The sequence below is a fragment of the Candidatus Tisiphia endosymbiont of Stenodema calcarata genome (assembly GCF_964030695.1).
Taxonomy (GTDB): domain Bacteria; phylum Pseudomonadota; class Alphaproteobacteria; order Rickettsiales; family Rickettsiaceae; genus Tisiphia.
In genome coordinates this window covers 1,267,586-1,498,271 of record NZ_OZ034911.1, presented here as the reverse complement: position 1 = coordinate 1,498,271, position 230,686 = coordinate 1,267,586, and the positions used below count along the sequence as shown (strand labels likewise).

General features: G+C 32.6%; 207 protein-coding genes, 8 tRNA genes and 11 pseudogenes (2 of these 226 cut by a window edge). 93 read left to right on the top strand and 133 right to left on the bottom strand.

The window, feature by feature from the left end; translation table 11 throughout:
* From ACQH1W_RS07175 to ACQH1W_RS07165, 3 genes and pseudogenes are all read right to left on the bottom strand, one after another.
* Positions 1 to 1,339, bottom strand: partial view of a DnaA N-terminal domain-containing protein gene (locus ACQH1W_RS07175; protein ID WP_375332648.1) — the 5' portion only. 470 nt of this gene lie to the left of the window's left edge; the window shows 1,339 of its 1,809 coding nt (coding positions 1–1,339); it begins with the start codon at positions 1,337 to 1,339; its stop codon lies beyond the left edge, outside the window.
* A 137-nt stretch (positions 1,340 to 1,476) separates the two neighbouring features.
* Positions 1,477 to 1,553, bottom strand: a tRNA-Asp gene (locus ACQH1W_RS07170).
* A gap of 577 nt (positions 1,554 to 2,130) precedes the next feature.
* Positions 2,131 to 2,931 (bottom strand): annotated as a pseudogene (locus ACQH1W_RS07165) (IS1634 family transposase); the annotation flags it as partial.
* Positions 2,932 to 3,028: 97 nt separating this feature from the next.
* On the opposite strand from ACQH1W_RS07165, the gene ACQH1W_RS07160 reads away from it, so the two are divergent.
* Positions 3,029 to 4,032 (top strand): IS630 family transposase gene (locus tag ACQH1W_RS07160; RefSeq protein ID WP_375332614.1). Its coding sequence is split into 2 segments (ribosomal slippage): positions 3,029 to 3,508 and positions 3,511 to 4,032, totalling 1,002 coding nucleotides; the frame shifts between segments, so codons are not numbered across the junction.
* A 26-nt stretch (positions 4,033 to 4,058) separates the two neighbouring features.
* Here ACQH1W_RS07160 and ACQH1W_RS07155 read toward each other — a convergent pair.
* Positions 4,059 to 4,661, bottom strand: a pseudogene (locus tag ACQH1W_RS07155) (IS1634 family transposase); the annotation flags it as partial.
* A 203-nt stretch (positions 4,662 to 4,864) separates the two neighbouring features.
* Between ACQH1W_RS07155 and ACQH1W_RS07150 the strand changes: the two are divergent.
* Both ACQH1W_RS07150 and ACQH1W_RS07145 read left to right on the top strand, forming a co-directional pair.
* Entirely contained in the window at positions 4,865 to 5,416 is a 552-nt protein-coding gene (locus ACQH1W_RS07150) for a winged helix-turn-helix domain-containing protein (RefSeq protein ID WP_341762802.1), read from the top strand.
* Complete coding sequence (locus ACQH1W_RS07145) at positions 5,416 to 5,829, top strand: IS630 family transposase (protein ID WP_341762801.1); 414 nt, start codon at positions 5,416 to 5,418, stop codon at positions 5,827 to 5,829. Before ACQH1W_RS07150 ends, ACQH1W_RS07145 begins: the two co-directional genes overlap by 1 nt.
* A 233-nt stretch (positions 5,830 to 6,062) precedes the next feature.
* On the opposite strand, the gene hemA is transcribed toward ACQH1W_RS07145, so the two are convergent.
* The 4 genes from hemA to ACQH1W_RS07125 form a co-directional block, all read right to left on the bottom strand.
* The gene (hemA, locus tag ACQH1W_RS07140) at positions 6,063 to 7,307 is read right to left on the bottom strand and encodes a 5-aminolevulinate synthase (RefSeq protein ID WP_375332653.1); all 1,245 of its coding nucleotides are present in this window, start codon (positions 7,305 to 7,307) and stop codon (positions 6,063 to 6,065) included.
* Positions 7,308 to 7,661: 354 nt separating this feature from the next.
* Positions 7,662 to 9,815, bottom strand: a complete 2,154-nt coding sequence (gene mutL / locus ACQH1W_RS07135) for a DNA mismatch repair endonuclease MutL (protein WP_425361035.1) — start codon at positions 9,813 to 9,815, stop codon at positions 7,662 to 7,664.
* Entirely contained in the window at positions 9,790 to 9,963 is a 174-nt protein-coding gene (locus ACQH1W_RS07130) for a zinc-finger domain-containing protein (RefSeq protein WP_341748418.1), read from the bottom strand. Before ACQH1W_RS07130 ends, mutL begins: the two co-directional genes overlap by 26 nt.
* A 98-nt stretch (positions 9,964 to 10,061) precedes the next feature.
* A complete protein-coding gene (locus ACQH1W_RS07125; RefSeq protein WP_375332655.1) occupies positions 10,062 to 10,733 on the bottom strand; it encodes a phosphatase PAP2 family protein in 672 nt (223 codons plus the stop codon).
* A gap of 31 nt (positions 10,734 to 10,764) precedes the next feature.
* Between ACQH1W_RS07125 and ACQH1W_RS07120 the strand changes: the two genes are divergently transcribed.
* The 3 genes from ACQH1W_RS07120 (at position 10,765) to ACQH1W_RS07110 (ending at position 13,017) form a co-directional block, all read left to right on the top strand.
* Positions 10,765 to 11,511 (top strand): MBL fold metallo-hydrolase, encoded by a 747-nt coding sequence (locus ACQH1W_RS07120; RefSeq protein ID WP_425361034.1) that lies wholly within the window; start codon positions 10,765 to 10,767, stop codon positions 11,509 to 11,511.
* Positions 11,512 to 11,593: 82 nt separating this feature from the next.
* Positions 11,594 to 12,316 carry an amino acid ABC transporter ATP-binding protein gene (locus ACQH1W_RS07115; RefSeq protein WP_341761745.1) on the top strand — a complete coding sequence of 241 codons (723 nt, stop codon included), beginning with the start codon at positions 11,594 to 11,596 and terminating at the stop codon, positions 12,314 to 12,316.
* Positions 12,313 to 13,017, top strand: a complete 705-nt coding sequence (locus ACQH1W_RS07110) for a TIGR02281 family clan AA aspartic protease (protein ID WP_341762796.1) — start codon at positions 12,313 to 12,315, stop codon at positions 13,015 to 13,017. Before ACQH1W_RS07115 ends, ACQH1W_RS07110 begins: the two co-directional genes overlap by 4 nt.
* A gap of 101 nt (positions 13,018 to 13,118) precedes the next feature.
* Here ACQH1W_RS07110 and ACQH1W_RS07105 read toward each other — a convergent pair whose 3' ends face one another.
* The 10 genes from ACQH1W_RS07105 to uvrB all read right to left on the bottom strand — a co-directional run bounded on the left by ACQH1W_RS07105 (position 13,119) and on the right by uvrB (position 24,885).
* Positions 13,119 to 13,256, bottom strand: coding sequence for a type II toxin-antitoxin system RelE/ParE family toxin (locus tag ACQH1W_RS07105; RefSeq protein WP_410521132.1), 138 nt, complete (start codon positions 13,254 to 13,256; stop codon positions 13,119 to 13,121).
* Between the two features lie 152 nt (positions 13,257 to 13,408).
* Positions 13,409 to 13,723 (bottom strand): hypothetical protein, encoded by a 315-nt coding sequence (locus ACQH1W_RS07100; RefSeq protein WP_341761742.1) that lies wholly within the window; start codon positions 13,721 to 13,723, stop codon positions 13,409 to 13,411.
* A gap of 350 nt (positions 13,724 to 14,073) precedes the next feature.
* Entirely contained in the window at positions 14,074 to 14,877 is an 804-nt protein-coding gene (locus ACQH1W_RS07095; RefSeq protein WP_375332657.1) for a DsbA family protein, read from the bottom strand.
* A 241-nt stretch (positions 14,878 to 15,118) separates the two neighbouring features.
* Entirely contained in the window at positions 15,119 to 18,721 is a 3,603-nt protein-coding gene (locus tag ACQH1W_RS07090) for an acyl-[ACP]--phospholipid O-acyltransferase (protein WP_425361033.1), read from the bottom strand.
* A gap of 258 nt (positions 18,722 to 18,979) precedes the next feature.
* Positions 18,980 to 19,123 carry a hypothetical protein gene (locus tag ACQH1W_RS07085; protein ID WP_341761740.1) on the bottom strand — a complete coding sequence of 48 codons (144 nt, stop codon included), beginning with the start codon at positions 19,121 to 19,123 and terminating at the stop codon, positions 18,980 to 18,982.
* Positions 19,124 to 19,170: 47 nt separating this feature from the next.
* Complete coding sequence (locus ACQH1W_RS07080) at positions 19,171 to 19,551, bottom strand: hypothetical protein (protein WP_375332658.1); 381 nt, start codon at positions 19,549 to 19,551, stop codon at positions 19,171 to 19,173.
* A gap of 135 nt (positions 19,552 to 19,686) precedes the next feature.
* Entirely contained in the window at positions 19,687 to 19,947 is a 261-nt protein-coding gene (locus tag ACQH1W_RS07075) for a HigA family addiction module antitoxin (RefSeq protein WP_375332659.1), read from the bottom strand.
* An 85-nt stretch (positions 19,948 to 20,032) separates the two neighbouring features.
* Positions 20,033 to 20,233: a type II toxin-antitoxin system RelE/ParE family toxin gene (locus tag ACQH1W_RS07070; protein ID WP_341762793.1), complete on the bottom strand. Its 201-nt coding sequence runs from the start codon at positions 20,231 to 20,233 to the stop codon at positions 20,033 to 20,035.
* 32 nt (positions 20,234 to 20,265) lie between these two features.
* A complete protein-coding gene (locus ACQH1W_RS07065; RefSeq protein ID WP_425361032.1) occupies positions 20,266 to 22,551 on the bottom strand; it encodes an N-6 DNA methylase in 2,286 nt (761 codons plus the stop codon).
* Positions 22,552 to 22,896: 345 nt separating this feature from the next.
* The gene (gene uvrB / locus ACQH1W_RS07060) at positions 22,897 to 24,885 is read right to left on the bottom strand and encodes an excinuclease ABC subunit UvrB (RefSeq protein WP_425361213.1); all 1,989 of its coding nucleotides are present in this window, start codon (positions 24,883 to 24,885) and stop codon (positions 22,897 to 22,899) included.
* Positions 24,886 to 24,960: 75 nt separating this feature from the next.
* On the opposite strand from uvrB, the gene grxC reads away from it, so the two are divergent.
* From grxC to ACQH1W_RS07045, 3 genes are all read left to right on the top strand, one after another.
* The gene (grxC, locus tag ACQH1W_RS07055; RefSeq protein ID WP_341762791.1) at positions 24,961 to 25,233 is read left to right on the top strand and encodes a glutaredoxin 3; all 273 of its coding nucleotides are present in this window, start codon (positions 24,961 to 24,963) and stop codon (positions 25,231 to 25,233) included.
* Between the two features lie 116 nt (positions 25,234 to 25,349).
* Positions 25,350 to 25,426: transfer RNA gene (locus ACQH1W_RS07050), tRNA-His, on the top strand.
* A gap of 17 nt (positions 25,427 to 25,443) precedes the next feature.
* Positions 25,444 to 25,520 (top strand) — tRNA-Arg (locus ACQH1W_RS07045).
* Positions 25,521 to 25,562: 42 nt separating this feature from the next.
* On the opposite strand, the gene hemF is transcribed toward ACQH1W_RS07045, so the two are convergent.
* On the bottom strand, positions 25,563 to 26,396 hold the full coding sequence (gene hemF, locus ACQH1W_RS07040) for an oxygen-dependent coproporphyrinogen oxidase (RefSeq protein WP_375332660.1): 834 nt from the start codon (positions 26,394 to 26,396) through the stop codon (positions 25,563 to 25,565).
* 44 nt (positions 26,397 to 26,440) lie between these two features.
* On the bottom strand, positions 26,441 to 27,721 hold the full coding sequence (locus ACQH1W_RS07035; RefSeq protein ID WP_425361031.1) for an MFS transporter: 1,281 nt from the start codon (positions 27,719 to 27,721) through the stop codon (positions 26,441 to 26,443).
* A gap of 261 nt (positions 27,722 to 27,982) precedes the next feature.
* Between ACQH1W_RS07035 and ACQH1W_RS07030 the strand changes: the two genes are divergently transcribed.
* The gene (locus ACQH1W_RS07030; RefSeq protein WP_375332662.1) at positions 27,983 to 29,536 is read left to right on the top strand and encodes a patatin-like phospholipase family protein; all 1,554 of its coding nucleotides are present in this window, start codon (positions 27,983 to 27,985) and stop codon (positions 29,534 to 29,536) included.
* Positions 29,537 to 29,660: 124 nt separating this feature from the next.
* Entirely contained in the window at positions 29,661 to 30,515 is an 855-nt protein-coding gene (locus ACQH1W_RS07025; protein WP_341762787.1) for a cytochrome c oxidase subunit 3, read from the top strand.
* Positions 30,516 to 30,537: 22 nt separating this feature from the next.
* Here ACQH1W_RS07025 and bcp read toward each other — a convergent pair whose 3' ends face one another.
* From bcp to ACQH1W_RS07010, 3 genes are read right to left on the bottom strand one after another with little or no spacing between them, the layout of a single operon-like run.
* Positions 30,538 to 31,005 (bottom strand): thioredoxin-dependent thiol peroxidase, encoded by a 468-nt coding sequence (bcp, locus tag ACQH1W_RS07020; protein ID WP_341761733.1) that lies wholly within the window; start codon positions 31,003 to 31,005, stop codon positions 30,538 to 30,540.
* 28 nt (positions 31,006 to 31,033) lie between these two features.
* A complete protein-coding gene (locus tag ACQH1W_RS07015) occupies positions 31,034 to 31,759 on the bottom strand; it encodes an SURF1 family protein (RefSeq protein WP_375332663.1) in 726 nt (241 codons plus the stop codon).
* Entirely contained in the window at positions 31,759 to 32,637 is an 879-nt protein-coding gene (locus ACQH1W_RS07010) for a glutamine synthetase (protein WP_375332664.1), read from the bottom strand. The genes ACQH1W_RS07015 and ACQH1W_RS07010 overlap by 1 nt, the downstream gene beginning before the upstream one ends.
* Here ACQH1W_RS07010 and pgeF point away from each other — a divergent pair, their 5' ends adjacent.
* The 5 genes from pgeF to ACQH1W_RS06985 all read left to right on the top strand — a co-directional run bounded on the left by pgeF (position 32,638) and on the right by ACQH1W_RS06985 (position 36,310).
* Positions 32,638 to 33,372, top strand: a complete 735-nt coding sequence (gene pgeF / locus ACQH1W_RS07005; RefSeq protein WP_375332665.1) for a peptidoglycan editing factor PgeF — start codon at positions 32,638 to 32,640, stop codon at positions 33,370 to 33,372.
* Between the two features lie 12 nt (positions 33,373 to 33,384).
* Positions 33,385 to 34,548: a DNA polymerase III subunit beta gene (gene dnaN / locus ACQH1W_RS07000; RefSeq protein ID WP_425361030.1), complete on the top strand. Its 1,164-nt coding sequence runs from the start codon at positions 33,385 to 33,387 to the stop codon at positions 34,546 to 34,548.
* Between the two features lie 338 nt (positions 34,549 to 34,886).
* Positions 34,887 to 34,972, top strand: a tRNA-Leu gene (locus ACQH1W_RS06995).
* A gap of 43 nt (positions 34,973 to 35,015) precedes the next feature.
* Positions 35,016 to 35,579: a NifU family protein gene (locus ACQH1W_RS06990; RefSeq protein WP_375332667.1), complete on the top strand. Its 564-nt coding sequence runs from the start codon at positions 35,016 to 35,018 to the stop codon at positions 35,577 to 35,579.
* A gap of 5 nt (positions 35,580 to 35,584) precedes the next feature.
* Positions 35,585 to 36,310 (top strand): SDR family oxidoreductase, encoded by a 726-nt coding sequence (locus ACQH1W_RS06985; RefSeq protein WP_341762780.1) that lies wholly within the window; start codon positions 35,585 to 35,587, stop codon positions 36,308 to 36,310.
* Here the strand turns inward: ACQH1W_RS06985 and ACQH1W_RS06980 are convergent.
* From ACQH1W_RS06980 to ACQH1W_RS06930, 11 genes and pseudogenes are all read right to left on the bottom strand, one after another.
* The gene (locus ACQH1W_RS06980; RefSeq protein WP_375332668.1) at positions 36,285 to 36,500 is read right to left on the bottom strand and encodes a palindromic element RPE1 domain-containing protein; all 216 of its coding nucleotides are present in this window, start codon (positions 36,498 to 36,500) and stop codon (positions 36,285 to 36,287) included. The genes ACQH1W_RS06985 and ACQH1W_RS06980 overlap by 26 nt on opposite strands.
* Positions 36,484 to 37,191, bottom strand: a complete 708-nt coding sequence (locus tag ACQH1W_RS06975; RefSeq protein ID WP_425361212.1) for a metal ABC transporter ATP-binding protein — start codon at positions 37,189 to 37,191, stop codon at positions 36,484 to 36,486. Before ACQH1W_RS06975 ends, ACQH1W_RS06980 begins: the two co-directional genes overlap by 17 nt.
* Before the next feature lie 232 nt (positions 37,192 to 37,423).
* Positions 37,424 to 37,760: pseudogene (locus tag ACQH1W_RS06970) on the bottom strand (DUF2610 domain-containing protein).
* A gap of 125 nt (positions 37,761 to 37,885) precedes the next feature.
* Complete coding sequence (locus ACQH1W_RS06965; protein WP_341761726.1) at positions 37,886 to 38,644, bottom strand: inositol monophosphatase family protein; 759 nt, start codon at positions 38,642 to 38,644, stop codon at positions 37,886 to 37,888.
* A gap of 6 nt (positions 38,645 to 38,650) precedes the next feature.
* Positions 38,651 to 39,217, bottom strand: coding sequence for an elongation factor P (gene efp, locus ACQH1W_RS06960; RefSeq protein ID WP_341761725.1), 567 nt, complete (start codon positions 39,215 to 39,217; stop codon positions 38,651 to 38,653).
* A gap of 97 nt (positions 39,218 to 39,314) precedes the next feature.
* On the bottom strand, positions 39,315 to 39,839 hold the full coding sequence (locus ACQH1W_RS06955) for a methylated-DNA--[protein]-cysteine S-methyltransferase (RefSeq protein ID WP_342279090.1): 525 nt from the start codon (positions 39,837 to 39,839) through the stop codon (positions 39,315 to 39,317).
* Between the two features lies 1 nt (position 39,840).
* Positions 39,841 to 43,134 (bottom strand): FAD-dependent oxidoreductase, encoded by a 3,294-nt coding sequence (locus ACQH1W_RS06950; RefSeq protein WP_425361029.1) that lies wholly within the window; start codon positions 43,132 to 43,134, stop codon positions 39,841 to 39,843.
* Positions 43,135 to 43,159: 25 nt separating this feature from the next.
* Positions 43,160 to 43,936, bottom strand: a complete 777-nt coding sequence (locus ACQH1W_RS06945; protein ID WP_375332670.1) for an ABC transporter permease — start codon at positions 43,934 to 43,936, stop codon at positions 43,160 to 43,162.
* The gene (locus tag ACQH1W_RS06940) at positions 43,936 to 44,673 is read right to left on the bottom strand and encodes an ABC transporter ATP-binding protein (protein WP_341762772.1); all 738 of its coding nucleotides are present in this window, start codon (positions 44,671 to 44,673) and stop codon (positions 43,936 to 43,938) included. Before ACQH1W_RS06940 ends, ACQH1W_RS06945 begins: the two co-directional genes overlap by 1 nt.
* 283 nt (positions 44,674 to 44,956) lie before the next feature.
* Entirely contained in the window at positions 44,957 to 45,277 is a 321-nt protein-coding gene (gene trxA, locus ACQH1W_RS06935) for a thioredoxin (protein WP_341762771.1), read from the bottom strand.
* Positions 45,278 to 45,550: 273 nt separating this feature from the next.
* Positions 45,551 to 46,384, bottom strand: a complete 834-nt coding sequence (locus ACQH1W_RS06930; protein WP_375332671.1) for a pyruvate, water dikinase regulatory protein — start codon at positions 46,382 to 46,384, stop codon at positions 45,551 to 45,553.
* Positions 46,385 to 46,778: 394 nt separating this feature from the next.
* Here ACQH1W_RS06930 and hemE point away from each other — a divergent pair, with 394 nt between their 5' ends.
* The 4 genes from hemE to ACQH1W_RS06910 all read left to right on the top strand — a co-directional run bounded on the left by hemE (position 46,779) and on the right by ACQH1W_RS06910 (position 50,994).
* A complete protein-coding gene (gene hemE / locus ACQH1W_RS06925) occupies positions 46,779 to 47,798 on the top strand; it encodes a uroporphyrinogen decarboxylase (protein WP_375332672.1) in 1,020 nt (339 codons plus the stop codon).
* Positions 47,776 to 48,864 carry a ferrochelatase gene (hemH, locus tag ACQH1W_RS06920; RefSeq protein ID WP_425361028.1) on the top strand — a complete coding sequence of 363 codons (1,089 nt, stop codon included), beginning with the start codon at positions 47,776 to 47,778 and terminating at the stop codon, positions 48,862 to 48,864. Before hemE ends, hemH begins: the two co-directional genes overlap by 23 nt.
* A gap of 17 nt (positions 48,865 to 48,881) precedes the next feature.
* Positions 48,882 to 49,319, top strand: coding sequence for a protoporphyrinogen oxidase HemJ (hemJ, locus tag ACQH1W_RS06915; RefSeq protein WP_341761717.1), 438 nt, complete (start codon positions 48,882 to 48,884; stop codon positions 49,317 to 49,319).
* A gap of 286 nt (positions 49,320 to 49,605) precedes the next feature.
* Positions 49,606 to 50,994, top strand: a complete 1,389-nt coding sequence (locus tag ACQH1W_RS06910) for an MFS transporter (RefSeq protein ID WP_425361027.1) — start codon at positions 49,606 to 49,608, stop codon at positions 50,992 to 50,994.
* On the opposite strand, the gene ACQH1W_RS06905 is transcribed toward ACQH1W_RS06910, so the two are convergent.
* Positions 50,921 to 51,418 carry an HD domain-containing protein gene (locus ACQH1W_RS06905; protein ID WP_375332675.1) on the bottom strand — a complete coding sequence of 166 codons (498 nt, stop codon included), beginning with the start codon at positions 51,416 to 51,418 and terminating at the stop codon, positions 50,921 to 50,923. The genes ACQH1W_RS06910 and ACQH1W_RS06905 overlap by 74 nt on opposite strands.
* A gap of 403 nt (positions 51,419 to 51,821) precedes the next feature.
* On the opposite strand from ACQH1W_RS06905, the gene ACQH1W_RS06900 reads away from it, so the two are divergent.
* Complete coding sequence (locus ACQH1W_RS06900) at positions 51,822 to 53,774, top strand: primosomal protein N' (protein WP_375332676.1); 1,953 nt, start codon at positions 51,822 to 51,824, stop codon at positions 53,772 to 53,774.
* A gap of 274 nt (positions 53,775 to 54,048) precedes the next feature.
* Here the strand turns inward: ACQH1W_RS06900 and ACQH1W_RS06895 are convergent, their stop codons facing one another.
* The 3 genes from ACQH1W_RS06895 to ACQH1W_RS06885 form a co-directional block, all read right to left on the bottom strand.
* Positions 54,049 to 55,536 carry a carboxypeptidase M32 gene (locus tag ACQH1W_RS06895; protein WP_425361026.1) on the bottom strand — a complete coding sequence of 496 codons (1,488 nt, stop codon included), beginning with the start codon at positions 55,534 to 55,536 and terminating at the stop codon, positions 54,049 to 54,051.
* A 111-nt stretch (positions 55,537 to 55,647) separates the two neighbouring features.
* Entirely contained in the window at positions 55,648 to 56,025 is a 378-nt protein-coding gene (locus ACQH1W_RS06890; protein WP_341761712.1) for a hypothetical protein, read from the bottom strand.
* 69 nt (positions 56,026 to 56,094) lie between these two features.
* A complete protein-coding gene (locus tag ACQH1W_RS06885; protein WP_375332678.1) occupies positions 56,095 to 56,244 on the bottom strand; it encodes a hypothetical protein in 150 nt (49 codons plus the stop codon).
* Positions 56,245 to 56,515: 271 nt separating this feature from the next.
* Here ACQH1W_RS06885 and ACQH1W_RS06880 point away from each other — a divergent pair, with 271 nt between their 5' ends.
* From ACQH1W_RS06880 to metG, 6 genes are all read left to right on the top strand, one after another.
* Complete coding sequence (locus tag ACQH1W_RS06880) at positions 56,516 to 56,782, top strand: type II toxin-antitoxin system Phd/YefM family antitoxin (protein WP_341761711.1); 267 nt, start codon at positions 56,516 to 56,518, stop codon at positions 56,780 to 56,782.
* A complete protein-coding gene (locus tag ACQH1W_RS06875) occupies positions 56,763 to 57,017 on the top strand; it encodes a Txe/YoeB family addiction module toxin (RefSeq protein ID WP_341761710.1) in 255 nt (84 codons plus the stop codon). Before ACQH1W_RS06880 ends, ACQH1W_RS06875 begins: the two co-directional genes overlap by 20 nt.
* A 143-nt stretch (positions 57,018 to 57,160) precedes the next feature.
* Positions 57,161 to 57,928, top strand: coding sequence for an SIMPL domain-containing protein (locus ACQH1W_RS06870; protein ID WP_375332679.1), 768 nt, complete (start codon positions 57,161 to 57,163; stop codon positions 57,926 to 57,928).
* Between the two features lie 47 nt (positions 57,929 to 57,975).
* Entirely contained in the window at positions 57,976 to 58,200 is a 225-nt protein-coding gene (locus ACQH1W_RS06865; RefSeq protein WP_341762760.1) for an AbrB/MazE/SpoVT family DNA-binding domain-containing protein, read from the top strand.
* The gene (locus tag ACQH1W_RS06860) at positions 58,197 to 58,595 is read left to right on the top strand and encodes a type II toxin-antitoxin system VapC family toxin (RefSeq protein ID WP_375332680.1); all 399 of its coding nucleotides are present in this window, start codon (positions 58,197 to 58,199) and stop codon (positions 58,593 to 58,595) included. Before ACQH1W_RS06865 ends, ACQH1W_RS06860 begins: the two co-directional genes overlap by 4 nt.
* Positions 58,596 to 58,764: 169 nt before the next feature.
* Positions 58,765 to 60,303, top strand: a complete 1,539-nt coding sequence (gene metG, locus ACQH1W_RS06855) for a methionine--tRNA ligase (RefSeq protein ID WP_375332681.1) — start codon at positions 58,765 to 58,767, stop codon at positions 60,301 to 60,303.
* A 15-nt stretch (positions 60,304 to 60,318) separates the two neighbouring features.
* On the opposite strand, the gene ACQH1W_RS06850 is transcribed toward metG, so the two are convergent.
* The 6 genes from ACQH1W_RS06850 to ACQH1W_RS06825 form a co-directional block, all read right to left on the bottom strand.
* Positions 60,319 to 60,639 (bottom strand): DciA family protein, encoded by a 321-nt coding sequence (locus ACQH1W_RS06850; protein ID WP_375332682.1) that lies wholly within the window; start codon positions 60,637 to 60,639, stop codon positions 60,319 to 60,321.
* Positions 60,626 to 61,639 carry a UDP-phosphate alpha-N-acetylglucosaminyltransferase gene (locus tag ACQH1W_RS06845; protein WP_375332683.1) on the bottom strand — a complete coding sequence of 338 codons (1,014 nt, stop codon included), beginning with the start codon at positions 61,637 to 61,639 and terminating at the stop codon, positions 60,626 to 60,628. The genes ACQH1W_RS06850 and ACQH1W_RS06845 overlap by 14 nt, the downstream gene beginning before the upstream one ends.
* Complete coding sequence (radC, locus tag ACQH1W_RS06840) at positions 61,636 to 62,316, bottom strand: RadC family protein (protein WP_425361025.1); 681 nt, start codon at positions 62,314 to 62,316, stop codon at positions 61,636 to 61,638. The genes ACQH1W_RS06845 and radC overlap by 4 nt, the downstream gene beginning before the upstream one ends.
* An 8-nt stretch (positions 62,317 to 62,324) precedes the next feature.
* Entirely contained in the window at positions 62,325 to 63,119 is a 795-nt protein-coding gene (gene map / locus ACQH1W_RS06835) for a type I methionyl aminopeptidase (protein ID WP_341762755.1), read from the bottom strand.
* A gap of 55 nt (positions 63,120 to 63,174) precedes the next feature.
* Positions 63,175 to 63,453, bottom strand: a complete 279-nt coding sequence (locus tag ACQH1W_RS06830; RefSeq protein ID WP_425361024.1) for a hypothetical protein — start codon at positions 63,451 to 63,453, stop codon at positions 63,175 to 63,177.
* A 105-nt stretch (positions 63,454 to 63,558) separates the two neighbouring features.
* A complete protein-coding gene (locus tag ACQH1W_RS06825; protein ID WP_375332685.1) occupies positions 63,559 to 64,107 on the bottom strand; it encodes a cytochrome c oxidase assembly protein in 549 nt (182 codons plus the stop codon).
* A 136-nt stretch (positions 64,108 to 64,243) separates the two neighbouring features.
* Between ACQH1W_RS06825 and rpoH the strand changes: the two genes are divergently transcribed.
* From rpoH to ACQH1W_RS06780, 9 genes are all read left to right on the top strand, one after another.
* A complete protein-coding gene (gene rpoH / locus ACQH1W_RS06820; RefSeq protein ID WP_375332686.1) occupies positions 64,244 to 65,128 on the top strand; it encodes an RNA polymerase sigma factor RpoH in 885 nt (294 codons plus the stop codon).
* Positions 65,129 to 65,195: 67 nt separating this feature from the next.
* Positions 65,196 to 65,948, top strand: a complete 753-nt coding sequence (ybgF, locus tag ACQH1W_RS06815) for a tol-pal system protein YbgF (protein ID WP_341762753.1) — start codon at positions 65,196 to 65,198, stop codon at positions 65,946 to 65,948.
* A gap of 28 nt (positions 65,949 to 65,976) precedes the next feature.
* Positions 65,977 to 66,630: a DUF2659 family protein gene (locus ACQH1W_RS06810; protein WP_375332687.1), complete on the top strand. Its 654-nt coding sequence runs from the start codon at positions 65,977 to 65,979 to the stop codon at positions 66,628 to 66,630.
* A gap of 70 nt (positions 66,631 to 66,700) precedes the next feature.
* Complete coding sequence (locus ACQH1W_RS06805; RefSeq protein WP_375333242.1) at positions 66,701 to 67,942, top strand: PQQ-binding-like beta-propeller repeat protein; 1,242 nt, start codon at positions 66,701 to 66,703, stop codon at positions 67,940 to 67,942.
* 122 nt (positions 67,943 to 68,064) lie between these two features.
* Complete coding sequence (rplM, locus tag ACQH1W_RS06800) at positions 68,065 to 68,532, top strand: 50S ribosomal protein L13 (protein ID WP_375332688.1); 468 nt, start codon at positions 68,065 to 68,067, stop codon at positions 68,530 to 68,532.
* Positions 68,533 to 68,538: 6 nt separating this feature from the next.
* The gene (gene rpsI / locus ACQH1W_RS06795; RefSeq protein ID WP_341748113.1) at positions 68,539 to 69,015 is read left to right on the top strand and encodes a 30S ribosomal protein S9; all 477 of its coding nucleotides are present in this window, start codon (positions 68,539 to 68,541) and stop codon (positions 69,013 to 69,015) included.
* A gap of 61 nt (positions 69,016 to 69,076) precedes the next feature.
* Positions 69,077 to 69,153 (top strand) — tRNA-Met (locus ACQH1W_RS06790).
* Between the two features lie 206 nt (positions 69,154 to 69,359).
* Positions 69,360 to 69,695 carry a YraN family protein gene (locus ACQH1W_RS06785; protein WP_375332689.1) on the top strand — a complete coding sequence of 112 codons (336 nt, stop codon included), beginning with the start codon at positions 69,360 to 69,362 and terminating at the stop codon, positions 69,693 to 69,695.
* A gap of 158 nt (positions 69,696 to 69,853) precedes the next feature.
* Positions 69,854 to 69,928: transfer RNA gene (locus tag ACQH1W_RS06780), tRNA-Thr, on the top strand.
* Between the two features lie 426 nt (positions 69,929 to 70,354).
* Here the strand turns inward: ACQH1W_RS06780 and ACQH1W_RS06775 are convergent.
* The 7 genes and pseudogenes from ACQH1W_RS06775 to ACQH1W_RS06745 all read right to left on the bottom strand — a co-directional run bounded on the left by ACQH1W_RS06775 (position 70,355) and on the right by ACQH1W_RS06745 (position 77,136).
* Positions 70,355 to 70,672: a transposase gene (locus ACQH1W_RS06775; RefSeq protein WP_341762749.1), complete on the bottom strand. Its 318-nt coding sequence runs from the start codon at positions 70,670 to 70,672 to the stop codon at positions 70,355 to 70,357.
* A gap of 200 nt (positions 70,673 to 70,872) precedes the next feature.
* Positions 70,873 to 71,181, bottom strand: a complete 309-nt coding sequence (locus ACQH1W_RS06770; protein ID WP_341761783.1) for a nucleoside triphosphate pyrophosphohydrolase — start codon at positions 71,179 to 71,181, stop codon at positions 70,873 to 70,875.
* A gap of 26 nt (positions 71,182 to 71,207) precedes the next feature.
* A complete protein-coding gene (locus ACQH1W_RS06765) occupies positions 71,208 to 72,080 on the bottom strand; it encodes a palindromic element RPE1 domain-containing protein (RefSeq protein ID WP_425361211.1) in 873 nt (290 codons plus the stop codon).
* Positions 72,081 to 72,086: 6 nt separating this feature from the next.
* A pseudogene (locus ACQH1W_RS06760) lies at positions 72,087 to 74,564 on the bottom strand (UvrD-helicase domain-containing protein); the annotation flags it as partial.
* A gap of 220 nt (positions 74,565 to 74,784) precedes the next feature.
* On the bottom strand, positions 74,785 to 75,324 hold the full coding sequence (locus ACQH1W_RS06755) for a demethoxyubiquinone hydroxylase family protein (RefSeq protein ID WP_341762748.1): 540 nt from the start codon (positions 75,322 to 75,324) through the stop codon (positions 74,785 to 74,787).
* Between the two features lie 41 nt (positions 75,325 to 75,365).
* Positions 75,366 to 76,235, bottom strand: coding sequence for a phosphatase PAP2 family protein (locus ACQH1W_RS06750; RefSeq protein WP_341761140.1), 870 nt, complete (start codon positions 76,233 to 76,235; stop codon positions 75,366 to 75,368).
* Complete coding sequence (locus ACQH1W_RS06745) at positions 76,222 to 77,136, bottom strand: phosphatase PAP2 family protein (protein WP_375332690.1); 915 nt, start codon at positions 77,134 to 77,136, stop codon at positions 76,222 to 76,224. Before ACQH1W_RS06745 ends, ACQH1W_RS06750 begins: the two co-directional genes overlap by 14 nt.
* Before the next feature lie 426 nt (positions 77,137 to 77,562).
* On the opposite strand from ACQH1W_RS06745, the gene ACQH1W_RS06740 reads away from it, so the two are divergent.
* The 4 genes from ACQH1W_RS06740 to lpxC all read left to right on the top strand — a co-directional run bounded on the left by ACQH1W_RS06740 (position 77,563) and on the right by lpxC (position 80,714).
* A complete protein-coding gene (locus ACQH1W_RS06740) occupies positions 77,563 to 77,937 on the top strand; it encodes a cupredoxin domain-containing protein (protein ID WP_375332691.1) in 375 nt (124 codons plus the stop codon).
* Positions 77,938 to 77,953: 16 nt separating this feature from the next.
* Positions 77,954 to 78,781, top strand: coding sequence for an FTR1 family iron permease (locus ACQH1W_RS06735; protein WP_375330746.1), 828 nt, complete (start codon positions 77,954 to 77,956; stop codon positions 78,779 to 78,781).
* A gap of 8 nt (positions 78,782 to 78,789) precedes the next feature.
* On the top strand, positions 78,790 to 79,332 hold the full coding sequence (locus tag ACQH1W_RS06730) for a septation protein A (protein ID WP_341761144.1): 543 nt from the start codon (positions 78,790 to 78,792) through the stop codon (positions 79,330 to 79,332).
* 521 nt (positions 79,333 to 79,853) lie between these two features.
* Positions 79,854 to 80,714, top strand: coding sequence for a UDP-3-O-acyl-N-acetylglucosamine deacetylase (gene lpxC / locus ACQH1W_RS06725; RefSeq protein WP_341761145.1), 861 nt, complete (start codon positions 79,854 to 79,856; stop codon positions 80,712 to 80,714).
* Positions 80,715 to 80,802: 88 nt separating this feature from the next.
* Here lpxC and ACQH1W_RS06720 read toward each other — a convergent pair whose 3' ends face one another.
* Positions 80,803 to 80,994 carry a hypothetical protein gene (locus ACQH1W_RS06720; RefSeq protein ID WP_341761146.1) on the bottom strand — a complete coding sequence of 64 codons (192 nt, stop codon included), beginning with the start codon at positions 80,992 to 80,994 and terminating at the stop codon, positions 80,803 to 80,805.
* Positions 80,995 to 81,154: 160 nt separating this feature from the next.
* Between ACQH1W_RS06720 and ACQH1W_RS06715 the strand changes: the two genes are divergently transcribed.
* The gene (locus ACQH1W_RS06715; RefSeq protein WP_341762742.1) at positions 81,155 to 81,415 is read left to right on the top strand and encodes an Rpn family recombination-promoting nuclease/putative transposase; all 261 of its coding nucleotides are present in this window, start codon (positions 81,155 to 81,157) and stop codon (positions 81,413 to 81,415) included.
* Between the two features lie 693 nt (positions 81,416 to 82,108).
* Positions 82,109 to 83,059, top strand: coding sequence for an IS110 family transposase (locus ACQH1W_RS06710; protein WP_425360965.1), 951 nt, complete (start codon positions 82,109 to 82,111; stop codon positions 83,057 to 83,059).
* 60 nt (positions 83,060 to 83,119) lie between these two features.
* On the opposite strand, the gene ACQH1W_RS06705 is transcribed toward ACQH1W_RS06710, so the two are convergent.
* Together ACQH1W_RS06705 and ACQH1W_RS06700 are read right to left on the bottom strand one after the other, a co-directional pair.
* A complete protein-coding gene (locus ACQH1W_RS06705; RefSeq protein ID WP_341762741.1) occupies positions 83,120 to 83,782 on the bottom strand; it encodes an IS5 family transposase in 663 nt (220 codons plus the stop codon).
* A 131-nt stretch (positions 83,783 to 83,913) separates the two neighbouring features.
* Complete coding sequence (locus ACQH1W_RS06700) at positions 83,914 to 84,864, bottom strand: IS110 family transposase (protein ID WP_375332568.1); 951 nt, start codon at positions 84,862 to 84,864, stop codon at positions 83,914 to 83,916.
* Between the two features lie 231 nt (positions 84,865 to 85,095).
* Here ACQH1W_RS06700 and ACQH1W_RS06695 point away from each other — a divergent pair, with 231 nt between their 5' ends.
* On the top strand, positions 85,096 to 85,677 hold the full coding sequence (locus ACQH1W_RS06695) for a reverse transcriptase N-terminal domain-containing protein (protein WP_341762739.1): 582 nt from the start codon (positions 85,096 to 85,098) through the stop codon (positions 85,675 to 85,677).
* On the opposite strand, the gene ACQH1W_RS06690 is transcribed toward ACQH1W_RS06695, so the two are convergent.
* Complete coding sequence (locus ACQH1W_RS06690; protein ID WP_341762738.1) at positions 85,674 to 85,985, bottom strand: hypothetical protein; 312 nt, start codon at positions 85,983 to 85,985, stop codon at positions 85,674 to 85,676. The two genes, ACQH1W_RS06695 and ACQH1W_RS06690, sit on opposite strands and share 4 nt — an antisense overlap.
* A gap of 1,062 nt (positions 85,986 to 87,047) precedes the next feature.
* Between ACQH1W_RS06690 and ACQH1W_RS06685 the strand changes: the two genes are divergently transcribed.
* Positions 87,048 to 87,506, top strand: coding sequence for a nucleotidyltransferase substrate binding protein (locus ACQH1W_RS06685; protein ID WP_341761750.1), 459 nt, complete (start codon positions 87,048 to 87,050; stop codon positions 87,504 to 87,506).
* A complete protein-coding gene (locus ACQH1W_RS06680) occupies positions 87,487 to 87,822 on the top strand; it encodes a nucleotidyltransferase family protein (RefSeq protein WP_341762737.1) in 336 nt (111 codons plus the stop codon). The genes ACQH1W_RS06685 and ACQH1W_RS06680 overlap by 20 nt, the downstream gene beginning before the upstream one ends.
* Here the strand turns inward: ACQH1W_RS06680 and ACQH1W_RS06675 are convergent.
* Complete coding sequence (locus ACQH1W_RS06675; RefSeq protein ID WP_375332696.1) at positions 87,794 to 87,958, bottom strand: palindromic element RPE1 domain-containing protein; 165 nt, start codon at positions 87,956 to 87,958, stop codon at positions 87,794 to 87,796. The two genes, ACQH1W_RS06680 and ACQH1W_RS06675, sit on opposite strands and share 29 nt — an antisense overlap.
* Before the next feature lie 179 nt (positions 87,959 to 88,137).
* Here ACQH1W_RS06675 and hemW point away from each other — a divergent pair, with 179 nt between their 5' ends.
* Both hemW and ACQH1W_RS06665 read left to right on the top strand, forming a co-directional pair.
* A complete protein-coding gene (gene hemW, locus ACQH1W_RS06670) occupies positions 88,138 to 89,334 on the top strand; it encodes a radical SAM family heme chaperone HemW (RefSeq protein WP_425361023.1) in 1,197 nt (398 codons plus the stop codon).
* Positions 89,335 to 90,284: 950 nt separating this feature from the next.
* Positions 90,285 to 91,685 carry a tyrosine-type recombinase/integrase gene (locus ACQH1W_RS06665; RefSeq protein ID WP_375332698.1) on the top strand — a complete coding sequence of 467 codons (1,401 nt, stop codon included), beginning with the start codon at positions 90,285 to 90,287 and terminating at the stop codon, positions 91,683 to 91,685.
* Between the two features lie 52 nt (positions 91,686 to 91,737).
* Here ACQH1W_RS06665 and ACQH1W_RS06660 read toward each other — a convergent pair.
* Positions 91,738 to 92,570, bottom strand: a pseudogene (locus tag ACQH1W_RS06660) (DNA adenine methylase).
* 498 nt (positions 92,571 to 93,068) lie between these two features.
* On the opposite strand from ACQH1W_RS06660, the gene ACQH1W_RS06655 reads away from it, so the two are divergent.
* A complete protein-coding gene (locus ACQH1W_RS06655; protein WP_375332699.1) occupies positions 93,069 to 93,374 on the top strand; it encodes a hypothetical protein in 306 nt (101 codons plus the stop codon).
* Here the strand turns inward: ACQH1W_RS06655 and ACQH1W_RS06650 are convergent.
* A complete protein-coding gene (locus tag ACQH1W_RS06650; RefSeq protein WP_375332700.1) occupies positions 93,339 to 94,280 on the bottom strand; it encodes an IS110 family transposase in 942 nt (313 codons plus the stop codon). The genes ACQH1W_RS06655 and ACQH1W_RS06650 overlap by 36 nt on opposite strands.
* Before the next feature lie 296 nt (positions 94,281 to 94,576).
* Here ACQH1W_RS06650 and ACQH1W_RS06645 point away from each other — a divergent pair, with 296 nt between their 5' ends.
* From ACQH1W_RS06645 to ACQH1W_RS06625, 5 genes are all read left to right on the top strand, one after another.
* A complete protein-coding gene (locus ACQH1W_RS06645; RefSeq protein WP_375332701.1) occupies positions 94,577 to 95,275 on the top strand; it encodes a sensor histidine kinase in 699 nt (232 codons plus the stop codon).
* A gap of 31 nt (positions 95,276 to 95,306) precedes the next feature.
* Positions 95,307 to 96,485: a hypothetical protein gene (locus ACQH1W_RS06640; RefSeq protein ID WP_375332702.1), complete on the top strand. Its 1,179-nt coding sequence runs from the start codon at positions 95,307 to 95,309 to the stop codon at positions 96,483 to 96,485.
* 39 nt (positions 96,486 to 96,524) lie between these two features.
* Positions 96,525 to 96,731: a hypothetical protein gene (locus tag ACQH1W_RS06635; RefSeq protein WP_375332703.1), complete on the top strand. Its 207-nt coding sequence runs from the start codon at positions 96,525 to 96,527 to the stop codon at positions 96,729 to 96,731.
* A gap of 188 nt (positions 96,732 to 96,919) precedes the next feature.
* Positions 96,920 to 97,519, top strand: a complete 600-nt coding sequence (locus ACQH1W_RS06630) for a bifunctional (p)ppGpp synthetase/guanosine-3',5'-bis(diphosphate) 3'-pyrophosphohydrolase (RefSeq protein WP_375332704.1) — start codon at positions 96,920 to 96,922, stop codon at positions 97,517 to 97,519.
* Positions 97,520 to 97,590: 71 nt separating this feature from the next.
* A complete protein-coding gene (locus ACQH1W_RS06625; protein ID WP_375332705.1) occupies positions 97,591 to 97,941 on the top strand; it encodes an HD domain-containing protein in 351 nt (116 codons plus the stop codon).
* 65 nt (positions 97,942 to 98,006) lie between these two features.
* On the opposite strand, the gene ACQH1W_RS06620 is transcribed toward ACQH1W_RS06625, so the two are convergent.
* The 8 genes from ACQH1W_RS06620 to ACQH1W_RS06585 all read right to left on the bottom strand — a co-directional run bounded on the left by ACQH1W_RS06620 (position 98,007) and on the right by ACQH1W_RS06585 (position 108,750).
* Positions 98,007 to 99,677 carry an IS1634 family transposase gene (locus tag ACQH1W_RS06620; RefSeq protein ID WP_375332706.1) on the bottom strand — a complete coding sequence of 557 codons (1,671 nt, stop codon included), beginning with the start codon at positions 99,675 to 99,677 and terminating at the stop codon, positions 98,007 to 98,009.
* Positions 99,678 to 99,895: 218 nt separating this feature from the next.
* Positions 99,896 to 103,609 (bottom strand): hypothetical protein, encoded by a 3,714-nt coding sequence (locus tag ACQH1W_RS06615; protein ID WP_375332707.1) that lies wholly within the window; start codon positions 103,607 to 103,609, stop codon positions 99,896 to 99,898.
* Between the two features lie 271 nt (positions 103,610 to 103,880).
* Positions 103,881 to 104,441: a hypothetical protein gene (locus ACQH1W_RS06610; RefSeq protein WP_375330755.1), complete on the bottom strand. Its 561-nt coding sequence runs from the start codon at positions 104,439 to 104,441 to the stop codon at positions 103,881 to 103,883.
* A 54-nt stretch (positions 104,442 to 104,495) separates the two neighbouring features.
* Positions 104,496 to 105,890 carry a phage capsid protein gene (locus tag ACQH1W_RS06605; RefSeq protein WP_375332708.1) on the bottom strand — a complete coding sequence of 465 codons (1,395 nt, stop codon included), beginning with the start codon at positions 105,888 to 105,890 and terminating at the stop codon, positions 104,496 to 104,498.
* Between the two features lie 203 nt (positions 105,891 to 106,093).
* Complete coding sequence (locus ACQH1W_RS06600) at positions 106,094 to 106,885, bottom strand: hypothetical protein (protein ID WP_341762731.1); 792 nt, start codon at positions 106,883 to 106,885, stop codon at positions 106,094 to 106,096.
* A gap of 3 nt (positions 106,886 to 106,888) precedes the next feature.
* Positions 106,889 to 107,812 carry an Rpn family recombination-promoting nuclease/putative transposase gene (locus ACQH1W_RS06595; protein WP_425361022.1) on the bottom strand — a complete coding sequence of 308 codons (924 nt, stop codon included), beginning with the start codon at positions 107,810 to 107,812 and terminating at the stop codon, positions 106,889 to 106,891.
* Between the two features lie 67 nt (positions 107,813 to 107,879).
* Positions 107,880 to 108,161 carry a hypothetical protein gene (locus tag ACQH1W_RS06590; protein WP_341762733.1) on the bottom strand — a complete coding sequence of 94 codons (282 nt, stop codon included), beginning with the start codon at positions 108,159 to 108,161 and terminating at the stop codon, positions 107,880 to 107,882.
* 1 nt (position 108,162) lies between these two features.
* Entirely contained in the window at positions 108,163 to 108,750 is a 588-nt protein-coding gene (locus ACQH1W_RS06585) for a portal protein (protein ID WP_375332709.1), read from the bottom strand.
* 321 nt (positions 108,751 to 109,071) lie between these two features.
* On the opposite strand from ACQH1W_RS06585, the gene ACQH1W_RS06580 reads away from it, so the two are divergent.
* The gene (locus tag ACQH1W_RS06580) at positions 109,072 to 110,514 is read left to right on the top strand and encodes an IS4 family transposase (RefSeq protein WP_375332710.1); all 1,443 of its coding nucleotides are present in this window, start codon (positions 109,072 to 109,074) and stop codon (positions 110,512 to 110,514) included.
* Here ACQH1W_RS06580 and ACQH1W_RS06575 read toward each other — a convergent pair.
* From ACQH1W_RS06575 to ACQH1W_RS06565, 3 genes are all read right to left on the bottom strand, one after another.
* Positions 110,451 to 110,861, bottom strand: coding sequence for an IS630 family transposase (locus ACQH1W_RS06575; RefSeq protein ID WP_341762724.1), 411 nt, complete (start codon positions 110,859 to 110,861; stop codon positions 110,451 to 110,453). The genes ACQH1W_RS06580 and ACQH1W_RS06575 overlap by 64 nt on opposite strands.
* A gap of 20 nt (positions 110,862 to 110,881) precedes the next feature.
* Entirely contained in the window at positions 110,882 to 111,367 is a 486-nt protein-coding gene (locus tag ACQH1W_RS06570; protein ID WP_375332711.1) for a helix-turn-helix domain-containing protein, read from the bottom strand.
* Positions 111,368 to 111,446: 79 nt separating this feature from the next.
* The gene (locus ACQH1W_RS06565; protein WP_425361210.1) at positions 111,447 to 112,262 is read right to left on the bottom strand and encodes a portal protein; all 816 of its coding nucleotides are present in this window, start codon (positions 112,260 to 112,262) and stop codon (positions 111,447 to 111,449) included.
* A 169-nt stretch (positions 112,263 to 112,431) separates the two neighbouring features.
* On the opposite strand from ACQH1W_RS06565, the gene ACQH1W_RS06560 reads away from it, so the two are divergent.
* From ACQH1W_RS06560 to nuoH, 9 genes are all read left to right on the top strand, one after another.
* A complete protein-coding gene (locus ACQH1W_RS06560; RefSeq protein ID WP_341761575.1) occupies positions 112,432 to 112,713 on the top strand; it encodes an AtpZ/AtpI family protein in 282 nt (93 codons plus the stop codon).
* Positions 112,713 to 113,441 (top strand): F0F1 ATP synthase subunit A, encoded by a 729-nt coding sequence (locus ACQH1W_RS06555; RefSeq protein WP_375332712.1) that lies wholly within the window; start codon positions 112,713 to 112,715, stop codon positions 113,439 to 113,441. Before ACQH1W_RS06560 ends, ACQH1W_RS06555 begins: the two co-directional genes overlap by 1 nt.
* Before the next feature lie 90 nt (positions 113,442 to 113,531).
* Positions 113,532 to 113,756: a F0F1 ATP synthase subunit C gene (locus ACQH1W_RS06550; RefSeq protein WP_341748043.1), complete on the top strand. Its 225-nt coding sequence runs from the start codon at positions 113,532 to 113,534 to the stop codon at positions 113,754 to 113,756.
* 6 nt (positions 113,757 to 113,762) lie between these two features.
* On the top strand, positions 113,763 to 114,242 hold the full coding sequence (locus ACQH1W_RS06545; RefSeq protein ID WP_341762721.1) for an ATP F0F1 synthase subunit B': 480 nt from the start codon (positions 113,763 to 113,765) through the stop codon (positions 114,240 to 114,242).
* Positions 114,242 to 114,733 (top strand): ATP F0F1 synthase subunit B, encoded by a 492-nt coding sequence (locus ACQH1W_RS06540; protein WP_341762720.1) that lies wholly within the window; start codon positions 114,242 to 114,244, stop codon positions 114,731 to 114,733. The genes ACQH1W_RS06545 and ACQH1W_RS06540 overlap by 1 nt, the downstream gene beginning before the upstream one ends.
* A 306-nt stretch (positions 114,734 to 115,039) precedes the next feature.
* Positions 115,040 to 116,365 (top strand): MFS transporter, encoded by a 1,326-nt coding sequence (locus ACQH1W_RS06535; RefSeq protein WP_375332713.1) that lies wholly within the window; start codon positions 115,040 to 115,042, stop codon positions 116,363 to 116,365.
* Between the two features lie 244 nt (positions 116,366 to 116,609).
* Complete coding sequence (locus ACQH1W_RS06530) at positions 116,610 to 116,963, top strand: TrbC/VirB2 family protein (protein WP_375332714.1); 354 nt, start codon at positions 116,610 to 116,612, stop codon at positions 116,961 to 116,963.
* Positions 116,964 to 117,135: 172 nt separating this feature from the next.
* On the top strand, positions 117,136 to 119,196 hold the full coding sequence (gene nuoG / locus ACQH1W_RS06525; protein WP_425361021.1) for an NADH-quinone oxidoreductase subunit NuoG: 2,061 nt from the start codon (positions 117,136 to 117,138) through the stop codon (positions 119,194 to 119,196).
* Positions 119,193 to 120,224: an NADH-quinone oxidoreductase subunit NuoH gene (gene nuoH, locus ACQH1W_RS06520; protein WP_341762716.1), complete on the top strand. Its 1,032-nt coding sequence runs from the start codon at positions 119,193 to 119,195 to the stop codon at positions 120,222 to 120,224. Before nuoG ends, nuoH begins: the two co-directional genes overlap by 4 nt.
* A gap of 167 nt (positions 120,225 to 120,391) precedes the next feature.
* Here nuoH and ACQH1W_RS06515 read toward each other — a convergent pair whose 3' ends face one another.
* The 12 genes and pseudogenes from ACQH1W_RS06515 to yidC form a co-directional block, all read right to left on the bottom strand.
* Positions 120,392 to 122,191, bottom strand: a complete 1,800-nt coding sequence (locus ACQH1W_RS06515; RefSeq protein ID WP_341762715.1) for a glycosyltransferase family 2 protein — start codon at positions 122,189 to 122,191, stop codon at positions 120,392 to 120,394.
* Positions 122,176 to 123,093, bottom strand: a complete 918-nt coding sequence (locus ACQH1W_RS06510) for a hypothetical protein (protein WP_342279123.1) — start codon at positions 123,091 to 123,093, stop codon at positions 122,176 to 122,178. The genes ACQH1W_RS06515 and ACQH1W_RS06510 overlap by 16 nt, the downstream gene beginning before the upstream one ends.
* Positions 123,094 to 123,435: 342 nt before the next feature.
* Positions 123,436 to 126,558 (bottom strand): annotated as a pseudogene (locus ACQH1W_RS06505) (type IV secretion system protein); the annotation flags it as partial.
* 337 nt (positions 126,559 to 126,895) lie between these two features.
* Positions 126,896 to 129,610 carry a type IV secretion system protein gene (locus ACQH1W_RS06500; RefSeq protein WP_375332717.1) on the bottom strand — a complete coding sequence of 905 codons (2,715 nt, stop codon included), beginning with the start codon at positions 129,608 to 129,610 and terminating at the stop codon, positions 126,896 to 126,898.
* Between the two features lie 23 nt (positions 129,611 to 129,633).
* A complete protein-coding gene (locus ACQH1W_RS06495) occupies positions 129,634 to 132,552 on the bottom strand; it encodes a type IV secretion system protein (RefSeq protein WP_425361020.1) in 2,919 nt (972 codons plus the stop codon).
* Between the two features lie 15 nt (positions 132,553 to 132,567).
* A pseudogene (locus tag ACQH1W_RS06490) lies at positions 132,568 to 134,597 on the bottom strand (type IV secretion system protein).
* Between the two features lie 268 nt (positions 134,598 to 134,865).
* Positions 134,866 to 137,841, bottom strand: coding sequence for a type IV secretion system protein (locus ACQH1W_RS06485; RefSeq protein ID WP_425361019.1), 2,976 nt, complete (start codon positions 137,839 to 137,841; stop codon positions 134,866 to 134,868).
* A 7-nt stretch (positions 137,842 to 137,848) separates the two neighbouring features.
* Entirely contained in the window at positions 137,849 to 140,263 is a 2,415-nt protein-coding gene (locus ACQH1W_RS06480) for a VirB4 family type IV secretion/conjugal transfer ATPase (RefSeq protein WP_425361209.1), read from the bottom strand.
* A 32-nt stretch (positions 140,264 to 140,295) separates the two neighbouring features.
* A complete protein-coding gene (locus ACQH1W_RS06475) occupies positions 140,296 to 140,583 on the bottom strand; it encodes a VirB3 family type IV secretion system protein (RefSeq protein ID WP_341753466.1) in 288 nt (95 codons plus the stop codon).
* Between the two features lie 249 nt (positions 140,584 to 140,832).
* Positions 140,833 to 141,759: an acetylglutamate kinase gene (locus tag ACQH1W_RS06470; RefSeq protein WP_341762708.1), complete on the bottom strand. Its 927-nt coding sequence runs from the start codon at positions 141,757 to 141,759 to the stop codon at positions 140,833 to 140,835.
* On the bottom strand, positions 141,713 to 142,321 hold the full coding sequence (gene yihA, locus ACQH1W_RS06465) for a ribosome biogenesis GTP-binding protein YihA/YsxC (RefSeq protein WP_341761591.1): 609 nt from the start codon (positions 142,319 to 142,321) through the stop codon (positions 141,713 to 141,715). Before yihA ends, ACQH1W_RS06470 begins: the two co-directional genes overlap by 47 nt.
* Positions 142,311 to 143,999 carry a membrane protein insertase YidC gene (gene yidC / locus ACQH1W_RS06460; RefSeq protein ID WP_341762707.1) on the bottom strand — a complete coding sequence of 563 codons (1,689 nt, stop codon included), beginning with the start codon at positions 143,997 to 143,999 and terminating at the stop codon, positions 142,311 to 142,313. The genes yihA and yidC overlap by 11 nt, the downstream gene beginning before the upstream one ends.
* Positions 144,000 to 144,719: 720 nt before the next feature.
* On the opposite strand from yidC, the gene ACQH1W_RS06455 reads away from it, so the two are divergent.
* The 6 genes from ACQH1W_RS06455 to ACQH1W_RS06430 all read left to right on the top strand — a co-directional run bounded on the left by ACQH1W_RS06455 (position 144,720) and on the right by ACQH1W_RS06430 (position 154,141).
* A complete protein-coding gene (locus ACQH1W_RS06455) occupies positions 144,720 to 145,649 on the top strand; it encodes an AEC family transporter (RefSeq protein WP_341747908.1) in 930 nt (309 codons plus the stop codon).
* Between the two features lie 294 nt (positions 145,650 to 145,943).
* Positions 145,944 to 148,223: an NADP-dependent malic enzyme gene (locus ACQH1W_RS06450; protein ID WP_425361018.1), complete on the top strand. Its 2,280-nt coding sequence runs from the start codon at positions 145,944 to 145,946 to the stop codon at positions 148,221 to 148,223.
* Between the two features lie 61 nt (positions 148,224 to 148,284).
* Complete coding sequence (locus ACQH1W_RS06445) at positions 148,285 to 148,461, top strand: HIG1 domain-containing protein (protein ID WP_341762705.1); 177 nt, start codon at positions 148,285 to 148,287, stop codon at positions 148,459 to 148,461.
* A 316-nt stretch (positions 148,462 to 148,777) separates the two neighbouring features.
* Positions 148,778 to 150,760, top strand: a complete 1,983-nt coding sequence (gene parE / locus ACQH1W_RS06440; protein WP_425361017.1) for a DNA topoisomerase IV subunit B — start codon at positions 148,778 to 148,780, stop codon at positions 150,758 to 150,760.
* A gap of 42 nt (positions 150,761 to 150,802) precedes the next feature.
* Complete coding sequence (locus ACQH1W_RS06435) at positions 150,803 to 152,182, top strand: S41 family peptidase (RefSeq protein WP_425361016.1); 1,380 nt, start codon at positions 150,803 to 150,805, stop codon at positions 152,180 to 152,182.
* A 468-nt stretch (positions 152,183 to 152,650) separates the two neighbouring features.
* Positions 152,651 to 154,141 carry a sensor histidine kinase gene (locus ACQH1W_RS06430; protein ID WP_341762702.1) on the top strand — a complete coding sequence of 497 codons (1,491 nt, stop codon included), beginning with the start codon at positions 152,651 to 152,653 and terminating at the stop codon, positions 154,139 to 154,141.
* Positions 154,142 to 154,172: 31 nt separating this feature from the next.
* On the opposite strand, the gene ACQH1W_RS06425 is transcribed toward ACQH1W_RS06430, so the two are convergent.
* The 4 genes from ACQH1W_RS06425 to ACQH1W_RS06410 all read right to left on the bottom strand — a co-directional run bounded on the left by ACQH1W_RS06425 (position 154,173) and on the right by ACQH1W_RS06410 (position 159,527).
* Entirely contained in the window at positions 154,173 to 154,424 is a 252-nt protein-coding gene (locus ACQH1W_RS06425; RefSeq protein ID WP_341751523.1) for a BolA/IbaG family iron-sulfur metabolism protein, read from the bottom strand.
* A 103-nt stretch (positions 154,425 to 154,527) separates the two neighbouring features.
* A complete protein-coding gene (locus ACQH1W_RS06420) occupies positions 154,528 to 156,174 on the bottom strand; it encodes a patatin-like phospholipase family protein (protein ID WP_425361015.1) in 1,647 nt (548 codons plus the stop codon).
* A gap of 228 nt (positions 156,175 to 156,402) precedes the next feature.
* Complete coding sequence (locus ACQH1W_RS06415) at positions 156,403 to 156,954, bottom strand: hypothetical protein (RefSeq protein ID WP_341761599.1); 552 nt, start codon at positions 156,952 to 156,954, stop codon at positions 156,403 to 156,405.
* Positions 156,955 to 157,037: 83 nt separating this feature from the next.
* Positions 157,038 to 159,527 (bottom strand): valine--tRNA ligase, encoded by a 2,490-nt coding sequence (locus ACQH1W_RS06410; RefSeq protein ID WP_425361014.1) that lies wholly within the window; start codon positions 159,525 to 159,527, stop codon positions 157,038 to 157,040.
* A 70-nt stretch (positions 159,528 to 159,597) separates the two neighbouring features.
* Between ACQH1W_RS06410 and ACQH1W_RS06405 the strand changes: the two genes are divergently transcribed.
* A complete protein-coding gene (locus ACQH1W_RS06405) occupies positions 159,598 to 159,822 on the top strand; it encodes a palindromic element RPE1 domain-containing protein (RefSeq protein ID WP_341762698.1) in 225 nt (74 codons plus the stop codon).
* A 194-nt stretch (positions 159,823 to 160,016) separates the two neighbouring features.
* Positions 160,017 to 160,874 (top strand): 4-hydroxybenzoate octaprenyltransferase, encoded by an 858-nt coding sequence (gene ubiA / locus ACQH1W_RS06400; protein WP_341763445.1) that lies wholly within the window; start codon positions 160,017 to 160,019, stop codon positions 160,872 to 160,874.
* 229 nt (positions 160,875 to 161,103) lie between these two features.
* On the opposite strand, the gene ACQH1W_RS06395 is transcribed toward ubiA, so the two are convergent.
* Both ACQH1W_RS06395 and ACQH1W_RS06390 read right to left on the bottom strand, forming a co-directional pair.
* Complete coding sequence (locus ACQH1W_RS06395) at positions 161,104 to 163,914, bottom strand: 2-oxoglutarate dehydrogenase E1 component (protein ID WP_425361013.1); 2,811 nt, start codon at positions 163,912 to 163,914, stop codon at positions 161,104 to 161,106.
* A gap of 123 nt (positions 163,915 to 164,037) precedes the next feature.
* Entirely contained in the window at positions 164,038 to 165,789 is a 1,752-nt protein-coding gene (locus tag ACQH1W_RS06390; protein ID WP_425361012.1) for an ABC transporter ATP-binding protein, read from the bottom strand.
* A gap of 49 nt (positions 165,790 to 165,838) precedes the next feature.
* On the opposite strand from ACQH1W_RS06390, the gene ACQH1W_RS06385 reads away from it, so the two are divergent.
* A complete protein-coding gene (locus ACQH1W_RS06385; RefSeq protein WP_425361011.1) occupies positions 165,839 to 166,012 on the top strand; it encodes a hypothetical protein in 174 nt (57 codons plus the stop codon).
* A gap of 142 nt (positions 166,013 to 166,154) precedes the next feature.
* Here the strand turns inward: ACQH1W_RS06385 and ACQH1W_RS06380 are convergent, their stop codons facing one another.
* From ACQH1W_RS06380 to ybeY, 6 genes are all read right to left on the bottom strand, one after another.
* The gene (locus ACQH1W_RS06380; RefSeq protein WP_375332725.1) at positions 166,155 to 166,646 is read right to left on the bottom strand and encodes an SH3 domain-containing protein; all 492 of its coding nucleotides are present in this window, start codon (positions 166,644 to 166,646) and stop codon (positions 166,155 to 166,157) included.
* Between the two features lie 8 nt (positions 166,647 to 166,654).
* Positions 166,655 to 168,382 carry a cation:proton antiporter gene (locus ACQH1W_RS06375; RefSeq protein ID WP_425361010.1) on the bottom strand — a complete coding sequence of 576 codons (1,728 nt, stop codon included), beginning with the start codon at positions 168,380 to 168,382 and terminating at the stop codon, positions 166,655 to 166,657.
* 83 nt (positions 168,383 to 168,465) lie between these two features.
* Positions 168,466 to 168,795 (bottom strand): ribosome silencing factor, encoded by a 330-nt coding sequence (gene rsfS / locus ACQH1W_RS06370; RefSeq protein WP_375332726.1) that lies wholly within the window; start codon positions 168,793 to 168,795, stop codon positions 168,466 to 168,468.
* Positions 168,796 to 169,056: 261 nt separating this feature from the next.
* Positions 169,057 to 170,691: an ABC-F family ATP-binding cassette domain-containing protein gene (locus ACQH1W_RS06365; protein WP_375332727.1), complete on the bottom strand. Its 1,635-nt coding sequence runs from the start codon at positions 170,689 to 170,691 to the stop codon at positions 169,057 to 169,059.
* Positions 170,688 to 171,623 (bottom strand): hemolysin family protein, encoded by a 936-nt coding sequence (locus ACQH1W_RS06360; protein ID WP_375333246.1) that lies wholly within the window; start codon positions 171,621 to 171,623, stop codon positions 170,688 to 170,690. The genes ACQH1W_RS06365 and ACQH1W_RS06360 overlap by 4 nt, the downstream gene beginning before the upstream one ends.
* A 3-nt stretch (positions 171,624 to 171,626) precedes the next feature.
* Positions 171,627 to 172,124, bottom strand: a complete 498-nt coding sequence (gene ybeY, locus ACQH1W_RS06355) for an rRNA maturation RNase YbeY (RefSeq protein ID WP_341762192.1) — start codon at positions 172,122 to 172,124, stop codon at positions 171,627 to 171,629.
* A gap of 177 nt (positions 172,125 to 172,301) precedes the next feature.
* On the opposite strand from ybeY, the gene dusB reads away from it, so the two are divergent.
* A complete protein-coding gene (gene dusB, locus ACQH1W_RS06350) occupies positions 172,302 to 173,273 on the top strand; it encodes a tRNA dihydrouridine synthase DusB (protein ID WP_341761871.1) in 972 nt (323 codons plus the stop codon).
* A gap of 94 nt (positions 173,274 to 173,367) precedes the next feature.
* On the opposite strand, the gene ACQH1W_RS06345 is transcribed toward dusB, so the two are convergent.
* The gene (locus ACQH1W_RS06345) at positions 173,368 to 173,631 is read right to left on the bottom strand and encodes a palindromic element RPE1 domain-containing protein (protein WP_341762691.1); all 264 of its coding nucleotides are present in this window, start codon (positions 173,629 to 173,631) and stop codon (positions 173,368 to 173,370) included.
* A gap of 35 nt (positions 173,632 to 173,666) precedes the next feature.
* Between ACQH1W_RS06345 and ACQH1W_RS06340 the strand changes: the two are divergent.
* Positions 173,667 to 173,742, top strand: a pseudogene (locus tag ACQH1W_RS06340) (transposase); the annotation flags it as partial.
* Between the two features lie 177 nt (positions 173,743 to 173,919).
* On the opposite strand, the gene ACQH1W_RS06335 reads toward ACQH1W_RS06340, so the two are convergent.
* On the bottom strand, positions 173,920 to 174,252 hold the full coding sequence (locus tag ACQH1W_RS06335; protein WP_341761872.1) for a HesB/IscA family protein: 333 nt from the start codon (positions 174,250 to 174,252) through the stop codon (positions 173,920 to 173,922).
* 215 nt (positions 174,253 to 174,467) lie between these two features.
* On the opposite strand from ACQH1W_RS06335, the gene ACQH1W_RS06330 reads away from it, so the two are divergent.
* From ACQH1W_RS06330 to dut, 5 genes are all read left to right on the top strand, one after another.
* On the top strand, positions 174,468 to 175,619 hold the full coding sequence (locus ACQH1W_RS06330) for a deoxyguanosinetriphosphate triphosphohydrolase (RefSeq protein WP_375332728.1): 1,152 nt from the start codon (positions 174,468 to 174,470) through the stop codon (positions 175,617 to 175,619).
* Between the two features lie 3 nt (positions 175,620 to 175,622).
* The gene (argS, locus tag ACQH1W_RS06325) at positions 175,623 to 177,356 is read left to right on the top strand and encodes an arginine--tRNA ligase (RefSeq protein ID WP_375332729.1); all 1,734 of its coding nucleotides are present in this window, start codon (positions 175,623 to 175,625) and stop codon (positions 177,354 to 177,356) included.
* A 24-nt stretch (positions 177,357 to 177,380) separates the two neighbouring features.
* Complete coding sequence (locus ACQH1W_RS06320) at positions 177,381 to 178,190, top strand: SPOR domain-containing protein (RefSeq protein WP_341762689.1); 810 nt, start codon at positions 177,381 to 177,383, stop codon at positions 178,188 to 178,190.
* Between the two features lie 165 nt (positions 178,191 to 178,355).
* Complete coding sequence (locus ACQH1W_RS06315) at positions 178,356 to 178,784, top strand: hypothetical protein (RefSeq protein WP_341762688.1); 429 nt, start codon at positions 178,356 to 178,358, stop codon at positions 178,782 to 178,784.
* A 55-nt stretch (positions 178,785 to 178,839) separates the two neighbouring features.
* The gene (gene dut, locus ACQH1W_RS06310; protein ID WP_375332730.1) at positions 178,840 to 179,304 is read left to right on the top strand and encodes a dUTP diphosphatase; all 465 of its coding nucleotides are present in this window, start codon (positions 178,840 to 178,842) and stop codon (positions 179,302 to 179,304) included.
* Between the two features lie 13 nt (positions 179,305 to 179,317).
* On the opposite strand, the pseudogene ACQH1W_RS06305 reads toward dut, so the two are convergent.
* A pseudogene (locus tag ACQH1W_RS06305) lies at positions 179,318 to 179,512 on the bottom strand (IS481 family transposase); the annotation flags it as partial.
* 50 nt (positions 179,513 to 179,562) lie between these two features.
* Between ACQH1W_RS06305 and ACQH1W_RS06300 the strand changes: the two are divergent.
* Positions 179,563 to 179,835, top strand: a complete 273-nt coding sequence (locus ACQH1W_RS06300) for a hypothetical protein (protein WP_425361009.1) — start codon at positions 179,563 to 179,565, stop codon at positions 179,833 to 179,835.
* A 74-nt stretch (positions 179,836 to 179,909) separates the two neighbouring features.
* On the opposite strand, the gene ACQH1W_RS06295 is transcribed toward ACQH1W_RS06300, so the two are convergent.
* Entirely contained in the window at positions 179,910 to 180,452 is a 543-nt protein-coding gene (locus ACQH1W_RS06295; protein ID WP_341762686.1) for an IS110 family transposase, read from the bottom strand.
* 459 nt (positions 180,453 to 180,911) lie between these two features.
* Here ACQH1W_RS06295 and ACQH1W_RS06290 point away from each other — a divergent pair, with 459 nt between their 5' ends.
* The gene (locus ACQH1W_RS06290; protein WP_341762685.1) at positions 180,912 to 181,163 is read left to right on the top strand and encodes a type II toxin-antitoxin system Phd/YefM family antitoxin; all 252 of its coding nucleotides are present in this window, start codon (positions 180,912 to 180,914) and stop codon (positions 181,161 to 181,163) included.
* Between the two features lie 71 nt (positions 181,164 to 181,234).
* On the opposite strand, the gene ACQH1W_RS06285 is transcribed toward ACQH1W_RS06290, so the two are convergent.
* A complete protein-coding gene (locus ACQH1W_RS06285) occupies positions 181,235 to 181,711 on the bottom strand; it encodes a hypothetical protein (protein ID WP_341762684.1) in 477 nt (158 codons plus the stop codon).
* A 444-nt stretch (positions 181,712 to 182,155) separates the two neighbouring features.
* Between ACQH1W_RS06285 and ACQH1W_RS06280 the strand changes: the two genes are divergently transcribed.
* Positions 182,156 to 182,422: a transposase gene (locus tag ACQH1W_RS06280; RefSeq protein WP_341762683.1), complete on the top strand. Its 267-nt coding sequence runs from the start codon at positions 182,156 to 182,158 to the stop codon at positions 182,420 to 182,422.
* A gap of 158 nt (positions 182,423 to 182,580) precedes the next feature.
* Here the strand turns inward: ACQH1W_RS06280 and ACQH1W_RS06275 are convergent, their stop codons facing one another.
* The 6 genes from ACQH1W_RS06275 to cysS form a co-directional block, all read right to left on the bottom strand.
* Positions 182,581 to 182,997, bottom strand: coding sequence for a palindromic element RPE1 domain-containing protein (locus tag ACQH1W_RS06275; protein ID WP_375332732.1), 417 nt, complete (start codon positions 182,995 to 182,997; stop codon positions 182,581 to 182,583).
* 193 nt (positions 182,998 to 183,190) lie between these two features.
* Positions 183,191 to 184,276 (bottom strand): phospho-N-acetylmuramoyl-pentapeptide-transferase, encoded by a 1,086-nt coding sequence (mraY, locus tag ACQH1W_RS06270; RefSeq protein ID WP_341761607.1) that lies wholly within the window; start codon positions 184,274 to 184,276, stop codon positions 183,191 to 183,193.
* Entirely contained in the window at positions 184,273 to 185,643 is a 1,371-nt protein-coding gene (locus tag ACQH1W_RS06265) for a UDP-N-acetylmuramoyl-tripeptide--D-alanyl-D-alanine ligase (RefSeq protein ID WP_375332733.1), read from the bottom strand. Before ACQH1W_RS06265 ends, mraY begins: the two co-directional genes overlap by 4 nt.
* Positions 185,644 to 185,670: 27 nt before the next feature.
* Entirely contained in the window at positions 185,671 to 186,588 is a 918-nt protein-coding gene (gene tsf, locus ACQH1W_RS06260) for a translation elongation factor Ts (RefSeq protein WP_341762679.1), read from the bottom strand.
* 390 nt (positions 186,589 to 186,978) lie between these two features.
* A complete protein-coding gene (gene rpsB / locus ACQH1W_RS06255) occupies positions 186,979 to 187,866 on the bottom strand; it encodes a 30S ribosomal protein S2 (RefSeq protein WP_375332735.1) in 888 nt (295 codons plus the stop codon).
* A 530-nt stretch (positions 187,867 to 188,396) separates the two neighbouring features.
* Positions 188,397 to 189,779, bottom strand: coding sequence for a cysteine--tRNA ligase (gene cysS / locus ACQH1W_RS06250; RefSeq protein WP_375332736.1), 1,383 nt, complete (start codon positions 189,777 to 189,779; stop codon positions 188,397 to 188,399).
* Between the two features lie 67 nt (positions 189,780 to 189,846).
* Here cysS and rodA point away from each other — a divergent pair, with 67 nt between their 5' ends.
* Positions 189,847 to 190,950: a rod shape-determining protein RodA gene (rodA, locus tag ACQH1W_RS06245; RefSeq protein ID WP_341763444.1), complete on the top strand. Its 1,104-nt coding sequence runs from the start codon at positions 189,847 to 189,849 to the stop codon at positions 190,948 to 190,950.
* Here the strand turns inward: rodA and ACQH1W_RS06240 are convergent.
* Entirely contained in the window at positions 190,943 to 191,047 is a 105-nt protein-coding gene (locus ACQH1W_RS06240) for a palindromic element RPE1 domain-containing protein (protein ID WP_341762676.1), read from the bottom strand. The genes rodA and ACQH1W_RS06240 overlap by 8 nt on opposite strands.
* Positions 191,048 to 191,180: 133 nt before the next feature.
* On the opposite strand from ACQH1W_RS06240, the gene ACQH1W_RS06235 reads away from it, so the two are divergent.
* Positions 191,181 to 191,255: transfer RNA gene (locus ACQH1W_RS06235), tRNA-Asn, on the top strand.
* A 46-nt stretch (positions 191,256 to 191,301) separates the two neighbouring features.
* Here the strand turns inward: ACQH1W_RS06235 and ACQH1W_RS06230 are convergent.
* Positions 191,302 to 192,246 (bottom strand): hypothetical protein, encoded by a 945-nt coding sequence (locus ACQH1W_RS06230; protein ID WP_425361008.1) that lies wholly within the window; start codon positions 192,244 to 192,246, stop codon positions 191,302 to 191,304.
* A gap of 427 nt (positions 192,247 to 192,673) precedes the next feature.
* On the opposite strand from ACQH1W_RS06230, the gene ACQH1W_RS06225 reads away from it, so the two are divergent.
* The 3 genes from ACQH1W_RS06225 to ACQH1W_RS06215 all read left to right on the top strand — a co-directional run bounded on the left by ACQH1W_RS06225 (position 192,674) and on the right by ACQH1W_RS06215 (position 195,307).
* The gene (locus tag ACQH1W_RS06225) at positions 192,674 to 192,961 is read left to right on the top strand and encodes a hypothetical protein (protein WP_341761864.1); all 288 of its coding nucleotides are present in this window, start codon (positions 192,674 to 192,676) and stop codon (positions 192,959 to 192,961) included.
* Between the two features lie 132 nt (positions 192,962 to 193,093).
* Positions 193,094 to 194,437, top strand: a complete 1,344-nt coding sequence (locus tag ACQH1W_RS06220; RefSeq protein WP_375332738.1) for a hypothetical protein — start codon at positions 193,094 to 193,096, stop codon at positions 194,435 to 194,437.
* 30 nt (positions 194,438 to 194,467) lie between these two features.
* Positions 194,468 to 195,307 carry a hypothetical protein gene (locus ACQH1W_RS06215; protein ID WP_375332739.1) on the top strand — a complete coding sequence of 280 codons (840 nt, stop codon included), beginning with the start codon at positions 194,468 to 194,470 and terminating at the stop codon, positions 195,305 to 195,307.
* A gap of 647 nt (positions 195,308 to 195,954) precedes the next feature.
* Here ACQH1W_RS06215 and ACQH1W_RS06210 read toward each other — a convergent pair.
* The 9 genes and pseudogenes from ACQH1W_RS06210 to ACQH1W_RS06170 form a co-directional block, all read right to left on the bottom strand.
* A complete protein-coding gene (locus ACQH1W_RS06210) occupies positions 195,955 to 196,245 on the bottom strand; it encodes an RC1041 family protein (protein ID WP_342279002.1) in 291 nt (96 codons plus the stop codon).
* A 154-nt stretch (positions 196,246 to 196,399) separates the two neighbouring features.
* Positions 196,400 to 197,911, bottom strand: coding sequence for an NADH-quinone oxidoreductase subunit M (locus ACQH1W_RS06205; RefSeq protein ID WP_425361007.1), 1,512 nt, complete (start codon positions 197,909 to 197,911; stop codon positions 196,400 to 196,402).
* Between the two features lie 300 nt (positions 197,912 to 198,211).
* Positions 198,212 to 199,699 (bottom strand): Asp-tRNA(Asn)/Glu-tRNA(Gln) amidotransferase subunit GatA, encoded by a 1,488-nt coding sequence (gatA, locus tag ACQH1W_RS06200; RefSeq protein WP_375332741.1) that lies wholly within the window; start codon positions 199,697 to 199,699, stop codon positions 198,212 to 198,214.
* A gap of 3 nt (positions 199,700 to 199,702) precedes the next feature.
* Positions 199,703 to 200,005 carry an Asp-tRNA(Asn)/Glu-tRNA(Gln) amidotransferase subunit GatC gene (gene gatC / locus ACQH1W_RS06195; RefSeq protein WP_341751542.1) on the bottom strand — a complete coding sequence of 101 codons (303 nt, stop codon included), beginning with the start codon at positions 200,003 to 200,005 and terminating at the stop codon, positions 199,703 to 199,705.
* A gap of 132 nt (positions 200,006 to 200,137) precedes the next feature.
* Entirely contained in the window at positions 200,138 to 200,698 is a 561-nt protein-coding gene (gene frr, locus ACQH1W_RS06190) for a ribosome recycling factor (protein WP_341762670.1), read from the bottom strand.
* Between the two features lie 3 nt (positions 200,699 to 200,701).
* Complete coding sequence (gene pyrH / locus ACQH1W_RS06185) at positions 200,702 to 201,421, bottom strand: UMP kinase (RefSeq protein WP_341751544.1); 720 nt, start codon at positions 201,419 to 201,421, stop codon at positions 200,702 to 200,704.
* A 174-nt stretch (positions 201,422 to 201,595) separates the two neighbouring features.
* Positions 201,596 to 202,063, bottom strand: coding sequence for a type II toxin-antitoxin system RatA family toxin (locus tag ACQH1W_RS06180; protein ID WP_425361006.1), 468 nt, complete (start codon positions 202,061 to 202,063; stop codon positions 201,596 to 201,598).
* 7 nt (positions 202,064 to 202,070) lie between these two features.
* Positions 202,071 to 202,157: pseudogene (locus tag ACQH1W_RS06175) on the bottom strand (DUF1674 domain-containing protein); the annotation flags it as partial.
* Between the two features lie 64 nt (positions 202,158 to 202,221).
* Positions 202,222 to 203,019, bottom strand: coding sequence for an isocitrate lyase/PEP mutase family protein (locus tag ACQH1W_RS06170; protein WP_341762668.1), 798 nt, complete (start codon positions 203,017 to 203,019; stop codon positions 202,222 to 202,224).
* A 159-nt stretch (positions 203,020 to 203,178) separates the two neighbouring features.
* Here ACQH1W_RS06170 and ACQH1W_RS06165 point away from each other — a divergent pair, with 159 nt between their 5' ends.
* Positions 203,179 to 203,946, top strand: a complete 768-nt coding sequence (locus tag ACQH1W_RS06165) for a 16S rRNA (uracil(1498)-N(3))-methyltransferase (RefSeq protein ID WP_425361005.1) — start codon at positions 203,179 to 203,181, stop codon at positions 203,944 to 203,946.
* Positions 203,947 to 203,989: 43 nt separating this feature from the next.
* On the opposite strand, the gene ACQH1W_RS06160 is transcribed toward ACQH1W_RS06165, so the two are convergent.
* The 5 genes and pseudogenes from ACQH1W_RS06160 to ACQH1W_RS06140 form a co-directional block, all read right to left on the bottom strand.
* Positions 203,990 to 207,520, bottom strand: coding sequence for a hypothetical protein (locus ACQH1W_RS06160; RefSeq protein WP_425361004.1), 3,531 nt, complete (start codon positions 207,518 to 207,520; stop codon positions 203,990 to 203,992).
* 16 nt (positions 207,521 to 207,536) lie between these two features.
* Positions 207,537 to 209,975, bottom strand: a complete 2,439-nt coding sequence (locus ACQH1W_RS06155; protein ID WP_375333247.1) for a VirB4 family type IV secretion/conjugal transfer ATPase — start codon at positions 209,973 to 209,975, stop codon at positions 207,537 to 207,539.
* Positions 209,976 to 210,007: 32 nt separating this feature from the next.
* Complete coding sequence (gene serS / locus ACQH1W_RS06150; protein ID WP_425361003.1) at positions 210,008 to 211,300, bottom strand: serine--tRNA ligase; 1,293 nt, start codon at positions 211,298 to 211,300, stop codon at positions 210,008 to 210,010.
* A pseudogene (gene tatC / locus ACQH1W_RS06145) lies at positions 211,278 to 212,032 on the bottom strand (twin-arginine translocase subunit TatC). The gene serS and the pseudogene tatC overlap by 23 nt, the downstream one beginning before the upstream one ends.
* Before the next feature lie 429 nt (positions 212,033 to 212,461).
* Entirely contained in the window at positions 212,462 to 213,211 is a 750-nt protein-coding gene (locus ACQH1W_RS06140) for a hypothetical protein (RefSeq protein ID WP_425361002.1), read from the bottom strand.
* 217 nt (positions 213,212 to 213,428) lie between these two features.
* Here ACQH1W_RS06140 and ACQH1W_RS06135 point away from each other — a divergent pair, with 217 nt between their 5' ends.
* The 4 genes from ACQH1W_RS06135 to typA all read left to right on the top strand — a co-directional run bounded on the left by ACQH1W_RS06135 (position 213,429) and on the right by typA (position 218,041).
* Positions 213,429 to 213,656 carry a type II toxin-antitoxin system Phd/YefM family antitoxin gene (locus ACQH1W_RS06135; protein WP_341762664.1) on the top strand — a complete coding sequence of 76 codons (228 nt, stop codon included), beginning with the start codon at positions 213,429 to 213,431 and terminating at the stop codon, positions 213,654 to 213,656.
* Entirely contained in the window at positions 213,653 to 214,072 is a 420-nt protein-coding gene (locus ACQH1W_RS06130) for a type II toxin-antitoxin system VapC family toxin (RefSeq protein ID WP_375332745.1), read from the top strand. The genes ACQH1W_RS06135 and ACQH1W_RS06130 overlap by 4 nt, the downstream gene beginning before the upstream one ends.
* A gap of 208 nt (positions 214,073 to 214,280) precedes the next feature.
* Entirely contained in the window at positions 214,281 to 215,627 is a 1,347-nt protein-coding gene (locus ACQH1W_RS06125) for an MFS transporter (RefSeq protein WP_425361001.1), read from the top strand.
* Positions 215,628 to 216,220: 593 nt separating this feature from the next.
* Complete coding sequence (typA, locus tag ACQH1W_RS06120) at positions 216,221 to 218,041, top strand: translational GTPase TypA (protein ID WP_375332747.1); 1,821 nt, start codon at positions 216,221 to 216,223, stop codon at positions 218,039 to 218,041.
* Between the two features lie 9 nt (positions 218,042 to 218,050).
* Here the strand turns inward: typA and rimM are convergent, their stop codons facing one another.
* The 8 genes from rimM to iscX all read right to left on the bottom strand — a co-directional run bounded on the left by rimM (position 218,051) and on the right by iscX (position 226,222).
* Positions 218,051 to 218,542, bottom strand: a complete 492-nt coding sequence (rimM, locus tag ACQH1W_RS06115; protein WP_341761628.1) for a ribosome maturation factor RimM — start codon at positions 218,540 to 218,542, stop codon at positions 218,051 to 218,053.
* Positions 218,543 to 218,545: 3 nt separating this feature from the next.
* On the bottom strand, positions 218,546 to 219,898 hold the full coding sequence (locus ACQH1W_RS06110) for an MFS transporter (RefSeq protein ID WP_375332748.1): 1,353 nt from the start codon (positions 219,896 to 219,898) through the stop codon (positions 218,546 to 218,548).
* A 57-nt stretch (positions 219,899 to 219,955) separates the two neighbouring features.
* A complete protein-coding gene (gene elbB, locus ACQH1W_RS06105) occupies positions 219,956 to 220,612 on the bottom strand; it encodes an isoprenoid biosynthesis glyoxalase ElbB (protein WP_341762659.1) in 657 nt (218 codons plus the stop codon).
* 7 nt (positions 220,613 to 220,619) lie between these two features.
* On the bottom strand, positions 220,620 to 221,564 hold the full coding sequence (locus tag ACQH1W_RS06100) for a D-alanyl-D-alanine carboxypeptidase family protein (protein ID WP_341762658.1): 945 nt from the start codon (positions 221,562 to 221,564) through the stop codon (positions 220,620 to 220,622).
* Positions 221,565 to 221,568: 4 nt separating this feature from the next.
* A complete protein-coding gene (locus ACQH1W_RS06095; RefSeq protein WP_341762657.1) occupies positions 221,569 to 222,813 on the bottom strand; it encodes an AmpG family muropeptide MFS transporter in 1,245 nt (414 codons plus the stop codon).
* Between the two features lie 10 nt (positions 222,814 to 222,823).
* Complete coding sequence (locus ACQH1W_RS06090; RefSeq protein WP_375332749.1) at positions 222,824 to 225,427, bottom strand: AsmA family protein; 2,604 nt, start codon at positions 225,425 to 225,427, stop codon at positions 222,824 to 222,826.
* 285 nt (positions 225,428 to 225,712) lie between these two features.
* A tRNA-Val gene (locus ACQH1W_RS06085) sits at positions 225,713 to 225,788 on the bottom strand.
* A 224-nt stretch (positions 225,789 to 226,012) separates the two neighbouring features.
* Positions 226,013 to 226,222, bottom strand: coding sequence for a Fe-S cluster assembly protein IscX (gene iscX, locus ACQH1W_RS06080; RefSeq protein ID WP_341747867.1), 210 nt, complete (start codon positions 226,220 to 226,222; stop codon positions 226,013 to 226,015).
* Positions 226,223 to 226,442: 220 nt separating this feature from the next.
* On the opposite strand from iscX, the gene ACQH1W_RS06075 reads away from it, so the two are divergent.
* Positions 226,443 to 228,242 (top strand): Ulp1 family isopeptidase, encoded by a 1,800-nt coding sequence (locus tag ACQH1W_RS06075; RefSeq protein ID WP_375332750.1) that lies wholly within the window; start codon positions 226,443 to 226,445, stop codon positions 228,240 to 228,242.
* Positions 228,243 to 228,284: 42 nt separating this feature from the next.
* Here the strand turns inward: ACQH1W_RS06075 and ACQH1W_RS06070 are convergent, their stop codons facing one another.
* From ACQH1W_RS06070 to ACQH1W_RS06050, 5 genes are all read right to left on the bottom strand, one after another.
* Positions 228,285 to 228,452 (bottom strand): hypothetical protein, encoded by a 168-nt coding sequence (locus tag ACQH1W_RS06070; protein ID WP_341762653.1) that lies wholly within the window; start codon positions 228,450 to 228,452, stop codon positions 228,285 to 228,287.
* A 26-nt stretch (positions 228,453 to 228,478) separates the two neighbouring features.
* Positions 228,479 to 228,667, bottom strand: coding sequence for a helix-turn-helix domain-containing protein (locus ACQH1W_RS06065; RefSeq protein ID WP_341762652.1), 189 nt, complete (start codon positions 228,665 to 228,667; stop codon positions 228,479 to 228,481).
* A 158-nt stretch (positions 228,668 to 228,825) separates the two neighbouring features.
* Positions 228,826 to 229,590, bottom strand: coding sequence for a CDP-alcohol phosphatidyltransferase family protein (locus ACQH1W_RS06060; RefSeq protein WP_341761617.1), 765 nt, complete (start codon positions 229,588 to 229,590; stop codon positions 228,826 to 228,828).
* A 37-nt stretch (positions 229,591 to 229,627) separates the two neighbouring features.
* Positions 229,628 to 230,323, bottom strand: a complete 696-nt coding sequence (locus ACQH1W_RS06055) for a phosphatidylserine decarboxylase (RefSeq protein WP_341751576.1) — start codon at positions 230,321 to 230,323, stop codon at positions 229,628 to 229,630.
* Positions 230,324 to 230,475: 152 nt separating this feature from the next.
* Positions 230,476 to 230,686, bottom strand: partial view of an RT0821/Lpp0805 family surface protein gene (locus ACQH1W_RS06050; RefSeq protein WP_341762651.1) — the 3' end only. It continues 260 nt past the right edge of the window; only the last 211 of its 471 coding nucleotides appear in the window; its start codon lies beyond the right edge, outside the window; it ends in the stop codon at positions 230,476 to 230,478.

Sequence of the window (230,686 nt, the reverse complement as noted above, 5' to 3'; positions counted from 1 at the left end):
GATGCTCCTCAAAAGCTTCAACAATCTTACGTTTCAATTGATTCAGTGGTTTAACGCCCTTACTATCTTTTACCTTTTGCAAATAAGCCTTTCTTGCACTAGTAGCATTGTTCAGATCGAAGTTAAAATTTGGGTTATTTGCCTTAGCTGGTGGACGCATTTCATGAATCAAAGTTTTTTTCATGTAATTCAGTACTGCTTGCTTGCAGGGAAAGAGACGATTAGGAGAGTCCACGCTATGTTTAATCAACAGCTTGTTGACAAAACTCAATTCGTAATTACGACCTGTTTTCCTTTTTAGCCAATCAGCATCTTCTCCGCTCAATGGGTAAAACATCTCTAGCTTCCTAGGTGAATACCAGCCTTTAGCCTGTTTGGTAATATCACTGAGCCACCTAGGCAATTTCCCACTAGCTTCTTGCTCAGACCCGCTACCTCCTGAATACCCGTCTGTTGAATCAGAATCTGAATCGTAATCTGACTCGTCATCAGTTGGAGTTGCCTCAGAGGAATTGCAGGGTAACGTTTCATTTACTGAGCTTACCGTTACCTCCGTAGGTAAATTAACGCTTTGCTCCTCAGTTGACTCAACTTCTGACAGATTTTGTTCACCTGAACTTACCGTTATCTCCGGCGATGAATTAAAGCTTTGCTCCGTAGTTGACTCAACTTCTGACAAACTTTGTTCACCTCTTTTCGTCGTTACCTCAAGTGGTAAATTAACGTTTTGTTCCTCAGTTGATTCAGGCTCTAACACATTTTGTCCACAGACTTGCCCACAATTTTCTTGATTTTTTCCATATCTAGATATTATAGATATATTATATATAGATGTGTTTTTTTGAAAATTTTTTACAGTTGGGTGGTAATTTTTTTCCGGTTGACCGGAAATTTTTTGCTGGTTAGGTAGAATATTTGTACGATTAACGTGATAAGAAGTATCATTAGCTTTACGAAAATTTATAAATTTCTTAAGAAGTTTGATAGATAAAATATTACGGCATTTTAGGTTATGTTTGACCGTAGTAATCAAAGTGTGATAAATGAACCCACTTGTTTGTAATTCTATTAGACATTGTTTAACCCGTCTTTGGCAAACTCCTAGCTCTTTCTCGAAAAAATGATAGCCTTCTTGTAATTCTTGTATATTGTTGTAGCTATCAGTTTTCGTGCAAGAAACTATCAACGATAAAAGTTGACGAGATGTTTTACTTAATTGTTTGCCACAATTATTGGTAAGATTTCGCCACTCAGGTGGGACAAAATTACCGACTATATTATAGAAAATAGTATCAGGATTTTCAATTAAGTTGTCAGAAAAAATTAACGATTCTGTCATATTTCCTCCCTGTGAAAAACGGTTAAAAATAGACTATTTTGTAGGTCAAATTTCAGGAAATTTGTCTGAGAAGTTACATATGAATTACATATGAAATTTTTAGTAAAGTAAGAAAATCCTGAAACCCTGATAGGGATTGGCGGGAGTGACGGGACTCGAACCCGCGACCTTCTGCGTGACAGGCAGACGCTCTAACCAACTGAGCTACACCCCCTTTATCAGGCTTACTATGATATACTACTCGTAAATGAAGAGTTGATAGACGAAGATCAAAATTATAAAGTGCTGAAGGATCGAGGTGCTAGGCGTACATTTAGTACGTGAACACCGAAGATACCTGAAGACGACAACGCAATTCTTGATTTTCATCGAGTATATATAGGTAAGCCGTAATATATATAAAGTCAACTCCCCTGTCAAGAACTCATCAGTAACTAATTTAACTTGATTTCTTATATTAGATATCTTTGGCAAACTCGCAACTTATCTTCGAGAGGGAGAAGTGTTTGAAGAGGTAGGAAAGTAAGGTTTACAAGAATCCTGCGATAAATTTGTAGTCATGTAAATGATATTTTTTATTTGACAATGCTAGAATTTAGAGATATAATCTCTTTCATGTATATTACAACTGTCCCAAATAGAAATTCTCGTCCTGCAATATTGCTTCGTACCTCTTATCGCGACTCATCCTCATCTTCGAGATAAATATGAGCAAAAATTATGCTATAGAAGTAAGTTGTCATGCGGTGTGTGGGACAGAAAATTAAATTTTTGTTACTGACTACATCTTATCATTTTGCAGATTTTGTCATTTGGGGCATCGTTAAATCAAATAAATTGAATAAATTTTGTTGAAACTCGCTTAATTTTGGTAATCTTGCAACTCTGCAACCCTTGATTGTGTAATATAAAAAACATACTTTATCCAGCTCTCTTAATGCTTCCTCAATGGTCACATTATATTTACCATCATTGGTTACGCCACAACCTTGTTTCAACTTATTTTTCATATAGTGCCATATTTTTAATGCCAACATACAAACAAATACATGTCCCTTCGTTCTGTTGCTTTTCCTTAAAAAGATCGGTCTTACTTCGAGTAATCTTGTCTTCATACTGCTAAAATTCGATTCTACTTCATGTAAATTATGGTAAGCTTTATCAACCAATTCTTTACTCATCAGTTTAATTTCAATCTGTGTTTCAATCGCATAACAACCATCAAGAGCAAACAACTCTTTTTTCTTATCTTGATCAATTTCAACCACTATTTGGTTGCCATCTAATTTTAGGTTAATAAATTTATCTATCCGCCATTCTTTGGCAATTTTTTGAATATTATTTAAACCAAGTTCTAGCTTTGCTTTCTTATGGGTTGATACATATATATTACGCTCTTCAATCTTTGCAACCAATTTTTCAACTCGGTTATTCCTATCAAACTCAACTTTTCGGGCTATAGAACCATTCTTCCTTAAAATATATCTTTTGCCATTATTGGTTACTTCGCATAGCTGTTCTTCAAAAAAACTATATTGTAAAACTCCGCTTTTCTTTAAGCTTTCAATCTCAACTTTACTTAAGGTTGTAATACTAATTCCCTAATTTAAATTAGTATAAATAGTAGAAAAAAGATGAGATTATGTTATAATATTCCAAGTTTATGAATAAATTAAGGAAAGGAATATAATGGGATGTCATCAAAGATTAATAACAGAAGAGTTATACCAACGTGCTATTGAGCAACTTGCAAGCATGAACCGAGATAATAGAGTTGCTATTAGACTTATGGCTATAATTGCTGCTAAAGAAAATGGTGTTGGTGTAGTATGTAAGGTATTTAATATAACAACCAATACGCTTAGGAACTGGGTAAAAAGCTTTGCTCAAGGTAATGATAAAAGCCTTGAATATAAACAAGGTAGAGGACGAAAAAGTAAATTAACAAAAAATTGTTGTGAAGCAATAAATAAATGGTTACAAGACGATTGTAACATGACAATAAAAAATATCATCATAAAACTTAAAGAAAATTTGGAGATTGATGCTAGTAAATCGGTTGTACATAGAGTATTACAGAAACTTAAATTTGCATACATTACCCCAAGACCAGTGCATTACAAACAGAATAAAGAAACTCATGAAGGGTTTAAAAAAAACTTCAAGAAACAATAACAAATAACCCTAGCAGTTACTTGTATTTCTTTGATGAATCACGTTTTGGGACTCATTCTAAATTAGGTTATGGTTGGTTTCGTAAAGGTAGCAGAACTCAAGTTAAAGCCAAAATGGGCTTTCAAAATTTCTATGTTTATAGTGCGGTTAACCCAATCACAGGTGATGATTTTACTTTAATGATGCCAAATGTCAATACCGTTTGTTTAAATATATTTTTGGCAGAGATGTCTAAACAGATAGGAGAACAAAAAGCGATTATTGTTATGGATTGTGCTGGATGGCACAAAGCTAAAGAGCTAATTATTGCAACAAATATAGAAATTCTTTATTTACCCCCATATTCTCCTGAATTGAATCCGACAGAAAAATTGTGGCAATATTTAAAGTCTAATACTATAAAGAATAGAGTATATGACACAATCGAACAACTAGAAATAGTAGTATGTTCCTGCCTTAAAAATTTAAGTGCCTCACTAATTAAATCGATTTGTTGTATGAATTATTTGCTAAATTAAATTAGGGAATTAGTATAATATAGTCCCACCCTTCTTTGGTCAGGGCTTCTATCCCGATTGTACCCATATTCCGCAAGTTCATTCTCTGTTCCTTCGAAATAGCTGGAAGTGACGTCATATAAAAGCATAACAGGCGGCTTGTTATTTTTCTTTTGATAAGTTTTAAATAATTTTAATTCGATCTTTTCTTGGTTCTCTTCTAACCATTCTAGAGCCTGATATAAATGGTTTTCATCAAATGAATCGACAGATAATACATCAGATATCGCATGCGATTTCGCCCATTTCACGCTGGAAAGTCTAGACCCTTGGTGAGCAAAGCGTGCTAAAACCAAAAATAGACTCAATAAAGCTTCTTTGCTTCTAGTACCAAGAGCCTTAGTAATACCAATTTCATCAGCAATTCTTTTTAGTAGAAAAATAGTCCCAAAACTTTCACCAACCTCAGGAACACCATCTAAACCATCAAATTCACCTTTAAGCATCTTCTTAAAAGCCTCAATGCGTAAATCATCCCAGTTAGTTAAGTTAGCTAGGGTTTTATTTAATACTTTCCTGTCTTCGCGATAAGAGGTACGAAGCAATATTGCAGGACGAGAATTTCTATTTGGAACAGTTGTAATATACATGAAAGAGATTATATCTCTAAATTCCAGCATTGTCAAATAAAAAACATCATTTACATGACTACAAATCTTATAGCATAATCCTTATAAACCTCATTCTTTAGGTGTTTTAAGCACTTTTTCGTCTAGAAGATGAGTAGTAATACTAATTATCTTTCAATAAAGAATGAAGATGGTATAATTTAAGTTATAGAATAAAAAAGCTAATGTCAGGTTATCAATATGTTTATCCATCAGAAACAGTTTGTCGGATGGAATTTTTATTAAAATCAGCCTCAGATATGATAGCATTTCGTAAGATTCAATGTATTTATTTACGTGCCAAGTTTTTATATTTACCTAAACAGATTTCTGAAATTACCGGTTTAAGTATTAGTCGAGTTAGGCAAATTCATACAGCTTATTACAAACTAGGAGAATCAGTATTAAAAAAAACTAAAAGAGGTGGTAGGAATCATTGCTATATGGACGAGGCTAATGAAAGTAAAATACTGGAATCTTTTAATGATAGAGCATCACAAGGGGAAATTGTAGTAGTCAGAGAAATACAGAAAAAATATGAAGAAGTTTTGCAAAAGAAAGTAACTAAATCAGCAATCTACAAAATGTTACATCGTCATTGTTGGCGTAAAGTTTTCCCTCGTCCCCATCATCCAAAGCAAAATAAAGATGAGATGGAAACTTTTAAAAAAACTTCAGCTCAGTGGTTACCGCCGCAAATACACAATCTAAATCACAGGGACTTGAATTACAAGTGATGTTTCAAGATGAGTCTCGTTTTGGAAGGATAAATGATATAAAAAGATGTTGGAGTTACAAAGGCAACAGACCTGGTGTCGCCAAACAAGTTATCCGGGAGTATAGTTATATTTATGGAGCATTTTGTCCAATTACTGGAGTATCGGATATGCTAATCTTACCTTCTATGACATTAGAATGTATGAATATTTTTTTACAAGAATTATCCATAAGACATCCTGATAAATTTATTTTGTTGATATGTGATGGGGCATCAAATCATCGTCAAACTTCTATAACAATACCACAAAACATAATGATTCATCATCTTCCACCTTTGTCTCCTCAACTAAATCCTGCTGAGAATATATGGAAAGAAATAAAAGAAAAGTTCTTTTACAACAAACTATTCCATTCAGGATGTATTAAATAGAATGTCAGATGCTATATTAAAATATGAAGCAACTCCTCAAATTATTAAGTCTATCACTAGTTGGAACTGGATTATTAATCCTATTAATTCTTTATTGAAAGATAATTAGTATAAGAAGAATTATTATTGCTACACCTGCTATTAAAATCATAGTTGATGACATAGTGGCAAGTAGGAATGGCATCTTTGGTAGTTAATGCTACTATGTACATTAACTACTGATTACAATTATGCTACGCTGCAGGGTGTAAAGGTAATTTTATTATAGAGTAAGAATTGATTGATGGTGATATATCGAGGGTACTAAGAATTTCAACAAGGGCTGTGGTGAGGTCATGAATCATTTGGTCGGTATGGTTAGGTGTTGGGATGATTCTTAAACGTTCTGTGCCACGTGGTACTGTCGGGAAGTTAATATGCTGAACATAAATATTATATTTATCCAACAACATTTCAGAAGATTGTTTGGCTTTAATTGGATCACCAATAATTATTGGTATAATATGACTATCATTTTTTAAATAATTTACTTTAGCTTTATCAAAAGATTTTTTTACCTTGGCTATTACCTTTTGGTAAGTTTCCCTCTCTATATTAGAATTTTTTAAATGACGAATACTGGCAGTTGCTGCTGAAGCAATAACTGGGGGTAGAGAGGTGGTAAATATAAAACCTGGTGCAGTAAGCCTTATAGAATCGATAATTTGACGATTGGCTGCAACATAACCACCAATAGTGCCATAAGCCTTACCGAGCGTTCCTTGGATCATATCAATTTTATCAGCACAACCCTGAAGATCGGCAACGCCAGCACCATGCTTGCCGTACAGACCAACTGTATGTACTTCATCAATAAAGGTTAAAGCATTATATTTTTTAGCTAAATTCACTATTTTTTCTATTGGTGAAAATAATCCATCCATGGAATAAGCTGATTCAAAAACAATAATCTTTGGTCTATTAATATCCACCTTTTTGAGTAATTCTTCAAGATGGCAAGTATCAATGTGCCGATAAATATGTTTTTCAGCTTTTGAATTACAGATACCGGAAATAATAGAAGCGTGATTTAACTCATCTGAGAAAAAAACTATATTAGGCATTATTTTTGCCAGTGTTGCAAGGCTAGTATCATTGGCAACATAACCGGAAGTGAAAACTAGAGCTAATTCTTTATTATGTAGGATTGCTAGTTCCTTCTCTAATTCTATTATGCTGCTATTATTGCCACCTATATTTCTTGTACCACCAGAACCAATTCCATATTTGGATATAGCATCTAACGCAGCTTTGGTAACATCTGGATGCTTACTCATACCAAGATAATCATTAATACACCACATTACAATTTCTTTATTACCATACCAAGCAGATGGAAAGTTATTTGCCTGTCTTTGAACAGGAACAAATTCACGATATCTTCCTTCTTGTTTAATTCTAGTTATATGGTGATCGAATATATTATTATAGTTAGACATTACATTATTTTTTTATACAGTTTAAAACCTACCTAACCTCAGTTCGATATAAGAATTATTAATTCTTATATCGATACTTGCTTTGCTATAAGGAAAAATGCACTCTTGAAGCGGCTGACGCGGGTGCATTTTAACTTTTTTCATCATTCAATATGTGATTTTAATAATTAAAATCACATATTGAATGGAGTATTATATTTTAACAATCAGGTGGGCAGCCGCTTCAAAACTGATTGTTTCTATATATAATACTGAATTCGATGTAACTTGTTACATCGAATTCAAGTTACCTAACCTACACGAATTTGGGATAAGAATTGACAAATTCTTATCATGAATTCGCGTAACCTCAGGTTACCTACGTCCAAATAATCGCTCAATATCTTTGAGTTTGAGTTCGATGTAAGTTGGTCTACCATGATTACACTGACCAGAAAATGGGGTTTTTTCCATTTGTCTTAATAATTCATTCATTTCTTCAGAAGATAATTTACGACCTGCTCTGATAGCATAATGACATGCATAGGTTTCTGTAACATGTTCAATCAATTGAATCAAGGAAATATTTTCACCAAGATCAGATAAATTATCTGCCAAGTCTTGGGTAAGCTGGTTTATATCGGTATTTCCAAGTAAGCTTGGAGTCTCTGATACAATGATGGATCGCTCGCCAAATTTTTCTAGGCTTAAACCTAATTTAGAAAGATCATCCTTTTTATTATACAATAAATCAGCTCTTTTGACATCCGGTAATTCTACTATCTCAGGCATGAGTAATCGTTGCTTAATTAAGCCATTGTTACTTATCATTTGCTTAATTTTCTCGTATCCCAAACGCTCATGTGCTGCATGTTGATCTACGATAATAATACTATCTGCTGTTTGTGATATTATATAAGTGCCGTGCAGTTGGGCTCTTGCTGCTCCGAGTGCAACATTAGACTTTTTGTATAACTCTACTTCTGCTGGTAATTTAGGCAATGGTGCTAGACTCGAATCCGTAACGGAATTTGCCATACTGCTTGAAGGGTGAGGTTTCAATCCTCCTGCAGATTCCTTAGTAGAAGTGAATTTTGCAAGAGGTTTATTATTACAATCTAGGTCTAGGATATCATCCTCTAACACTTCTACTTTAGCATGTGGGTCTGTCTTTATTAATTGTTGCTGAACATTAGAACTATCATTGTGCCTAGGAATGGTTAAATTTTGAGACTTATAAGTACTGATATTATCAGATATACTCAAACTATTTGGATATATACTCTTCTGCTTTGAAGAATTGGTTTCGCAAAACTGCGGGGTATTCGCGTACTCACGTACTTCATGTACGCCTAGTTCGCTCACCCCTTGTTTATTGTCCCCATTCTCCAAATCATTTGAGTATACTTTGTTAGAAGAAGAGGTAGGGTTCTTTTGAAATGCCTTATTTGTTTTAACAAAATTATTATTAGTAGTAGTATTTCGAAAAAGACCTAAGGCAGTTGTGGCAATATTTGTTGACACCATATGACTTCTAGTAGCAAGGGCATCTTTGATAGAGCTTATCAGTAATCCCCGTATGGTACTTGGATCATGAAACCTTACTTCTGTTTTGGCAGGATGTACATTAACGTCAACCATGTGGGGATCTATCTGTAAAAACAAAACTGAAACTGGATGTCTATCCCGAGCTAAATAATCCTGATAAGCTAGTCTTAGAGCGATTTGTAGTAATTTATCCTTAACGGGTCTATTATTAACAAATAAAAACTGATCCTCAGCAGAAGCTCTATTAAAGGTAGGAAGGCTGGTAAAGCCATATACTGATATTTCCGGTCTTTGTAGATTAATATGGACAGAATTTTCAATAAAATCATAACCCAATATATCAATTATTCTTTGCTTTAACAGATCATCAAAATTTCCATCTTGACCTTTTACTTTTATGATATTTTTGCCATCATGAGATAAATTAATACTGATTTTAGGATGAGCTAATGCAATTTTCTTGATTACATCAACCGAAGCTGCCAATTCAGTTTTATCAGATCTTAAGAACTTTAGTCTTGCAGGGGTGGCAAAGAATAAATCACGTATTTCAATCTTAGTACCCTCGTTATGAATGGTAGGTTTAATCTCTTTATTATGCCCACCACTAGATTGTATATGATAAGCCCTATCAGCTCCACGTGCCTTTGAAGTAATCAACATCTTACTTACAGAACATATTGAAGGTAATGCCTCTCCGCGAAAGCCAAAAGTGTGAATATTTTGTAAATCTGACTCATCAAGTTTAGAAGTAGTATGACGTTCTACGGCAATTTTTAGATCTTCCTCAGACATGCCTATTCCGTCATCAGAAATAATAATAAGATTTTTCCCTGCCTGCTCAAGTATGATATCTATCTTAGTGCTAGCTGCATCAATAGCATTCTCAACTAGTTCTTTTACCACCGAAGCTGGTCGTTCAATTACTTCCCCAGCAGCGATGCGGTTTATAGTACTATCTGACAGGAGTTTTATCTTCATTACTTACTAACACAAATGTTTTACTACAATAAGGACACACAATAGAGCCTTTGGTTGAATCAATCTCCAAATAAATTCTTGGATGATCAAAAGGTGGTTCTTTGCCAAAACATGATACGGATGTAGAGATAGTCTCAATAATTTCCATATTTTGCATAAATTTGAAGCTATAATAAGAGTTTTTTTAGTATCTTACTACTATAAAACATAAGTGAAATTTATTCAAAATAAAAATCATTAATTATATTAGTGGTCTAGAAAATAATGATATAATAGAGAAAGAATCCTTTCACCAAACCATTTTATTAAATTGTTGGTAAAAATTTTAAAAATCATTTTACTAACTATTATAATCACTATGGTGATAAAGAAACTATAAATAATATCAGCTGGGTAATGCATAGCAAGAGTAATACGTGAGACTGCCACTAATAAAACAATCAAAAAGGCTATAATTTTTTGCCCCATTGTTATATATGGCCAAATACAGTAGGATACCATTAATGCTAATCCGAAGTGACTGCTTGGAAAGCTGGATAAACATCTTTCAACTTCAACATTAGCAATTGTTACAAAACTATTAAGAGGCAATGAGCAAAATGGTCTAGGTATATTAACTGAAAACTTAAATAGAGCATAAGTACAACCAAATATAGCATAAATTATACCAATCATTACCATTTCATTATATATAGACCAAAATTTGATCTGACGCTGATTAAAATCTTGAATCTTTTTTAACTGGATATAGAAATATCCACAATATATAAAATAAACGATAGCAAAGTTGGTAATATTAAAACAATAAGAGATCATTTGTAGAATATAAGCTATTATGCTAAAATGGTTAGTAATTCTATTGATCCACAAGAATATCTCTTGATTAAGACCATGGAAATTATATAAAAGTTCAAACATTTTCAATTTCAATTTTGTTTGGTTTAAGTATATGCTACAAATAACAGTGCTAGGATGTGGCTCATCACTTGGTATGCCGATAATTAATTGTGATTGCAATATATGCACTTCTACTTCAAGTTACAATAAAAGAACTAGATCATCAATATACATCGATGATGGTAATAGTCAAATTCTTGTTGATTTTGGTTTTGACATCAAAAATCAACTAATGCGAGAAAAGATTAAAAAATTGGACGGTGCTATATTAACCCATTATCATGCAGATCATGTTAACGGTATTGATGATTTACGTATATTTCCATTTTTCCAAAAGACACCACTAGAAATTTTTTCTGACAGTAGCACAGCATTGAAAACTGAGAATCGTCACCAACATTTATTTGCTCCGGACAAACTGATTGCAATACCGGTAGATTTTTTTGCAAAATTTAAAATTAATACCATAGATGTACAATTTTTCAGACAACATCATGGTTCCATAGATAGTTTAGGTATTAGAATGGATGATTTTGTATATTCTAGTGATGTGCTAGCTTTTCCGGCAGAATCTAAACCATTCTTGAAAAATATCAATGTTTGGATATTAGACTGTATGGCGTATGAATCTAATGATTGCCATGCAGGATTAGATAAAATTTTACAGTGGAACGATGAATATAAACCCCAACAAATATTATTAACGAATATGAATCATTTTATTGATTACCATGAGATATCAAAAATATTGCCAAGTAATATAAAACCTCTATATGATGGTTACAAATTTATAGTTTAACAAACCTGAGTTACCCCAATTCGGGATAATTCTTATCCCGAATTCACGTAGGTCTATCAACTTTTCAAATTATTAGGAGTATATGATAATACTCGATAAGGTTTCAAGAAACTATGGCAAAACCTATGCTATTAAAGATATTAGTCTTGAGTTCAAGAAAAAAGAAACTATAGCGATTATAGGATCTTCTGGTAGTGGTAAATCTACTTTATTGCGAATTATTAATGCTTTAGAAGTTCCTACCAGTGGGCATGTGTTAATCGATGACAAAAAATTGACGCAAAAAAATAAAAGGAAGCTTTGTCTTAAAATTGGCATGGTTTTTCAAGCGTTTAATCTTTTTCCGCACTTAAATGTCCAAGATAATTTAATATATGCTCCTGTTAATATTTTAGGAATGAAGCAAATGGCTGCCATTGCTAAGGCAGAGAAATTATTAGAACAATTTGGTTTAAGACAAAGAATTACCGCCTTTCCTGTCAATTTATCTGGGGGACAGAAACAAAGAGTGGCGATTTGCCGAGCCTTGATGATGAATCCAGAAATAATGTTATTTGACGAGCCTACTTCAGCTTTAGATCCTGAAAATATTAAAGATATTATTGAAATTATATCTTTATTTAAAAGTCAAATAACCATGATTGTAGTTACTCATCATATTAAATTTGCCAAAGCCATAGCCGATAGGATAATTTTTATGGATCACGGACAAGTTTTAGCTGATCAGCCGGCAGTAGAGTTTTTTAAAAAACCCAAATCTCATAGAGCAAGATTATTTTTAGAGAATATAGGTGATTTAATGTGAGTAATAAAAGTCTTATAAAGTTAATAATTATTCTCTGCATTAGTATTGTCATTACTTTCTGTGTACGTAAACTAGTAGCTGCACAATTTGCTGCTTTTTCTTGGGATAACCAAAAAAGTATAACTTGTTTTATAATGATTTTGGTGATTATCAGTATAGTTTATAATTCCTTTAGTCAAAAAGGTATAAGGATACTCTCTATTCAATTATTAACTTGGGGCGGAATTTTCTTAATTATAATTACTGGTTATGCTTTCAAGTTTGAGTTAAATTACGCCGCTCAAAGAGTCATATCCGTACTAATACCATCATATAATTGGGTCAATAAACAAGGAGAATTAGTAATTAGTCGTAGTAACGATGGGCATTTCTACGTTAACGCCGTGGCAAACGGAATAAAAATTAAATTTATGATTGATACCGGAGCAAGTGATGTTGCTCTTACTATTAGTGATGCTAAAATGCTAGGATTTGACTTATCAAAACTAAATTACACTAGAACTTACTCTACAGCTAATGGTACGAGTAGGGCTGCTCCCGTGAGATTAAATAGTGTTGAGATTGGTAGAGGAGCTTTTTTTAGAAATGTTGAAGCTCACATAGGGACTGGCGGTCTTGACGTATCGTTACTAGGCATGTCGTTATTAGAGCGTTTTAAAGGTTTCAGAATAGATCGAGATATGTTGATTTTGAGTTATTAGGTATATACTCTTCTAGGAAACAACTAGCTAACATATTGATTTTCAAGCATTTTTACTTTTTTGTTTCTTCCATTATGAACTTGATCGTTTGGTATTAAGTGTTAGCTCTTAAATAAATCGCTATGACTACCTGTATTTTCTAATATTAAGGTTTTATTATTTAACTCAAAAACTAATAGCCAATCAGGCTCTAAATGACATTCCCAAAGGGCTGAATAATTGTTAGATAACTTATGCAAACGGTATTTATTTGGCAACAATAGATGATATTCAACATCTTGATTAAGCCCTTTCTCTATATAAATCAATAAACTTATCTAATTTTTTTCTATCTTTACCCCGTTTAAGCATTAACTTAAATTCTTTGTCAAACTTATTGGTAGAAAGTATTCTAAAGGTCACTATTTGCCTTCTTATTCTCTTTGGCTACCTCTTGTTCTACTTCCTCTTGTAATCTATCAAGATGTCCAAAAAATTCTTCCTTCGAATCATAAGAGTTTAAATTAATACCTTGATGTGATTCTTCTATAGTTTTTATTGTTTCATCATTCAATACATTTTTGGATACATAAGGCTTATACTCTAATTCAATTTGTTTGTTTAATGTTTGTATTACAAAATCCTTTATACTAATGCCCTTCCAAGTGGTAAGCATCTTTAGCTTAAGGTGGAATTCATCCGAAACATCTAAGCTTAATCTAGACATAAATTTTCTTTAATTTGTGTGAATGTTGTAATGAACATTATAACTTTATATTATGCGGTTATCAACCTAAATATGAACTGCCAAACGGTTTCTAAGAAATAACTATCTAACATATTGATTTTCGAGCATTTTTGCTTCTTCCATTATGAACTTGATAGCACTATATCAAGTGTCAGCTTCTTCTAACAAACTGCTTCTAATAGTTTGTTTTTACATAATGTGTAGCATTTTGTTTGGTGCTACTTTGAAGAATTGCGTTGTCAACATCGTTTTTGGTCTTGTAGTACCATTACTTACATTGGCATTTTTAGGCAAAGTCTCCATGCACCGTAGCTCGGATAACAGCGAAACTACTTATTTTGACTTCGTATATCAGCAACTATCGTCTGCAATTGGTCTAGATCTACCATTCCTGCTATTAATTTACCATTAATAATATAAGCAGGTACTCCCTGTATTTTTAAACCCTTTGCTAACTTAATATTTTTGTTGATGAGATTTTTTATTTCATCTTTATTGATTTCTTCCGCAATTACTTCAGGATTTAGATCATTTACTAGTAACAATTTTTCTACAGATTCTTTGGTAATAGATTTTAAGTCCATTAAACCATCATGAATATCTTGAAACTTACTCGGAGTGGTTTTATAAACAGCTAAAGCAATAGTTGCAGCATAATTAGATGCATCACCAAGAATCGGGAATGGTTTTAAAACGACTTTAACCCCCGTATCTAATTTGATTAACTGGTTAATAAAGTTATGACCTTTTCTACAATAACTACAGTTATAATCATAAAAAGTAGCGATGACTACATCTCCATTCGGGTTACCAAGTACAGGAGATGTAAGAGAATCTTCTATTTCAGATTTATTATCTTTTATATATTCGCCAGTTTTTATTTCCATTTCTTGCATTTTACGCTGCTGAAGACCTTCTATTGCCTGAATGATTATTTCGGGATTATTTAACAAATATTCTTTTATAATTTGTTCAGTTTTTTCCACTTCTTCTTTTTTGTCTAACACTTGCTGATCAAGAGTGTTAATCGAAACCGTAGTAGAAGCACTAGGAGTCTTCATAGTTTTATAAGCAAATAATGCTAGAAGAACAACAACAATAATTAATAATACTTTACCAACAACATTATGCATAATATTTTTCTATTAAATAGATTAGTTTGTTATAAATGGTTTATTAGTCCAAGTTATATAGTAGACTTCCTGCAGAATTCGCTTTTGCTGAGGAATTTGTAGGAGACACGGAACCTCGACCCGCAGCGTACTCAAATGTACGTGAGGAGCAGAGTACCGGTATCACGCACAAATTACCAGCAAAAGTAGAATTATGCAGGAAGTCTACTATATTGGCGTCCATATATGACACTCATGTACCTTATTTCAGCATTTTAGTTATTTGCCGATAATTTACTTTACCTATTGGTAGAATTGGTATTTCTTTAACAGGGATAATAACTGGTATATTCTTTTGGTTTGAGTCTATTGAATTTTTATGCATTATTTCTATGAATTTTTCACTATTTATGGTCTGACTTGTGGTTAATAGAAAAATCTGTTTGTCTTTATTATCATCATCAGGGCAAATAGCAACATGCTTACTATCAACATCGATCATATTAGCTAAATCCTCTATTAATATCAGTGACATTACTTCTTCTATTGTAACAAATTGCTGAATATGACCTAATAAGGTAAGATATCCATCTTCATCAATTTTTACTATATCTCCAGTATCATACCATCCCAAACCCAATTCTTCTGATGATGTAGGGTGGATAATTCCAGGATTATTAGAGTGCATATAGCCAAGCATAATATTTGGTCCTTTGATGAATAGTTGTCCTATCCCCTCTATTCCAATAGACCTATTAGATCTCTTTTGAAACTCTACTTCTGCTGGTAATTTATTCGTACTATCGGTACTCTGCTCTTCAAATACATTTGAGTACGCTACGGTTCGAAGCTCCGTGGTTTCTTTAAATTCCTCAGCAGAAGCAAATTCTGCAAGAGGTCTATTGTGAATTGGTCTAATATAATATTCTATTTTAGGCATCAAACGCCCTACACTTCCAGCACGATAATGCATTGGGGTATTACAAGATATTATTGGAGATGTTTCTGACGTACCATATCCTTCAAAAATTCTTATACCAAACTTATCAAGCCATAATTCCCTTGTGTCTTTTCTCAGTTTCTCACTACTGGCAAATACGTATCTTATAGAATAAAAATCGTAAGGATGAGCATAGACAGCATAACCATACAAAAATATATCCGTACCAAACATAATTGTCGCTCCGATATCGTATATTACCTCAGGAATACTCCTATAATGCAGAGAAGACGAGTAAAGAAACACTGGTATAGCATTGAGTGTCATCATTATTGTTCCAGATAAACCAAAACAGTGAAAAAGCGGTAAAGCCATAAAGGCAAAATCATCAGGACTAAAATGTACCTTAGCTAGAAGTTGGCATCTATTAGCCTGCAAGTTCCTATGTGATAATACTACAGCTTTAGCTGTTGCTGAAATACCCGAAGTAAATACTACAACTGATGGATCATTATCATCATAACTGCTACATATGTTGTTGTAATAACTTTGTGGGAAGAAGCTGGCAATAATAGCCTTAATTTTTAAATATAAACCAATTCTTTGTGTTAAATCTTCAAGGTAAATAATTTTTATATTGTCTGCTAAGATTTTTGCCACCACTTCCTGTAATCCAGCTTTTTCAACAAACTGTTTTGAAGTATATACCATTTTAACTGACGTTGTTTTACATGAAGCCACTATATTGCTCACCTCACTCATATAGTCAATCATAACTGGTCGACGGCAGCAGGCTTGCATAGCATAAAAAGTAACCATAGTTTCAACCATATTAGGTAGCATAAGACCTACATAGTCAGCCACTTCTGTATCCTGTTTTATTAAATTTGCTAAAGTAAAAGATCCCAATATTAATTGGCGATAGGTAACAGATTTATCATCAATATCTTGTATTATTTTTTTGTTAAAACCGTAAGCTTTTGCTGTCTCAATTAGAGACTGAAATATAGTATTTTGATAATCAGAGCTTTCAAACATCATATCAGCCATGATATCATAAAGAGCCTGACCTATATATTTACGCTTTTCCCTATTATCTATATTCGGCTTAGAAGGAAATTTTACTGGTGGTAGAATAGTGATAGTAATCTTAGGAAATATCCGTGTTTTTAGTATATTTTTAAGTTTGGAAAAATGAGTAAATTGTGTACCATCTATTCTTACAGGTAGAATTGTCGCATCAGATTTCTCAGCAATCATGCCAGGTCCTTCATATATCTTCATTAAGGAACCAGTAATACTTATTCTTCCTTCGGGAAATATAGCAATTTTTTTATCTTTTTGTACCTCTCTAATCAAAGTTTTTATAGCCATTGCATTAGTGGGATCAACCGGCAGTGTTTTTGCCATTTTTAGAAATGGTCTTACCCACAATGCTTTAGCTATAGTTGTATTAATGGCAAAAGTCATTTCTTCAGGTAGATAAGTTGCAAGTAAGGCAGGATCAATATATGAAATATGATTAGCTATAATTACTGATCTTTTGCCAGCTTTATAAAAATTTTCAATGCCTTTAACTTCCACTCTGTACATACAATCAAAAAGAAATTTTAAAATAGCTCGGTTAACAGCAAAAGGTACTATTTTTACTTCAGGAATTAATTGATAAATATAATAAGCTACCACTATGTTAAGCAGGCTAATAAATAGTATAACGGATGGTATCGAATATTCCCAATAGAATAATAAAGAAAGTATTACAGTAGACCCAGCCATAAATAGAGCATTAATAAAATTATTTATAGCAATTATTCTACTGCGATGAGCTGAGGAGCTAAAATATTGTAATACTGCAAAAAGTGGAACAATATATAACCCCGCAATGGCAGATATAAAAAATAAGTCTATAATAATCCGCCAATTATGCTTTTTAGATAAAAAGACAAATATACTCTTTAATTGTTCCGGTTCATAATGCACTGCACTAATTCGACTGGCAAAAAATAAATCAATACCAAATATACTGATACCAATCGCTGAGACAAAAACATATTTCGTGGTAATCTCATTGCCAAAAATCTTACTACACCAAAAAGAGCCAACCCCTACTCCAATTGAAAATGTTGCAAGGAATAAATTAGCAACATTTTCATCTGCTCCAAAAGTATTTTTAGCAAGAGATGGAATTTGAGCAAGTATTGCTGCACTGATAAACCAAAACCAAGATATACCAAGAATTGCCAAATATACTTGCTTTTTAGCTTGGGCATATTTAATCATTTCTATACTTTCACGAAATAAATTTAAATTTATTTTAATTTCACAGTTAGAGTTATTCGATTTTGGCATAAAATAACTAGCAATAACGCCAACTATAGCAATTATTATCAGAATAGTGATTATTAAATTGCCACTTATGGTGTAGTATCCTCCAATAATAGTACCAACTAAAATAGAAATAAATGTTCCTGCCTCAACGAATCCATTAGCTCCCAATAACTCATTTCGGTATAAATGGTCTGGCAGAACACTATACTTGATTGGTCCAAAAAATGTCGAATGTATACCCATAAGAAATATAGATAAAAAAAGTATTACTAAACTATTATCAAAAAATCCATAAGTAGCAAAAAGCACTATGGATAGTTCAAATAATTTAATGATTTTAACTATAGTTGATCGCTCGTACCTATCAGCCACTTGCCCTGCAATACTTGCAAATATTACAAAAGGTAATACAAAAACGGTATTAGCCGCTAGCACAAGCAATTGGGTTGATTCTACCAATTGACTAGATAGTTTATAGGTAATTAATATAATTAACGCATTTTTTAGTAGACTGTCATTTAGACAACCACAACATTGTACTATGAAGATAGGCAAAAAACGCGTATCTCTAAATAAATATAACCGATTTGATTGCATGTTTTCTCCAAAGACATATTTAGTTGCGGTATAGTATGTAATTTGTTACTCGATAATCAAGTTTTTTCTAAGTCATAACAATTGGCTTATTGCAAGGCAAATTTTTGTGTTAGTTTTTATAATACTGAAACTCTTAGGTTAATAAGGTTATAAAATTTATTTTATAAGTAGTATTAACAGCACTAAAGTATAGGTTTTTTCCTCTGCAAAATATAATTTTTTTAACAATTTTAAAAAACTTGATTATCGAGTGTTACTTTATGTCAAATAATCTGAATCTTTATTATTATTAACATTATGTCTTTTCCCTATGGCAGCTAAAGGATGAATAGAAGCAAGGTGGTCAAATATTCTCTCCTTATACCATTTCTGAAAACTAATCATCACGTCGTCGTACTTCATAATCTCCGCTCCTCACGTATTAGTTGTCACACTACTGGACAAAAAGGTTAGGTTGGTTGCACAAAGTGTAACTTAAACAATTTTATGATTAAGGAATCAAAAAATTGCTTAGAACGACTATAAGCTTGTTTAATTGATCTTATACCTAACTGTAGTACAGAATAACTCCTACATCCTAGCGTTTTCTTCATTTTTATCGGTTGCTCTTGCTCTCCAATTGCTCCTATTTTTATTGCCATTGCATATGCTATAAATAAACATTTTATAAAATTCTCTAATCGCACTTTACTCTTTATATGCGTATCTTCCATTCTAAAACCATTACTTTTGCACCCTTTAAAGCCTGCCTCGATATCCCATCTCTTGAACGTATTTAGTCTTGAATCTTTCATCTCAAAATGATTATATAGTAATTCGGCTAGTAACATAGAGTACCACAGATTTTTTTGTGTTCAATCTAAAATACTCTATTTACTAGCTCTTGCAACCACCCCATCTCTTTTGTCCAGTAGTGTGATTAGTTGTACGCTCCGATACTCGACACTCGTACTCCGAGTAGCAATTTAGTTTTGAGAAATGGTATTAGTTATTGCCTCATCATATCTTGCTTGCACTCTAATCCAAAAACTATCTGATAAACCAAAATATTTTGCTAGTAATAGAGCGGTTTCAGTGCTAATATTTCTTTGTTTATTGAGGATATCTGTTATTCTATTAATGGGTACTTCAATATCTTTAGCTAATCTATAAGCTGCAATACCGAAAGGTTCTAAGAATTCAGTCTTAAGTATTTCCCCAAAATGTATAGGATTAATCTTATGCATGTAAGTTACATTTTATTTATGATAATCAATTATTTCTACTTCGTAAGCATCACCATTGTTCCAAGCAAAGCATATTCTCCATTTATCATTTATATTTATTAGCCTTGTCACCTTGCAATTTCTCTAATCTATTTGCAGTGGGTATAATCAAATCGTCTAAGATATTTGCTGCATCAATCATTGCAAGCTTAATAAGAGCTTTTTGGGATATTTCAAAGAATTTCTTATCATACTTATATTCTTCAAATAGTATATTTGTCTTTTTACACTTAAAACTTTTCGCCATCATTCCCTGACTAACATAAAATTATATTTAATTCATAAATGAGGTAAAATTTTATGTATAGATTCTTTAAGATTATTTTTAATTTTCTGAAATTCTTCCGTGATATTATTTAGTTTACTTATTTTTTCTAAAAATTCTTTCATTTCATTTTTTTTAAGTAATGGTATGTGTATATTACAAAGCTGTTCATAAGTTAAGTTTGCTCTAACAGCTCCATATTTTGTATCGTATTTGCCAATAATGGCTAAATAATATTTTGACTTTAAAATATGTAATAAATATTCGGATGGTAGAGTATCTTGGAATTTTTTTAAAACTCTAAAGACGATATAAATACCACTTACATAACCACCGCTTAAATCCTCAAAGACTAAACCTAAAGAACCAACATTAACCCTATGCGGATTATATACCAAATCTCCAGCTTGAACCTGCTTGTATTTTTGGTTTATGTCCTCACCTTTTAAAATTTCATTGTCAAAAACACCAATACTATTACTTACACCTAAAATTCTAAAATCTGTAATTGGCTGTAAAGACGGCTCTGTTTTTTCTGTTATCTCCTCAATATAATTACCAAGTTTTATAATCTCGCCTTTTAAATTAGCAAAAATATCAAAATAATCATAAATCCATAAACTATAACCATTTTTGGCGATTTCAGTTGATGCTATTATAGCAGACTCAATTTCCAAAACAGTCTTTTTATTATTGAAAGCATCAAGTGCAGCTGGCAAATCATTGTCCTTAATTGGCTTCTTTCTTGAACCAAGTTCATGACCGACCGCATTAACTGCAAAAAAGAACGTGTTTGATATCTTTCTGTTTTTCTCGAAATACACAATGCTTGTTTTTGTTGGTGTGTAAGGTTCAAAAAGCTTTCTTGGCAATGAAATAATAGAAACATTTGATGAGTTATTAAAAATATACTCTCTTACCTTTCCAACATCGCCCCCATCTGAAAGAAAATTTTCTTTTACAAGTAAACAACCTCTACCACCTAGTTTTAAAGCTTCAAAGCAATGCAAAGCACAAATAGCGTCACCATTATTTGATTGAATGGTATACAAATACCCAAACCTTGTTTGTTGCGAATATGGTGGATTTGTAATTACAATATCATATTTTTGATTTACATAATCAGAAATGGTGTCTTGTTTTTTGATATTACTATGTCCATCTCCGAACAAAATCATATTCATTTTTGCAATTCTTGCATTTACAGTAATCTCAGAACCGTAAATTGTTTTTTTTCTTAGAATATTTTGCATCTCATCGTTAAACGAAGTTCTGATTTTTAAATATCTAAACGCTTCAATTAAAAACCCTCCTGTACCACAAAAAGGGTCATAAATGGTTTCACCAATTTTAGGATTAACCATACTTATCATTGTTCTTACAATGTTTCTAGGTGTAAAATATTCGCCTAAATCTTTAATTTTGATGCCTTGGTAAGCATTTTTTAAAAAATACTCAAAAGCATCACCATTCACATCACTATCTGAAGCTGTAAGGTTAAGTTTTGAAAGCTCACAAATAATTTCTTCAAAAATATCAGGTGAACTAATAGGGAATGCTTCGTTAAAAATATCGCCATATTTCTCGTTAATCTTAATCCAAACAACATCTTTTACATATTGATACAATTCTTTTCCTTTTCTCTTAGTAAATGAACTCCATCTAAGATACTCATCTAATGTATTCTCTTCACTTCCACACATCTTTAGAACAGAAATTTCATCAAGAATTTTTAAAAACAAAATATCAGAAAATGCCCCAAATCTATCAAGACCAGCTTGTAATCCATCCTCTCTTAGTAAATTAGCTGCACTTTTAAATACCTTAATAAGTTCGTCTCTTGAATGCTGAATAAAATTTACCGCAGATAGTATTTCAGAACCCTCATTAACAAATCTGAGTGCCGTATGGTGATTTATAAATTGCCTTACATCTTCCCCATCAATTTTAAGATTACGTCCATTATACAAATATTGTGTTTCAATATAACTACCATTATAAGCAAATATAAGTGGCGTATTTAGTGGTTTAGCATACAAATTCAATGCTTGGTTCATTGCTAATTGTATACTTTCATTCGGTTTTTTTGCCTCAATTATTATTATTGGTTCGTTACTTCCTTCCTTGTATAGTACAAAGTCAGGTATTTTACCGTTAAGTAATTCTTTTTGCTTTGTAAGTTTCACTCTTTGCTGAAAGACGTTACATTTTGGGTCTTTCTCATCGACAATCCAACCAAGATTATCAAGTTGGACTAAGATATCATGCATTACAGATGCTTCTAATCTTTTAGTATACATATAGAATATTCCAATTTTACAAAACAGCTTGTTTTACCAACAAATTAAACATATCGTAATTATCTCTGTTATTATATCTAAAACAGAACTCATCAACGTATTTTTGCGAGTGTTGTGATGATACACGGTAATAAATAACCTGAATGCGGTATAACAAGTTATTCCAAATTCGGTTATATCTATAAATATAACAGATTTTTATGATCCACTAATAGCTGTTTTCATTATTTTTGCGGTATTGCTTATTTTTTTCATCCCCTAACCAGTACATTACTATTACTCATTCTTTAAAAGGCTTATTCTTATCCCGAACTAATGGTTAATTGGAACAGAAAGTACTTTAAATTAAGTTAGCTCTAAGGCTGCTTCTTCTAGTACATTAATTTGATCTCGTATTTTTGCCGCCTGTTCAAATTCTAAATTACTAGCCTTTTCATACATTTCCTTCTTTAATCTATCGATATGAGCTTTCAATTTCACTGGATTGTCCAATAATATATGAGTTTGTTTTTTATTGTCTAACTTACTATCCAATTTGTCTAATTCAATTAGTGCATGGATATGGTGATTAATTGTTTGCGGTACTATACCATGTTGCTCATTATATTCCTCCTGAATTTTCCTTCTCCTATATGTCTCACTTACTGCCTTATCAATAGACTTGGTGTTGCGATCTGCATAGAGTATTACCCTTCCTTGACTATTCCTTGCAGCCCTGCCGATAGTTTGAATTAATGAGACTTCAGAACGCAAAAAACCTTCTTTATCAGCATCGAGTATTGCAACAAGTCCACATTCTGGAATATCTAAACCTTCCCGCAATAAATTAATACCAACAATAATATCTATAGTACCTTGGCGTAAATCTCTTATGATTTCCATACGTTCAAGAGTATGAACATTAGAGTGCAAATATGATACTTTATACCCTAATTCTTGTAGATAATTTGTTAAATCTTCTGACATTTTTTTAGTTAATGTTGTCACTAAAACGCGGAATCCTTTATTTATCGTATATTGAATCTCGCTTATCAAATCTTCAACTTGGTTAGTCGCTGGTTTTATAATACATTCTGGGTCTAGTAGTCCCGTTGGTCTGATAATTTGTTCGACCATAATCCCTGCTGTTTCTTCCAATTCAAAAGACCCAGGTGTTGCCGAGACAAAAACCGTCTGAGGTCTAAAATCTTGCCATTCTTCAAATTTTAATGGTCTGTTATCTAAGGCTGATGGAAGGCGAAACCCGTGTTCTACTAATACTTCTTTCCTTGCCCTATCGCCATTATACATTGCTCTAATTTGCGGGACAGATACGTGACTTTCATCGACAAATAGTAAAGCATCTTTGGGCAAATATTCAAATAAGGTTGGCGGAGGCTGCCCATTTGCTTTACCAGTTAGGAATCGAGAGTAATTCTCAATGCCTTTACAGCTGCCAGTTTCCATCATCATTTCCATATCATATTGGGTACGCTGATTTAATCTTTGAGCCTCTACTAATTTATCATGTGCTTTAAGAAATTCTAAGCGTCGTTGTAATTCTTCCTCAATTTGCGATATAGCATTTTGTACTACTTCTTTAGGTGTTACAAAGTGGGACTTAGCATAAATCACAGCTTGATCCAATTTAGCTAATTTTTCACCTGTAAGCGGATCAAATTCGCTTATATATTCAAGTTCATTGCCAAAAAATGACAATCGCCAAGCTTTATCGTTATAATGTACTGGAAATATGTCAATATTATCACCTTTTACCCTAAACGTACCGCGTTCAAACCCCACATCATTACGCTCATATTGTAAATTTACTAAGTCATTAAGCAATTTATCTCTAGCATAAATTTCCCCAGACTTAAGGCTTATTGTCATCTGATAATAAAGATTTGGTGAACCAAGACCATAAATACAAGAAACTGAGGACACAACAATTACATCCCGACGTTCCAGCAGTGACCTAGTGGCAGAGTGTCTTAATAAATCTATTTGTTCATTTATCGAAGAATCTTTTTCTATATAAGTATCGGTTCTTGCAATATATGCTTCAGGTTGGAAATAATCATAATATGATACAAAATATTCAACGGCATTATTGGGAAAAATTGCCTTCATTTCTGAATAAATTTGGGCAGCTAATGTCTTATTATGTACCATAATAAGCGATGGTCTACCGGTTCTCTCAATAATATTTGCCATAGTGAAGGTTTTACCAGAACCAGTAATACCAAAGAGTATTTGTGAACGCATTCTAGATTCAAGACCTTTAACGATTTCATTAATTGCTCTTGGCTGATCGCCAGCTGGACTATATTTAGATACTATTGAAAACTTATTTATCATTAACTTGTAACTTGCTAAAAGTTTATTATATGTGGATAATAGTCTTATAACTATAAAAATAGGATAACAATTATGCACAAAATGATTCTATACACTGTCATAATTTATACATTAACATATTGTCCTTATTGCACTAAGGCAAAAAAACTACTTAATCGAAAAAATATATCTTACAAAGAAATAATCGTAGACAATTATAATGACAAGCAAAGATTAGAGTTGCAAGCTAAAGCTAATGGACAACGTACATTACCACAAATATTTATTAATGATAAGCATATTGGTGGCTGTGACGCTCTTCATAAACTTGAAGAAGAAGGTAAGTTAGATGAATTAGTAAAATAATATCATATAATTATGACAGCAAAAATTCTAAAAATAAATGTATTAAGTCATGGTAATTTGGCTCGAATATACTTGACTTACGGGTAATAATAATTTACTTTAACGCAGGTTACATGGCGGATGTAGCTCAGTTGGTTAGAGCATCAGATTGTGGATCTGAGGGTCGCGGGTTCAAGTCCCGTCATTCGCCCCATATTTGCTTAAGATTAAGCATTCGTAGCTCAGCTGGATAGAGCGTTGCCCTCCGAAGGCAGAGGTCGTTGGTTCGAATCCAATCGAATGCACCAATTACTTTAGAGTCTAAGGATTATTTTTTGCAGTATATAAGGCTACCAGCGTACCTCTGGGGGCAGAGACATTAATATTGCTTCAACGTTGCCATCTGTCATTAAGCCAAACATTGTCCCACGATCATATAATAAGTTAAATTCAACATATCTACCACGACGCACTAATTGATAATCCTTTTGTTCATTAGTCCAAGGCAGTAGCATCTTTGTTCTAACAATTTCAGGATATACTGTTAAAAATGCTTGTCCTACGTCCTTAGTAAAAGAAAAATCATTATTAAAATTTCCAGTATTTAAATAATCATAAAATATACCGCCTACTCCCCTTGGCTCATTTCTATGTTTTAAGTAAAAATACTCATCACATTGTTTTGTAAATTTAGGATAATAATTTGGATCATGTTTATCACAAGCATATTTAAAAGCATTATGAAATTTTGTTGTCTCATTTTCATTAGGGTAAAATGGCGTTAGGTCTCCACCACCGCCAAACCAATGATTAGCAGTTTCAATATAGCGGGTGTTGAAATGTACCGCTGGTATCAATGGAGAAGTAAGGTGAGCCACGATAGAAATACCAGTAGCAAAGAATTGCCTACTATTTTCCGTACCCGGTATATTTTTACTAAATTCTAGAGATAATTCCCCAAAAACTGTAGAAATATTAACACCAACTTTTTCAAATAAGTTACCACGCATTACAGACATTACGCCACCACCACCATTTTTTCTGTCCCATGGTGATCGTATGAATCTCGTAGGAGCTAAACCTTTCGCCTTACTATATTCAAGTTCAATTTTCTCGAATTCAGTACATACTTGATCACGTAAATTTGTAAACCATGTTATTGCTTTTTCTTTGTTGCTGGTCATAGTAATTTATACCATCACTATAGTGGGAGTGTTAAAACAACTTATTATCTCTTTCTAGTTTTGAAAGAATTCCTGCTAAGTAAACATCTTATTTCATTTCTCATAAAATAAATGATAACTAAAAATATACTAGAAGTAGTCATAATATAAAAGGCAGGGGCATAAAACAAGCCTGTTTTTTCAACAATCCAACGAGAAATAAGAGGAGAAGTACCACCAAATATAGCAATACCCAAATTATAACTAAAAGATACCCCTGAAAATTTTTGTTCAGGAGTAAATAAAGATATAATAAAGCTATAGGCTGCCCCAGCTATTGCCCCACTAAGAATACCTAAGATAGTTAGTGCTAGAATTTGTTGCCACATGAACAGTAATGACATAGATAACAAAATAGGTAAAGCCAATATCAAGATCGCTAAGCTTACTAAAGCTAAAGTCTTAAATTTTCCAATAATATCAGTTAATCCACCAAATAATGGCATAGATACCATCGATATAAAATTTGCATATAACATATAAGTAAGAGCAATTGTATTATCAAGGTGCATAACATCATGGTAATACACAATGATATAGGTTTTTACTAAATAGACGACGCTACTAGCAACTGCACCTGTACAAAAGGTTAAAAACATCGCTTTCCAAGCTGTCTTAACTACGTTGATAAAAGGTGCTTTTAAAGTTTTCTTTTGTTCAGCTAACATTTTGAAAATTGGAGTCTCTGATACACGAAGACGCAAATAGAAACCGACAAGCCCCATAGCTCCACCTAGTAAAAATGCAAAACGCCAAGCAAAATCAAAATGATAAAAATATTGTTCAATAATAATTCCTACAAGGGTGGCTATTAACGTACCAGCCATATTTGAGCCATGTACTAAACCAGCAGTAAAACCTAGTCGTAAATTTTGATGATGTTCTAGAATAAAAATAGCAGCTCCAGCCCCTTCACCACTAATACATAAGCCTTGAAAAAGACGCATTATGATTAATATTATCGGTGCATAAACTCCTATGTCATGATAAGAAGGAATTAGTCCCATAGTAAATGTTGGTATAGTCATACCAAGCATGGAAATAATTAAGGCTATACGCCTTCCATATTTATCACCAACATAGCCAAAAAATATACCACCAATTGGTCTAGTAATGAATCCTACTGCAAATACCCCGAGAGCCAACAATATTTGTAAAAATTTTGAGCTTGAAGGAAAAAATGTATGACCAATTACTAATGAAAATACTGAATATACTGTGAAATCGTAATATTCCAGTATATTGCCTGAAATTGCTGATAAAAAAACGGATTTAGGTTTGCTCATCTATATCTTATCAATCAAATTTAATTAAATCGGATTATAGACTACTTAACCAACTTATAAAGTGTAAAATAATTTTATTTTTTGCAACAAGCTATATATATTACAGGAAAGCTAATTATTATTTAGTATATAGTGATTATTATACAATACAGGTAGATAATAATTAGTAGTTTATATCATCTATAGCTTGATCTTTTTGACAAGCTCTTCCACTATGTATGTTGTATAAATATTTTTTATTAACTTTAATGAGTTATAATTATGGGCGACATAGGTGGAACAAAATTAGGTAAAATAGATAAAATACAAGAAAATAGGATTCTCTCTATCTCAGGTGGTGGAATTAAGGGGGTTGCTGAGTTGGTTGTACTTGCAGCGATTGAGGAATATACAGGCAAACCTATATCTAAATTATTCAATATTATTGCTGGCACTAGCGTTGGGGGATTAATTGCAACTTTATTGACCATCCCTAAAGAAGAGGGATCAACAGAACCGCTTTTTTCAGCAAAACAAGCTTTAGAGCTATGTGAAAATACTGCTGCTGATATTTTTCCACAAAAATGGTATTTTAATGGACCAATCGGTAGGATATTCAGCCATAAATATAGTCAAAAACCTCTTAAAGCAATGTTAGAAGAATATTTGGATAATAGTACATTGGATGAGGCTACAAGTCGTGTTATTATACCTGTTTTTGACGTAGGTGGCAAAAATGATCCTAATAAAGTTTTTGATAGTCATGCCCCTAACAGCCAACTAAAAAAAGAGGTAGTTCTTGCTACTACGGCAGCTCCTACTTATTTTAAAGCTGTTGTTAGTAAAGAGGGTGTAGGTGGTTTTGGCTATGATGCTGGAGTACCTTATGCTTTTGTCGATGGAGGCTTAAGTGCTAATCGTCCAGCAGCATCAGCTCTAGGAGTGCTGAAAGAAGGGCTAACTATTGAAAAACAAGTAGAAATGTTAAAACATACGACGATTTGTGCTATCAATTTTGAACAAACTAATAAAGAAATGGAGATACCATCAAAAAAATTGGATGGTTGCATAGGTTGGGGAACTAAAGGAAATATAGTAAGCAAAATTACTAAAGCTACCGAAAGTAGTGCTACAAATGAAGTTAGAAAAGATTTACCAGAAGCTGGTCAATTTACAGAGATATTAATTCCTATACCAAAAGAATGTAAGAAATTGGATAATGTTGAGCCAAATAATATAGCTAAATTAAAAGAAATTGGTAGGCAATATGTAGAAAATAACAAAGAATTACTTGAGAATCTCTGTAAAACATTGGTTGAGAGTGTCAATAGAGAAGAGAGCTTAAAAGCAGCAAACATTGACGAATCTAATGTTTCTAGTGCGTTAGTAGCGAGTGATAATACTGATGATGAAGGACAAGATAATAATGCTTCCAGTACTGTTAGTAATCGTGTAATATCGAATGAATGTGATAAACAACAATTATTGATTAAAGATTTAAATGATAGTCAATATGAAACTCTACAAAAAGGCTTGAGTACTTTAACTCCTAGGGAATCTCAGCTTTTGGAAATGTTCTTACAAGTATTAGATAATACACAAATTGAAGCTCTATCCGGTCGGATTAGCTCAATCATCAACGGTAATCATACGGATGAGATACCTGAGTTAACTAATTCTCAAAATATGCTTCTTAGCTCTTTTAGTAAGATGTTTATACCTGATAATGATTATGCTTCGCTTTCGAATACTTGTGGTCAAGAAGCTTTAGCTCAAGAAGTACCGTGTGATGGAAGAGGCTCAGATTTTTCACACGCTCCTCCTGAAGTGTATTAATTGTATGAATTCGGGATAAGAATTAGTTAATTTTTATCCCGAATTCGCGTCTGTTGAGTATATTCTTGATATTTACAGAAGATAGCATAAAATAACCAAGCAGTGAATTGCTTATGAGTTTGTTATGTTACATATATCTATTAAAAACAATGATGTTGTTTCTTTAGAAGAAAAACAACATCTATTTCATCTTGTTGATCCCAGTCCTTGGCCAATCCTGACTTCATTTGCCTTATTGCTTTTAGCTAGCGGTAGCATAATGTTTATGCATGCATATAGATTTGGTGAATATGTTTTTGGAGCTGGTATTCTTTCAGTGATTTTTTGTTTATATTCATGGTGGAGTGATGTAATTAAAGAGGGATTAATTGGAAAACATCATACGCAGCCAGTAAGAATCGGCTTAAGGATAGGTATGGCACTATTTATTTTGTCAGAAATAATGTTTTTTGCTGTATTTTTTGGATCATTTTTTAAAGCAAACCTTTTCCCTGTAGGACTGCTAGATGGTGTATGGGTGGTAAAGCCTGGTGTATGGCCTCCTGCTGGTATTCAAACATTTGATCCTTTTGACATTCCTTTTATTAACACATTGATTCTTTTGTTGTCCGGTACAACAGTAACTTGGGCACATTATGCTCTTGAGGAAAATAATCAAAAGGATTGTATGACCGCTCTTAGCTTTACCATAATACTTGGTGTATTTTTTAGTTTAATGCAAGCTTATGAATATCATCATGCAGCTTTTGGTTTTAAAGATGGAATCTATCCTTCTAATTTTTACTTAGCAACAGGTTTTCACGGAGTTCACGTAATAATTGGCACTATATTTTTAAGCGTTTGTTATTATAGAGTGCGGCGAGGTGACTTTGTGAAAGGTAATGGTCATTTGGGTTTTGAATTTGCAGCTTGGTACTGGCATTTTGTCGATGTAGTATGGTTGTTTTTGTTCACTTTTGTATATGTTCTTGGAAGATAGACTGTTAAAAATATAGATATGTTTATATTATTTTCCGTACCTGATTTAATACGTCTTCAGCATGTCCAGCCACTTGTACTTTTGACCAAATGTAAGCTATCTTGCCTTTTTTATCTATTAAGAAAGTAGCTCTATCAACTCCCATATATTTTTTACCAAACATTGATTTTTCTACCCAAACTCCATATTTTTCACAAGTATCAGAATTAGAATCTGATGCAAGATCAAAATCCAAACAATATTTTTTCTTGAATTTATCGTGAGAATTTAAGTCATCCTTTGATACACCAATAATGACAGCATTCATTTTTTCAAATTCTAGTTTTAATTTATTAAAGTCACCGGCCTCGATAGTACAACCTGGTGTATCATCTTTAGGATAAAAATATAATACAACAACCTTTCCTGTTAAATCTGACAAATTGATTTTACTATTATCACCTATTGGCATAGTAAAATTTGGTGCAATATCGCCTATTTTTAATGTCATAACTACTCCTGTATATTTATTTTATTAACTAATTTCTTTTAGACAAATTACAAATCATAAAAATTACTGCTAACGAAATCGCTAATGCAAACCAAGTTATAGCATATTCTAAATGATTATTTCTGACATTCAACAAATTTTCAATCGACAAACTTTTAAGAATATCAGATCGATTGTTATTACCCTCCATAACTAAATAAAAATCTTCTAATTTTAAGCCAAGAACATCAGAGGCTTGAGTTAAATCCAAGGTAAACCAAACATTGTTTTTAACATCATTATCCAGTACAAACAGCTTTGTTTTTTCACCGGGAAGAATTACACCTGTAATTTCCATAGAGTTATCTATTATATTATCAATATTTTTTTTATGCCTCCCAGCAAACCACCCTAGTACAACCAAGATTATCTTGTTATCATCAGTTTGAAATGGGGTAACTAAATAATAACCATCTTTTTCAGTGGACATTGATCTGCGTCCATAAAGATGTAAATTCTTACCCACTAGAAAATAGCCGTTCGCCCTTATTTTAGCATATAATTTATTTCCACTAAGTGTTTTTATATCAATTGGCGGATTATTAAGATTATTTTTCATTGAACTTAAAAACAGTTCTTTTTCCTGTAATCTAGCAATTTGCCAAAACCCAAGTGATAAGAGAATTACAAATGCTAATATAGTAAGTAATAAAGGTAATAATTGAACTTGGTGCTTACCGATTTTTAAAGTACTTTTTTTTAAAGTTTGTAACACTATAATTTCTTCATTATTTCTAGTAGTGATTCTAGAGTAGCTAGTTCTCTTTGTCTATTATCATTTAGGTATATAAAAAACTCCAAATTAAATAGCTTTAATGCTTCTGTTAATGATTTGGGGAATGACACTAAATTATATTGTTGATCAAAAGCATTGCCATATATTTTGTTGATATTATTTATTTTATCAGGAAATTTTAAACCTAGAAATATAGAGTTTAAAATAGTAAAAATTGCTAAATAAGGATCAGTTAGTGGATTTGCTATTCTATGTTCTAGTCTTTTAGGAGAGAGGTCAGGGATACGCAGTGCAACAGTTCTATTATTATTACCAAAAGATACATTAGTTGGTGCCATAAAATTCTTATCCAAACGAAGGTAATCATCTTCATTTGGCATGAATATCAAGAAAGTGTCAAGCATATAATGACAGATACTTTGACCTATTAGATCAATATTAAGTATACAATTCTCCAAATTATTTGGGGATATAAAATTTACATGAAAATGCATACTACTACCATAATCGCTTGCAAATGGTTTGGCAGAAAAATTTACATTACCCCGTAATTTTTCTGCAATAATTTGTATTTTAGACTTAGTGCTACTAATTTTTTCTATATACTCAATTATGTTAGTGGAAGGCGGCAAATCTACCTCAAATTGATTAGCTCCTTTTTCCTTCTTAACTGCTATTCCAAGTAGAGTCTGAAATTCGAGTGGATCAATATTTTTGCTTAAATAAAATTCTATTTCTACTCCGATGCAAGCTATTAGCGAGTAGTCTGTTTGAAATTTCTTAATGATTTTTTGTAAAGCATTGTTCTTTTGCAAATGATCTGATAGTGTATGGATAAATTGCTGTAGGGTGGTCATGTGGATGAGTTTATAAAGAATAAAGTTTATTATAAAATTTTTGATGGAAGCTTCAAGCAATCTAGTCATATTTATAGTAAAAAAAATAAGTTGGGTGATTCTAGTATCTTAGAAAGTGTCGAGAATAATCGGCTAACAGTAGTTAAATATTATGATGCCGAGAATATTGTTATCCTACAGCAAGTGCATGGTAACAAAGTTATTGATGCTGATAGTGATGTTAAGACTGATCCCGAAGGTGATGGAGCAGTTACTACCAAAAAAAATCTAGTACTAACAGTACAAACTGCTGATTGCGTTCCTATTCTACTTAGTAGCGAAGATGGTAAGGTTATAGGGGCAGCTCATTGTGGTTGGCGTGGAGCTAAAGCTGGTATCACTAATAATTTGGTAAAACTAATGCATGAGAAAGGAGCAAAAAATATTAAAGCTATTATTTGCCCTAGTATTCAACAATATTCTTATGAGGTAGACCAAGAATTTTACGATAATTTTATAAAGCAGCGGGCTGAGAACTCAAAGTTTTTTAGTGCCTCCTTGAGAACAAAGCATTATATGTTCAACTTACCAGCTTATGTAGAACTTCAACTGCAAGAAGCTGGTATTAAAGATATAACAAGGATGCTAGAAGATACATATACTAACCCTGAGAAATATCCAAGTTATCGACGTTCCTGCCATACTGGAGAATTATATAACCGTACCATATTATCCACCATTGTAATTAAAGGATAAATACTAAATAATATGAATAATAATAACTTAAAAATAATAGTTGAGACAAAAACATTAACTCATGTTTTGGCTTTTGCCAATTCTGTGGTAGAAAAACGTAACGTAATTGCTGAGCTTAGTCATGTTAAATTATCATCTAAGGATGGTAAGCTAGAGCTAATAACTACTAACATGGAAATATATTTAAGCCAAAAAGTAGCAGCTCAAGTAATAAGTGAAGGCGAAATAATGGTATCTACTAAAACATTAAATGACATAATAAGAAAGATATCTGATAATGATGTAACGCTCAGTGTCTCAAATGAAACAGATCAACTTGAAATTCTAGGAAAGAATTGTGCTTTTAACCTACTAACCCTACATGCTAACCAGTTCCCTGCATTAGATGATATTAATGTTGAAGCTACTTTAAAAATACCTTGTAGTGATTTTGTTAAAATGATCGACGGTACTTTGTTTTCGGTATCCGTTGATGAAACTCGTTATAATCTTAATGGTGTTTATTTCTGTGTAAAAGATGAAGAATGTTATATGGCTAGCACCGATGGGCATAGATTATCAGTGTCAGTAGTAAAAATAGCCAATAATGCTAGCGAGTTTGGAGTTATTTTACCTAAAAAGACTCTTGAGGAAATTGTTAAGATATTGAAAGACCCTAAGAATATTCAACTGGAAACTGAAATTTTTCTAAGTGTTAATAGGATTAAATTTGTTTGTAATGATATTATAATGGTATCAAAACTAATTGATGGAACTTTTCCGGATTATCAAGATTTTATCCCAGCAGAGAACAACTATAAACTTACTATTAATACCAAGTTGCTAGCTGATGCTATAGATAGAGTAGCGACAATAACTATAGACAAATTTCAAGCAATAAAATTGATTTTATCAAAAGACTTGCTTGAAATTACCGCTTCTGGAGAAGCAAGAGGCGTGGCTAAAGAATGCATACCATGTTCTCTAGATGAAAGTAATTTATGCATTTTTGATCATGAAGATACTCTGTCTATAGGTTTTAATCCTAAATATCTTACTGATGCACTAAGTGCTGTGTTAAGTGCTACTAAAGCAAACCAAGTTGAGCTACACTTTTTAAATGCATCATCACCAATGTTATTGAAAACCCTTCAGAATCCTAAAGATATTTTTGTGATTATGCCAGTTAAGGTTTAATATTCACCTTAATTCAATGTATAACTAACACGAAAAGGTTTTAGCAAAAACCGTCATTGCGAGGAGGCACAAAGTGCCGACGTGGCAATCTTATGAAGAAGAGCTTAAATTACCTCGAGGTCGCCTAATAAAGGTAGATATTATTTCATGAGATTGCCACGTCGGCGATTTCATCGCCTCCTCGCAATGACGGTTTTTTGGCTGAAACCTTTCCGGTTTAGCTATATACTCGATAAAAATCAAGAAGAAATGAAGTTTTTATAGTAAAAATACTTGCTTTTTAACGTTTTTTTTATTAGTCTGTGCAATCTTCATAGAGTCTAAAATGACCTGACCTTGCCCGCGTGATGGAATGGTAGACATAACGGACTTAAAATCCGTGGGGTGCAAACCCTTGCCAGTTCAAGTCTGGCCGCGGGTACCATTCATTTTTATCAAGACCATTCTTTTTATCGAGGAAAAAGTATATGTTTATTCAAACTGAAATTACTCCTAATCCTAATGCGATAAAATTTTTCCCTAACATACCTGTTAACCCTAACGGGCCGGTTCATTTTAGTAATCTTGATGAGGCAAAAGGTAAAAGCAGGCTAGTAGTTCAATTATTTAGTATAAATAACGTAAAATCTGTATTTTTTGGTAGTGATTTTATTACTATTACTAAAGAAGAAGAAAGTGATTGGCTAGTTTTAAAACCTGAAATTTTGATGGTTATTATGGATCATTTTACTGCTGGTTTTACTGTCTTTGATGGGGAAAATGGTCAATCTGCCATAAATAATTCTGACGAGATGTCTGAAATCGAACAACAGATTGTAGAAATTATTGAAACACGTGTACGTCCTTCGGTTGCCATGGATGGAGGTGATATAATATATCGAGGATTTGAAAATGGAGTGGTAAAATTAGAACTTCGTGGAGCTTGCCAAGGTTGTCCTAGTTCGGCTATTACTTTAAAAAATGGTATTGAATCAATGCTTAAACATTTTATCCCCGAGGTAGAATCTGTTGAAGCTGTAGATGAGTTATAGATATTATGTCAAGGTTAGCAGTAGTTACAGGGGGAACAAGGGGGATAGGCAAGGCTATTGCTATAGCATTAAGGGATAGAGGCTTTACCGTTGTAGCAAATTTCTATAGTGATTACCAAGCTGCTAAAGATTTTAATGAAAATTATTCTATTAAAACTAAGCAATGGAATACAGCAAATTATGCTGAATGTTTTAGGTCAATAGAGGAGCTTGAAAATGAATTTGGTTGTTCGGTAAGTGTTTTGGTAAATAATGCTGGTATTACTAGGGATGCGATGATGCATAAAATGATCGAGGAAGAGTGGCAAGAAGTGATTAACGTTAATCTTAGCTCATGCTTTAATATGTGCCGTGCAGTAATTAACCAAATGCGAAATCAAAATTACGGACGAATTATTAATATTAGTTCGATTAATGCTCAGGCAGGACAAATAGGGCAAACTAATTATTCTGCTGCTAAAGCTGGAATTATAGGATTTACTAAGGCGTTAGCTAGGGAATCAGCTTCTAAAAATATAACGGTAAATTGTATAGCTCCTGGGTATATTAAAACAGCAATGGTTGAAAAGATACCAGCTAATGTACTAGAGCAAATAATAGCAGCTGTGCCAATGAAAAGGTTGGGTAGACCGGAAGAAATTGCTAGAGCCGTAGAGTATCTAGCAGATGAGCAAGCTGGTTTTATTACTGGGGAAACGTTGTCAATTAATGGTGGGTATAATATGTCATGAGGTAATACTCCACAACTGTCGAAAGTTCAATAGACTTCTTTCGAAACTCTACTTCTGCTGGTGATTTGTACGTGATACCGGTACTCTGCTCCTCACGTACATTAGAGTACGCTGCGGGTCGAGATTCCGCGTCTCCTTCAAATCCCTCAGCATAAGCGAGTTTCGAAAGAAGTCTAATGTTTATGGTCATGATGATGGACATAAAAGCCAATTGATGACAAGGTGTTTAGAAAGTCTTGGTTCTGTGCTAAATCGTTAGGCTTACCGCTACAACATATATGTCCATTCAAACATATAACTTGGTCAGAATTTTTCATCACAGTAAATAAGTCATGTGATATCATAAAAATTGTAATATTTAGACGTTTTTTTATTTGATTAATAATCCGATAAAATTCTTGCTGACTAGTAACATCTAATGATTGAGTTGGTTCATCTAAAATAATTAGATCAGGATTGTTGAGTAAGGTAGCAGTTAGAATTAGCTTCTGAAATTGACCACCAGAAAGTTCTGAAATATCATGATGTTTATAATTATCAAAATCAATAAAATTACTCCATTCTTGCCAATCATTGCGAGTAGCATTTGAGGCTAATAAATACAAAAAATTTTCAGCTGTAATTGGTAAGTCTGAAGCAAAATCTAGTCTCTGCGGTACATAGCCAATTTTTAGATGGGGGTGAATTGTTATATTACCAGATGAGGCACTGTCTAATCCCAAGATTAATCTAGCTATTGTTGTTTTTCCAGCACCATTTGGACCGATTAAAGTCGTAACCTCACCTTTTTTAACGGTAAAATTAATATTATTAAGAGGTAACTTTTTGCCAAATTGTTTAGATACATTACTGAATTTTATTAATGTAATATCTTCTGATATAGACACAACCACCTGATCAAAATTATTATTGTGTGCCAATTATGAAGTTCGATATAACAAGTTATATACTGCTCGTAAATGGAGAGTTGGTAGACGATAGTATAACTTCAAGAAGAGCTAGGCAGTAGCAAAGTCGAGCAGCGTAGCGTACATGAGTAACGGAGCAGCGGAGATCATGAAGTACGACGACGTGATGATTAGTTTTCGGAAATGGTATTACATCGAACTCAGGTTAACTAGCAGTCTCACCGTTAACATCATTATTACTATCTTGGTCGTCATTATCACTTTCCGATTCTTCACTTTTTTCAGATTTATCATCCTCTTCTTGTGCAGAACCAAGAGCATACACACACAATTCTTCCAGCAGAACATTATTCTTATTAGCCAGTTCTTGCAGTTTAGTTATCGCATCCATGACCTCAGCTGGTATTTTCCCACCACGTTGCTTTGATAACCAGTCATCCTGAAAATGCAGGGGATGATGCCCCGGCTCAGGGTTGCCCTACATATATGGTAAACGGTGCCATTTGTCCACCAAAATCACAATTAACACTAAACTTTTTCATAACATAACATTAAATTATTAGAATAATATTAGGGATTTCAAGATTTAATCCTAAAAAACTTATCCCTAACAAAATTGTATATGATACAACAAAAAAATAAAAGTAAAAAATTTTGGCAACAAAAATTAACTACTCAATGACGTTTTTTCAAGTAATAGATGTTTAAATTTCTCGGAAAGTTCATAATTAGTAGCAACAAACATTTTGTCATTATTTATTATTGCTCCACCTGATTCTCGGACAATTAAATCAAAGCTAGCTTTTAAAGTGTAATTTAATGATGAAAAATAAACAGCATCAATCTTACCAGCTGCAAGTAATAGCATTCCATAACAATGAGAACCAAAAACCCTAGCATTTTTCAAAAAAACTGGGTTTATGTTAAGATCGTCAGTAGAAATTAGAAAATTATCAAAACTAGAACAAGCAGAAACCCTTAATCTACCACTATTATTAGTGGTATTATTTCCTACCCATACTCCTTTTCCCTTCTCAACATAATAAATCTCATCAAGAGCTGGAAAGTTTATCACAGTACAAACCGTGGTTAAAATTTTATTAATCTTTTTTAAACACGTTATAGATACAGCAAAAAATGGTATACTTTTTTCTAAATTACTCAAACTATCAAGCGGATTTATTAAGAAAACCATCTCAGAAGCGTTATCTAATTCAAACTTATCCTCTGGAAAAAATAAAGAACTTGTATATTTTTGCAACTCATTACGTAATAAATCTTGTGTTTTAATATAAGATTTATTGCAGAAATCATAGTTTCCCTTATTAGATCTTTGAAGCATTTCCAGCTCTAAAAAATCTCTCTTCAAAAACTTAACAGCTTTACATGATGCAGTAATAAGTAAGTTAGTTATAGGTTGTTGCATAAGATATTACTTTGCTCTCTCAACAAAGCTTATATCTTCAATTTTTACAACTATTTTCTCCCCGGTAACTAAATAAGGCGGTACCATTACCTTTACTCCATTGGTTAAAATCGCTGGTTTATAAGAAGACGTTACCGTAGAGCCTTTAATTACAGGATCAGTTTGCATAATTTCAGCAATAACGGTTTGCGGTAATTCAGCATTTAAAGCTTTTTCTTCATAAAACTGTACCTTGAGTACCATATTATCCTCAAGAAATGGCAAACATTCGCCAAGAATTGCCTTATTAATTAAAATCTGCTCAAATGTCTCATTATCCATTAACACGAGATTATCATCTTCAAAATATAGGAATTGTAAATCCTTATTCTCAAGCTGTGCTTTTTCAACGTAATCGGATGAATTAAAACGCTCATTAAGTTTTGTACCAGTTTTTAAATTTTTCATCTCTACTTGCACATAAGCCCCACCTTTACCAGGTTTGGTATGTTCAGGTGTTTTGCTCACAACCCATAAATCATTATTATACACTATAATGTTACCAGCCCTAATAGCATTTGCTGAAATTTTCATATTATTATCACTTATCTAAAATAATTCTTTTGTATATTTGTTCAAGCTGGTTATTCATACCTTTCTAGGTCTATTTTATCATTTTTATCGATAAAGGTCAAAGTATAATGTACATATCCTTATAGCCTTCTTCTAATTCTAAAAGTTTTTTCTTGAGTTCAAGCCCTCCAGCGTAACCAGTTAGTCTACCATCAGTACCTATAACCCTATGACATGGCACTATAATTGACAAAGTGTTGCGTGCCACAGTGTTTGCTACTACACGTACAGATTTAGGAGCAAATATTAAATTTGCAATATCTTTGTAACTCATCACTCTAGCATATGGGATGGCAGAGATGGTAGACCATACTTTCTCCTGAAAATTAGTCCCCGTGAAACGGTAAGGTACGGTAAATTCTTTTCTAGTACCATTTATGTATTCTGTTAGCTCTTGGTAAGTTTGATCGAATATACTGCAATTTTGCTGTTCATGATAGCTACTATCTAAAATTGGCATATGTTTTTGCCCTACAAAATATAAACCTGTTAAAAAATCCCCGTCTGATACCAATAATATATTCAAATCATTTGAGTATATTAGAGCAATTGGTAAGTCTATATATCTATATATTTTTGTCATTTTAATTTTTTTCTTGGAGAGAGTTTTGTTCTAAACGACTTTTACACCCTGTGAAGTCAACTATTTTTGCATCTTGATCTTGGCAGGAACAAGTAAAAATATATTTCCTTTCATCTGTAACTTCCTGAATGCATTGTCCGCAAATACCTTTCATCATACACTGCATAGGAGAATTAAGACTTACTATTAGTTGAGTTTTGTTACCAAAAGAATTATCTTTTATATCGCTTATAGCTTCCATCATTTCTGTACTACCCGCAGCTATTATCCTATCTATGCTAAAATTTTTCCAAAGGTAACAATGCCCCATTATAGCATACACCAAATCGCCCTTAACACTAATATCTTCCGCCCTATTTTTTGATAAAATACCTTCTTCACAACACCAAACTACTATATCTGCTGCTTCTTCTATTCTTTCTTGATAGAACCTATCTTGTAAATTTTTATAACCAGCAAAATATATAATTTTACAATTATTATTTTTAAGAGCCTTAGCTATTGAGCATAAAACTGCATTTCCAACTCCTCCACCAACAAGCACTACATTGCTATCCTTTAATATCTCAGTTGGCTTACCACTAGGTCCCATTAGTACTACTAGTTCATTTTGCGATAAATATCTACATAATTTACTTGATTTACCATTTTGCCAAATTATCAAATGAATTAACCCTTTTTCTGAATCAACATAAGCTCCAGTGACAGCCAATGGTTCAATAATTTTTGAAATATCACTAGAATAATTTTGTAAACGGAAAAATTGTCCCGGTTGAAAATTTTGAGCAGCGAGAGGAGAATGTATTACCAGCTCTACTATCTTATAAGATAAAATATCAATCCGTTTGATACGGCTAGTTAGCAAATAATCTAGTTTAGCGAAGAAATCTAGATTATTACCAAAAAAACTTGGTTTATTTTTGATAAGTTTTTTTCCAATAAACTTGTACCCCTCTTTACTACTTGCTAAGGCTTTAACCACACTTCCAGAGTACTGAGGATTACAATCACCAAAATATGTTAGACTTCCTGCATAAGTCAATCTAGTTGGTAATTTTGTCGTCGAAACTCGCCTGTGCTCCTCACGTACGCCTGTGTACGCTGCGGTGCTCGGCTTCGTTTCTCCTGAAAATTCCTCAACTATTTTTGACTTATCTAGGAAGTCTGTTATACTCGAATGATTTTCCAAATAACTATTATATTTATGCGTACCTATTGCCATAAGTACAGTCCTTACCTTAAATTTTTTCCTTATACCTAAATTATCAAATTCTATTGATTCAGCGTAAGTATACTGATCAACATCAATGCCTAAAGGTATCATATTTTCAGCAAAATTTACACCTGCAGCCATAGCATACATAACTTCCTCAGGATTTAACTTGTAGGCAGGAGAATCCTTTAATTTTCCTCTATAACAAATTGTTACTCCACCTAGTTCATCTAAGATTTTCTTTATAGATTCTTTATTTTGTGCTTGCCTAAATAATTTTGCATGCAAGATAAATTCTTCGGCTATTAATCTGTCCTCATCTGTCCAATTTTGTTCTGTATGATTTTTCCCATTCTCTTCAACTGATAATTCATACTTTTTTAGAAATTTTTCTACTTGTAACTTATAATAATTCAAACTCTCAGTTGCTGCATCAATAGAGGTCAGTCCCCCACCAATGATAATAATAGGCATCCTAATAAGCAAATTAGTATTAGATTGTTCTAAAAAAGCTCCTCCTGATTGTAAGGTCATTAGAAAGTCGGAGGCTGTTTTTACACCTTTTGCAAGAAAATTTTTCATTTGGGCGATTTTAGGCTTACCAGCTCCAACACACAAGGCAACATGGTCAAATCCTAAATGAAATACCTGCTCCATAGTTATATTACTATCTAAACTTACACCACCAAAAAGCTTAAAATGACTGTTTCTCTCCAGTATCAGACGTAATATAGTTAAATTATTTTTATTCCACCTTGCAGTAATACCATACTCGGCTACTCCTCCAAAACCTTCAGGTATTTTTTCTGATAAGTTTTTTTTATAATCAGACCAATATTTAATAGGCTTGTTAATATCAAAAGGTAATGGGATGATTTTTAAGCCATCTATAGCTACTACAGTATGTCCGTCTCGTAATAAATAATGGCTTAAACTAAACCCAGCTGGTCCTTGACCCACTACTAAAACTTTGTAATTAGTTGGAGGCTTCGGCATCAGAGCAAAAATGTTAAGTGGATTCCAATTGGTAAGTAATAAATATATTTCCACCCCGTAAGGTAGAAGCAAAGTAGTTTCCAAAATATTAGATTCAACAAGAGGAATATCTACAGGTTCTTGCTTTTGATAAATGCAAGCATTGGAACAATCATTACAAATCCTATGACCGGTAGCAGCTACCATTGGATTATCAATGACAATAATAGCAAGAGCAGCTAAATTAAATCCCTTGGACTTTACATAATTCATCTCAGAGATTTTCTGCTTCAGCGGACAGCCCGACTTTGATGGCGTAATCGGTAGTATATTTGCAGAATCATTCGAGTATAACCCTTTAGAACACGAGTCTTTTCCCTGTTTATGACAGTAGATACAATAGTGAGTAGCATTTAAGACTGTATCTAGATTAGATATAGGATTTAAACAATCAAACCCTACTCTTACATGTTTTTTATATTTAGCTACCTTATTAAAATCTATTAAATTATTTTTATCTATTTTATTTGGTAAAGAAAATAATATATTTTCAGATTCATTAAATCTCCTTTGAAAATCTACTCCTGCAAGAGGTCTATTATAAACCATAAAGGCAGCATATTTTGCTGCTATATCTAACTCAAAAGCATATTTTTCATCATCTAATTGCCATTTTATTACTTGACGAGCAAACTTGTTTTGGGTAAACTCCTCTCCTAAAAGTTTTTCTAAAAAAATTGATACACTATCAAAATCAATCTCTTTTAGTTTTTCAGGAGGATATTTTTTTACTGCAATACGCTGGATGAATTTTCTCTTACACTCATAAATTACATCAAACTCTTTATGACTAAATCTTAGATTGGCTATTTCTTGTTCAATACAAAATAACTTAGCTAGAAAATCATCAAAAACAGGCGAAATTTCTAATAAAAAATCTGAGTAATATTTTTGATCAACTTGATCGGGATTAGCCCTTAACAATAAAATAATTTCATAAAGAGAATAACTATGGCTACGCAGAAAATTTAGAAAAATTTCATCTAATTTTTTTAAGCCTTCTAATCTATTCAGATCTATAAAATCTAAACCAAAAGCAAGTGTCATATAGCTAAAACCTTCTTTAGATTAGCTATATATAATATATGACATTTTTAGAAAAAAATCTGTAGCCAAGATAACTGAAAAATGAAACAATAACGGCTACAATAAAAGATTTTATAATCATAAATACATCTGGCAACACTCCTTCTATTACTAAAAATTGAACTGGTCTTATGACAAGAAAAATGGGGTTAATTTCAAAAAATATTTTCTTTGATTCTGGTACCATAGAATATGGGTACACTATTGGTATAGTCCAATATGCAACATTCAAAATCAAATTTAATAGCTGTGGAACATCACGTATATAAGGAGTTAAAAATGCAAATGCGATAGAACTACTAATCACAGAAATAATCAGCGGCAACACAAGCATTGGTACAAAAAGTATATATACACTAAATCTTTCAGGATATAAAATGATAAAAGCTATATACATAGCTGTAAACGAATAAATTAGGGTATAAACTTGTGTTAAACTATCCGATATAGGAAAGATAGTTCTAGAAATTACTACCTTTTTTATAATACCACTACGATTAATTAATGAATTTGATGACATATTTAAGCTGCTAACAATAAATGTCCATAACGGTAAACCACCGACTAGGTTCATAATCATTGCTTCTCTTGGTAGCTTAAGTAAAAATCCAAAAAAATATGAAATGATCATTATATGCACAAAAGGCTGAACTAAGCCCCATAACGAACCTAAAAAAGAATCTTTATTTTGACGAGATATAGAAGCTTGGGTTAATAATACCACTGACAACCAGTATTTCTTGGAAAAAAAATACTTTATCATTAATAATTCCCACTATTATAAATTTTTAGTATTTCATTTGGATTGCCGTCTGCGATAATACTACCTTCTTTTAATAATACACATCTATTACAATTCTCCTTAATAATATTTTCTTGATGACTTACTAATATTAAAATAGGTATATTTTGTAACTTATTTTTCATAAAATTGGTCGACTTCTCAATAAAATGACTATCACCAGCAGCAAAAACCTCATCTAACAAAAGAATATCTGAATCTTGAAAAGCCGATACAGAAAAAGCCAATCTTGATAACATACCAGAGCTATAATTTTTTACCGGTAAATCTATTTTATTCCCTAGCTCAGAAAAATCTATAATTTCTTGTTCCAGTTCTTTACTGTACTTACCTAACATATTATTATAAATCATAAGCATTTTGATATTTTCTCTGCCAGTTTGCTCTAATTCAAAACCTACTCCCATCTCAATAATGGCGGCAAAGTTACCATGAACTTTAATTTTTCCAAACTTTAATGGGTAAATTCCAGCAATTACTTTAAGCAAAGAACTCTTACCTGAACCATTGCTACCAATAAAGGCAATTTTTTCGCCTCTTTGACAGGAAAGATTTATATTATTTAAGATAGGAATTGACGAAGGAAAAAGTTTACCTCCTTTAATAAAAAAGTGTCTTAAACTTTCTACCCTTTGTTGGTTATTGATTCCTTCTACACAACCATCAGATATCTCTATAAATACTAGTTTAGACGTCATATATTAAAAATATGAGTTATATTTTTACTGAAGAGTTAATCACCTCAATTCGGGATAAGAATTAGTTAATTCTTATCCCGAATTGGCTTTAATATAAGGAAAAATGCATTCTTAAAGCGGTTTTGCGAATGCATTTTAAACCTTTCTAAAGCTAAAAACATGATTTTAAAAGATTGAAATCATGTTTTTAGCAAAATATCAATTTAACAATCAGATGCAGAGCCGTCTCAAATCTGATTGTTTCTATAACTTCACCGAATTTGGGATAAGAATTGGCAAATTCTTATCCCAAATTCGTGTTAATCCATTCTTCAATAATATTTTTGGGGAATACTCCAGTCTTAGTAGCTAGTTGTTTCCCATCTTTAAACAAAATCATTGTAGGTATACTACGAATACCTAAACTTGAAGGTATATTGGGATTTTGATCTATGTCCATTTTAACGATTTTTATTTTTCCCACTAATTCCTTACTTAATTCTTCAATAATAGGTGTTAACATTTTACATGGTCCGCACCATTCAGCCCAAAAATCAACTAATACAGGTGTGGTGGACTCTAAAACTTCTTTATTAAAAGAATCATCTGTTATATTGCTTGCCATAATCTCTTATTTTTAATCTTGTTTTAACAATTAACCTGAGTTTGTCTAGGAAACAATCCATAGATAAATGATGTTACTGGATTGCTTCGTCGGCTTTACATCATCCTCGCAATGACGGTTTAACCCTTACAACAGCACTTCGCTAATAGATGGTTTTTTTACTTTCAGCAGTTATGGACATCGTTTTTAGCCAAAACCTTCTCGGGTTAACTATATAATCATACTAAGTAAAATTCTTATTGTAAATGACTGCTTTAAGTTTACTTAAAAATGTTAGTATCTAAAATTGTTAAGAACATATTTCTTACGATCATAATAAAGTTTCATAGCTACAGCAGCGGTTTCTTCTACAGATCTTCTTGAAACATCAATTATTGGCCATCCTTGTTGCTCGCAAATTTGTTTTACTTGCATACATTCTTCTTGGACTATTTTAAAATCTGTATAATTAGTATTATCGCTCATCTGTAGTGAATGCATTCTAGTTTCTCTTATTTCAATTAGCCGAGTTGGGTTAATAATCAAACCAATTACAAGCTGTTTTGTAATGCTACCTAACAAGTCTAAAAACGGATAACCATGAATATAAGGCACATTTGCTGTTTTAAATCCATTATATGCTAGATATACGGAAGTTGGAGTTTTTGATGTCCTAGAAGGACCAATCAGAATAATATCAGCTTCGTCTAATTCACTAGTCATCTGACCATCATCATGTCTAAGAGTATAATCAATAGCATGAATCTTATCAAAATAACCTTCATCAAATTTATAATCATAAACTAAACTTTCTTCTGTTTCCACACCTAAAAAAACTGAAATTTCTTTTACAATTCTACCTACAACAGAGATACAAGGAATTTTTAAATCATAACAAAATTTAGTTAAATTTCTTCTTAGTTCATGATCTAAGATAGTGTATAATACAATGCTTGGTTTCATCTTGATCTTTTTCAAAACCTCATTTAATGATTCTGCATTTCTTAACATTGGCCAATGATACAATTTTGACTCAATTTTGCTAAATTGTGACAAAGCACTATTAGCTGCATGTTTAACTGTTTGCACTGAAGAATCTGAAACTAAGTGAATAATCAGCTTACTCATAGTTTATTAATCTTTGTGGATAACTTTTTATTCATATTTTAATCTCTATATTAAAAGTAATCAATAACTACTCATATATATCCTGTATATAGAGGTTAATAACCTCTATAATTTAAAGAATAATTTTGTGGATAATTTTGTGTGTAAAATGCTAGATATCTAATGTCCTTCACGTTTTCTCATTCTACACACATAAACCACTATAAATTATCCACTAAAAAAATAATCCTATGAATAATGTGAGTAATAATTATAATCAATAAACCTTACTAGTAATTTAGCAATAAAAAAATGTGTATAACTATGTGTATATATAATTAATCTACATATTAACAATGTCTACATCAACTAAAAAAATATTATATATAATATATAGATTATTATGGATTATTTCATGAATCAGCTTTTACAAACTTTTAAGAAAAAAAATAATCTTGTACCTATTTGGTTAATGCGTCAAGCTGGTAGATATTTACCTGAATATCAAAAAATAAGAAAAACTGTTAGTGATTTCTTAGATATATGCTATAATGTTGATAAGGCTGTAGAGGTGACTTTACAACCAATAAGGAGGTATGGCTTTGATGCTGCTATAATTTTTTCTGACATTTTGGTTTTACCTGATGCACTTGGCTGGGATGTAAAATTTGAAGAAAATATAGGACCAATATTACGTAAATTTCAATCAAAAGAAGATTTTAAATATCTTGAAGAAAATTCTAATGGAAAACTAAATGTAATTTATGAAATAATCAATAAAACTAAAGAAAATTTGCCAGTTGATACTGCATTGATAGGTTTTGTCGGTAGTCCATGGACGGTAATGACTTATATGCTTGAAGGAAGAGGCAAACAAAGTTTTGAAACAAGTAAAAAATTTATTTATGAAAATAATAACCTAGCACAAGAACTTCTAGACTTTATTACTGAAAAAACTATTATTCATTTAATAGGACAAATAAAAGCTGGGGCAGATTTAGTACAATTATTCGATTCATGGGCAGGGATATTAGAAGAAGCAGAATATGATCAGTTTGTAGTGCAACCAACAAAAAAAATAGTAGTAGCTTTAAAAAAACAGTTTCCATATTTACCGATTATAGGTTTTCCAAGAGGTTCTGGGATTTTATATGAAAAATATATTAGTAATACTGGAGTGGATGCTATTGGAGTAGATCAGTTTGTACCAGCTAGTGCCATGAAATTATGGAGTGAGAAAATTATTGTGCAAGGTAATTTAGACCCATTTATATTGCTTACTAATAAAGAAATTATCGCAGAAAAAGTAAGTAAAATAATTGCAAACTTTAAAGAAAAAAATTTTGTATTTAATCTTGGACATGGTGTTTTACCAAATACACCAGTTGAAAATGTTGAGTTTTTAGTTAATTATGTTAGAGAATTTAAATACTAAAATATCTCAAAAAAAAATAGCCATCGTACTTTTTAATCTTGGTGGACCAGATAGCTTAAGCTCAGTTAAACGATTTCTATTTAACTTATTTTATGATAAAGCAATTATTAACCTACCAAATCCCCTAAGGTTTATTCTTGCTAAGATAATATCAATTACTAGAAATAGAAAATCTCAGGAAATATATTCTCTAGTAGGTAATAATTCACCTATTTTACAAGAAACAGAATCTCAAAAAGATGCTATTACAGAGAAGTTAAAACAAACTCTGAAAGAGGATTTTAGGATTTTTATAGCAATGCGTTATTCTTATCCTGATTCCGAAGAAGCAGTAAGAAAAATAAATGAGTATAACCCTTCAGAAATAATATTGTTACCATTATACCCACATTTTTCTAGCACCACTACTGGATCTTCGATTAAAGATTTTATATCTTCTCTTTATAAAAATAAAAGTGAATATTCCCAAAATATTAAAACTATTTGTTGTTATCCTATCGATGACGAATTTATTAAAGCTCATTTATCATTAATAAAGCAATCATTTAAAAAATTGAAAAACAAAAAAAATTTTCGTATATTATTTTCAGCTCATGGTCTGCCTGTAAAAATAATAAAAGCAGGAGATCCATATCAGTGGCAGATTGAAAAGACTGTAGAAAGTTTGGTGTCTAAGCTTAGTATAGATAATTTAGATTATAAAATAACTTATCAAAGTCGTGTTGGTCCAGTGGAATGGCTTAAACCTAATACAGAGGATGAAATTGAGATAGCAGGCAAAGAAGATAAATCTCTTATAATAGTCCCAATAGCATTTGTATCAGAACATGTTGAAACGCTGGTAGAATTGGACATTGAATATAGAAAGATTGCTGGTAGGTACAAAATAGAATATATTAGGACTCCTGCTCTTGGAATAAATAAATTGTTCATCAATAGCATAACTAAAATGGTATCAAATTTAGTTAATTATGGTTTCGATACAAAAAATTTGATATGTAGTTCAATTAATAAAAGAGTATGTCCTTATAATTTTACTATGTGTCCTTGTAATTTAAAAAACTAAGTAATGGGATAAAATTAATGGCTAGTTATTATTTATGGTTTAAAGCATTCCATCTTGTATCAGCAATTTCTTGGATGATAGGTTTACTATACCTACCAAGATTATATGTCTACCACACTAAAGTTGTAGTAGGTAGTGAAACTGACAAGATGTTTCAATTAATGGAAAAAAGGTTACTTAGAATAATTATGAATCCGGCTATGATCAGCACTTATACTTTAGGTATAATAAATAGTTACATATATGGGCTAGTAGCTTTAGGAACATGGTTTTACGTAAAAATGACAGCAGTTCTAGGTATCACTATTTTTCATGGTTTATTAGCTAGATGGAGGAAGAATTTTGTTGAAGGCAAAAATAATCATTCTGAAAGATTTTATCGTATCATTAATGAAGTACCAGCACTGTTGATGATAGTGGCTGTTGTTATGGTTATTGTTAAACCATTTGATTAATATATTTTTCTACTTTATTATTTATATTACTGATTTCTAATCGTGACGCATATAACAATTATTGAAGTAAGTAATTAACCTATGGGTGATGTCACCCTAGGCTATTAAACCAATGTCTTCTAACAAACTGGTTTGAAAGAAGGTTTTATTTTTACCATAGCTCACCACCAACAGTTTGTTTATGTTATTACATAATGCTTAGCATTTTGTTTGGTGCTTACATCTAAATGAGGTTAATTATTATAGTTAACTATAGATAACATAACAGTGAAGTTTAAACAACTATATGAGCAAAATTGTCCAAGCAGATAATAAGATTATGCAAAAACAGACTAGTTTAACTAAAGAACAAAAAGAGGTTGTTGGATTACTTTCAATAGGGACATTTCTCGAGTATTTTGACTTAATGCTTTATGTGCATATGGCGGTATTGCTTAATGAGTTGTTTTTTCCAAAAACTGACCCGCATACGGCTACTCTCCTTTCAGCCGCTGCTTTTTGTTCTACTTACTTGCTTAGACCATTTGGTGCATTAATATTTGGTTGGATAGGTGACAATGTAGGAAGAAAAGCATCTGTAGTCATTACAACTTTTTTAATGGCAATATCTTGTTTTGTCATGGCTAATTTGCCAACTTTTGCTCAAATAGGGATTGCTGCAGCTTGGCTGGTGACAATATGTCGTATTGTGCAAGGTATGACTTCTATGGGGGAAATCACAGGAGCCCAATTATACCTAACAGAGTATCTACAACCACCAGGACGATATGTTTCTGTAGCTACAATAGTTTTTTGTGCTGCCTTTGGAGGTTTTGCTGCTTTAGGTGTAGCCTCTCTTGTTATTTCTTATGCTCTTAATTGGCGACTGGCTTTTTGGTTTGGTGCAGGCGTGGCATTAGTTGGTATGATTGCTAGGACAACGCTGCGAGAAACGCCTGAATTTGCTGACGCTAAACGTCGATTAAACAGAACTTTTTATCAGTTGAAATATGTCGGATCTAACATCAATGTTGAACGAGCAATGCAAGATACTCTCAATATTCAAGAAAAAATTAATTGGAAAACAGCAATAAGTTTACTGTTAGTAGATTGTATATGGTCAGTAATTTTTTATTTTACTTATATACATTGTGCTAATATTTTAAAATATTCGTTTCACTATACAGCTGAGCAAATTATTCACAATAACTTTATTGTATCTGCTATGTTACTAGGAAATATGGTTTTTGTGCTGTATTTCACCAGTAAACATCATCCACTAGTGATATTAAAGACAAGATTAATTTTAGTTTCCATATATTTCCTAGTGATTCCATATTTATTGAATAATGCAACAACTGGCTTTGATATATTGATAATTCAGTCTTTACTATTATTTGTTGCATGCGAAGTATCACCAGCTAATGCAATATTCTTCAAGCATTTTCCAGTCTTTAAACGTTTTACTTATACTAGTGCGATATACGCTGCATCCCGAGCTTTAGTATATGTTATTACTTCTGTTAGCCTTGTGTATTTAACAGATTATTTTAGTCATTGGGGATTGTATTTTATTACAATCCCAACAGTTGTGGGTTGTGCATATGGATTATCACATTTTATTAAACTCGAGAAAGATGCTGGAAATCTTTCTGAAAAGAAAACTTATCTAGACTCTGTAACAAATATTGCTTAGATGATATAGTAGGTAAATATTGGTAACATAGCTCTATTAGTTTTTTTTCTAAACCAATTGCTTCTAAGTGTATAGCTAGACGTATAAATTCTTCTATAGTTTCCTCAATAATCTTCCTAGCTTTTTCAGGTGACTTAACTCCTATAGTTTGTAAGTTGTGAATTCGGTCGAAAATTTTAATAAATGCTACATCATATTTTTTTTGTTGATATAATAAATCTAAAATCTCTTTGGAGCTAATCTTGCCGTGAGGCTTAACCCTAGTTAAAGCTTCCACTTGACTAGCTACTATACTTCCAAAAATATATTCAATCATCTTTTCTGTCAGTTTTGTATCCTCGATAGTATCATGCAGTATACTGGTAACAATCATGTCAGTTCTGAAATAGCTTGGAATTTCTGATGCTGCATATTCCGCTACCATATACGCTACTTCAATCGGATGTGAGTAATAGGGTTCGCCAGACTGCCTCTCATTTGGCTGCCGTGATATTTTTTGGCGTAATAAATAGCCTTTCTAACCTCATCAATATCTATTGGTCGGTTTACTTCCTCATTTATCTTACGTAATTTGTTCAGTAACCTAGTAGCATATTGACAAGGTGCATACTTTGAGTTGTCCCAATAGTTAATATCTGCCATAAAAAACTATAATATTTTAAATCACTATACAAGTTAAACTAAAAATTAGAATATTACTAGGAATTTATTATATTTTTTTTGAAAAAGATCAATATTTTTGCATTTTGTTGTTGTTTATCTATTAGTGCTTCTGATAATTAGTATATAGTATATGGTATACTCAAATGACCTGAAAATGAATTTCAATGCAAGTTGCCAAAATATTATTACCATTAGCTAAGCTTTTCCCGTTGGATTATTTAATTCCAAATGAATTAAAATTAGCTATAGGAGATTTAGTAGTTGTCCCATTTAGAAATAAAGAATTAACGGGTATAGTTTGGCAATTAGATACTGAAGTTTCAGAGGGAACTATTAAAATCAAATCTATTAAACAGAAAGTGCCACTTGAATTTAGGTTTAATCAGGAAATATTAGATTTAATTAAATGGGCTGCTAATTATTATATGACTTCACTTGGTTCGGTTGCTAAGTTGGCTTTGCCGATCGATATTGCCCAGCAACCTATAAAAATAAAGCATCAAGAATTAAACAAAGATTTTATTTTGCCAACTCTTTCAATAGAGCAACAAGAAGCACTTTCTCTATTAAGTCAATCGGATAAACCATCAATTATTAAGGGAGTAACCGGATCAGGTAAAACAGAAATTTACTTTCATCTATTGGCTGATTATTTGAAGCAAGGTAACCAAATATTGATAATGTTACCAGAAATTGCTTTAAGTCAGCAAATTATAAATCGTTTTATAGCACGCTTTGGCTTTCAGCCAGTAATATGGAATTCTGTAGTTACTAAAGCTCAGAAAAAGATGATTTTAAGGGGTTTGCTCAACAATGAAATTAAAGTTATAATTGGTGCTAGAAGTAGTCTATTTCTACCGTATAGTAATCTTGGATTAATTATTATTGATGAAGAGCATGATAGTTCTTATAAGCAAGATGATGGTATATTATATAATGCTCGCGATGTGGCGGTATTGCGGGGAAGCTTATCCAAAATAAAAGTAGTATTATGCTCGGCTACTCCGTCTATTGAAACACTTTATAACGTAAGTACCAATAAGTATCAATTAATTGAATTGTCAAATCGTTATCAGGAGGCAACTTTGCCAGAAATTCAAATAATTGATATGAAAAAGGAGAAATTATCAAAAAATTCTTACTTATCTAAGGAGTTAATAGCATTAATTGGTAAAAAGCTAGCAAGTAAAGAGCAGGTGTTATTATTTTTGAATCGTAGGGGTTATGCCCCTGTGATGCTATGTAAACTTTGTGGTTATCGTTTTACTTGTAATTCTTGCTCTGCTTGGTTAGTGGTACATAAATCTAGCAAAAAACTTGAATGTCACCATTGTGGTTATCAAAGTAGGATTCATATTTTTTGTCCTGATTGTCGGGAAGAAGAGTCTTTAACTGTTTGTGGTCCTGGGATTGAAAGAATTGAAGAAGAAACTAGGCATCTTTTTCCTGATAGTAAAATTGCGGTAATTAGCAAAGATTATGCCCAAAAACCTGAAAAGATCCGCGAATTACTATATAAAATGGAGCATTCTGAGATTGATATTCTAATTGGTACTCAGATGATTACTAAAGGTTATCACTTTCCCAACCTTACTTTAGTAGGTGTTGTTGATGCTGATCTTGGGGCTATTAGTAGTGGAGACTTGCGGTCAAGTGAACGCAATTATCAACTACTTCACCAAGTAGGAGGTAGGGCAGGAAGAGAAGATAAAAAAGGTCTAGTATTAATGCAAACTTATTACCCAGATAATGCTATATTTAGTTATATAAAAAATGGAGGAGATCAGTTTTTACAATATGAACTTGAAACAAGGCAAGCAGAGAATATGCCTCCTTTCACCAAAATGGCATCAATAATTTTGTCTGGGAAAAATGAGCATAAAGTGCTTGAAATATCCAAAACTCTAGTTGCAATTGCACCAAAAAGTTCAGCTAGAATACTCGGGCCATCTAGTGCATTAATGTTTAAATTAGCAGGAAAGTTTCGCTACCGTATTCTAATCATAGTGGATAGGAAATTTAATTTACAAAAATTTTTACAAACATGGTTAAGTTTAATCAAAATCCCTGCTTTTTGTCATTTGAAAGTGGATATAGATCCTAAGAGTTTTTATTGATATTACTTTCACGGTTATCCAAGTAAAAGCTTTAGCTAGTACTACATTTGTAGTTATTTACAATGTCGTCATCCCCGTGAAGGCGTTTTGGTGTCCGGTTTAAGTCGGTGATGTCATCCTAGACCAGTGAGAGCCTTCGGTGCGAATGACGGATTCGGGGTCTAAAAATGTTGAATAGTCTTCTTGGCTATTTTTTTAGACCCCTGCTTCCGCAGGGGTGGCGATAATACTGAGCCTAATATTAACTTGTTACAGATATTTGAGGTTAAATAAGTTATAAATATTTTTGTTGGAGATATTTTAAAAATATTTCCGATTGAATGCGATCTTCACCCGTAGCGTCTTTAATTAATTCACTGGTATTTTTTAATGAGCCATAGCTTCTAATATTATTATCTAAGAATTGGTTTACACCATTGAATTCTCCTCTTGTTATTTCCTTTTTTATATTGTGATTAACTTCCTGTGCTTTTTTCATGACCATTGAAGCAATAATTGCTCCATTAGTATAGGATGGAAAATAACCAAAACTGCCCATTGGCCAATGTATATCTTGTAAGCATCCGTCTCTATCGTTCTGTGGAGTAATGCCTAAATATTCCTGCATCTTATTATTCCAATAATGTGGTAGATCATCCAAAGATAAATCTCCGCTAATTAGCAATCTTTCTAGTTCAAACCTAACTATTACATGCATTGGATAAGTCACTTCATCTGCTTCTACTCTAATAAAACCAAGTTTGACTTTTGTCATTAATTTGTAAAGATTTTCTGCAGAATATTCTAGTCCTTTGAATCCAAATTCATCCTTAAGTAGCTTTGATAGATATTGACAAAATTCCCCTGACCTACCTACTTGCATTTCCATAAATAAAGATTGACTTTCATGGACAGCCATACCTTTAGCCTTACCTACTGGTTGGTTTTTATATTTGCTGGGCAAGCCCTGTTCATATAAACCATGACCAGTTTCATGCATAATCCCCATAATCCCTGAAATAAAATTATGCTCATTATATCTATTAGTTAACCTAACATCATCAGGAGTACCCCTACAAAATGGATGGGTTGATTCATCTAACCTACCTTTAGTGAGGTTAAAACCCATTATTTCCATAAGCCTTTTAGCAATTAATTTTTGTTGTGCTTCACTAATACTATTAGTGATAGGTAGAACATTTTCTTTACTTTGTTTTTCTACTATTTGACTAATTAATTCTGGTATAGTTTTTTTTAGATTATTAAACACTACTTTAACTTCATCAAGTGTGCGTTCAGGATCATATGTGTCAAGTAAAGCATCGTATACAGAACAGTTTAGTGCATTGGCTTTAGATTTAGCCATTTTTTGTACGCAATCTAATACTGTTTGTAGGTAAGGTTTAAGTGATAGATAATCATTATTTTTTCTAGCATCTCGCCAAATTAACTCACATTTTGCACTAGCAGTAACATACATTTTCCATAAATCATCATCTATACATGTAGATTCTGTAATTCGTCTTTTTGTTTCTCTTAAATTAGCTAACTGCCAAACATCAAGAGTGTTCACGTTTTCAGAGACAGATTCTATTAGTTCAGCTAATTTTTTCGATTGTAACCTAGAGTGGGCTATGGAAGATAGTAGTGCTATTTCGTTTGTTCTACTATCAATTGATCCATGCGGAATATTTACTGCGATATCCCAATAAAGTATGTTAATCACGTTATTAATTTGAAAAATTTGCTCTAACTCTTGCTCTAATAATGTATAATGTTTCATATAATTCCCCCTACTTCAAAAGTTGCTTTAAACCTCAGTTTTGGATTAAAAAATACTGCTTTACAGCCTTATGCTACATTTTTACGTAAATGTTGCTAATATCCTTTAACTCTAATGACACGGTTTTGTTGAGAAGCCCTTATGACCTCTACCTCGTTGGCATCTTTGTTTAGTTGTCTTACTACTTAATGTCCATATATCATTATTTAAAGAAAAAACAAATACAGTTTGTATTGCCGCAATAGAGTCATCCAGCAAACCTGACTGTTCAATAGTAATAATAACAGATGTAGGCGATTCAACACTTGATAGTTTTTGACTAATCAGAGTGTTTGTCAATTCTAAACTCCTATTTAGACCCATTTCATTTATAGCTAACTGTAAAGGGGAAATGTACTCCTTAGTATTATTTTCTTCGCCATTAGCATTAGAAATAAATAGAATTAAAAATAAGATTATTTGTATATAGTGTTTAAGATGCAGTACCATAAGTATTTTTTGATGAGTTATAAATTAATATAATAATAAAGAAAAAACTAATTCTTTATATCTGCTAATTTAGCAAACATTTTTTCCTCTTGAAGTTCTAAACATAGCAATAATAAGGTTTTTTGCTATATTAGATGATGATTTATTATTGACTTTAGCAAGTTGTAATTTCATTAAAAATTCTTCATCTAAAGATACCAATAATCGTTTAGCAGGCATACAAAACCTAGAATTTCTGTAAATTTACAATATCATATCTGATACAGAACATCAATATTATTTGATTTGAATTTATGTTATTAAAAAAACGAGCATTATATCAATTAACTTTGTTATACTTATAAAGTATGTTATATAATAAACATATTCGATGGTTAAACTATAGTAAAATAGGTTAAGACAAAATCTATTGAAAATTTTTCTTTTTAATATTGATCTAACGTAGAGTATGTAATAATATTATGTACATGTACTTAAATATGTCAATATAATGGAAGCAATATCTTATACACAAGCACGTAATAAGCTGTCTAGCATTATGGATAAAGTTTGTACAAATCATCACTCTTTAATCATTACTAGACAAAAACAAAAATCTGTAGTGATAATGTCCCTTGATGACTATAATGCTTTAGAAGAAACTTGCTACTTATTAAAGAGTCCTAAAAATTCAGAAAGACTCAACCGTGCAATTAATGACCTTAACGAAAATATTAATTTTAAAAATATCACTATAAATGAAAGTATTATTTCATAATGATGCTTGGGAGGATTATCTTTATTTTCAGAAAAATGATATAAAAATTTTAGAAAAAATTAACCAGTTAATCAAGGATATATCTCGTTCACCTTTCTCGGGTATTGGCAAACCTGAACCTTTAAAATTTAGTTTATTTGGATATTGGTCAAGAAGAATAAATCAGGAGCATAGGTTAGTATATACCACTAAAGATAACACTATTTATATAGTGCAATGTAAATATCACTATTAAGAGAGGATTCAAAATCAGGGGCAAAAGTTAAATTTTGCTAAAAATATGCCTAGCTTTGGTTATATTATTAGTACAATTTTTTGAAATAAGATGGAGTGTTTTGGATAATCTCAAAAAACAAAACTATTCTAGGGGTAGGTATTATGTATAAAAGTCTTCTTACTATTGCTATAGCGTTAATATCATTTACTTTACCAGCAATTGCTATGCAGTCTAAAGATTTACCAACAAATCAGGATGGTTCGTATCTTAATATATCTGTTACTGAACAAATGGATGTAAAAGAAGATTTACTTATATCTAGTATGCGAATAGAAAAAGAAGGAGTTGATCTAAAATATATACAGGATGAGATTAACCTAATGATGTCTAAAGCAGTAAAAATGGCTAAAGAAGTTGAAGATATTACTGTATCAACAGAACAATATTATGTTTACCAATATAACCAAGACCAAAATATTGATAATAAAAAAGATAAAGTAAAGAAAAAAATGTGGCGTGGTACTCAGGTATTATCACTGAAAAGCAAATCATCTGAGGCTTTATTGACATTAATTGGAAAATTACAGAATGAAGGGCTATTAATACAAAGTTTAAATTATACTCTTTCTAATGAAAAAAGAGAAGTCATCCGAGATTCTATGATAGAAGCTGCTATTGCAAAACTAAAGCAACGAGCTATACGTGTAGCTAAAGCTCTTGGTAAAGAATACGATGGATTCACTATGATAAATGTTGATCCTGAAGCAAGGAGAATGCCAGTGCCTAGATTGATGATGGGATTACCTGTAAATGCTAATGATAGTGCGGTTAATATGCCAGTTGCAGAACCAAGCACAAGTGAGGTAACTATAACTGTTTCAGCTACTGCTTTGCTTAAATACGGCTCAGTGTTAGGGAACAAGCGATAAAGTGCCGCTTATATTTTATAGCACAACGAAAGCACGAGGTAATAATTATGAAAATATCTAGTAAAGGGCAAATAACTATACCTATAGATATTAGAAGTAAATTTGGCTTTTTGCCAGATACAGAAATCACTTTTATAGAAAAAGAAGACGGCGTTCTATTAAAAAAATATCAAAATCAAAATGATAGAGGTAATAAATTAATATTGCATATGTCTGGAAAAAGCACAGTAAAAATGTCTACTGATACCATAATGAAATTAACTAGATCATGATCTTAGTTGACAGTAATATATTATTAGATATTATCACCTGTGATGCTAGTTGGTATAATTGGTCTTCTAACCAATTGTTAAAATTATCGCAATTTCATGAATTAGCAATTAATGATTATATATATACAGAAGTTTCAATAGGGTTTAAAAGAATTGAAGAACTTGAAGAAGTAATCGGCAATAATTTTAAAGTTCTTTCTATCCCTAAAGAAGCCTTATTTTTAGCAGGAAAAGTTTTTATACAATATAAAAAAGCAAATAGTGGCAAGAAAAATTCCGTATTACCAGATTTCTTTATCGGAGCACATGCGTCTGTATTAAATATTCCTCTTCTTACAAGAGATGTAGCACGTTACAAAACATATTTTTCTAAACTCCATCTTATTCACCCTTAGGTCAAAAGATTTACATTCTTATTCTAATGTATACTTGTGACTGCGTGATTTCGAAATGACACTGGCTTGCTTTCATCGGCAACAAGCGACTCAAATTAACTATTTTATAGTATACATATTTAGCAAGAATAACTATAACAAATATAGGTTTATCCATTATAAATTCATTATGAAAAATACATATTATATTACCACCCCTATTTATTATGTTAATGATATACCTCACATAGGGCATGCTTATACAAGCGTTGCGTCTGACGTAATAGCAAGATTTATGCGTTTATCAGGTAAAGAGGTAATGTTTCTGACCGGTACTGATGAACATGGTCAAAAGGTAGAAAAATCTGCTATTGCCAAAAATGTTGAACCACAAATATTTACCGATACAGTATCTGAAACTTTTCGTACATTAATGCACTCAATGAACATTTCTAATGATGATTTTATTAGAACTACAGAAGCTAGGCATAAACAAGCAGTAAGTAGTCTATGGCAAAAATTGCTGGATAGTGGCAATATTTACCTTGATAGCTATAAAGGCTGGTACTCGACGCGTGATGAGGCTTTTTATGATGAATCAGAATTAACAGAAGATGGACTAGCTCCGACTAAAGCTCCTGTTGAATGGCTTGAAGAACCAAGTTACTTTTTTGCCCTATCAAAATGGCAAGATAAATTATTAGATTTTTACAATGCCAACCCTGATTTTATCAGACCAAATACTAGACGTAATGAAGTTATTAGTTTTGTCAAATCCGGATTGCATGATCTATCCATATCACGTTCTAGTTTTAAGTGGGGAATTAAAGTACCAAATGATGAAAAGCACGTAATATATGTATGGCTTGATGCACTGACCAACTATATTTCGGCTTTAGGATATCCAAATGATATAAACCAGTATAACAAATTTTGGCCGGCTGATGTTCATATAGTCGGTAAAGATATATTACGCTTTCATGCCGTATACTGGCCAGCATTTTTGATGGCAGCTGGCTTGCCGCCACCAAAATGTGTTATGGCACATGGGTGGTGGACTAATGAAGGGCAAAAAATCTCTAAATCTATAGGGAATGTAATTGATCCATTGCAATTAATAAAAGAGTTTGGTTTAGATCCAGTTAGGTATTATTTGATGAGAGAGGTAATATTTGGCTCAGATGGTAATTATTCTCGTAGTAGCTTAATCAATAGAGTGAATAGTGAGCTATCTAATAAAATTGGTAATTTATTGCAAAGAACTCTAGCCTTTGTTTATAATAACAATGAGGCAAAAATTCCGTCAATTAGCAAGGAATCTATCGATAGCATTTATGAGTCATTTTTAATGAAGCTATCCCACCAAATTATATCAGAAAATTCACTGTTCACTAAGACTTTTGCTATTAATTCTGTGTTAGAAAATATTATTACTTTAACCGAAGAAGCCAATATTTATATAGATCGAGAAGCCCCTTGGCAGTTAAAAAAAACTGATCCTATAAGGATGAATGAGGTGTTATATACGCTACTTGAGACACTAAGATATATTGCTGTAATGTTACAGCCATTTATTCCTGATTCGGCTAATAAAATGCTTGATCAGCTTGGTGTACCAAAAAGTCAGAGAATGTTTAAACATTTAACAAAGGAGTTTATTTTAATTCTAGGTAGTAACATTAGCCAGCCAGAAGCTATATTTCCAAGATTTCAGGATAATACTCGATGAAAATAGAAGTCTATTCTAATTATTTCTTGTAGCATATATTGTAGTTCTTAAACTATGTATGGCCTTAAAACCTAGATAAACGGAAATACGCTCAATAATTATCTGTTGGTGAAATGATATTTCTAAGGCGATGCTCGAATTTTCCACTTGTACATGTAAAATATTTATTCTCTGTCCTTTCTCCTCAGGGCTAGATATTTTTAATGGGCTAGTTTTGCTACTAAATTTTGGTCCAACAATCTTGCTCCAATTAATCATAATTTCTGCAAGCAATGGGTGTTGTTTACCAAAGATTCGTCTAATAATTATGTTGATGTCATGGCTAAGCGGTTTCATGGGCAAAATTAATTATTGTAACCATTACTACTAATATAGCAAAGATAATTGATAATAAAGGAAAGTACAGAGAAATGATTGATAATACCATAAGTAATATATTGCATATTATAATTCTACTCACTACTTCCTTATGACTTTTTCCATTTCTGACTGCTTTTTGAAAAAAATGCTTTAAATGAGGTTGCCAAATTTTCTCCTTATTAACTAGTCTAATTAGTATGGTTAATCCTCCATCTGCTAGGTAATATAAGCTAGCAATAGATGAAGCAACAAACAAATGAACACTAGATGCTGAAATAAGTAGCAAACATAAACCTAATAAAAATCCTAAGCTTATACTACCTACGTCCCCTAGAAAGATTTTAGCAGGATGCCAGTTAAATATCAAAAAACCTATGGAACATGCTAATATAATGATGTTAAGCACAATTATAAAATTTATATTTATTATTATATCAGATTTTAGATAACAAAGTATCAATATAGTGATCGATAAATGAATAGATTCAGCACCACTAATACCATCTATTCCATCAAGAAAATTATAAATATTTAAAAAGACAATCAATCCTATTATAGATAGTACAAAATCAATATATAAAGGCAATTCGTGATGAAACAATACTACTGGAGATAAAAATAAAAAAATGGCTATTGTAGAACAAATTATGTGAAAAATTAGTCTTACAAATATCGGAATAGAAATAAGATCATCTAAAAATGAAATTGTAGAAATGATCAGCAGTAAAGGTACAATTTTAATTGAGTTTATCAGAGTTTTTGTTGAAAAATATTCATAGGCGATAAGAGCAATTATTACCACTATAACTATCGCAAGTCCACCTCCTCTTGGTGTGATTCTACTATGTACTCTACGTGGATCTGGTATATCCACCACTCCAAAAGATGGAAGACTAGAAATCAGTAACCAAGTAAGAAAGCTTGTTGCTATAAAAGATAATAAAAACAAAAAACTATAATTAATAAAGTTACTCATAACAGCATATTAGATTTAAAACTGAAATATTCATTGGCTGTAATAATTACGTGGTCATGAACCGATATGTTCATATTAGCACAAGTTTCTACTATTTTGTGTGTTAGTTCAATATCAGTATTTGAAGGCTTACTAACACCACTTGGATGATTATGTACCAATATAATTGCACCAGCTTCATTAAATAAAGCTCTTTTAATTATTTCTCTTGGATATATTGTTGCCTGATCTATAGTACCTTGGCTTAAAACTTCATCAGCAATTAGGACATTCTTTTTATTTAAAAATAAGATACGAAATTGTTCTGTCTTCATGCTACCCATCGTTGCTTTTAGATAGTCTATTAGAACGTTCCAAGAACTAATTACATTTTGATTTATTACTTTTTGTTTTAGCATTCTGTTAGTTAGTTCACGCATAATGACAAAATTTACATATAAATTATCATTAGTTCCTTTAATATTAAGCAATTTTTCTTTATCTGTATTTATTAAATTAGCGAGACTACCAAATTGTGTTAATAATTCCTTTGCTAATGGTTTTACATCTTTTCTAGGTATTACAAAAAATAATATCATTTCAAGTAATTCATAATCTGCAAGATTTTCTGCAGAAACAATAATACGTTGTCTTAGGCGTTGTATATGCCCAATATAATGGGGTATATTATCTTTCATATTTAGTTTTACAATAAGTCTGTTTTATAAGGTGGATGTATCAAATGTTTTGGTGATAAAGTAAAAATGTCAAAACCATCTTTGGTTACGCCTAAACTATGCTCAAATTGTGCTGATAATGATTTATCACTTGTTGTAACTGTCCAACCGTCTAATTTACTTAGATGAGTGGAGTGATGTCCAGCATTTACCATTGGTTCAATAGTAAAAAACATACCTTCCTCCAAGACCAAGCCAGTGCCAGCTTTGCCATAATGTAGAATAGTTGGTTCTGTATGAAATATACGCCCTATCCCGTGACCAGTATAATTTCTAACAACTGAATAATTATGTTTTTCAACATAAGTTTGTATAGCATTTCCGATATCTCCTAAATGTACTCCTGGTTTTACTAGTTCAATTCCTATCATCATAGCATCATAAGTAACCTGCACTAAGCGTTTTGCTTTAATTCCTACATCACCAACATAATACATTCTACTAGTATCACCATACCATCCATCGACAATTACAGTAACGTCGATATTTATTATATCGCCATTTTTAAGGAGTTTATCATTTGGAATACCATGGCATACTACATGATTAACAGAAGTACAAATTGATTTTGGAAACCCATTATAGTTCAAAGGTGCAGGGATTGCATTATTAGACACAATAAACTCATGGCAAAGATCATTTAAATAGATCGTACTCACTCCTGGTTTTACGTAATCAGTAATAAAATCTAGGGTTTCTGCAGCAAGTTTGCCTGCAATATGCATTTTCTTAAAGTTTTCTTGGGAATGAATTGTTATGGTCATAAAATAATTAACTTTTTTTATTAAAATCATCTATTAGACTTCTTTCGAAACTCGCTTATGCTGAGGGATTTGAAGGAGACGCGGAACGCAGAACCGCAGCGTACTCTAATGTACGTGAGGATTCGAGTACCGCATCGACGTACAAATCACCAGCAGAAGTAGAGTTTCGAAAGAAGTCTATTAAAAGCATAGATAACCTGATTGATGTTACTCCATCATTGCGAGGAGCTATTAAAGTGGCTTCTCGCAATGACGTTGGGTAAAAATATTCCAGTCTATTAGCGAGACCACGTGAGTGTAGTGGCAATCCACATTTATTAGATTGCTTTGTCACATTCGGCTTTTCGCTAATAGACGTCAATTTACTACGGCTAGATGCTATCGGGTTAGCTATATAAATATATACTAAATTTCTACTTTTTAAATTATTATTTGAATTTCATTGAATCTTTTCAATGGTTCTTACCTTATAAAAACTATAAGATAAGGTTATTGTATCCACATCATTCATTTCTTTATCTTCCTCAAAATCAGAGTCTATAAAAAATGTCACTGGCATCAACATTTTTTCTCCTGCTTTTAATAACTGTTCTTCAAAACAAAAACAATGTATTTTAACAAAGTATTTACCAGCTTTATTAGGTGTAACATTATAAATGGAAGTTCCTATTATATCATCGTTACTTAGATTTTCAGACTCATAAAAAATTAGTGTATTTTGTCCTAGGGTAACTTTAGACCTCCTTTGCTTAGGAATAAATCGCCAAGGCAATTTACTGTCAACATTGGAATCAAATTCTATAGTTATGGTTCTAGTTCCTTTTTTAGGAGAATATATATTGAGTTCTTGTCTTGTGGTAGTACCACCATATCCAGTGACTTTACAAAATAAATTGTAAATTGGTATTGATGCAAAGCTTAAAAAAACCATGCTAAGTACTAAACTAACTAGGGCTAAGGCAAAATTTCTATTAGATTTTTGTAACACAATGTTGCTCTCTTTTTGTAAAAAGTCAAATTTCAATTTTTTACAAGAAGTCTATTTAAAATATTTTAAACTTATGATATTATGTACCCATTCTAGTATATCCCCTAAGTAAAGGAATCTATTTTAAAGGTATTATATGACTAACAAAATCAGTGTGCCAGTAATTTCTGCAGAATCAGGGTTTTATCAGTATTTGCAAAAGATCAATAAAGTTCCGTCACTTTCACAAGAGGAAGAGTTTCTACTTGCCAAAGCCTATCTTGAGCAGAATGATCTAGAAGCTGCTCATAAGCTAGTAACTAGTCACTTGAAATTGGTAGCAAAAATTGCTGTTAGATATAGAAATTATGGACTACCTCTAAATGAGCTTGTGTCAGAAGGGAATTTAGGTCTTATGCAAGCAGTAAAGAAATATAATCCTGATTTAGGTTTTCGCTTGTCTACTTATGCTTTGTGGTGGATTAAAGCTTCAATCCATGAATATGTCCTAAGATCTTGGTCTTTGGTTAAAATGGGTACTACGGCAGCACAAAAAAAGTTATTTTTTAGCCTTGGTAAAATTAAGCATAAAATCACTAACCTATATTCAAGAGCTGTTACAGATCAAGATTTTGTTCAAATTGCTCAAGAACTTGGAGTGACTAAGAATGAAGTTAGTGAAATGAATTCTAGGTTATCTGGTCCAGACTTATCATTGAATAATTTGGTAAATAGTGGAAATGATAACAGTGATAGCGAGCTAATTGAATTTTTACCGGAAACCCGTCCAAGTCAAGAGCTAAGATTAATTAGCCAAGAGGATTCTGTTAACAAACATAATTTGCTAACACAAGCGATGAAGATATTAAATGATCGTGAATTACATATTCTCACTGAGCGTAAATTAAAAGATTCTCCAAAAACTCTTGATACTCTTAGTATTGAATATAAAATCTCTAAGGAAAGAATTAGGCAGATTGAGAACACAGCATTTGAGAAAGTGAAAAACTTTATATTGCAACAGATGCCAAAAGCTGTTTAAGTGGATTATTATAATTTTTCTAGTATACTCAGATGGTTTTACAACATATTAAATTAAATATTAATTCATGAAAGCAATTGCTATACATTTATTGATTATTTTGATTTCTACGCAAGTATTTGCTGGAAATCAAATTACTAGAAAGAGTTTGAAATTTGATTCATCTAATGATTGTACAGAAAGATTAGATATTTTGGAAAAAGAGAATCAGCACTTACTTGGCAGAGTCGAAATAATTGAACATACTATTGCCAAATTAGAGAAAATTTTAGGCTCTACAAAACAAGAGGTAATAAATTCTGATGATACCAGTACAACAAAAAATTTATCAGATGATTCTATAGATAGCGATGTATTTGAAATATCGTCTACTAAAAAAGTACAAAAAGAAGTTGTGTCGTATGATACTGCAAAACCCATTTCGGGGATAGCAAAAGATAAGCAACTTTATGACTTAGCACTTGCCTCTTTAAAAGATAATAAATTAACCGATGCAGAAGAAAAATTTGCAAATTTTTTAAAAAATTACTCTAATAGTCCTTTGGTAGGTAATGCGTATTTTTGGTACGGAGAATCTTTTTTTAGGCGTAATATGTTTGATAAAGCGGCTATAAATTATCTAAAAGGTTACAAACAATCACCAAAAGGTTCTAAAGCTTCTGACTCATTGTTAAAATTAGCATTATCTCTTGGAGAATTGAAAAAAATACAAGAGGCATGCTCTATTCTTAATAAACTTGAAACAGAATTTCCGAGTAGACCAGCTACATCAATAAAAAGAGCTAAGGACGCAAGAACCAAATTTGCTTGTAAGCGTTAGGTTCTTATGAACAAAAAGGTAAATAATAATGACTGACATTTTAGAAGAAGTTTTAAATGATAAAAATGAAGAAAAGAAACTTTATTACTTTAAAAAACTTCTTCCTATAACTATAATCCTCGCGCTAATAGTTGTATTATTTATGCTAATAAACAATTGGCTTGGCGGTAAGAAAATAAAGAATAATCAAAAGACAGGTGATATTTTAGTTAAGTCTATGTCGCTTATCAATGACAACAAAGACCTAACCATAAAGTCGTTGGATAATTTAATTGAAATAAGTAATAATAAAGTAGGAGAGCTTGCTGCTATCGAACAAGTTAGCATAAAAATACATCAAGGAGATTTTATAGAAGCTAGAACTTTATTAAAGAAAATTATTGATAACAAGAATTATACCGAATTAACAAGTGCATATGCACGTCTAGTTTGGTTAAGTTTAATGATAGACGAAACAAATTTATCTAATGTAAACACTAATGAAATCGAGGAATATTTAAATTATTTTGATGATGAGAATAAACCATTCTTTGGTACTGCCAATATTATCAAAGCAATTTGGTATATTAACAATAACTCAAAAGATTTAGCAGAAAATACCTTGAAAAAGGTAATATCACTAGAAAGTACAACTCAAGTAGTTAAAGAGCAGGCTAAAGCTTTACTTTCAAACTTACAATAAACTTCAATTAGGGATAAGAATTAGTTAATTCTTATCCCTAATTCGCGTAACAACAAAGGCTTAAATTATGATAAAACAACGATTAATTATTTTCTTACTACCTTTTGTTCTAACTTCTTGCGGTCTTGGAGCTAAAAAGATTAAAAATATTGTAGAGTTAACTCCTAGATTATCTGTAGAAAGTAATGAAACAATTCAAATAGATTCTACTGTAAGAACAAATATATTTAGCCCTGAACAGCTTCAAAATAAGGAATATACTGTTGCAAAATATAAAATAATATCAGAGCCAGTTTTTAATAAAGCTGTTGCCTATACCATTGATACTAAAGGTAATATTTCTGCTTTTTCTATGAAAGATAAATCTATTATGTGGTCATATAATATCAGCACTAACAAGAGTGATTATTATGTTGGTGGAGGGATATTATGCCACAATGATAAACTATATGTTACCTATGGTTCAAGATTCTTGGTCGTATTAGATAGTAGGTCAGGTCATGAAATAATCAGAAAAGAGTTGCCTGATATTACTAGAGTAAAACCGGTATTAATTAATAATCATACTATTGTAGTTCAAACAGTAACTAATCAAATATTAGCGATTAATATTGATAATTTAAATTTTGTTTGGCAACATGAAGGTGTAATAGAAACTTTGTCATCAAGTTACCATGTTAGCCCAATAGTACAAAATAATCATGTAATAGTAAATTATAATTCAGGGCAAATTCTTGCTCTAGAAGCAGGTAGCGGTCGAGTTCTATGGACTAACGATTTGTCTAGTCATCAAGAAATAGGCTTGCCAAATTTTGAGGCAGCATCTATATTATGCAAACCTATTGTCAATAACTCTCACATATATATAGCTAATAGTGCTGGTAAGATAGTCAAGCTAGATATTATGACGGGTAATATTCTTTGGCAAACCAAAGCTTATGATGTGCAATCTATGTTGTTAGCGGGTAATAGTTTATTTATAACAAATAATGCTGGACAAATAGCTGCTATAAGTACTGATTTTGGTAAAGTCAAGTTTGTAGCAGATTTAAATGATGGGAAAGATATTAAAAAAGTTAAAGCCTCATCATTCCTAACCCCTATAATTAGTAAGGTAGCTGAGGCAGAAGAGTGGAATTTAAATATTATTTCCACTAAAGGTGAATTATATAGTTTCCAATCAGATGTTAATGGTAATTTAAGCACCACTCCACAGATTACTAAAATTACTAAAAATATTGAATATTATGGAAAAACCTGCTGTGGTAGTATGTATTTTGCTACTGATAAAAAAATTATGTTTGTCGATTAGTCAAGAACTATGTTAAATATATATGTACATTTATCTTGACAAAATAGTGGTTATAATGCTATTTAGTATAGCTTAGGCGAGGACAATGATAACATTAATTCTAATTAATAAAGATATATAACGTGAAAACTTATTCTGCAAAACCATCACAAATTCAGAAAAAGTGGTGGGTCATAGATGCTAAAGACCTTGTATTAGGTAGACTTGCTAGTGAAGTATCTAAAATCTTACGTGGCAAACATAAGCCTTCCTTCACTCCTCATTTAGATTGTGGAGATTATGTAATAATAATTAATTCCAAGCATATTTGCTTGACAGGTAAAAAATCAGACCTTAAAGATGGTAAGTTTTATTATCGCCATACTGGTTTTCCAGGTGGAATAAAGGATACAACAGCTGGAAAAATTCTGTCTGGTAAATATCCTGAACGTGTCGTTAAGCTTGCTGTAAAAAGAATGATTACGCGAAATGTTTTGGGATCAAAGCAGATGGGTAATCTATATGTCTATGCAGAGAATGAACACCCACATAAAGCTCAGCAACCTGAGTTTTATGATTTTGCAAGCAAAAATACAAAGAATAAAAAATAGTGAATTATGACAATATTAAAGGTTCAAAGTGAGAAAACCAAAAGCGATACAGTTCAGAGTAAGTTAGTTAAGCCTAAAACGCCTGTAGGAAGTAGTGATAATAAAGTCTATGGTACAGGTAGAAGAAAAAGTGCAATTGCTAGAGTTTGGTTAAAAAGTGGTAGTGGTAAGGTAATTGTCAACAAAAAAAATATGGAGCAATATTTCACTCGTGAAGCTCATACCAAATCTCTTTTGCGACCATTTGTTGTAACCAATACTGCTGGACAATATGATATAATATGTACTGTCAGAGGCGGTGGAATATCAGGACAACTGGGTGCTGTACTACACGGTGTTTCTAGGGCTCTTGACAAAATTGCACCAGAATTTCATAGTATTTTACGCAAATCCGGTTTCTTAACAAGAGACTCAAGGGTTGTAGAACGAAAAAAATATGGTAAGCATAAAGCTAGAAAAAGTACTCAATTCTCTAAACGTTAAAATTTTACAGAGTCTGTTTGGAGTTGTCTAGCATGTGATTTTCTGAAGCTCTTTCCATCATGGCGGGGTAGCTCAGTTGGTTAGAGCAGCGGAATCATAATCCGCGTGTCGGGGGTTCAAATCCCTCCCTCGCTACCACAAAATGCTAATTCATGTGGTAGTTTATTATCGACTTTGTGTAATGGGGGTTTTCATAATAAGAATCAACAACTAATTCTTTAAAGCATTAAGTATACTGCGATTTTTTTTATATTTTATATATGAAAGTTATTAGTGCTACTTGATGTCTATGCTATTATGCGGTGAATGTACTCGAAATTCTTCAAGTTCTTGCAAACATTATTATGAAAAGGATTACATTCGGTTTAATAGCTGAGTATGTAGCTATTATTATTTATAAAATTAAATTTTATCAAATTCTTCACCATCGTAAAAGATATTATGTTGGTGAGATTGATATTATCGCCCTACGTGGAAAACAACTTGTTTTTATAGAAGTAAAAGCAAGGCGTTCTGACGTTGATGATCGGATATTGTCAACTCATCAACAAGCAAGAATAAAAAGATCTGCTAGTGTATTTTTAAGCTCTAACCCAAAATACCAAAATTATCAAGTTAGATTTGACCTAATAATTATTAAACCTTACAGTATATCAATTATTATTGAAAACGCATGGTAATAGAGTTCTTTCTACTAGACGAAAAAGAATCTAATTATACACTATACACTCAAATGCTAACTGACTAAGTAATTATTTTAAAATTATTGCTTGACCAATAAAGCAATATATGTCAAAAAGATCATACTCATATAGTCTGAGACTTCTCTTAAAACTAGGCCGCTATAGCTCAGAGGTAGAGCACATCATTGGTAATGATGAGGTCGTAGGTTCAATTCCTACTAGCGGCACCAATTTTTTATTAGTTGTAATCCTTAAAGTCCTAGTACTCATAAGCTTTCTTCCTATAATTTGTATTAATATTTAAAGACTATCTAAACTTGATATATTTGTCAATTTATCATAAAAACTAGGGCGATTTCTTAAAAAAACCAAAATAAAACCTACATGAAAAATAATAGTTTCTAGTCACATTATTAGTTGAATTATTATTTTAATATTAAACTAAAATAAGTTAATTAAATAAATTAATCTTTTTCAATTGTTTTTGCTTAAAACTTAACATTAATAATTAAACTAATAGACTAGTTAATTAAATTAGTCATTATATCATAAATACTACTCAAATCGTTGATATCTTGATAAAAACTTGCTACCAAAAGAAGTTTTAAAACGAAAAAGCGTATTTTCTACGCTCTCCCTTCGGTCATAACTATTCTTTACTCTCCATGTTGATATCCCCTCTTTCGTTGATATTTTACAGCTTTATCTCTCTCTGTTTTAGGCTTGTGTAATTTAACTGATAATGAATGGTTGGGAGGTCTGATAACTGGCTTCATTCCTTTCTTTCTCAACAATTGATATACAGCTTCACCGTCATACCCTGAATCCCCAAGGAAATCTTTAGCCCTGATACCAATCAGCAATGGCTCAATCTGAGATATGTCACCTGTGTTATGTTCTGTAGTGCTATCAGCTAGGATTATTCCCTTATCATTTACAACAATATATGGTTCTTTTTTCTTCTCTCTTGTCAATTCTGATTTCTTTTTAATTTCTCTCCTTTCTATCAGATTATTTATACTTTTATACTCTATTCTCTATTTATGCAACAAAGCCAGACGGTATTAAAGAAAAAATTGATGAGAGATCAGGGTTCTTTTAGCTTATCACTACAATCTTTGAAATTAGTCACCAGCCCTTTAATAATTGACTCACTTGATTGTTATTGAGTAGCTTAGGTTTTTATGGTTATTTTTTCTAAAACTATTTTATTGTCAAAAGCACCATTGGTATCTTTTTTGTGCTTTTTAATGTTTAGTATATCCTTTAATTTATAAGAGTTGCTATTACATATTGCCTCAAGTACTTCTATGATATCAGCAATTTCTTCGATAGATTCACTTTCTAAAAATTCTTCTACCTCTTCAGAAAGTTTCTGTCTTAATAATTGTTTATACTCAGCCAATTCTGCAATACGAAAGACTGGTATTCGACCAGATTTTAAGATAATTTGCGGAACTGAATCTCTCACTAATTTTGTCATATTGCCTGTGTATTATTGGTTAAAGGTTAACCAATTGTCATAAAATTGGCATTTTCTAGCCATAAAATTTTGCAAATAATTTCATTGTTAGGATATAGTTTTGCTATTATATGTCGGTAAAAATTCAACTGATCAATATAAGATTCCTTAACTAATTGACAGGTTTTAGGTGGACTAGCATCGGATTTATAATCAATAATGGTTATTTTTCCCGTATCAATAGCAAGTAAATCAATTCGTCCTATCTTAACCTCATCATTTATAGTTGTTCCTATCGTCACTTCAGTTTTTAGCTCTTGGGAAATAAGTGCCATAAATTCTATATTATTCAGTAATTTATCAATATTACTATGAATCTTTTCTTGCAAAGTTGTTGGTAACTTGTGAATAAACAGATGTTTATTCATACTAGAAAAATCATTGATCTTTGTGGCATCTTCTAGAATTTTATGAAATATCTTACCATATTCCAAATGATCATTAACTATAAGAGGAAAATTGACTAAATAATTTTGCTTTGTATTTTTGGTGATTTTATTAATTAAAAAAAGATTTGGTACCCAATCTTCAATATCATTCCCACTACCTTCAATGTCATTCCTGCTTCTCTTGATGTCATCCTGCTTCGGTGCAGGATATAGAATATCTAAAGCACCTTTTTGGTCTATTTCTTTAGATTTCTGCCCATTTTCACTTTCTTCTATAGACCTCTTTTGAAACTCTACTTCTGCTGGTGATTTGTACGTCGATGCGGTACTCGAATCCTCACGTACATCTGAGTACGCTGCGGGTTGAGGTTCCGCGTCTCCTTCAAATCCCTCAGCATAAGCGAGTTTCGAAAGAGGTCTAATAACTGATTCATAAACTATAATACCATTTTCCTGTACCTTCCCGTGCATATTCATTGTTCTAGCAACCAACTCATACCAACAATTTTGTGGTAGCTTACTACTTGACTGATAACCACATATCACTAAATGGTCTTCGGCTCTAGTCATTGCAACATAAAGTAGTCTAATATATTCTTGTAAGTCTTTTTGTTGCTCCTTTCCTTTGAGAATTTTAAAGAATTCTGGGCTATTGGCTGATTGAGTGGTAGAGAACACTTGATTTTCGTCCCAAATGAATTTATTACTATTAGTTGGTACTGAACTAGTATCGCACAGAATAACAATAGGTGCTTGCAGACCTTTAGAAGCATGCACGGTCATAATTTTTATCTTACTTGACGATTCTAAGTTTCTTTTAATCTCAATTTTGTTATTTTCAAACCAATAAACAAAGCTTTGCAAAGAGTTATCTATATTATTAGCATAATTGCTACTCAAATATATCAATTCATTTATTACGTCATTACTATCAAAGCCATTAGCCTCAACTAAAACTTTTCTAACATCCAAACAATCGACAATAAGTGGAAAAAAATTCTCACAATTGGCAACCTTATATAGCTGCAAGAAATGGCACAGTTTCTTATATATAATTGCATAGTCTTGGACAGTTTGTAGGTAACCCCAAAGAGAATTTTTGCCTCGAGAAATTGCAATAGTTTGTAGTGCCTGTTCACTCATGCCGATTATTGGTGATTTTAACAGACTAGCCAAATTCAAATCATCTTGAGGTAGTAGTACAAATTTCGCTATGCTCATTAGGTCTAATACTGACAAACTTTTATTTAAAATGATCCGATCAACATCTTCTACTGGTAAACCATGTTGCTTAAGACAATTAATAATCTCAAAAATCAACTCATCTCTCTTGCGTACCAAAATCATAAAATCTGATTCTTTGACTTCGGAATTAGTAGCAGGCAGGATTCTTCGACTTGCTATTTGGCTTTTTATAAAACTAGCAATTTGTTGTGCAAGTAATTGCTGAGCAGATTTGGATTTATTATGCTCTTCCAGTAAAGGCCAAAACAACTTACTCTCTTTTTCATCCTTAACTAATGGCCAAAGTTCAACTCTACCTTTATGAGTTTGACGAAATGGCAAAATTTTAGGATTATCAGATGTAAATAATTGAGGGGTAGTATGTTTAATTTGTTGAAAAATTAGATAGACAATATCAATAATTTCTTTAGTAGATCTATAAGACCACTGGAGGGTAATATTTCTGAAATTCTTATTTGCATCAGATAGGTTTTTATACAAATTTTCATTAACATAACTAAAAGAGCTAAGATTTGCTCCTTGGAAGCTAAAAATCGACTGTTTCTCATCGCCTACAACAAAAATAGTACTTTTTTGCTTAGTGCTAGAAGTAAAGTCTGCTATAATTGCAGTGATAATGTCCCATTGTTCTGGGCTAGTATCTTGTGCTTCATCAACAAGCAAGTGGTCAATCCCGCCATTAAGTTTATAAGCTACCCAATTTTTTGCAGTATTATCCGTTAATAATAACTGCGTAAGATAAATTAAATCATCATAATCAAGCAAACTATGCTGGGTTTTGTAGGAATCATATTTATCAAGAAAAATCTTTGCCAAGTTACGTAATGAATTTGAGTAATTCTCCATATCTTGCATTTTAGCTTGTTGATCTAGCTGAAAAATTCTCTCTTGAATATATTCAAGTTCATTCAATAACTTTGGGTACTTCATTGCCACAGATTTAGGCAATATGTTCTTACGCTTAAGGTTTTCTTTAGTAAGAAAAAATTGTTGAATTTCTTGATCTAGGTCAATAACTATTGAGTATTTTGCCAATAATTGCTTAGCTTGATCATAAATATTTAGTAATTGTGCAGAAATAGTTTGAGTATCGTACTCTACAGAATCCATTTGTTTGGCAAATAATTTTTTAAACTTAATTTTTTGCTGGATTATTTCAGAGAAAATATCATTGATAGTTGTTTCATGGAAATTTGTCAGAAAAAAACTAATCAGCTCATTATAAGTCGGATCTAAATAGATTTGGTTTCTTATTTTGCTAAGAATCCCTTGTGCTGTAATCTCGTCAAGAATCTGAAATTTTGGATTAATACCAACTTCAAAAGGAAATAATTTAAGTATTTTCTGACAGAAAGCATGGATAGTATAAATATGAATACCATCTTCAGAATTTAGTAGTTTGTGATATAAAGTTTTGGTATATTTTACCTCACTTTCTAAAGGCTCTCTAGTAAGTAATAAACCTAACTCTTCAGTTAATTTAGCGGTTTCGTTTGCAGCAAATTTAGCAAGCTTATTTTTAATCCTACTCTGCATTTCAAGGGCGGCTGCATTAGTAAAAGTTAAGCATAGGATTTTTTCAAAGGGGACTCCCTTAATTAGTAACCGCAGCACCCTATCTGTTAAAATTTTGGTTTTGCCTGTACCAGCTGATGCAGAAACCCAAACAGAATATTTGGGGTCAGATGCTTGTTGTTGTAATTCATTCATTTAATTCCTATTTACCTCAGTTTTGGATTAAAATTAAAAATTTCAATCCAAAACTGGCTAGAATATATACGTTTATAAAACGTCTATTAGCGAGGAGTCGCGAAAAAGCGGCGACGTGGCAATCTAGGATACGCGAAGCGTACTACAGCTTCGCTGTTTACCTAGATCGCTACGGCATCTAAAGAGCCTTGCTATGACGATTATAGGAAAATGTAGGATACTATGCTTTTTTACTCACATTAATAGCCATATTACACATTAATTTAATAACTTTATTGATTAAGGAAGCAAATACTATATTACTGCTACCTTGTACTAGGGCTATATCTTTATGTTCAATTTCCTCAGCCTGAAATTGTTTTATGCTATCTACCAATTCTTTCTCTAAATTATACAATTCGAGATAATCTATTTGTTTCTGATAATGTTGTTCAATCACTTCTTCTACACTTTGCGTTAGTAGCATGGCAGTTTTTGTTCCTATCAATATCGATCCACTACCAAGTATATAGCCAATAATATGCCAAAATGGTATAAAAATAGTTGGTCTAACATTACGTTGTAATAACAAATTAGTAAAGTAGCTCAAATGTACTTCTTCTTGCTGCATCATATGTTTTATTGTAGAGGAAGCTTCGTGGTTTTTGCAATAATTTAATTGCCCTTGATAAATTCGTTTAGCTCCATATTCTCCAGCATGATTTACTCTAATAATTTCTTTTATGATATTATCTGAATTGGTGAAATCGGGTCTTGCCATATGCTGCCTTAGTATCTAAATAACGGATAATTTATTGCATTTTATAATATATCAATTTTATTAGATCGGGTAATCTTAGAGATAGTACTAGGAATTAATACAAAAATTCCAAAAACAAGAACACTATATTTTAATATAATACTACAATAGAAAATGAAAATGTTTATTTTTAGAGTAGGTATGAATTTTGCTATGCCAATTAAAATGGCTAGGGATATTAGAGCGGTTGGAATACTAATTTTGTGCTGTAGACCAACTGCCTGATTTTCTATCCATCGTAAGGATAACCCAAAGCCAATGAGAGCTCCTATTGCCATCGGTATCATAGGTGGCCATGGTAAAGATTGAGACACTATGGTGTATAGTGAGATTATTATAGCAAGTAAAAACCAAAATTTTTTGCAACTATGTTGAAATACTTCTACAAGTAATGCTCTTTCTAAATATGTTTTCCATATATGGAAAACACAAAACCCAAATATCAAACCACCAATTACATCATATATACTATGAACACCAAGATATACTCTTGAAAGACCAATACCAATTATTGGCAGTAAGCATAAATACTTAAAAGGACTATTTTTAAGACTTAAAAAGATTGCTAGCCAAAAAGTGGTTGCCACTTGAACATCACCACTAGGAAAGCCAAAAGGATCATACACAGATATTAAATGTAAAGATATGTCAGGACGCGATATTTTAAATAAATTCTTTAACAAGCAATTAAGTAAAGTACAAAAAGGTATTAAAAATCCTAATGATCTAAATAATAATGCCGATGGATTTAACCAATATCCTAAAGCAGTAATGGTAATGTAAAAGTAATCACTAGCAAAAAATGGAAATAACTTAAATATGGTTGTTAGAAAATCTGTTCTTATTTCTACAATCCAACTAGTATCTATCATGAAAAGAATGCTTATAATGATTGATATAGTTTGCAATAAAAACTGATGCTGGGATACAAAATCCGATTATAGCCCATTGCATTTGCCTGATAGCTAATGGTAAAGAGGAGATATAACCAACTGTAAAAAGCATTTTGACTATAAAGAGCATGAAAAAACACAGTATTGTTGCTGATATACTCTTCTGCTTTGAAGAATTGGCTTCGCAAAACTGCGGGGTATTCGCGTACTCACGTAGCTCATCTACGCTCCGTTCGCTCACCCCTTGTTTTACGTTCCAATTCTTCAAATCATTTGAGTATATTTTGCTTCGTAAATTTATAATTGTTATTTTTTTTGTAAAAATGTTTTCAGAAAATATTACTCCAATAAGAGCGTAATATGCCATATATAGATGTTCTTCTACCTTATGTATAGATGCAATGTACAACATCAAAAATGTAGTAAAAGTCAATAAAACTGGTGGCAATATTTGCTTTTTTGTGCTTGCAAGAAATGTATAAAAGGCTATTAATAAAGATCCAAAGAATATGGCTCCTAGAATATCAAAATAATTATGATAGTCACAATAGACTAAACTCATTCCTATTCCAAATAGCAAACCAGTTATCAGAATTTTACATATACGGCTTTGTGTTTTTGTCATCAGCCAACCATATAAAACAACTGAAGACTGCATATGACCACTTGGAAAAGCAAAACCTTGTTTACCAATATGAGCGGATAGTGGTACTTGAAATGTAATTTTTAGAGCAAAATTAAATAACATACTTACTAATATTAAACATATTGCATTAAAAAACACTTTTTGCTCTAACCAAATATAGCCTAGTATCAGTAGTGGGATAATGACTATATCATGACTAAAACTTAAAAAAATCTTAGCAACATTATCTAGCATAAAAAATTGTAGAAGATTTGAACTTATAGACACTATTTACCTAGTCGCCAATTAAACTTCACCCATTATACAGAGTATCTGTATACAAGATTTTATCATTTTGTCAATAGCTAATTACCCAGCTAAAAGCTCCAGTGATTATAATTGTCTTTTTATAGGTGATCATTTATAATTACCTAATTACTTACTGTACAAACTATCAGAGTTGGCTAGAGGAAAAACAACATATTGTTATAAAAAATATTTGATCCTTGATGACTTAGTGGAAATCTAATATATTGTATAATATAGGGAGGGTGCTTATGAATTTATCCAAAAAAATAAAGAACCATAAAAAACAAAAAAACTACACTCTGTTATATGTGCTTGTAGCTATGATTGTATTGGTGTATTTTGTAACTTTAATAAAGCTTTCAAGTTAAAACTATGGAAAAAAAAACTATCCTTCAATTTTTTGGAGGTATTATTCTATTGATAGGTGTAATAATTTTTGCAATTAGTCATCGAAGCACATCTAAGAATGATGTAGATACTAATATAGTAGAAATTGTAACGGTTATAAAGAATCATAGATTTGAGCCAAATATTATTAGAGTAGAAAGTGGTAAGAAGATTCGTTTTACTATCCACAACCAAGATAGTACAGTAGAAGAGTTTGAGAGTCATGATCTGCACCGCGAAAAGATTATTATGCCAAATGACTCTATAAATATCATCCTTGCCCCTTTAGCCCCGGGTAAATATGATTTTTTTGGAGACTTTCATCAAGAGACAGCACAAGGGTCTCTCATTGTTAATTAAATTTATTTAGGTTTAGATGTTTAAAATAGCATTAGTGGTATTCAGGGAATGCCTAGAAATAGCTTTGTTGCTTGGTGTAATACTTGCTGTGACAAAACAATTAGAAAAATCTAGAATTTATATAATTGCTGGAGTCATGCTTGGTACAGTTTCTGCTGCGTTATTTGCTTTCTTTACTCGTAGTATAACCGTAGCATTTAGTGGTCTAGGTGATGAGATATTTAACTCTGGAATCATTCTATTAACAGTTGCATTAATTGGTTGGACTATAGTATGGATGCAAGGTTATGGTATTAAGATAAAACAAAATCTTAATGATTTGTCTGTAAAAATTAGTAGCGGTGATAGTAGTTATATAATGCTAGTACTGATTGTTGCGGCAACTATTCTTCGAGAAGGAATGGAAATTATTATATTAGTTTATAGTATTTCTTCAGTCGAAATTATTGACAGTAATAGCTATCTATTAGGATTAATTATTGGTATAGTCAGTGGTCTAACTTTGGGTGTCATTATCTATTTAGGTTTAATAAAAATAGTAAACCAACAATATATATTTCGTATATCTTCCATTTTATTAATGCTTGTTGCTAGTGGCTTTGCAGCAGAAGCTGCTGGTATATTGAGTTCTTCAGGGATTATTACTATTTTATCCGACCAGCTTTGGGATAGCTCTTGGCTCATTTCTGACAGAAGTATCTATGGTAAATTCCTAAAAATGATTACTGGATATATTGCTAGACCTAATGGATTACAAGTTGTTTTTTATGTTTGTACTCTAGGTTTAATTAATATCTTAATACAAATAAAAATCAGACACACAAAAGCAGTAACAGAGAAATAAAACTATTTATGATTAATTTTTTATCAGAAGTTGCTCCGCTTATAGCTTTTTTTATTGGCTATTTTTATGGTGGTAGTATACAAAGTGCGACGTTATATATACTTATTACTTCAATTATTTGTGTTAGTTTGTGTTATCTTATAGAAGGCAAAGTTTCCAAATCCTCCTTAATATCTTCTGGAGTGTTATTAGTTTCAGCTAGTATAGTTTTGATTAGTGGTAACTCTATGTATATCAAAATCAAACCAACTATTCTATATGTAATTTTTGCTAGTATATTTTTTATCAGTGCCATAAGAAATAAGGCCTTTTTGAAATATATGTTTAATCATTTTGTCCAACTTGAAGATAAGAACTGGAATATTTTAAGCTATAGATCTGCTGCTTTTTTACTGTTCATGGCAGTGTTAAATGAAATAATATGGCGTAATTTTGCAGAATCTACATGGGTTATATTTAAAATATTTGGAGCAATACCTGTAACAATCATTTTCTTTTTACTACAACTACCTTTTATATTGAAGAACAGACTTCCAGATTCAACAGAGTAAGATATACTCTTTTGCTTTGGAGAATTGTTTTTTGAAAATATCAGGAACTCGCGTACTCATGTACTAAATGTACACCTAGCACCTCGACTTGGTAATTCCTGCTACTATACCCCCATTCGGGATAAGAATTAGTCAATTCTTATCCCAAATTCGGTGAAATTATCGCAACAATCAGATTTGAGACGGCTCTGCATCTGATTGTTAAATTAATATTTTGCTAAAAACATGATTTTAATTTTTTAAAATCATGTTTTTAGCTTTAGAAAGGTTTAAAATGCATTCGTGTTAGACGCTTTAAGAATGCATCTTTCCTTATATTAAAGCCAATTCGGGATAAGAATTAACTAATTCTTATCCCGAATTCGCGTTACTATCATGATTTTGATTCTATCGTCTATCAACTCTTCATTTACGAGCAGTATATAGATTGATGAAATATTTTGTAACATAATGTAACTTGCATGTAGTTGTTTAAGGCATTAAAATAAGTTGAATTTCTAAAATGTTAGTAAAATTAACCAATGCAAGTATCAATACTAAACCCAGTAAGTTGTTATGGTGTGGGCGTTCATTCCGGTAACATTACTCAGATGACTTTAAGACCAGCTGTAGAAAATACCGGTATTGTTTTTGTCAGAACTGATGTAAGGCAAGAGATAAATTTTATTCAAGCTAGTTGTTTAAATGTTTCAGAAACTTCTTTATCTACTACCATAAAAAATGAACATCATATTTATGTTTCAACTATAGAACATTTAATGGCAGCTCTTTGGGGATGTGGAATCGATAATTTAATAATTGAAATCGATGGTCCTGAAGTCCCGATAATGGATGGTAGCAGTAAACCATTCGTCTTTATGATAGAATGTGCTGGTAGACAATTACAAAATACTCCAAAGAAATACCTAAAAATCTTAAAAGAAATTAGGGCAATTCACAAAGATTGCGAGTTAGTAGCTAGCCCTGCTCATAGCATGACGGTTGATATAACAATAGATTTTGCTAGTAAGGCTATTGGCAAGCAAAATTTAGTCTTCTCAGAGAATGAGTCTTTCAAAAATAACATTGCTGATGCTAGAACTTTTGGATTTATCCATGAACTTGAATATTTAAAAAGTAAGGGCTTAGCACGTGGTGCATCTCTCGATAACGCTATAGGTATAGATCAAGATATTATAATGAACCACGATGGACTAAGATATACTGATGAATTCGTGCGTCACAAACTTCTCGACCTGTTTGGAGATTTATATACTACAGGAGGTCATCTAATAGCTGATATCACGGGTTATAAAACTAGTCATGCTCTTAATAACCAATTCTTACGACAAGTATTTAGTGATCGCAGCTTCTATCAATGGGTTAGTGCTAGAGAAATTTAGGTTATTTTTTACCCAAAAACTTGAAAATTGGTTTACCAACTCTTCAAGTTTTTGCAGTATACTCGAATAATTTAAAGAGGGGGTATTTCTATTTATAATGCTCGTAAATGAAGAGTTGATAGACGATAGAATCAAAATCATAATAGTAGCAGGAATTACCAAGTCGAGGAGTGGAGCGTACATTTAGTACGTTAGCACCGCTAGAATCTTGGATAATGACAACGCAATTCTTGATAATATCGGCTATTTTACGTAAATCGTTAGTATCTTGAAATTGCATATTTGAAGTTGTAGTAAATTTGTTTTTGAAATAATATTATGATAGAAAAATAAGCTTGTCAATTAATAGCAAATCATTTATTGAATAAGTAATAGGCAATTATACCTATTGAGAGTAACCCTGCCTATTCTTTTTGCTCTTTAGCTAGGCTTCTTTATTATTGATCACAAAGACCACAAAGAAGTCCAAAAAGTCAAAGAAGCCGAAGTATGATGAAATTGTTAAAGTAGCAATGGAAAATCCTATGGTAGCTTATGATTTTCTTAAAACTCATTTGCCTAAGGATGTGCTGGCTATAATTGATACGTCTACGTTAAAAATAGAAAACGCAAGCTTTATTGAACCAAGGCTTACTCGTAGTAGCTCGGATGTATTATTTTCGGCTAAATTTAATGATCAGGATGTTATATTTTCACATTGATAGAACATGTGCGACATGAAGTTGCACAAAAGAATATGCATAAATATGCATTAGGACAGCATCGAAATCCTATTGTCACGCCTTTGGTGCAAATCGGGTAACTAATTTGTGCTAAGCAAGGGCGAAAGCCGAACCAAAGTATTTAGTTGGAAAAAAAATGGAGGCAAGACAAAATCAAAATAGGTTGAACGCAAGTGAATCTTTGATTTAAAATACCGTAGCGAGTGAAGTATAAAACCAACTGTTACATATTAATGGGGTAATTTTAGATAATAAATGCTGAAAAGATAATGTTCTCTTTTCAGGAAGATGCCATTCCCCCGGTATAGAGAAGGCAACCTACTCGATGTATTTCTTTTGTGTGGAACATGGTAAACCTAATAATGTATTGAGAATATATATTTAGTGGGCAAAAGATGGTTTAAAAAGCGAATGTCACCAACTGAAAGGTAACAGGAATAAATAACTGGGTGGATATGCTTAATGTAAGCTAATTCGAAAGGGTGCTGACTTAAACTAGGTTCTTATATCTTTAAATTATGATATAAGTAATTGTAAGAGGGTGACTTGATAGGTTCTTGATTGAAATAATCGTGCACAGAATAAGTACCCTCTTACAAGGTTTGCTTTGAACAAATTGCAGAAGGTGCTGGAAGCAGCAGCCTTGCACAATAAGATGAAGGAGATTATATCATGAGTAAAATAATAGGTCTAGATGTAAGTAAAAAATGGTTAGATATATGTTTATATGAGTCTAACAATAAACCGATATATAATCGTTTTTCCAATGATAAGTTAGGGCATGAAGAACTGATAAAATTAATAAAAGAGCAAGAAATTAAGATAATAGTATGTGAGCCTACTGGAGGTTATGAAGCAGAGATTTGCCAAGAATTGTATAATAATAAGCAACAAATACATAAGGTCAATACCTATAGTTTTAATTCATTTAGTAAATCGGTGAATTTGTGTAAAACTGATAAGAAGGACGCATTTAAATTAGCATATTATGGCGATAAGATGCAACTTACAGCTAATTATTTATATCAAGTTGAATCAGAGACTTTGAAGAGATATCAGCAAAGGCGAGAAGATTTAGTATTAATGCTTAGCAATGAAAAGAAGAGGCTACATCATAGTATTGATGGCATTGATAAAGAGAGTATAGAAAAACTCATTAAATTTTTACAGAATGAAATAGCTGAGCTTGATAAGAAATTAAATGAGGTAATAGATGAATCAGAAGAGTTGAAAGAGAAGGTAAAAATATTAGAGAGTGTGCCTGGTATTGGTAAATGCGTAGCTAAAAAACTAATTAGTTTTTTACCTGAATTAGGAAATAAAAATTATAGTAGTAACGAATTGTCAGCAATTGTGGGGATAGCTCCTTATGCTCGTGATAGTGGTAATAAGCAAGGACGAAGATTTATTAGAGGTGGCAGGAAAATACCACGAGATGCTTTATACATGGTGGTATTGGCGGGGAAAAATGGTGTCAAAAATAGTTTTCAATATTTAAAAGCTTTATATGATAGGCTTGTTAACAATTTTAAACCTAAAAAGGTTGCTATAGTTGCGTGCATGCGTAAACTACTTGAAGTGTGCCATAAACTTATTCAACAAAAACGTTGTTTTGTTATTTAGATAAATATTTTTTATTTTTTTGAAAATTTAGATAAAAGATAATTGCTGTTGACAAAAATTTTAACGTAACCATATTAAAGTTCCAACGAAATTTAGAAAAGCTAAAAAAGTGGCTGGAGCTTTATCAAATCTAGAAAATATATGCCTAAAATGTTTGATTTTACCAAATAAGCACTCAATTAAATGTCGTTCCTTATAAGTATGTTTATCATATTCACGTTGTACTTTACGGTTAGATTTTGGTGGTATAATAATCTCACACCCCTTATTTTCTAAACTTTCTACAAATGCACTACTATCGTATCCTTTATCGGCTATCACAGTCGTATTCTGAACATCTTGAGTAAGATTTCTCGCTTGAGTTATATCATTTCTTTGCCCAGCAGTTAGTATAAACTTTAATGGATTACCAAGGGCATCAACAAGGGCATGAATTTTAGTACTAAAACCACCTCTGCTTCTACCTAAAGCTGCTTCTTCTTGATTACCTTTGATATATCCAGATGAGCAAGCATGTGCTCTTATAATAGTTGTATCAATCATAATCAATTCCATATCTGCATCTACTTTAACATAATCCATTAAAGCATCCCATATACCTTTATCAACCCATCTCTTAAATCTGCGATAAATACTGTACCAACAACCATAATCGTCAGGTAGAAGACACCATTGACAACCTGTTCTAACAATAAACCATATTGCTTCAATAAACTGTCTCATTTTTTCTTCATTCTTGTTGTGTATACCATTTCTTCTTACTATGGCAACTTTCTTTCCTCTTTCCTAACTATAATTTTTGTCAACAGCAATTATCTTTTATCTAAATTTTCAAAAAAATAAAAAATATTTATCTAAATAACAAAACAACGTTTTTGTTGAATAAGTTTATGGCACACTTCAAGTAGTTTACGCATGCACGCAACTATAGCAACCTTTTTAGGTTTAAAATTGTTAACAAGCCTATCATATAAAGCTTTTAAATATTGAAAACTATTTTTGACACCATTTTTCCCCGCCAATACCGCCATGTATAAAGCATCTCGTGGTATTTTCCTGCCACTTCTAATAAATCTTCGTCCTTGCTTATTACCACTATCACGAGCATAAGGAGCTATCCCCACAATTGCTGACAATTCGTTACTACTATAATTTTTATTTCCTAATTCAGGTAAAAAACTAATTAGTTTTTTAGCTACGCATTTACCAATACCAGGCACACTCTCTAATATTTTTACCTTCTCTTTCAACTCTTCTGATTCATCTATTACCTCATTTAATTTCTTATCAAGCTCAGCTATTTCATTCTGTAAAAATTTAATGAGTTTTTCTATACTCTCTTTATCAATGCCATCAATACTATGATGTAGCCTCTTCTTTTCATTGCTAAGCATTAATACTAAATCTTCTCGCCTTTGCTGACATCTCTTCAAAGTCTCTGATTCAACTTGATATAAATAATTAGCTGTAAGTTGCATCTTATCGCCATAATATGCTAATTTAAATGCGTCCTTCTTATCAGTTTTACACAAATTCACCGATTTACTAAATGAATTAAAACTATAGGTATTGACCTTATGTATCTGTTGCTTATTATTATACAATTCTTGGCAAATCTCTGCTTCATAACCTCCAGTAGGCTCACATACTATTATCTTAATTTCTTGCTCTTTTATTAATTTTATCAGTTCTTCATGCCCTAACTTATCATTGGAAAAACGATTATATATCGGTTTATTGTTAGACTCATATAAACATATATCTAACCATTTTTTACTTACATCTAGACCTATTATTTTACTCATGATATAATCTCGTTCATCTTATTGTGCAAGGCTGCTGCTTCCAGCACCTTCTGCAATTTGTTCAAAGCAAACCTTGTAAGAGGGTACTTATTCTGTGCACGATTATTTCAATCAAGAACCTATCAAGTCACCCTCTTACAATTACTTATATCATAATTTAAAGATATAAGAACCTAGGTGATCCTACGATAAAATTTTGTTAAAGAGAGCTAATTGTTATGGAAAAGTTAGATGCTTAAGAAGGCAAATGTAACACAACAAAATCAAGATTTTGAATGGAATTCCATAAAATGGAAAGAAGTCAATAACATGGTTAACAATCTTAGACAACGTTTATATCGTGCTACTGAAGAAGGAGACTTAAAGAAAGTGCGTAATTTACAAAAGTTGATATTACGATCACACTCTAATAAATTACAAGCTATCAGGAAAGTAACCTTACAAAACTCCGGCAAAAATACTCCCGGTATAGATGGATTTGTGGCAATTTCAAATAAGGAAAGGAAATTATTGTATAATAAACTTTCCCAAGAGAAAGAACCGCAATCTCAAGCTGTTAAGAGAGTATATATTTCTAAAGAGAATGGCAAAGAACGCCCTCTTGGACTACCTACAATAGCTGACCGTTGTAGACAATCTATTGTTAAGACTGCACTTGAACCTTATTGGGAAGTAAAATTTGAAGGCTCTAGTTATGGTTTCAGACCTAGTCGCGGAACTCATGACGCAATACAGAAAATCTTTTGTATTACAAGAAGTGGTTCAAATAGACCATGGATTTTAGATGCTGACATTAAAGGAGCTTTTGATTAGGCATGTTGATACTCCTTTCTAAAATCCACATCATAAAGGTGAGCATTTTTTAACTGATTAAATAATTTAATTGTGTCATAATGGTCGGGGAACAAGTAAGCGTTTGTTTCAGTATTTTTAGATACTTTAATTCGACCATTATGAATCCTATCATAAATCCAGTGTCTATCTACAGCTATTTTTTGGGTGACTTGAGTTACAGATAAAAATCCTTCTTTGCGTAATTGATGAGATTGTGATTCTTTTTGTAATAGCCGGTGCTTGAGACGAATAGTTTGTACCGTGCCGGGTATTACATAGGGTTTCATAGGTGAACGATAACCTTTAGCAGTTAATTGTTGAGCAATAGATTCATCATTTATACCTTTCTGACTTAGGGCGATTATTTTTTCTCTATTTCTTGTGACGATGATAATTCTTTAAAAGAACCTACACGAACATTAATTGACGTTGTTGTTGTATCACCACCTTTCCATACAATCCGTACAGATATAGTATCACGTTTTTGACGATGAACAACAACTTTATCAATAAGGCAGCGTAAAAATTCTTTACGTTGTTTGTGAGATAATTCTTGCTTACTCCATATGGTGGGTAATTGTTTGCCAATATCTCTAGATTAAATTGTGCTTCAGCTAATTTAGCTTGATAACTCAAACGTTCTAATTTTTGTTGCTGAGCTTTAAGCACCGACTGGGTCTCAATATCCTTATCCTTTAAAGAGGCTTCATAAGCATTTAATTCTATCGGTGAGAGTGCCTCAAAAAAAGTTTTAATTACATATTCATCAATTGAATCCGCGGCTCATCTTCGAGACGAAAAAGTGCTTGAAACGTCTAAAGAATCAGGTTCGCAGTGGTTTTGGTATGAAGTTTGTAGTCATGTAAACATCACTTTTCTACTTGACATACTAAAAATTAGTCAACATAATGCTTCTTATGTGTATTACCATTGTTTTGTTTCAAATAAAAACTCTTGTCATTAAAGTACACTTTTATCAGTATTTCTTTATTATAAAATTCCACAGGTGAAAAAATGTAGTCAGTAACGAGAATTTAATTCTACACTCCACTCGTCGCATAATACTCACGTTCTATAGCATAATTTCTGCTCATATTTATCTCGAAGATGAGCCGCGGACAAAAATTGACAGATTGGGGTACGATATTGGCTTCTGAGATAGTTATACTGATTATCTTTCAAAATAGAATTAACATGGTATCATGGTATAATTTAGTATTAGGTCTATCATTAGTTGGAATTAAATTATTAATTCTATTTTGAAAGATAATCAGTATTACTATACATTTTCTTCGATCGATTTCTAAAGAAAATAATGTATAATGAAAATTATTAAGAAATGAACTAACATGACCACATTTACTAGTATAAAAACTCCTCGCTGGCTATATCGTTTTGATAATTTTAAACGTGCTTTTGCTTTGCTACGTGAGGCGATGTACACAATGCGAGAACGCAAAATAAGTCAATTAGAGATGGAAGGAGTAGTGCAGCGTTTTGAATATACGTGGGAATTGACATGGAACGTACTTAAAGACTACCTAGAATATAAGGGGGTGATACTATCAACCATTACCCCAGCTACCGTACTTAAGGCAGCTATTGTCGCTAATTTGATTAAGAATGGTGAAGTATGGATGAATGCTTTAGATTCCCGTAATAAGATGTCACATACCTACGATTTCAAACAATTTGAACAGATTATTATAAATATTGAAAAGGATTATTATCCTGAATTGGAGAACATGTATTTGGTGATGCTGAAATTTGCAGAAGAAGAGATGGTAGATGAAAGTAAACATATCTAATCATGGATTAAGTACGGAACAGTTAAACATACTGCGTAATATTTTGTTGCCCTTCTCAAAACAAATTGAGAGAGTTGGTTTGTTTGGTTCGCGTGCTACTGGTTCTTATCGTCCTAATTCTGATATTGATATAGTTATTTATGGTTCGCTTGATGAAAAAACCCTTGATCGTATATTTACTTTACTTAATGACAGTAACTTACCGGTTAAAGTAGATGTACAATCTTATGATCTGATCACCTATCCACCTCTCAAAGAACATATCGATGCTAACATGCTACTATTGTTTACGCATGACCAATTTGAAGAGATATAATAGACCTCTTTTGAAACTCTACTTCTGCTGGTGATTTGTACGTGATACCGGTACTCTGCTCCTCACGTACATTAGAGTACGCTGCGGGTCGAGGTTCCGCGTCTCCTTCACACCCTTGCGCATAAGCGAGTTTCAAAAGAGGTCTAATAAAGGGGTTGGAAGTAGTGATATAGTCAATTCAGGAGGATTGGGTAGCAGGAGCGATGGAGCGACGCCTATATGTAATAGGCGAGCGAACGAAGACGACGCTACCGACTTCTCATCAATTGACTATAGTAAAAGATGAGCTTAAGTAATGTTCAACTAAGCATAAACATGAAAAATCCTTTATCGATATATATACACTGGCCGTTTTGCTTGTCAAAATGTCCATATTGTGATTTTAATTCTCATGTTGTAGATAAAGTAGATCATGATACATGGTTGAAATGTTATGAACTAGAGCTTGATCATTTCAAGGATATTATAGGTCATAAATATATAAAATCTATTTTCTTTGGAGGTGGAACTCCATCTTTAATGAAGCCATTTGTTGTTGAAGGAATAATTAAAAAAATAGCAAATTTAGCAATAATAGATGAGCAAACAGAAATTACTTTAGAAGCAAATCCCACTTCATTTGAGACTGAAAAATTTAGGGACTTTAGATCAGCTGGAATAAACCGCGTGTCAATTGGCGTCCAGTCTCTAGTGGAAGATGACTTAAAGAGTTTAGGACGACAACATGATGTAGGGCAAGCAATCAAAGCTATTGAAATAGCTCGCCATCTTTTCCCTAGAATATCTTTTGACCTAATTTATGCAAGAAGTAACCAAACTCTAGAAAGTTGGCAAGATGAACTTACCAATGCCATGAAACTTGCCTCAGGTCATATCTCACTGTATCAACTGGTAATCGAAAAGGGTACGTTATTTTATAAATTGTTTAACGAGGGAAATCTGACTATACCAAACTCAGATCAAGCAGCTGACCATTATGAGTGGACTAACTGCTATTTAAAGTCTCAAGGATATCTTAGATATGAAATATCAAATTATGCTATATTAGGTCATGAATGTAAGCATAACTTGACATATTGGCAATATGACAATTATTTAGGTATAGGTCCGGGTAGCCACAGTAGGGTTAACATGTGTGATAGTAATTTTACATCTAATCTCTATAGTATCATGATGTGGCATAAACCAGAAAAATGGTTACAAGCTGTAGATAGTTTAGGATGTGGTATTCAGCAGATTAATAAACTTTCTATGCAAGAAATAATTGAAGAAATGTTGATGATGGGACTACGTCTTGAAAAGGGTATAACTATTGATAGTATACAGAAAAGAACTGGTAAACAATTATTTGAGATTTTAGATATGGGAAAGGCAACATACTATAAAGAGCTAGGTTTACTTAGGTGGGATGAGGGATTAGGTGATAAAGGTCATATTAATCTTACAAACAAAGGTCTAATGTTACATAGCTATATAGTGCCAAGGTTATTTAAAACCTTAGTTTTGGATTAAAATTTTTAATTTTAATCCAAAACTGGCTAGAATGTAGTAAAAATTTTGCACCATCGCAGTGGTGCTATTTTTGCTATTGTTTTGTACCATTGAAGCCCTAATACTCATAAGCTTTTCTCCTATAATTTTAATTAACATTTTAGCAATTATTTCGACTTAATATATTAGTCAATTTTTCGTGAAAATTGAGGAAAATCCCAAAAAAATCACTATAAAAATAGTGTTCTTATAATCATACTTTTAGTTGTACTATTATTATAATAGTCAACAAAAATAGGTTAATTTAAGTACTTAATTAATGTTAATGTTGCTATATAATTATATTAAATAATTATGTAACAATTTAGTTTATCTAGCCCCTGTGAACAAAATTTAAATTGTCTATATTTTGAGTATTTTTAAGCGAAAATTAATAAGATTTTTGCCATAATAGTTATCCTATTTCAAAAAAATCTTATAATTTGCAGCTAAAAAGTTAAAATAGAGTAATTTGAATTTTGTTCAGAGCCTAGATATATGACACCAGTTCATTTCATCTTCCTAAAAATACAATAACCAAAACTACCAAACTGAAAGTTCAGAACAGCAAAAATGTTAACCCTCGAAAACTATAATAACAATTTTACTGCCTGTTATTAGATTAACATTATTCTGAAGAGCCTAAAAAACTTTTTAATTTTATTAAAAAATCCCCTTTACTCTGCGGAAAAATAATTGTATTTATGCAAGACGATACTACGTGATGTAGTGTCAGCACCGAGGTTAGAAGACAATCTATCAAATTTTACTCTAACCTCAGTGTCTATTTTTCGCAAAACAAAAAACAGGATTTTACTCTATGCCCTCCTATATTAGAAATCAATAAAAAACTACTTAATTTAAATAAAAAATACCAATAACATCATCAGTGCAAACGCTATTGAAATTAATAATATAATTAAGGTAAGTATATGACAACTTTTGACTTAAATTTTACTCAACAAGCTGTAAGCAAAATTATTCTTTCTAAAACTAAAACAGATTTTTATAATGATACCAAAGAAAAGGGCTTGTATCTTATTGTGAACACAAGCAAGACTTTTTACTTACGTAAAACAGTAGAGAAGAAAGGTCGTTGTCGTGCAATTAGATTAGGTAAATTTCCTTATATGTCGGTAGCAGAGGCAAGAAATAAAGCTGCTGAACTAAAAAGACAGATAGCAAGAGGCATTAACCCTCTTGAAAAATTAGCTATTGCAAATAATCAAATAGATAATCAACCAGCCGAACTAACAAATAATCCAATAGATGATAAATTAACCAAATTAACCGTTAAAGAGTTTTTTGATAAACATTATATTGAAGAACACTGTAAACGTAGAAATAGAGGCTGGGAAAATGATATTGCTAGAATGAAACGATTAGGTAAAGATTATTATGACATGAAAATAGCTACTGTAACAAGGGCTGATATTCAGAAAACGTTTAATGATATTAGCAATAATAGAGGTCTATATAGTGCTAACGACTTTGTTAAGTTATTTAGTGCGATGTTCAATAGGGGTATTAAATGGGAAATGTTAGAGAAGAATCCAGCAAAGGATATTGAAAGAAATCCGGAAAATGTCAGAACACGATATATTGCAACCATAGAGGAATTGACAAAGTTTATTAAGACAGTTATTGCAGAATGTACTAGTATAACTGCAGATGCTATCTTAATGCTATTATTTACTGGAGCTAGGAGAAGTAATGTTTTATCTATGAAATGGCAGGATATTAATTTTGAAAACATGACATGGACTATACCAGCTAAGATTGCTAAAAATAATAAAACACAAAGAGTTCATTTAGTGAACTCTGCCCTAAGCATATTGACAAGAAGACAACAAGAAAATAATAATAAATCAGTATGGGTATTTCCAAGTAGCCATAAAGATAGTAAGAGTGGTCACATAGCAGTCCCACAGGAGGCTTGGCAGAAAATTTGTAAAGTAGCGGGTATTGACGACTTAAGGATACATGACTTAAGAAGAACACATGGTAGTTGGATGCGTAAAGCTGGAGCAAATAGAGAGATAATAGGTGAGGCTTTAGGTCATAAGGATCAAAGGTCAACAGAAGTATATGATATTATAGCTAAGGAGCAAGTTAGAGAGTTTCAGAACAAAGCTGCGATTCCATTCGACAAAATTCTGAAAGACACAGAATTTTTTACAGAAAATAAAGTAGCTCTGCCAAAAGAAACAAAAGAAATTACTGATAATGTTCAATTTAATAATATTATTGAGGCATTGCAAATACAGATTAAAGCACAGCAAAAAATGATTGAAGAATTGATGCAACAGATAAGAGATGTTAAATATACTTAAACGCAAGAGTAATGCTGAGTATATGTTGAGTAAACAGCATAGCTACTTAAGCTTATTCATAGTTAGTAATGATAAGCTCTTTGGCGATTTCTTTCTGTACATTTACTTTCTGTCCGGTTATGGTGTATTTAATGTCAACAGTATTTATGGTAAAATCTTGGTATATTTCTCGGATAAAGTCAGTATTACTATTAGAAATCATTAGTTTTACCCCTTTGCTAGTGAGTTCCTTGGCAAAATCTCTTAGCCTGACTTGTTCCTGTTCATTAAAGGGCAATCGAGTATAAAATTTCTCTCCAGCCTTATGATAAGGCGGATCAAAATAGACAAAATCATTTTCCTTAGGTTCGATAAATGAGAAATCAGTGACGTAAATTACGGTATCACTTAGAAAGCTACTGCATTGTTTTAGCCTTTTCTTAAAATGAGAAATACCATAGTTGTGAGTAGAAAAGTGCAAGCCAAGCTTGCCCTTTTTGTTGATACAATAAATACCATTGAAACAATATTTATTTAAATAAAGAAATCGAGCAGTGATGTTAGTAGGGTCATTGCTGTTATCATTGTTTAATTGTTTAGTACACTGTAATAATATTCTTTTGAGTGCTGTGCTTTGTGTTGGGACAATAAATCATTTACTGCTGTTGGATTCTTTTTTACCATATTATAGCTGGTAATTAATTCTAAATTAATATCAGATAAAAAACATTGTTTGAATCTATCTTTGATTTTAAAGAACAACGCCCCACCGCCAAGAAAAGGCTCGTAATAATTATTGAACGAGAGAGAAGTAGGAAGGCGGTCTATTAACTGATCGACAATTTTCCTCTTGCCGCCAACCCAATAGATGAATGGTTTGGGCTTAGTCGTGGTATTAGGCATAATATAATTGGTATTGCTTAGCTATGAAATAATCTTAACAATTGAACTAAATAGACAGTCTAAAAAATAAGTTGTCCATTGTATCATAAATACCACAAAACTACCACAAGAATTTGTGAGTATACTGAAATAAATTGAATAATTGGAAAGTAAAACAACATGTTGAGACTAAGCAAATAGTCTGCAATTTTGCCAAGTCAATTCTTGAGAAAAGAAGAGTATATATCAGCAACTAACTAAATTATGGCTCTCTTATCAGCTTTTTAGCCAGCAACCATAATGACAATTTTAGTTAATGTTACTAGATTGACACTATTCAAAAAAATTTTGAAAAAAATTACTAATAGTGAAAATTCCCCTTTACTCTGCGGAAAAATGATAGTATTTGTTAAGACGACGTTACAATAATGTAAATGTTAAGCACTAAGGTTAGAACTTAAATCACAAAATTTTCCTCTAACCTCAGTGTCTACTTTAACGAATAAAATAGGAGTTCATTGTATGACGAGGGATATTAAAAATCAACAAGAAAACAAATCTACCTGTAAAAAAAATATCAAAAAAAATGTTACCAGTGACAAAATCCCTGGAAGTAACGATGAAACAAATAATATCAGTAGTGACATTATTGTTAAGCTACAACAAGTCGAGAAAAATCTACAAGTAACTAATTTCATCTACCACAACTTCATAATCAATATATTGCTTAATAAAAAAACTTTCGGTATTACCATTTGGGACAAGGCTACAACACTCCTTGAATCTACCGTCTTAAAAGTCAAGAGTAAATTCTTTATTATTTTTTAACATGGCATTTAAACAAATAATAATTTTTCTCATTACCGCCACTAGAGCAATTTTTGCAGATTTACCAGCAGCAATAAGACGATTATAAACTAATTTTATTTTTTCGTTATATCTAACTGCAACTAAAGCCACCATGTACAGTGCCTTTTTGACAAAGAATCTGCCCCCATTAATGTGTGCCTTCCCTGTCATTTTACCACTTTGAAAAGTCCTAGGTGCTACCCCAACCAAATTTGCAATTTGCTTGTGATTAAACTTTCCAAGCTCTGGTAATTCTATCAACAATACACTAGCTGTCTTTTTACCAACACCCTTATAGCTGGTTAATAAATTACTCTTGGATTTTAAAACTGGATCATCATTTATTATTTGTTCAATATCTTTTCTAACTCCAACAAGTTGTTTTGTAGTAAAATCAATTTGGTTTTGAAGATAAACTTTTGCTTTACCTTTAGTATGATCAAGTCTGCATTTATTAGCATGTAAATAATTTTCTAGATTATGTTCCATGGAACGTAGCTCTTTCAAATGTTGCTCTTGCTCAGATATGAATTCATCACCTTTTTCTTCTTCAGCAACAAACTTAGCATAACTTTCTAGTAAGATAGCATCTAGTTTATCAGTTTTTGCAAAATGACCTTTAGCTTTTGCAAAAACATGTACTTTATTTGGGTGAGCTCTGTGTACAGGTACGCCATATTCTTGTAAAATACGCATGGTACTATTTTCATAACCTCCTGTAGATTCCAATACACATAGCACAACTTTGCAACCCATGATATATTTATTATAAAAGGTTGATAGAGCTTCCTTACTGTTAGCTATTTTATAGTGTTTACCTGCAATTGAAATATCAAGGGTTTCCTTAGAGACGTCTATTCCTATAAATATTTCTTTATTATTCATTTTTATTCTCTTTTCTAATATAATTACTTTTAACTTAAGTATTTGTTACTTGATTGTAAATTCGATCTTTTCCGATCACGCTACCGTTCGTATTTTACTTAAGTTCACCTGCAAGGAGGTACCTTAGATTCACTCGGTCTCTTTTAACCTATCACACGATCGGTATCACTCCTTGCTTTTACTCTAGTTCTTTAAAGACTTATTTCAAGATACAATCAGACAAAGATTACGTTAGAAAGCATTCTATAATTGATATTATCAACTGTACGAGAATGCAAATGGAGTACAGCGAAACTATGCTAAAGTTTGCTCAGTGCCATTCACACTTAATTGCTACCACAAAAGTAGCCTTAGTACCGATGATTCCTAATAAATCCAACCCTAGGAAATTAGTAGACAGAGTTATTACTAAATTAGGACTAACCTCTAAATGTAAAGGTATAAGGATTGCAGATAATTTCTACAGTAATATCCCAAATATCCTCATTGTTGATAGTTACCGACTTGAGGCGATGTTAACCCAATTAATTACTAATGCCATTAATTTCACTGAAAAAGGCGGAGTTGTCGTAACTACCAATTTTTTTCCAGCAAGTACTATACTATCACAAATTGATAAAGATTGTGGAGGTGGAGAAGCAGCTATAGAGAGCAAAGATACTTTACAATTCATTGTTCATGATACAGGTATTGGTATGTCTGAGGAACAGCAACAATATATCTATAAGCAATTAAATGGTCTTGATAGTTCTGCCTTTAGTAACTTGACTAGCAAAGCTAGTGGCGAGGAATTAGCGACGGATTCAAACTCAGAATCAACTTTAGAATTAGGTCTAGGTTTAAGTCTAGTCAAACAATTTATTGGTGATCTGAATGGTAAAATTAAGATTAGTAGTCTGCAAGGTAAGGGTACAACTTTTACTTTGCAAGTGCCAGTAACACTATCTTCAACTGAAGAGCTTAATAATGATAACAATATGACTAATAACCGTTAAAAATATCTAATAAATTTGGAGGATAAATATTATGACTGAACTTGTTAAAATTAATAACTTTTATGAACTTCTTGAAAAACTACAAGCTGGTGAAAATGTACCCGATATAGATATTGAATGCTGTAATATTGGTACTAGTGGTGTAAAGCGACTTATCCTAGCTTTGAGGAACAATAACACAGTAAAGAGCCTATATCTTTGCAACAATGCGATTGACGATGATGGAATAGAGCTAATTGCGGATTTTTTGCAAAATAATAACACTGTAACTACAATAGATATTAGCGAGAACAACATTGGCAATAGTGGTATATGTAAACTTGCAGAAGCGATGAAAGGCAATAATACTATAACCCAAATAGATAACAATATTGGCGGTACGGGAGCTTGCCGACTTGCAGAAGCTTTAAAAAACCATAATATAACTGTACTAAATCTTGATGGAAATAATATTGAAGATGGTGGAGCAGAAGGCTTAGCTATGTTTTTAGAGAATAATAATAGTATATATAGGCTATCTCTTGCTGAAAATAATATAGGAGCAAAAGGAGTAGGAGAGCTTGCCAAGGCTCTAAAACATAATAAGTCTATGGAGATACTGGATATTGCGTGTAACAATATTGGTGTAGAAGGAGTACGATCATTAAGTAATCTTCTCGAACATAACGAAACCCTAGCCTCTCTAGATATTGCAAATACTAGAATTGGAGCAGAAGGGGTGGGGCTGCTTAGCAAAGCTTTGCAACATAATAAAGTTTTAAGTGAAATAAATCTTAACAGCAACAATATTGGTCGTAAAGGAATAAGTCTGCTTATCAAAGGACTAAAGACTAATAGCACATTGGATTGTATAAAGCTTAAATGTAACAATATTGATCATTATGGTGCAGCTATACTAGCACGCTTTCTAGCAAAAAATCGCACTATAAAGTACATAGAACTTGAGGGCAATAAGATTTATGATTTTGGGATTGTTAGACTTTTTAAGGCTCTAGAAATTAATAGAGCCATCAAAGAGATAGACTTTGGTTATGAGTATATAAATAATAATAGAGCAATGGAATTAATAAAAATTCTAGAGTCTAATAAAGTTGTCAGCAAAATAACAATGTATTTTAAAGAGGAAACGATAGGTAATGAAGTAGAGCTGTTAATTAAGGCTCTAGATATCCACGACAAAAAACTGATTGGTAGTTTGTCGGTGGTTTAACACTATATTAGGGGAAGAGCAACTACAATATTGGGAACAATGATAGGATATGGAAATAGGATGCCACGTGGGGTGGCATCAAGCACTGAGGTTAGAAGACAATCTATCAAATTACAATCTAACCTCAGTGTCTATTTTTCGCAAAAAAAAACAGGAGTTAATTTTATGACTAACGATGTTAAAAATCAACCACAAATATTTTTTGGAAATAAATATAACAAACTATTGCAAGTATTCTATTATTAGTATAATATGGCTTTATATTTAAAGTATATTTGTTCTCCAAATTATCTAATGGAATGGCAGAATAATAGCTTATGACTCTTTTATGACAAATATGTATTAATTTATTAACCAATTAATTGCTGATAATTGACAAACCAATTGTTAGTTATTAACATTAAAGATTGTGAGTATAGAGTATAATATTAATTATGCAAGGTGCTACTGCTAACGATTTACGTAACATTATAGCTAATATTAGGACTAACCTAAGTAGAAATGGGGTAGCAGCTGAAATACATTACAGATTAAAAGACCCTTATTCTGCTTTAAAAAAGATGTTAAGGAAGAATATAGAGGTGAAAAAATTAACTGACCTAATTGGTTTTAGGATTATTGTGAATAAACAATATGACTGTTATGAAGTATTGGTTACTCTTTACAATATCTATCCTGTTAATATGGGAAAGACTAAAGACTATATTGCTGATCCTAAGGATAATGGTTACCGTTCTTTGCATCTCGTAGTTATAGCTGATATCTATGACCGTAACATAGAAATACAAATACGGACTAGAAGGATGCATAATATAGCCGAATTTGGCATTGCCAACCATGAAGAATATAAAAAAACGCAGGAAGAAAAATTAAGAAAGTTATTTTATGAGGAGAGACTTAATACAGTTGCTATTAATGATGAAATAAATGAAGCCTATGATATTTTTAACCAGTTTAATTGGACTATATCAGAACTCATTGCTTATGAGCAGGCGATTGAAAATCTTTGGCGTAAATTCCAAAATAATTCTTAAGAAATATAACAAAATCATTGGCAATATTAGTGTAATTTAATGTAGAATTAAAATAACGAAAGAGGCATTTCATGGAAGATATTGACAATTGGCAGATAAAGTTTAAATCTTGCGAATATTCTGCTAAATTACTTAGTAAATTGATTTTACTAAATGAAAAAGTAACTCACCCAGTAGATATCAAAGAAATTATCAAAGCTATCTATTATGCTAAGAAATATCATGGTAGTCAAATGCGGCAATCGGGTGAACCATATTACTCACACCCGATTGAAGTAGCTTATATGTTTGCTAGCTATACAACTCAAGCAGTTCACCAATTGTTTAACACTAACATGATCGTTACCAGTTTACTACACGACACGATCGAAGATACAACACTTACCGAAGAGATGATTGCTCCCGACTTCCGCATTTTTTAATAAGGCATAAGCTTAGAAGGGTCATAGTGCTGGGATTTTTAAAATTTAGGCACAACATTATTTTGTTATTTTAAATATATTGCAGCATGGTCTGAACGTTTGATGTTAAAGGTTTTATAGATTTTTCTAGCTTCGTTTTTTATTGCACTTGGTAGTCTATAAAGATCACCAGTCTTTGTATGTCTTAAGATTGAAGCCTGTACTGATATTAATAATTCAACGATGTTAGTTACACTGATCTTTTGGGTCAGAGCAACCTTGTATTCTATAGTTTTAAGCACTGCAAAACTCATATAACACACAGCTATGTGTGCTTCTATCCTTTGTTTAGTCCAGTGAAAAATTGGACGCATTTGTAAATTATGTTTATTGATTCTAAATTGCTCTTCAATTACCCATAATCTAGCATATTTTGCTATTGCTTCATGTGGAGTTATAGTTTGGTCATTGGTGATTACCCCATGTATGCCATCCCACAACGCATCCTGCTCTATCTTCTCTGCGTCAATATAGCTCTTGCCATTTTCACTAGAAGTATATTTTTTTATTCCACTATTAGATATAAGTTTTTTAGTACTACCAGACTCACCAATAGTCTTATTAATTTTATCTAAAATTTTTTGTCGCTCCTGTGCATCATTAATAGCCCTTTTAGATTTATAACTGGTAATTAGACGTTTACCATCATGCTCTAGATCGGCAATCCAAGTAAGATCATTGCCTATAACAGTAGGCTTATAGTTTTCCTCTGATAATATTTCTTCTTTCTTTTCTTTCTTGAGTGTTTTAAGCTTTGCTGCCACAATATAACGATAACCACCTTCATCGAGAGCTTGCAAGTTAGCTTTACTAAACATTGCACGATCAGCAATAAAACAGACATCTTTAACTTTAAGATACGCTTGCCAGCTATTTATTGCTTTAATTAACGTACTAACTTCTGCAGTGTTGCCACTAAATAATTCGTACCCCAGTGGCAGTCCATCCTCATTAGTTGCTAGGGCAAGAACTAATTGCGTAGTATTAAAGCGATGATCTTTACTATAGCCAAAGGCTCTTAGCTCATCTATTTCTACTGATTCAAAGTATAGTGTAGTGACATCAAAAAATACTAGGCTAATCTCTTTATTAGGAATCAGGGTTAGGGTGTTTTTAAAGCATAATTCTTTAATTTTAGGTATTTGCTCATGTAATTTGTCCATCATCCGATAAGTAGCATCTAGATCATGATGCCTGTCAAATTGATCGCTTAAATACTCAACTATCCCTTTTTTACTATTTGGTCTTACCATACGGGCTAACACTAAATCCTTCAGCATCCCAGCGTCACGTTTCCTTGCTAGTAACTGGTTAAAATGCATTTGATCATAAACATGCCCCCCTATTTGATGCACTCCTTCAACAACTCGCTTGACTTCTACAACCTCATTTAGTTTTACTTCGTTAACAGGTAGAATATCTTTTAACAGCTTGTTAGTTGGACGACCTCTTTTAACCTCGTTAGTATCATCAGTAAACAAATTCCCCTGCCCAGTTGCAGCTTCTCTCTCAGCTTTAATCTTGGCAATCAAATCTTGTGCTAGAGCGACTAATTTAGCTTCTTCTACTTCATCTACGAAGACTCCTAAATGACGTACTATACGCTGTTTGACGTTACCTTTACTATCACGATAACCTTCTACTATTTGGATAGATTGCCTTGGACTATTAGGACTTTTTTTACGACGTATGTACATATTAGGGCTATAAAATATGGGGCTATATTCAATTAATTAAATAATAAACAACATCGCAGTTAAAGTCAATAATAAAATATCTACTAGGCACAATAGAACGAGAGTACCACTTCACCTCCTTACTAATGCCACTTATAACAACTAATATCAAAAAATCTGCGGAAGTCAGGGGAACTCGGTCGGAGACCCCTCTGTTGTAGGGGTCTCTTGCTTGTTCATCAATTACCCTTGTAATTTGGTAAAATCTTTGCTTTAGCATAGATTTTTAATATACTAACTGGATAAGGCTTATCGACCTTAAAAGTCACATCAATATCAGTTTTAATTTCTCCGTGCATAATAAAATTCACCCAGCCTGATTGGTAAGGAGTGGCAAATAAGTCACATACTTCTTTAGTAGCTGTTGATGTTGTTAAATATTTCTTATCATTCACCAATCTAATCAACGCATCACTATCTACATATCTACTATTAATATGTTGCCTGTCTATTTGTCCATTATCTAACCTTTCTTCAATATAACCACCTTTACTATTAAAGACTTTTAATCCTAATTCAGCGTCTTTTTTCGGAGCATGCTCGTATTCATCCGGGAATATTAGGGGAAAAGTTTGTAATATCGAAGAATAAGGAAAACCTACCGACAAATGTCTTACTGGATGTTTTAGCTTAATCAGCTCATTATCGATAATCCTTAAATCATGTAATTCCTCATCACCAATAATAGATACAGCAATTTTCTGAAAGATTGGTAATATAGTGGCAATATTGATTTGCTGGAATGATGGTAGGCAGTTACGAGCTATACTACTTAATTCATACCCACCAATATCAGGAAATAGTTTTTTAAAAACTGGAAAATATCTTTTTGATAATAGTAAATATTTCTCTAATTTTATGCTCTTCTCATCTTCAAGGATATCTTTCAGTAAAGCTGGATGAAAGCTCGGCATAATTAACTGACAATACTCAATAATGTTACGCTGCAAATAAGCTAGCCCTTCTTTGAGTTCTTGCATTTGCTCAAATATTCTACTCGCTAATGCCTCAGTATAACCTTCTTCGCTATATATCGATGCTCTAGAGGACGATAATGAGGACTTACGATCTCCGCCCATTATTGGGGCAATTCTGTTTAGTACTTCATCTACAATTCCATCGATAGTTTGACTAAAAATATCAGATAGAATATATTCCCTAACATCTTTGCTTAATGGTTTATCGAGTATGATACTCCTTAAGCATTCAACTATTTCTTCTCGTCTTTTGGAGTTACTAAGTTCATTAATCTTGTTATCACTATGTATTTGTTGTAATTTATCGATTAACTGATTAGTAATGCTTGATAGTTTATCATTTATTTGTTGCTTACTAGTATGTTGATTAAATCCAATAATTTGCTGGTCAATTAATTGTTTGGTTTGCTCACCAAATATATATTGAGTCAGTTCCGGATGAGCGATATTTAGCAATTCCCGGTAAAAATCCACTCTAGTTTTGGCAAAAAACTTTTGTAAATTAACTAGCAGTCCGGATTTTTTACCACTATCCTGCTCGGCATAATATAGCAATATTTTCTTATTGATGCGGCTAACCGCTAGTCGCATCTCTTGTATTTCTCTACTTATTTCAAATTGCAGATCAATATTTTGCTTAGCAGTTGCCATAATATCTTGCACCGTACCAGCAATGAACCTAATTAGTTCGGTATTTAGCTTTTTTATTTGTACACAAATAGTTGGACGAAAAGAAAAAGCACTATTAGGCAAATATTCCATCAAACCACCATCTCTTAAAATAGCTGGTACATCTATTTCATTTAGTAGCTCCACGGCTTCAATGATATCACCACCAAGCCGCTCACCGTCATATAATAATTGCTCGATTGTAACAAAACTTTCAGGATTATTTAAAAATAGATTGTCTAACTCCGCATAAATACGCGAGAATATTCGATGATAGGCAAAAGATACCGCCAAAATATTCATAATCTTCGGTAAATAATTTTGATAATATTTTTGTAAAAAATTCTCTATCTCTGCTCTATGTTCATCATAATTAGCAACCAGCCTATTTTTGTATTTAAAACAATCACTAACATTATCTAGCTTAAGTCTTAGAATAGTTTCTGCTTGAGCTTGTACAATATGCTCTAATTTTGTTATATCACCTCTAAACTCATAAGCACTGTCGTCTTTTAATGCTTGTATGATTGAACGGTAGGCGGCATTCTCTCCCGGCTGTTGGATATTAACATGACAATCGGCATATACTGCTTTGTCCATCACAAAATTATTGGCAGAAAAATAGCGAGTTTGCAGCACTTCTAGATATTCCTTGCTGCTTCTACCAGTATCATCACTTCTCCGAACATGCAAATATAACATATCGCTACTTTCAGCATAGATTGGCGTGATGCCTAATACTTGACCATTACCACCTAGCCAATGTTGTGACCAGCCCATAATTTTTAAATCATGCGAATAGATAAAACTAGCAAAAGAGCCATTTTTTAGCACTGCCACTACCATTGAAAATGGGCTATTACAGCCGACAATTTGTCTGATACCACCAGCAAATATATGCTCAGCATAGGCAGTGATGTCTGATATCTGAAAACCACCTTTTTCTTGGGAATAATACAAACTATTTATTTTACAGCCATTACCTTCAACAAAGAAGATAGTCTTACCGATTACTACTGGTTTCAGTGGTGATATCGGTAACTCAATCTCTTTATGGATTTTGACAAATTCCCCCTTAGCTCGATCTCCTTCTTTGACTAAATAAATGCCATCACTAGTACCTAATAATAATTCATCAGCAAAAGGTACTGACCACAGGACATTATCAAAAGTAGATGAAGAGAAAGTTGCTGAAAAAGCGGTTAATGGGTTTCGTGCTTCTAGTAAGGTTCTATATGCCATCCTAAAATCACTAAAATCTCCCTTATAACTTGCCCAAATTGAATGAATATTTTTATTAACCCCAAAGCACCATAATCGGTTTTCAAAAGTAACCACTGAAGTACAATATAACTTCTCCTTATTGGCTTGGTAGATATTGCTTTGTCCAGCTGACTGGCTAGCTGCTCGTTGGTGAATAGCTTTTAGCTCATCGTTAATTTTGTCTACCTCTGCTCCGTAGATTACTTCATTAAAAGGTTTTTGTATTAAGCGTTCTCTTTGGTCACTTCGTCCTGTCGAAAAATAGTTAACATGACATTTCAATGCTTCAATGATAAACATCTTATCTTTGTTAGGGAAATTGCTGGCTAGCTCATAGCTGCTACTGGACGCTATCTCAGCTCTTTCACCATATTCTACCTGTCTCTTTCTTGCCTGCTCTTCAATATGTTGGTAAAATTGCTCGACAATTTCCGGGTCAATGGAGAATTTAAAGATTGGTCTCTTATCGCCAAAAGAAATATAAGCAATTCCTTGAAACACTACATAAGAAAAATCCTTAGGACGAAAATGAAAATTTTGCCCTTCATCCTGTATAACTTTACTAGTTAACAACAATTCACCACCAACAAAGAATAAGCAACGAGTTTCTAGCTGATGCGATTCAAAAACCAGCAAGTAGGATAATTTCCTTGAGAACATTACTGCTGCCATTTTCTTTGGCACATTATCAGTGAACAAGTGAACAAATTGTGTACCGTGTCTACGCATAATGCCACCTGATGGCAGCAGCATGAAGTTAATCAACTTCTTAACTCCGTTCTGATACAAAGCCAGCTCGGTTCTCCCTTCAATGGTGGGAGTTAGCTCACCACCTGAGAAGTTATTTTTTTGCGAATATACAAATTGCTCTTGTTGCATATATTCTCCCATTCTTTTAAAAATTGTTAATACAATTTTTAAAAGAATGCATAAACAATGAGCTGGCAAAAATTCAAGGCGGCTTTCATTTTTGCCAGCAAACATTATGATTCCTATTAATTATTAATAAATATAACAGATTTTTATGCTCCACTAATATCTGTTCTCATTATTTTTGCAGGATTGCTTATTTTTTTTCACCTCAGTACATTACTATTGCTCACATCCTTTAAAGACTTATCCTTATCCCGAAGGTTATTAGTAATTACCCTAATATTATTTATATTCTACCTATAGTTACATGTCAATCAGTTATTTTCTATTTTTATGCAATATTATTAAAAATTTTTTATTTAAATATTAGTTATAGTTCTCATCATACTTCACCGGAATTAATTAGGTTATAATCAACCGAGTAAATCCTTCTTGTTTCTTCTAATTTGATCAAATATTGTTTCTTTAGTCCATCAGTAAACACACTATCAGAATACATAGCAAATGATACTTGTGAGGCTAACGATAAAGCCGCTAATAACTTAAAGCTGCTTGGCACTTGTTGCCAAATAGTCGTATCATTATTTAGCAAATTATCAACGATGTTTCTGCTATAGTAAAACAGCGAGGTAAGTTTACCCCCTTTAAAGTGAATCTTACCTGCTTCACTGTAAAATTGCAGGTTAGATGGCACTATTACTGCACATTTAATACAATCATTAATATCCGGTATTTCAGTGAAGTTTTGTCTATTACCTTCGATATTATCGACTCTCCGTAAGGCAAATGACCATTTAACCATTAGCACAGTATCTTCAATAGCAGGATTAACAAACTCCTCACATAATTCTTCGGCTTTTGATATCCTGCCACCACCAATGCTACTAATACCAACATTTGATCCAAGTAGTACTACTGCCTTCTTGATAATATCATATTTCACGGTAGTTACACTCAACTACAAATAATACAAATTTTCCATGAATAAATTTTGTAGTTATGCATCATCCTCATTCTCACTCTCAACAATACCACCACCAAAGTTATCGTCCTCAATGTCACCACCACCAACATCAACAGCACCATCAGCAAAATCATCAGCATCAACACCACCAAAATCATCACCAACATCAGCAGCAGCACCGGCAGCCGCTCTTCTCATGTTAAGCCCTCGTACCCTAGTAGCTAAGTTATTGTTAGCCATTACTGCTAAATCATTATCATTGATATCCGCCTTATTATCAACATTACGACACTGACTACCAAACATCTGCCATGGCATTGTTATGCTATGTACACCTCTTCGGTGATTCTTTTTCGCTATTTCTTCCCACAATACCCCTTGATGGCTGCTACGATCGTAATTCTCTAAACATTTAATTACTACTACTGCTTGTTCATTATCACGGCTAGCTCCAAAGGCTTCACTGTAATATAGCACCTTGGCATAATGATATTGTACTAGCTCTTCTATGCCTTTCTTGCTAGAACCGTTGACAGTATTGAACCTTATCGCTCCTTCATTAAAGGCATAGCAATCCTTTACAGCATATCTAGGGTGATTAGCATTCCCAGTATCATCAAATATACCACCCAACATCTCACTAGTAATAAAGGTAAATCCTAAGAAACTATTAACTTCACCACTCACTAAAGCTCTAACGTTATTATAGTCATAATTGGTAATTTGCGGGTCGCGTAACAAGTCGGAGATTTGATTACTTGAACATAGTAAGTATAATTTATCATACATACCAAAAGAGCGTTTTTTTAAGATATGATGAGCTTTAATTAGTTTCTCAACAGTTAGCCCAGCTCTTTTCGAGTCAATGATACCTCTGTTGCCAGCAACTGCAGCTTGAGCATTTAAGGTTAAATTAGCATCAGTAACCCTAATTCCTACCGGTATCACATTATTAGCTACATCAAAGTTAATCACATTATTGCCTGTCCGTCCTGCTCTGACTGGACTGGCAAAAGCACTAATAATTACCCGGTCTTGTTGTCTACCCATTGCCCAACCTGCCATTTTAGGAAAATGTGAGGTGGGGTCGGTTAATAAGTTCAACTTATCATTTCTATCCATGGTAGCGTTCCAATGATAGCTTGATGCCGTCAAAAAGCGTCTTGAAATAGTAGGAATTTTAAATTCTATTTGTTCTAATCTAGCAGGGTCTCCATCATCAGCATAATGTCCATGTAAGCCATTATGATCAATTAGGTGTCTAGCTCTACTCTCGACCTCATGGGTAGTCATTGACTCAAAGCTAATTACTTCAGTATCTTGCGTACCATTAGTAACGCATTTTCGCAGCTTAGAACCTTCTTGTTGAATAACTAGGCTGATATTTTTGGCAAATTGTTCTTTAAGACCATCTGTTATTTGTTCCATTTTTCCTCCTCAAATAATCTATCAATATTTAAAGTGCTATATCATTTATACTAGAATGTGGTTGTTGTCCGCTATGCAGCTAACAAGCTTTCGGGTATATATGCTATTAGTGGCTCTTTTATGATAGGTTATTGCGAAGTTGCAGCCTTAAATGAGTTGTCACCTACTTCATGACTTTAATGATTGGTTGGTTACGTTATTTTTTATTGTTTTTTATCATAAGCGATCTTATATAATTGTTGCATACGTCTAACAGCTTGATCATGTCCCGTATGGTCTTTAGTCCTTAATTTTACCATAAACTCAGGGTCAGAATCAAGTTTTTCTATCTCTGACAATGCAGCTTCCCGGCTATTAATTGCAGGTAGCTCTTTACCAGTTACTAACGAGTCGGATTTTAAAGTTTCACCAACCCTAACTAACAAATCTACTAGGGCTGGCGAGTAATTGGAATCTTCAATTAATTCAGCTAGTTCTTTAGTACCAAACTTAGACAAGGCTGCCTGCATCACTGTCATCTTACTGTCAAAACCTTCACCATAAGTGTTTTTCAACCAACCAATGTGAGAGTGACGTGTTTGCTCGATAGCATTTTTTTGCTGTTTTTGTAAATCCTGCGAAAAACCATACAGAGAATTAAGCAGCTTCTCACCTTGTCTTTTAGATAGTCCGCTTTGGTAAAACATGTCTTCATAACGAGTTAAGTACTCCTCATCTTCCTTGGGTCGTTTATCAGTATATCTCTTATCTTCAGGCAGTCCAAGTCGACAATAAAATTTATGCCATTCTTCATCAGAGCTATCATCTTTTGGCATGGCAATTCGTTGATTCAAGCTTTTCTCTGCTTCCAAATAGCTCTGAGCTAAAGATGAGACATCCTTGAATTTACCCAGTGACTCAGCCTTACGTATTTCCTCAGGCATATTAGCTAACCAATCATTACCAAAGGAATTAGGACTAGTTTCATAGTTATTAGCAGTTACTTCTTTACTCATAGGTTATTCTTCTTTTAACACTTCTATTTCTTTTTTTAACTGTTCTATTTTTTCAATGGTTAGTTTTGTATATTTAACTATTTTTTCTATTGGCTCATTATCAATTAACATTTCTTTTGCTGTAGCTATAGCTTTGTTTTCTTCACCTTTCTCAAACCCTTCTTTCCTACCTTCTTCCCTACCTTTTTGCTCAGCTGAAACTATATAATCACGTTGTTTTAAGGATTCATTGACATATCTATTATAAGCTATACGTTCTTTTGTAGTCATTTTTAGGATGCTAAGTCGTTCAGCTACTTTCTTCATATAAGGTGATTTAAAATCATCTCTAACCTCATTGTGTTTAGCAAAATATAACCATTCATCCATTTCCTTTTTTATAATATCGTCAAAAAGTGGTACGGAAATAACAAAATATTCTGGAAATACATTATGAATATCCACTACCTTACCCTCTGTATCAGCAAGATGCAGGTCTATAGGATGTTCTCTATCGATTTCTCTAAAAATAGTTTTACCGTAATATAAAGGCGATTTCATACCTGCATAAGCAAAATATATTAAGTTGATATGAAATACTTTTTTGATGCTAGCATAATCTTGACTCGCATAAATACTATCAACAATCAACCGGCTAGTATTAAAGCAAGCTTTATGGAGAAACAAGCTAGTATAAGTGCGATCTATCTCAACAATATATTTATGACCTTGTTGGTCTTCAACAACAACGTCAGCAATGCTTTTTTTTAGGTCTACACTTTCTTTATTACTTTCACTCTCCAGTAAGGCAATGATTTTTACTGCTGAATAGCCGCCGACATCTCTAAGTATCGCCGAAATAAATCCCTCGACTATCTCATAGTCACCTTTGTTCTTGAGTAAATATTTAATTGCATAGTCCAACGATATCAGCGGTTTACTGCTCATAAATTATCCTCATTATAAAAAACCACATTTGTCTGTTTAAAAACTATTTTTTTACTATTGTAAACTACTACTCTATTTTAGCACCATCAATATTATTAACTCCATCATCTCTTGACGCTTGCGAGCATATGTATAAAAACAAAGCTCGCATGCCTTCATTGAAAGCGGTGTAGTTGCTTTCTTGCCGTATAAAGTTGCTGTGATACACACCACTTAATTGAGCCAAGTCTTCTAATACTATTCTACCATCTTCTCCACTAAAAATCTGCAAATAAATTGATTTTAATTGCTCTTTTGTCACTATTGTGGGTGGAGATTGAGTTGCTCCCGAGTTAATTGATAGTTTCATTTTATTGTCCTTGTATCTGTTGTTGTTGCAACTGTTGCATTTGCATCATCTTACGTTGTTGTCTGATTTGTAATACTTCTTGTTCACTCTTGAGGATTGAGCTTGGGGCTTCTCGTAGTTCAAAAAATAGTTTAAAACACTCATCCCAGTTAATATTATCATAAATCTCAGGAAAAAAGTTACTTATACCACTTCTTTGGAAAAAACCTAATACTTGTTCAACGCTGGCTATTGCTGATGTTTTTTGTACCCTAGATAGTGGTGAAACATATCCAATCTCTATCTCAGGTGGGCTATTTGCCCCCTCTAAGATCGGTACTCTGTTATATTTGATTAGTGTTTGATATATCGCCATAATTAACGGATTTAACAACTCACTCTCAATTCTTCCAACCATCGGGGACATTAAACGGTATTGTTCTTCCGTTCTAATTTGCACCTCAGTGGCAGTCATTTCTTTGTTTTCTTTCTGCATTCTGAATATATCAACATAGAATGCCTTAAATATAGCATCGCGGCATTGATTCTGCTCGATTTCAGTCGGTAGGATATTCTCCATACCAGTTAGGGGCATTATTTTATCTGCCATACCGTTACGATAGAAATTAACACTGCCCGGCGTAGTGTATAGCGGTAAGTAATACTAATTCCCTAATTTAATTTAGCAAATAATTCATACAACAAATCGATTTAATTAGTGAGGCACTTAAATTTTTAAGGCAGGAACATACTACTATTTCTAGTTGTTCGATTGTGTCATATACTCTATTCTTTATAGTATTAGACTTTAAATATTGCCACAATTTTTCTGTCGGATTCAATTCTTACTTTTACCCACAAATATAAAATTAAGTATAAACTAATATTGAATTATATACTTAAAATATAAGAAGGGGAAAGAATGAGGAATATGCAAGCGTTATCTAATGCTTACAACTTAGGTGATAAGTGGTTAGAAAGGGAATTTAGGCATGTTAACTTTGGAGATCAAAGGCTTATAAAAAGACTTATTAAAACTAGCTCACTTATAGAAAGCAAAGCTTTTGGTTCAATAAATCAAAGTTGCAGAAGTTGGAAAGAGGCTAAAGGAGCGTATAGATTATTTAGCAATAAAAAATTTGATCCAGCGGGAATTTATTATTCACATTATAAAGAAACACAAGAAAGGATTAAAGGTAATGAGTTTGTATTTTCAGTTCAGGATACAACATACCTAGATTTTGATTCTCATATTAAAACTAAAGGGCTCGGTAGCGTCTCAAAGTCTTATACAAAACATAAAATGGGGCTGATTGTGCATAGTGCCTTGATGTTTACAATGGAAGGATTACCTTTAGGATTATCTTCTCAACAATGTTGGGCTCGTGTTATACGTGAAGAAACTGCACAAGAAAAATCAAGAAGAAAATATATATCTTCTACTGAAGATAAAGAAAGTTATAAGTGGATAGCAGCACTTAAGGACACTATGCATATTATACCTAAAGATACTAAAGTTATAACTATTGGTGACAGAGAAGCAGATATCTTTGAACTATTATGGTCGTGTCAAGAAAAGGGTAGTTTGTTTATTGTTCGTAATAGACAAAATAGAAAATTTATTTCTACAGAGGGAAGAAAAACAAATTTGCAAACCCATATAAATCAGATATCCGCAAAGAAAGAAATAGTAATTCAAGTTCCAAAAAAGAACAATGAAGCAGCAAGAATGGCAAATATTGAAATAAAATATATGTTTGGTTTAATACCAATTAGAACCCCTTCATTATATGGTTCAAAAAATACTGAACACAAAATCAGTGATAAAGTAGTGCTCTATGTTGTAAGAGCTAAAGAACAAGTCCCCCCTAAAGGAGTGGAAGCAATTGATTGGCTCTTGCTAACTAATGTTCCTGTCAGTAATTTTGAAGATACGATTGAAAGGATAAATTGGTATAAGTTAAGATGGAGAATTGAAGAATATTTCAGAGTTCTAAAATCTGGATGTAAAATAGAAAATTCTCGTTTAGCTACAAAAGAAAGACTAGAAAAATTAATTGCCATAAAAAGCATCATTGCATTTAAAATTTTATATTTATCAAAAGTAGCAATATCTCATCCGCAAGAAGTGTGTACTAAGATTTTAACTTCACAAGAATGGCAAACTCTTTATATTCGAGAGCATAAAACTATTTTCATACCTGAAGAACCTCCAACTATGAAACAAGCTATTATCTGGCTTGGTAAATTAGGAGGATTTATGAATAGAAAAAATGATAAATTACCAGGAACTATGACACTATGGAGGGGCTACGAAAATCTTACAGAAAGTATCGAAATATTATCTATATTTCTCTCCCAGAATTGTGGGTAAAAGTAAGGATTCAATTCAGGAGAATATGGGGGTAAATAAAGAATTTCTATATTTGTTGCAATAATTAGCTCTTTAGCTTTGTGCCATCCAGCACAATCCATAACAATAATCGCTTTTTGTTCTCCTATCTGTTTAGACATCTCTGCCAAAAATATATTTAAACAAACGGTATTGACATTTGGCATCATTAAAGTAAAATCATCACCTGTGATTGGGTTAACCGCACTATAAACATAGAAATTTTGAAAGCCCATTTTGGCTTTAACTTGAGTTCTGCTACCTTTACGAAACCAACCATAACCTAATTTAGAATGAGTCCCAAAACGTGATTCATCAAAGAAATACAAGTAACTGCTAGGGTTATTTGTTATTGTTTCTTGAAGTTTTTTTTAAACCCTTCATGAGTTTCTTTATTCTGTTTGTAATGCACTGGTCTTGGGGTAATGTATGCAAATTTAAGTTTCTGTAATACTCTATGTACAACCGATTTACTAGCATCAATCTCCAAATTTTCTTTAAGTTTTATGATGATATTTTTTATTGTCATGTTACAATCGTCTTGTAACCATTTATTTATTGCTTCACAACAATTTTTTGTTAATTTACTTTTTCGTCCTCTACCTTGTTTATATTCAAGGCTTTTATCATTACCTTGAGCAAAGCTTTTTACCCAGTTCCTAAGCGTATTGGTTGTTATATTAAATACCTTACATACTACACCAACACCATTTTCTTTAGCAGCAATTATAGCCATAAGTCTAATAGCAACTCTATTATCTCGGTTCATGCTTGCAAGTTGCTCAATAGCACGTTGGTATAACTCTTCTGTTATTAATCTTTGATGACATCCCATTATATTCCTTTCCTTAATTTATTCATAAACTTGGAATATTATAACATAATCTCATCTTTTTTCTACTATTTATACTAATTTAAATTAGGGAATTAGTATTATATCCATCTTTTGGCACTAATAATGGTGGGTCTAGTTGTTTTTGGGCTACTTTTAGGGTAATTTGTCTTAAACTATTGAGTAATTTAATATCAGGTAGCACATGATGAGCCGGAGCATAACCATATACTTCACCTTCTTCTTTTACCCACCGCGTTACAAAAAATGGGAAATAAGAATAACCTGATTGACTGATAATTTTTTGTTCAGCGAGATAGATGTACTCTGAACTATAGGGCAGTAGCGATGAGCTAGATGTTGAAGGACTAGCTGTTACCATTGTTCTTCTACCTTTACTTTTCTGATTTTGAGCTTGTGGGCTAACTATGTGCAATATTTCTACTATTTCATCAGGATTTCGGGCTAACCTTTCTTTGAAAGGGGCAAAGTCTACCCATTTCGCTGATGCCGATTTTATCGGCATGCTAAATAGTCGGTACATTGTATTAACAAAACCAAACTTATCCTCTTCAAAATAACATTCCTGCAAATTAATATTACGAAAGAACAGGGTCTGTGCTAATTCTAAATCTTCTTCAACATAGAATATTGCAGTACCAAAAGCTGATAAATTCAAGAAAAATTGATGAATCTGACTATAAAAATTAGAAGCCGGATTATTAAATATATCCATTAGGGTTTTTTCTAGCATTTGGGCTAGCATGTTGCGTTCAGCGGTGGTTAAATATTGCTGTTGCTCATCATTTTCAGCAACTATAGTAAGATTAAACCAATTCATTGCTGGATTAACTAGCAAGCTCTGTAAACCTGATGCTAATTGCTCCCTTGACCAAATAGAAGTTGAGTCAAATATTACCTTATTACTCTCCGTTTGTGGACAAACATATTTAACAATCAGGCGTCAAACCGCTTTAAGCCTGATTGTTTACTTTCTCATTCCAATTTCGGATTAATTTCATTAATCCGAAATTGAGGTTTAAATAGACTTCTTTGTATTAATGTATATGTTGGAACAAAAAGAGTTAGATAAGATACAAAAAAGGATTAAGACACTTAAAGCAAATAATCAAACAAATAATCATTTTCACCCTAAACTTAATCCAAAAAAAGAAATTGATGCGTTGGCTATAGCGTTAGATTTGTTTTCTAGTGTGATGCTGGGGTTTATTATTGGTTTTACATTAGATAAATTGTTTAATTCTAAACCATTTTGTATTATAATATTTTTGTTGATAGGTATGCTTGCAGGTTTTAAAATAATTTGGCAAAAACTAAATAAGAAATAATGTCCCATAGTCCCTTAGATCAATTTGCAATAAAGAAACTAGTAGAAATTAATTTATTTGGTTTCGATATTAGTTTTACTAACTCTAGTTTGTTTATGTTACTTGCTGGAGTTGTAAGCCTCTCCTATTTTTATTTAGCCTTAAAAGGTAAAAAAATTATACCATCTAGATTACAGCTTAGTGCTGAAATAATTTATGATATAATTACAGTGATGCTCAATCAAAATGTTGGAGAAAAGGGGCGTAAGTTTATACCGTTCATTTTTACTTTGTTTATGTTTATTTTGTTATGTAACTTGCTCGGTATGCTTCCTTACGGATTCACTGTTACTAGCCATATTATAGTAACATTTGCCTTAGCAATTATGATATTTTTTATGGTTACAATTATCGGTTTTATTAATCACGGTATACATTTTTTATCAATATTTTTGCCTAAAGGTACGCCATCTTGGCTAGCTCCGCTTATGATTTTGATAGAATTATTTGCCTATCTAGCAAGACCTATAAGTTTATCTTTAAGGTTAGCTGCTAATATGATGGCAGGACATATATTACTAAAGGTGATGGCAGGATTTATAGTTTCATTAATGATTTTCTTTAAATTTTTGCCAATTCCACTAATTGTGATCCTTGTTGGATTTGAAATTTTTATAGCAATACTTCAAGCTTATATATTTACAATTCTTTCTTGTGTATACTTGAATGATGCTGTAAATTCACATTAGGTTTTGCGAAGGCTTCATTTTTATGCTCTTATAGATAAAAATGAAGTCATACGCAAGAACCTAGAATTTTTTATATTTAGGAGCTTATATATGGACGGAACATCTCTAAAATTTATTGGTGTAGGATTAATGGCTATTGGTATGTCAGGTGCTGCTATTGGCGTAGGTAGTATATTCAGTGCATTGCTGTCTTCAATTGCCCGTAACCCTTCAGCTACTGATCAATTACAAAGAATGGCATTCATTGGAGCTGGACTTACGGAAGCTATGGGCTTATTCTCGTTCGTAATTGCAATTTTATTAATATTTTCTTAAATAACTATGCCTCAATTTGATGTTACCTTTTATTGTTCACAAATCTTTTGGCTGGGGGTTGTTTTTAGTACCTTATACCTTCTAGTTCATAAGTTCATTGCACCGCTAACTGAAAAGATTCTTGAGAATAGGCAAGCTTATATAGATAGCAATATTGCTAGTGCAGAAAGTCTTGGGGAAAAAGCTGATAGCTTGCACAAGCAATATGCAAGTACATTAGCAGAGATATCAAATATAGTGGAAAATATTAAAAAAGAAGCTAGGGATGCAATGGAAGCATCTCTGCTATCAAAAAAAATTCAACTCCATAATGAGTTGAAAGCACAAATTGCCAATAATCGTCATGATATAGAAACAACTAATAAATTATTTTGGATTGATGAAAATGACTCATGCATCGATTTAGCAAAATTGTTAATTCAAAAAATTACTAATCAAGAAGTTGATTTAGAATTACTAAAAGAATCTTACAAAAAGATAAAATAATGCAATTGTTTGACGAAAAATTTTGGCTAGCCATCTGTTTCCTAATTTTTGTGTATTTAGTCTATAGACCGATAAAAAATATAATTTTAAAATCGTTAGATGACAAAATTACAGCTATCAAAGACCAAGTCTTAGAAGCCCAAAAGCTTAACGAAGATATGACGTTGTTATTTGAAAATGCTGCAGTCCAAATACAACAGATTGAAGTTTTAAGAGAAAAAATGATCAAAGATGGCAAAGAAACTGCCAATAATATAATTAAGCAGCAAAACGAAGAATTTGATAAGTTTCTAGAAAGCAAAAAACTTGAGACTATAGATTTAATGAATAGGCAAAAGCTAGAAGCTTCTCAAATGCTACAATCTGAGTTTTGTGATAAAATGCTAGAATTAGTAGCTATATATATGCAATCTACAAAAAACGATTCCATATCAGATAGTGAGATAGCTAAGAGACTCATGGAAAATCCAGTATCTAAAAAATTTATATAATGTACCTAAATTCGATGTAAGACATCTGTTTAATAGTCCATCCTTGCCTTCGAATGTCACACCTGTGCGTAGGCAGAGGTCTAAAAAATAGCATAAAAGGTATGTTATATGGTTTTATATCCCAGCTTTCGTTTGGATGACATAATGGCGAGTAGGAGTGACATAATGACAAGGGTGACCCCTAATGGCGATGATTACTTGAGCCTACTATTAATTTATTACATTGATACTTGAGGTTAAGTAGACTCCAATTCTTTAAAGTAGCAGAATATATAAGCTCATTTTAACATTAAAGGAGAAAAATAAATGATAAAGTATCCGCATGAACAGAGAAGTCTAACTAGAGAACAGAAAGAAGCAGTGGGCTTACTTTCAATTGGTACATTTTTAGAATATTTTGACTTGATGTTATATATTCATATGGCAGCATTTCTTAATGAGTTGTTTTTTGAACCTGCTGATTCTCACTTCACTTCTTTAATGATGTCTTTTGCCTTTTGTACTACCTTTGTTTTTCGGCCGGTTGGTGCCTTAATATTTGGTTGGTTGGGTGATAATATAGGACGCAAATCTACTGTTATAATTACAACTTTTATGATGGCTGTATCATGTTTTGTCATGGCTAATCTTCCTACCTATGCTCAAATAGGAGTAGCTGCTACTTGGATAATAACAATTTGCCGTATTGTTCAAGGCATGACATCTATGGGGGAGATAGTAGGGGCAGGACTTTATTTAACCGAAACAATTAACCCACCAATCCAGTATGTAAGTGTGACATTGGTAGGGCTATCTGCTGTCTTAGGAAGTATGGGTGCTTTAGGAATTGCCTCACTTGTTACTTCCTATGGTTTTAACTGGCGTCTAGCATTTTGGATAGGTGCAATAGTGGCATTGATTGGTTTTGCTGCTAAAACAACATTGCGGGAAACACCTGAATTTGCTAATGCAAAACTTATACTAAAAAAGAAATATGAGAAAGCTAATATTGATATAAAAGCATTATATAATGATCCAGTCGTTAATGAAAAAATTAATAAAAAAACAATAATAGCGTTCCTTTTATTAGAATGTTCTACACCGGTATGTTTTTATTTTATCTATCTGCATTGTGGTACTATTCTCAAGACTGATTTTGGTTATACATCAATTGAGGTTATTCATCATAATTTTATTGTCTCTGTATTAGAGTTCTTAATCTTATCAATATTATCTTATGTAAGTTACAGAGTATATCCATTATTAACCGCAAAAATTATACTTATTATATATTCTATTGTTATTTTATTTTGTCCATATTGGCTAAATAATCTTCATTTTCCGTTTGAGCTATTTCTCATTCAGATAGTCATTATTTTATTTAAGTACTGTCATACCTCTGCTGCTCCAATTTTTTATAAAAGCTTTCCTATATTTAAACGTTTTACCTGTGTTAGCGTGATATTTTCTGTATCTCGTGCTTTGATGTACGTTATTACTTCTTTTGGTTTCATTTATATTATTGACTATTTTGGCAATTGGGGGATATTGATTATTATGATTCCTACAATTATAGCTTTTGCCTACGGGCTATTGCATTTTGAGAAGTTAGAAAAAGACTCTGGAAGTTACCCACAAAAGAGAACTACATAGTGTAACCTCAATTTAATGTAAGACATCGGTTTAAAATCATAGTTGATGACATCCGAAAGTGCAGAGATAACATCGGGAGTATTAATTAAACTTGCAAAAATTGTGACTAAAACACCACGTAAACCTTTCTTTTCCAGCAATTATCCAATTAGATTACGATCACCCTATATTAATCCTTGAACTGTAAAAATGTACAGTATAGAATCATCCACATGTCTAAAATAATTCGTTAACGAGGTAAAATATGAATATTTGTAGGTCCTATTCTGAACAGTTTGATAGTGGTTTTGTGTGGCGTTTGCTGTTTATCCTTTGTAGCATTGCTCTAATTACTACAGCATCGGATGCTTTTGCTACTACTACTGATCCAGTAGGTGATGTATTGTGTAAGATGATCAAAACGTTTCGTGGTAATACAGCTCGTGGTATAGCAATTATTGGTATAGTTGTTCTAGGGATTCAAACTCTTAGAGGTCAATTAAAATGGGAAGTTGCATTGGTTATTGTGACTGGTGTTATAATATTGTTTAAGGCTCCCGAAATTATAAACATGGTAGCTAGTACTGCTGCTGCTAGTCAAGCATGTACGGGAACTTAAGTCGTCTCTTAATTTCATCTTAGTGCGGAGATCTAAAAAATAGCCTCAAAAGTTATGAATACAGATCTCTGCTTTCTTTTTGTTAGTTAATTTTGCAAAATTGGAAAATTTAGATTAGTGAGTAACATATAATGTGGTATAATTTCGACGTAATATAAAACTACATTATATAATGATAAAACTTACTATAGATGGTACTGAAGTTGAAGTAGAGGAAGGCGCAACCGTGTTTCGTGCCTGCAGCAAGCTTGGTATAGAAATCCCACATTTCTGTTTTCATGAACGTTTGAAGATTGCCGGTAACTGCCGTATGTGCTTGGTGGAGATGGAAAAATCTCCCAAGCCCATTGCTTCTTGTGCTATGCCTGCCTCCTCAGGTATGGTTATCCACACTAATACCATAGGTGTTAAAAAGGCTCGTGAAGGAGTGATGGAATTTCTATTGATTAATCACCCCCTAGATTGTCCTATTTGTGATCAAGGAGGTGAGTGTGATTTACAGGATCAAGCCTTTAAATATGGTAAAGCAAGTTCTAGATTTTCGGAGAATAAAAGAACGGTCAAAGATAAGTATATGGGACCTTTGATTAAGACCCATATGACTAGATGCATACAATGTACTAGATGTATAAGATTTGCCACTGATATTGCTGGAGTTGAGGAAATAGGAACTCTTTACAGGGGGGAGCATATGGAAGTAACCTCGTATCTTGAACGTAGTCTTGAATCGGAATTATCAGGCAATATTATAGATATTTGCCCAGTCGGAGCATTAAATTCCAAGCCTTATTCTTTTAAAGCTCGTAGTTGGGAACTAACAAAGACTGAGTCAATAGATGTATTGGATGCACAAGGTTGTAATATAAGGGTTGATAGTAGGGGATCTGAAGTAATGAGGATATTACCAAGGGTTAATGACGATATCAACGAAGAATGGATATCAGATAAAGCAAGATTTGCTTATGATGGTTTGAAATATCAAAGGTTAGATTCTCCATATATCAGGAAAAACGGCAAATTAGTCGAAGCCTCTTGGAATGATGCTATTGCATTAGTAGCACAAAAATTAGAGTCTCTTGCTGCTGATCAAGTCGGTGACCAGATTGCAGCAATAGCTGGAACGCTAGCATGCACCGAATCAATGTTTTTATTGAAAACATTATTACAGAAACTTGGATGTAACAATTTTGACAGTAACCAGTTTAATTATAAAATAGACCAATCTAGTAGGGGGAACTATCTATTTAACACAACAATTTCTAGACTTAAAGAAGCTGATCTAGCTTTGTTAATTGGTGCAAATATCAGACAAGTAGCTCCTGTCCTAAATGCTCGTATTGGCATATTGCAAAGAGAAGGAAAGCTAAAAGTAGCTCGAATTGGCAATATTACTAACCAAACTTATTATATAAATGAATTAGGGGCTAGCCCTGACATAATTAAGGCAATAATATCAGAGGAACATCAGTTTGCTAAGGAATTAGAACATGCAAAAAATCCAATTATAATTATTGGTGATGGTGTATATTCTCGGGATGATGGTTATGCTATTTTGGCACTCATTCACCAAATGGTTGATAAATATAAGATAGTTAGAGATGATTGGAATGGTTTTAATATACTACATAATCATGCGTCAATGGTCGGTAGTTTAGATATAGGCTTTAGTCCTAAAAACGGTGGTAATGGAGTTTTTGAAATTTTACAAAAGGCAGAAAGGGGTGAGATTAAGTTTGTATATTTACTAGGCAGTGATGAAATTGATATGAACAAAATAAAATCATCTTTTGTAGTATATCAAGGACATCACGGTGATAATGGAGCAAATGTAGCAGATGTAATCTTTCCTGCTAGTAGCTATACAGAAAAAGATGCCACTTACGTAAATTTTGAAGGAAGACCTCAATATGGTAAAGCCGCAACTCATCCAGTAGGACAAGCAAAAGAAGATTGGGTTATTATAAATAATCTAGCTAATAGTTTAGGGCTAAATCTTGGCATGAATAATTTAGATGAAATAAGAACTAGGTTGGCTGCAGAATTCCCGGTATTTGCCAATATTTCTGAGATAACGAGCTGTGATTTTATAAAATTTACCTCCCTCGATAATTTACTTAAATCTGATATAGTGACTAAACCTATAAATTACTATATGACAGACTCGATTAGTAGAGCATCTGTTACTATGGCAAAATGTGTAGAGTCAAAGCAAGAAAGGGACAAAGTTGCATGATATCGTTCTTTCAACAATATCTATTGCCGTTAATTATTGTGGCTTTGAAAGTTTTATCTATCACTATTCCTCTTTTGCTGTGCGTAGCTTACCTTACCTATGCTGAGCGAAGAGTAATAGGGCTAATGCAACTCCGAAAAGGTCCAAATGTAGTAGGACCTTTTGGGTTATTACAACCAATTGCCGATGCAGTAAAACTATTATTTAAAGAAACAATTATACCAAACCAAGCTGATAAAATATTATTCACCCTAGCACCTATGATTACCCTCGTACTTAGTTTAATTGGTTGGGCGGTAATACCTTTTGATAAGAAACTTGTACTAGCCGACATAAATGTTGGTGTTTTGTATATTATGGCCATCTCATCGTTAGCTGTTTATGGTATAATCATAGCGGGCTGGGCAAGTAATTCGAAATATGCTTTCCTTGGGGCTGTTCGCTCGTCGGCTCAGATGATTTCATACGAAGTATCTATAGGGTTGGTGATTGTTACTGTACTTTTAACAACAGGTACTCTTAATCTTTCAGAAATCATAGAAAGACAAAGATTATTTCCTTGGTGGGTTGATTTGATGCTGTTACCTATGGCAGTAATATTCTTCATATCAGTACTTGTAGAAACGAATAGATTGCCTTTTGATTTATCAGAAGCTGAGTCTGAGCTAGTTGCTGGTTATAATGTTGAATATTCTTCCATGGGATTTGCATTATTTTTTCTTGGTGAGTACGCTAATATGATTTTAGCTAGCGGTATGACCACCACATTTTTCTTAGGTGGCTATTTGCCACCTTTTGGCATTAAAGTCTTAAATTTTGTGCCAGGTTTTATGTGGTTTGTACTAAAAACCGGGGTTTTATTATTTTGTTTTTTATGGATAAGAGCAACATTACCTAGATATCGTTACGACCAATTAATGCGTTTAGGTTGGAAAGTATTTTTACCTTTTACTTTATTTTGGGTGGTGTTAGTATCAAGCGTTCTAATGTTCACCGGTAATTTACCAAACCATACTCTTCTGCTTTAAAGTATATACTGCTCGTAAATGAAGAGTTGGTAGACGATAGAATCAAAATCAACAAGTGCTAGGAGTGTTCAAGCCGAGGAACGTAGCGTACATTAGTACGTGAGTACCGCAGGTCTTGGACAACGACAACGCAATTATTGATTTTCTATTCTAGAGTATACCTTGATTTATTCAAGGTCTAGAGTACTAATCCCATGCTGAGTTTTATCCCATTTGAAGGGCATGAAAATAATCTCCCAAATCGCCTTATAACTTGCTATCGTATGTAGTAGAAAATACAGAGGCCACACAAACAAGGCAGCAATATCTAATATTCGAAAATTAGTTATTTTTCCTTTTTTAATCAGTAAAATAAAAAAAGCACTTCCGTAAAGGTATGAAAAAGCAAAAAAACTGTTAATTATCCATAAATAATTAATTATGGCAAATGTATTAATTTTAATAGTTAGCATTAGAAATGGCAAACAACAAAAACCATAAGAAGAAAAACCAATAAAAATGAAAATAGTAGTTATTTGATAAAATTTAAACCTTTTATATTTGTCTTTTTGGGCAAGAAATACCAAAAATGTTTGGATAAATCCTTTTATCCAACGAGATCTTTGATTTATCCAACTTATAATATCTATAGGTGATTCCTCTAAAGTATAAGAATCTATCATATGAACTTTATAACCAAAAGAATATAATCTAATTCCTAAATCAGCATCCTCAGTAACATTATAAGCGTCCCAAAATCCTATTGTTTGTAAGGCGTCAACCTTAAAATGATTGCTAGTTCCTCCAAGAGTTACTGGTAAATCCATCAAGCTTAAACCTTTCAGAAGATATTTAAACCATAAACAATATTCTATGCTAAAAAGTTTAGTGAGTAAATTTTCATTCTCATTATAAAAGTTAAGTTTAGCCTGCAAACAAACATATTCTTTCGGTAATTCATCAAAGGCTATTACTGCTTTAAGGAGTTGATCAGTATCAGGCCTATCTTCTGCATCATATATTACTACATACTTTCCTCTGCAATATTGCATGGCATAATTAAGGGCTTTAGGTTTAGTCCTAGGTAAACTAAAAGGTACTTTAAGCAAATGTATATAAGAAGGTAATTCATATAGGATATTTTCCTTGATCATCAAATAATCATCTGCTTCAATAATGATTTTGACATCTAATTTATGTTTAGGATAATTAATATTAGCGACATAACTAATAATTGACTTTAGCTTGCCTGATTCTTTATATAATGGAAGTAAAATAGTGTAAATAGGTAGAGAATCATTTTTTAAAATGGAGATATCACTACCTTTAAACGCTGTATTTTGTACAATTACAGCTTGGTTAAATAACATAATTTTTAAAATATTTTGTGAAAAATAGCAAATAATGTTAATCACATGAAAAATATGTTTAAAATTAAATAATATTCCAAAATATATCACAAAAAATATGATAATTGACTTAGTGTAATTGATATTTTTTGCTACCATGTATACTGAGATAAATTCAAGAAAATATTTGGATTTGATTATATTCAAATGGCTAAAATTTTGTTCAAGTAGCTGATAGAAGTCATTCTTTTTGACCAAATTAATCTGTACATTATAATGTATTGTTGATAACTTCCTTAAATAAGCTAGGTCATTTATAGCAAGCACTTTATTGCTTTTATCGTTTTCATAAATGAAATAACCATTTTCTACATATTGATCAATTTTTGCATAATCACAAATCTTAACCTGTGTTTCTTGCACATTCAATAGAGGCAATAATTTATTTTTATACAAAATATCTATAACCATCTCATTATTAATAATTCCTTCTGCAATTATCACATTAAAAAAATCATTCTCACCAGTACTCTCAATTAATTTGAACTTAACATGAGATATTTGTAAATCCGTAAGTAGTTGTTCTTTTAGTAGAATATCTAAAAACTCTCTATTAATATTTTTTATACATCCATCCATATTGAAAATATTACTCCTGATATTTTATAATGTTTATTAATTAGGCTTTTATCACAAAAATACCCTATTTGTGTTGTTAGGCTATTCTTCTTTAGATTACCAAATTTAATCTTTTTTGCAACTGAAAATTGCTTATATAAAGTTCTATTATAAATAGAACCGTAATTTCTCCTAGTATAATATTTGGTAAAGTCTACTAACATAATGCCATTTTGAAATTCAATGCCTTCAGATATTGAAAAACTATAATGACTTCTTCTTGTATATGAGTTATTTAGGGCTTGCCCAAAACTAAAAACACTTTCAGCAAATACCGAAACTGTACGAATTTTTTTGGAAAATGCTGATAGCAATAATAATTCATAAGAAAATTGCTGTTGGCAACCATCTTTGGTCATGTATATTCTTGGCTGAACTGAAACTATCTTATTAGTGTTCTGAAAGAGCTTAATTTTATAAAATATACCAATTTCTTTATCATTAGACAGGTAGTTCATGTCATTACTTCCTTGGAATTTATTTTCTTTATAAAGTAATTGAATTCCCAAATTTTGGTTTTTATTAATTCCATATTCGATAGCAAAGATTCGCATTAATTCGTCTTGGTATGAGGATATTTCTCTAGATCTACGCTCTAAAAATTGAATTTGCCTAAATAACTTATTATAAAGAGCCGATGAATTATTAACCAACTTAATACGATCTTTTAAATATGCCAATTTACACTGAATTTGTAGAAAAAGATTGGCTCTTACTTGTTTAATATTTTTAGAATTTTTATCAATATTGCTAGCAGTAACCGTATATTTGTACTTGCCTGAGTCAATTAACCAGGCTGATGCATAAATCTTATTTGTTACAGAAATTATAAACAGGAGTATAAATATGGTTGTTGTTTTCACCCAAATAACAATTAATAGTTTAAATTTACTAAAATACAACTATTATAAATTTAATAAATAGATATTTTAATAAATTTTCAAAAGTCTATTAGTACCTAAAAAATATATGCTATACTTAATGCTACAATTGTAGTGCTAACGTCAAAATTATGGAGCTATGGCGGGGATCTAAAAAAATCTCCTGAAGGAGGAGGTGTTTATATATTTAACCCCTGCGGGGTGACATAGTAGTGATTGGTAAGGGGTAATAGACTATTGTTAATCATTTTTTTCATATTTAGGCATTCTAGCACCTAAGCGATATTGATTAATTCCATCAATGTGAGATATAACTTCTTTCTTAATAAGTTCTTTTCTTTCTTCTATTTTCTTTAGTACTGCTTTACTATACTCTAAAGATTGATTATCCCCATTAGCTTCAGCTTTCTCACGCATAATTTCATAATGTTCTTGTCTGCGTGCATATTTATCGTTATCTATTAGTGTCTGCTCAATTCTATAAGCACTGTCAATCATATTACGAGTTTGAGTATCCGTTGCTTTTTCTCGCATGAATCGCTCGCCCATCAACACGGGATTCTCCCCGTCATCACCTTCACCTTTAGCTAAAGCATCATATATCTCAAAGGCAAGTTTTTTGTTAGATAGTTCTGCATAATATGCAATATCTGCTGTTCTACCCTGTAATTCAAGCTTGGCTAGATATTCAGGAGATGAAATATCTTCCTGAACAGCAATGGTTTCTTTATTGATTTTAGTTAGAAGTTCTTGATGTTCCAAAGATCTTTGCTGATCCTTAAGTGATTCACTATGTGTTCTAAGTCTTGAATCATTATAATTAAAATCTTCCCACTCTGCCCCAGTTAAGTTACCCTCAAAAGCATCCCGTAAATCTTTACCAACAATAGCAGTAAGTGCCTCTCGTTTTAATCCTTCATAACCAGCATATATTCTCTCTCCTATATTTTTACGCTTCTTATCACGTAGCTCTCTCTTTTCATCAACATGCCTATTCATCTCTTGCCAACTTTTGAGAGGTGCTATATTTTTACCAAATAACCCTATTCCCCTTGCTGACATTGCTTGATGTGTATCCACATAAGCTTGCTGGAAATCTTTGGTAAACTTTGCATCACTCGCTAATTCTCGTAAAGTTTTACCATCTTTAGTTTTCATTAAATCATCAAGCTCTTTCTGCTGATCTTTGTCAAGTTTTTTACCTTCTCCAAATTTAAGATCCGCTAAATAATCACGAAGTTCGGAGTAACTATTACCCTTAAATTCTTTATCCGTTCCATCCGGTTTAATTACTTTGATAACTTCACTAATACCCTTTTGGTAATCATCTTGAGCATGAACATTAACATCTTTATAATCTATACCATAAGTTCTTTTTACTTCATCTAAAACACTAGATTTTGGTGATTTCAGTGCTTCTCGTGTTACACCCTTCATCATTTTGTCTTCAAACCCTTCGGCAAAAAACATACTAGCTTTTTCGATAATGTGTTGATTCACCCTTTTCTTAGCAGCCTTTACAACATAATTTGCAGGTCTTTCTATTTGCTGTTGAATAGGGGCAAAAGCGGCTTGTCCAATTGCTTGTAAATTTGTTAGATTACCTGAGGTGCTAGATAAGAATTTAGCACTTGAAACAGCTATATCATTAAATTTACTTAGTAAATAAACACATACAAAAATTAACAATAATCCATCCAGCTGAACAAAGTGACCACTGAAAAAATTATCAATTCTTCTTACATCGTTGACTAGATCTAAAAATGGTAATTCAACATATCTTTCCTCGATACATTGATAAGCTAAACATAGTTTGCCATCAGGCGAGCCATCATCGATGCGATGATCAACAGGCACTAATATATTAGCTTTTGTTTTAGAAAATTTGCCAGCTTTCATTGGAGATGGAAACCACCAATAAAATATTGAGTCTCCAAGACTAGTGTCTAGATCTTCATTTATACTACCAAACAGTTCATTTATCGGTCCTAAATTTGGGAAGTCATACTTACATACTCCAAAACCAAGTGAAGAATATATTTCTGTTCTGATAATCATTGAAATAAAAGCAATACCAGTAAATAATATAATTGGTTGTAGTGCATAGGAAATCAGCTGTCTTAACCAGTTTTCAAACAATGAACGCGTGATACCAAATAACATAAAGCAAATGAATATTGGTGCCATTATGATAATCATCCCAACAGTTATCAGTGCTGTAAGATATATAATAGTAGCCTTAAATACCATCATGAAGATAAAATAAAGGGCTATCAAGAATAAAATTATATATATAAACCCTAAAGGATCGACAAATAGTAATGAAAATAATTTTGCCATAGTTTGCGGGGCTATCATTAAACCTATAATACTCCAAGATCCAGGTCCGGTAGCCGCTGTTTCTTTAATTATTCGTAATATTTCTTCTACCCCTTCCATAAAAAACACGAATAAGTAATCATGGAAAAATTGCCAGCTACTAGTTGAACTAAGTAACGTAGATACTATACTAACTTTTACTACTCTAATTATTAATTCAGTATGTGTGAGATTAACATTACCAATTAGGAAAGAAAATCCTGTAAACATAATATACAAAGTTAACAGAGCTGAAACAGATACACGATATCCTGGTGTTTTAATAATACCCTCGTAAATTGACCTAACTAGCCCATGATTCTCATCATCACCAAATAACTCAGCTTTTATTAAATTCGTTAAAAATTCAATAGGGTCAGGTCTAGTGTCAGTGACCCCAGATTTAATAACTACACGATACTGACCATTATTATCATCATAAAATTTATCTAAAATCTTAAAATATAATGGGCTAACTTCACCTTTACCTTCATATTGATAACTTATTCCTCCAGCTTTTACTAATTCCCCTCTTTTATTAAGATCATAAAGTTCATAACCAGCAAGAGGTTCACCAAGGTGGGCGGTAATGCCTTTTGGTGTACGCTGTGTATCCAAAGAGAGATTAGGATTTGTATCATGCTCAGCAATTAACATGTATAGCCCTACACCATTTTTAAATAAACATGGTGCGTTACTAATTTTGGCATCCTTACTCTTAGTACACATCCTGTCATCTATAAATTTGCATACTTGTAGTCTCTTACAAAATTCGGATAAAGTATTGGTATTTTTTTCTTGACCATACCACGCACTCCAAGCTGATAATTCTGTAGAGTTGTTTTTATCTCCTTTAGAATAATCCCAAGTTTTTACCAATATAGTGAGTGGTTGACCATTTACATTATATCCAGTATTGATCCAAGGAGCTGTTTGATTATCTTGTTGCCCGCTTAACTTTTCTTTTTTATATCTTGAAGAAATTACAAATTTTATAAAGCCAAAATCATCTGCATCAATGCACCTATCGCCAGTACACCCTGAAAGGCACAACATAGAAATTAATAAAATAGCAAAAATATTCTTCATTTATAGAAACCTAGGCTTAAATAACCTCAGTTCGATATAAGAATTATTAATTCTTATATCGAACTGGCTTTGTTATAAGGAAAAATGCACTCTTGAAGCGGCTGACGTGGGTGCATTTTAACTTTTTTCATCATTCAATATACGCGAATTCGGGATAAGAATTAACTAATTCTTATCCCGAATTGGGGTAATATGTGATTTTAATTATTAAAATCACATATTGAATGGAGTATTATATTTTAACAATCAGGTGGGCAGCCGCTTCAAACCTGATTGTTTCTATATATAATACTGAATTCGATGTAACTTGTTACATCGAATTCAGGTTAAATAGTAATTATTCCTTTTTATTAGATCCACCATCTGCTTCACCACCAGTGTCTGAATCATTTCTTGAGGCAAATATTTTGCCAGTATATTCTTTCTTGCCGTCAGGATCACTTTTCCTAGCTTTATAATTTTGATCTATAACCTTATCCTTAAATATCCTAGCTGGAGCAAAAGCTAAATCCTTGACTGGTCTTGCCACAGATTCCATATCCTGCATAATAGATTTTGTAGGATTATCAGGCCTTTGGAAATCACCCTCTTGTCTTGCAGGTGTTACGTTGGTCAATTGAGCAACTACTATAGTCACATAATCGACAAGTCCATAACACATTAGGCAATAAGCATAGAATAACAAGCTACTGGTAAATATTACCAAGAATGTACCAGTAGAATTTAATAAATCCTGTGCATTATTAATTTCCGTAACATCCGGTGCGAAGAAAGGTATCCCAGGTAAAAATGGTAATTTAAACGAGAAATTAATCGGTATGTTCATATGCGTTAGATCTAACCCTATCTCTATTGGGATGAACGTACTATCCCAACATGCTCTTACCACAATCTTTAAAAGTTGTTCAGACATCACCTGATCTATTAATAGAAAAAATATTAATAATATGGTTGGTTGCATCATATAACTAAATAAAGTAGATAACCAGTTATCGAAAATGCTTTTTGTCTTCTCAAATAGTACCAAAATTATGAATAATGGTGCTAAAGATATCATAATCGCAAGACCAATATAGGCTATAACGTAACCTATGATAACTTCCAAAATGGCTCTAAAATAAAGCGTCAGAGAATAAATAGTCATGATAGCAACAAGGGTAAGACCATTATGGATTTGGAGTAATTGTATAAATAAAAGCCCCCAAAATCTGCCATTGGTATATTTATCAAATATTGGATCAATAAAACCAAAAATGTTAGCTGTAGAACTAGTAAGCCCTACTACATTGGTCATTAGATAGTCAGTACCCTTAATAAAGGCATTAAATAAGTAATTATTGAAAAAGTTCCAACTATCATCTCCTATTAGGATAACTATCAAAGTTATTTTTATAATCCTCGTTAATAAGTCTTTGGCAGTTATTTGAATAGCACCCGCTAAAAAGGTTAAAGCATATATCATTACATAAAGAATCAATGCAGCTTTTATGATTCGGTGTAATGTTACATTTTTAGTTAGTTTAGTATAAAAATTCATAGTAAATTTATGAAACTCCTTGGTAATAGGTTTAACTGCTCCGTTATATACAATATCTGAGAACCAAGTACTCCCCGTATAATTAGCATAATTTACTTTAATTAACCCCATTACCTCTTTATTAGGATTCTTTACTCTAACCCATAAATAGCCATCTTTGTCAGCATCAGTTGCAAAATCTTGGTTGATTTGTGTACCCACTAGCGATGCAAGTGGTGTACCGCCATCTTTCATTATAATATATTCAACTTCTATGTCTTTTTGTTGTACATCACTAATACTCTTATCACCATTACCTACTTCTACCATCATAATGTAGCGTCCAAAATGTAAAAAACTACTACTTAAGTCTACAACAGTAGAGTCATTAATATAAGAATTAAGTTTGTCAAGATCAGAAAATGTAGTCCAATCACTCATTAAAGGTTTGTCTAGGGAGGTAAACATGCCTTGGATTGACCAATCAGTTAAAAAATCTAAATCTCCAGCAATATCAGATTTATAATATAAGAAACTCTTTTTTAGAAATTTAGAATATACAAAACTTTCCGCTTCTCTCTTTATAATCTGGTTATTTACTAGTATCCTCATCCCTCTCCCTTGATCATAGAAGCACACTGGAGAGTTATCTTTATCATTAGCAAAATCAGGACAAGTTATAATAATCTGTTGTATAGAGCCTTGGGTTAACGGTTTACCAACTAATGCTAACTTATCTAACACCTTGTATTTCGTATTTGCTCCAGTATCCTGACACACTTTATCCCTTGATGAGGGGTCAATAGAATCACACAATTTTTCTGCAGTTGAATATAGTATTTTATTATCAAGGTTGCTATTTGTATAAAGTGACGGGACTCCTAATATATTATTGTCAAGCTCTGACTTTAAAAAATCTTCGTCAGTAGCTACACTAAAAAAATCTCCTGCTCCTGTGAGAGTTATATTTATTACATCACCTTTTTCTACCCGAATCTTCTGACGATTTTCAGCAAAATTAAAATAGTCTACATAATTCTGCATTTTGCTAAATGCCAAACTTATATAATCTTTAGTTGGATCAGTTGCCTTAAATTTAGGAAAATTAGTAGCTTCATATTTTTTAGTTAAATAATTAAAAGTTTTAATAAATATTTGTGGTCTATTGAACCTTGGATCTATACGGTACATCACTCGGTATCTTCTTGGACTACTTACAGCTCCACTAGTACTCCAGTCAAACTTAATGGCTTTATCTTTTTTGACATAGTTACCAGTAGAATTCCATTCATTTGGTTTTGTAAGGTCTAAAGAAATGCTACCTTCTTGAAAACTATTGAATTTTGGTACTTCTAGACATGCTGAAAATAGAGCTGCAAGTCCACTTAAACTCGAACTCATCCAATCAAATTTAGCATCTTTCTCATTATCATCAGCTTTGACAGGATTACAGGCTAATAGGACTACTAAGGCAATAAACAGTTGCCCTTTAAGTAGAAAATCTACCAACAAAATTAAATACCTGAAATTTCTCATCCTATTCACTTCATTTTCAGTTATTACTTTGGATTCGCATTAGAAACACTTTCATTACCACTATCACTCTCAACACCACTTCTTGGATTCTGATCCTTATTATTACCATCACTATCCTTATCACTTTTTGACCTAGCTTTATTTCCTTTATCGATTGCTTTATTCCTATCTTTTAATCTACCGGCAGCTTCTTTCTTAATTGTATCTCTAGATGCCTGATCTAAACCAACCTTTTTTAAAGCTCCTTGTTCCATTGCCGATGACATCGCATGCCCCATAGATGTTGCAGAAGGTCCAGCGGTACTAGTCAACTTTGCCACCATTTTTCCAGAAAATTCAACATAACCATACATTCCATAAGCAATTATAATTAATGCAATATAATGTTGCATATTCAAACCCATCATGCCAGAACGATGATCCATTCCCCAAGGTACAAACCAATTGATACAAAAAATCTCTAAATTAGAGAAAATCGCAGGAAGACTTGGGATAGCAGGGAATGGAACTTTTATAGGTAAAGCACATTTCCAACACACACTATAACCAGTTGCAAAATCCAAGTAAATTGTAAATAGCTGAGTAAGTATAATAATTCCTGCCATTAAAATTACTGGCTCTATCATATATTTAAAAGTAAACCTCACCCAATTATCAAATAAATATCTAGTGAAATCAAATAGCATAAACGTAAGAAACAATGGAGCTACACCAATTAATATAGCGATTGCCATAAATGCCATAATATAAACTGCCACGGCTCGAAGAGCGGTGATGATTACTATCATTGTAGCAATAAATACTATAACAAAATAAATCAATCCACTAAGACCCATAGAGATTAAAGAAAGCACTTGACCAGCAAAAGTTTTACTGAACAATATTTTACTCATTAATGCATCTAGGAACATGAAAGGATTTGTTATCTTATTCGTCGATGAAAACATGCTATAGCCACTCATATTGGAAATGATTCCATCTGAAAAATTAGTTACAAAATCAAATATATAATTATTGAAAAATTCAAAAGTACTTTCATTCATTAACCCACTAACTATAGCGATTTTTGCTATCCTAATTACCAAATCTTGTTGGTTGATTTTGACCATACCTAATAAAAACATTGCTCCGTATGACATAACGTAAAGAATTAGTACGGCTTTTATATAGTTAAAAAAGTTAGTACAAGTAGTAACTCCCCCACCATAGCAAGTCATGTTCTTAAAAATCATCACAGCTGCACCCTTGATTTTATCTTTTAATAACTCAAATAAAGGGGTTAAAATATTTAAAGTAAAACTACCAACTTTTTCTGAGGTAAAGAATTGTACTTGATACCTACCATAACTTTCTTTATAATCCTCTTTTTTATTGAGAATTCTCATCCATAGATATCCATCATTATTCGCAGTAATCTTCGCATTACCTTCTGCATCATCCATACTAATATTATTGGCTGTATAGGATTTACTAGATGTGTTAGGATTTTCGTCATATGGTACTACTAAATATTGTATTTTACCACGATCAGCCACAACATCATCAAAACTCTCACCATTAGTTCTTCGACATTTGGTCTGCTTAATGTTTAAGACATAGCCACCAGTATTATTGGTATATTTGTCATCTTTTGACCATAAACGATATTGTAAATAGCTCTTTGATACACCAGCTAGAGTCTTGTTATAAATGATTTGATATTTAATATTAGCATCTTGACTACTATTTATTGGATCATAATCTTTGTTTCCAGCAATTATTTTAGCAAATTCATAGCCTGTCCCTAAAGATTTAGCATTAGTTGGGGTCTCACTATTATCCATTCTATATAATAAACCTGTTGGACCATCGGCGGAGTACCAAAAACGTTTTTGACTTTTTTGGTAGGTATCACTCATTATTATAGTGGCATCTTTGGTATCATAATTACCCGGGTCAGGACAGTTACCTGTTGGAACATTATCCGTATAAGTACAACGTAACCCTGCATTAAAATATAACTTATTGAAGTCATCCGACCAAGGAAAACTATAACTATTATCTTCTTTGTAAACTTCCGGAGCAGTTTTATATGTACTAATATATGCACCTGCTTTAGAACATTCTTTTGGACAACAACCACTATCAAAAAAGCAACTTGCCTTATCACATCCCCACGGTGACGAAATACATGCTGGGTGACAAAATTTGGTTTGTTTATTATAATAACTACTATTCCACTTACAATTATCAACATACTGTCCGGAATATATTGAATATCTACCACATAATGGGCTGTATTTTCTCTTGCCTTCTGAACAATCTGCTGTCTCTATAAAATTTTTAAATTCACCATCTTGCTTAACAAGCTTAAAGATATTTTTTACACTAGCCATATTATTTGGCAAATTCGGCAATTTTTTGTGATCCGGTAAAATTGATACTATAACCTGATCATTAATAAACAATTCAGCTATATTTCGCCATTCATCAGTTTTAGCATCAAAAATTAAAGATAGTGGTTCTGCATTAGTTTCTTCAATCCTAGGGATGGCAACCATGTTATTATTGGTATCTAGATCTGAAGATTGTTGAATATTATTTTTTGGAATATAAGCTCTACAAAGACTTATGTTGCCCTCTATTTTAAACTTAACATCCTGCTTATCTGTAACAGCTAGATTAGTATTTAACCATTCTCCATAATGTTTAGGATCATACTTAGTTTCAATTGAACCATCTGGTTTTGTTGTGGTAATAACAGTATAGTTTGCTGTTGCGTTAAGCATGATTGTATTAGTAATACGATCAGTACTACCTCCCTCTGCATCTTGATCATATCTAAGGAGGCAACCATTGGTAATTTTTACTGACCCTATCATCGCAAGTAATACCATAACAATGCTAACCACTAGAGCCGCTATGCCTAATACCATTATGAGTTTTGATAAATTTCCTTTCATACAATAATATCCAAGTTAACCACCGCCACCACCTCCAGAACTCATACCACCTTCACTACCGCCACCACTATCACCCCCACCTGAATCTTTTGCTTCTTCTCCTCCTTTCCTTGGTTTTTCTAAAGGATTTTTCTGCGGTGGTTTTCCACCGGAGCTTTTTGCAGCATCGGCAATAAACTCTGCCCCTTTTTTAACCATATCAACTATCTTAGTAGGACTAGCTGTTACAGAATCCATGATAGGACCACCAGTAAGCTCGGCAGCAAATTGACTAATTGATTTTGAAAAATAATAGAAAATAATTGAAAAAATTAATACATAAAGTAAGTCTACTAATAGTGATACGACATCTATAACAATTGATTTAATTGGAAAAAGAATTAAAAGATGCTTCTCCCAACCTTCCCCTGAATAATATCGTAATAATTTATATCCAGCACTATTTTTACAATCCTCAGTATTAGTATTTGGTAATCTAAGCTCAAAAGTACTAAACTGAGCATCACTGCTATACGTATAGTCATGCCTCATAAACTCAGAATTCTTGTATATTGCCGAATCATACATAGTAAGTAATAAGGCAATAAAACCAGCTACCACTGCAGGCTGCACTGCACAAGATATACAAATTTTTAGCCATGCATCAAAATACGCTTTGGTTCTAGTAAATAAAGCCATAGGAATAAATATAGGAGAAATATAGGTCATGACATATATGGTAACTAGACATACTAAATAGTGTGTTATAAAATATAAAATTATTGAAACAAATATTACGGAAAATATTATTCCAGATGCTACTATTATTATTTGTCCAGATAAGAATAAACCAAACATTACAGTAAAAAATCTGAATCCTCCCACTTTTCTCAATGCATCCGGAGCTTCATTTCCAGGTTTTTTAAAGTTTACAGCAGTACCTTTAGTTCCACCCGGCACATCATTAGGAATACCGTTTAAAACGGATTCTGTGTTGTAATATAGCCCCATACCCAAATAATAACCTATCCTACAATCAACAGCATCCCAAAGTGCATAAAACTTATACCCATCTTTATACTTACTAGTATCGTACTCACATAATCCTCGAGAGCCACCAGCATTAAAAACTATTTGCGCAAATTGTGGAGTAAGCTCCGTGAGTAATGGTAAACCATACTGCAGCATACCATTTTCGGTAGTTTCCTTTCCACCCTTAAAATACGCTGGTCCAAGACCTGTAGCAAAATAAGTGACAACTATTAGCTTCATAACAAAAGATGCTATTTTATCTAAATTACCATATTCTTTGTTTAAAATCATATTAACAGCAAAAAACATAACATATAATATTAACGCCGCCCTAATAGATATTTTCAAAGATTCTTGGAAGGTTGAGAAAGGATTAAGGGCAGTCAAACTAATCTGATCATTTTTTGGATCACAGCTACTATAACGAAAAAAAACTTTATCAAGAGTTTCCTTTACACAATCTACAGCTAAGCCAGAAAAATTAAGTAATGACTGACTCCTTGTAGTACCCATATAACAAGTTTTACCTATATTCCGGCATTGTTCGTCTGGTGGTGCTATCGGAGCTGGTGTGGTAGTATTTTTACAAGCTAGTGGAAGTTGTCCTTTTGAGGTAGCCATGACTAGGCACAATCTTTTATCGACAATTTTTACTGTTAAAATAATATCTTTTAATAAAGTATTTCCACCTAAATCAGGATTATTATCAGTGCTTAACTCACTAAGACGCTTAGAATAATTTAAATTAAGAGTAATAACTTTACATTCTAGAGGACTACCATCTTTATTTTTGAGACAGAATTTAAATTGTGGGTCAGTTGCATCACACCATTAGGAGTACCGGTTATATCAATACTATATAGAAGATGCCCGTAAGCTGTGTTTTGTCTTAGATAATCATCTACTGCAAATGTAGCTGATGGACACGGATCTCCAAAACCAGCAAAAACTTTGCTTGAAAAAAGTACCAAACAACATTGTATAAAAATTTTTATGACTTTACCAAGTGGGCAAGTTTTAAGTAGGTATAACAGCCCTAATGTGTTATTCCTGCTTCCTTTTATATCATTAGACCTCTTTCGAAACTCTACTTCTGCTGGCGATTTGTACGCGACGTTTGTACTCGAATCCTCACGTACATTAGAGTACGCTGCGGTTCGAGGTGAAGCGTCTCCTTCACACCCTTGCGCATAAGCGAGTTTCGAAAGAGGTCTATTCCTGTTTCCCTTAATATCATTCCCGCCTACGCTGGAATGACATCGAGGACTATTATACCTACTTAAACTTGTACAGTTGGTGACTTTATGAATTTTCATTAGAGCCATCTTTTTTTACATTAGTTCTAGCAGTTGTAGTTTTCTTAGCTGGTTTAGTTTTAAGATCGCTCTCCTTCCTAGCTTTTTCCTCACGATTTTTTATTTCTTGTTGAATGTCACCAGCCTTTCCAGCTTGCACCGTAGAATCTTCAAGTCCTCCCAAAGTTTTAGAAAGTAACTCATGGGTCTTTTGCTCTTTTGGTAATTCCTTAGCAGGACTTGCTTTCTCTACTGTCCTTCCTAATTCTTGTGTATTTGTTGTAGCTATCTGTGGTGATCTATTAACAAAATCCTCTGTTTCTACTATTTTATTAGTTGGAGGTAGAATAGGTTCGTCAATAGTCTGCAAATTAACCCTTGATTCCTTTGAAGAATCTCCTGCATCTGAAGAACTCGATTCAGATACACCAGCTGCAGTAGATTCTGCTATATGACGGGCTGAAGAGAGAGGAAGTCCACCACCACCTAGAGACTTACCACCACCTCCTCCTGCTGTTGATACAGTATCTCTAGATGAACCGCTAGTGTCTAAACTATCTCCTGCTGATTCACCACCAGTAGCTTCAGTATCTCCGGCTGATCCACCTCCACCACCCATATCCTTAGTAGCGCCTCCAGCACCTCTAGCTACTTTATCAGCCGCCTGCATTTTACCAGCAGCTCCAAGAGCAGCCATACCAGCTTTGTATATTGCCTGTGGATGTATGGCAACACCACTAAGAGGTACACCTTCAGTCATATCAGCTGCAAACTCTGCTAATTGGCTACTAAAGTGATACATTAAATACAAAGTAAAGCAGGCAGTAATTAAAGCTAGAGCAATATCCTTAATTTTCTCAAAAACTAATTTGGGTGATACAAAGAACATACCAGGTCCCATAATAATACCCTGCAAAAACGGGTATTCAGATAAATAATCGCTTGTACTGCCACTACCTGGTTTTTTTTTGACCATCTCGTTGAGGTTATCTTTAGCAAAATTAAAAACTGTTGACAGTGGATTATTAAGCATATAACCTAGGCTATTTTGACAGCTTTTAGCATTATCTATACCTTTACTTTCATCTTTCTCATATTTATCCCAATTAGTATTAACATAAAATATTTTTACCTTTCTTTTTCCATCTCCCCCACTTTCTATACTATTTTGTATAGTTTTATTTGTATATTTACAGTGACCATAAAAACCGAAATCATAAACTGAAAACATCATAATCAGAAAGGTTACCACTACCATAGGTTGTAGCAAAAATGATATTAATAACTTTACCCATGATTCAAAGTAACCACGAGTATATTCAAATAAAAACATTGGCACAAAAAGAGGAGCTAAAACACCTAATATTACTATAGATATCATGCACATCACTGTAGCATTCACCATAAACGCTCCAACAGAAATCACTAATAAAGGATAGGACAGTGCCAGAGATACTAGAGTCATGTTACCTGAAATAATAGCAGGAATCAGTAAATATACATAAGGTGGGGCTGAGAAACTAAAAAAGTCAAAACTCTTGAAATCATGATTTTTATATTGATTTTCTACCAGTAAGGTTGATAGGATATCTAATCCTAAATAATGGCTTACATGACAGTCTAATGAATCCCATAATGCCATATAAGAAAGATTTTTATCGTAATCTTTAGCATCAAATTTACACAACTCTGATGGAGAAGCATTCATAACCCAACCAGCAAGTGTATCTATTCCTCCTAATAATAAAGGAAAAGCCCATTGCACCATACCATCTAGTCGATTATAGTCAGAATTACTACCAGGAGTAATGTTTATACCTACAGAAAAATAGGTTACAAACAACATCTTTAATACAAAATTAATTATTTCATTTTTAGGAGGAACATCACTAGAAAGTATAATTTTAAAACCAAAGAAAATTACATATATAGTCAATAAAGCGGTAACAGTTCGGTGCATATTACGTTGAAATTGAAATAATATGCTACTTTCTCTTTTGCTTGAATTAATTACTTTATTAATATCATCAAATGTACAAACATCTTTACTAACCAGTAATCTTGCTGTCATTTCTTTAATACATTCTATTAATGGTGAAGAGATAACAATGGCTGTTTTAGAATTATTATAAGCTCTTTGGTAACAACTAGAAGATGACAAACCACAATCAACTATTGCCATTGGGTCAGTAGCGGTATTAGGACCTTTCTTAGTTCCACCATCAAGACTCATAAAAGTCGCATAAATTGATTCAGGGTAAGGTTCTCTAATATACTTACAGCCAACTGGTACCCAATCTGCTAATATACTAGGAGCAGCCACACACATGGTATCTTTTATTTTTACTACTTTAAATATAATAGCTGGTATAGGTATAGGTGATATGACCAAGTCTATCATCGCATCTTTGTAACCATCTTTTTTGTCCTTATAAATATTATGAAATGATGCTTTATTGCTCTTCCATGCGTCCATAATATCTTTCCAAGGATCGGAACCGGTTAATACGGCTTTGGCAATAGCAAGAGCAGAAAGGGCTATCGCCTTCACTCTAACAGCTGCTAGCTTAACGTTATTACACAATGCAAAGGTTAATTTAGGGTCATTTGGATCAATTTTATTATTTCTTGCACATTGTCCTCCAGGGTAATCTCCATCAAATAATTCATGGTCATTTATTTTAAGACGTAGCATGGTATTTGCATATAATCCTGGCGAGATTATATTAGAAACAGCAAAGGTAAAAAATGATGCCGGTATACAAGTGTGAGAAAATTCCGTACGTAATAAATCACCGATACCTTGAGTTTCACAGGTCAAATTTGAGAGAATATCAATTATAGTATCTAAAGTATCTTTTTGTTTTGGTTCTTCTGCATAACTATTATGGATAATAGTAAAATTTAGTAGACTGCATAGCACTACTATTCTAGCAAATATTTTTGCTCCACTAAGTAAATTTTTTATAAAATTATAATGCATAAATTAACTAAAGTGATTTTACTTCCTCATAAAATATCGGTAACCATTTTTCAGGATCATTACCATATTTCTCTCTAATCCGATCTAACAATAACACTGTTTCAACCCGGCCAGAAAGAACATTGATAATATCAGTCATACCATCTAAACTTATTTTTGCAACAACTGCATCTACCCCCTGTTTTATTAAGAAATAACGCGATGTTGGATCTGTAGTTTTTATCAAAATATATTCACGTTGACTAAGCATAAAAGCACTACGGTAAATATCAGTTGCCTTAAGGTTTGGTAAGAATATTTGTGTTGCAGTTTGTTGGATCAAGGTATCACTAATCCTGCTTTTAGCTGCATCTTCAACACTTTGGGTAGCAAAAATTACAAAAGTATTTAACTTACGCAAAACCTTTAGCCAGTCTTTAATTTTGGGAGCAAATACTGGATTATCAATCAAAGCCCACGCTTCATCAAGAACTATCATAGTTCTTTGACCATCTAAAGAAATACTAATTCTATGGAAAATATATAGTAGCACAGGAGCAAGACTAACTGGATCTTTTAACAGTTCAGTCATATCAAAGCCAAATACTCGAGCTTGCTGCAAATCAATATTATCTGCCTCATTATCAAATATTCTAGCATGAGAGCCTTTACCAACCCACATAGCAATCCTGCCTGCTAAGCTATTAGGACCATCTATGCCCAAAAATGCTACAACATTTTTTAATCTTCTATCTTTTTTCTCTAGCTTAAAATTACCACTTACTGCTTGTGATAAAATCTTATTATCTTCTGATGATAACTGCTCTCCATTAGAAGTAACTAATACTTTAAGCCATTCTAATATGAATGTTCTATTCTCCCCAGTATCATCAAGCTGTAAAGGATTAAAGTTACATGCTCCTCCTGGATCAATTGTAGTATAAATCCCATTAAGTGATCTAATAAATATTTCAGCACCGTGGTCTTTATCAAAGAAAAACATTCTAGGTTTAAATTTTTGTGCTTGTGCACATAAAAAATTCATTAATACTGTTTTACCAGCACCAGTTGGGCCAATGATCAGAGTATGCCCAACATCTCTAACATGAAAACTGAAATAAAAAGGTGTTCCCGAGGTAGTATCGAGTACAGTTACATATTCTCCCCAGTGATTATTAAAAACCTTACCTAATGGATAATTGTGCATAGATGCAAAACTAGCCATGTTTAAAGTATTTATAGTCGAACCCCTTACTATATAATCCATATTTCCAGGAAGCTGCCCCCAATAACTTGGTTCCATATTAATTCTTTCTCTAACAGGTTGAATTCCAGAATTGGAGAGTTCAACAGAAGCCATAGATAGGGTATCCTCAAGGGATTTTAAATTACTATCAGAGCATAGAAGCGAAAAATGATGCTCTCCAAAACCAATATCACCACTGGTAGCCATATCAAGTGCTCGAGAGATTTCAGCAATTTGTGATACAGCTTTATCCCCTGCTTGAATCATTCTATTTTGTTGTAGTTGCATTTTGCCAATCGCCACTGTCCTATTAGCAAAAACAAAACTTTGGGTCATTACAAACTCAAAAGGCATTTGTAAAAATCCGTCAAAAATTCCAGCTGATGTAGATGGTCCATACTCTAGAATACTTAATATACCGGCGTATCTTCTACCCTTTGGACCACGTGCTTCTATAGATCTAGAACCAAAAAACAATCTATGGGTTGGAAGATATTGGTCTATTGAATTTCTTGGAACGGCCATTTGCATTGAAGATCCACAATTTACCAAAGTACCCAAGAATTCCATAATATCACAACAATAGCCACTATTTGACTTGCGTACGCCAAGTAACCTCGCCGAATAACTATGGAATGTATTAACTACCCTTGAGGACATTTCTCGCAAACTATCCTGCATATCTCGCATGTCATTTTCCCAAGCTGATTTATCAGACTTTTGCATCAGCTTTTTAATGAAATATTCGATTATAGCAACTCCAGCTTTATCTGGTCTATAAAGAATACTAACATATAATTCATTAAAAAACGACCTAGAACCTGCATGTTTCTTACGCCATTCATTTGATAAATAAGTTGTGAAATCATTAGGTACTCTTATGGTAGGGTCAGAGGTATATTCAAACCCATCAAAAACCACTGGTTTACGTCTCCTGATCGTGTGGAAATACATCACAATATTGCCTGATGACATATTTTTAAGTAACGAATTCCTGATATTTTTTTTAATATCTAAATCTTCATCATCGGCTGTTTCAAAGGAAAAACCACCTATTTTTACTACTTGTAATAATTCATTATTTTTAGTTAAAATAGTATTACTATCCCAATGGCATTTATAAGGAATAAAATGAGAAGTAGGTTTTTCTTTCCTAGATCTCGACTCTTTGGCTGTTTTTGTTACAGATAATTTTATCATTTTGTCATTTTATACTTTGCTCATAAAACCTAGATACCGTATGAATTCGCTCCATAGAATGATTTATTAGGACACTGACTACATCTAGAAGATTTATTTAAAAGCAATTCTATAAATCTTGGTTCTTTAAAACATATTACATACCCTATCATATGAATCACAAAAGCAACAAGCAAATTCATGATACTATTACTTTGAATAAATAATGACATAGATATAATCATATTAAGTGCTGCAAATTTTATACTCACACCAAATATCATTGCGGGTCTTGTTAAACCAACAAATAAAGGGTCTGATACTAAACTGCCTGACATAAATTAACCCTCTTTAACTCTAATTAACCCACCTTGCGTATAATCCCCATGGCAATTTAAAAATTGCAGAACAAGTACAAGACGTCTATTAGCGAGACTACGTAGTGGTCGTGGCAATCCACATTTATTGGATTGCTTCGTCGCCACCAAAGTGGCTCCTCGCAATGACGTTTAAGCTAGGAGCATATATCTTGCTAATTTTGTATGTATCGTCTATCTAAGGTAACATATATTACTGCCCACATCTTTTTATATAATTGGCAACTCACTTTCTTTACTTGTAAACATACTTAACAATATAGACTCAGGGAAAGCCGAATTGAGAAAATGTACATAATTGCTACTGTTTTGAATAGCACTTAAAGCTGCTTCAAGCAAGCTAACTGTTTCAGGATCAACAGTATTATTCAACATCTCTTTCAATACATTAACATCTCGTATTCGTATATACTTCTCTCCGGCAAATTCTACCCCATCACATAATAATACTAAATGATCTGCATCTAATGAGGAAGCAATTATCGAGGTCGTCAGATTTACATCCAGCAGATGAGTATTGCCTTTTTCATCACTAGCTACTGGTGTTATAACAGGAATAATATTGCTATCTTCAAAATTTATTAAAATCTCGGGGTTTATTATAACTGGTTCACTGACAAATCCAATATCTATTACAGCTTGATTACTGTCTCTCCTATATGATAATTTTGATTTCTTAGCTTGAATAAGATTAGCATCTTTGCAGGAAATACCAATAGCATAACAACCTAAACTACAGAGCTTTGAAACTATACGCTTATTAATATAGCCAGACAGAACCATTTCCATAATCTGTGAGCTCTTATAATCGGCTACCTTAATATTATTGATAAATTTTTCATCACAGCCAAACAATTTTAGCGTATCATTTACCAAATTAGTATGATCATGAACTATAAAGATTTTAATGCCACAACTGTCAAGTAACTGTATTACCTCTGCAAAATTCGTTAACAATTTGTCATCATCAATAATTAATGACGGTAGCTTAAATACCATGACTTGATCTCTAACTTCACTACTACGTCTTATTATGTCTTTAATTAGGCTAGTATCTTTGACACGGGCAAAACCTTTACCTTCCTTTTCTTTATAATTTAATGCATTTTGCCAAATTAAACTGCAATTCTTTTGCACCTTCTTTACTCCTGCTACTTGTATAAATTACATTACAGGAGTAGCCTAAAGTTGCAAGAAAATTCTGTGTTATCGTCGTTAGGTTTTCTCTATGTGTTATCTTATCTGACTTTGTGAAAACAATTTGAAAATCTTTATTGCAAGAAAGTAACAATTTAGCAATTTCCATATCATTTTGCTTCACTCCTCTTCTAGCATCAATCAATAAATTTACTAATTTGAGGTTTAAACTCGTTCTGAGATAATATGCTATTAAGGTTTCCCACTGCTGTCTGATGTATATTGGCACTTCTGCAAAGCCATATCCAGGAAGATCAACTAACATAAGTTTATCGGCAAGGGAGAAAAAATTTATTTGCCTAGTACGACCAGGAGTATTAGACACCCTAGCAAGACTTGAATTATTGCATATACTATTAATCAAACTTGACTTGCCAACATTTGATTTGCCAACAAATGCAATTTCTGGCAAAAACATGCTAGGAAACTGACTTATTTTTGCCACACCAGCTATGAATTTTACTTCTTGACGGAAAAGTTTTGTAACCTTATCAACCGACATTATTGTCTAACTTATTGATGTAATATTGCTGAATTATTGATAAAATATTACTCCAAGACCAATAAATCACTACTCCAGCTGGAAAACTACTACACATTACTAAAAAAACCAGTGGCATAAATTTCATTACTTGAGCTTGAACTGGATCAGCTGGCTCTGGGTGCATCCTTTGCTGTAAGAACGCAGTCAGAGCCATGAGAATAGGCCATACACCAATCATCAGGAAGCTTGGACAAGTAAATGGCAGTAATCCAAACAAGTTGAAAATTGTTGTTGGATCCGGAGCAGATAAATCTTTTATCCAACCAAAAAATGGTGCTTGACGCATCTCAATAGTTACATTTAACACTTTATAAATCGAGAAAAATACTGGGATTTGTACAATAAGGGGGAGACAACCAGCTATGGGGTTAACCTTTTCCCTTTTATACAATGCCATAACTTCTTGGTTAAGCCTCATTTTATCATCAGCATATAAAGCCCTAATTCTCTCGACTTCAGGCTGAAGATTTTTGGTCTTTTTCATCGAACGATATGATTTATTAGCTAGAGTAAACATTAGCAGTTTTATGATAACAGTTACGATCAAGATACTAATACCGAAGTTACCAACATAGTGATAAAAAAAGTTCATAACGTTAAAGAGTGGTTTAGTGATTATATAAAACCAACCAAAGTCAATTGCACGGTCAAATAGCGTAATATTATATTGCTTTTCGTATTTATCTAATAAATCAACTTTCTTTGCTCCGGCAAATAATTTTTGTGATATAATAAATTTGTTTCCTACTTCTATGGTTTGAGTTGGTGAGATGAAGTCAACCTGATATTTTTCAATACCGTTTTTTATTACACAATTGAAATTAGAACTATACTTACTAATTTTATCCGGAATTAAGGAAGCTAGCCAATATTTATCTGTTATGCCAATCCAATCAACAACACCTTGCGGAAATTTTTCAGTCTTTTTATCTTTTAAGTCATCAAAGGAATGTTCTTTAAGCCTACCATCAATAGCACCAATTGGTCCTTGATGCAGGATATTAGCTACTTTCTCTTTGCCAGTATATTTACGGTTAATTAGTCCATAATACTGCACTGATATTGGCTGCTTACTATCATTCACCGTAGTCTGATCTATGGTGAACAAGTAATTACTATCCATGCTAATAGTAACCAAGAATTTAACCCCATCTTTGTTGATCCATGATAAATTCACAGGTTTTGTAGGAGTAAGCTCATCACTATCAGCTTGCCAAAGAGTTTCACTGTTAGGAAGAATAGCACTACCAGTTTTATCAAACCAACCTATTTCTGCAAAATAGGCTTCTTCTGACTGAGAATGAGCAAATAATACAACAGGCTTACTGTCTTTTGATAGATCTTGCTTATACTTCAATAAAACCAAATCATCAAACCTTAACCCTTTTAAAGCAATCGATCCGGAAAGTAATTCTGAGTTTATCTGAATTCTCTTGGTAGCAACAAAGGATTCAGCTTCTTTAGATGCTTCTACTTGAACATTCTTTTTCTTTAACTCTTGAACTTGCTTATTATATATTTTATTTTGCTGTTCTAATTTTTGTAATCTTGGTTTATCGTAAAAATATTGCCATCCAAAAATAATACCAAGGGACAAGACAATGGCAGCTGCTAAGTTAACTATGTTATGATTCATCACGGTCTAAAAATAATTTAAGTTTACTAGAATATATACTACTCGTAAATGAAGAGTTGATAGACGATAGAATCAAAATCATGATAGTAGCAGGAGTCGAAGGGTCGATGGTCGGAGCGTACATTTAGTACTGGCTACCTACGAACCCTGAAGACGACAACGCAATTCTTGATTTTCTATTCTAGAGTATATCAGAATATTTGATTCCACTAAGTATTTTATATATAATTAATTTAGGTACATACAATAAAAATAGCTCCCTCATCTTAGAACCTTCATTAGACTTCCCTATGAGTTCTATAAGATTTAAGCAAAATAATCAAGAAATTTGATGTATACTCAAATCAGGATGAGTATACGTCTTGATTTGCAATCAAACTCTGATATTATGCGAAGTAAAATTTTAATCGTAACACGCGATAATCAAGTTTTTTAGAATTATTAAAAAATACGTCTATTAGCGAGAAGCCGCTGAAGGCGGCGACGCGGCAATCTAGGATACGCGAAGCGTTACTCTAAAAAAACAGCTTCGCTGTTTACCTAGATCGCCACGGCATCTAAAGAGCCTTGCTATGACGGTTAAGGAAAAACTTGATTATCGAGTAACACGCGAATTCGGCATAAGAATTTGTCAATTCTTATCCTGAATTGGGGTATAACATATATTTACAGCCAATTGCTAATTGTCTAGCAATTGGTAATTGGGATAATTGTAAACTGATGAACGAAATCTTCTCTAGTACATTACCTGTTTTGTTGATTCCCTTGTTTGGTAGTATTATCAAAAGGAAATGGTTGACTTCTGAAGAATTTTGGCGAGGATTAGAGAAATTATCATATTTTTTTCTTTTCCCTATTATGCTTTTTAATAATATATCTGCAGCCGATTTAAATGCATCGTCTATAATAAAACTGGTATTTGCATTAATCATCTCCACCTCTATTATTTCTTTGGCTTTAATTATTTATCAGAAGAAAACCAATTTTGACAAGGTTCAGTTTACTTCAACTTTCCAAGGTGCAATACGTTTTAATAGTTATATCTTTTTTGGTGTTAGTAGTCCTCTTTTGGGTCAGGAGGGACTTGCTATAGTATCTGTGATTTCATCCTATATGATCATTTTTACTAATATCATATCAGTAATGATTTTTGCACGTTATATCCCTGATAGTTCAGTAGCTAAGTCGCCTAAAGCTAGCTTTATATTGATACTTAAATTGATAGTACAAAATCCCTTGATTATAGCTAGTATAATTGGATTTCTTTTTAATTATTCTGGTTTAGAATTACATCTTGGTATAAAAAAAACCTTATCTAGCTTGTCCAACTCTGCTTTAGCTATAGGTATGCTAAATGTTGGGGCAAGTCTCAAATTTTTTATGCGTGGTGCTATTTTACAAAATGTATTGCTTACTAGTTTTGTTAAGTTAGTGGCTTTTCCTGTTGTCACAATAATTGTGTTGTCACTAATGTCAATAACTGGTACTGCTAAATCAGTTGGTGTCCTGTATAGCTGTTTGCCATGTGCTAGCACGGCTTATGTTTTATCACGTCAGCTTGGTGGTGATCCGGAATCTATGGCATCAATCATTACGTTCACAACACTTTTTTCAATAGTATCATTGTCAGTGCTTATGTGGATGATATAACTAATAAACTCAATTTCGGATTAATTTCATTAATCCGAAATTGGAATGAGAATGTAAACAATCAGGCTTAAAGCGGCTATCACGCCTGATTGTTAAATATTTCATTTGCTAATCATCTTATTTTTATTGGTATAAAAATAAGATGATTAGCGATAATAGATTAAAATGCATTCGTACCAGCCGCTTCAAGAATGCATTTTTCTGATATTCTAGCCATTTTTGGATTAAAATTTTTAATTTTAATCCAAAAATGAGGTTAATAAACACTTGCAGTAATTAAGAAGGAATAACATCATGGGTGAAATGAATAAAATAAATTATCTCAAAGCCTTAGAATATCATCAAAAAGGTAAGCCAGGCAAAATTGCTATTGCGGCAACTAAGCCTTTGGATACTGCACATGACTTGGCTTTGGCTTATTCACCAGGGGTAGCAGCTCCGTGTCTTGAAATTGCGAAAAATATAGATGATATTTATAAATATACTGCTAGAGGCAACTTAGTTGCTGTAATAACTAACGGTACGGCAGTTCTTGGTCTTGGTAGTATAGGGGCAGCTGCGTCGAAACCCGTAATGGAAGGAAAAGCCGTTTTATTCAAGAACTTTGCTGATATTGATTCTATTGATCTTGAAATAGATACGACTGACCCTGATGAGTTTGTTAATGCAGTAAAATATCTTAATTACAGTTTTGGAGGTATTAATTTAGAAGATATTAAATCTCCTGAATGTTTTATAATTGAAGAAAAATTAAAAAGCTGTATGCAGATACCGGTTTTTCATGATGATCAGCATGGTACGGCTATTATTGCTGCTGCAGGTTTAATTAATGCAGCTTATCTTACCAATCGTTCACTTGATAGTCTAAAAATTGTCATAAGTGGTGCAGGGGCAGCGGCAATTGCTTGCATTGAATTACTAATTGCTCTTAGTGTGGACAAAAAAAATGTTATACTATGTGATAAAATTGGGGTAGTTTACCAAGGTCGGCAAGAAGGCATGAACAAATGGAAAGAATTATATGCAGTCGAGACCGATCTCAGGACTCTGAGTGATGCTATGAAGTCAGCCGATGTATTCCTTGGTTTATCCGTTAAAGGAACAGTATCGAAAGAAATGGTAGCTAGCATGGCTGCAAATCCTATCATTTTTGCCATGGCTAATCCAGACCCAGAGATTACTCCGGAGGATATACAGCTAGTTAGAAGCGATGCGATTATTGCTACCGGACGCTCTGATTATAATAATCAGATTAATAATGTTATGGGATTTCCATATATTTTCCGTGGAGCTTTAGATGTTAGAGCTACTACTATTAATCAGGAAATGAAAATAGCTGCAGCAACTTCTTTAGCTGAATTAGCAAGACAAGCTGTTCCGAATGAAGTTTATAAAGCATATCCTGGTAAAAAAATGGTTTTTGGTTCAGATTACATAATTCCTGTACCATTTGATCCAAGATTAATTACCATTGTTCCGGTAGCGGTAGCTAAAGCTGCTATAGATAGTGGGGTTGCTAAAATTACCGAATTTGATGTTAAGAATTATGCAAAGGAGCTGGAAAGTAGGTTAAATCCTACCTCTCATTACATGAATCTATTATTTGAGAGAATTCAACAGTCAACACCTCAAAGAATAGTTTTTGCTGAAGGTGAGGAGGAAGAGGTAATCATAGCTGCTATGAGCATGCGAGATGCTTCGCATGCTCATCCTATCCTAGTTGGTAGATATGATAAAATATCTGCTGTTTTAAATAGAATAGGCATGAATTATGATTTAGATGGTATTACCATAATGAATGCTGCTATTAACCAAAATCTTGATAAATATATAGATACTCTTTATAGCCGGTTACAGCGGAAAGGTTACTTATACCGTGACTGTGCTAGACTAGTTAAAAGTGATAGAAATATATTCTCAGCTATCATGGTAGCTTGTGGCGATGCTGATTGTATGGTTACTGGTGTTACAAAGAGCTATTATAGTAGCTTAGAGGATATTATGAAGGTAATGGAAGCCAAAGAAAATAACAGAATTTTAGGCTATTCCATTCTGATTGCCAAGGAGCATAATATAATTATTGCTGATAATAGTGTGGCTGAACTGCCAAATGAGCAGGACATTGTAGAAATAACCTTGCAGACTGCTAATATAGCAAAAAATATGGGAATGACGCCAAAGGTTGCACTACTTTCTTTCTCAACTTTTGGTAATCCAATGAGGGAAAAGGCAAATAGAGTACGGGAAGCTGTTAGAATTTTAGATAGTATGAGTCTAGATTTTGAATATGATGGTGAAATGTCAGCTAATGTTGCTCTGAACCCTAATCGTAATTCATATAAGTTTTGTAGGCTATCAGGTTCTGCTAATGTATTAATTATGCCCGGTCTACATTCGGCTGCAATATCAACACAACTGCTGCAAGAATTAGCTGGAGGTGTTTTTATAGGACCAATAATTAATGGTTTTGAATATCCGGTACAAATAGTACAAATGGGATCATCGGCAAGTGAGATAACAAAAATTGCCACATTTGCCTGTATAGATGCAATAAATCTCTTGAACGAAAGATAATTAATTTTCGGATTTTATATTATTTGTTAATAGGTTATAATAACTCTTTCGAGGAATTTTAATGATATATACATTAATTGCTTTAAGTTTGACTACATTAGTCTTAGTGATAGGAATTGTCTCTATGGCTATTGGTGGAAAATTTGATAAAAGATTTAGCTCAAAATTAATGTCGCTACGGGTTATATTTCAGGCAGTTGCTGTATGTTTGCTTGCTTTTCTCTATCTTTCAAAATAGTATATATGCTCGATGAAAACCAAGAATTGCGTTGTCATCTTCAGGGTACAATTGTTGAAAGTTAAAAAATTGTCATCGTGAAGTGCTGTTGTAAGGCTTAAACCGTCATTGCGAGCGAACGTACGTGAGCATGGCAATCCATAAAGCTTGTCATATAGATTGCTTCGTCGACCTACGGTCTCCTCGCAATGACGCTGTGGTATAGGTATTTGTAAACTTTCAACAGTTGTGCCTTTGACACGACGACCTTAATTCTTGAAGTTCTACCTGAGTATACTCGAATGATTTGGAAAAACTTGTAAGTTAATACCATAATATGTCTGATCTATTTAGTTTTAATGATAAAAAGCCTAAAATTAATAATTCATATACTGCAAAAGATATTGAAGTATTAGAAGGGCTTGAACCCGTACGCAAGCGTCCTGGTATGTATATTGGCGGAACAGACGAAAATGCTATGCATCATCTTGTTTCGGAAGTACTGGATAATGCTATGGATGAAGCTGTTGCTGGTTTTGCTAACATTATAACCATAAAAATGCATGTGGATAACAGTATCACTATTTCTGATAATGGTAGAGGAATTCCTGTCGATAATCACCCCAAATTTCCTGAAAAATCTGCTTTGGAGGTGATTCTAACTCAGCTCCATTCGGGAGGTAAATTTGCGAATAATGTATACCAAACAGCAGGTGGATTACACGGAGTTGGTATTTCCGTTGTTAATGCTTTATCAGACCATTTAGAAGTTAAAGTGTACAAGCAGGGTAAATTATTTAAGCAATCTTATTCTAAAGGGCATAAATTGAATGATTTAGAAAGTGAAGATGTTGCAAAAAAATTAAAGGGAACATCTATAAATTTTCATCCTAACCCAGAAATTTTTGGTGAAAAATCATGTTTCTCTCCTAAAAAAATATACGAATTAGCTAAATCAAAGGCCTATTTGTACAGGGGAGTAACGATAGAGTGGCAATGTGAGATTGAGACTAAAAGTGATGTACCGACAACAGCTCTGATCCATTTTCCAAATGGTTTGAAGGATTATTTAATATCAAAAATAAATCATGACGATTTAGTTAGTGGAGAGATTTTTTGTGGTAATATTGACTGGGACCAAGATCACGTAAAAGTGGAATGGGCAATTGCTTGGCATAAAAATGAATACCAACCCTTCATACAATCATATTGTAACACTATTCCCACCCCCCTTGGCGGAACTCATGAACAAGGTTTGCGTAATGCATTACTTCGCGGCTTAAAAATATACGGCGAAATGATAGGTAATAAAAAAACAACTATACTTACTATTGAAGATATTCTTGAAACTTCTTCTATTGTTCTCTCTATATTTATCCAAGATCCAATATTTCAAGGACAAACAAAAGAAAAATTGGTTTCACTAGGGGTTAATAAAATAGTAGAAAACATTATTAAGGATCATTTTGATCATTGGTTGAGTAGTAATAAAGTAGCCGCAAACCAATTAGTTGAGCATATAGTCAATATTGCTGAATTCCGAATAAATAAGCGTAATGAAAAAAATACCTTACGTAAAACTGCTACACAAAAATTGCGACTACCAGGTAAATTAGCCGATTGTACAAGAACGTCTCCTAATGGGACGGAGCTATTTTTGGTTGAGGGAGATTCAGCTGGAGGATCAGCTAAGCAGGCAAGAGATCGAGAAACACAAGCTATTTTGCCTCTTCGGGGCAAAATCCTGAATGTTGCCAATGCAACTCTAGAAAAGATTACTAATAATCAAGAAATTCAAGATCTAGAAGTGGCACTAGCATGCGGTAGTCTTAAAAATTACCGAGAAGAAAATTTACGTTATGAAAAAATAATAATTATGACAGATGCTGATGTTGACGGAGCTCACATTGCCTCACTGTTAATGACGTTTTTTTACCTTCGTATGCCAAAGCTAGTATCATCGGGTCATTTATATATTGCAAAACCACCACTTTATCGACTAACACAGTCTAATAAAACTTACTATGCAGTAAATGATCAACAAAAGACTGATTTAACTGCTAGATTATTAAAAAATAGTAAAGCTAAAATAGACATTGGTAGATTTAAGGGACTGGGGGAAATGATGCCAGCTCAGTTAAAAGAAACAACAATGAATCCAAAAAATAGGTCACTTTTAAAAGTTACTATAGATGATTTTGATAATATTGCTAAGATGGTAGACAATCTTATGGGCAAGAAACCAGAAAAACGTTTCCAGTTTATTTATGATCAGGCTTTAATTAAAATGGATACTATTATAAATAATCTAGATATTTAAAATTGCATCATCTACCAACTACTTATAAATTACAGGAGTACTATGTTCTTACGTTTAATTACAATATTATTATCAAGTTCTATCATTTTTTCTAATATAACATTTGCTGAAGAAGTAAAGAAGAAAGAATTACCAGATTCAGCTTATTTAAAACAATTCCAAGATATCTTTGAACGTGTTAATAGAGACTATGTCCAAGAACCTGAAAAACAAAAAATGACTGATTCAGCTATAGATGGCATGTTAACTTCGCTAGATCCTCATTCTAACTACATTACTGATGAGGATCTAGAATATTTTCTTGACCACACTAAAGGAGAATTTGGAGGTATTGGTGTTGAAGTGCAATATGACAATAGTGCTATCAAAGTCATTTCCCCTATTGATGATCTACCCGCTTATAGGGCAGGTATAAAAGCTGGAGACTATATTGTGGGGGTTAATGATGAGTTTGTATCAAATTTAGGATTTAATAAAGCGGTCAGAGAGATGCGTGGAGAACCAGGGGCAAAGGTAAAATTATTGGTAATCACGGAAGGTGAAAGTAAGCCAAAGGAAATTGAACTTACTAGAGAAATAGTTACAATTACACCAGTAAAAGCCCATTTAGAAAGAAATAATATCGCTTACGTAAGGATAGGGAGTTTTAATGAACATACTATTTCAGAATTAAAAAAATCTATAAAAACTTTAAAAAATGAAAGTAAAAATGGTCTAAAAGGTATTATCTTAGACCTACGTAATAATGGTGGTGGTCTGTTAGATCAGGCTGTTGCGGTTAGCGAATATTTTATTGATTCTGGGGTAATCGTTACTACCAAAGGCAGAAGCAAAAATAGTAACTCAGTATTGACTAGTAATAAATTTGCAGAAAAAGCACCATCTGTCCCTATTGTTGCTCTTATTAATGTTGGATCTGCTTCAGCTGCAGAAATCGTAGCTGGTGCATTGCAAGATCATAAAAGAGCAGTAATACTTGGAACAAAATCTTTTGGTAAAGGGTCCGTACAAAGCTTTGCTACAATTAGTCCTAGAGCTGCTATAAAGCTTACAACAGCTAAATATTATACTCCTAGTGGTCGTTCAATTCAAGCAGAGGGTATTGAACCTGACATAGTGGTTGAGATGGCAAAAGTTGAGTATCCCGAAACAAAATCAACAGATGTGAGATTTTCTGAATCTTCTCTAAAGAATTATCTAAAAAACGATAATAATAAAAACGATGATAAAAAAGTAGATACTACAGATAAAAATAAAGAACTTATTAAGAAAACAAATGATATTACAAAAAATACCAAACCAAAAAATACTCTAGAACAATTATCTGATCTTTATAAAAAAGATTATCAATTTGCTAGAGCTTATGATTTAATTATGGGATTAATCTTGACTAATAAAAGTAGTAATGAATTGAAAAAATAAAGGGTATACTCAGGTAGAACTTCAAGAATTGGCGTTCCCGCGACCAAAGATCGAAGCTGCTCACGTACTAATGTACGCCTAGCAGCTCGACTTTGATACTCCTAGCTCTTCTTGAAGTTATACTATCGTCTACCAACTCTTCATTTACGAGCAGTATACAATGGGTAGGGTAATTGGGCATAACTGTTGAAAGTTAAAAAATCGTCTATTAGCGAAGTGTTGTTGTAAGGCTTAAACCGTCTATTAGCGAGCGAACGTACGTGAGCGTGGCAATCCATGAAACTTGTCATATAGATTGCTTCGTCGACCTTATGGTCTCCTCGCAATGACATGCTAGATTCTTAAGTTGACGCCTATGCGAATTCGCGTGATTAGGAATGATAAGGTTACAAAGGAAATATCAGCTATTAGTTATGACTTTAATATTGTCCTGTGTCTATATGTGTAAGTAATATATGTGCAAACCTAATGATTCAAAATAAATATATTATTAGACTGTCATCCATTGGCTTATTTATAAACATTATTGTAAATATGATTTACTATCGTTACTTCATTATTGAAGAAATGATTTTAAAGCAAGTCGGAGAAACAAATATTAAAATAGCTGATGTTTATACAAAAAATGTTTGGGATAGGAATAGAACTGCTGTAGATAAGATACATGAATTTGGTTATATAAATTTATTACAAGATACAGATTTTATTAAGTTTGCAACTACTTCAGTTGATATTTTTGTTAATCTTAATGCCTATATTTCTTTGTATGATCTACAAGGTAATAAAATTATAACTAGTTCGCCAATTCAAGTAACAAGTCACATGAATTTTCCTGAAGATACTCTGTATCAAAAAATTATTACCAAAATTGATAGATATTTTTTAAAAGAATTGAGTATAGAACAAGCCTTTAACAAAGCTTTTAAAGGGATAACAACTCATCTATTAATTCCTAGAGCCATGTTACATATATCAGGGGAGGTAAAGAAAGCATCTTGTATAACAAGTTATATCCCAATAATAAACCGTGATCCATTGAACTATCCTGTTGATGGTGTATTAGAGATACATACCAATATTACTAGTTTATGGTCAAGTATTATAGAGCTTGAAAGAAAAGTATTATTAACTTTTGTTATCATTTTGGTAATATTTTTAGTTATAGTTATGAGTAACACAAATTATGCACAAAAAATTATAGACCGACAATTTGAGGCTAATAAAGCATTAGAGGAAGCAGTAACTAAGGTTAGAAATGAAAGTTCTGCTCATACTAAATTTTTTGCCAATGTTAGTCATGAGCTGCGTACCCCTCTAAATGCTATTATAGGTTTTTCAGAAATTATGATGTCTACACCTTACAATAAGGAACATGATGCTTATGTAAAAGATATTCATAACGCAGGCAAGCATTTACTAGGTATAATAACCGATATATTAGACTTGTCAAAAGCATCTGCTGACAAGCTATTAGTTGATTTTGTAGAGTTAGACCTAAATAAATTAATTACTTCTACTATAAGGATAATGCAACCAAGAGCTGACCAAGCGAATGTAGCATTAATTGAAAAACTACCAAAAGATCATATTATTATAAAAGCAGATCCTAAAAGGCTTAAACAAGTATTTTTTAACCTTTTATCTAATTCTATAAAATTCACCAACGCATTAGGTTCTATAACAATTCATGCTGAAAAGAATGAATCTCAAGGACTAGTTTATGTGCAAGTTATAGATACTGGTATAGGAATTGATGAGAAAGATATTCCAAAAGTACTCTCAACATTTGGTCAAATTGATAGTGCCGTTGGCAGAAAATATCAAGGGACTGGTCTTGGTTTACCACTCACTCGAAAGTTGGTTGAACTAATGAGAGGTAAATTTGATATACAAAGTAAAATAGGCATAGGCACAACTGTAACACTAACTTTTGCTTATGATAGTAGTATAGAACAATAACTACCCCAATGTTGGGAATGCAGGTGTATGATTATTTGACTATATTTAATGGAGAACTGGTAGTTTTTATGGTGATAGCATGTAATTTATTATTATTCAGTATTTCTGCTAAAGCTTTTTTTACCATCTTATGCTGATTAATTAGACTAATTCCAAGAAAAGCATCATCTTGTATTTCTAAGGAATAGTGATCCTGATCTCCAGCTAAATCAACAATTTTTATTTTGGCATTTGGAAAACTATAACGTATAATTTCTTCAAGTTCTTTAATAGATATTGCCATTGTTCTTTAGAGTTTTTTATGTAACATACAACAAAAGCTTAAAGTCTGCAATCAGAGAAATTTAAAAGTCGATCGACTGGCAAAGTAATGCATTTTTTACTTTCTAATAACAGTCAACTAAGTCGTCAGCATGCTCGTATAGTGTATCCTGTCCCTCAAGTTTAGTCACTTCTTGAACACAATAAATATTATCCTTATAATCATGAGAGGTACTAATTATTAATGACTTAATATTTTCTAATAGCTCTGAACGACTTTCTGTATCTAACCCTACAATCCATTGAACGGTTTTCTGTACTTCTTCAGGTAGTGATGCAATTGTAGTAAGATCTAACTCTTCAGGAGATACATTATTAACATATTCTAAATATTCTAATGCACATTTGGAATCCTTTGCATATAATTCTTTAATCCACTGAAGTGTTGTTGTAAATTTCTCACTACTTACAGCAAAATCTGTTTCTCCATTAGTCACTATAGTACTACTAGATTCTAATTCATTACTTACCATTGCATTTAAGACTTCAGGTTCTGCAGTAGCCACCACTATATCAGAATAGTCTGAGTTGCTATCACTTTCATACCCTTCATCACTAACTTCAGTATTTATCATTGCAGTGACTCTAGGTTTTGTAGAAGTTATATCAGATTCTGAGATGCTATCATTTTCATACCCTTCATCATTAACCTCAGAACTTACCAGTGCATTTGAGATTTCAGATTGCTCAAGATTATCATTCCAATCAGCTTTTAACCTATCACACAGATCTTGTACTAACTTGGAATTATTTTCTAAATATTGCTCAGCGACTAGCTTTAACTTTGTTATATTATTTTGGCTAGAATCGTCTAAGTTTTTACATTCTTTTGGGATAGGCAGCCATATCTCTGTATTTTGTCCTTCACCTGTTAGATCTAACCTAACCTCATTTACGTCAGCTTCCTCGTCGTTTTTCATAAGTGTATCAATTAAGCCGTTAAGCAACCACCCTAATGCTCCATCAAAATTAGGTGATGGTATTTGGGCTTTTGTTTGCTCACCTTTTCCAAAATTGATAGAACAAATCATAGTGTGTTCCATAATGTCTGCTTGTTCATGATAACTAAGCCCTTCTTTAAGCACCTGTAGCACTGTAGCAGCTGGACGATTAGCACCAAGACCACCATCGGCAAAAGCATAAGGCTTACCCGCAGCATAATCATAATCTTTTACGGCCTCTTTATTAACAACAGCTTTAAAATAGGTTGGTGCTGCTGTAGTTGCAAGAAGCACGTCCTTTGTTCTAACATGTGGACTATGTTGATCATGACTATCAAAAATCTTCATACTATTCTTTCCTTCATTCAAATCAGCAACTGGTATAATAAGACGGCATAGACTATCATCCAATCTATTATCCCCTAAATGCTTTTCTAGCATTTTCTTCAAAGGTTCTTGACTATATTTGTGTTTTATTATTCCCCAGTTAAACCAGCTTTGAGGGAAGATTTCAGGAGCAGTGTTTTCAAATAATTCTAAAGCTTCTTTAGCTGAATAACGAGGTTCTGTTGATCCTTCTTCTTTAGGAATTGTTAATAAGGCTGCAATTAATCCTCCAACACTAGTGCCAGAAATAATATTAAATAATTTAGATATAGGTTGCTGGGTTATTTCTTCTATTTTCGCTAGTACAACTAACTCAGCTATTCCTTTTACCCCACCACCTGAAAGGCAAAGAACTTTGTTTTGTCCTGTTTGATTTGTAGTCATAAACTATGCCCCCGTAACCTTTTAAAGTTTCCTGATATTTAGGTTATCATAAAATTTATATTGTAACAAATAAAATTTTGTATCGTAATAAATAAAAGCAAAAAATAAATTATATAATATCGTAGGGAAGGCTAAAATATTACACATCAAACTTGTAAATTGATTTATCAATTCTTCAAAGTATTTGAGTATATAACACCCCAATTCGGGATAAGAATTAGTTAATTCTTATCCCGAATTCGCGTATAACCTAACATGCTGCAAAATTTTCTTTGCAGCCTCACTAGCAGGAAGGAGTGTAACATCAAGCTCAAATAAATTAGGATGAGAAATTTGAATCAAAGGATATTTTGGATAAACATCTTGTATATCGATTGATTTGTAACGAAGCAGCCTATCTAGTTGTTGAATTCTCATAATATTTTCTTCTTCTGAAATCAATAATTTTACAGGAATAAATGTTGACTTACGGTTCGATGCTAGCTGTTGTACTTGATTAAAAAGCTTATGATCACCATCAATCTCATAGAGACAATTAGTAAGAACATAGTTATTATAAGTTTCTTGGCTTAGAAAATTAAAAATACCATCTCGTATATGTTTAATTGTATCCCAAGCAAATTCTGGAATGGGAGTCAACCCATCATAATTTAGAAGTGAGAAAATAGGATTATTGATATGTTGGTTGTCACATATGCTGTAGCCAGCTTTTGCTATTTCCTTTGCTATAGTATACTTGCCAGTCCCTGGTTTACCTATTAGGTAGATAATGGTAGTCATTTTGTTTAATCTCACTAAAAGCTAACTATACTAATTTTATTTGTGTTAAACTCTAAAAACTTAGAAATTGATTTATCAATTTTTCAAAGCATTTGAGTATATATTACATTAATTACAACATCGCCATTCTTTAATACTTGATTTGTTGATGAAAATTGTTCAACAAATTCTATGGTGCGAGCAGACGTAACGTTTTTGAGATCTATTATTAGGTCATCAGAAAGTTTTTCTCCTATAATTTCTAGTATCTCAATATCAGCTTTGACTGACAAATTCTTTTCTGCTTTAGCTTTCCTAACCAAGTCTAGTATTTCAATAAGTCTATCAGGCTGAATCTGATCTACCGGAAAAGATAAATTTTTGATTTGAGACCAGTTGCCCCTTGTATGTATAGATTTTATACTATACAAAATTTGCCAAATTTCTTCTGTTATATGTGGAAGGAAAGGAGCTAATAATTTAAGTAAGATTTTTATAGAATGATATAAGGTTATTATGGCACTATACTGCCCTTTATTATCTGAACCATCCATATTATAAGCTCGGGTTTTAGTTATCTCGAGGTAATTATCACAAAATACTGACCAAAAAAACTTTTCTATCAAATCCACAGCATTGGCATACTCATAATTTTGCATATCTGATTCAACTTTGCTTACTAACTCAACTAGTTTAACTATTAACCACTGGTCAAACTTATGACAAATCTTGCTTTCTATATCAGATATTTCAGCATTTTTATCTAGTGAGTCTAATTTATCGAAGTGAATAGCAGCAAATTTAGCAGCGTTCCATAATTTATTAACAAGCCTCTTGCCATTTTTCATTACGTCTTCAGAGTAAACAGTGTCTGCCCCAAGCTTAGATTTAGAAGTCCAATAACGTGTTACATCAGCACCGTATTGCTCAAGCAATTTTTGTGGCACAATAACATTGCCTTTAGATTTTGACATTTTGCTACGATCAAACGCTAGACACCACCCGCTAATCATAATGTTTTTCCAAGGTAGGGTATTCTCATGTAATTGGGCTTTAAGTATTGTATAAAAGGCCCATGTCCTAATGATTTCATGAGCTTGCGGATGTAGGTCAGCAGGAAATAATTTTTTATGACGCTCGATATCTACGTTAAACTTTTCAGAGATACCATGACTACTTAATTGTGGTGATACTGCACTGGTAGCCCAAGTATCCATAACATCGTAATCCGGTTCTACTTCTTCTCTAGAATAGCCAATTGGTAGGTCTCGAAGAGGGTCTACTGGCAGTTGTTTGATATCTGGAAAAAGGGGTTTGCCTATTTCGCCAATTCTTTTAGAATACCAAACAGGGAAAGGTACACCAAAATAGCGTTGACGACTTATACACCAATCCCATGATATGCTATTTATCCAGTTCTCAAGCTTAATTTTCATAGTTTTTGGATGCCAATTCAGCTCACATGCACGTTGCATTAGAACATCTTTATGTTTTATCGTGCGAACAAACCACTGAGGTAGCGTAAGTATCTCTAGCGGTGAGCCTGAACGTTCAGCACATTTTACTGTTTGAGTAATTTCTATTTGTCTAACTAATAGGTCTTGCTCTTTTAAGATTTCTATAATTTTACTTCTAGCGTCTTTTATTTTTAAACCATTTAACTGATGTGAATTTGATAATTCAGTCGGGACATTTATGATACCTTTTTTATCTATAATAATTTTCATGGGTAAATTGTGAGTTCTCCACCAGGTTATATCGGTTGTATCACCAAAAGTACAGCACATCACAAGTCCACTTCCTTTATCTATTTGAACTAAATCATCCGCTAGAATAGGTACTTTAACATCAAATAGCGGTGTTATGGCAAATTGGTCTTTCAGTTGTTGGTATCTATCATCATTTGGATTGTAAAATACTGCAACACAAGCTGGTAGCATTTCTGGTCTAGTGGTAGCAATAATAATCTTCTCACCCTTACTGGTATGAAAAATTATATCATTCATCATTGAAGTTTTTTCTTGGTCTTCGATGTCAGCTTGAGATAAAGCCGTTTGATCAACTGGATCCCACAACATTGGTTGATTATTACGGTAAATTTCGCCTTTGTCGACTAAGTCTAAAAATGACATTTGTGATATTTTTTGTGATAATGGATTAATTGTTTGGTATTCCAAAGTCCAATCAACAGATAAAGCCATTTGATTAAATAATGAGCGGAATTTCTCTTCCTCAGAAATAACAACTTCCTTACATATCTCAATAAATTCATCTCTTGCCATACTGGCTGCTCTGAGTTGTTTTTGTTTTTCAACTAAACGTTCGGTAGGTAAACCATTATCATCAAAACCGATTGGATAAAAAATATTTTTACCCATCATTCGTTGGAAACGGACAATAAAATCAGCTTGAGTATAACTGTAAACATGTCCTATATGCAAATGTCCTGAGACTGTTGGTGGTGGCGTATCTACTACAAAACTATTTTCTCTCGTATCATTTTTATCCCAAAGATAAATTTTTTGTTCCTGCCAAAATTTTTGCCATTTTCTTTCGCTTTCAATAAAGCTATAATTTTTTAGAAATTCTATCATAATAAGACTATCCTAGTTACGCGAATTCGGGATAATAATTAACTAATTCTTATCCCGAATTTGGGGTTGATTGTTAAAATATATTCGTGTCAGCCACTTCAAAAGTAGACCTCTTACAGAATTCACTTCTGCTAGGGAATTTGTAGGAGGACCGGAATCTCAAACCGCAGCGTACTCAAACGTACGTGAGGATTCGAGTCTAGTCCCGACGCACAAATTACCAGCAGAAGTAGAATTATGCAAAAGGTCTAGTGCATTTATCGAATTAATGGTTAGAATATATCATAATATTTGACCCCACTAAGTATTTTATATTAGATTTTTTGAATATTTCTATGTTGAGTAGATTTATAGGCATTTTCGCTAAGCAAGAACCGAAAGCAGTACTAAATTCCGTTACGAATTCGAGAACGAAAATAACGATCGATAAGACCATTAAATGGAAATGTTCACAGACCTAGTTAAATTAATTCAAAATATATCATAACTATAGCAATGCCAAATAAATTTTTTCTGAGCCTTAAATTAATGAGACTACAAAGTCCTACTGGCTATCTGTTACTATTTTTCTCAACATGCTTTGGGGTACTTCTTACCAATATTGCAATTTATAATTTAGTAAAATTATTATCATTGTTTTTTATCGGAAGTATCATTACTAGGGGAGCTGGTTGCGTTCTTAACGATATTTTTGATAAAGATTTTGATAAGCATGTTTTAAGAACAAAGGATAGACCACTAGCTAATGGATCATTAAATGTAAATGAAGCGATGATTTTGCTAACTATATTATCAGTCTGTTCCTTGACAATTTTATTATCATTAAATAAAACAGCGATTTGCCTAGGGTTTCTTAGCTTTATCATGATTGTTTTATATCCGCTAATGAAAAGAATGATAAACTTTCCGCAAGTATTTCTAGGACTAACATTTAATGGAGTATTGATTGGCAGTAGTGCTGTAATTGATAAAATATCAATAGAATCGGGTATTATGTATATTGCCTGCTGTTTTTGGATTATTGGTTATGACACTATTTATGGTTTTATGGATATAAAGGACGATAAGAAGATTAAGATCAAGTCAATGCCACTTTTTTTAGAAAAGAGAAATTATAAATTACATTTATATGTTTACTATACCATCTTCATATTATTATTCATATTTGCTAACATTATAGCAACCCATCGACCTAACTATATAGCTATTCTCTGTGCTTATATAATGCTGATTTGGCAGGTAGTAACATTAGAAATCTCAGACCCACAAAATTGTCTTACTAGGTTTAAAAATAATAATTACGTTGGCTTAATCTTGGCTTTAGGTGCATTAGATTTGAATAATTAAATAATTCACCTTACGCGTGGCATTTAAAAATCATAAGGGAGAAAACAGCCCGGCGTCATTGCGAGGAGCTACTTTAGTAGCGACGAAGCAATCTAATAAATGTGGATTGCCACGACCACTACGTGGTCTCGCTAATAGACGTCTTGTACTTATTCTGCAATTTTTAAATTACCATGGTGGTTATGCGTAAGGTAAGTTAAATAATTATGCTGACATTTCCAACTTAACTCTATCCCTTAATTATCAAGGCTTCTTCAAGCAATTTTTTCTGTTGCTCATTATGTATGATCGGTGAGCCAACTGCTGGTGAAGCAGACTCATTCCTACCAACATATACAAATTGATTATTAATTGATGCATTTTTTAGGCTCTCATTTAAGTGATCTTTAACAAAATTCCACGCCCCCATATTTTTAGGTTCTTCTTGACACCAAATAAACTCTTTAGCTTTATTATATTTACCTAATATTTTAACGATAATATCCGTTTCAAACGGATATAACTGTTCTAGTCTAATAATCACTATATCTAAAATATTCTTTTCTTCTCTTTTTTCTAATAAATCATAGTAGACTTTACCACTACATAATATAATTCGTTTTACTTCCTTGGCATTTATAGCATCATTAATTTCGTCTAGCACAGGTATAAAGCTCGTATTCTCATCAAGCTGGGAGAGAGGTGATACAACCATTTTATGTCTTAATAAAGATTTTGGTGACATTACTATTAGTGGTTTACGAATATTACTGTATATTTGACGACGTAATAAATGAAAAAATGAAGCTGGCGTCGTAGGATATGTAACTTGCATATTATTTTCAGCAGCAAGCTGCAAGAACCTCTCGAGTCTTGCAGAGCTATGCTCTGGACCTTGTCCTCCAGATCCATGTGGTAGTAGCACTACTATACCGCTCATCCTGAGCCATTTGCTTTCACTACTGGAAATGAATTGGTCGAAAATTATTTGAGCTCCGTTAGCAAAATCGCCAAATTGAGCTTCCCAAATTACTAAATCTTTTGGATTAACTAATGAATAACCATACTCAAAACCTAAAACTGCATATTCAGATAAATTACTGTCAGCAATTTCAAAATTTGCTTGGTTTTGCGATAAATTATTTAATGGTGTATAAGTTCTATCATCCACCTGACTATGTAACACTGCATGACGGTGAGAGAAAGTGCCACGCCCACAATCTTGACCAGTAAAACGTATTCTAGTACCTGAATTTAATAAACTGGCAAAGGCTAACTGTTCTGCAGTTGCCCAGTCAATAGGTTTATCTTGCTTTAAAGTATTTTCTCTTAATTCAAATAATTTTACAAGTTTAGGATTTAAAGGAAAATCTTTTGGTATCTGACAAAGCTTTATACCAAGTTCTTTTAAGGTGTCTTTGTTAACGCCAGTAGAGAGCATTTGAGCATTTGACCTAGTATAACTAGACCATAAACCTTCCAAAAACTGAGCTTGCGGCTGATAATTTTTGGCTTGTTCATATTCTTGATCTAATTTCAGTTTAAATTGTTCTTTTAATGTAGGAAAATAATTTTGGTCAATTATTCCACCTGCTACTAGTTTATTTGCAAAAATAGTTGCCGGGGATTGCTTATTTTTTATTACATTATACATAACAGCTTGAGTATACATAGGCTCATCACCTTCATTATGACCATATTTACGATAACAAATAATCTCAACGACTATGTCTCTAGCAAATTTATATCGGTAATTCACTGCAATATTGGTAGCCTTGATCACTGCTTCAATATCATCACCATTTACATGTAGAATTGGACTATTAATTATCTTAGCAAACTCAGTAGAATATCTACCTGGTCTAGTGTCATAACTATTCGCTGTAAATCCAAGCTGATTATTAATGACAAAGTGAATAATCCCGCCAACATTATAAGGCTTTAGATCCGACATAAATAAACTCTCAGCTACTACACCTTGACCACAAAAAGCACTATCGCCATGAACCAAAATACCCATTACTTTCTTACGATTAGTATCTTGGATGCTATCCTGTTTTGCTCGTACTTTACCAGCTACTACCGGATTCACCGCTTCTAAATGTGATGGATTATCTGCCATAGAAAGATGCACCTTAGATCCCTCTCTTATCTGATCTGATGAATAGCCAATATGATACTTCACATCACCTGAAATACCTAAATCAGTCGGCAAGATACTACCTGTTATAAATCCAGACAAAATAGCTTTATAAGGTTTAGTCATTACCTTGGCCAATGTGCTAAGTCTTCCTCGGTGAGCCATACCTATTACTACATCTTCTAGTCCATGGACAGTAGACATATCTATAGCTTTATCTATAGCCACTACGGCTCCCTCTCCACCTTCTACTGAAAAGCGTTTTGCTCCAGGAAATTTGGTATGTAGATATTGTTCAAATCCTTCAATTTCTACTAAATCTTTTAGTATATCCTTCTTATCTTGTTCCAATATATTAAAAGCTTGAACATTACTTTCTATCTGCTCAAAAAACCAAGTTTTCTCATCTTCATTGGTCACATGAGCAAATTCTACGGCAATATCTTTAGTATAAGTTTGATCAAGCAAATTAACCAATTCCTTAAGTGAACATGCTTTTATTCCAAAAAATTCATCATCAATTTCTATAATATTATTCAAATGATCTGTGGTAAAACCAAAATCTTCTATATTAAGTCTCAACTCATTTTTAGTCTTAAGAACTTCAAGATTCAAGGGATCTAGCTTAACTAAATAATGTCCATAATTACGGTAGCGGGCAATCATTGCTTTTGCTCTGAGCTTGTTAGCTGTAGCAGAAAATTCCGTAACATACGGTAAAGGCTTTTCTTGAGGTGAAGTAATAACATGAGCAATAGTTTTATTAACTTGGTAACTATTATTATTCTCAATATTTTGGAAATAGTTTTGCCAGCTTTCATCAACTGCTTTATGATCTGATAAATATAGCTGATATAGCTCTTCTATAAAAACAGCATTACTACCAAATAAAAAACTAGTTTGTTTTAAATTTTTATCCATAAACTCCTATTCCTAATTAGTAAAAAGCCTAGATAGCATTCCCCGTGGGGAATGACATCATTTTTGACCTTGTAAGTATCATTTCCAATTTTCCAAATCATTTGTCACATCTGAAGTAAAAACCTAAATTACCATACCGTTTACTTGATGCTCCCAAAGTTCTTTGAATCTACCATTTGGCATTGCAAGTAGTTCTACAAAATTTCCATCTTCAACAATTTGGTCGTTTTCTATCACAACAATTCTATCTAAATGTCTTATTGTTGACAGACGATGAGCTATGGCAATTACAGTTGCATTATTTTTTTCAAGTAGTGTGTTTATAGATTTTTGAATTTCTAGTTCGGTTTGACTGTCAAGTGAAGAAGTCGCTTCATCCAGAATTAAAATCGGGGCATTTTTAAGAATAGCCCTGGCAATTGCTATACGTTGACGTTGACCTCCACTTAGTTTAATTCCTCTTTCGCCCACAAGGGTATTATATTTCTCAGGTAGGGTTTCAATAAACTCATGAAGATTGGCTGCCAGTGCTGCACTTTCTATCTCAGCTTGTGTTGTATTTTCTTTAGCATACCCAATATTTTCTCCAATAGAACGATGAAAGAGCATAATATCTTGTGGAATTAGAGATATTTGACTACGTAGACTCTCACAAGATACATTATAGATACTTTGATTATCAATAATAATATCCCCGGTTGTTATTTGAAAATTTTTGAGTAATAAAGATATTAATGTTGATTTCCCACCACCAGAATGTCCAACAATTCCAATTTTTTGACCAGCTTTGATATTAAGATTTAAATCCTTAAATACACAATTAGTGTTGTTATAACCAAAAGATAAATTCTGAAATACAATATCACCTTTGGTAATCGTTAAGTTAGTTACAGAAGGAGTATCAATTGTATTTTGTGGGATTTGCATAATTGTAAAAGCAGAGCGAAAAGCAGCAACATCCTCTAGGAAATCTTTTATTTCCATTGTAGTTTGCCAACTATTTTCAGTAAATAAAAAAGTAAGTGACATAACAAAAGCAATATCACCAATTGAAATCTCATTATTATTTTTCATATAAATGACATAACAAAATAGTGAGATTAAAAATACCCAATAAAATAAACACAATATTATAGATATAATTAAATCGTATCTATAATATTTGATGATTAATGGGTTATGTATATTATCATAATAGTGCTGTATTTTGTGTAACTCACGCTGCTGAGTAGCAAAAGCAAAAACTGTAAAAATGTTAGTAATACAATCTGCTACAGTTCCAAATAAATAATACCATGAGTCTTGCTTTTCCTGCTCCATTTTGGCAAGCTTGGTAAAAAATTTAAATGCCATTGGTGCATATATAAAGCTAAATGCTAGAACAAAAAAAAGTATTTTTATATTGGTCAGACCTAATGCAATACCAGAAAATAACGTAATAAACAATGGTTTACTTAGCTGAAATTCAAGTGCTTGATGCATTTTAAAATAGTTATCACCAATTCCTTTTACTTTCGCAACAATTGAACCGGAAAGGTTATGTTGAAAAAAAGTATATGATAATTTAAAGCAATGTGTGCAAACTTTATTTAATATATTTTGTAAAATATATGGCATACATTTTAATTGAGCAAAATTATGCATCCGCCATGCACCATCAAGGATAATTTGGGAGCTTATAAATATCGTTATTGGTTTCCAACTTTGTTCAAAAGTAATATTTTGATTTTGAGTAAACAAATCAATTAATAGCTTTATAGCATAATTATATATAATTGGATATACACCATTTGCACATGGTGCAATCATCATGATAAAATATAAATACTTATATGGTTTTATAACTGACCAAAGAAAGGAAAATGGAGTTAACATTTTTGTATAAATTTATTTGTACTAGTACAAAGACGGAAAGCTAGACTTTATGCTACGTCCACCGTTTGATATGTTCACAAAATGCACTGAAATCGAAGAATGGCTCAGCCTAGTGGATGATTTTAGAACCAAAAGTGACATAAGAATTGTTATAAACCAATCCTTATCATACATTTGTATAGATGTCAATTTAATAATCTTTGGGAGAATCTTGCCTGAATAATTTTAAAGTGTAGATTGCAATATGCTTTTGACCCCTTTTGAAAAAAATTGTAATGTGACTAGAGTCCTAACCTAGTCACACTAAAACCTAATTAAGATATAAGAACCTAGACACAGAGCTGTAGTAGAGGCAAGAGTATATATTATTCATCCTTATATACTCCCCACAATACTGTTTTAGGTAGCCATCCAGTATAATTCTTGCAGCACACCTGACAATAATCTTGTTTGCATTTATTAAGTAGGCAACGGACATAATTACTTACTCTTGCAACAATTTTATGTTGATCATTAGCTGCTCGAGTCAGAGCTACTAACTTGGCACTTACCACAATCACCGATCTTTTACCGGACAATACACTTGAATGTACCCAGCCTCCTTCTCCTTTTATATCACGAATTTGCCTCCATTGTTCATATTCTGCAATAATTTCTATTGGTTCACCTTTTTTAACAAATACCCATTCTATAGGTGTTTTTATCGAAGGACCAACTCTAGCATTTACCTCATTAGCCTTTATTGAGGCAAATCTAGGTATCGGCAATTTCTGATTATCAGCTGTCGTTAGTAAAGGTGTAATGATCAAGATTATAATCAAAATATATGACTGTTGCTTTAGTAACTTGATTGCCATGGTTATTTTTAATCATTCTCTTCTAATTCACGCAAAGCATCATCTCGTTTAGCTATTACATAATTACCTGATCTAAATTGCCCTTTGATACGATTTATTTCATATTCACTAAGGCCAATAAATTTTAAAATTGTTCCACCAAGCTGTAACCCCGTCTCATAATTTTCTGGTATGATTGTTGTTGCTCCAGCATCATAAAATTCTCTAGCCTTTTCTAGATTCTTTAATCTTACAATAACTTCAAGATCTGGAAAATGACTTGAAATTGTTCGAAGAGATTTTTTGATAGTAACACTATTATTCATTGTAAGTACTAGAGTTAAAATCCTTTCTGCTCCCACAGCTTTTAGCGTATCAATCTGTGATACATCTCCTTTAAAAACTGGAAAGCCATTAGCTGTTTCTGCTTTTACAATCTCGTCATTAACATCTAGTGCTATATAATTGATTCCTTCAGCTTCCAGTACTAATGCTACCATTCTACCAACGCTACCAAAACCGGCAATTATTATATGATTTGTTAAATCTCTTGCTCCAAGTTCTATAATTTGTATTGGAGTCTTGCCAAGTTGTTTATCAAGTCTTTCAGCAAGTTTTCTTCCTAAAATTGCCAGTAATGGAGTTAGTGCCATAGTACATGTCACCACTAATAACAGAACATTAGCCGTACTCTCTCTAATAACCTGAGTTTCTTTACCAAGACCGAATAAGATAAAAGCAAATTCTCCACCTTGTGATAATAATAAACCTGCATGCAATGCTACTCCTTTATTAAAACCAAATAAAATGCAAGAGGCGGCAATAATTAGTGCTTTTACTACAATCAAGGCAATAGAACAAGTTAGTATAGTTGATATTTGAGCGTATATTTCTTGAGCGTCAATATTCATTCCAACGCTCATAAAAAATAGTCCTAGCAATAAGCTTTTGAAAGGGTATATACTTTCTTCAGCTTGCAACCGAAATTCTGTTTCTGCAACCAAAACACCTGCAACAAAAGCTCCTAAAGCAAGTGATAAACCAAAATATTGCGTGGCCCAAGCTGCAGATAGAACTACCAATAGAGTCATGGAAATTGGTAGCTCGTTTATATCGCCATTGTCCGATGAAATTAACCCAAATAAAGGTCTTAGTAATACTCTACCTGCAACAAATATTGCAAGTAGTGCTATGATAGCCTTAAGTAAAGCTGTTCCTAGAGCTATCGCTAACGAATCTTTACTATTGCTAGCAAACAGTGGTACCATAACTAGCAATGGCACAACTGCTAAATCTTGTAATAACAAGATAGCTAGGGATATACGACCTAGTTGAGTTGATTGGCTACGGCTTTCCTCAATAACTTGCATAACAAGGGCAGTTGAGGATAAAGCAAGACCACCTCCAATAATAATTGCAGCACTACTATTACCGCTGATTAGTACAACAGCGGGAGCAATTACTATAGCTGTAGTTAACACTTGTAGTGAGCCAAGACCAAATACATACCTCCTCATTACCTTTAATCTTTCAAAAGATAATTCTAAACCTATAGCAAAAAGTAAAAAAACTACTCCTAATTCTCCTAGTAATTTTGTTTGATCATATGTTACAATCTTAAATCCATGGTCTCCAATTACCGCTCCTGCAATTAAATAACCCAAAACTGGGCTTAGATTAAGGCGTTTCAGTATTGCTACAACAAATACAGCTGTTCCTATTAAAATTATAATATTGATAAGAATATGCTCTTCCATTTACACCTTTTCCCTAGAAGTATTAATACATTATTTTTTAAATACACTAAGTAGTTTTCAGTAAAAAATCTAATATTTTTAATTTATTTTTTGCTCCACATCTCTTCCAACTTAAAATATTCTCTAGTTTCTGGATAGAAAATATTAACTAATACATTTCCAGCATCTATTAATACCCATTCAGATGTTCCAAGTCCTTCAATATTAGTATCGATATTAGCTTGATGTTTTAACTCTAAAGCTAAATATTCAGCAATTGCTCCAACATTTTTAGTTGAACGCCCGCTTGCAAAAATAATATATTCAGCTAATGTAGTTTTTTGTCTTATATCTATTACTATTATATCTTCTGCTTTTTTTTCTTCTAAACATTTAACCACAAACTCTTTCAATAGTTCAGTATTTTCTATCATAATTATCCCAAATTCGGTGAGATTATCGAAACAATCAGATTTGAGACGGCTCTGCATCTGATTGTTAAATTAATATTTTGCTAAAAACATGATTTTAATCTTTTAAAATCATGTTTTTAGCTTTAGAAAGGTTTAAAATGCATTCGCGTTAGCCGCTTTAATAATGCATTTTTCCTTATATTAAAGCCAATTCGGGATAAGAATTTGTCAATTCTTATCCCGAATTGGAGTCAATTGCTAAAGTAACCTGAGTTTACTATACTATTTCACTCTCTTATTTGCCAACACCCAACTACTATCCAAATAATCATTACCATATTTATGCAAATATTCCTGATATTTACCTTTAAAATCAGTGATAGTTCGGTGGGATAGAGCAATAACCCTTGTGGCTATATTGCTAGCAAAATCTCGATCATGAGTTACTAATATTAGAGTTCCTTGATAGTTAATTAGAGCTTTTTTTAACATATCCTTAGATTCAATATCTAAGTGGTTAGTTGGCTCATCTAATATCAATATATTACTTTCTTCCAATATAATTTTTGCTAGTAATAAACGTGCTCCTTCCCCTCCACTTAAATTTAGAATATTCTTACTTACTTCATCTTTACGGAATAATAATTGACCTAGTACATTACGTAGCACATTATCACTTTCAGTAGGTATTTGGTCGGATAACCAATCAATAACACTCATACTTTCATTTAGTAATTCATGATGATCCTGAGCAAAATAAGAAACTTGCGTTTCATAACCCCATTCATAACTTCCTAAATCAGCAGAAATTTTATTAATAAGAATCTTAAGCAAAGTGGATTTACCAATACCATTTGGACCAATAATAATAATTTTTTCTCCACGTGAGACAGTAAAATTCACATTATTTAATATTTTTTTATCCTCGTAGCTTTTAGAAATACCCTGAACTTTTAACACTAATTTTCCAGATGGTCTTTTTTGCTTAAAATTAAAATATGGACTAACACGCGAACTTTCTTGGATGTCAGGTAATTCCATTTTTTCTATTTGTTTTTCTCGTGATGCAGCTTGCCTAGCCCTAGTAGCCAACGCTCTAAACCGGTCAACGAAACTCTGCATAGTAGCAATTTTTTTCTCTAAATGAGAAAATTCTTTAAGCTTTTGTTCGGTAACCAACTGTTTATCACGAACAAAAATATCATAATTACCAGTATAAATCTTGATAGTACCATAATCTATATCAAGAATATGTGTAGAAATATTATTAAGAAAAACAAGGTCGTGTGAAATAAATACCAAAGCACCTTTGAATTTCTGTTTTAGATAATTTTCTAGCCAATAAATTGAGACTATATCAAGATGGTTTGTTGGCTCATCAAGTAACAATATATCAGGATTATTGAATAAACTTTGGGCTAAGAGTACCCTAAGTTTATAGCCGCCGGATAGAACGGATAAAGGCTGAAGATGATATTTTTCTTGTATTCCTAAACCAAGCAGTAACTCAACTGCAAAAATTTCTGATATATATCCATCATTGTCAGCTATAATTTGTTCCAACTCACCTAATCGATAACCGATTTCCTCATCACATTGATCAATTGCTAATAATTTTTCTTTTTCTTGTAGTGCTTGCCATAATTCACTTCTACCGGCAATAACGGTATTAATAATTGAGGTATTTTCATAAAGAAATTGATCCTGCTTTAAACATCCTATACGTGCATTTTTGACACAGGTAAATTCTCCGATACTAGCCTCTTCCTCTTGAAGCAAAATCTTAAAGAACGTGGATTTACCAGCACCATTTGCCCCAACAAGCCCATATCTATTACCATTTTTGATATGAACATTTACGTCGGTAAATAATATTTTTGCACCATAGCTCATGGCCAAATTAGTTGTAATAATCATAAGGTATTATCATGTAATATTGTACCATTTTTTAACCGCAGCTTAACTTGCTTAAGTGATCTTGGGCTTGCATCAATCACTTCAAGTTCAACCTGCTGCTCAATATCAATTTTAGTACCAACCAAAGGGACATTACCTACTTTTGCTAAGACTAGACCACCAATTGTATCGAATTCATCATTTTGGAGTTTTAGTTTCACACCTAGAGCTGATTCAAGATCCTCAACTTTCACTCGAGCATTTGATAAAATAGTATTATTATTGATAATTCTGAAACTATCATTATCTGATTTCTTATCATGCTCATCATTTATTCTGCCAACTATCTCCTCCATAATATCTTCCATGGTTACAATACCGTCAGTTCCACCATACTCATCCACAACTATTGATATCTGTACACGATCTCTTCGCATTTTTGCTAGTAAATCTATCAATTTCATTGAATGAGCAGAGATGATAGGTTTACGAATTATTTTTTTTAGCTGCAATTCTTGATTTGTAATAAGTTGCTTAGTAACAAGTATCTTGAACAAATCTTTTATATGAATAAAGCCAAATATATTATCCAAAGTTTCATCATAAACTAATGTTCTAGTATTAGGTATTCTGCTATTAAGCATTTGGCTTAACTCATCTATACTGGCAGTTAATTTTACTGCCTTAATATCAGATCTAGGGATCATTACATCTTCTACAGTTTTATGACCAAATTTCAGAAGATTCATAAAAATCTTTTTTTCTTCTAACGTCATTTTTTTACTGTTAGATTTTAGCTTTTTAATTGCATCATAAAAATTATCCTCTAGCTTCTCTTTAGAAAACAGCCGAGAGAAAAAAGATTTAAGAGTAATAATTTTTGAAGGATTTTTCAGCATAGCCCTTTTAGAATGAATAGATGTAAGGTTTTCTTTTTTCGAAGAAGTGGACAGAACCTAATATGGAGAGGCAATAGCAAAACCCTTTAATATTTCTATTTCTAAATTTTCCATAATATCTGCTTCCTCGTCATCTTGGTGATTGAATCCAAGTAAATGTAAAATACTATGTACCAAAAGATGGACAAAATGGTCTCCAAAGGCTTTATTTTGACTTATAGCTTCGTTTTGAATTATTTCATAGCCAAAAGCTATGTCCCCCAAATACATATAATGTACATTAGGAGTAAATTCAAGTAAATGCCGAAAGTCTAATTCTATATCAGGAAATGATAGTACATTTGTAGCTTTTGCTTTGCCACGAAATTGGCTATTCAAATTCAACATTTCATTATTATTAGTCAGTAATATTGCTAACTCAAACTCTGCAACTCCCTTAAAATTCTTATATTTACTCAGTATAGCACCAACAACCTTCTTCACTAATAGTTTATTAATAAATTTTTGATTTTTCCAATCTTGACAAGCTCGAATAATCTCTACATTGATTTTCATGACATAATTTCTTGGCTGAAAATACTCAACAATAATGCTCAATAATATTATATAACAATATCCTGCAGATAATACTAAAAATTTTTCTTAGTGATAGCATTAGTTTGTGGTATCTTATGATAATTTATAATAATTATTCTATAATTAAAAGCTATTTAAAGTAATGAAAATATATTTATGATAAAAATAGGCAATATTCAGCTACCTCATCCGGTGATATTAGCTCCAATGTCTGGTGTTACTGATCTACCATTTAGAAAGTTAGTGAAAAAATTTGGTGCAGGACTTGTCGTTTCTGAAATGGTGGCAAGTAGAGCGATGATTATTGAAACAAGACAATCTTTGCAAAGATGTGCGATTATTGGGGACGATGCTACTGGTTCATGTGTACAGATTGCTGGGTGCGAACCTGATATAATAGCAGAATCAGCTAAAATGAATGAGGATATGGGGGCAAAGATTATTGATTTAAACTTTGGTTGTCCAGCTAAGAAAGTAGTAGGAGGATATTCTGGCTCAGCTTTAATGAGAGATGAGAAATTAGCTGCAAAAATTTTAGAAACTACGGTAAAATCTGTCAAAATCCCAGTAACTTTAAAAATGCGAACTGGTTGGGATGAGCAAACTAAGAATGCTCCAAATTTAGCAAAAATAGCCTATGATGTTGGAGTGCAAATGATCACCATTCATGGCAGAACAAGATGCCAGTTTTATTCAGGTCAAGCAGATTGGGAGTTTATAAGGCAAGTTAAAGATGTGGTGAGGATTCCAGTTATCGCTAATGGAGATATTACTTCTTTGTCTAAAGCCAAGGAATGCTTACAAAAATCAGGTGCTGATGGCATAATGGTTGGTCGGGGAGTATATGGTAGACCATGGTTTATTTCTCAAATAGCACATTATCTTAAAACCGGAGAAGAACTCCCGCCACCTTCAATAGCAGAGCAGCTAGAAATAATACTGAGTCATTATGATGCTATGTTAGAGTATTATGGAAATGATACAGCTGTTCAGCTAGCTAGAAAACATATAGGTTGGTATAGTAGTGGTTTAGCAAACTCAGCTGAATTTAGAGGAGGGGTTAATATGATGACTGATCCAATTCAGGTTAAAGAAAAGATCATGGAATTTTATGGAAAATTCTTTTAACATCGTGACCATAGTACCCTAAATTTTTCTATAATCGTTATAGCAAGGCTCTTTAGATGCCGTAGCGATCTAGGTAAACAGCTAGGCTGTTTTTTTAGAGTAACGCTTTGCGTATCTTGGATTGCCGCGTCGCCGCTTTTTCGCAACTCCTCGCAATAGACTTCTTTCGAAACTCTACTTCTGCTGGTGATTTGTACGTCGATGCGGTACTCGAATCCTCACGTACATTAGAGTACGCTGCGGTTCTGCGTTCCGCGTCTCCTTCAAATCCCTCAGCATAAGCGAGTTTCGAAAGAAGTCTAATGATGTATAGGGAAGCTATATTTACTAACTTTCGACAGTTATGGTAGAACTCCACGGGAGAAATATAAAGAACTCGGACATACTATTCCTTCTATAGAATTAGTATTTTTACCTCCCTATAGCCCTAATCTTAATCCGATTGAACGATTATGGAAATTTATGCATAGAATTGTAACAAATAATAAATTTTACCATAATTTTGCTCAATTCTCAGAAGCTATAGATAGATTTTTTGCTAATATTGATAAATCCAAGGTAATTTGCTTACTCTTATAACTGACCAATTTCAGACTATAACTTTTAATCATTTTGCCAACTCTTCAGGTTAATTGAGTATATACAGTTATACAGAGAATGAATTACCACACCCACACTTATTTTTTGCAAGGGGGTTTCTAATTTCAAAATAGGAACTACCTAATTCTTCGATAAAATCTATTATACAATCAACCATAAGCTGCTGAGATATTTCATCGATAACTACTTTAATATTATCTTTTTCTATAGTACAGTCATCTTTTGTTATATCATTGCTTGGAACGAGAGCGTATTTATAAACAAATCCAGAACAGCCTCCACCATCAACAACTACTCTAAGAACCAAACTTGGATTACTTTCTAGTTTTATTAGCTCATCTACTCTTTTAAAAGCATTATCAGTAACTTTTATTGACATAATCTTATATTATAAAGACCATTAGAATAATCCTAAAAACCTAATTTTGCAAGAGTTTCATTTAAAAACCTTGAAAAGCTTGCTAGGTAATTCTATACTGGCTTTGTTATAAGGAGAAATGCACTCTTGAAGCGGCTGACGCGAGTGCATTTTAACTTTTTTCATCATTCGATGTAACTTGTTACATCGAATTCAAATTAAATAGGAGTTAATATATGCTTGCTTCATATGCAGTAGATCCAGCCAAGACTAGGGGGAGATTGTTTAATGAATATCCTACATCTTATAGAAATGAATTTGAACGAGATCGGGATCGTATAATTCATTCAAAGGCTTTCAGACGTTTACAATATAAAACTCAGGTTTTTATTAATCACGAGGGGGATCATTATCGGAATCGCCTTACTCATTCGATTGAAGTTTCTACGGTTGCACGTTCTATTGCTAGAACCCTTAATTTATCAAGTGATTTAGCAGAGACTATAGGTCTTGCTCATGATCTTGGGCATACTCCTTTCGGTCATGCAGGGGAGATAGCACTAAATAAATGTATGGAAGATTATGGTGGATTTTCCCATAATGCTCATTCATTAAAGATTCTTACTAAAGTAGAGAAAAGATATGCGGCTTATGATGGATTAAATTTGACATGGGAAGTGCTAGAAGGAATTGTGAAACATAATGGTCCTTTAATAAATAATATACCTAAATATATAGTAGAGTATGATTTACAACATAACCTTGATTTAACTCATTATTCTTCAGCTGAAGCCCAAATTGCTTCGTTAGCTGATGATATTAGTTATATTTCCCATGATTTAGAAGATAGTATTGGTGCCAAGATTATTGACTTTAATCATCTAACGGAAATTAAATTTATTGATCAATATGCTTGTGAAATTAAGTCCCAATTTGAAAATATAACAACATCTCGACTCATTTATGAAGTAGTGCGTAAGTTGATCAGCGATTTAATTGCTGATTTACTGCTACAAACAAATAATAATTTACAAAAACAGAAAATAATCACAACCGATGATATACGCCATCTTGATTATCAGCTTGTTAATTTTACTGACAAAGCAAAAGAGCGTATAATGGAAATTAAACAATTCTTGTATGATAAAGTATATAGGTATAATAAACTGACCTCTATAACTTTAAAATGTCAGAAAATTGTACAAGAGTTATTTAGAGTATATATGGATAATGTTGATTTATTACCATTTAGTTGGAAAGAATTAATTATACCAGGGGATATAAAATCTAAGGCTGATATAGTAGCAGATTATATAGCTGGCATGACTGACCGCTTTGCTATTCAAGAATATCAGGCTCTTTATTCCTTTAATTCTAACAATATTTGATTTATGAATATATTTAATAAATTACGTGACGATATCATTAGTGCAGCTAGACAAATATGCGATAATGAAGATGTGTTAAAATTGGCGGCTATAGAAATTCCTAAAGATAATCTCAATGGTGATCTTTCAAGTAATATAGCTATGATTATCGCTGCAAAACAAAATATTAAACCTAAGGAACTAGCTATTAGATTTAAGGAAATATTAACGCCTCTTCCATATATTGCATCTATAGAAGTTGCTGGTCCAGGATTTATTAACTTTACTATCAAAGCAGATATGTGGCATAACTCTATCAATGACATATTGTTGGATAAGGAGAATTTTTTTAAGATTAATTTTGGTAATAATCAAAAGGTTAATATTGAATATGTATCTGCAAATCCAACTGGTCCTATGCATATTGGTCATGCTAGAGGTGCTGTTTATGGTGATGCTTTAGCCAAAGTTCTAGATAGTACTGGCTATATTGTTACCAAAGAATATTACCTTAATGATGCCGGCTCTCAAGTGGATGACTTAGCTAATTCAGTTATTTTACGCTATAAACAAGCATTAACAAAAGAAGAGATCGTAATACCAGAAGGGCTTTATCCTGGAGAATATTTGGCAGATATTGGACAAAAGTTGGTGGGAAAATTTGGTGATAAATTATTAACAATGGTCGATAGGCAACGTCATGAACTCGTTAAGGATTTTGCAATAGAAGAAATGTTAGCTATAATTAAGCAGGATTTAAAGGAGCTAGATATTGAACACGAGGTATTCTTCTCGGAAAAGTCACTGCATGATAGTGGTAATATTGATGAAGTTGTACAAATGCTTACTAAAATGGGACTAATATATGAGGGGCAGTTGCCCCCCCCTAAAGGTAAAATAGATGAATCTTGGGATTCAAGAACTCAGAAATTGTTTAAATCTACGGCTTTTGGTGATAATCAAGATAGACCAATAGAAAAATCTGACGGTAGTTGGTCATATTTTGCCTCTGATTTAGCTTATGCTAAGGATAAAATAGATCGTGGTTTTGATCATCTAGTTTATATTCTAGGTGCAGATCATTGTGGTTACGTAAAAAGAATTGAGGCAATAGTTAAAGCCCTTGGTGGAGAAAAAGTTAAAGTTGATGTTAAGATTTGCCAGTTAGTAAATTTTGTTGAAAACGGTATCGCTATAAAAATGTCAAAACGTAGCGGTAATTTTACTAGTGTGCGAGATGTAACAAATGAGGTAGGTAAAGATATAATAAGATTTATAATGCTAACCCGTAAAAATGATATTGCTCTTGACTTCGACCTAGTAAAAGTAAAAGAACAATCAAAAGATAATCCTGTATTTTACGTACAATATGCTCATGTTAGGACAATATCTATACTGGAAAAAGCTAAAGAATCCATGCCAAAAGCATATGGTAAATTCTTAGAGAATGAGTATGACTTGTCGTTACTTTCCAGCGAAGAGGAAATAGAAATAATTAAACTTCTTGCTTCATGGTCAAAAGTTTTAGAGATTTCGGCAAAATATTTTGAACCCCACAGAGTAGCTTTTTATCTGATTAATTTAGCTTCAAAATTCCATGCTTTATGGAATTTTGGCAAAGAAAATAATGATTATCGGTTTCTAATTGAAGATAATATAGAGTTAACCACTGCTCGGCTTGCTTTAGCAAAGTCTATTCAAAAGATTATAAAAGTTGGTTTTGATGTTATAGGGGTAACGCCTATGAATAAAATGTAATGAAGTATTGTAATTTATAAGTTGATGACTAACCGCACTTTACTCTTACTAATTATTTTCTCAATAATTAGTGGTATTACCTATTTAGTTTATACTAATTACAGCCGAAATAGTGGTCAAGTAGTAACAATTTACCCTGATCCATCACCTACAAAAATTAAACCACAAGATAGTGGGGGGATAGTGATACCAAATGCGAATAATATAATTTATGAGAGTTTACAACAAAAAAAGACCAATAAACCTGTAATATTACAACCTGAACCGGAAAAGCCATTAAATATCGCTAAACAAAAACTAGCAGAAAGTGATGAAGAACTTGACTCGATAGACACGATTTTATTTAGTATAGTAGAAACTGATCAAGCTAAGTATGAAAAACACAAACTAAGTAAAGATGAAGAAGAAACGGAAACAATTTTGCCTAATATAATAAAAAATGACTTGGTGCAAAAAGAGAATTTAATAGAGCAAAAATCTGTTCCAATAGTTCAACAATCTAATAATAAAGCTGGTTTAAATGTCATAAAAGTTACTGAATCACATCGCAAAATTGATGAAACACAGTTAAATAAGTCGAATCAAGGTGGTTATAAAATTCAACTAGCCTCGGTAAAATCTGAATCAGAAGCTAACCAAGAAGGAGAAAGAATCAAGAAAAAATATGCAAAAATTCTTAATAATACAGTAATAACTATCAAGAAGGTGCAATCTGATAAAGGAAATTTCTTCTATTTAATATTAGTAGGTAATTACCAAAGTATAAGCCAAGCTAAAGCGATTTGTAATAAACTATCTGACAATCAGCAAGGTTGTATAATCACTAACCGTTGATGTATTAAAGAAATAGAAAAGTTAAAATAAAATAATAAATATATGAGTGAAGAAGTAACTGGTATTAACCATGCAATATAGAATAATTGTAGAAATATAAATAGTTCAGTGCTATAACTGTAAGATGAGTTGGTGTTCTGTTTATTGATTTTTTTAGGGTAATGAATGTTTAGTAAGTATATAGTTAATATTTTTCTTTTTATTATAATGCTAATTTTATCTAGTTGCTCTGTCTATAAAGCTGCTTCTAATGAAGGTATTTCAGTATCAGATATAACTAAATGCCAAACGAAAGGTTGTTTTCTATCTCATGGTATGGAAATCGTTGATCGTCATCAAGAAGAAAATGGAAAATATATGGAAACATATAGGGCTATGGCAAGAAAATCTGGTTTGAATTATTTAAGAGCTGCTGGGCATGGAGTACTTGATGTTGTAACTCTTGGAGTATGGGAAGTGGCAGGTACTCCAGTTGAAGGGGCTATATCTAATAACCGAGGTTATATTACAGCTAGGGTTACTTATCCGTATAAAGAGGCAGAGAAGCTTGAAAAGATCGAAATTTATGATGCCAATGGTAAGAGGGTTAAGTAAAGTTGGAGTCTAAGTAATCAAGCTGATCAATATCATACCAAAAAATATTATATTTATGAACATTAAAATTAAAAAATTAGAACATTCTGTAGATATTTTACCCAGTTATGCTACTGAGCATAGTGCCGGTATGGATCTAATAGCAGCAAATATTGAACCAATAACTATAAAATCACAAGAAGTAAAGTTAGTCCCCACTGGAATTTGTATAGCATTACCTAGTCATTTAGAAGCTCAAATCAGACCAAGATCAGGTTTAGCACTAAAACATGGTGTTACCGTGCTGAATTCACCTGGTACAATTGATGCTGATTATCGTGGTGAGATAAAGGTAATTTTAATTAATCATCATCCTAAAGAAGATTTTGTAATTGAGCACGGTATGAAAATTGCTCAAATGGTTATTGCTAGGTATGAGCATATCTTATGGGATGAGGTTGATTCGTTAAATGAAACCTCTAGAGGTTCTAGTGGATTTGGTTCGACTGGGAAATTCTGTACTAGTTACGACTTAATCTGACAATAAGTAATAATCAGGCAGCTTGATAAGTAATAGCCAAGTTGTCTGATATTCTCTCTATATTACTAATATTTTTATCTTTAGCAATATAAAGTGAATTTCTAAAAGTTTGCATTGGTGTTTTACCAAAACAATGTTTACCTGAATGAGACCTTTCGTCATTATAATTTGTAAGCCAAGTATCTATATCAGCTTGTAACTCATCTAAAAAGAGAAAAGAAGAACAAGGCTAATAGCTGTGAAACAGAGAATGTATTAATGATTACTAGCTTAGAGAAAAAGTTTAGTCCAGAAGAATTGTTAAAATTTAACAGAAGTCATTGGTCATGCGAAAATAATTTAAACTGGATAAAAGATAAGGTTTTTGAAGAAGATAAGTCAACTATTAGTACTGGAGAAGCTTCGTTAATAATGTCATTATTGAGGACAATAACTCTTGCTATAATAGCTCTATTTTCAAACAAAATTACTGAAACTAGAGAAAATTTTAACAATTATAGACATAGGTTATTTAAATTATTCTCAACTTAAAGTTAGGTTTTTTAAACTGCCCTAGGTAAATAAACCTGAGCATTCGTAATGGAAGTCAATAAAAAAATAGTAACTTAACATAAATTTTCATTCCAGGAAGAATTATTTTTTACAATAGAGTGCATAAAAGCTAGTAATTTACGCATAACAGCAACAAGAGCAACTTTTGCTGGTTTATGTTTAGCAATTAAGTGGTCATAAAAATTGCGTAAGCACTTATTACATCGTAAGGCAGCTACTGCAGCCATATTATAAAGAACTCTTCGAAGATTACCTCTACCTGCAAAAATACTTTCATGCAACAATTTACTATCGATATTATCAGTTTTAGCAAGCCATCCTTTAGCTTTAGCATAACTACGCACTTTATTAGGGTGTACTGTAGCAAAAGGCAATTTATTTATTTTTAAAAATTCTCTTAAATTATATTCATATCCACCAGTAGGTTCAAAGACAACAATTAACTCAGATAAGACAGGATAGTATTTATTAATAGTGCTAAGCATAGTGGTAAAGCCATGTTGATCATTGGTAACTTCAAAAGCCTTGTTGGTAGCTAGCATATAGATACTTAAAGTTTTTTTACTAACGTCCACACCAATATAAGTTGTTGCCATATAAAGCCTCATGATTTATATTAATAATAGGATATGCTACATACTCATACGCAAGGTTTAAACCTTATGACATCCGTTCGTAGTCTTTCTCCAAACAGGATGGGTCTTTGCTGAGGTACGAAGTCTTTAAAATTCAAAGCTTCAATTCGAGATACAGTTTACCCATCCTACCACTATATATAACTGATCATGTTATATTTATCATGGTTTTTTTTATTGTATGAGTTCGATATAATATACTCAAATGATTTGAAGAATTGGATTTGGAAATAAATGGTGAGCATGCTAGGCGTACATATAGTATGTGAGCATGCGAATCCATGATATTTTCAAAAAACAATTCGTAGGAGCAGAAGAGTATACCAATTCAAATTAGGAAATTGGTAAATTAAAATATTGTTAAAACCTAAATTAAGTACTATAATGAGTATATAATTAGGTATCAATCATACTATAACAATGCACCATATTTATACTAACCTTACTGCCAGTATATCAGAATTAAAAAAAAGTCCTACGGCATTGCTAGCTAAATCTAGCGGTGAGCCTATTGCTTTATTGAATCATAATAAACCAACTGCTTATTTAGTTCCAGCTGAGCTATACGAACAAATAGTTGAAATATTAGATGATAGAGATTTACTTAAACTTGCTGAAGAAAGACTAAAAGAAAAGAAAGAAGCTATAGCAGTTGATCTAAATGATTTATAAACTTTTATGTACACAAGTACAAAGTCTCAAAAATACTTAAAAAAGCCTCTATATATTATGCATTGCTGCCTTTATGTAATTACTTCATCATCGAAATCTATTGTTGCTTTAGCAGCATGCATTATAATGTTAAAATATGAGAAACAGAATTTTAATAAATAATGCTCAGTTATTATGTTAGTTGCTAAAAAATTATCAAATTTATCTTTTTCAATATTGGCAGTATGCAATATATTTTCTTGAATATAAAGCCTATTAATCAGCTTAGCTTCTAATAAAGTAGTAATTACCACCCAAGTTACGAAATAACAAATATTACCAAATATACTGTCATCGATGATTAGATTGATAGGACTATTATAATTGTTTTGTTTGCTTACTGTATAAATTAATTCGCGAAGTATACTGTCATCGTATTTATTGGGTGCGTCAATAATTTTTATTATTGTAAAATTATTTTCCTTACAAAAATTGATCAAAGATTGCCTTATTAGTTCAAAACGGGCATGTGATGAATATAATAAGATAATGGCTTGTTGGTTGTGCATATGCGACCCCTTCTCTAATGTTTTAATAATTAAGAGTTTTGATCGCCAAAGATAAAATGATAAAAAAAAGTTTTATAGGTTATATATATCTTGGCGATCGGGGAGTTCGAAAAACCTTTAAGAGACAGTTACGATAGCCTTTAGGCTTGAAGTTTACACCCCAAGCCTTGAACATAGCTAGCATCTCCCCGACCATGGCAAATCGAAGAGCATCATTTTATCGGTTGATGCTTACCGCTCTTAAATGGAGGTTTCGACACCCCAAAGTAACTTTGCAGTTACTTCATTTTTAATTTTAAATTATCACTTAGCTAAAATCAACAATAAGTTTTTTTAATTTCGAATTATATCTTACGGTAATTTCTGAACCAACATCATTTACTGCAGGTGAAACTGTTGAGTGGCAACGATATTTAAACAAATATCTAATTATTGGACAATGAGATGGTTGGGATAGCTCCATATGCTCGGGATAGTGGTAGTAAACAAGGTCGAAGATTTATTAGAGGTGGCAGGAAAATACCACGAGATGCACTATATATGGCAGTACTAACAGGTAAAAATGGCTTTCAATATTTAAAAGCTTTATATGACAGACTTATTAATAATTTTAAACCTAAAAAAGTTGCGACAGTAGCTTGTATGCGTAAATTACTGGAAGTTTGCCATAAGCTTATTCAACAAAAACGTGTATTTGTTGTTAATCAATAATATTTTTTATTTATATAAAATACAGATAAAAAATATTTAATTTTTTTAAAAAGATAATTGCTCTTTAACCAACTAGGCTAACTGTAACTTTAACACACAATAATCGCAAACACTATACCTTGTTGTTGATGGCTCACTACCAAAGTTTGTTTATGTTTTTACAAATGTGCAGCAGTTTGTTGTAATTCTCTAGCTTGATGACCTGCATATTTGCCTTTCTTTAAAATCAACAAAAGATCAAAATCACTTTGATAGCTGTAGGTAATATGCTCTTGCTGATATATGTCTTGTACCCAATCGCCTCTAGCATAAGAACCAAATAAAATAATCATCGCTATTTTTGATTTGCCTACGTCTAGAATTTCTTTAACAATATTAGACTTCTTTCGAAACTCTACTTCTGCTGGTGATTTGTACGTCGATGCGGTACTCGAATCCTCACGTACATTAGAGTACGCTGCGGGTCGAGGTTCCGCGTCTCCTTCAAATCCCTCAGCATAAGCGAGTTTCGAAAGAAGTCTATTGTCTAGTTTTTCTTTAATAACTAATGATCGGCTAGGTAAGGTAGTTTTCATAAAGCTATTTTTTTATCTTAGATCAACTATATAGCAAATAATTAAATAATCAACAATAATTTAATCATAGACTGTAAAATAATTTAAAATTACAATTAATAATTGCTATATGTCATAATCATTAATGAGAAGTAGGTAGTGCCGTCTTCGATCGCTCCTGCTACCCAATCCTCCTGAATTGACTATAGCTTTTCTATCGCAGTTTTAGTGAAGATAAACCAATTAGAGCAAATATTATGGCTATAATCCAAAAGCGTATCACAACTTTTGATTCTGGCCAGCCATGTTTCTCAAAATGATGGTGCAGCGGGGCCATTTTGAAAATTCTTTTACCATTAGTAGCTTTAAAATAATATACTTGAATAATTACTGATAAAGTTTCAATAACAAATAATCCGCCGATAATTGCTAGTACAATTTCATGTTTGGTTATAACGCTAATAACACCAAGAACGCCACCAAGACTTAGGCTTCCAGTATCTCCCATAAAAATTTCTGCTGGCTGTGCATTAAACCATAAGAATCCTAGGCTAGCACCAACAATTGAAGCACAGAAGATAGTTAATTCAGAAATATTTGGTATATACATAATTTGTAGATAATTTGCATAGAAACTATTACCAACCAAGTAAATAATTAAGGTAAAAGAACCTGCAGTAATAGCAATAGGTACTATGGCAAGACCATCAAGACCATCTGTTAGATTCACCGCATTTGATGCACCAACTATAACAAACATGCTAAATGGTATATAAAACAAACCTAAATCAATCAATAAATTTTTAAAAAATGGAATAGTGAGCAGATTGTTTCCCTGACTATTGGAATCTCTTAATAGTAAACAGGCAATTAGACAAATAGTGAACTGAAATAATAATTTCTTCTTTCCGCTAACGCCTCTATAGTGGTGTTTTGTTACTTTAGCATAATCATCCATAAAACCAAGTACACCAAAACTAACAAAGACAAATAACACTATCCATATATATTTATTAGTAAGGTCAGAGAATAATAGAGTGGAAAAACAAACGGTGAGGATAATCATTATCCCCCCCATAGTTGGTGTTCCTACTTTTGCTTTGTGCGTTTCTGGTCCGTCGTCACGAATTGGTTGACCATATTTTTGTAAATTTTGTAAAAATCTAATTAATCTAGGTCCTATTAAAAAAGAAAGGGTCAAACTAAATAATATGGCAAGTCCAATACGAAAAGTAACATAGTGGAATAAATTTGCTATATGTAATTTATGTATATAGGGGGCAAGAAGGTTGTATATCATTGTAGCAATTCAAAAGATTGTGTAATTTTACTAAGTTTGATACTGTTAGATCCTTTTAGTAAGAGTAATTCATCGCCTTTAAGTAATTCATTTAAGTTTTCTATCAACAAATCAACATTATCAAAATGCATTTTTTCTATGTCATTTGGCAAAGAATCGTATATATATTTGGTAAGATTACCTACTAAAAAAACCCTCTTAGCACCGGAGTCAACAATTGCTGGTATTAAGTCTTTATGGAATTTTATGGAATTTTCTCCCAATTCTAGCATATCACCTAGTATAGCAACTTTTTTCTGTCCACTAAGCTGTTTTAGATATAATAAAGCAGCTTTTACTGATGCTGGATTAGCATTATAATAATCACAGATAATTTGATAGTTCTGACCATTATATTTAGCGTTGACTAGTTTACCACGTCCTTCAGTTAATGATATTTTGCTTAATTGTGTTGCTGCAGCATTAATATCTAAGTTCAGTATTGCTGCTACCTGAAGAGCGGCAGTATAATTTCTAGCATAATGTTCCGGTACAAAAGGAATTTTAATATCTATTTTAGTGTTACAGATAGAATAATGTAGACGTACTTCTTGTCCAATATGCTCATATGATATTAATCTAGAATCTGTGCCTTCGGACTTACCAAAACTATATATATTATTAATCGATAATTGTTTAAGATTTTGTAAAATTCGGTCATAATATTGATGGTCTGAATTTACAACAGCTATGCCATTTTTTGGCATTCCTTCAAAAATTTCACATTTGGCATCAACCAAACTAAGCATAGATTCAAAAAATTCAAGATGGGCTTCCGCTATTGTGGTGATTACTGATATGTTAGGTCGTACCATTTTTGTCAGCTCTCTTATTTCTCCTGAATGATTCATACCCATTTCAAAAACAGCATATTCTATATCATCAGGCATCGAAGCAAGATTTATAGGCACGCCAAGGTGGTTGTTAAAATTTCCTCTGCTAGCAAAAGTAGGTCCAAAATAACTTAATATAGTTTTGATTGCTTCCTTAGTACCCGTTTTACCAATACTACCGGTAACACCAATAAACCTTGCTTTAGATTTTTTACGTTTATACTCAGCCATGTGGTGTAGAGCAGTTAAGGTATCAGAGACCATAATTACTTTATTATCAGGTAATCCTTTTATTTCCTTACTAATAATTACTGCATTTGCTCCTTGTTCTAGAGCGTGTAAGGCATAATTATGTCCATCATTATTACCTTGCAGAGCAATGAATAAATCGCCGTTTGCAACGGAATTAGAGTTAAATTGAATCTGCCTCCCCTGAATATCAGGATGTACTTCAATATTCAACGCACTACTTAAGTCTTTTGCTGACCAAATCATTATTTTCTCAAATATAATCAGTTTTTCCTAGCTTTGCATGACAGCTGCAACTTCGTCCGCAAAATTTTTATCTTCTTGCTTTATGCCTGCACCTAGTTCATATCTTATAAACTGTGTAATTTTAATCGAAGTTCCTAATTCTTTTGCAGTGTTATCCATAACTTCAGAAACTGTTAATTTATCATCAAATAAAAAGTTTTGTTCAAGCAGAACAACTTCTGCTAGGAACTTACGTATTCTACCTTCAACCATTTTTTCAATGATATTGTCCGGTTTACCGGAAGCTTTTGATTGTTCAAAAAATATATTTTTTTCACGTTCAATTAATGTTTGATCCAAACTTGATGCATCAAGGCTATAAGGATTACTTGCCGCTATATGGGTAGCAATTTTCTGTCCAAATTCTAGGAGCTTAGCTTTATCTTTGGTAGTTGATTGTAAGCCAACAATGACAGAAATCTTACCTAGACCATCAGCAACAGTATTATGTACATAAGATGCAACCACACCTTCTGATACCCGTAAAACATCCATACGACGTAGATTTAAATTTTCACCAATTGTAGCAATATTGTCTAATATTTCTTCTTCAACTGATCTACCTGTTGATGTTTTTGCTAATTTTAGTGATGGTAAATTATCTTGTGTCAAAGCTAGTTCAGCAATATTCCTAACCAATTGCTGAAACTTATCGTTTCTTGCAACAAAATCTGTTTCCGAATTTACTTCTATAATAGCCCCAACATTATCTTTAATGCTTATTGCTGTTAGTCCTTCAGCAGCAATTCTATCTGCTTTTTTTGCTGCAGCTGATAATCCTTTTTTTCTTAACCAGTCAATAGCTGCTTCAAAATCTCCCTTTGTTTCAAGCAAGGCCTTCTTGCAGTCCATCATTCCTGCAGCAGTTTTTTCTCTTAATTGTTTTACAAGTCCAGCATTTATCATTTTATTCTCCTTTATTTAAGGTTTATAGTTATTTTTATTGGAAAAACTATTTAGTCTTTTCTAGCCCCCTGCTTTCGCAGGGGTGACATCAAAGGGGAATCAGGGGTAGCATCAACCCCATAACTGTTGAAAGTTAAAAAATCGTCTATTAGCGAGAAGTAGCTGTAAGGCTTAAATCGTCATTGCGAGCGAACGTACGTGAGCGTGGCAATCCATGAAGTTTGTCATATAGATTGCTTCGTCGACCTGCGGTCTCCTCGCAATGACGCCTATGCACAATGACAGTTTTTTAACTTTCAACAGTTATGCACCTTGACCATTTGACTCCTGCTACTATCATGATTTTGATTCTATCGTCTATCAACTCTTCATTTACGAGCAGTATACTAGTTATTTTGTTGTTGTAGCAACTTCTGCAAGCTCTAAAGCTGTCTCAAACTCTGACTCTAGTGCTTCTTGATTATTTAGGTCTAGAGTTTTAGAAAATTTCTTGGTTGATTTTAACTTAGTAACACCTTTTATATTTGTACCTTTTTCTTCATGAGTAGCTATGCTTCCTAAATCAACACCAGATGCAGCTAAAGCCTCTTCTATACCGGCAAGTACGGCATCAGCAAACAAGGTGCAATAAAGTCTTATAGATCTTATTGCATCATCATTACCGGGAATAGGGTAGTCTATATTGTCTGGATTGGAGTTAGTGTCAACAATAGCAATTATTGGAATACCTAACTTTACTGCTTCTTGGATTGCTAAATGCTCCTTATTAGTATCAATTACCACAAGCAAATTGGGTCTTGTTCCAATATGTCTAATACCCCCTAAGGATTTAAGTAATTTATCCTTTTTACGGGTCATTTCCAGTATTTCTTTCTTAGTATAACCGGAATATTCCTCTTCATTCCCCAAAACTTTCTCAAGATTATCCAGCTTTTTTATTGAGCCAGAAATTGTTCCCCAGTTGGTTAACATACCACCAAGCCATCTGTGGTTAACGTAATATTGCCCACATTTCTCTGCATATTCAGCTACTATATCACTGGCTTGAACTTTAGTACTGACAAATAATATTTTACCATTTTTCTTGACAGTTTCATAAATTATACCCAAAGCTCTCTGCATTAAGGCAGTAGTTTGTTGTAAGTCAATTACGTGGATATCATCTCTGACACCATAAATGTAAGATGCCATTTTTGGATTCCAACGTGAGGTTTTATGACCAAAATGCACCCCAGCATCAAGTAAATCTCTGACATTAACAGCTTGTAGTTTAGACATTATTAAATCTCCTTAAAATGTTAGTTATGTACCTAATTATAGGTACTCCTCCGTAAGAGTTGATACCAAAGAAATTGGACTAACAACTAGGCTCTTACGTGTGAATTTTGCTTATTATAATTAACCATACTAGCATTTAGCCATAGCAAACTAGCGTCATTGTGAGGAGTCACTTTAGTCACAACTGTTGAAAGTTAAAAATCGTCATCGCGAGGCGTCGATAGACACCGTGGCGATCTCATGAAGTAAGCTCTTCTTCACAAGATTGCCACGTCGTCTCGCTTACAGCGACTCCTCGCTAATAGACGGTTTAGGGCTTACAAAGGTTATTGCAGTGACGATTTTTAACTTTCAACAGTTGTGCGGTTTACGCCTCCTCGCAATGACTGAGTAATGCTAATCGGGTTAACTATATATTTTAAGCAAAGCTTATTATATATTCAATCAACATATTTGCAAGGGTTATGTAACTTTTTATTGTCAATATGGAAGAAATATCAAGCAGCCTCAACACAGAAAAGATCACTTAATCAAACTTTTCTCCAACTAGTTGATCCATCTAGTTTATCTTCTAGAATTATGCCATCTTTTGATAAATTTTGACGAATTTGGTCGGCTAATAACCAATTTTTTTGTAATTTGGCCTGCCTACGTTGCTCAATATGCTGGAGAATCGGTTCATCGTTTATTTCACAGTAAAACCACCTACTCGCTGATTGGGTCATTAGACCTATAAAATTGCTGCATGAAAGTAAGTAAGAGGCATATAAGTATTTATCATCTTCTTTGTTACTCGCAAAGACCAGTTTAGCATAATCGTTTATTATTTTAATGGCTAGAGGTGTATTCATATCATCGAATAAGTGAGATAAAAATTCTTTTGGAATGTTCTGAACGTCAAGTTTGTTAATGTCCAAATTTTCTATCGCTCTATACCAATAATTCATTGTTTTTGTAGCATCTTCTAGAGCTTTATTGTTGTAATCTAATGGTTTACGGTAGTGGCTACTCAGTAACAGTAATCTAACTACGTTACCAGGGATTTTTTTATCTATCAAGTCTTTTACAGTAATAAAATTATTGAGCGATTTACTCATTTTCTCACCATTACAGGTCAGAAATCCATTATGCACCCAATATTTAGCAAAGTGAGAGTTCGGGAAAGCACATGTACTTTGTGCTATCTCATTAGTATGATGAGGAAAAATTAAGTCTGCCCCTCCACCATGAATGTCAAAATTTTCTCCGAGATATTTATAGCTCATCGCTGAACATTCTATATGCCAGCCTGGTCTACCTCTTCCCCAAGGGCTATCGAAATTTGCCAATATTTCTTCATCTTTACTGGCTGGTTTCCATAATACAAAATCATGTGGTTGCTTTTTTGATGGATTATTTTCAATACGCACTCCCTCTAGCATTTCATCAAGATTACGATTTGATAATTTTGTATAATTTGGGGCGGTAGAAATATCGAAATAAACGTGATTATCTGCGATGTAAGCATGGTTTAGGTTAAGTAATTTTTGAATAATCACAATCATGTCATCAATATGCATGGTGGCTTTTGGCTCAATATTTGGCGTTTTGCAACCTAGATATTGCATATTAGCATGAAATTCTTCGGTAATTCTAACTGTTAAGTCAGAAATCGTTATTTTGAGTTCTTTGGCTCTATTTATTATCTTATCATCAACATCGGTAATATTACGCACATATTTTATATGATTTTGACCAAATATTTTTCTTAGTGAGCGATATAAAATATCGTATACTACTACGGACCTAGCGTTACCAATATGGGGATGATCGTAGACAGTTGGACCGCAAACATACATTTTTACTAAATTACTATCTAGCGGTATGAAAACTTCTTTCTTGTGAGTAAGTGTGTTATGTAATAATAATTTCATGTTTTTTAATCGTAATCAATAATATCATTTTACAGCTAATTTTTATGGATATCTACCTAGAATGTCAATTCAAAGAAATTATTTTGAAAAACTAAAAAAATTACCAATTACTTTAATTATTCTTATTAGTGTGATTTGTAGCATTGGTTTTGTTATACTATATTCCGCTTCAGACAGTAATATTCACCCTTGGGCGTATAAGCAGATGATGCATTTTTTCCTGTTTTTACCAGTTGTGATTATTATTGCAACTATTGATATAAAGTATATATTTAAGTTTTCATACATATTTTATATTGCTATTATTATCTTATTAGTTAGTGTTGAGCTTTTTGGCTCTATTTCTATGGGAGCAAAGCGTTGGATAGATTTAGGAGTTATCCGTGTGCAGCCTTCTGAACCAACAAAATTAGCAGTAGTGTTAATGTTAGCTAGGTATTTTCATCAACTAAAGATTGAGGATTTTGCTAGATTTTACAAGATATTATTGCCTATAATAGGTGTGATAGTACCAGTTATACTGATAATAAAAGAACCGGATCTAGGTACTGGAGTGATTAATATCATTATTGCTAGTATTATTTTTTTTGCTGCTGGTTTTAGAGTAAGAAATTTTGTGATAATTGGTATTATAGTCCTTACTTGCATACCAGTTATGTGGCAAGTGATGCATGATTATCAAAGAAAACGAATCATGGTTTTTTTTGATCCTGAGAAAGATCCTCTTGGAGCTGGATATAACATTATTCAATCAAAAATCGCTATTGGTTCTGGTGGATTGTGGGGCAAGGGGTTAGCTAAAGGTAGCCAAAGCCATCTAGATTTTTTACCAGAGCATCAAACCGATTTTATCTTTGCTACTTTTGCTGAAGAATTTGGTTTTGTTGGTAGTTTGTTTCTGTTAATTCTCTATTCTGCAATTATAATAATTTCATTAATGATTGCTGTGAATTGTAGAGCTATATTTAGTAAACTGATGGTAATAGGCATAACATCAATCCTATTTAGTCATGTATTTATAAATATAGCTATGGTGATGGGATTATTGCCAGTGGTAGGTGTGCCTTTGCCTTTTATATCTTACGGTGGTACAATGATGGTATCAATGCTTATTGGATTTGGATTAGTAATGAATGCTCAGGTACACCAGCATAGTAATGTTTTTAAATAGACCTCTTGCATAATTCTACTTCTGTTGGTAATTTGTACGTGATACCGGTACTCTGCTCCTCACGTACATTTGAGTATGCTGCGGGTTGAGGTTTCAAGTTGCCTTTAAATTCCTCAGCATAAGCGAATTCTGTAAGAGATCTATTTATTTTTTATAGATAAAATAAGAAAATACTAGACCATAGTCAAAAGATTTGTTATAAGAAACCTAGTCTATATAAAGGCAAATGTTCCTCGGTAGCTCAGTGGTAGAGCAAACGGCTGTTAACCGTTCGGTCGCTGGTTCGAGTCCGGCCCGGGGAGCCATTCAAGACTAGTAGTAATTTTTTCGGATATATCAAACGGGAGTATTCTAGTAAGCTACTTTATCTCTTGAAATCATAGCAGTATTACTCAAACATAGTTCTTTTTGTAAATTTTTCCATAAAAACTGATCTGATTGAACTAATTTAATCAATTTATCTAGGGCTACTTTATCTTCATTACCATTTCCATGGATTAGTACTATGTCACCATCTTTAACTGTCTCATGTTCAGGAAGCTTATGTATCCATGCACTTGCACCTAATTGTATTAGCCCATAAGAAGTTAATATATCTAATATTTCTTGACTGGCTACTAACCCAGGAAATCTAAAAAATAGAGATGGTAATTCGCCCATTTCAATTAGCAAGTGTTCGGTTTGTAATATTTCATTTTCTATATCAGTATTTGGCAGTAATAAAAAATTGTCTGTAAAATCTTTATCAGGGTAGAAAATATGACTAAAACTATGATTAACCCACGTGATTTTTATATTTTGGGTTGGAAGAGTTTGTAACCACATAAAGTCTTCTAGATGAGTTGCTATCCATAAACCACTTACAGCTATTAATAGGTTTATTTCTTGACTTCTTTTAGCAGTTTTTAAAATTGCATCAAATAAATTATGTTCTAACATTTTTATTGATGGACACATATCTATGGATAAAAAACATCCTTTGACTCCTGGAATATTCTTGAGGCCTTGATTCTCTCTACTATCTTTTATATTATTAAAATAATACAATGATCTATAGTATACAGAAGATTCAAGTTCCTTTAATGAGAAATATCTTCCATCTTGATCACTCTTACGGTAAGCACATAAGTTCTGAGCGACTATCTTAATTTCTAGAGTATTAATATTAACTATTACAAAATAGTCCTCATTACTCCTTTTAAATGACCGAATTACAATAAATGACTGATTATTAAATATGCATGGTATATGAGATGTTTTTTTGTAATTAAAGATTAACTTATTTGTTTGTTGCATAAACCTCTTGTTCTTATTACATATTGGAAATTAGGTACAAACTTATAACACCAAAACCTCACTGTTTCATGACTTAGTATAATCCCATGATAGACCATATGTTCCTGAATATCACGATAACTGTTATTGAACCTATGATATAACCATACTGCATGATTGATAATACTAACTGGAAAACGATGTCTCTTTGGAGGTTTATTGATGTACATAAATATAAGTAATAGATTACATGATTATTATGAAACCATTCTATAAATATATACTATCTATTATACAATCCAAATTATTTTTTAGCTTAACTTGACGATGCCATTATGAATGTTTACAAAAATTTTCAAATAACTGCTTGCATAAAGTGAGAATGTAGTATATGTTGCTGCAGCAATAAAAACCGTATTAAACGGTTTATCGTAAAAATAGAGTATATATGCTAAAATCTGTAGAAACAAACAACATAAATCTAACAAATTATCTAATGACAAAAGATAATGTAAATATAAAGAATGCTAATACACCATTGAGCCTAAATACCATAAATATCCATAACAAATATATAAAAGTTAAAATAACAACAGTAGATTTATTGTTCTCAACACAAAAGCAGAATAGAGGTATTCTAAATATTCTATTAACTAATCAACAAGTATATATATCATACATAATAAAAAACAAGACAAACTCCTTATTTAAAACAGTAAGTGATAGCCTTCCTTAATAACTCTTTTAAAACAAGAGGTAAAGGTACGGAAGAACCGTGACCAATATCCCGAAGTTTTATCAAACAAATTCTTCAAAGAAAATAATATACGCAATCTAAATTATTAACACATTAAACTTGAGGTTTTACATGAATTTATCTAATCTTCTTATTTGGCTCTCTCCTTTGGTGAGTGGTATTAACTCTGTTTATGGTTTCAGAAATACTAATGAAATAGATGCAAATGGCACATCATTCGTAACTTACGATAATAATGATATTTTAGACTCATTTAACACTAAAACACCTTTTGATTTACTTGAGCAAGAAAAAATTGATCCGTATTTTACAGAAAAACTAGAATCTAAAACAGTACCTATAGAGAAACATTTTGTCCCAGAATTATTTAGAACCATGGATGCAAAAATATCTGACGATAACACTCCATATTTTCAGATAAAGCATCCTTTAAACATGAGCTTAACTCTCAAAGGCTTTACTGCTGATCAGATATTAAAGGTTAAGGCCAGTATTCGTGAATCTATTGCAATATTTGACAGCACAATTGGAATAATACCATCTGAAATGGAACACAAATGTACTCTTACCAAGTGGGATGCTCCTCATGGATACATAGCGGGACAGTATATGCCTGGAGGTAACGATCCAGAAAATCCCAATATTATACGATGTGCAATGACAGCTATAATAGGAACACCAGAAGAGTATGATGGTAGTGTTGTGGTACATGAAGTAGCTCATGCCATTCAATATTATAACACTGATGGTAAAGGGATAAGGACGTTATTATCTGAAGGAATTGCAGCATTTGTTCAACGTAATAATGACAATTCTAAACATTTGATTAATTCAGCTCGCTCTCTTTTTAATAACAAGGCATTGCAAAATTATAATGACGATCAAGTTCTAGAGAACTCTATTGGACGATATACAATAGGACCCGTTATAATAAAGTATTATCAAGAATATACACCAGGAACAATAAGAAACTTTTTGGAATGTCGGAAAAATAAAGAAGAACCACAATGTGTAGCTACACACTTAAAACCATACTTTGATGTATCAAAGTTCAAAAAATGGCTAAGTGATAGTGCAGATCCTGCAGCAGCACAGGATACACCCTTTGTTATTATATGCAACCCTAACAGTTCAAAATATGAAATATCATCTTGCGATTCAGGTACAGTGAAATGGGCTGAGGAAGAACTTAATAACCATACCGCAATGTATCAGAGAGTCCAAGGTTGCTTCCCTCATAAACAAAAACATATACCTTCAGATAGTGATATTATAGTCTATTATGATAACTACAAAATATCCTATAATATTAAGGCAGGAGCATCGCTTACTACAATCCAGCAGAGTTCTGCTACAACATATAATTGTGGTACCCATTGGGGAGATTGGCTCTTAGAACTAATACATAGAACGGAAGATGCTATAAGTGATGACAAGAGTTGTGTCTCAATATAACAAGAGATAGGTCGGACTATAATTAAGAATATGCAGAGTTGTCATGCTACTAATAGTGTACAGCCTACTACAACTGTACAGCCTACAAGTGTAGCATCTACTACAACTCCTTATCATATAGATAAAATATTACTAATAAAATGTGATTCTTCTGACTCAGTATGTGTAGTATTTCATTGCAATACACTTAATGGTCTGAATATAGTAGATTCTTATATTAGAGATCATTGTCGATCAATGCCAGTTACAACTCATAATCATCAGGGTAATAATATTGCAGTTACTATAGTCAAAGATGACAACGCTATTCAACAGTTCGAGTGTATTGACGGCTGGGGTGATTGGTTAATGCAACAAATTCAAGGTTCTACTATACAGAGCCTGTTTGCTAATAGAGATATTCCTCATGGTTGTAGAAGTACAACAACTACTACTCCATCTACTCATACTGAAGATAATAACACTGAAGAATCAACAAGCTCTTCTATACCATTAGCTATAGTTGGAACAGGAATAGCAGTAACCACCCTAATAGCAATCACAATATATGCTATAAAAAAAATTAAAAGTGGTGGTAGTTCAATTGGTCAGCAAGAAAACTCAATTGTTGAGATGACTATGTCAGCACTTGGTAAAATATTTTCACATCACAATGATGAACCTCTTTCTGCAATACCTGATCAGCCAAAAGCGATACATATAATAACAAAGCAAGATATTAAATCACCTAATCTAAATACGACGACACTCTCGCCAACAATAACTCTTATTAATATATTTGGTACTGAGAATTCAGCAGAGCCATTATTAGGAGAGCATACATACTATGAGATACCATTTGAATCACCGTTATTAGGTCAGCAGGCATAGTCAAGTTAAGTTGAGAAATAATGAAGAACTTGTCAATGTAAATATAGAAAAAATAGCTTCCATGGGGAACATACTCTTCTGCTTTGAAGAATTGGTTTTTGCAAATATACTGTTCGTAAATGAAGAGTTGGTAGACGAAGGTCAACTTCAAGAAGAGCTAGGAGTGTCAAAGTCGAGCAGCGGAGCGTACATTAGTACGTGAGCAGCGGAGATCTTTAGACACGACGACGCCAATTCTTGAAGTTCATCGAGTATACTTGCGGGGTATAGTCAATTCGATATAAGAATTGTTAATTTTTATATCGCATTGAGATAAATCCAATTCTCCAAATCATTCGAGTATACACATAATAAAACCTTGATTGCAAAGGCAGCCCCATAGTACCATACATTTTTTATATAACCACTATTAAAATGGCTACTGATCGTCTATTAGCGAGGAGACGCTGAAAGAGGCAACGCGGCAATCCAGGATACGCCTAGAAAAAACAGCTTCGCTGTTTACCTGGATCGCTACGGCATCTAAAGAGCCTTGCTATGACGATTATAGAAAAATGTAGGGTACTATGAGGCAGCCCCTACACCACATGGAATGTTGAACTAGGATATAATACTCCTATACTAAGCAAAGCATGTGAACTTAGGGTTTACTTGGTTTTTGTTGGGGTATTTTGATCAGTCTGTCGATCTAGCTGTTGATTTGACTGTTCTTGTTTCAAAAGCTTACTTTTCTCCTCTATTGAGTTAAGAAAGAAATAAGTAAACGTTAGAAACCCGACCAAAAGCGGGATAACGACAAATATAATTGCCTTTAATTTTCTAGCCGATTCTTCACGATCCAAGCGGCTTTCTCTTTCTTCTTCTGTTTCTTCAATCTTTTCTGTTTCAACATTTAATTCGTTAGTAATAATTTCTGAATTTAAATTGTCTTTTAACATTTGTATAACCTATTAATTCTATAGTTAAGAAAGATTTTAATAAACCCTAGCATAGTTGTTTGGGTCTTACAAGTAATAATATAAAATTAATTTATAAATATCTAAAAAAATCGTTAAATCATTAAAATAATAATAATTAAGTTAATTTAAGTAATTATTTTACAACACAAGGTATTTGTGATAAAATTTTATGAGTTGATAAATCCAGTATGTTTATAATTGTATTTGGTAACAAACCTAAATAAATTATTGCTACACAAAGCGGCATAATTGCAAGTATCTCATAAAGATATAGATCTTTAAAACTTATAACCTGATTATTAGTAATTTGTCCTAGCATTACTTCCTTATAAAGTTTTAGCATATAAACAGCTCCAAGAATAATGCCAACACTACTTATAATAGCTGCTACTACATTAGCTTGATAAATACCTACCAAACTTAAAAATTCTCCTATAAAACCGCTAGTGCCTGGTAAACCTATAGAGCCAAGCATGGCAATCATGAAAAAGGTGGCGAGTATTGGCATTTTATTTGCCACTCCACCATATTTGTCTATCTCCTTAGTATGCAATCTATCATACAAAGTACCAATTATCAAAAACAAAGCAGATGCCACAGTGCCATGACTAATCATTTGATATATGGCTCCCTTAATCCCAGCTTCTGTTAAGCTAAAAATTCCTCCAGTCACATAGCCCATATGAGCTATCGATGAATAAGCTATCATCTTTTTCATGTCTCTTTGAGTCAGTGCTACTAGTGAACCATATATTACAGCAAAAATACTCAGCACTAATACATAAAATGCAAATTCTTTTGATATATTTGGAAACATTGGTAATGATACACGTAAAAACCCATATGCTCCAAGTTTTAACAATATACCAGCCAAAATGACAGATCCAGCAGTTGGTGCTTGTACGTGTGCATCAGGAAGCCACGTATGGAACGGCAGCATAGGAACTTTCACTGCGAAGGCTATAAAGATTGCCCACCATAAAACCCTCTGCACCGGTAATGTTAATGAAGGTACTAATTCGTTTAGATCAAGCATATTAAAACTATGAACTTGGCTATAAATATATATGAGTGACAATAAGAAAAATACCGACCCCAAAAAAGTATAGAGGAAGAATTTTACGGCAGCATAAACTTTATTTTCCCCTCCCCAAATTCCTATAATTATATACATAGGGATCAATATTACTTCAAAAAATAAGTAAAATAATAGTAAATTCATTGAGCAGAAAGCCCCAATGCAAAAAGACTCAATTAATAAAAAACAAAATAAGAATTCTTTGATATATTTTTTGACGGTAAATAAGCTAGCTATAATACAGATAAGGGTTAAAAAGCTTGTCAGAACAACAAAAAATATTGAAATTCCGTCAACTCCAATGTGGAATTCAAGACCTATAGATTGAATCCAACTATAACATTCTACAAATTGATAAAGTTTTGATGTATTATCAAATTGAACTAATAAATAAATAGTAGATATTAGGGTTAGGATAGAGCTTAAAACTGCGACATACATCGCATAAACTTGTTTATTTTGGGCTTGCTTATTTACTGACCTACTTTGGTTGATAAATAGCAGAATATATAATGCACTTACTAAAGGCAAAAAAATACTTATTGATAAGATCGGTAACCCGGACATTTTAAGCTCTAATAATCAAATTACGCGAATTCGGGATAAAAATTTGTCAATTCTTATCCCAAATTCGGTGAAATTATCGAAACAATCAGGTTTGAGACGGCTCTGCATCTGATTGTTAAATTAATATTTTGCTAAAAACATGATTTTAAAAGATTAAAATCATGTTTTTAGCTTTAGAAAGGTTTAAAATGCATTCGCGTTAGCCGCTTTAAGAATGCATTTTTTCTTATATTAAAGCCAATTAGGGATAAAAATTAACTAATTCTTATCCCTAATTGGGGTAAATTAACTCCGATAACTTTAGCGTTTATTAGAATATACAAAACTAATATCTCTTGAACCACGCTCAATTGCTGCTGCTACCTTTAGAGTATTATATTCATCAAGGGCTTTTCCTATTACTTGCATGCCAAGAGGCAAACCTCTAGAAGATAATGCAGCAGGTACAGAGCAACAAGGAAGACCGGCAAGACTAGCTGGAATAGTAAATAAATCGTTTAAATACATTGTCACAGGATTATCTTGTTTCTCACCTAAGTTAAAAGCTTCGGATGGTGCAGATGGCAAAATTATTGCTTCAACTTGTGCAAAAGCTTTCTTGAAATCATCTGAAATCAAGCGTCTTATTTTTTGGGCTTTTAAGTAATAAGCATCCATAAAAGCAGATGAAAGTAAATAAGTACCAATCATAATACGTCTTTTAACTTCAGCACCAAAGCCAGCAGTCCTTGTTTTTTCATACATTTCCTCAATGGATATTCCCTCATTTCCTACCCTAATTCCATATCTTATACCATCATATCTAGATAAATTAGATGAGGTTTCAGCAGGTGCTATAACGTAATATGCAGCTAGAGCATATTTAGAATAGGGTAATGAAATATCAATAATTTCTGCCCCATCGTTTTTTAGAATATCAATAGTATGCTGCCACATCTTAATAATATCCGGTTGTATACCATCTTGTTTCATAATATCAAATGGTACACCTATTTTCATGTTTTTTGCACTACTATTACATGCTGATCTTAGCTCCAGTACCTCAGAGTTTATAGAAGTAGAATCCTTTTCATCAAAACCAATCATGGCTTGTAGCATTAAAGCAGTATCTTCAACAGTTCTTGTAAGTACTCCAGCTTGGTCAAGCGAACTGGCAAAAGCAATCATACCATATCTAGAACAGCGACCATATGTTGGTTTGAAGCCAACAAGCCCAGTATAACTAGCGGGCTGGCGAACAGAACCTCCTGTATCACTTCCAAGAGCTGCCATAGCTAAAAAGCTACTGACAGCAGCTGACGAGCCTCCAGAAGATCCACCAGGGACTACCGGAGTTGTAGGTGCATCTACCGCTTTCCAAGGACTAATAACGTTACCAAAATAGCTAGTAATATTAGCCGATCCCATGGCAAACTCATCCATATTAGCCTTACCAAGCATTATTGTGCCATGATCTCGAACATTTTTACTTACAGTAGATTCATATGTTGGTACAAAGTTGCTGAGTATTTTTGAGGCGGCAGTAGTTAGTACTCCTTTTGTACAAAAGAGATCTTTTACAGCAATAGGAATTCCTTCTAAGGGTCTTGCTATTCCATTATGATAATTTTGATCAGCAATTTTAGCTTGCTCTAAAGCAATATCTGTAGTTTCAGTAATATAAGCATTTAACTCTTTATGTTTGTCCATTTCTTTAATATGTGCTTTAGTCAGCTCAACACACGAAAATTCTTTATTTTTTAAGGCTTTAAGGGCTTGTGTGATGGTTAATTTTATAATTTCTGACATATTTTACTCTACTACTTTTGGGACAACAAAACATTTTACTTCTTTGGCAAGTTCTGCCTTATCATTAGGCACATTAGCAAATAATTCATCAGAAATGTCACCATACAATACTTGGTCTTTTCGCATTCTTTGGTGCATATCACAAACAGAAGTAAGTGGTTCAACGTTACTACAGTCTACATCGTTTAAAATGTTGATCATATTCATCATCTCAGTTAATTGATGGGCAAAACTGCTTATCTCTTTTTGGGTAAAATTAAACCTAGCAAGTTTTGCTATTTTTTGTACTTCTTCATTTGTAATCATTATATACCTTAAATATTATAGTCATTATAGCATGAAATATGTCTGCACTAATAGTTTATGGTTATTTTATGAAAAAATATACCTAAGTCATTTAGGTGGCATCTCTTTGAGGAATGACACCTATTTTTAGACTTAAATAGTCAGTATTTCTTGTTCTTTTTGTTTAACATGCAAGTCTACTTTATTACTATACTCATCAGTTAATTTTTGGATTTCTTCTGATAGGTTATGTTGTTCATCTTCAGTTATGATACTGTTTTTTTCTAACTTTTTTAAATCTTCATTACCATCCCTTCTTATATTACGCAAGGCAATTTTAGTATTCTCTCCATATTTGTGAGCAAACTTAACAAGCTCTTTGCGGCGTTCTTCAGTAAGTAGCGGTATTGTGATTCTTATTAGCTGTCCATCTGATGATGGGTTTAGACCCAAATTTGTATCCATAATAGCTTTTTCTACAAATTTTACTATAGATTTATCCCACACCTGTACAGTAATAGTCCGTGCATCTGGAGTTGAGAGACTTGCTACTTGCGACAATGGTACTTTATCTCCATATGCTTCAACCAATACAGGGTCAAGTAAGTTAACTGAAGCTCGACTAGTCCTGAGTCCCTTAAGTTCGTGATCTAATACCCTTATCGAACTATCCATTTTTGATTGTAATTCTTTACGTATAGTTGCTTTATCCATACTTTACTCACCTTCTTGAATTTTTGTATATTCACCTTTTCCTTGCAGTACTTTTGCAAAATTACCTTTCTCTTTAATAGAAAATACCTTAATTGGCAAGTTGTTTTCTCTAGCCACAGCAATAGCAGCAATATCCATAACTTGTAAATTATCTTTTAAAAGATTAGTATAACTTATAGTAGAATATTTCACTGCATTAAGGTTCTTTGTCGGATCTGCATTATATACACCATTAACCTTAGTACCTTTTAGTAATAAATCACAGCTCATTTCAATTGCTCTTAAAACAGCTGCACTATCAGTAGTACAAAATGGATTACCAGTACCGCCGGCAAAAATTACTACTCTACCTTTTTCTATATGTTTTTTTGCTTTACGACGTATATAAGGCTCACAAACGCTCATCATAGGGATTGCAGAAAGGACTCTAGTATGAACACCCAAACTTTCCATAATATTTTGTAGAGTAAGTGCGTTTATTACCGTGCCAAGCATGCCAATATAATCACCAGCAGCTCTTTCCATGCCAAATAAGACATCAGTGCCACGATAAATATTGCCACCGCCAACGACCACACATACTTCTATTCCAAGATCAATTGCTTCCTTTATATCTTCAGCAATTCCTAGGATTATAGAGTATTCATGACCAAATTGTTTGTTGCCCATTAAGGCTTCGCCAGAAACTTTTAATAGGACTCGTTTATATTGCAAAGAGGACATAAATTAAACTCTTGGTTTTATAAATTTTCTATGTAAACCCTAAATACACTCTCGATGTACCCCAATTCGGGATAAGAATTTGTCAATTCTTATCCCGAATTCGCATGATGTCATTCCCGCGAAGGCAGAAATCTATAGTATTTAATAACCTTTTAGGCTATTTTGATCCCTATTTCAAGAGTAGTTTGCTAAGTTTATTTTAGTTAACATAGTATCTGCCCTTTTTTCAAATGCATCAACCATTTTTTCAGTAGCATCAGTAAAAAATATATTAACTAACTTGTCAACTATTGCAAATTTCATCTTAAAATCAATAAAGAACTCTATCTTACTACCAGTATCTTCTTTGGAAAATTGCCATAAGTTTTTTAAATATTTGAATGGTCCAGAAACTGCTTCTAATTCAATAGAATAGCTTTGTTTCGTTAAATCATTTGAGTATATAATTTTTGATTGATATTTGTCTGTGAAACCTTTCAACTGAATTACTAATTCAGCTATAATTTGATTCTCGCTCTCTGAGATAATTCTAGCAGCCTTACACCATGGCAAAAATTCAGGATATGACTTTACATCAAGAACTAAGTAATATAATTCTTGTGCATTATATGGTAGAACTTTGATTTGATGAAAACTTGGCATAAATTTTTTAAAAATCAGTTACCCTACCTTTATGCTGCCAATCTCCGTGGATAGTGGGTTCTTGACCCTTGAAACCACCTATTTCCTTTGGCTTTTCTTTTTTATCTTTTATGGTAGTATCTTTTTTGTTATCCATAATATGTACTAGTCCTCTCCTATTACGTCTTTTTATTTGTATCTATATATGTTAACACTTTAGTTGCAGATTTATCCAATTCTTGCATCACTGCAATATATGGGAAAGGACCGTAACTAATTCTAGATACACCTAAATCAACAAGGTTTTTTACTGTCGTTATATCTTGCACCATTATATTGACAGGAATAGGTGAAAATTCACATAATTGTTTTATAAAATTATGATTTGCTAAGCCTGGTGCAAAAAACCCATCAGCTCCAACTTCTGCATAAGCTTTGCTTCGTTCTATAGCTTCTTTTAAGTCTTGTTCATTATGCTCAGATGTATCTTTTTGAAGAAAGATATCCGTTCTAGCATTAATGAACATATTAGGCAATAACTCCTTTATAGCTTCTTTAATTGCTTTAATTCGTTTACATTGTTCTTCTATAGAGTATCTTGCCTTTTCTTTTCCAATAATTTGATCTTCAAAATTTATACCAATTGCCCCTGTTTTAATTACGTGTTCAACATTCTCTATTAAATCACTTAACTTCGATGCAAATCCTGATTCAAAATCAAAACTCACAGGTACTTTGACTTTTTCAATAATATTCTTTAAATTTTGTAAGGCTAATTTAAGTGGGAATTTCTCACCATCTTCATAACCATAAGATTTTGCTACTGCCCAGCTACTTGTAGCTAATGCTTTCGCCCCGGACTTCTCTACAATCTGTGCTGAACCAACATCCCAAATATTATACAATACTAAAGGATTACCCTTTTTATGAAGTGTTTTAAACAAGTTATCTTCTATTTCTGTGAATTTTCTTTTCATACTACATTATCTCCTTCTATTTGAGTTAGTTTTTTTTCATTGTTGTTTTTTCCTTAATAATATATTGTTACTCAAAACATAATTTTAATTATTAAAATAATATTTTGAAGTAAATGAAAAAATCAAAATGCCTAGGTGTTAACCATTAGAGTTAAAATTATGAAAACTTCTCGTCTTCACAGAATATATACCAATATCAAACTAATTGAAAACTATTCGTTAAATCTTGCAGAAGATCATAGTCACTACCTTAAAACAGTATTACGACTAAAGGTTGGCGATCATTTTAGAATTTTTAACGGCACAGATGGTGAGTTTATAGAACAAATTACTGGTATGACAAAAAATAATTTACATGTTGGACTTACTAATATTTTAAGAAAAGCAACAGTTGAACCTGAACTTACTTTAGGAATATCCATTATTAAAAGTGATAGAATGTTGGATGCCATAGATATGGCTGTACAGCTTGGGGTAACAAAAATTATTCCACTAATCGCCGAAAGATCTCAATTTCGCACTGTTAATACTCAAAGATTGATGAAATGTATTATCGAATCTACAGAGCAGTCCGAGCGTTTAATACCCTGCATTCTTATGCCAGTAGTATCACTTAGTCTTTTCCTAGAACAAACTCTAGGTAGTTCTATAATATATGCCAATGAAAATGAAGATGAAAATAATACTTTATTAAAAATCATGCCTATATACTCATCAGATATTTCGGCAAATCTTTCAGTTGTTGTTGGTCCAGAAGGTGGTTTTTCACAAAATGAACTCCAAATGCTTTCATTAAGACCCAATACTTTATCAATAAGTCTAGGGTCAAATATCCTCCGAACTGAAACGGCCGTAGCAACATGTCTAGCACAAATTAAATTACTCACAGCTAGTTGCGTTGCAACTAAACCAATCCTCCTAAATTGACTAATAGTAATGGTGATAGCCTGATGTCTTTATCAAACTCAGGTTATTTCAGTTGATATTTAATAGTCAAATTCAAAACTCCTCCCCCAACAACCCCAACACAAATATTAAGATTATTCTTACCATTTCGTAAACGTGGCATCAAATCAAGCTGTGGTAGGTTAGTAGATCTATATATGTCGCGTGCTTTCACAAATTTTCCTTGGTAAGTTTTATAAATGTAAACAACACAGTTATCACCATTAAAATCCCTACATTGCATAGAATTAAACTCAGAAGTAGTAGGACCAGCATGAACAAGTTGATTATTAACTTTGATCACTATGTAATCATCATAATACGAACCAGTACCACCTACTGTAAAATAGTCTAGCTTATTAGTATTCGGTATATCAAACTCATAATTTGCACAATGTAATGTATCTATTAGATGAGCTGGAGAATGACCTGCAGAATCGTATGGAGCACCAAGTATAAAGGTTCCAACCTTAGTGGCATCATCATAACTATTTTTAACAGGAAAATCGCCTTTGAAGTCGCTTGCATATTTAAAATTAAGACCAGTATTCTCTTTACATCCAACACCATTTGGTAAGGCTTCAAAGGTCACTGTTTTAGTATCGATATTTGATAGACAATAACGTTGTAGTGGTTTATTCGGATCAATTAGTACCCGACCAGGTTTACAAGTACCTAGTGCCAAATCACCTATTTTTGTGTCAGGATCACCTATTTCTGTGCTAGCCCATGTTGCGTTACCACTGTCATTAGTCGGGGTAGTAATTGCTTGACATTTAGGGGCAGGAACTGAAGTACAAAAACCTAATTCTTGTGGGGTTTTATCTCGGATTGCAGCAGTCTTTTCAATAGAAGTACCATCCTGATAAACAAGAGTACCATTCTTCTTATTGACAAAAATACCATTTTCATTGACAATAACATCATCCTTATCTACAGGGATCCCATCTTTATCGACAAAAGCACCATTCTTATCAATAAGAACACCATCCTTATTAAAAGTAGCAGTGTAATACTTTCCATCAGTGTTTATTGTAGGACCTAGTGACGGGGAGGGATCAATTCTATTATTGGTATCTAAAGAAACTTTACATACTTCAACATCTGGCTTACGATTATTTTTATAACAATACGCAGAGTTAGCACATTTATAAATCGTAATACCCTTTGTCTTAAGATCATCTATAGTCTCCGCAGAGTTACAACCAGTATGAGTATCCTGACAGATTTGCAGGCCTAGGTATTGCATACTTTTTGTCTTAAATTTTGAGCAATCAACTGTATCTGATTCAAGTAGTTTTGCTAGTACACAGTTAGTATTATTTACTCCCGGAACACATTTGTCTATATCTTTTAATTGTAAACAACCATGCGTTGCACCTTGAATATATTTACCATTTATATATTCAAGACCCTTTAAATATACCACACCTGTAGTAGGAATTCCTTTAGCATCATAAGGGGTCTTGTCGTCTTTATAGTTACCATATATAGTTAAAGGATTCATAGATTTTTTGCCAGAGAATGGCATAGCAGTATATATAGTTGGGGGGGTATTAGAAATATATGCCATGAAGGAAGTAAAATTAAATCCTGCTAAATTTATTATTTCTTCTGTCTTATTGGCTATTGGATTACTAGCAGATAACGGTGTAATAACAGTACTAGTTGAATCAACAATATTCCCTTTATCGTCTGACACTCGTATTGACGCAATAAATTGAGGGTTATAATAGCTATTATTATGGCAAGTAATTCTAGGAAATCCTTCACACTGGTAGGTTAGGATTTGGTAACCATCTGTTACCCTGTCTTCACAACCAACCAAGCTATCTCCTTCTGCTACACAAATAGATTTTGGATCACGACTAAGATGAGGGTTTAAGGTAGTATTTCTAGTAATTGAAGCAACAAAAGACCTGTCATCAACATTATCTCTGAGCTTAAAGGTTTTCTTGAGCGGTAGTAAACTTGTACCATCTTGACCTTGTATACTAGGAAATGCAAGATTAACATCAATAAACTCGCCAATATTTATGCCCCATATTTCTTGACAAGTAATCTTACCATTTGCTCCTTCGCTATTACAATCAGGTAAATCATCAACATAGTAACTACTTGGTGTAGAGATATCACCTACTTTTTGTGCGTAGACTATCCTAAATCCATCTTCGCAACCATTCTCAGTAATACTACATTTAAAGTCAATTTTCGTGTTAACGCAAAGTTTTGTATCACCAGCTGAGCATTTTTTTATTGCATCGCGTTGAGCGGTAGCAATATGAATTCCTTTAGCTGAAGAAAATGGATCAAGATTGTTTATTCTTACACATTTATCGGTTTTTTGAGGATCTTCATTTTTACAAAGAGGCACAAGATTGTCTAAACTAACACGTACGACATTATGAATAAGATTATTTCTTAATTTAGATACTACGCATGGTGCATCTGAAGATTGAACAAATAAACCATTTTTCTTTTTACTGCATACAAGCTTTGTAGTGGGAGTAATAATGAATTGTTCTAATTTAGGGCAATATGGTGGTGGAAAAGGACCAAATGGTAATTCAACGCAACCAAATTGGTAGTCATCAACAGAACGATTTAGTGCACCAAGTGCTTCTACTATTTTTTTTGCCACCTCATACATCCATTGTTGTTCAAAAATATATCCTATCCATTTAACTATTTCTTTTATAACATCAAGACCTGGTGTATTGTCAGAAGCAATCATGTCTAATAACTTACCTAATAGTACTGATATACTCATACTAGACTTAATGTCTATTAAAAACTTTAGAATTTTTGCAAAAGGGTGTAACTCATCTGTTTTATGAAGAGGTTGTCTTATTGGATTCCAGTCCATCGGATCTAAGTGAACTCCGGTAGCTGAAACAAGATTTACCAAGCCAGGATCACTATATGCGCATAGCTTTGGTCTATTAAACGGTTTTCCGTCATCTCCAACAATCGGTTTTCCATCATCTCCAATAATCGGTTTATCATCTTCTGTAGAGCCAACATCATTCAAATGTTTTCCAGGTGTATAACCAGGGTCTGCTGGCGTTCCTTTACTATTCAAGGCTGTTGGTGCAACTGCAGGAACAGCAACCCTAGCACAAATTCTGAGTAAGGGTAGGGCATAAGCCCCAAGCCATATTACACATTCACCATCCCAATTCAAAGTAGTGGATTGATTCCAGCATGCAAATGCATTACAACTTTGAGTTCTTATACGAATCTTTGGTGCAAAATAGGAACTTTCTGTGGTATGTTCTGCACAGTGATGAAGATAAAATCCAATAAAATTCTCAGGAGGGTTAAATTGAATCAAGCAATTATCTGTATCGCGTCCATCCCGCTTATTCCATGGTGGGCACATAGGATTTGGCTCTATTCCTTTTCTTACTCTAATTCCGTTCCATATTTCATCTATCGTGTCATAACCACAATTGCAAGGGTTACTGAGACATTGTGCAACTCCATCCCAAAATGATGCATAACTCTTGCTAGAGTAAATCAACAAAAAAAATGCTAGATAATATTTTTTTAGCACCAAACTCCTCTTACAACTAAATATGATTTAATGCTATATACAAAGGATTAATCCAATTATCAGGATGTCCTGGATATTGTTGTAATATTTCTTGATATATTTTCAATTCCTCGGTTCTACAGGATAGAATCTTGATAATGCCAATTAAACTTCCTATACTTAACTCCAAAGCAATAGATTGATTATTTTGATTTATTAAGAACATTCTAGAAGCAATTGTAAATTTCGATAATTTATTTATTTCTGATTCATTTAATCCTAAAATTTGTTCTAAATACTGTAATTTTATTTCTGATGGTAAAATTATTTTAGTGTCTGTTAAATCCAACCAATTCTGTAGCACCTTTGTTTTTATCGACTGTAGATAACTAAAATTAAAATTACTAACCATTATTCCATTATTACTCAGCAATCTATCAGAAATCATTTGTGATATGTTATCAAAATTTTCCGGTCTATACAAGGAATCTAGATTATCTATTACTAATATTTTTGGACTCTTCCCTATAATAGTTAAGTGATAATTAAAAGCATATATTAATCCTACACATAAACTATTATGCTTAGTCAAATTCATTGAAAAATCTTCTAGAAGTTTTCTATCTGTTGGATAAAAACGTTCTGTAAAAGACTTCTCAGAGAAAGGGTACAAATTAAATCCGAGTATGCCACCTTCAGATAAAGGGAATTTATCACTATCAAATATACCATCATATAATCCTCCTTTTGTATAATCAGTCAACCTTAGTTTAATTAAATCTCCACCTTCTATAGAAAAGTCCATTGTTTTTAAAATGGAGGAAAAATTACGATCTTTATTATCTAAAGTCCAAATTTTATCAGCGAAGTTTTCTAGAAAAGCTAATTCTGCTTTGGTTAGAGGGTAAAAAGAATGATTACAAATTATCTTAAGAAATTCGGTAACGAAATGCCTTGACTCTAGAGTATCATCTAGTAGAAATGGATTTATTAGGTTCTTCTCCTTTTCAAACCACTGCCCTTCAATTGATTCAACAAAAATCTTTGAATTATTATTATTGGAAAGATATAATATTGTTGGCTTGTATTTAGTGGCTTCAGAAATTAAAAAATTTGTTAGTACAGTCTTACCAGTATTAGCTGTGCCAAAAATACAAGTATTCCCTCTATTATTACTTTTAGCATGAAAATTCATAAAGTAAGGAGTTCCTTTTTCTGTTCTAAGCAAAGTCACCGCTTTACCCCATATGTTATTTTGGCTTCCGGTCGGGAAATTATGTAATGAGGCCAAAGCGGCGGTATTTTCTATAATTGTGGGAGCGAGCCTCCTAACATAGGAAAAGTTCCCTGGGAGTTGTGCCCAAAATGTCTGCTCTAAGTTTATATCTTCTCGCACATGGACAATGCCAATTTTAGCAAGTTCCTTAGATGCTTGGGCAATTGATTGATCCAATTTTTCCAAGTCTGACCCTATAATAGCAATAGAAATTTGTTGTTTACAAAATTGGTTCGGGATTGAAGCATCAAGGTTCATTATCTTATCTATTCCTGTAATTTCAGCAAGTTTAGTATCCTTACTAACTTGTAAAATATATGCCTGTTGTTCAAATGTTTTAGATACTTCTTTTTTATCAACGAAGTAAAATATTTCTGTTGCTATTAATTCTACAGGTAATTGTAGGAATCCATCAAGTGCAGCTGATGATACTTCTTGATATTCCTTTATTGAAATAATGGATGCAAACTTTTTATCATGCCTACTTATTACTTCAATCTTATCGTTACCAACTGCATATTGATTAGAGGCTAAAACATTAGATAGATTTGCAATCGGTACTAGGCAATATTCTTCGTTGAGATGGATTATTCTACGATATAAAAACATCAGATCAGAGTAAGATTCTTCCCCTTCAAATCTTATTCCTAACTTTACTGCACCGAAATCTTGTAAATCCAAAAGTATTGTATCAACAGTGCTATTTAGTATTTCAAAAACACTACTTAAGTACTTATTTTGGAGACTGACAACTTTATCAAAAAACAAAGATGTTATTAAAGAGTTGAGATTTTTAACTTTAATTTCAGCAGAATCATAAATTATTGAGATATATAAGGTGTTAACAAATTTATCATCCCAGTAATTCTTTTTTTGCCATAAATTGTGAATATTAGCTGGTAACAATTTATTGTAAGGAGTTGGGTCATCTAAGTTTGTCTTACGTCGTACAGTATGTATCCAAAATGCAAAATTTTTATTACGAACATTTTTCTTAATCGCATTACGCACTACTTCTCGTAAATTGAATAACTTAGTGCTAATATTTTCTGCATTGATACCATTTATTTGGATAGTTTGGAGTAGTTCACCATTCTTAGTTAACAAAGTATTCTCATTATAATGACAAGCAATTGGAATGAAATCCTCTGCAGAATTATTATATAAATCCTTATCAACTTTTCTTGAGTTGCTAGCTATTTTGAACACCAATGATACCTATCAAATACATGTTATTTATACTCTTTAGTGGTATGAATTCGCTCCAACCCACCCATGTAACTCACCAAAATATCTGGAACTGTTATTGAACCATCTGCATTTTGATAATTTTCTAGAATTGCGATTATTGTCCTACCAATTGGTAAACCAGAACCATTCAAAGTATGGACAAAAGTGGTTTCGTTGCTACCAAATTCTTTATATCTAGCTTTCATCCTTCTAGCCTGAAAATCTCCACAATTAGAACAACTTGAAATCTCACGGTATAGATTTTGACCAGGCAACCATACTTCCAAATCATAGGTTTTCTTGGCAGTAAATCCCATATCTCCAGTACAAAGCAACATAACTCTATATGGTAGATCAAGTTTTTTTAGAATGGTTTCAGCTGCATTAGTTATATATTCATGTTCACGCTGAGATTCTTCTGCAGTAGTTATTGTAACCAACTCAACTTTACCAAACTGGTGCATACGTATCATACCTCTAGTATCTCTACCACTACTTCCAGATTCTGATCTGTAACAGGGTGTGTAAGCAACATAACGTATAGGCAATTCTTCCCTAGCTATTATGGTATCGGCTACCATATTAACGAGAGGTACTTCGCCTGTTGGAATTAACCTGTAATTATTCACCGTTTCAAACGACTCTTCTGCAAATTTTGGCAATTGACCACTATTATACATAGCAGCTGGTCGCACCAAAGATGGAGGAGATAGTTCAGTAAAATCAAATTCTTGAGTATGTGTATCAATCATAAAATTAATCAATGCACGTTCTAGCTTTGCTAAATCTCCCTTTAGAGTCACAAACCTACTACCAGACATTTTAGCAGTACGGACAAAATCCATCATACCTAAACTTTCACCAAGTTCAAAATGCTGCTTAGGTAATGGAGGAGATGGTTTTGTTGTAATGTCTCCTACTGTTTTAAGCAGTTTATTCATACTGCCATCAGTGCCATATGGTACATCAGGATCAGGAAGGTTTGGCAATACCTCCAACATATCGTTTAACTGGTGATTACTATTTAATTTTAAATTCAGTTCTTTCAGTTTCTCATTTATGTGATCCACATCACGCTTTATTTCTTCAAATTCTTTACTAAATTTGTTAGGCATGTTGCCTAGATCCCTAGATTTTTTCCTTCTTGCATGCTGAAATTGCTGAATAAGATTAGTTAGCTGGCGCTTGCTTTCATCTAGTTTAGTAATTTTATCGGATATTGGGGAAATTCCCCTTTTGATAAGTAGATCATCAAATTCCTGCTTGTTCTCCCTAATCCACTTTATATCTAACATTTAACTTCCTCGATTTTCTACAAATTTACACATAATAATTGAAGTTTCATATAATAAAAGCATTGGTATTGCAAGGGCAAATTGGCTAAGCACATCCGGTGGAGTTAAAATACCAGCAATAATAAAAATAATTACTATAGACGATCTTCTTTTGTCCACTAAGTCTTTTGCTGTTAATATTTTTAATAAATTTAATATTAACATAATAATTGGTAATTGGAAAGCTATACCAAACGCAATAATTAACTGAATTACTAAGTTTAAATATTCACTAATTCTAGCTTCTAGAATTAGTGGAATAATAGCATTATTATCTTCAAAGCTTAGAAAAAATTGCCATGCACGCGGCATAACAAAATAAAATACAAAGATGCTCCCACACCAAAACAAAACAGGCGACATAAAAAGAATAAAAGCAGCATATTTCTTCTCACCTGAGTATAACCCAGGTCTTATAAATAAAAAACATTCTATAGCGATAATTGGCATAATCATGACAAAAGAAACAAAAGCTGCAAGTTTTATATAAGTAAAGAATGCTTCAGTAAGACCAGTATAGATCACTTTCCTTATATCAGCATGATCTAATTCTGCAAGTGGCTCTAATAAAATGTTATATATATCGCTACTAAAACAATAACAAATAATAAAACCAATAATGAATGCAGCAAATACTCGTAAGAACCTAGCCTTTAGCTCTAAAAAATGCTCTTTAAAAGTATATGACTTCATAAATTAACCAAATGTACAAGTTTAAGTAGGTATATAACCTTAGTTTGATGTAAGACATCGGTTTAATAGCCCAGGATGCCATATATGGACGTTCCTGCTTTCGTGAGGAGGTATTACTAACGTGGATAGTCAAAATAGGTTGTTATGAACCTAGAAATTGAATAGAATGATAAAAAACTCATCAAAAGTATACTTATATACTCTAGAATAGAAAACCAAAAATTGCGTCGTCATTATCCAAGACTCTAGCGGTATACTCAAACGATCCTACGAGCAGTATACCATCCATAAAAAAGGTTCGTAACTGGAATGATTATAACAAAGCTTTAAAAAAAATGGGAGAAATAATCCTTAGTTTTGATGAAAATTATACTAGGAGTCCTAGAAGTTTTGCTATTGTCTTTTCTTCAAAGCAAAATAGTATAATCCCTATAATATGTCATAAAAGTTTATTAGGGAAGGTTCTTCACCCAACAGTTCTAATGTACTCTCTGTTAACTGATCAAAGTTAGTCTGTATTTGATTTTCTTTTTGTTCTTGTGCTGCAACTATCTCAGAAGCCTCATTTAAATACCCAATACCCTCTTCTTCGGTAACATGTATCCCCTGCATACCATTTTCCTTTGAGATAGCCACATGATTTGACTCATTATCCATTAAAACAACTTGCTCATTCTTATAAACACCAAAATGCTTCTTGGCTTTTTCTATATGCTCCTGTTTACCTTCATAGCCATTTTTAGGAGAATACGACACTACAAAAATTTCTTTCGATAGAGTCGATCCTAAAAGTTGCTCAAGAGCGTATTTGATCCACTCAGGATATGAGCCAAAAGATACAATAGCTATATGACATCCTATAGTTAATGTTTTTTGTAAAAATTCTACTAATAGCTCTTTATTTTTCCAATTTTTTGTTTCATCTGCTAGAAATTGATCTACACAATCCTGATAATTGAAAGTAGTACTAAGAGCATTGTGTAGGGAGCCTTTTACTATTGTTCCATCCCAATCAATACATAATAACATCTTATCAGATTGAGTTTCTTTCTCCAAAAAACCCTTTTGCTGTTTAACTTCTAGTTGTTCAGCATCCGGAGTATTCATTACCTGTTTATCTTCTGCTATGCTAAAATTTAAAGGGGGAAGGCTTAATCTTGCCTGTTTTATTTTTAACATCTGTTGTTCTCTTATATTTATTTTTTATTCTTCTTGAACCCAAAAACTCAGAACCTAATAAATTAATTTTAAAATTTTTGCAAGCAAATTATTAAGATTATTTAAGTAAAATGAAATAGATTCATCGCTGTTATTAGCGTATTGCATTGCTTATTAAAATATGATAAACTAGTTAAGTTAACTGGTTTATTAAAGAGGATTCATGAGAATAGTCGGTATGTTTAAAACAAAAACTCACTTAACGGAGCTAATAAAAGAAGTAGAAGCAGGTGAAGAATTATGCATAACAAACAGAGGAAAAGAGGTAGCTTTTGTTATATCTGTAGCTAAATATTATTCCCAAAGATTTGATGATCTATTTAAAAAACTTGCTGAACTTAAAAAACGTAGTCCTCTTGGCTCTATAGATGATGTTATTAAAATGAAAAATCTTGGTAGAAAATGAATTTAGTAGTAGATTGTTCATTCATCATGTCATCGATTTTACCGGATGAGCAGCAGCTTAAGGTCGATAACATTTACCATCAGATTTCTAACAAAGTATATAATATATTTGTCCCTGCTGTCTTTTTTTTAGAATGTAACAATGTGCTTATATCATCCTTAAAAAAACAACGTATTACTAAAAGTAATTATGAAGAGTATTTACACCTCTTAAATACTCTTCCTATTAATATTGATAAATTTTGCTCTAGCCCTGAATCTCTACATATAATAGCAAGGATTGCAACTAAATATGATCTAACGTCTTATGATGCTTCTTACCTTGAATTATCCCTACGCCTTGAAGCAAGCATTGCTACTCTAGATAATAATTTGGCTAATAGCTGTAAGATAGCAAATATAGAATCTATAATTTAAAATACTAATTACTTCAAATATGCACTTATAGTGAATTCAGTTGAATTATGTCAAAGAAATCTCCACTCGAACTTTTAGGTTGTATTAAGTACTAGTATATTGTTACACTAATAGTTTAATTATTTTAGCCTACTATATCATTTTTTCTTGCTATTAATTAACCAAATCATCAATATTTATAGTACTATTAAAATTATAAGGTGAATAAATGATAGGATATCAGCAAGAACAAAGAAGCCTAACGAAAGAACAAAAATCAGCTGTTGGGTTATTATCGATTGGGACTTTTTTAGAATATTTTGATCTGATGCTTTATGTACATATGGCGGTATTGTTAAATGAGTTATTTTTTCCCAAAGATGACCCTCATACTACAGCAATTTACTCTGCTACAGCTTTCTGTTCTAGCTTTGTTTTTCGACCTGTTGGAGCATTAATTTTTGGTTATATAGGTGATAATATAGGGCGTAAGACTACTGTTATCATAACGACTTTTATCATGGCTTTATCATGTATTACCATGGCTAATCTACCTACTTATGCCCAAATAGGTATTACAGCTTCTTGGTTGGTTACAATATGTCGTATACTACAAGGAATGTCCTCTATGGGAGAGGTAGTAGGAGCAAAACTTTATTTAACTGAATCTATAAATCCACCAATCCAATATCCAGTTGTTTCATTAGTTTCGGTTTTTGCTACTTTAGGAGGCGTCGTTGCTTTAGGCATAGCATCGTTAGTGACCTCCTATGGATTTAATTGGCGTATAGCATTTTGGATGGGAGCGGGCGTAGCACTGGTTGGTACAATAGCTAGAAGGAGTCTTAGAGAAACGCCGGAATTTGCTGACGCCAAGCGTCAACTAAAAAAAACTTTTCAGCAGACTTCAAATGTTGCCGGCATAGATCTCAAAAAACTGGAAAACAACCCAATATGGCAGAAAAAAGCTGATAAAATAACAGTAATGGCGTTGTTTTTAATAGAATGTATGTGTCCCGTATGTTTTTATTTTACTTATATTTATTGCGGAAATATTTTAAAAACTTCTTTTGGCTATAGTGCTGAACAAGTCATTCATCAAAATTTTATTATCTCAATATTTTCCTTCTTAAGCACTTTGGTATTAACATATTTAAGTTATAAAATATATCCGTTAAAAATTGCAAAAACTTTGTTATTAATATTTTGTCTATTTGCTTTAGCTTGTCCTTATTTATTGAATAATCTTAATAGCTCATTTGATGTATTTTTAATTCAATTATTCGTTATGTTATTTATACCTACCGGTCCTGACATAGGATTGTCAATCTTTTATAAACATTTTCCTGTCTTTAAACGTTTTAGTTGTGCTAGTCTTACCTTTGCCATATCTCGTGCTTTAATGTATGTAGTTCCCTCTTTTTCAATTATTTACTTAACTGAATATTGGCATCATTGGGGGATAATGATTATATTGCTTCCAATTTGCATAGGTTTTGCATTTGGATTATTTCATTTTGAAAAATTGGAGAAAAAGACTGGGAATTATCCACAAAAGCCCCGTGTAGACACATAGGCGTCAACTTAAGAGCGTAATGATTGAGCATGTATAAACAAATTAAACACAGCCGTCATAGCAAGGCTCGTTAGATGCCGTGGCGATCTAAATAAACAGCGAAGCTATTTTTTAGAGTAATGCTTCGCGTATCTTAGATTGCCGCGTCGCCGCTTGCAGCGGCTTCTCGCTAATAGACGTTTAGGTTTGATTTACTTATACATGCTCAATCATTACGCTCTTAAGTTGACGCCTATGCGCCACTTTGTGGCTCGCGATGACAACTATTTATTTCTATAATTTAGTATTTTCTATCATTAGTTGGGACTTTTAAACTGCCCTGCGTGTAGAGGTATAGATAAATGTTGACAACATAATGTAATAATTCGTTTTGTTACTGTTGGTATTTTTAAATGCATAGCTAAAGTTAAAAAATGTATTACAGTTTCTTCTACTATTTTTTTAATTTTTTCAGGTGATTTAGTTCCTAGAGTTTCTAACGATGAGCAACGTTGTTGCTAATTCAACTGAATTCACTATAACACAAGAACTCTATTCCAATTTGATATATTTTGCTCTATAATGCACATCTAAAAATATATTAAAGGTTTTTGATGTTTGCTATTCGCAATATTGCTATTATCGCCCACGTTGATCATGGTAAAACTACTCTAGTTGATAATATGCTTAAACAAAGTGGGACTTTCCGAGAAAACCAAGCAGTAGCAGAACGTGCTATGGATTCAAATGACCTTGAACGCGAACGTGGTATAACTATTTTAGCCAAATGTACCTCCCTTATGTGGGAAAATATCCGTATCAATATAGTTGATACTCCTGGTCACGCTGATTTTGGTGGTGAGGTAGAACGCATTCTTACTATGGTAGATGGAGTTGTATTACTAGTTGATTCTTCTGAAGGTACAATGCCTCAGACAAAATTTGTGTTGTCAAAAGCTCTAAAACTTGGTTTGAAACCAATTGTTGTTATCAATAAAATCGACCGTCCTGATAGAAGAGTAAGTGAAGTAGTTGATGAAGTATTTGAATTATTTATGGCATTAGAGGCAACTAATGAACAACTAGATTTCCCAATTATCTATGCTTCGGGACGTAGCGGTTGGGCATCGCTCCATCTAGAAGATCAGCAAAAAGATCTTTCTCCTCTTTTTGATTTGATAGTATCTCATGTACCTGCTCCTGTTGCTGATAGCAGCCTGCCTTTTTCTATGCTTGTTACTACTAGAGAATATAACTCATATTTTGGTCGTGTATTTACCGGTCTAGTGCAGAGCGGTACGGTTAAGATCAACCAAAATGTTAAAGTACTTAATCGTGATAATATGGTAATTGAAAATGCTAGAATAAGTAAAATACTGTCATTCCGAGGATTGGAACGCGTAGCTGTCGATGTAGCATATGCAGGGGATATCATTGCTATTGCTGGAATTCAGAACGCTACGGTAGCTGATACTATCTGTGACCCTGAAATAATGATAGCACTCCCTTCCTTACCTATAGATCCACCAACATTATCTATGACCTTTGGAGTAAATGACTCTCCTCTTGCTGGACGGGAAGGATCAAAGCTTACATCACGAGTTTTAGGTGATAGATTGATGAGAGAGATCGAAAGTAATGTGGCAATACATGTCAGTCAAACTGAAGAAAAAGATGCTTTTCAAGTTGCAGGTCGTGGTGAGTTACAATTAGGAATATTAATTGAAACTATGCGACGTGAAGGTTTTGAACTATCAATCAGCAGACCACGTGTATTATTCAAAGAGGATGAACAGGGAAAAAGATTAGAACCAATTGAAGAAATCCAAGTTGATGTTGATGATGATTTTGTTGGAGTTGTTGTTAAATCCTTAGCAATACGTAAAGCAGAAATGACTGATATGCGTCCATCTGGTGGCGGTAAAACTAGAGTCACATTTTTAGGACCATCACGCGGTCTTATTGGTTACCACGGTCAGTTTCTAACCGAAACTCGAGGTACAGGTGTTATGAACCGTGTTTTTCATAGTTATGGCTCATATAAAGGGGTTATTGAAGGAAGACGTAATGGAGTATTAATTTCTAATGGGGATGGTGAATCTGTTGCCTATGCTCTATGGAATCTTGAAGAGCGTGGAAAAATGTTTATAAACCCTAATGAACTAGTATACCAGGGAATGATTATAGGCGAACATAATCGGGATAATGACCTAGAGGTAAATCCTCTGAAAGCCAAACAATTATCAAATGTCAGAGCTTCTGGCAAAGATGAAGCTATGCGTCTTATCCCACCAGTCATTATGACGTTAGAACAATCTATCAGCTATATCCAAAATGATGAAAGAGTAGAAGTTACTCCTAAATCAATCCGGCTTCGTAAGGCAGTATTAAACCCTAATGACCGAAAGAGATCAGAACGACGTAATGAGGACTAATTGCTATAGTTAAATCTTTGCTAAAATAGCATGCTCTTTCGTCACTACTGGGAAAAATTGCTTGTTAAAAGGAAATAATTCTACTTTTTTATTGCTGACAAACTCGATTTCAATGATATCACCTGCTTTAAAATTAAAAACATTTGTAATTTTTCCTATAGCCACCAAATTGGTATCTAGTACCAGTAAGCCTCTTAAGTCTTCAATATAAAATTCATCTTCACTTAATGAAGGGAAATCGTGCCTATGACAAAAAAGCTTACATCCCTTTAATCCTTCAGCTAATGTCCTATTATTAATTTTGTTAAATCTACATATTATATCACCTTTAGAATTTTGACTAATGAGTTTAAGGATAATTTTTTTTCCTAATTCATCCACCAAATTCATTTTAATGATATTAGTATTTGGCATAGTAAAAGATTTGACATAAACATTACCCTGCACTCCGTGTACTGATGATACTACACCAACAAAAATTAAATCTTTTTTAATAGACACCACCTAATTCATTAAGAGAAACCATTTTTTCTTTTTCGGATAGTTTCCAGCTGCTTTCTCTAATTTTTCAAAATGCAATATGCCAAAGCTATATCCTATCATGACTGGAATTATAATAATCAGCAATCCATAATTACCTAAATATTTTGTTAAATAAATAAGCCCAAAAGATGTGATAATATACATAATAGTATTAGATATAGCATATAAAAAACTAACATATGTGAAGCGTTTAAAAACAGGGAAATATATAAATAAAATTGAATGGGCTGGTGTTAAACCAGGTATAATCAATATAATAAATGCTTGGAACAGAAAAATATCAAAAGGTGTTCTAGCATGACTCAATAAGTATAGGCAAACTAGAATAAGAACCCAAAAAATTACCATTCTAATTTTTAAAATCATTAGGGGGTATACGTAATAACCTAAATATATCAATGATAAATTCCCTAACATTTCTACTATTGAAACAAAGAAATTTTGATAAATAACTTGTTCAGCCGTATAACCAAAATTATTTCTAAGAATCTCTCCGCAATGAATAAATGTTAAATAAAAACATACTGGCCAAGCACAGTGTATTAAAAACAAAGATAAAGCTGTTACTTTATTAACTTTTTCTGTCCAAATAGGATTCTTTTCCAATATACTAGTATTCTCATTAATATCTGTAAAAATCATTTTCATTCGTCGTTTTGCGTCAGCAAATTCTGGTGTTTCTCGTAGAGTTGTTCTAGCTACTGAACCGACTAACGCAACCAATGCACCAAACCAAAAAGCATAACGCCAATTGAAGTTGTAAGAGGTAGAAATAAATGCAACGCCCAAAGCAAAGGTTGCCCCTAATACAGCAAAAAAACTTATTAATGCTACAGACATATATTGTTGTGGACGTTTTATAGTTTCAGTCAAATATAATTCTGCCCCTATTATTTCTCCCATGGAAGTCATGCCTTGTATAATACGACATATTGACACAATCACAGCAGCAGTAATACCTATTTCAGCATAAGTTGGCAAACTAGCAATAATAATACAAGAAAATGCCATCATAAAAGTAGTAATAATAACAGTTACTTTACGCCCTATAGTATCACCAATCCATCCAAAAATTAACGCCCCAATAGGTCTTAATAAATATGTGGTACAAAGAGCAAAGGCTGAAAGTAATTGTGCTGCATAGGGATAATATTCCGGGAAAAAAAGCTCATTAAGAATTACCGCCATATGTATATAGAGCATCAAATCAAAATACTCTAGAAATGTACCGATTGAAAGTAATCCGACAGCCTCTTTTTGTTCTCTAGTTAGACGAGTTTGAGACACCTCATCTGCTTGTATTAATCTATTCATATTGGCTTATATCTTCCTTATTTAATACCAATTGTCTTTTATAAAATAGCTTACATTTCAGATATTAGTACACATTTGCAGCACTTTAATTACTAAACCCTTAATACCTTTATGTATTTGTGCTAAAGGAGCATTTAACATAAAAGCAGGAGTAGTAACCAATCTATTATCTTCGTCCACGACTATATCTTGAGCATTACAAGTTTCTTCTGTTGCTCCTAGCTTATTTATCAGATCATTTGATTCTCCAAGGGTAACCTTAATTTTTGTATGATTTCTTAAGACTATAGCAAGTAAAGCAGGAGCAATACATATAGCTCCAATTGGTTTTGATAAATTATAAAAGCCTACTATTATTTCCTGTAAGTCTTTTGCTACTGTAGCATTTTCATTTTTAAGTCCTATATTAGACAAATTTAGTGCAGCACCAAACCCACCCGGTAATATTAAAGCATCAAAATCTTCAGCACGTATTTGATTTAATGGTTGGATTTTACCACGAGCAATGCGTGCTGATTCAACCAATATATTACGTTCCTCTAACATTTTTTCTTGAGTTAGATGGTTAATCACATAATATTGATTTTTATTAGGAGCAAAAATTTTTACATTTACATTATGCTTATCAAGTTCCAATAATGTAAAAACTGTTTCAAAGATTTCAGCCCCATCTAAATATCCACAACCTGAAATAATTACAGCAACATTTTTCATAATATTTCTATAGTTTTTTTCTGTTTCTTACTTTAAGATTTGTAGCAACTTTAGTTGATTTTGTTTTCTTACCATATGTTCTTGATGGTACTGTTGTCTTGACTATCAATTTATCAACCATAGTCTTATTATTTCTAGGCTGGTCAAAATGGGTATCTAATAGTTTTACCATTTGCATATTTCTAGACTCAGCAGATTTACCACCAGTAACAATAGCAACCAAAGATTTATTTTGTCTAGTTGCTGCAGTAATCAAGTTATAGCCGGCTGGAATGGTATAACCAGTTTTCAACCCTTCAACTCCTTCATAAGTTTCATTTACTTTATTATGTCCTCGTACAATATTGCCTCTAAAAACAAAGTTGTTTCTAGAGAAGAAAGCATAATATTTAGGGAAATCTCGCTTAATAGCTATAGATAGTTTAGCAAGATCTCTAGCCGTAGTTTTCTGACAAGGATGATGCCATCCAGAAGCGTTTTTAAAATAAGTATCTTTCATACCAAGTTGTCTAGCACGAATATTCATCAAACGAGCAAAATTTTCTTCAGTACCTTTAATATTTTCAGCTACTACCATAGCTGCATCGTTTGCTGATCTAATAATTAGACCTAAAATAGCTTCTCTTACAGTAATAGTTTCTTTTTCTTTAAGCCCTAATTTGCAGGGCAACATTTTCTCTGCGTTTTTTGAAACATATAATCTTTGATTCATTGATAACCTGCCAGATTCTACCGCTTCAAATAACAAATACAAGGTCATTAATTTTGTCAATGAAGCCGGATATATTCTAGTAGTAGAATTTTTATCGTGCAGTATTCTACCAGTATTGTAATCTACGACAAGACTTGTTTGAGTTGGCGAAGACACAAGTTTTTTTGCAGCATAAACAGGACGCAGATTTGTACTGAATGTTATTACGCAAGTAAAAAATAGCAATAATCGTATTAACATAATTTTACGTTTTAGAAATCTTGTTATTAAGATAGAACAATATTATAAGTCCTGGCAAAGCTAGAATTATTGTTAAGATAAAAAAATTATCCCAACCCAACATTTTTACTAGGCTACCACCATAAACGGTGACTGTGTTATTAAATAAACTAGCACTACTGCTGAGCAAAGCATATTGCGATGCAGAATATTGTTTGTTACACAATATGCTAACATACCCAACAAGAGCAGTAGCCCCCATAGCTCCAGCAAAATTTTCTATAGTAATAGCAATGAAGAGAGCTTCAGAACTTACTGGTTGATGATTTAACCAAATAAATGCGAAATGCGTGATACTTTGTATAATTCCCGTTATAATCAGTCCTCTAAAATTTCCAAGTTGGTATACAACTATTCCACCAGCAAAAGACCCAGCAAGTGTAGCTAGTACCCCATAAAATTTAGTAATCAGTGCTATCTGTCCCTTTGTATAACCAAGTTCCATATAAAATGGCATACATACTACACCAAGCATAGCATCGCCTAATTTAAAGAATATTACTGCTAGTAAAATAGTAACGGCATATTTCCTAACAAGGAAGTCCTTAAAAGGGTTAATTACTATTTTTGTTAGTGACAATAAAGATAAAATATCAACACTTTCTCGTAATAATGTAGGTTCATTGACAGTAATTATAAAAATTGTTGCTACAACAAAAATTATACTCATAGCCACAAATGTAGCTGACCAATCACTTGTGGCTTCAGCAAAATACAAAGCCCCAGCTCCAGTAATCAGCATGCCAAGTCTATAGCCTAATACTGCTGTAGCACTTGCTATAGCTTGGGTTTCCTGATCAAATTTATCTATCCTAAGTGCATCAACACTAATATCAAATGTTGCTGACAAGAAACCAAGGCAAATAGTAAGAAAATATAGTAAAGTTAATGATTCATTAGGTAAAATTGTACTCATAGTGAATAGTACTAAAGATATTAGTATAGTACAAAGTATCAGCCAACTTTTTCTATGACCAAATTTCTTTAATAATGGTATATTAAAATAATCTACCAAAGGAGACCAAAAAACTTTTAGCGAATAGGATAGTCTTGCAACGGCAAAAGTGGTAATAATTGCAATATCAATATTAGAATCTTTAAGCCAAGCAACTAAGCTAGTGAATAATATAGCTAGTGGCATGCCACTAATTGCCCCAAGAACCAATATTTCGAATAGCCTATAATCTTTTAGAATTCTTAATAATAACATTTATTCTCCTTTAATTGGATTTCCTTCTGTTCTCTAAAGCCTTTCTTAGTTCAGTCTCATCTGACGTTTTTATGGGATCTAATATAGTGCCTGAGGTTTTTATTGTAAAATTTATAGGAGTATTTTGATTACTAGAATTATTTATATTAGGATTTAAGTCTACTATATAGAAAGATAATATTGAAGATAATACCATATCCAAATTATATATATTTATAGCTAATGATGCAACTCCGCTAGCATATTTTGTATTAAATACTAAGTCTTTCATTGTAACTATTCCATTTTTTAACTGAAGATTACCACGCAAACTATTCAATTCAGTTTGCCCCTGATACATAGATTTTGCTAAATCATCTTTTAAATACTTTAGACTATAGTCTTTATTATTAATTTTTTCTATCAATGAATCAACAGAGAAGTTACTAATCTTGGCATTTTTTACTACAAATTCTGATTGAGTGTTAAGCTCATACAATAATTCTTTTAAACTATTGCCATGAGTAGCAACTGTTCCATTTATGCTCATTCCACCGTAATTGTCTAGTAATCCTCTTGGCAAAATATTAGATAATTGAGCTAAATCAATAGAATTAAGTGCATAAACAAAGTTCAGAGTATATGGATTTAATAAAATATTACCTTCTGCTTTTAATTTACCAGAAAGTAGATTTGCTTCAAGGTTATCGATCTTAAATAAAGCATTATTATTTGCTAAAGCAAGTTTAACATTTTGTAATACTAGATCATTCTGAATTATTTTTGATAATGCACAATTTAATTTTAACTCTATTTTTTCTACGTCAAATTCATTCAATAAGTTATTTCGCAGATTAAGTAAAGATTTAGGGGTTAAAAAGTTAACATTAAGAGAGCCATCATTTATTGTAACTGTTAATTGCGGTTTAATGTTACTTGCTAACAAACTAGCACTAAGATTGATGTAATCACTATTGCTTCTTATATCAAGATTACTAATTCCAATATTACTTGGTGAGACATTTGCTAAAATATATGCTTTGCCAAATGAATTATTTCCTATAAGCAGATCATTTATAGTAATATCAAAATTACCTAAATAATCAGCTGTCCTAATTGGAATATATTTAGTTAAGTATGAGTCATCTTTCATATTCTCTGACAAACTTTTAGCAAATTTGATCATTGGTGAGATTATCGGGTAATCGTCTCTATTTAAATCAATCGAGGAAAAGTCAAGGGTCGCTATAAAATGCGGCATAGAACCAATAAATCTAGCAGTAATATTACCTGTAACTTTAGTGTTGTCAGTTTTTAACATAAGGTTTTGTAAATAAACATCTATTAAAGTTAGTTTTAAATCTGAAGATAAAATAAAAGCTGTAGGTTTTTTACTAGCTGCTTGTTTGTAACCTAAAGTATTTAACACAGAATTAAGGTCATTATGTTGCAAGTGAATTGTGCCATCAAATATACTTCGTACTGAGTTTTGGGTTACATTACCTATCAATTGAAAATTTCCTCCGGATTTTATTGTACCAGAAAAATCATTGACCACTAATACCCCTTTATCTAAATTAAATGAAAGTTTAGTATTATTTAATATCTCATCGTTACATAATATTATTTGGTCAACTAAAACATTCGTCATGATTGATTTATTATCAAAGATAAGTCTTAATCCAAAAACTGAATCACTAAATTGGTTAATATTGTTTGATGAAGTGATAAGTGATTTTACGTCTATTTTAGGAAAATATAATTTTATTATACTAGTAACATTGTCACTTCTGCTCAAATATACCCCTCCATTACCTACAAGCGAATTAGAGTCTATGGTTACATTTTCTAGCTTGAGCAGTTGCCCAGTAGGTAAGATATCAAATTTTATATTTACCTTTTCATTCTGATTAAATCTTCTAAATAAAGAATCTAAATCTGGCACTAGAATATGTAATATATCAGCTAAATTTTGTATTAAATATTCTGCTTTGCCATTTATTAGTTTAGAGTCTATATAGGTTTCTAGCAAGTGAAAATTATAATCATCATTAGAGATAGTAAGATCGAAATTTATTTGGTTGGTCTTTTTTTCAAAAAACCCAGATAAATTTCCTACATATCCTCCATCCCCTTTGAATGAAGTGCTATTAGCAATAGAGTTATTTTTAAATAAAGAGCAATTATTTAAAGTAAGAATAGGTTGGTTATTTTTATTTAGAATACTCAGATTTTTAACATTAAAATTTATATCCATTATATCATTTGTTATAAATGAACTAACTAGCCTATCATGGTTTATAATGTCAAAATCTTGTTCATCTGAATATATTGCGGCACTATATATGGTTACAGCACTAATTCTTGGTCTGAAAATTAATAGTGACCATGGGACAAAGTGAATTTCTATATTTTCTAATTCTAACTTCCCTTCCTCTTTTATGTGATCAATAATCAAATAAGGTATGGGAAATTTAATTATTTTAATTTTTTTTAGATTCTGAGGAGAAATTTTTAATTCATTAACAAGACTATTACTAGCGGAACTATAATCAACAAAGTTCACCGCAACTACTATAGTACATACTAACAACGAAATAGCAATAACAGTAAATATAATTACTTTTCTTATCATAAAATTATTATCTTCCAAGAACCAATATTACTAGGTATATATCAAAAACGTTAAAAATAAAAACTATATAATAAATATCTAACACGACGGGGGTAACAAACTAAGGGGTAAGGGGACTATTTTAACACTTTTGTAATATTTCCTCCCTCAAAACACTCGTTAAAGAGAGAAATTTTTTATACTCGTATTCCGGCAACTTTAGTGAAAAAACGGCATGTGATGGGAATACAGACTTTTTATTGCAATTTATTGCAATGATAAAAACCCTGAAATCCGAGAGATATATGGTGGGCGATGAGAGACTTGAACTCCCGACCGTCCCGGTGTAAACGGGATGCTCTACCAACTGAGCTAACCGCCCCTTCTTTCAATTTAACGCAGATAATGCCCTATCTCCCCAAAAAAATCAAGTTATTTCTGTAAATTATTTAGATTCTATAGCTAACCTAAAGTAAGGTCTATCTATTAGAGTATCTTAGATAGACCTTACTTTAGGTTAGCTATAGATGAACTACATGAGGTACAAGTACGTACATTCTTCGCAAGTATTTGTGATAGATCTTCTTCAAAGCAGAAGAGTATATATTAATCTTCAAAATTACTATCTTTAATCTCTTTCCAAGCCTCGAGAATTTCTTTTAACACTTCTTTATTTGTTTCAATTTCGTGGTCATCAAAATCACTCAATGATTTTATTAAGTCCTCAAGATCTTTTAGTGTTAATTCAGATATATCCTCATCGGAATAATTTTTTTCTAAACTTATAGCAATTTCGTCAACATCATGCCAATGCATTATTTTTACCTAATTATTTCCATAGGCAATTACTATTACCATCTAACTATCCCTCTACCAATTAAATAATATATTAGTGCAGGCTTATATATAGTATATTATTAAAGGGGGTGAGATTATTATGCAACTATATCTGTAAATTAGATATATAATTGATTTGTATAGACTTGTTTTTTCGTTTAAGATGATAGTCATTAGATATGATAACTTTGGAGTATGTATGGCAAAAACAGGTAAAAAAGAAAATAAGGTAAGGTTATTTAATATTAATGGTCATGTAGGTCAAGATACTCAGCAAAATATTATAGTGGCTAATTCTGACTTAAACATACCAACTAGGGAACTTAAATATAACATTCAAAATGGCAAACTAAATAAGGGTAATATAATAAGTGAAATATTGCATGAAGTTAAACAAGGAGAAACGCCTATACTTAATATTCAATATAATTCAAACATGGAAAAACCTATAGTTGTTACAGATGATTTAGCAGCATTAAAAAAATCAGGTATTCAAACTTGTTTTACCTTTGGTAATTATAATGCACATAATCAAACTTTGCCATATTATAACTACTGGTCACCTCTTCTTGCACAGGTCAATCACGTGTTTTTTGCAAATGCTAACGACCGAGCTAATGCGGTAACTCACAGACATGTAGAGCAAAAAAGAACTTCTTACATTCCCTATATCCCAGTTACAAATTTAATAGAGTCGGAAATTCTAAAAAGGTCTCCTAACATATTAGTGTCAGGGAAATTGCCTAATAAAGAAAGATTGACTGAGGTTATGCTTGCTACAAAAGAACTAGGCAAAAATACTAGAGTTATAGTAGCCAGCAATCCTTCATCTGTAGATGATGTGGCTAATATTATTGCGACCAAATTTGGTATCAACGACCCAAACCAACAATTAGGTATTAAGCTGGAAGTTGAGGAAATTTTAAAAGATAAAATTGGTGGGGCTAAAAAACTAGAGCATTACGTGTCACAGTTATCTCAACAATTCAAGAAAGATCTTAATACAGTAGAAATAAACCCTATTGATATATATTTTGACCTATCTGATCCATTGAGACTTCAGAATATTGCCAAACAGGCTAAATATACTATAACTCAAGGAGGCTCGGTCGAAAGTTTGACTAATGGTTGTATTCCATTAGCTCAAGGTCATGGGAAAAGGGCTGATATTGTTGCTGAAGTTAAGCAAAGGGAAACTGTTCCTGGAATCAACAGCTTAACTATTAAGGATATGCAAGAGAATTTAAATGAGTATAAACAAGAAAATGCTAAAAGAATTACTAATACCCTTCAGCAAGTAGCAGATGAAAGGGGGGTATCAGCTAGACAAAATAAGGTAGAACATGCATTGCCTGAGGGTAGCAAATTAACTAAACTAGATTATTTATATGACGAAGATGATATTAGCAATGTATTAAAAGCGTCTGTAGATCAAACAAAGGTTTCTATTATTACTCATGCTTCTATAGGAGAAAAAAGTTTATTAAAGGAAACTCTTGATCAAGCTGTATATAGTGATTTAATAGCAAATAACAAGGAAGCGGTTATTATACCCCTTAATACTGGACACGAACATTGGGTTAGTTTAGCAATCACTAAAGACAAGGAGGGGGGTATAGTGTTTACCTATAATGATCCTATGGGAACAAATATAGATCCAAGAGTGGATTTAGTAAATATGATTAAAGAAGTTTGTCCTAGTGCTAAAATAGTAGATTTACACACTAAGCAACAACAAAATGGTAAAGATTGTGGAGCTTTCGTTGTGGATAATTTAATTAAAATGGCAAAAGGTGAGGCAATTCTTACCACTGAAGAATCTAAAAACATAGGAACAACATTACGCCAAGCTCATGCAAAAACAATGGACCTTGAGGAAGTCAAGCAAAAAGTTAATACCATTAGAAAATCAATAAATACCTATCCATCTCGTCCTACTACATCTCCTCCTGCTATTAGGAACAATAGCCGTCCTAGAGAAGTTTGTCCTATCAGATAGTATTAAAGTTTTGGGGTCATACCCCATCAGGATAAGAGTTAGTTAATTCTTATCACGAATTAGCTTTAATATAAGGGAAAATGCATTCTTAAAGTGCTTTTGCGAATGCATTTTAAACCTTTCTCTTGGAATCTTAGAACTATAACGTTTAATCTGTTTACGATAATGACGTTTTAAATTCAACGGAGCTACATTATGTTTTTTAAGCATTTTTTTTCATCAACTTCACTTCTTTTTTAAAAAGGAAAGTTTTTGGGCTTACTACTAATATCACACAAACCATTTTTACCTAATACTTCATAGCGTTTGTACCACTTGCGTAATGTAAAGCGTGAAATACCATAATGTTCGCATACCTTTCCTGCATGCTCTAACTGTTTATATAACTTAATCCAACTCAAACGCAACTTAATCTTAGCATCCATTACAAATGACCTTATAAGTCCCTAACTTAATTCCTATTATAATTCGATAGACCAATTCTCTAGAGCATTCTAGTATACTATATTTATACTCATAGACTGTAAAAAGTAAGTCCTTTTCCTTGACTAACTTACTTGTCCCTAGTTATTATGCAACAAATCTAATAGAATTTCCTGCTAATAAAATAGCACACTGGTATAGATAACATATATATAAAGGCAATGGATGGTAACAAATACCATGGATATATAATAAGACTTATAATGATAACAGCAAATACCATCATCGCTAATGATAAATATTCGTGTTTTATATTAATATTTTTTGTTGAAAATGTTGGTAGGCTGCTGGCAAGTAAAAAAGCAATTACAACAATATATAAATTTATCATAATAGTATGTTTACGGATATTGATACCTAAAACGCTACTTACTTCAAAATCCAAAATCATTGGCATTAGAGCAAGTAAAGCTCCACAAGGTGCAGGCACGCCTGTAAAAAAATATTCTATTTTCTTATTATGTATCTCCTGAAAAATAGCAGTATTAAACCTTGCAAGCCTTAAGGCCATGCATACCATAAACAATAATATAGAACCCCATGAAAATACTTTATATTCATATTGTTGGAAAGACCATAAATATACAAGATAAGCTGGGACTACTCCAAAATTAGCAAAATCACATAATGAATCCAGTTCAGCACCAAAAGGACTGGTAGCATTTAGCATTCTTGCTATCCTACCATCAATTCCATCTATTATAGCTGCAACTAAAGTACAATATACAGCCTTTTCCCATCTACCATCTAATCCAAATTTAATAGCACTAACACCAACCACAAGACCCAATAAAGTGATAAAATTAGGAAGCAATTTTATAAACGGGATTGGTTTTGTTATTTTAACTTTGTGTATTTTAAGCAATTTATACCTGTATACTTATATTAAAGCAGTAAGAATATTACCTTTTTTCAAACTTAAGTTCAGATGTTTTCTTGATCCTAAAATCAGCAATAATAGTTTCTCCACCAACTGAAGTCTGACCCTCAGTGACACAAAGTGCAGTTTTAAGCGGCAGATAGACATCAGCTCTACTACCAAAGCGGATGATACCATACCTATCGCCAACCCTAACCTCAGTATCTTCTTCTAAATCACATAATATTCTTCTTGCTATTAATCCTGCTATTTGAACAAACGCAATTTTATGACCACTATTTGTTTCCATTAAAACAGACTGACGTTCGTTATATATACTTGCCTTATCAAGAGAAGCATTGAAAAATTTTCCTGGATTATAATGTAGGGATAAAATCTTTCCATTAGCTGGAATACGATTTACATGAACATTAAAAATATTCAAAAAAATGCTAACTCTAATCATTTCCTGATTACCAAGACCAAGTTCTAGCGGAGGAATTGCTTCAGTTATTTTTTGCACTGTTCCGTCTGCTGGACTGACTACTAGATCGTCACTAATAGGGGTAAATCGATCCGGATTCCTAAAAAAATATATACACCAAATCGTTATAACTAATCCTACATATCCAAAACTATTATGAACAGTAGAAAGTAAAAAAGTCACAACTGCAAAGCTTACGATAAATATGTAGCCTTCACGATGAATAATCTTCGAAAAATCACTATATTGCTTCATTCTTACTCTCTAATTTTGTTACGTTATCCCATTAATAAGGGGAATTTAAAAGTTGGGGGGCTTACAATAGAAACAATCAGGCTTAGTGCTAGCCTGATTATTATATTCTAAACGGGGTATAAAGATCAACCGATGATAAATTTTGATAGAGCTTAACGCACAATTTCCCATTGACCATCTGGTCTACGACAAGCTTTCCCATAAACTTTTTCTTGCTTACCACCCACAACAGCTACCTGAGTATATTCACGGCAATACTGACCACTATCGTCTTTGAAAGCTTTGCTTGGTGTTACATACCCGTAATTACCACTATCTGGGTTACGCCACTCTACACTCTGACCACTAGGAGTAGCCTCTAAT

Bases quoted from the DNA above. Each gene is read 5' to 3' on its own strand.
- ACQH1W_RS06885 (WP_375332678.1), bottom strand. From the start codon at position 56,244: ATGCCTGCTAAACGATTATTGGTATCTTTAGATGAAGAATTTTTAATG.
- ACQH1W_RS06540 (WP_341762720.1), top strand. From the start codon at position 114,242: ATGCAATTGTTTGACGAAAAATTTTGGCTAGCCATCTGTTTCCTAATT.
- mutL (WP_425361035.1), bottom strand. From the start codon at position 9,815: ATGAAGATAAAACTCCTGTCAGATAGTACTATAAACCGCATCGCTGCT.
- ACQH1W_RS06615 (WP_375332707.1), bottom strand. From the start codon at position 103,609: ATGTTTGCTGGCAAAAATGAAAGCCGCCTTGAATTTTTGCCAGCTCAT.
- ACQH1W_RS06785 (WP_375332689.1), top strand. From the start codon at position 69,360: ATGAAAAGGATTACATTCGGTTTAATAGCTGAGTATGTAGCTATTATT.
- bcp (WP_341761733.1), bottom strand. From the start codon at position 31,005: ATGACATTAAAAATAGGCGATATTGCACCAAATTTTACTATGCCAATA.
- ACQH1W_RS06475 (WP_341753466.1), bottom strand. From the start codon at position 140,583: ATGTCAGGCAGTTTAGTATCAGACCCTTTATTTGTTGGTTTAACAAGA.
- ACQH1W_RS06230 (WP_425361008.1), bottom strand. From the start codon at position 192,246: ATGCAACAAACAAATAAGTTAATCTTTAATTACAAAAAAACATCTCAT.
- ybgF (WP_341762753.1), top strand. From the start codon at position 65,196: ATGAAAGCAATTGCTATACATTTATTGATTATTTTGATTTCTACGCAA.
- ACQH1W_RS06560 (WP_341761575.1), top strand. From the start codon at position 112,432: ATGTTGGAACAAAAAGAGTTAGATAAGATACAAAAAAGGATTAAGACA.
- ACQH1W_RS06930 (WP_375332671.1), bottom strand. From the start codon at position 46,384: ATGAGTAAGCTGATTATTCACTTAGTTTCAGATTCTTCAGTGCAAACA.
- ACQH1W_RS06865 (WP_341762760.1), top strand. From the start codon at position 57,976: ATGAAAATATCTAGTAAAGGGCAAATAACTATACCTATAGATATTAGA.
- rsfS (WP_375332726.1), bottom strand. From the start codon at position 168,795: ATGATAGAAAATACTGAACTATTGAAAGAGTTTGTGGTTAAATGTTTA.
- ACQH1W_RS06745 (WP_375332690.1), bottom strand. From the start codon at position 77,136: ATGCTAGATAATGTTGCTAAGATTTTTTTAAGTTTTAGTCATGATATA.
- ACQH1W_RS06605 (WP_375332708.1), bottom strand. From the start codon at position 105,890: ATGGAACAAATAACAGATGGTCTTAAAGAACAATTTGCCAAAAATATC.
- ACQH1W_RS06965 (WP_341761726.1), bottom strand. From the start codon at position 38,644: ATGCAACAACCTATAACTAACTTACTTATTACTGCATCATGTAAAGCT.
- ACQH1W_RS06750 (WP_341761140.1), bottom strand. From the start codon at position 76,235: ATGATAGATACTAGTTGGATTGTAGAAATAAGAACAGATTTTCTAACA.
- ACQH1W_RS06890 (WP_341761712.1), bottom strand. From the start codon at position 56,025: ATGGTACTGCATCTTAAACACTATATACAAATAATCTTATTTTTAATT.
- ACQH1W_RS06850 (WP_375332682.1), bottom strand. From the start codon at position 60,639: ATGAAACCGCTTAGCCATGACATCAACATAATTATTAGACGAATCTTT.
- ACQH1W_RS06730 (WP_341761144.1), top strand. From the start codon at position 78,790: ATGATTAATTTTTTATCAGAAGTTGCTCCGCTTATAGCTTTTTTTATT.
- ACQH1W_RS06435 (WP_425361016.1), top strand. From the start codon at position 150,803: ATGTTCTTACGTTTAATTACAATATTATTATCAAGTTCTATCATTTTT.
- ACQH1W_RS06110 (WP_375332748.1), bottom strand. From the start codon at position 219,898: ATGAATAGATTAATACAAGCAGATGAGGTGTCTCAAACTCGTCTAACT.
- ACQH1W_RS06900 (WP_375332676.1), top strand. From the start codon at position 51,822: ATGCAAGTTGCCAAAATATTATTACCATTAGCTAAGCTTTTCCCGTTG.
- gatC (WP_341751542.1), bottom strand. From the start codon at position 200,005: ATGATTACAAATGAAGAAGTACAAAAAATAGCAAAACTTGCTAGGTTT.
- ACQH1W_RS07075 (WP_375332659.1), bottom strand. From the start codon at position 19,947: ATGCATAAGATTAATCCTATACATTTTGGGGAAATACTTAAGACTGAA.
- ACQH1W_RS06135 (WP_341762664.1), top strand. From the start codon at position 213,429: ATGTTTAAAACAAAAACTCACTTAACGGAGCTAATAAAAGAAGTAGAA.
- hemE (WP_375332672.1), top strand. From the start codon at position 46,779: ATGAATCAGCTTTTACAAACTTTTAAGAAAAAAAATAATCTTGTACCT.
- hemF (WP_375332660.1), bottom strand. From the start codon at position 26,396: ATGACCAGCAACAAAGAAAAAGCAATAACATGGTTTACAAATTTACGT.
- ACQH1W_RS06695 (WP_341762739.1), top strand. From the start codon at position 85,096: ATGCTTAAGAAGGCAAATGTAACACAACAAAATCAAGATTTTGAATGG.
- ACQH1W_RS06755 (WP_341762748.1), bottom strand. From the start codon at position 75,324: ATGGCAAGACCCGATTTCACCAATTCAGATAATATCATAAAAGAAATT.
- ACQH1W_RS06630 (WP_375332704.1), top strand. From the start codon at position 96,920: ATGCAAGGTGCTACTGCTAACGATTTACGTAACATTATAGCTAATATT.
- ACQH1W_RS06070 (WP_341762653.1), bottom strand. From the start codon at position 228,452: ATGCTTAAAAAACATAATGTAGCTCCGTTGAATTTAAAACGTCATTAT.
- ACQH1W_RS07065 (WP_425361032.1), bottom strand. From the start codon at position 22,551: ATGTATACTAAAAGATTAGAAGCATCTGTAATGCATGATATCTTAGTC.
- ACQH1W_RS06380 (WP_375332725.1), bottom strand. From the start codon at position 166,646: ATGGCAATCAAGTTACTAAAGCAACAGTCATATATTTTGATTATAATC.
- ACQH1W_RS06710 (WP_425360965.1), top strand. From the start codon at position 82,109: ATGAGTAAAATAATAGGTCTAGATGTAAGTAAAAAATGGTTAGATATA.
- ACQH1W_RS06335 (WP_341761872.1), bottom strand. From the start codon at position 174,252: ATGTCAATAAAAGTTACTGATAATGCTTTTAAAAGAGTAGATGAGCTA.
- ACQH1W_RS06570 (WP_375332711.1), bottom strand. From the start codon at position 111,367: ATGGGATGTCATCAAAGATTAATAACAGAAGAGTTATACCAACGTGCT.
- ACQH1W_RS06875 (WP_341761710.1), top strand. From the start codon at position 56,763: ATGAAAGTATTATTTCATAATGATGCTTGGGAGGATTATCTTTATTTT.
- ACQH1W_RS06945 (WP_375332670.1), bottom strand. From the start codon at position 43,936: ATGATAAAGTATTTTTTTTCCAAGAAATACTGGTTGTCAGTGGTATTA.
- grxC (WP_341762791.1), top strand. From the start codon at position 24,961: ATGCACAAAATGATTCTATACACTGTCATAATTTATACATTAACATAT.
- ACQH1W_RS06220 (WP_375332738.1), top strand. From the start codon at position 193,094: ATGAATTTATCTAATCTTCTTATTTGGCTCTCTCCTTTGGTGAGTGGT.
- ACQH1W_RS06415 (WP_341761599.1), bottom strand. From the start codon at position 156,954: ATGACTACCATTATCTACCTAATAGGTAAACCAGGGACTGGCAAGTAT.
- ACQH1W_RS06180 (WP_425361006.1), bottom strand. From the start codon at position 202,063: ATGCCAAGTTTTCATCAAATCAAAGTTCTACCATATAATGCACAAGAA.
- ACQH1W_RS06315 (WP_341762688.1), top strand. From the start codon at position 178,356: ATGTTTAGTAAGTATATAGTTAATATTTTTCTTTTTATTATAATGCTA.
- ACQH1W_RS06420 (WP_425361015.1), bottom strand. From the start codon at position 156,174: ATGACTACAAATCAAACAGGACAAAACAAAGTTCTTTGCCTTTCAGGT.
- ACQH1W_RS06225 (WP_341761864.1), top strand. From the start codon at position 192,674: ATGCTAAAATCTGTAGAAACAAACAACATAAATCTAACAAATTATCTA.
- ACQH1W_RS06585 (WP_375332709.1), bottom strand. From the start codon at position 108,750: ATGGCAGATAAAATAATGCCCCTAACTGGTATGGAGAATATCCTACCG.
- efp (WP_341761725.1), bottom strand. From the start codon at position 39,217: ATGAAAATTTCAGCAAATGCTATTAGGGCTGGTAACATTATAGTGTAT.
- ACQH1W_RS06600 (WP_341762731.1), bottom strand. From the start codon at position 106,885: ATGAGTAAAGAAGTAACTGCTAATAACTATGAAACTAGTCCTAATTCC.
- ACQH1W_RS07080 (WP_375332658.1), bottom strand. From the start codon at position 19,551: ATGTTACTAGCCGAATTACTATATAATCATTTTGAGATGAAAGATTCA.
- ACQH1W_RS06905 (WP_375332675.1), bottom strand. From the start codon at position 51,418: ATGGTAGCGGAATATGCAGCATCAGAAATTCCAAGCTATTTCAGAACT.
- ACQH1W_RS07130 (WP_341748418.1), bottom strand. From the start codon at position 9,963: ATGGAAATTATTGAGACTATCTCTACATCCGTATCATGTTTTGGCAAA.
- ACQH1W_RS06165 (WP_425361005.1), top strand. From the start codon at position 203,179: ATGAAAACTTCTCGTCTTCACAGAATATATACCAATATCAAACTAATT.
- ybeY (WP_341762192.1), bottom strand. From the start codon at position 172,124: ATGAAAATCAATGTAGAGATTATTCGAGCTTGTCAAGATTGGAAAAAT.
- ACQH1W_RS06770 (WP_341761783.1), bottom strand. From the start codon at position 71,181: ATGACAAAATTAGTGAGAGATTCAGTTCCGCAAATTATCTTAAAATCT.
- ACQH1W_RS06810 (WP_375332687.1), top strand. From the start codon at position 65,977: ATGACTGACATTTTAGAAGAAGTTTTAAATGATAAAAATGAAGAAAAG.
- ACQH1W_RS06455 (WP_341747908.1), top strand. From the start codon at position 144,720: ATGAACGAAATCTTCTCTAGTACATTACCTGTTTTGTTGATTCCCTTG.
- hemJ (WP_341761717.1), top strand. From the start codon at position 48,882: ATGGCTAGTTATTATTTATGGTTTAAAGCATTCCATCTTGTATCAGCA.
- ACQH1W_RS06625 (WP_375332705.1), top strand. From the start codon at position 97,591: ATGGAAGATATTGACAATTGGCAGATAAAGTTTAAATCTTGCGAATAT.
- ACQH1W_RS07145 (WP_341762801.1), top strand. From the start codon at position 5,416: ATGTTTCAAGATGAGTCTCGTTTTGGAAGGATAAATGATATAAAAAGA.
- mraY (WP_341761607.1), bottom strand. From the start codon at position 184,276: ATGATATACAACCTTCTTGCCCCCTATATACATAAATTACATATAGCA.
- ACQH1W_RS06365 (WP_375332727.1), bottom strand. From the start codon at position 170,691: ATGATTATTACAACTAATTTGGCCATGAGCTATGGTGCAAAAATATTA.
- ACQH1W_RS06395 (WP_425361013.1), bottom strand. From the start codon at position 163,914: ATGGATAAAAATTTAAAACAAACTAGTTTTTTATTTGGTAGTAATGCT.
- ACQH1W_RS06215 (WP_375332739.1), top strand. From the start codon at position 194,468: ATGCAGAGTTGTCATGCTACTAATAGTGTACAGCCTACTACAACTGTA.
- dut (WP_375332730.1), top strand. From the start codon at position 178,840: ATGAACATTAAAATTAAAAAATTAGAACATTCTGTAGATATTTTACCC.
- ACQH1W_RS06985 (WP_341762780.1), top strand. From the start codon at position 35,585: ATGTCAAGGTTAGCAGTAGTTACAGGGGGAACAAGGGGGATAGGCAAG.
- typA (WP_375332747.1), top strand. From the start codon at position 216,221: ATGTTTGCTATTCGCAATATTGCTATTATCGCCCACGTTGATCATGGT.
- ACQH1W_RS06385 (WP_425361011.1), top strand. From the start codon at position 165,839: ATGCTACGTCCACCGTTTGATATGTTCACAAAATGCACTGAAATCGAA.
- ACQH1W_RS06295 (WP_341762686.1), bottom strand. From the start codon at position 180,452: ATGGCAACAACTTATATTGGTGTGGACGTTAGTAAAAAAACTTTAAGT.
- ACQH1W_RS06140 (WP_425361002.1), bottom strand. From the start codon at position 213,211: ATGTTAAAAATAAAACAGGCAAGATTAAGCCTTCCCCCTTTAAATTTT.
- ACQH1W_RS07150 (WP_341762802.1), top strand. From the start codon at position 4,865: ATGTCAGGTTATCAATATGTTTATCCATCAGAAACAGTTTGTCGGATG.
- dusB (WP_341761871.1), top strand. From the start codon at position 172,302: ATGATAAAAATAGGCAATATTCAGCTACCTCATCCGGTGATATTAGCT.
- ACQH1W_RS06720 (WP_341761146.1), bottom strand. From the start codon at position 80,994: ATGCAATTTCAAGATACTAACGATTTACGTAAAATAGCCGATATTATC.
- ACQH1W_RS06095 (WP_341762657.1), bottom strand. From the start codon at position 222,813: ATGTTATTATTAAGAATTCTAAAAGATTATAGGCTATTCGAAATATTG.
- ACQH1W_RS06530 (WP_375332714.1), top strand. From the start codon at position 116,610: ATGAATATTTGTAGGTCCTATTCTGAACAGTTTGATAGTGGTTTTGTG.
- ACQH1W_RS07085 (WP_341761740.1), bottom strand. From the start codon at position 19,123: ATGAAGTACGACGACGTGATGATTAGTTTTCAGAAATGGTATAAGGAG.
- ACQH1W_RS06650 (WP_375332700.1), bottom strand. From the start codon at position 94,280: ATGAATAATAAAGAAATATTTATAGGAATAGACGTCTCTAAGGAAACC.
- dnaN (WP_425361030.1), top strand. From the start codon at position 33,385: ATGAATAATAATAACTTAAAAATAATAGTTGAGACAAAAACATTAACT.
- ACQH1W_RS06275 (WP_375332732.1), bottom strand. From the start codon at position 182,997: ATGAAAACTACCTTACCTAGCCGATCATTAGTTATTAAAGAAAAACTA.
- ACQH1W_RS06320 (WP_341762689.1), top strand. From the start codon at position 177,381: ATGACTAACCGCACTTTACTCTTACTAATTATTTTCTCAATAATTAGT.
- rpoH (WP_375332686.1), top strand. From the start codon at position 64,244: ATGACTAACAAAATCAGTGTGCCAGTAATTTCTGCAGAATCAGGGTTT.
- ACQH1W_RS06535 (WP_375332713.1), top strand. From the start codon at position 115,040: ATGATAAAGTATCCGCATGAACAGAGAAGTCTAACTAGAGAACAGAAA.
- iscX (WP_341747867.1), bottom strand. From the start codon at position 226,222: ATGCATTGGCATGATGTTGACGAAATTGCTATAAGTTTAGAAAAAAAT.
- ACQH1W_RS06940 (WP_341762772.1), bottom strand. From the start codon at position 44,673: ATGACGTCTAAACTAGTATTTATAGAGATATCTGATGGTTGTGTAGAA.
- ACQH1W_RS06090 (WP_375332749.1), bottom strand. From the start codon at position 225,427: ATGATAAGAAAAGTAATTATATTTACTGTTATTGCTATTTCGTTGTTA.
- parE (WP_425361017.1), top strand. From the start codon at position 148,778: ATGTCTGATCTATTTAGTTTTAATGATAAAAAGCCTAAAATTAATAAT.
- ACQH1W_RS07025 (WP_341762787.1), top strand. From the start codon at position 29,661: ATGTTACATATATCTATTAAAAACAATGATGTTGTTTCTTTAGAAGAA.
- ACQH1W_RS06870 (WP_375332679.1), top strand. From the start codon at position 57,161: ATGTATAAAAGTCTTCTTACTATTGCTATAGCGTTAATATCATTTACT.
- ACQH1W_RS06285 (WP_341762684.1), bottom strand. From the start codon at position 181,711: ATGCACAACCAACAAGCCATTATCTTATTATATTCATCACATGCCCGT.
- ACQH1W_RS06690 (WP_341762738.1), bottom strand. From the start codon at position 85,985: ATGAAACCCTATGTAATACCCGGCACGGTACAAACTATTCGTCTCAAG.
- ACQH1W_RS06705 (WP_341762741.1), bottom strand. From the start codon at position 83,782: ATGAGACAGTTTATTGAAGCAATATGGTTTATTGTTAGAACAGGTTGT.
- ACQH1W_RS06265 (WP_375332733.1), bottom strand. From the start codon at position 185,643: ATGATTTGGTCAGCAAAAGACTTAAGTAGTGCGTTGAATATTGAAGTA.
- elbB (WP_341762659.1), bottom strand. From the start codon at position 220,612: ATGAAAAATGTTGCTGTAATTATTTCAGGTTGTGGATATTTAGATGGG.
- ACQH1W_RS06910 (WP_425361027.1), top strand. From the start codon at position 49,606: ATGAGCAAAATTGTCCAAGCAGATAATAAGATTATGCAAAAACAGACT.
- ACQH1W_RS06075 (WP_375332750.1), top strand. From the start codon at position 226,443: ATGGCAAAAACAGGTAAAAAAGAAAATAAGGTAAGGTTATTTAATATT.
- trxA (WP_341762771.1), bottom strand. From the start codon at position 45,277: ATGGCAAGCAATATAACAGATGATTCTTTTAATAAAGAAGTTTTAGAG.
- ACQH1W_RS06375 (WP_425361010.1), bottom strand. From the start codon at position 168,382: ATGGAAGAGCATATTCTTATCAATATTATAATTTTAATAGGAACAGCT.
- ACQH1W_RS06500 (WP_375332717.1), bottom strand. From the start codon at position 129,610: ATGAGAAATTTCAGGTATTTAATTTTGTTGGTAGATTTTCTACTTAAA.
- ACQH1W_RS06300 (WP_425361009.1), top strand. From the start codon at position 179,563: ATGATTACTAGCTTAGAGAAAAAGTTTAGTCCAGAAGAATTGTTAAAA.
- tsf (WP_341762679.1), bottom strand. From the start codon at position 186,588: ATGATAAATGCTGGACTTGTAAAACAATTAAGAGAAAAAACTGCTGCA.
- hemA (WP_375332653.1), bottom strand. From the start codon at position 7,307: ATGTCTAACTATAATAATATATTCGATCACCATATAACTAGAATTAAA.
- hemH (WP_425361028.1), top strand. From the start codon at position 47,776: ATGTTAGAGAATTTAAATACTAAAATATCTCAAAAAAAAATAGCCATC.
- ACQH1W_RS07090 (WP_425361033.1), bottom strand. From the start codon at position 18,721: ATGCAATCAAATCGGTTATATTTATTTAGAGATACGCGTTTTTTGCCT.
- ACQH1W_RS06665 (WP_375332698.1), top strand. From the start codon at position 90,285: ATGACAACTTTTGACTTAAATTTTACTCAACAAGCTGTAAGCAAAATT.
- metG (WP_375332681.1), top strand. From the start codon at position 58,765: ATGAAAAATACATATTATATTACCACCCCTATTTATTATGTTAATGAT.
- ACQH1W_RS06640 (WP_375332702.1), top strand. From the start codon at position 95,307: ATGACTGAACTTGTTAAAATTAATAACTTTTATGAACTTCTTGAAAAA.
- ACQH1W_RS07120 (WP_425361034.1), top strand. From the start codon at position 10,765: ATGCTACAAATAACAGTGCTAGGATGTGGCTCATCACTTGGTATGCCG.
- ACQH1W_RS06495 (WP_425361020.1), bottom strand. From the start codon at position 132,552: ATGAAAGGAAATTTATCAAAACTCATAATGGTATTAGGCATAGCGGCT.
- ACQH1W_RS06430 (WP_341762702.1), top strand. From the start codon at position 152,651: ATGATTCAAAATAAATATATTATTAGACTGTCATCCATTGGCTTATTT.
- ACQH1W_RS06330 (WP_375332728.1), top strand. From the start codon at position 174,468: ATGCTTGCTTCATATGCAGTAGATCCAGCCAAGACTAGGGGGAGATTG.
- ACQH1W_RS06170 (WP_341762668.1), bottom strand. From the start codon at position 203,019: ATGAAAAGAAAATTCACAGAAATAGAAGATAACTTGTTTAAAACACTT.
- ACQH1W_RS06765 (WP_425361211.1), bottom strand. From the start codon at position 72,080: ATGCACGGGAAGGTACAGGAAAATGGTATTATAGTTTATGAATCAGTT.
- ACQH1W_RS06450 (WP_425361018.1), top strand. From the start codon at position 145,944: ATGGGTGAAATGAATAAAATAAATTATCTCAAAGCCTTAGAATATCAT.
- ACQH1W_RS07030 (WP_375332662.1), top strand. From the start codon at position 27,983: ATGGGCGACATAGGTGGAACAAAATTAGGTAAAATAGATAAAATACAA.
- ACQH1W_RS06545 (WP_341762721.1), top strand. From the start codon at position 113,763: ATGCCTCAATTTGATGTTACCTTTTATTGTTCACAAATCTTTTGGCTG.
- ACQH1W_RS06990 (WP_375332667.1), top strand. From the start codon at position 35,016: ATGTTTATTCAAACTGAAATTACTCCTAATCCTAATGCGATAAAATTT.
- ACQH1W_RS06845 (WP_375332683.1), bottom strand. From the start codon at position 61,639: ATGAGTAACTTTATTAATTATAGTTTTTTGTTTTTATTATCTTTTATA.
- frr (WP_341762670.1), bottom strand. From the start codon at position 200,698: ATGGATAAAGCAACTATACGTAAAGAATTACAATCAAAAATGGATAGT.
- ACQH1W_RS06680 (WP_341762737.1), top strand. From the start codon at position 87,487: ATGAAAGTAAACATATCTAATCATGGATTAAGTACGGAACAGTTAAAC.
- ACQH1W_RS06065 (WP_341762652.1), bottom strand. From the start codon at position 228,667: ATGGATGCTAAGATTAAGTTGCGTTTGAGTTGGATTAAGTTATATAAA.
- ACQH1W_RS06280 (WP_341762683.1), top strand. From the start codon at position 182,156: ATGGTTGGGATAGCTCCATATGCTCGGGATAGTGGTAGTAAACAAGGT.
- ACQH1W_RS06595 (WP_425361022.1), bottom strand. From the start codon at position 107,812: ATGAGCAGTAAACCGCTGATATCGTTGGACTATGCAATTAAATATTTA.
- ACQH1W_RS06620 (WP_375332706.1), bottom strand. From the start codon at position 99,677: ATGTACATACGTCGTAAAAAAAGTCCTAATAGTCCAAGGCAATCTATC.
- rpsI (WP_341748113.1), top strand. From the start codon at position 68,539: ATGACAATATTAAAGGTTCAAAGTGAGAAAACCAAAAGCGATACAGTT.
- yihA (WP_341761591.1), bottom strand. From the start codon at position 142,321: ATGTCGGTTGATAAGGTTACAAAACTTTTCCGTCAAGAAGTAAAATTC.
- ACQH1W_RS06735 (WP_375330746.1), top strand. From the start codon at position 77,954: ATGTTTAAAATAGCATTAGTGGTATTCAGGGAATGCCTAGAAATAGCT.
- ACQH1W_RS06550 (WP_341748043.1), top strand. From the start codon at position 113,532: ATGGACGGAACATCTCTAAAATTTATTGGTGTAGGATTAATGGCTATT.
- ACQH1W_RS06655 (WP_375332699.1), top strand. From the start codon at position 93,069: ATGACGAGGGATATTAAAAATCAACAAGAAAACAAATCTACCTGTAAA.
- ACQH1W_RS06895 (WP_425361026.1), bottom strand. From the start codon at position 55,536: ATGAAACATTATACATTATTAGAGCAAGAGTTAGAGCAAATTTTTCAA.
- ACQH1W_RS06485 (WP_425361019.1), bottom strand. From the start codon at position 137,841: ATGCATTATAATTTTATAAAAAATTTACTTAGTGGAGCAAAAATATTT.
- radC (WP_425361025.1), bottom strand. From the start codon at position 62,316: ATGAAAGATAATATACCCCATTATATTGGGCATATACAACGCCTAAGA.
- ACQH1W_RS06740 (WP_375332691.1), top strand. From the start codon at position 77,563: ATGGAAAAAAAAACTATCCTTCAATTTTTTGGAGGTATTATTCTATTG.
- ACQH1W_RS06445 (WP_341762705.1), top strand. From the start codon at position 148,285: ATGATATATACATTAATTGCTTTAAGTTTGACTACATTAGTCTTAGTG.
- serS (WP_425361003.1), bottom strand. From the start codon at position 211,300: ATGTTAGATATAAAGTGGATTAGGGAGAACAAGCAGGAATTTGATGAT.
- lpxC (WP_341761145.1), top strand. From the start codon at position 79,854: ATGCAAGTATCAATACTAAACCCAGTAAGTTGTTATGGTGTGGGCGTT.
- ACQH1W_RS07125 (WP_375332655.1), bottom strand. From the start codon at position 10,733: ATGTTTGAACTTTTATATAATTTCCATGGTCTTAATCAAGAGATATTC.
- ACQH1W_RS06515 (WP_341762715.1), bottom strand. From the start codon at position 122,191: ATGGATGGATGTATAAAAAATATTAATAGAGAGTTTTTAGATATTCTA.
- ACQH1W_RS06635 (WP_375332703.1), top strand. From the start codon at position 96,525: ATGATAGGATATGGAAATAGGATGCCACGTGGGGTGGCATCAAGCACT.
- hemW (WP_425361023.1), top strand. From the start codon at position 88,138: ATGAAAAATCCTTTATCGATATATATACACTGGCCGTTTTGCTTGTCA.
- ACQH1W_RS06290 (WP_341762685.1), top strand. From the start codon at position 180,912: ATGCACCATATTTATACTAACCTTACTGCCAGTATATCAGAATTAAAA.
- rpsB (WP_375332735.1), bottom strand. From the start codon at position 187,866: ATGTCTAAACTACAAGCTGTTAATGTCAGAGATTTACTTGATGCTGGG.
- ACQH1W_RS06580 (WP_375332710.1), top strand. From the start codon at position 109,072: ATGCAAGCGTTATCTAATGCTTACAACTTAGGTGATAAGTGGTTAGAA.
- ACQH1W_RS06425 (WP_341751523.1), bottom strand. From the start codon at position 154,424: ATGGCAATATCTATTAAAGAACTTGAAGAAATTATACGTTATAGTTTT.
- nuoG (WP_425361021.1), top strand. From the start codon at position 117,136: ATGATAAAACTTACTATAGATGGTACTGAAGTTGAAGTAGAGGAAGGC.
- gatA (WP_375332741.1), bottom strand. From the start codon at position 199,699: ATGTCAGAAATTATAAAATTAACCATCACACAAGCCCTTAAAGCCTTA.
- ACQH1W_RS06130 (WP_375332745.1), top strand. From the start codon at position 213,653: ATGAATTTAGTAGTAGATTGTTCATTCATCATGTCATCGATTTTACCG.
- ACQH1W_RS06205 (WP_425361007.1), bottom strand. From the start codon at position 197,911: ATGTCCGGGTTACCGATCTTATCAATAAGTATTTTTTTGCCTTTAGTA.
- ACQH1W_RS07035 (WP_425361031.1), bottom strand. From the start codon at position 27,721: ATGAGCAAACCTAAATCCGTTTTTTTATCAGCAATTTCAGGCAATATA.
- ACQH1W_RS07010 (WP_375332664.1), bottom strand. From the start codon at position 32,637: ATGACCACCCTACAGCAATTTATCCATACACTATCAGATCATTTGCAA.
- ACQH1W_RS06685 (WP_341761750.1), top strand. From the start codon at position 87,048: ATGACCACATTTACTAGTATAAAAACTCCTCGCTGGCTATATCGTTTT.
- ACQH1W_RS07095 (WP_375332657.1), bottom strand. From the start codon at position 14,877: ATGCATAATGTTGTTGGTAAAGTATTATTAATTATTGTTGTTGTTCTT.
- ACQH1W_RS06390 (WP_425361012.1), bottom strand. From the start codon at position 165,789: ATGTTAACTCCATTTTCCTTTCTTTGGTCAGTTATAAAACCATATAAG.
- ACQH1W_RS06980 (WP_375332668.1), bottom strand. From the start codon at position 36,500: ATGACCATAAACATTAGACTTCTTTCGAAACTCGCTTATGCTGAGGGA.
- cysS (WP_375332736.1), bottom strand. From the start codon at position 189,779: ATGAAATTATTATTACATAACACACTTACTCACAAGAAAGAAGTTTTC.
- ACQH1W_RS06860 (WP_375332680.1), top strand. From the start codon at position 58,197: ATGATCTTAGTTGACAGTAATATATTATTAGATATTATCACCTGTGAT.
- ACQH1W_RS06100 (WP_341762658.1), bottom strand. From the start codon at position 221,564: ATGTTAATACGATTATTGCTATTTTTTACTTGCGTAATAACATTCAGT.
- argS (WP_375332729.1), top strand. From the start codon at position 175,623: ATGAATATATTTAATAAATTACGTGACGATATCATTAGTGCAGCTAGA.
- map (WP_341762755.1), bottom strand. From the start codon at position 63,119: ATGACCATAACAATTCATTCCCAAGAAAACTTTAAGAAAATGCATATT.
- nuoH (WP_341762716.1), top strand. From the start codon at position 119,193: ATGATATCGTTCTTTCAACAATATCTATTGCCGTTAATTATTGTGGCT.
- ACQH1W_RS06880 (WP_341761711.1), top strand. From the start codon at position 56,516: ATGGAAGCAATATCTTATACACAAGCACGTAATAAGCTGTCTAGCATT.
- ACQH1W_RS07070 (WP_341762793.1), bottom strand. From the start codon at position 20,233: ATGGCGAAAAGTTTTAAGTGTAAAAAGACAAATATACTATTTGAAGAA.
- ACQH1W_RS06210 (WP_342279002.1), bottom strand. From the start codon at position 196,245: ATGTTAAAAGACAATTTAAATTCAGAAATTATTACTAACGAATTAAAT.
- ACQH1W_RS06950 (WP_425361029.1), bottom strand. From the start codon at position 43,134: ATGACACTTGCTTTTGGTTTAGATTTTATAGATCTGAATAGATTAGAA.
- ACQH1W_RS06590 (WP_341762733.1), bottom strand. From the start codon at position 108,161: ATGAAACTATCAATTAACTCGGGAGCAACTCAATCTCCACCCACAATA.
- ACQH1W_RS06125 (WP_425361001.1), top strand. From the start codon at position 214,281: ATGATAGGATATCAGCAAGAACAAAGAAGCCTAACGAAAGAACAAAAA.
- ACQH1W_RS06410 (WP_425361014.1), bottom strand. From the start codon at position 159,527: ATGATAGAATTTCTAAAAAATTATAGCTTTATTGAAAGCGAAAGAAAA.
- pyrH (WP_341751544.1), bottom strand. From the start codon at position 201,421: ATGTCCTCTTTGCAATATAAACGAGTCCTATTAAAAGTTTCTGGCGAA.
- ACQH1W_RS07115 (WP_341761745.1), top strand. From the start codon at position 11,594: ATGATAATACTCGATAAGGTTTCAAGAAACTATGGCAAAACCTATGCT.
- ACQH1W_RS06955 (WP_342279090.1), bottom strand. From the start codon at position 39,839: ATGACAAAAATATATAGATATATAGACTTACCAATTGCTCTAATATAC.
- ACQH1W_RS06645 (WP_375332701.1), top strand. From the start codon at position 94,577: ATGCTAAAGTTTGCTCAGTGCCATTCACACTTAATTGCTACCACAAAA.
- ACQH1W_RS06555 (WP_375332712.1), top strand. From the start codon at position 112,713: ATGTCCCATAGTCCCTTAGATCAATTTGCAATAAAGAAACTAGTAGAA.
- yidC (WP_341762707.1), bottom strand. From the start codon at position 143,999: ATGAATCATAACATAGTTAACTTAGCAGCTGCCATTGTCTTGTCCCTT.
- ACQH1W_RS06700 (WP_375332568.1), bottom strand. From the start codon at position 84,864: ATGAGTAAAATAATAGGTCTAGATGTAAGTAAAAAATGGTTAGATATA.
- ACQH1W_RS07100 (WP_341761742.1), bottom strand. From the start codon at position 13,723: ATGTCTAGATTAAGCTTAGATGTTTCGGATGAATTCCACCTTAAGCTA.
- ACQH1W_RS06055 (WP_341751576.1), bottom strand. From the start codon at position 230,323: ATGAAGCAATATAGTGATTTTTCGAAGATTATTCATCGTGAAGGCTAC.